Source organism: Klebsiella sp. V115_8, assembly GCF_029967715.1.
Taxonomy (GTDB): Bacteria; Pseudomonadota; Gammaproteobacteria; order Enterobacterales; family Enterobacteriaceae; genus Klebsiella; species Klebsiella quasipneumoniae.
This window is the reverse complement of record NZ_JASCAR010000001.1, coordinates 227965-454590: the sequence shown is the minus strand read 5'-3', so window position 1 is coordinate 454590 and position 226626 is coordinate 227965. Positions and strand designations below refer to the sequence as shown.

At 58.9% G+C, this 226626-nt stretch carries 216 protein-coding genes, 8 tRNA genes and 5 pseudogenes (2 of these 229 cut by a window edge); 123 read left to right on the top strand and 106 right to left on the bottom strand.

All coding sequences use genetic code 11. From position 1 onward, the window contains the following. Nucleotides 1–449 carry the beginning of a nitrogen fixation negative regulator NifL gene (gene nifL, locus QLG03_RS02220; RefSeq protein WP_023290350.1) on the bottom strand. It extends 1036 nt beyond the left edge of the window, so 449 of the gene's 1485 nt are visible here — the first part of the coding sequence; its start codon is at nt 447–449; its stop codon lies off the left edge, out of view. A gap of 319 nt (nt 450–768) precedes the next feature. Between nifL and QLG03_RS02215 the strand changes: the two genes are divergently transcribed. Continuing rightward, the gene (locus tag QLG03_RS02215) at nt 769–1299 is read left to right on the top strand and encodes a flavodoxin (protein WP_023290349.1); all 531 of its coding nucleotides are present in this window, start codon (nt 769–771) and stop codon (nt 1297–1299) included. 22 nt (nt 1300–1321) lie between these two features. Here QLG03_RS02215 and nifM read toward each other — a convergent pair whose 3' ends face one another. The 14 genes from nifM to nifH form a co-directional block, all read right to left on the bottom strand. Continuing rightward, a complete protein-coding gene (gene nifM, locus QLG03_RS02210) occupies nt 1322–2122 on the bottom strand; it encodes a nitrogen fixation protein NifM (RefSeq protein WP_255989166.1) in 801 nt (266 codons plus the stop codon). Then, a complete protein-coding gene (locus QLG03_RS02205; RefSeq protein ID WP_023290347.1) occupies nt 2122–2565 on the bottom strand; it encodes a nitrogen fixation protein NifZ in 444 nt (147 codons plus the stop codon). The genes nifM and QLG03_RS02205 overlap by 1 nt, the downstream gene beginning before the upstream one ends. Continuing rightward, nucleotides 2562–2819: a nitrogenase-stabilizing/protective protein NifW gene (locus QLG03_RS02200; RefSeq protein WP_023290346.1), complete on the bottom strand. Its 258-nt coding sequence runs from the start codon at nt 2817–2819 to the stop codon at nt 2562–2564. Before QLG03_RS02200 ends, QLG03_RS02205 begins: the two co-directional genes overlap by 4 nt. Before the next feature lie 2 nt (nt 2820–2821). Further along, entirely contained in the window at nt 2822–3964 is a 1143-nt protein-coding gene (nifV, locus tag QLG03_RS02195) for a homocitrate synthase (RefSeq protein WP_023290345.1), read from the bottom strand. Between the two features lie 15 nt (nt 3965–3979). Beyond that, complete coding sequence (gene nifS / locus QLG03_RS02190; RefSeq protein WP_044524059.1) at nt 3980–5182, bottom strand: cysteine desulfurase NifS; 1203 nt, start codon at nt 5180–5182, stop codon at nt 3980–3982. A 15-nt stretch (nt 5183–5197) separates the two neighbouring features. Next, a complete protein-coding gene (gene nifU, locus QLG03_RS02185) occupies nt 5198–6037 on the bottom strand; it encodes a Fe-S cluster assembly protein NifU (RefSeq protein ID WP_282473563.1) in 840 nt (279 codons plus the stop codon). A 194-nt stretch (nt 6038–6231) separates the two neighbouring features. Next, complete coding sequence (locus tag QLG03_RS02180) at nt 6232–6702, bottom strand: NifB/NifX family molybdenum-iron cluster-binding protein (RefSeq protein ID WP_023290342.1); 471 nt, start codon at nt 6700–6702, stop codon at nt 6232–6234. Continuing rightward, the gene (gene nifN / locus QLG03_RS02175) at nt 6689–8074 is read right to left on the bottom strand and encodes a nitrogenase iron-molybdenum cofactor biosynthesis protein NifN (protein WP_117145512.1); all 1386 of its coding nucleotides are present in this window, start codon (nt 8072–8074) and stop codon (nt 6689–6691) included. The genes QLG03_RS02180 and nifN overlap by 14 nt, the downstream gene beginning before the upstream one ends. 9 nt (nt 8075–8083) lie before the next feature. Next, complete coding sequence (nifE, locus tag QLG03_RS02170; protein WP_282473562.1) at nt 8084–9457, bottom strand: nitrogenase iron-molybdenum cofactor biosynthesis protein NifE; 1374 nt, start codon at nt 9455–9457, stop codon at nt 8084–8086. Nucleotides 9458–10043: 586 nt separating this feature from the next. Beyond that, nucleotides 10044–10706 (bottom strand): NifB/NifX family molybdenum-iron cluster-binding protein, encoded by a 663-nt coding sequence (locus QLG03_RS02165; protein ID WP_255989174.1) that lies wholly within the window; start codon nt 10704–10706, stop codon nt 10044–10046. A 10-nt stretch (nt 10707–10716) separates the two neighbouring features. Further along, the gene (gene nifT, locus QLG03_RS02160) at nt 10717–10935 is read right to left on the bottom strand and encodes a putative nitrogen fixation protein NifT (protein WP_101861979.1); all 219 of its coding nucleotides are present in this window, start codon (nt 10933–10935) and stop codon (nt 10717–10719) included. Between the two features lie 39 nt (nt 10936–10974). After that, nucleotides 10975–12537 carry a nitrogenase molybdenum-iron protein subunit beta gene (gene nifK, locus QLG03_RS02155; RefSeq protein WP_023290338.1) on the bottom strand — a complete coding sequence of 521 codons (1563 nt, stop codon included), beginning with the start codon at nt 12535–12537 and terminating at the stop codon, nt 10975–10977. Nucleotides 12538–12592: 55 nt separating this feature from the next. After that, a complete protein-coding gene (gene nifD / locus QLG03_RS02150) occupies nt 12593–14041 on the bottom strand; it encodes a nitrogenase molybdenum-iron protein alpha chain (RefSeq protein ID WP_023290337.1) in 1449 nt (482 codons plus the stop codon). 16 nt (nt 14042–14057) lie between these two features. Then, nucleotides 14058–14939, bottom strand: coding sequence for a nitrogenase iron protein (gene nifH, locus QLG03_RS02145; RefSeq protein ID WP_004203553.1), 882 nt, complete (start codon nt 14937–14939; stop codon nt 14058–14060). A 403-nt stretch (nt 14940–15342) separates the two neighbouring features. Between nifH and nifJ the strand changes: the two genes are divergently transcribed. After that, nucleotides 15343–18855 (top strand): pyruvate:ferredoxin (flavodoxin) oxidoreductase, encoded by a 3513-nt coding sequence (gene nifJ, locus QLG03_RS02140; RefSeq protein ID WP_049015446.1) that lies wholly within the window; start codon nt 15343–15345, stop codon nt 18853–18855. A 19-nt stretch (nt 18856–18874) separates the two neighbouring features. Here the strand turns inward: nifJ and QLG03_RS02135 are convergent, their stop codons facing one another. Next, nucleotides 18875–19183, bottom strand: a complete 309-nt coding sequence (locus QLG03_RS02135) for a helix-turn-helix domain-containing protein (RefSeq protein ID WP_023290335.1) — start codon at nt 19181–19183, stop codon at nt 18875–18877. Between the two features lie 240 nt (nt 19184–19423). On the opposite strand from QLG03_RS02135, the gene fusA reads away from it, so the two are divergent. Then, the gene (fusA, locus tag QLG03_RS02130; protein ID WP_032453436.1) at nt 19424–21526 is read left to right on the top strand and encodes an elongation factor G; all 2103 of its coding nucleotides are present in this window, start codon (nt 19424–19426) and stop codon (nt 21524–21526) included. A gap of 221 nt (nt 21527–21747) precedes the next feature. On the opposite strand, the gene sbcB is transcribed toward fusA, so the two are convergent. Then, a complete protein-coding gene (gene sbcB, locus QLG03_RS02125) occupies nt 21748–23172 on the bottom strand; it encodes an exodeoxyribonuclease I (RefSeq protein ID WP_023290333.1) in 1425 nt (474 codons plus the stop codon). A gap of 180 nt (nt 23173–23352) precedes the next feature. Here sbcB and dacD point away from each other — a divergent pair, with 180 nt between their 5' ends. From dacD to cobT, 6 genes are all read left to right on the top strand, one after another. Continuing rightward, nucleotides 23353–24516 (top strand): serine-type D-Ala-D-Ala carboxypeptidase DacD, encoded by a 1164-nt coding sequence (gene dacD, locus QLG03_RS02120; protein ID WP_023290332.1) that lies wholly within the window; start codon nt 23353–23355, stop codon nt 24514–24516. A gap of 185 nt (nt 24517–24701) precedes the next feature. Beyond that, a complete protein-coding gene (gene sbmC / locus QLG03_RS02115; RefSeq protein ID WP_048336055.1) occupies nt 24702–25175 on the top strand; it encodes a DNA gyrase inhibitor SbmC in 474 nt (157 codons plus the stop codon). 98 nt (nt 25176–25273) lie between these two features. Continuing rightward, complete coding sequence (locus QLG03_RS02110; RefSeq protein ID WP_004203544.1) at nt 25274–26332, top strand: FUSC family protein; 1059 nt, start codon at nt 25274–25276, stop codon at nt 26330–26332. A 167-nt stretch (nt 26333–26499) separates the two neighbouring features. Next, complete coding sequence (locus QLG03_RS02105; RefSeq protein ID WP_002911883.1) at nt 26500–26823, top strand: DUF496 family protein; 324 nt, start codon at nt 26500–26502, stop codon at nt 26821–26823. A 311-nt stretch (nt 26824–27134) separates the two neighbouring features. Continuing rightward, complete coding sequence (gene cobS, locus QLG03_RS02100; protein ID WP_044524051.1) at nt 27135–27875, top strand: adenosylcobinamide-GDP ribazoletransferase; 741 nt, start codon at nt 27135–27137, stop codon at nt 27873–27875. A 27-nt stretch (nt 27876–27902) separates the two neighbouring features. Beyond that, the gene (gene cobT / locus QLG03_RS02095) at nt 27903–28970 is read left to right on the top strand and encodes a nicotinate-nucleotide--dimethylbenzimidazole phosphoribosyltransferase (protein ID WP_044524049.1); all 1068 of its coding nucleotides are present in this window, start codon (nt 27903–27905) and stop codon (nt 28968–28970) included. A gap of 44 nt (nt 28971–29014) precedes the next feature. Here the strand turns inward: cobT and QLG03_RS02090 are convergent, their stop codons facing one another. Continuing rightward, nucleotides 29015–30124: an adenosylhomocysteinase gene (locus tag QLG03_RS02090; RefSeq protein ID WP_004203536.1), complete on the bottom strand. Its 1110-nt coding sequence runs from the start codon at nt 30122–30124 to the stop codon at nt 29015–29017. A 199-nt stretch (nt 30125–30323) separates the two neighbouring features. On the opposite strand from QLG03_RS02090, the gene QLG03_RS02085 reads away from it, so the two are divergent. Beyond that, nucleotides 30324–31055 (top strand): HPP family protein, encoded by a 732-nt coding sequence (locus tag QLG03_RS02085; protein WP_023290328.1) that lies wholly within the window; start codon nt 30324–30326, stop codon nt 31053–31055. Nucleotides 31056–31076: 21 nt separating this feature from the next. Here QLG03_RS02085 and QLG03_RS02080 read toward each other — a convergent pair whose 3' ends face one another. After that, nucleotides 31077–31466 (bottom strand): tautomerase family protein, encoded by a 390-nt coding sequence (locus QLG03_RS02080; protein WP_023290327.1) that lies wholly within the window; start codon nt 31464–31466, stop codon nt 31077–31079. 116 nt (nt 31467–31582) lie between these two features. Here QLG03_RS02080 and QLG03_RS02075 point away from each other — a divergent pair, with 116 nt between their 5' ends. Further along, entirely contained in the window at nt 31583–32539 is a 957-nt protein-coding gene (locus QLG03_RS02075) for a LysR family transcriptional regulator (RefSeq protein ID WP_255989184.1), read from the top strand. Here the strand turns inward: QLG03_RS02075 and QLG03_RS02070 are convergent. Then, a complete protein-coding gene (locus tag QLG03_RS02070) occupies nt 32499–33239 on the bottom strand; it encodes a lipoate-protein ligase A (protein ID WP_085550906.1) in 741 nt (246 codons plus the stop codon). The genes QLG03_RS02075 and QLG03_RS02070 overlap by 41 nt on opposite strands. Nucleotides 33240–33285: 46 nt before the next feature. Further along, entirely contained in the window at nt 33286–34605 is a 1320-nt protein-coding gene (gene shiA, locus QLG03_RS02065; protein ID WP_023290324.1) for a shikimate transporter, read from the bottom strand. 341 nt (nt 34606–34946) lie between these two features. On the opposite strand from shiA, the gene QLG03_RS02060 reads away from it, so the two are divergent. Both QLG03_RS02060 and QLG03_RS02055 read left to right on the top strand, forming a co-directional pair. Beyond that, the gene (locus QLG03_RS02060; protein ID WP_023290323.1) at nt 34947–35408 is read left to right on the top strand and encodes a molybdopterin-dependent oxidoreductase; all 462 of its coding nucleotides are present in this window, start codon (nt 34947–34949) and stop codon (nt 35406–35408) included. A 10-nt stretch (nt 35409–35418) separates the two neighbouring features. After that, complete coding sequence (locus QLG03_RS02055; protein WP_032428929.1) at nt 35419–37329, top strand: EAL domain-containing protein; 1911 nt, start codon at nt 35419–35421, stop codon at nt 37327–37329. On the opposite strand, the gene QLG03_RS25295 is transcribed toward QLG03_RS02055, so the two are convergent. Further along, nucleotides 37300–37554: a hypothetical protein gene (locus QLG03_RS25295; RefSeq protein WP_048297843.1), complete on the bottom strand. Its 255-nt coding sequence runs from the start codon at nt 37552–37554 to the stop codon at nt 37300–37302. The genes QLG03_RS02055 and QLG03_RS25295 overlap by 30 nt on opposite strands. On the opposite strand from QLG03_RS25295, the gene QLG03_RS02050 reads away from it, so the two are divergent. After that, nucleotides 37553–37885, top strand: a complete 333-nt coding sequence (locus QLG03_RS02050; RefSeq protein WP_002911866.1) for a DUF1971 domain-containing protein — start codon at nt 37553–37555, stop codon at nt 37883–37885. The genes QLG03_RS25295 and QLG03_RS02050 overlap by 2 nt on opposite strands. Before the next feature lie 4 nt (nt 37886–37889). Next, nucleotides 37890–38225, top strand: coding sequence for a DUF1869 domain-containing protein (locus QLG03_RS02045; RefSeq protein ID WP_023290321.1), 336 nt, complete (start codon nt 37890–37892; stop codon nt 38223–38225). Between the two features lie 5 nt (nt 38226–38230). On the opposite strand, the gene QLG03_RS02040 is transcribed toward QLG03_RS02045, so the two are convergent. Further along, nucleotides 38231–39145: a LysR substrate-binding domain-containing protein gene (locus QLG03_RS02040; protein ID WP_255989187.1), complete on the bottom strand. Its 915-nt coding sequence runs from the start codon at nt 39143–39145 to the stop codon at nt 38231–38233. Nucleotides 39146–39276: 131 nt separating this feature from the next. Between QLG03_RS02040 and QLG03_RS02035 the strand changes: the two genes are divergently transcribed. From QLG03_RS02035 to QLG03_RS02025, 3 genes are all read left to right on the top strand, one after another. Then, nucleotides 39277–39852, top strand: a complete 576-nt coding sequence (locus QLG03_RS02035; protein WP_282473561.1) for a hypothetical protein — start codon at nt 39277–39279, stop codon at nt 39850–39852. A gap of 192 nt (nt 39853–40044) precedes the next feature. Further along, nucleotides 40045–40881: an alpha/beta hydrolase gene (locus QLG03_RS02030; RefSeq protein WP_023290318.1), complete on the top strand. Its 837-nt coding sequence runs from the start codon at nt 40045–40047 to the stop codon at nt 40879–40881. 204 nt (nt 40882–41085) lie between these two features. After that, nucleotides 41086–42057 carry a sensor domain-containing diguanylate cyclase gene (locus QLG03_RS02025; RefSeq protein ID WP_023290317.1) on the top strand — a complete coding sequence of 324 codons (972 nt, stop codon included), beginning with the start codon at nt 41086–41088 and terminating at the stop codon, nt 42055–42057. Here QLG03_RS02025 and QLG03_RS02020 read toward each other — a convergent pair. Next, nucleotides 42054–43157, bottom strand: a complete 1104-nt coding sequence (locus QLG03_RS02020; protein WP_023290316.1) for an AarF/UbiB family protein — start codon at nt 43155–43157, stop codon at nt 42054–42056. The genes QLG03_RS02025 and QLG03_RS02020 overlap by 4 nt on opposite strands. Nucleotides 43158–43410: 253 nt before the next feature. Continuing rightward, nucleotides 43411–43486 (bottom strand) — tRNA-Asn (locus tag QLG03_RS02015). Nucleotides 43487–43679: 193 nt separating this feature from the next. On the opposite strand from QLG03_RS02015, the gene QLG03_RS02010 reads away from it, so the two are divergent. Both QLG03_RS02010 and QLG03_RS02005 read left to right on the top strand, forming a co-directional pair. Beyond that, nucleotides 43680–45116, top strand: coding sequence for an EmmdR/YeeO family multidrug/toxin efflux MATE transporter (locus QLG03_RS02010; protein WP_032456343.1), 1437 nt, complete (start codon nt 43680–43682; stop codon nt 45114–45116). A gap of 126 nt (nt 45117–45242) precedes the next feature. Further along, nucleotides 45243–45318 (top strand) — tRNA-Asn (locus QLG03_RS02005). Between the two features lie 167 nt (nt 45319–45485). Here the strand turns inward: QLG03_RS02005 and QLG03_RS02000 are convergent. Next, nucleotides 45486–46940: an AMP nucleosidase gene (locus QLG03_RS02000; protein ID WP_023290306.1), complete on the bottom strand. Its 1455-nt coding sequence runs from the start codon at nt 46938–46940 to the stop codon at nt 45486–45488. 129 nt (nt 46941–47069) lie between these two features. Then, complete coding sequence (gene pmrD / locus QLG03_RS01995) at nt 47070–47315, bottom strand: signal transduction protein PmrD (protein WP_032453423.1); 246 nt, start codon at nt 47313–47315, stop codon at nt 47070–47072. A 272-nt stretch (nt 47316–47587) separates the two neighbouring features. On the opposite strand from pmrD, the gene QLG03_RS01990 reads away from it, so the two are divergent. Beyond that, nucleotides 47588–49210, top strand: coding sequence for an alpha/beta hydrolase (locus QLG03_RS01990; protein ID WP_255987960.1), 1623 nt, complete (start codon nt 47588–47590; stop codon nt 49208–49210). Here the strand turns inward: QLG03_RS01990 and QLG03_RS01985 are convergent. From QLG03_RS01985 to QLG03_RS01975, 3 genes and pseudogenes are all read right to left on the bottom strand, one after another. Then, nucleotides 49121–50053 (bottom strand): nucleoside recognition domain-containing protein, encoded by a 933-nt coding sequence (locus tag QLG03_RS01985; RefSeq protein WP_048336040.1) that lies wholly within the window; start codon nt 50051–50053, stop codon nt 49121–49123. The genes QLG03_RS01990 and QLG03_RS01985 overlap by 90 nt on opposite strands. A 117-nt stretch (nt 50054–50170) precedes the next feature. Beyond that, nucleotides 50171–51085 (bottom strand): MDR family oxidoreductase, encoded by a 915-nt coding sequence (locus QLG03_RS01980; protein WP_074442563.1) that lies wholly within the window; start codon nt 51083–51085, stop codon nt 50171–50173. Further along, nucleotides 51024–51849: pseudogene (locus QLG03_RS01975) on the bottom strand (TetR/AcrR family transcriptional regulator). Before QLG03_RS01975 ends, QLG03_RS01980 begins: the two are co-directional and overlap by 62 nt. 66 nt (nt 51850–51915) lie before the next feature. Here QLG03_RS01975 and QLG03_RS01970 point away from each other — a divergent pair. Both QLG03_RS01970 and QLG03_RS01965 read left to right on the top strand, forming a co-directional pair. Next, on the top strand, nt 51916–52203 hold the full coding sequence (locus QLG03_RS01970) for a hypothetical protein (protein ID WP_241515415.1): 288 nt from the start codon (nt 51916–51918) through the stop codon (nt 52201–52203). Between the two features lie 139 nt (nt 52204–52342). Next, complete coding sequence (locus QLG03_RS01965; RefSeq protein ID WP_023290300.1) at nt 52343–53977, top strand: Na+/H+ antiporter; 1635 nt, start codon at nt 52343–52345, stop codon at nt 53975–53977. Nucleotides 53978–54072: 95 nt separating this feature from the next. Here QLG03_RS01965 and QLG03_RS01960 read toward each other — a convergent pair. Then, nucleotides 54073–54148, bottom strand: a tRNA-Asn gene (locus tag QLG03_RS01960). 330 nt (nt 54149–54478) lie between these two features. Between QLG03_RS01960 and nac the strand changes: the two genes are divergently transcribed. From nac to ldtA, 3 genes are all read left to right on the top strand, one after another. Further along, nucleotides 54479–55396 carry a nitrogen assimilation transcriptional regulator NAC gene (nac, locus tag QLG03_RS01955; protein WP_004203498.1) on the top strand — a complete coding sequence of 306 codons (918 nt, stop codon included), beginning with the start codon at nt 54479–54481 and terminating at the stop codon, nt 55394–55396. A gap of 106 nt (nt 55397–55502) precedes the next feature. Continuing rightward, nucleotides 55503–56453: an HTH-type transcriptional regulator Cbl gene (gene cbl, locus QLG03_RS01950; protein WP_004180456.1), complete on the top strand. Its 951-nt coding sequence runs from the start codon at nt 55503–55505 to the stop codon at nt 56451–56453. 78 nt (nt 56454–56531) lie between these two features. Further along, nucleotides 56532–57473 carry a L,D-transpeptidase gene (gene ldtA, locus QLG03_RS01945; RefSeq protein ID WP_023290298.1) on the top strand — a complete coding sequence of 314 codons (942 nt, stop codon included), beginning with the start codon at nt 56532–56534 and terminating at the stop codon, nt 57471–57473. A gap of 382 nt (nt 57474–57855) precedes the next feature. Here the strand turns inward: ldtA and QLG03_RS01940 are convergent, their stop codons facing one another. Continuing rightward, nucleotides 57856–58776, bottom strand: a complete 921-nt coding sequence (locus QLG03_RS01940) for a LysR family transcriptional regulator (protein ID WP_032453414.1) — start codon at nt 58774–58776, stop codon at nt 57856–57858. Between the two features lie 140 nt (nt 58777–58916). Here QLG03_RS01940 and QLG03_RS01935 point away from each other — a divergent pair, with 140 nt between their 5' ends. Then, a complete protein-coding gene (locus tag QLG03_RS01935; protein ID WP_072413409.1) occupies nt 58917–59306 on the top strand; it encodes a RidA family protein in 390 nt (129 codons plus the stop codon). Between the two features lie 279 nt (nt 59307–59585). Here the strand turns inward: QLG03_RS01935 and QLG03_RS01930 are convergent. Continuing rightward, nucleotides 59586–59661: transfer RNA gene (locus tag QLG03_RS01930), tRNA-Asn, on the bottom strand. 100 nt (nt 59662–59761) lie between these two features. Further along, nucleotides 59762–60562 carry a DgsA anti-repressor MtfA gene (gene mtfA / locus QLG03_RS01925; protein WP_072096628.1) on the bottom strand — a complete coding sequence of 267 codons (801 nt, stop codon included), beginning with the start codon at nt 60560–60562 and terminating at the stop codon, nt 59762–59764. Nucleotides 60563–60652: 90 nt separating this feature from the next. On the opposite strand from mtfA, the gene QLG03_RS01920 reads away from it, so the two are divergent. Then, nucleotides 60653–60742, top strand: a tRNA-Ser gene (locus QLG03_RS01920). Between the two features lie 275 nt (nt 60743–61017). On the opposite strand, the gene ompC is transcribed toward QLG03_RS01920, so the two are convergent. Further along, nucleotides 61018–62154, bottom strand: coding sequence for a porin OmpC (ompC, locus tag QLG03_RS01915; protein ID WP_255987953.1), 1137 nt, complete (start codon nt 62152–62154; stop codon nt 61018–61020). A gap of 540 nt (nt 62155–62694) precedes the next feature. Here ompC and drpB point away from each other — a divergent pair. The 4 genes from drpB (at nt 62695) to QLG03_RS01895 (ending at nt 65681) form a co-directional block, all read left to right on the top strand. Continuing rightward, nucleotides 62695–62976 carry a cell division protein DrpB gene (drpB, locus tag QLG03_RS01910; RefSeq protein WP_023290293.1) on the top strand — a complete coding sequence of 94 codons (282 nt, stop codon included), beginning with the start codon at nt 62695–62697 and terminating at the stop codon, nt 62974–62976. A gap of 42 nt (nt 62977–63018) precedes the next feature. Next, on the top strand, nt 63019–63729 hold the full coding sequence (locus tag QLG03_RS01905; protein WP_072421499.1) for a phosphohydrolase: 711 nt from the start codon (nt 63019–63021) through the stop codon (nt 63727–63729). A 76-nt stretch (nt 63730–63805) separates the two neighbouring features. Further along, nucleotides 63806–65206, top strand: a complete 1401-nt coding sequence (locus QLG03_RS01900; protein WP_023290291.1) for a DNA cytosine methyltransferase — start codon at nt 63806–63808, stop codon at nt 65204–65206. Next, on the top strand, nt 65187–65681 hold the full coding sequence (locus QLG03_RS01895) for a very short patch repair endonuclease (protein WP_032453413.1): 495 nt from the start codon (nt 65187–65189) through the stop codon (nt 65679–65681). The genes QLG03_RS01900 and QLG03_RS01895 overlap by 20 nt, the downstream gene beginning before the upstream one ends. Here QLG03_RS01895 and yedA read toward each other — a convergent pair. After that, entirely contained in the window at nt 65656–66567 is a 912-nt protein-coding gene (gene yedA / locus QLG03_RS01890; RefSeq protein ID WP_023290289.1) for a drug/metabolite exporter YedA, read from the bottom strand. The two genes, QLG03_RS01895 and yedA, sit on opposite strands and share 26 nt — an antisense overlap. Before the next feature lie 183 nt (nt 66568–66750). On the opposite strand from yedA, the gene QLG03_RS01885 reads away from it, so the two are divergent. Both QLG03_RS01885 and dgcQ read left to right on the top strand, forming a co-directional pair. Next, nucleotides 66751–67662 (top strand): DUF808 domain-containing protein, encoded by a 912-nt coding sequence (locus QLG03_RS01885; protein ID WP_044524012.1) that lies wholly within the window; start codon nt 66751–66753, stop codon nt 67660–67662. Between the two features lie 116 nt (nt 67663–67778). Next, nucleotides 67779–69458 (top strand): cellulose biosynthesis regulator diguanylate cyclase DgcQ, encoded by a 1680-nt coding sequence (gene dgcQ, locus QLG03_RS01880; RefSeq protein ID WP_023290287.1) that lies wholly within the window; start codon nt 67779–67781, stop codon nt 69456–69458. Nucleotides 69459–69757: 299 nt separating this feature from the next. Here the strand turns inward: dgcQ and yodD are convergent, their stop codons facing one another. Beyond that, nucleotides 69758–69979 carry a YodD family peroxide/acid resistance protein gene (gene yodD, locus QLG03_RS01875; protein ID WP_004203478.1) on the bottom strand — a complete coding sequence of 74 codons (222 nt, stop codon included), beginning with the start codon at nt 69977–69979 and terminating at the stop codon, nt 69758–69760. 135 nt (nt 69980–70114) lie between these two features. On the opposite strand from yodD, the gene dsrB reads away from it, so the two are divergent. Continuing rightward, on the top strand, nt 70115–70306 hold the full coding sequence (gene dsrB / locus QLG03_RS01870; protein WP_004203477.1) for a protein DsrB: 192 nt from the start codon (nt 70115–70117) through the stop codon (nt 70304–70306). A gap of 32 nt (nt 70307–70338) precedes the next feature. Here the strand turns inward: dsrB and rcsA are convergent, their stop codons facing one another. Beyond that, nucleotides 70339–70962 carry a transcriptional regulator RcsA gene (gene rcsA, locus QLG03_RS01865; RefSeq protein WP_023290286.1) on the bottom strand — a complete coding sequence of 208 codons (624 nt, stop codon included), beginning with the start codon at nt 70960–70962 and terminating at the stop codon, nt 70339–70341. 374 nt (nt 70963–71336) lie between these two features. Between rcsA and yedD the strand changes: the two genes are divergently transcribed. Further along, nucleotides 71337–71771 carry a lipoprotein YedD gene (gene yedD / locus QLG03_RS01860; RefSeq protein WP_072096626.1) on the top strand — a complete coding sequence of 145 codons (435 nt, stop codon included), beginning with the start codon at nt 71337–71339 and terminating at the stop codon, nt 71769–71771. 41 nt (nt 71772–71812) lie between these two features. On the opposite strand, the gene amyA is transcribed toward yedD, so the two are convergent. Then, on the bottom strand, nt 71813–73300 hold the full coding sequence (amyA, locus tag QLG03_RS01855) for an alpha-amylase (protein WP_044524008.1): 1488 nt from the start codon (nt 73298–73300) through the stop codon (nt 71813–71815). A gap of 200 nt (nt 73301–73500) precedes the next feature. Here amyA and tcyJ point away from each other — a divergent pair, with 200 nt between their 5' ends. The 5 genes from tcyJ (at nt 73501) to sdiA (ending at nt 77852) form a co-directional block, all read left to right on the top strand. Then, complete coding sequence (gene tcyJ / locus QLG03_RS01850; protein ID WP_004203468.1) at nt 73501–74301, top strand: cystine ABC transporter substrate-binding protein; 801 nt, start codon at nt 73501–73503, stop codon at nt 74299–74301. Nucleotides 74302–74396: 95 nt separating this feature from the next. Further along, on the top strand, nt 74397–75383 hold the full coding sequence (gene dcyD, locus QLG03_RS01845; protein WP_044524005.1) for a D-cysteine desulfhydrase: 987 nt from the start codon (nt 74397–74399) through the stop codon (nt 75381–75383). A 15-nt stretch (nt 75384–75398) separates the two neighbouring features. After that, nucleotides 75399–76067 (top strand): cystine ABC transporter permease, encoded by a 669-nt coding sequence (gene tcyL / locus QLG03_RS01840; RefSeq protein ID WP_008804215.1) that lies wholly within the window; start codon nt 75399–75401, stop codon nt 76065–76067. Next, on the top strand, nt 76064–76816 hold the full coding sequence (tcyN, locus tag QLG03_RS01835; RefSeq protein WP_004203465.1) for an L-cystine ABC transporter ATP-binding protein TcyN: 753 nt from the start codon (nt 76064–76066) through the stop codon (nt 76814–76816). Before tcyL ends, tcyN begins: the two co-directional genes overlap by 4 nt. A gap of 313 nt (nt 76817–77129) precedes the next feature. Beyond that, entirely contained in the window at nt 77130–77852 is a 723-nt protein-coding gene (sdiA, locus tag QLG03_RS01830) for a transcriptional regulator SdiA (RefSeq protein ID WP_044524003.1), read from the top strand. 67 nt (nt 77853–77919) lie between these two features. Here sdiA and QLG03_RS01825 read toward each other — a convergent pair whose 3' ends face one another. Further along, the gene (locus QLG03_RS01825) at nt 77920–78144 is read right to left on the bottom strand and encodes a DUF2594 family protein (protein WP_032453405.1); all 225 of its coding nucleotides are present in this window, start codon (nt 78142–78144) and stop codon (nt 77920–77922) included. 461 nt (nt 78145–78605) lie between these two features. Between QLG03_RS01825 and uvrY the strand changes: the two genes are divergently transcribed. From uvrY to QLG03_RS01795, 6 genes are all read left to right on the top strand, one after another. Then, nucleotides 78606–79262 carry a UvrY/SirA/GacA family response regulator transcription factor gene (gene uvrY, locus QLG03_RS01820; RefSeq protein WP_002911539.1) on the top strand — a complete coding sequence of 219 codons (657 nt, stop codon included), beginning with the start codon at nt 78606–78608 and terminating at the stop codon, nt 79260–79262. After that, nucleotides 79259–81091, top strand: a complete 1833-nt coding sequence (uvrC, locus tag QLG03_RS01815; RefSeq protein ID WP_023290278.1) for an excinuclease ABC subunit UvrC — start codon at nt 79259–79261, stop codon at nt 81089–81091. The genes uvrY and uvrC overlap by 4 nt, the downstream gene beginning before the upstream one ends. A 57-nt stretch (nt 81092–81148) precedes the next feature. Continuing rightward, entirely contained in the window at nt 81149–81697 is a 549-nt protein-coding gene (gene pgsA, locus QLG03_RS01810) for a CDP-diacylglycerol--glycerol-3-phosphate 3-phosphatidyltransferase (protein WP_255987948.1), read from the top strand. Nucleotides 81698–81847: 150 nt separating this feature from the next. Beyond that, a tRNA-Gly gene (locus tag QLG03_RS01805) sits at nt 81848–81923 on the top strand. Nucleotides 81924–81963: 40 nt separating this feature from the next. Further along, nucleotides 81964–82037, top strand: a tRNA-Cys gene (locus tag QLG03_RS01800). Between the two features lie 13 nt (nt 82038–82050). Then, nucleotides 82051–82137 (top strand) — tRNA-Leu (locus tag QLG03_RS01795). A 388-nt stretch (nt 82138–82525) separates the two neighbouring features. On the opposite strand, the gene QLG03_RS01790 is transcribed toward QLG03_RS01795, so the two are convergent. Then, the gene (locus tag QLG03_RS01790) at nt 82526–83416 is read right to left on the bottom strand and encodes a DUF1796 family putative cysteine peptidase (RefSeq protein ID WP_135718852.1); all 891 of its coding nucleotides are present in this window, start codon (nt 83414–83416) and stop codon (nt 82526–82528) included. 326 nt (nt 83417–83742) lie between these two features. Here QLG03_RS01790 and QLG03_RS01785 point away from each other — a divergent pair, with 326 nt between their 5' ends. Both QLG03_RS01785 and QLG03_RS01780 read left to right on the top strand, forming a co-directional pair. Then, entirely contained in the window at nt 83743–84624 is an 882-nt protein-coding gene (locus QLG03_RS01785; RefSeq protein WP_110243250.1) for a dihydrodipicolinate synthase family protein, read from the top strand. 98 nt (nt 84625–84722) lie between these two features. Beyond that, the gene (locus QLG03_RS01780) at nt 84723–85391 is read left to right on the top strand and encodes a YecA family protein (protein ID WP_004203454.1); all 669 of its coding nucleotides are present in this window, start codon (nt 84723–84725) and stop codon (nt 85389–85391) included. Nucleotides 85392–85415: 24 nt separating this feature from the next. Here QLG03_RS01780 and tyrP read toward each other — a convergent pair whose 3' ends face one another. Continuing rightward, complete coding sequence (tyrP, locus tag QLG03_RS01775; protein WP_101867068.1) at nt 85416–86627, bottom strand: tyrosine transporter TyrP; 1212 nt, start codon at nt 86625–86627, stop codon at nt 85416–85418. 192 nt (nt 86628–86819) lie between these two features. Between tyrP and QLG03_RS01770 the strand changes: the two genes are divergently transcribed. Then, a complete protein-coding gene (locus QLG03_RS01770; protein WP_023290274.1) occupies nt 86820–87059 on the top strand; it encodes a YecH family metal-binding protein in 240 nt (79 codons plus the stop codon). Between the two features lie 36 nt (nt 87060–87095). Here QLG03_RS01770 and ftnA read toward each other — a convergent pair whose 3' ends face one another. Both ftnA and QLG03_RS01760 read right to left on the bottom strand, forming a co-directional pair. After that, entirely contained in the window at nt 87096–87593 is a 498-nt protein-coding gene (gene ftnA, locus QLG03_RS01765) for a non-heme ferritin (protein WP_004203451.1), read from the bottom strand. A 57-nt stretch (nt 87594–87650) separates the two neighbouring features. Further along, nucleotides 87651–87758: pseudogene (locus QLG03_RS01760) on the bottom strand (hypothetical protein); the annotation flags it as partial. Nucleotides 87759–88003: 245 nt separating this feature from the next. Here QLG03_RS01760 and QLG03_RS01755 point away from each other — a divergent pair. Continuing rightward, nucleotides 88004–88642: an RpiB/LacA/LacB family sugar-phosphate isomerase gene (locus QLG03_RS01755; RefSeq protein WP_023290273.1), complete on the top strand. Its 639-nt coding sequence runs from the start codon at nt 88004–88006 to the stop codon at nt 88640–88642. Between the two features lie 37 nt (nt 88643–88679). Here the strand turns inward: QLG03_RS01755 and QLG03_RS01750 are convergent, their stop codons facing one another. After that, the gene (locus tag QLG03_RS01750) at nt 88680–90101 is read right to left on the bottom strand and encodes an MFS transporter (RefSeq protein WP_255987947.1); all 1422 of its coding nucleotides are present in this window, start codon (nt 90099–90101) and stop codon (nt 88680–88682) included. Nucleotides 90102–90248: 147 nt separating this feature from the next. Between QLG03_RS01750 and QLG03_RS01745 the strand changes: the two genes are divergently transcribed. Then, nucleotides 90249–90500, top strand: coding sequence for a DUF2766 family protein (locus tag QLG03_RS01745; RefSeq protein WP_004203448.1), 252 nt, complete (start codon nt 90249–90251; stop codon nt 90498–90500). Nucleotides 90501–90537: 37 nt separating this feature from the next. Here QLG03_RS01745 and QLG03_RS01740 read toward each other — a convergent pair whose 3' ends face one another. After that, nucleotides 90538–92049 (bottom strand): MFS transporter, encoded by a 1512-nt coding sequence (locus tag QLG03_RS01740; RefSeq protein WP_032453400.1) that lies wholly within the window; start codon nt 92047–92049, stop codon nt 90538–90540. A 65-nt stretch (nt 92050–92114) separates the two neighbouring features. Here QLG03_RS01740 and QLG03_RS01735 point away from each other — a divergent pair, with 65 nt between their 5' ends. Continuing rightward, nucleotides 92115–92249, top strand: coding sequence for a hypothetical protein (locus QLG03_RS01735; protein WP_032428923.1), 135 nt, complete (start codon nt 92115–92117; stop codon nt 92247–92249). A 104-nt stretch (nt 92250–92353) separates the two neighbouring features. Here QLG03_RS01735 and QLG03_RS01730 read toward each other — a convergent pair whose 3' ends face one another. Next, nucleotides 92354–92863 (bottom strand): non-heme ferritin-like protein, encoded by a 510-nt coding sequence (locus tag QLG03_RS01730; protein ID WP_032453399.1) that lies wholly within the window; start codon nt 92861–92863, stop codon nt 92354–92356. A gap of 892 nt (nt 92864–93755) precedes the next feature. On the opposite strand from QLG03_RS01730, the gene QLG03_RS01725 reads away from it, so the two are divergent. From QLG03_RS01725 to otsA, 5 genes are all read left to right on the top strand, one after another. Continuing rightward, entirely contained in the window at nt 93756–94736 is a 981-nt protein-coding gene (locus QLG03_RS01725; RefSeq protein WP_023290268.1) for an arabinose ABC transporter substrate-binding protein, read from the top strand. Nucleotides 94737–94796: 60 nt separating this feature from the next. Then, a complete protein-coding gene (gene araG / locus QLG03_RS01720; protein ID WP_032453398.1) occupies nt 94797–96311 on the top strand; it encodes an L-arabinose ABC transporter ATP-binding protein AraG in 1515 nt (504 codons plus the stop codon). A 14-nt stretch (nt 96312–96325) separates the two neighbouring features. Further along, on the top strand, nt 96326–97306 hold the full coding sequence (gene araH, locus QLG03_RS01715; protein WP_023290266.1) for an L-arabinose ABC transporter permease AraH: 981 nt from the start codon (nt 96326–96328) through the stop codon (nt 97304–97306). A gap of 161 nt (nt 97307–97467) precedes the next feature. Next, nucleotides 97468–98256: a trehalose-phosphatase gene (otsB, locus tag QLG03_RS01710; RefSeq protein WP_023290265.1), complete on the top strand. Its 789-nt coding sequence runs from the start codon at nt 97468–97470 to the stop codon at nt 98254–98256. Next, nucleotides 98231–99655, top strand: coding sequence for an alpha,alpha-trehalose-phosphate synthase (gene otsA, locus QLG03_RS01705; RefSeq protein WP_032453397.1), 1425 nt, complete (start codon nt 98231–98233; stop codon nt 99653–99655). Before otsB ends, otsA begins: the two co-directional genes overlap by 26 nt. 23 nt (nt 99656–99678) lie before the next feature. On the opposite strand, the gene uspC is transcribed toward otsA, so the two are convergent. Continuing rightward, on the bottom strand, nt 99679–100107 hold the full coding sequence (gene uspC, locus QLG03_RS01700; RefSeq protein ID WP_004203433.1) for a universal stress protein UspC: 429 nt from the start codon (nt 100105–100107) through the stop codon (nt 99679–99681). A 356-nt stretch (nt 100108–100463) separates the two neighbouring features. Between uspC and QLG03_RS01695 the strand changes: the two genes are divergently transcribed. Both QLG03_RS01695 and QLG03_RS01690 read left to right on the top strand, forming a co-directional pair. After that, a complete protein-coding gene (locus QLG03_RS01695) occupies nt 100464–102047 on the top strand; it encodes an MFS transporter (RefSeq protein ID WP_048297823.1) in 1584 nt (527 codons plus the stop codon). A gap of 4 nt (nt 102048–102051) precedes the next feature. Further along, nucleotides 102052–103191: a glycoside hydrolase family 105 protein gene (locus QLG03_RS01690; RefSeq protein WP_048336026.1), complete on the top strand. Its 1140-nt coding sequence runs from the start codon at nt 102052–102054 to the stop codon at nt 103189–103191. A 60-nt stretch (nt 103192–103251) separates the two neighbouring features. Here the strand turns inward: QLG03_RS01690 and argS are convergent, their stop codons facing one another. Continuing rightward, a complete protein-coding gene (gene argS / locus QLG03_RS01685) occupies nt 103252–104985 on the bottom strand; it encodes an arginine--tRNA ligase (RefSeq protein ID WP_004203428.1) in 1734 nt (577 codons plus the stop codon). Nucleotides 104986–105221: 236 nt separating this feature from the next. Between argS and QLG03_RS01680 the strand changes: the two genes are divergently transcribed. Together QLG03_RS01680 and cutC are read left to right on the top strand one after the other, a co-directional pair. Further along, nucleotides 105222–105791 carry a VOC family protein gene (locus QLG03_RS01680; protein WP_255988040.1) on the top strand — a complete coding sequence of 190 codons (570 nt, stop codon included), beginning with the start codon at nt 105222–105224 and terminating at the stop codon, nt 105789–105791. A 76-nt stretch (nt 105792–105867) separates the two neighbouring features. Then, nucleotides 105868–106611 (top strand): copper homeostasis protein CutC, encoded by a 744-nt coding sequence (gene cutC / locus QLG03_RS01675; RefSeq protein ID WP_048297821.1) that lies wholly within the window; start codon nt 105868–105870, stop codon nt 106609–106611. An 80-nt stretch (nt 106612–106691) separates the two neighbouring features. On the opposite strand, the gene cmoB is transcribed toward cutC, so the two are convergent. Genes cmoB through QLG03_RS01650 form a run of 5 tightly spaced genes read right to left on the bottom strand, consistent with a single transcriptional unit; the run spans nt 106692 to nt 110305 of the window. Next, nucleotides 106692–107696 carry a tRNA 5-methoxyuridine(34)/uridine 5-oxyacetic acid(34) synthase CmoB gene (gene cmoB, locus QLG03_RS01670; RefSeq protein ID WP_023290258.1) on the bottom strand — a complete coding sequence of 335 codons (1005 nt, stop codon included), beginning with the start codon at nt 107694–107696 and terminating at the stop codon, nt 106692–106694. Further along, a complete protein-coding gene (cmoA, locus tag QLG03_RS01665; RefSeq protein ID WP_004203422.1) occupies nt 107693–108436 on the bottom strand; it encodes a carboxy-S-adenosyl-L-methionine synthase CmoA in 744 nt (247 codons plus the stop codon). The genes cmoB and cmoA overlap by 4 nt, the downstream gene beginning before the upstream one ends. A gap of 39 nt (nt 108437–108475) precedes the next feature. Beyond that, the gene (locus QLG03_RS01660) at nt 108476–108871 is read right to left on the bottom strand and encodes an MAPEG family protein (protein ID WP_008804243.1); all 396 of its coding nucleotides are present in this window, start codon (nt 108869–108871) and stop codon (nt 108476–108478) included. A gap of 52 nt (nt 108872–108923) precedes the next feature. Beyond that, nucleotides 108924–109742, bottom strand: coding sequence for a DUF72 domain-containing protein (locus tag QLG03_RS01655; protein WP_048297820.1), 819 nt, complete (start codon nt 109740–109742; stop codon nt 108924–108926). Continuing rightward, complete coding sequence (locus QLG03_RS01650; RefSeq protein ID WP_032453393.1) at nt 109739–110305, bottom strand: hydrolase; 567 nt, start codon at nt 110303–110305, stop codon at nt 109739–109741. Before QLG03_RS01650 ends, QLG03_RS01655 begins: the two co-directional genes overlap by 4 nt. A 267-nt stretch (nt 110306–110572) precedes the next feature. On the opposite strand from QLG03_RS01650, the gene aspS reads away from it, so the two are divergent. The 6 genes from aspS to ruvB all read left to right on the top strand — a co-directional run bounded on the left by aspS (nt 110573) and on the right by ruvB (nt 115839). Further along, nucleotides 110573–112360, top strand: coding sequence for an aspartate--tRNA ligase (aspS, locus tag QLG03_RS01645; protein ID WP_023290254.1), 1788 nt, complete (start codon nt 110573–110575; stop codon nt 112358–112360). Between the two features lies 1 nt (nt 112361). Next, nucleotides 112362–112805, top strand: coding sequence for a dihydroneopterin triphosphate diphosphatase (gene nudB / locus QLG03_RS01640; protein WP_002911477.1), 444 nt, complete (start codon nt 112362–112364; stop codon nt 112803–112805). A 27-nt stretch (nt 112806–112832) separates the two neighbouring features. Further along, the gene (locus QLG03_RS01635) at nt 112833–113573 is read left to right on the top strand and encodes a YebC/PmpR family DNA-binding transcriptional regulator (RefSeq protein WP_002911459.1); all 741 of its coding nucleotides are present in this window, start codon (nt 112833–112835) and stop codon (nt 113571–113573) included. 34 nt (nt 113574–113607) lie between these two features. Beyond that, nucleotides 113608–114129: a crossover junction endodeoxyribonuclease RuvC gene (ruvC, locus tag QLG03_RS01630; protein ID WP_004203412.1), complete on the top strand. Its 522-nt coding sequence runs from the start codon at nt 113608–113610 to the stop codon at nt 114127–114129. A 79-nt stretch (nt 114130–114208) separates the two neighbouring features. Continuing rightward, nucleotides 114209–114820 carry a Holliday junction branch migration protein RuvA gene (ruvA, locus tag QLG03_RS01625; protein WP_002911454.1) on the top strand — a complete coding sequence of 204 codons (612 nt, stop codon included), beginning with the start codon at nt 114209–114211 and terminating at the stop codon, nt 114818–114820. A gap of 8 nt (nt 114821–114828) precedes the next feature. Beyond that, nucleotides 114829–115839: a Holliday junction branch migration DNA helicase RuvB gene (ruvB, locus tag QLG03_RS01620; RefSeq protein WP_004148860.1), complete on the top strand. Its 1011-nt coding sequence runs from the start codon at nt 114829–114831 to the stop codon at nt 115837–115839. 62 nt (nt 115840–115901) lie between these two features. Here ruvB and znuB read toward each other — a convergent pair whose 3' ends face one another. Continuing rightward, nucleotides 115902–116687 carry a zinc ABC transporter permease subunit ZnuB gene (gene znuB, locus QLG03_RS01615; protein ID WP_180263548.1) on the bottom strand — a complete coding sequence of 262 codons (786 nt, stop codon included), beginning with the start codon at nt 116685–116687 and terminating at the stop codon, nt 115902–115904. Then, complete coding sequence (gene znuC, locus QLG03_RS01610) at nt 116687–117439, bottom strand: zinc ABC transporter ATP-binding protein ZnuC (RefSeq protein WP_282473560.1); 753 nt, start codon at nt 117437–117439, stop codon at nt 116687–116689. Before znuC ends, znuB begins: the two co-directional genes overlap by 1 nt. A gap of 78 nt (nt 117440–117517) precedes the next feature. On the opposite strand from znuC, the gene znuA reads away from it, so the two are divergent. The 3 genes from znuA (at nt 117518) to lpxM (ending at nt 120886) form a co-directional block, all read left to right on the top strand. Next, nucleotides 117518–118462: a zinc ABC transporter substrate-binding protein ZnuA gene (gene znuA / locus QLG03_RS01605; RefSeq protein WP_048336020.1), complete on the top strand. Its 945-nt coding sequence runs from the start codon at nt 117518–117520 to the stop codon at nt 118460–118462. 15 nt (nt 118463–118477) lie between these two features. After that, the gene (gene mepM, locus QLG03_RS01600; RefSeq protein ID WP_023290249.1) at nt 118478–119797 is read left to right on the top strand and encodes a murein DD-endopeptidase MepM; all 1320 of its coding nucleotides are present in this window, start codon (nt 118478–118480) and stop codon (nt 119795–119797) included. 117 nt (nt 119798–119914) lie between these two features. Then, entirely contained in the window at nt 119915–120886 is a 972-nt protein-coding gene (gene lpxM, locus QLG03_RS01595; protein ID WP_255987944.1) for a lauroyl-Kdo(2)-lipid IV(A) myristoyltransferase, read from the top strand. Nucleotides 120887–120916: 30 nt separating this feature from the next. Here the strand turns inward: lpxM and dcuR are convergent, their stop codons facing one another. The 3 genes from dcuR to QLG03_RS01580 form a co-directional block, all read right to left on the bottom strand. Continuing rightward, entirely contained in the window at nt 120917–121633 is a 717-nt protein-coding gene (gene dcuR, locus QLG03_RS01590; RefSeq protein ID WP_255987943.1) for a two-component system response regulator DcuR, read from the bottom strand. A gap of 53 nt (nt 121634–121686) precedes the next feature. Beyond that, complete coding sequence (locus tag QLG03_RS01585; RefSeq protein ID WP_255987942.1) at nt 121687–123372, bottom strand: NAD-dependent malic enzyme; 1686 nt, start codon at nt 123370–123372, stop codon at nt 121687–121689. 62 nt (nt 123373–123434) lie between these two features. Continuing rightward, nucleotides 123435–124382: an AEC family transporter gene (locus QLG03_RS01580; protein ID WP_255987941.1), complete on the bottom strand. Its 948-nt coding sequence runs from the start codon at nt 124380–124382 to the stop codon at nt 123435–123437. Between the two features lie 416 nt (nt 124383–124798). Here QLG03_RS01580 and QLG03_RS01575 point away from each other — a divergent pair, with 416 nt between their 5' ends. After that, entirely contained in the window at nt 124799–126133 is a 1335-nt protein-coding gene (locus tag QLG03_RS01575; RefSeq protein ID WP_049013980.1) for a 2-hydroxycarboxylate transporter family protein, read from the top strand. A 63-nt stretch (nt 126134–126196) separates the two neighbouring features. Here QLG03_RS01575 and pyk read toward each other — a convergent pair whose 3' ends face one another. Together pyk and QLG03_RS01565 are read right to left on the bottom strand one after the other, a co-directional pair. After that, nucleotides 126197–127639 (bottom strand): pyruvate kinase, encoded by a 1443-nt coding sequence (gene pyk / locus QLG03_RS01570; protein ID WP_002911440.1) that lies wholly within the window; start codon nt 127637–127639, stop codon nt 126197–126199. A gap of 125 nt (nt 127640–127764) precedes the next feature. Continuing rightward, nucleotides 127765–128670 carry a MurR/RpiR family transcriptional regulator gene (locus QLG03_RS01565; protein WP_072096624.1) on the bottom strand — a complete coding sequence of 302 codons (906 nt, stop codon included), beginning with the start codon at nt 128668–128670 and terminating at the stop codon, nt 127765–127767. Between the two features lie 159 nt (nt 128671–128829). Between QLG03_RS01565 and QLG03_RS01560 the strand changes: the two genes are divergently transcribed. From QLG03_RS01560 to QLG03_RS01545, 4 genes are all read left to right on the top strand, one after another. Next, nucleotides 128830–128979: a hypothetical protein gene (locus QLG03_RS01560; RefSeq protein WP_032428921.1), complete on the top strand. Its 150-nt coding sequence runs from the start codon at nt 128830–128832 to the stop codon at nt 128977–128979. Nucleotides 128980–128989: 10 nt separating this feature from the next. Next, nucleotides 128990–130465 (top strand): glucose-6-phosphate dehydrogenase, encoded by a 1476-nt coding sequence (gene zwf / locus QLG03_RS01555; protein WP_004203394.1) that lies wholly within the window; start codon nt 128990–128992, stop codon nt 130463–130465. Between the two features lie 222 nt (nt 130466–130687). After that, complete coding sequence (gene edd / locus QLG03_RS01550) at nt 130688–132499, top strand: phosphogluconate dehydratase (protein ID WP_023290242.1); 1812 nt, start codon at nt 130688–130690, stop codon at nt 132497–132499. Between the two features lie 38 nt (nt 132500–132537). Continuing rightward, nucleotides 132538–133179: a bifunctional 4-hydroxy-2-oxoglutarate aldolase/2-dehydro-3-deoxy-phosphogluconate aldolase gene (locus QLG03_RS01545; RefSeq protein WP_232552418.1), complete on the top strand. Its 642-nt coding sequence runs from the start codon at nt 132538–132540 to the stop codon at nt 133177–133179. A gap of 56 nt (nt 133180–133235) precedes the next feature. On the opposite strand, the gene purT is transcribed toward QLG03_RS01545, so the two are convergent. Beyond that, nucleotides 133236–134414, bottom strand: a complete 1179-nt coding sequence (gene purT / locus QLG03_RS01540; protein ID WP_032453377.1) for a formate-dependent phosphoribosylglycinamide formyltransferase — start codon at nt 134412–134414, stop codon at nt 133236–133238. A gap of 135 nt (nt 134415–134549) precedes the next feature. Between purT and QLG03_RS01535 the strand changes: the two genes are divergently transcribed. The 3 genes from QLG03_RS01535 to ptrB all read left to right on the top strand — a co-directional run bounded on the left by QLG03_RS01535 (nt 134550) and on the right by ptrB (nt 137949). After that, nucleotides 134550–134897, top strand: coding sequence for a YebG family protein (locus QLG03_RS01535; protein WP_023290240.1), 348 nt, complete (start codon nt 134550–134552; stop codon nt 134895–134897). Nucleotides 134898–135108: 211 nt separating this feature from the next. After that, on the top strand, nt 135109–135768 hold the full coding sequence (locus QLG03_RS01530) for a tellurite resistance TerB family protein (RefSeq protein ID WP_255987936.1): 660 nt from the start codon (nt 135109–135111) through the stop codon (nt 135766–135768). 120 nt (nt 135769–135888) lie between these two features. Continuing rightward, nucleotides 135889–137949, top strand: coding sequence for an oligopeptidase B (ptrB, locus tag QLG03_RS01525; RefSeq protein WP_048297811.1), 2061 nt, complete (start codon nt 135889–135891; stop codon nt 137947–137949). Between the two features lie 3 nt (nt 137950–137952). Here the strand turns inward: ptrB and exoX are convergent, their stop codons facing one another. Next, nucleotides 137953–138612, bottom strand: coding sequence for an exodeoxyribonuclease X (gene exoX, locus QLG03_RS01520; RefSeq protein ID WP_023290237.1), 660 nt, complete (start codon nt 138610–138612; stop codon nt 137953–137955). Nucleotides 138613–138690: 78 nt separating this feature from the next. Next, nucleotides 138691–138921, bottom strand: coding sequence for a DNA polymerase III subunit theta (locus QLG03_RS01515; protein ID WP_002911406.1), 231 nt, complete (start codon nt 138919–138921; stop codon nt 138691–138693). 112 nt (nt 138922–139033) lie between these two features. On the opposite strand from QLG03_RS01515, the gene yobA reads away from it, so the two are divergent. The 3 genes from yobA to QLG03_RS01500 are packed head-to-tail and all read left to right on the top strand — an operon-like array spanning nt 139034 to nt 140636. Next, the gene (yobA, locus tag QLG03_RS01510) at nt 139034–139408 is read left to right on the top strand and encodes a CopC domain-containing protein YobA (RefSeq protein ID WP_131096029.1); all 375 of its coding nucleotides are present in this window, start codon (nt 139034–139036) and stop codon (nt 139406–139408) included. A gap of 3 nt (nt 139409–139411) precedes the next feature. Then, the gene (copD, locus tag QLG03_RS01505; RefSeq protein ID WP_135718842.1) at nt 139412–140281 is read left to right on the top strand and encodes a copper homeostasis membrane protein CopD; all 870 of its coding nucleotides are present in this window, start codon (nt 139412–139414) and stop codon (nt 140279–140281) included. A 16-nt stretch (nt 140282–140297) separates the two neighbouring features. Then, on the top strand, nt 140298–140636 hold the full coding sequence (locus QLG03_RS01500) for a YebY family protein (protein ID WP_002911404.1): 339 nt from the start codon (nt 140298–140300) through the stop codon (nt 140634–140636). Between the two features lie 639 nt (nt 140637–141275). On the opposite strand, the gene QLG03_RS01495 is transcribed toward QLG03_RS01500, so the two are convergent. Both QLG03_RS01495 and QLG03_RS01490 read right to left on the bottom strand, forming a co-directional pair. Then, nucleotides 141276–141419, bottom strand: coding sequence for an Ecr family regulatory small membrane protein (locus tag QLG03_RS01495; protein ID WP_032425946.1), 144 nt, complete (start codon nt 141417–141419; stop codon nt 141276–141278). Nucleotides 141420–141523: 104 nt separating this feature from the next. Beyond that, nucleotides 141524–142492, bottom strand: a complete 969-nt coding sequence (locus tag QLG03_RS01490; RefSeq protein WP_255987930.1) for a VirK/YbjX family protein — start codon at nt 142490–142492, stop codon at nt 141524–141526. A 156-nt stretch (nt 142493–142648) separates the two neighbouring features. Between QLG03_RS01490 and pphA the strand changes: the two genes are divergently transcribed. Continuing rightward, complete coding sequence (gene pphA, locus QLG03_RS01485) at nt 142649–143302, top strand: protein-serine/threonine phosphatase (RefSeq protein WP_023290232.1); 654 nt, start codon at nt 142649–142651, stop codon at nt 143300–143302. Here pphA and QLG03_RS01480 read toward each other — a convergent pair. The 5 genes from QLG03_RS01480 to yebS form a co-directional block, all read right to left on the bottom strand. Beyond that, the gene (locus QLG03_RS01480; RefSeq protein ID WP_002911395.1) at nt 143299–143490 is read right to left on the bottom strand and encodes a YebW family protein; all 192 of its coding nucleotides are present in this window, start codon (nt 143488–143490) and stop codon (nt 143299–143301) included. The two genes, pphA and QLG03_RS01480, sit on opposite strands and share 4 nt — an antisense overlap. 97 nt (nt 143491–143587) lie before the next feature. Beyond that, nucleotides 143588–143827 carry a YebV family protein gene (locus tag QLG03_RS01475; RefSeq protein WP_002911393.1) on the bottom strand — a complete coding sequence of 80 codons (240 nt, stop codon included), beginning with the start codon at nt 143825–143827 and terminating at the stop codon, nt 143588–143590. A gap of 115 nt (nt 143828–143942) precedes the next feature. After that, complete coding sequence (rsmF, locus tag QLG03_RS01470; RefSeq protein WP_282473559.1) at nt 143943–145373, bottom strand: 16S rRNA (cytosine(1407)-C(5))-methyltransferase RsmF; 1431 nt, start codon at nt 145371–145373, stop codon at nt 143943–143945. Between the two features lie 129 nt (nt 145374–145502). Continuing rightward, a complete protein-coding gene (locus tag QLG03_RS01465) occupies nt 145503–148136 on the bottom strand; it encodes a PqiB family protein (protein ID WP_017900210.1) in 2634 nt (877 codons plus the stop codon). Continuing rightward, on the bottom strand, nt 148105–149388 hold the full coding sequence (yebS, locus tag QLG03_RS01460) for a membrane integrity lipid transport subunit YebS (RefSeq protein ID WP_255987925.1): 1284 nt from the start codon (nt 149386–149388) through the stop codon (nt 148105–148107). Before yebS ends, QLG03_RS01465 begins: the two co-directional genes overlap by 32 nt. A 132-nt stretch (nt 149389–149520) precedes the next feature. Between yebS and QLG03_RS01455 the strand changes: the two are divergent. The 4 genes and pseudogenes from QLG03_RS01455 to htpX all read left to right on the top strand — a co-directional run bounded on the left by QLG03_RS01455 (nt 149521) and on the right by htpX (nt 153980). Then, nucleotides 149521–150034, top strand: a pseudogene (locus QLG03_RS01455) (GAF domain-containing protein). 81 nt (nt 150035–150115) lie between these two features. Beyond that, entirely contained in the window at nt 150116–150793 is a 678-nt protein-coding gene (gene proQ, locus QLG03_RS01450; RefSeq protein ID WP_023290227.1) for an RNA chaperone ProQ, read from the top strand. Nucleotides 150794–150812: 19 nt separating this feature from the next. After that, the gene (gene prc, locus QLG03_RS01445) at nt 150813–152861 is read left to right on the top strand and encodes a carboxy terminal-processing peptidase (protein WP_032453364.1); all 2049 of its coding nucleotides are present in this window, start codon (nt 150813–150815) and stop codon (nt 152859–152861) included. 234 nt (nt 152862–153095) lie between these two features. Then, nucleotides 153096–153980, top strand: coding sequence for a protease HtpX (gene htpX / locus QLG03_RS01440; RefSeq protein ID WP_023290225.1), 885 nt, complete (start codon nt 153096–153098; stop codon nt 153978–153980). Between the two features lie 68 nt (nt 153981–154048). On the opposite strand, the gene QLG03_RS01435 is transcribed toward htpX, so the two are convergent. Further along, nucleotides 154049–155419, bottom strand: a complete 1371-nt coding sequence (locus tag QLG03_RS01435; RefSeq protein ID WP_044523967.1) for an MFS transporter — start codon at nt 155417–155419, stop codon at nt 154049–154051. 177 nt (nt 155420–155596) lie between these two features. Between QLG03_RS01435 and kdgR the strand changes: the two genes are divergently transcribed. After that, nucleotides 155597–156388: a DNA-binding transcriptional regulator KdgR gene (gene kdgR / locus QLG03_RS01430; protein ID WP_004203369.1), complete on the top strand. Its 792-nt coding sequence runs from the start codon at nt 155597–155599 to the stop codon at nt 156386–156388. A gap of 57 nt (nt 156389–156445) precedes the next feature. Here the strand turns inward: kdgR and QLG03_RS01425 are convergent, their stop codons facing one another. Further along, nucleotides 156446–156685 (bottom strand): YobH family protein, encoded by a 240-nt coding sequence (locus tag QLG03_RS01425; protein WP_023290223.1) that lies wholly within the window; start codon nt 156683–156685, stop codon nt 156446–156448. A 159-nt stretch (nt 156686–156844) separates the two neighbouring features. Between QLG03_RS01425 and mgrB the strand changes: the two genes are divergently transcribed. The 6 genes and pseudogenes from mgrB to rlmA all read left to right on the top strand — a co-directional run bounded on the left by mgrB (nt 156845) and on the right by rlmA (nt 161103). Next, a complete protein-coding gene (mgrB, locus tag QLG03_RS01420; RefSeq protein ID WP_002911375.1) occupies nt 156845–156988 on the top strand; it encodes a PhoP/PhoQ regulator MgrB in 144 nt (47 codons plus the stop codon). A gap of 74 nt (nt 156989–157062) precedes the next feature. Further along, nucleotides 157063–157353 (top strand): YebO family protein, encoded by a 291-nt coding sequence (locus QLG03_RS01415; protein ID WP_023290222.1) that lies wholly within the window; start codon nt 157063–157065, stop codon nt 157351–157353. Nucleotides 157354–157944: 591 nt separating this feature from the next. Beyond that, nucleotides 157945–158016: pseudogene (locus QLG03_RS01410) on the top strand (DUF2627 domain-containing protein); the annotation flags it as partial. 85 nt (nt 158017–158101) lie between these two features. Beyond that, on the top strand, nt 158102–158311 hold the full coding sequence (gene cspE, locus QLG03_RS01405; RefSeq protein WP_001062678.1) for a transcription antiterminator/RNA stability regulator CspE: 210 nt from the start codon (nt 158102–158104) through the stop codon (nt 158309–158311). Between the two features lie 187 nt (nt 158312–158498). Continuing rightward, nucleotides 158499–160247 carry a peptidoglycan glycosyltransferase FtsI gene (ftsI, locus tag QLG03_RS01400; RefSeq protein WP_032428912.1) on the top strand — a complete coding sequence of 583 codons (1749 nt, stop codon included), beginning with the start codon at nt 158499–158501 and terminating at the stop codon, nt 160245–160247. Nucleotides 160248–160308: 61 nt separating this feature from the next. Continuing rightward, the gene (gene rlmA / locus QLG03_RS01395) at nt 160309–161103 is read left to right on the top strand and encodes a 23S rRNA (guanine(745)-N(1))-methyltransferase (protein WP_023290220.1); all 795 of its coding nucleotides are present in this window, start codon (nt 160309–160311) and stop codon (nt 161101–161103) included. Between the two features lie 3 nt (nt 161104–161106). Here rlmA and mntP read toward each other — a convergent pair whose 3' ends face one another. From mntP to manX, 5 genes are all read right to left on the bottom strand, one after another. Then, a complete protein-coding gene (gene mntP, locus QLG03_RS01390) occupies nt 161107–161673 on the bottom strand; it encodes a manganese efflux pump MntP (RefSeq protein WP_023290219.1) in 567 nt (188 codons plus the stop codon). 419 nt (nt 161674–162092) lie between these two features. Continuing rightward, nucleotides 162093–162551, bottom strand: coding sequence for a DUF986 family protein (locus QLG03_RS01385; protein ID WP_023290218.1), 459 nt, complete (start codon nt 162549–162551; stop codon nt 162093–162095). Nucleotides 162552–162613: 62 nt separating this feature from the next. Further along, nucleotides 162614–163465 carry a PTS mannose transporter subunit IID gene (locus QLG03_RS01380; protein ID WP_004145526.1) on the bottom strand — a complete coding sequence of 284 codons (852 nt, stop codon included), beginning with the start codon at nt 163463–163465 and terminating at the stop codon, nt 162614–162616. Between the two features lie 12 nt (nt 163466–163477). Next, nucleotides 163478–164278 carry a PTS mannose/fructose/sorbose transporter subunit IIC gene (locus QLG03_RS01375; protein WP_004203359.1) on the bottom strand — a complete coding sequence of 267 codons (801 nt, stop codon included), beginning with the start codon at nt 164276–164278 and terminating at the stop codon, nt 163478–163480. Between the two features lie 56 nt (nt 164279–164334). Continuing rightward, nucleotides 164335–165306 carry a PTS mannose transporter subunit IIAB gene (manX, locus tag QLG03_RS01370; protein ID WP_004203357.1) on the bottom strand — a complete coding sequence of 324 codons (972 nt, stop codon included), beginning with the start codon at nt 165304–165306 and terminating at the stop codon, nt 164335–164337. Nucleotides 165307–165752: 446 nt separating this feature from the next. On the opposite strand from manX, the gene yoaE reads away from it, so the two are divergent. Continuing rightward, on the top strand, nt 165753–167312 hold the full coding sequence (gene yoaE / locus QLG03_RS01365; RefSeq protein ID WP_086075451.1) for a CNNM family cation transport protein YoaE: 1560 nt from the start codon (nt 165753–165755) through the stop codon (nt 167310–167312). 36 nt (nt 167313–167348) lie between these two features. Here the strand turns inward: yoaE and QLG03_RS01360 are convergent, their stop codons facing one another. The 4 genes from QLG03_RS01360 to pabB form a co-directional block, all read right to left on the bottom strand. Continuing rightward, nucleotides 167349–168905 carry an EAL domain-containing protein gene (locus QLG03_RS01360; protein ID WP_121935953.1) on the bottom strand — a complete coding sequence of 519 codons (1557 nt, stop codon included), beginning with the start codon at nt 168903–168905 and terminating at the stop codon, nt 167349–167351. Nucleotides 168906–169094: 189 nt separating this feature from the next. Then, a complete protein-coding gene (gene sdaA / locus QLG03_RS01355; RefSeq protein ID WP_004203344.1) occupies nt 169095–170459 on the bottom strand; it encodes an L-serine ammonia-lyase in 1365 nt (454 codons plus the stop codon). A gap of 162 nt (nt 170460–170621) precedes the next feature. Continuing rightward, on the bottom strand, nt 170622–171200 hold the full coding sequence (locus QLG03_RS01350; RefSeq protein WP_023290215.1) for a CoA pyrophosphatase: 579 nt from the start codon (nt 171198–171200) through the stop codon (nt 170622–170624). Nucleotides 171201–171203: 3 nt separating this feature from the next. Then, nucleotides 171204–172559 carry an aminodeoxychorismate synthase component 1 gene (gene pabB / locus QLG03_RS01345; RefSeq protein WP_255987917.1) on the bottom strand — a complete coding sequence of 452 codons (1356 nt, stop codon included), beginning with the start codon at nt 172557–172559 and terminating at the stop codon, nt 171204–171206. Between the two features lie 88 nt (nt 172560–172647). Between pabB and QLG03_RS01340 the strand changes: the two genes are divergently transcribed. Further along, a complete protein-coding gene (locus QLG03_RS01340) occupies nt 172648–172833 on the top strand; it encodes a YoaH family protein (protein ID WP_004203339.1) in 186 nt (61 codons plus the stop codon). Here QLG03_RS01340 and QLG03_RS01335 read toward each other — a convergent pair whose 3' ends face one another. Continuing rightward, entirely contained in the window at nt 172834–173178 is a 345-nt protein-coding gene (locus tag QLG03_RS01335) for a RidA family protein (protein ID WP_255987915.1), read from the bottom strand. It abuts the gene before it with no gap. Nucleotides 173179–173309: 131 nt separating this feature from the next. Here QLG03_RS01335 and QLG03_RS01330 point away from each other — a divergent pair, with 131 nt between their 5' ends. The 5 genes from QLG03_RS01330 (at nt 173310) to rnd (ending at nt 179769) form a co-directional block, all read left to right on the top strand. Beyond that, nucleotides 173310–175220, top strand: a complete 1911-nt coding sequence (locus QLG03_RS01330; RefSeq protein ID WP_282473558.1) for an ATP-dependent DNA helicase — start codon at nt 173310–173312, stop codon at nt 175218–175220. A 145-nt stretch (nt 175221–175365) separates the two neighbouring features. Further along, nucleotides 175366–176061, top strand: coding sequence for a tRNA (adenosine(37)-N6)-threonylcarbamoyltransferase complex dimerization subunit type 1 TsaB (tsaB, locus tag QLG03_RS01325; RefSeq protein WP_048336002.1), 696 nt, complete (start codon nt 175366–175368; stop codon nt 176059–176061). A gap of 38 nt (nt 176062–176099) precedes the next feature. Next, the gene (locus QLG03_RS01320; protein ID WP_032453356.1) at nt 176100–176681 is read left to right on the top strand and encodes a Slp family lipoprotein; all 582 of its coding nucleotides are present in this window, start codon (nt 176100–176102) and stop codon (nt 176679–176681) included. 205 nt (nt 176682–176886) lie between these two features. Continuing rightward, the gene (fadD, locus tag QLG03_RS01315) at nt 176887–178572 is read left to right on the top strand and encodes a long-chain-fatty-acid--CoA ligase FadD (protein WP_085551111.1); all 1686 of its coding nucleotides are present in this window, start codon (nt 176887–176889) and stop codon (nt 178570–178572) included. Nucleotides 178573–178653: 81 nt separating this feature from the next. Continuing rightward, complete coding sequence (rnd, locus tag QLG03_RS01310; protein ID WP_023290210.1) at nt 178654–179769, top strand: ribonuclease D; 1116 nt, start codon at nt 178654–178656, stop codon at nt 179767–179769. A 77-nt stretch (nt 179770–179846) separates the two neighbouring features. Here the strand turns inward: rnd and minE are convergent, their stop codons facing one another. Genes minE through minC form a run of 3 tightly spaced genes read right to left on the bottom strand, consistent with a single transcriptional unit; the run spans nt 179847 to nt 181654 of the window. Continuing rightward, nucleotides 179847–180116, bottom strand: a complete 270-nt coding sequence (minE, locus tag QLG03_RS01305) for a cell division topological specificity factor MinE (RefSeq protein WP_004103270.1) — start codon at nt 180114–180116, stop codon at nt 179847–179849. A gap of 3 nt (nt 180117–180119) precedes the next feature. Beyond that, nucleotides 180120–180932: a septum site-determining protein MinD gene (gene minD / locus QLG03_RS01300; RefSeq protein ID WP_002910900.1), complete on the bottom strand. Its 813-nt coding sequence runs from the start codon at nt 180930–180932 to the stop codon at nt 180120–180122. A gap of 23 nt (nt 180933–180955) precedes the next feature. Beyond that, complete coding sequence (gene minC, locus QLG03_RS01295; RefSeq protein WP_023290209.1) at nt 180956–181654, bottom strand: septum site-determining protein MinC; 699 nt, start codon at nt 181652–181654, stop codon at nt 180956–180958. 126 nt (nt 181655–181780) lie between these two features. On the opposite strand from minC, the gene QLG03_RS01290 reads away from it, so the two are divergent. From QLG03_RS01290 to QLG03_RS01280, 3 genes are all read left to right on the top strand, one after another. After that, nucleotides 181781–182062 carry a YcgL domain-containing protein gene (locus QLG03_RS01290; RefSeq protein WP_004203320.1) on the top strand — a complete coding sequence of 94 codons (282 nt, stop codon included), beginning with the start codon at nt 181781–181783 and terminating at the stop codon, nt 182060–182062. A 16-nt stretch (nt 182063–182078) separates the two neighbouring features. Further along, nucleotides 182079–182738: a fumarylacetoacetate hydrolase family protein gene (locus QLG03_RS01285; protein ID WP_044523955.1), complete on the top strand. Its 660-nt coding sequence runs from the start codon at nt 182079–182081 to the stop codon at nt 182736–182738. A gap of 94 nt (nt 182739–182832) precedes the next feature. After that, the gene (locus tag QLG03_RS01280; protein WP_017900197.1) at nt 182833–183279 is read left to right on the top strand and encodes a YcgN family cysteine cluster protein; all 447 of its coding nucleotides are present in this window, start codon (nt 182833–182835) and stop codon (nt 183277–183279) included. Between the two features lie 6 nt (nt 183280–183285). On the opposite strand, the gene QLG03_RS01275 is transcribed toward QLG03_RS01280, so the two are convergent. The 3 genes from QLG03_RS01275 to nhaB all read right to left on the bottom strand — a co-directional run bounded on the left by QLG03_RS01275 (nt 183286) and on the right by nhaB (nt 185990). Next, a complete protein-coding gene (locus QLG03_RS01275) occupies nt 183286–183630 on the bottom strand; it encodes a DUF1971 domain-containing protein (RefSeq protein WP_032453353.1) in 345 nt (114 codons plus the stop codon). Nucleotides 183631–183780: 150 nt separating this feature from the next. Continuing rightward, nucleotides 183781–184311, bottom strand: a complete 531-nt coding sequence (gene dsbB / locus QLG03_RS01270; protein WP_004203315.1) for a disulfide bond formation protein DsbB — start codon at nt 184309–184311, stop codon at nt 183781–183783. 128 nt (nt 184312–184439) lie between these two features. After that, nucleotides 184440–185990: a sodium/proton antiporter NhaB gene (nhaB, locus tag QLG03_RS01265; protein ID WP_023290206.1), complete on the bottom strand. Its 1551-nt coding sequence runs from the start codon at nt 185988–185990 to the stop codon at nt 184440–184442. A gap of 248 nt (nt 185991–186238) precedes the next feature. Between nhaB and fadR the strand changes: the two genes are divergently transcribed. Further along, the gene (fadR, locus tag QLG03_RS01260; RefSeq protein WP_004203311.1) at nt 186239–186958 is read left to right on the top strand and encodes a fatty acid metabolism transcriptional regulator FadR; all 720 of its coding nucleotides are present in this window, start codon (nt 186239–186241) and stop codon (nt 186956–186958) included. A gap of 74 nt (nt 186959–187032) precedes the next feature. Here the strand turns inward: fadR and QLG03_RS01255 are convergent, their stop codons facing one another. Then, entirely contained in the window at nt 187033–188565 is a 1533-nt protein-coding gene (locus tag QLG03_RS01255) for a SpoVR family protein (protein ID WP_004203310.1), read from the bottom strand. A 76-nt stretch (nt 188566–188641) separates the two neighbouring features. On the opposite strand from QLG03_RS01255, the gene QLG03_RS01250 reads away from it, so the two are divergent. The 3 genes from QLG03_RS01250 to dadX all read left to right on the top strand — a co-directional run bounded on the left by QLG03_RS01250 (nt 188642) and on the right by dadX (nt 191265). Next, nucleotides 188642–188788, top strand: coding sequence for a hypothetical protein (locus QLG03_RS01250; RefSeq protein WP_180265581.1), 147 nt, complete (start codon nt 188642–188644; stop codon nt 188786–188788). 98 nt (nt 188789–188886) lie between these two features. Beyond that, complete coding sequence (locus QLG03_RS01245) at nt 188887–190185, top strand: D-amino acid dehydrogenase (protein ID WP_282473557.1); 1299 nt, start codon at nt 188887–188889, stop codon at nt 190183–190185. 9 nt (nt 190186–190194) lie between these two features. Beyond that, nucleotides 190195–191265, top strand: coding sequence for a catabolic alanine racemase DadX (gene dadX, locus QLG03_RS01240; protein WP_110237386.1), 1071 nt, complete (start codon nt 190195–190197; stop codon nt 191263–191265). Nucleotides 191266–191281: 16 nt separating this feature from the next. Here the strand turns inward: dadX and QLG03_RS01235 are convergent, their stop codons facing one another. Together QLG03_RS01235 and ldcA are read right to left on the bottom strand one after the other, a co-directional pair. After that, complete coding sequence (locus tag QLG03_RS01235; protein WP_050533798.1) at nt 191282–193015, bottom strand: potassium/proton antiporter; 1734 nt, start codon at nt 193013–193015, stop codon at nt 191282–191284. 92 nt (nt 193016–193107) lie between these two features. Beyond that, complete coding sequence (ldcA, locus tag QLG03_RS01230) at nt 193108–194022, bottom strand: muramoyltetrapeptide carboxypeptidase (RefSeq protein ID WP_044523947.1); 915 nt, start codon at nt 194020–194022, stop codon at nt 193108–193110. Nucleotides 194023–194197: 175 nt separating this feature from the next. On the opposite strand from ldcA, the gene emtA reads away from it, so the two are divergent. Continuing rightward, nucleotides 194198–194809, top strand: a complete 612-nt coding sequence (gene emtA / locus QLG03_RS01225) for a membrane-bound lytic murein transglycosylase EmtA (protein WP_048335997.1) — start codon at nt 194198–194200, stop codon at nt 194807–194809. Nucleotides 194810–194850: 41 nt separating this feature from the next. On the opposite strand, the gene QLG03_RS01220 is transcribed toward emtA, so the two are convergent. Both QLG03_RS01220 and QLG03_RS01215 read right to left on the bottom strand, forming a co-directional pair. Further along, the gene (locus QLG03_RS01220; protein ID WP_023290201.1) at nt 194851–196971 is read right to left on the bottom strand and encodes a TonB-dependent siderophore receptor; all 2121 of its coding nucleotides are present in this window, start codon (nt 196969–196971) and stop codon (nt 194851–194853) included. A gap of 255 nt (nt 196972–197226) precedes the next feature. Further along, nucleotides 197227–198960 (bottom strand): alpha,alpha-trehalase, encoded by a 1734-nt coding sequence (locus QLG03_RS01215; protein WP_255987908.1) that lies wholly within the window; start codon nt 198958–198960, stop codon nt 197227–197229. 486 nt (nt 198961–199446) lie between these two features. On the opposite strand from QLG03_RS01215, the gene QLG03_RS01210 reads away from it, so the two are divergent. The 4 genes from QLG03_RS01210 to QLG03_RS01195 are packed head-to-tail and all read left to right on the top strand — an operon-like array spanning nt 199447 to nt 203384. Then, nucleotides 199447–200886, top strand: a complete 1440-nt coding sequence (locus QLG03_RS01210; protein WP_255987906.1) for a circularly permuted type 2 ATP-grasp protein — start codon at nt 199447–199449, stop codon at nt 200884–200886. Next, complete coding sequence (locus QLG03_RS01205) at nt 200880–201809, top strand: alpha-E domain-containing protein (RefSeq protein WP_002910835.1); 930 nt, start codon at nt 200880–200882, stop codon at nt 201807–201809. Before QLG03_RS01210 ends, QLG03_RS01205 begins: the two co-directional genes overlap by 7 nt. Beyond that, complete coding sequence (locus QLG03_RS01200; protein ID WP_004203291.1) at nt 201806–202621, top strand: transglutaminase family protein; 816 nt, start codon at nt 201806–201808, stop codon at nt 202619–202621. The genes QLG03_RS01205 and QLG03_RS01200 overlap by 4 nt, the downstream gene beginning before the upstream one ends. Before the next feature lie 16 nt (nt 202622–202637). Next, a complete protein-coding gene (locus QLG03_RS01195; RefSeq protein WP_023290198.1) occupies nt 202638–203384 on the top strand; it encodes a proteasome-type protease in 747 nt (248 codons plus the stop codon). Nucleotides 203385–203445: 61 nt separating this feature from the next. Here QLG03_RS01195 and ugpC read toward each other — a convergent pair whose 3' ends face one another. The 5 genes from ugpC to QLG03_RS01170 are packed head-to-tail and all read right to left on the bottom strand — an operon-like array spanning nt 203446 to nt 208474. Further along, nucleotides 203446–204531: a sn-glycerol-3-phosphate ABC transporter ATP-binding protein UgpC gene (ugpC, locus tag QLG03_RS01190; protein ID WP_117129013.1), complete on the bottom strand. Its 1086-nt coding sequence runs from the start codon at nt 204529–204531 to the stop codon at nt 203446–203448. Then, a complete protein-coding gene (locus QLG03_RS01185) occupies nt 204518–205480 on the bottom strand; it encodes a carbohydrate kinase family protein (protein ID WP_048297796.1) in 963 nt (320 codons plus the stop codon). Before QLG03_RS01185 ends, ugpC begins: the two co-directional genes overlap by 14 nt. A gap of 2 nt (nt 205481–205482) precedes the next feature. Then, a complete protein-coding gene (locus tag QLG03_RS01180) occupies nt 205483–206322 on the bottom strand; it encodes a carbohydrate ABC transporter permease (protein ID WP_008804323.1) in 840 nt (279 codons plus the stop codon). Continuing rightward, entirely contained in the window at nt 206312–207220 is a 909-nt protein-coding gene (locus QLG03_RS01175) for a sugar ABC transporter permease (protein ID WP_017899871.1), read from the bottom strand. The genes QLG03_RS01180 and QLG03_RS01175 overlap by 11 nt, the downstream gene beginning before the upstream one ends. Before the next feature lie 9 nt (nt 207221–207229). Next, nucleotides 207230–208474 (bottom strand): extracellular solute-binding protein, encoded by a 1245-nt coding sequence (locus QLG03_RS01170; RefSeq protein ID WP_008804325.1) that lies wholly within the window; start codon nt 208472–208474, stop codon nt 207230–207232. A gap of 214 nt (nt 208475–208688) precedes the next feature. On the opposite strand from QLG03_RS01170, the gene QLG03_RS01165 reads away from it, so the two are divergent. The 3 genes from QLG03_RS01165 (at nt 208689) to QLG03_RS01155 (ending at nt 211751) form a co-directional block, all read left to right on the top strand. Next, entirely contained in the window at nt 208689–209897 is a 1209-nt protein-coding gene (locus tag QLG03_RS01165) for an ROK family transcriptional regulator (RefSeq protein ID WP_048297795.1), read from the top strand. Between the two features lie 74 nt (nt 209898–209971). Further along, entirely contained in the window at nt 209972–210958 is a 987-nt protein-coding gene (locus QLG03_RS01160) for a fatty acid desaturase (RefSeq protein ID WP_162543113.1), read from the top strand. Continuing rightward, nucleotides 210951–211751, top strand: coding sequence for a PhnD/SsuA/transferrin family substrate-binding protein (locus QLG03_RS01155; RefSeq protein WP_048335990.1), 801 nt, complete (start codon nt 210951–210953; stop codon nt 211749–211751). Before QLG03_RS01160 ends, QLG03_RS01155 begins: the two co-directional genes overlap by 8 nt. A 47-nt stretch (nt 211752–211798) precedes the next feature. On the opposite strand, the gene QLG03_RS01150 is transcribed toward QLG03_RS01155, so the two are convergent. The 6 genes and pseudogenes from QLG03_RS01150 to QLG03_RS01125 all read right to left on the bottom strand — a co-directional run bounded on the left by QLG03_RS01150 (nt 211799) and on the right by QLG03_RS01125 (nt 217099). Further along, nucleotides 211799–213142, bottom strand: coding sequence for an LLM class flavin-dependent oxidoreductase (locus tag QLG03_RS01150; RefSeq protein WP_224252834.1), 1344 nt, complete (start codon nt 213140–213142; stop codon nt 211799–211801). A gap of 58 nt (nt 213143–213200) precedes the next feature. Then, nucleotides 213201–214100: an ABC transporter substrate-binding protein gene (locus QLG03_RS01145; protein ID WP_023290194.1), complete on the bottom strand. Its 900-nt coding sequence runs from the start codon at nt 214098–214100 to the stop codon at nt 213201–213203. Between the two features lie 61 nt (nt 214101–214161). Next, nucleotides 214162–214830: an ABC transporter permease gene (locus QLG03_RS01140; protein WP_072421522.1), complete on the bottom strand. Its 669-nt coding sequence runs from the start codon at nt 214828–214830 to the stop codon at nt 214162–214164. Continuing rightward, the gene (locus QLG03_RS01135; RefSeq protein ID WP_023290192.1) at nt 214830–215459 is read right to left on the bottom strand and encodes an ABC transporter permease subunit; all 630 of its coding nucleotides are present in this window, start codon (nt 215457–215459) and stop codon (nt 214830–214832) included. The genes QLG03_RS01140 and QLG03_RS01135 overlap by 1 nt, the downstream gene beginning before the upstream one ends. After that, the gene (locus QLG03_RS01130; RefSeq protein ID WP_044523923.1) at nt 215452–216540 is read right to left on the bottom strand and encodes an ABC transporter ATP-binding protein; all 1089 of its coding nucleotides are present in this window, start codon (nt 216538–216540) and stop codon (nt 215452–215454) included. Before QLG03_RS01130 ends, QLG03_RS01135 begins: the two co-directional genes overlap by 8 nt. A gap of 437 nt (nt 216541–216977) precedes the next feature. Continuing rightward, a pseudogene (locus QLG03_RS01125) lies at nt 216978–217099 on the bottom strand (hypothetical protein). Nucleotides 217100–217296: 197 nt separating this feature from the next. On the opposite strand from QLG03_RS01125, the gene tdcA reads away from it, so the two are divergent. The 5 genes from tdcA to pflB all read left to right on the top strand — a co-directional run bounded on the left by tdcA (nt 217297) and on the right by pflB (nt 224235). Continuing rightward, entirely contained in the window at nt 217297–218235 is a 939-nt protein-coding gene (tdcA, locus tag QLG03_RS01120; protein WP_032453338.1) for a transcriptional regulator TdcA, read from the top strand. 93 nt (nt 218236–218328) lie between these two features. Then, nucleotides 218329–219318, top strand: coding sequence for a bifunctional threonine ammonia-lyase/L-serine ammonia-lyase TdcB (tdcB, locus tag QLG03_RS01115; protein WP_255987900.1), 990 nt, complete (start codon nt 218329–218331; stop codon nt 219316–219318). 25 nt (nt 219319–219343) lie between these two features. Next, nucleotides 219344–220675: a threonine/serine transporter TdcC gene (gene tdcC, locus QLG03_RS01110; RefSeq protein WP_255987899.1), complete on the top strand. Its 1332-nt coding sequence runs from the start codon at nt 219344–219346 to the stop codon at nt 220673–220675. Nucleotides 220676–220702: 27 nt separating this feature from the next. Further along, nucleotides 220703–221911, top strand: coding sequence for a propionate kinase (tdcD, locus tag QLG03_RS01105; protein ID WP_032453336.1), 1209 nt, complete (start codon nt 220703–220705; stop codon nt 221909–221911). Nucleotides 221912–221940: 29 nt separating this feature from the next. Continuing rightward, nucleotides 221941–224235, top strand: coding sequence for a formate C-acetyltransferase (gene pflB / locus QLG03_RS01100; RefSeq protein WP_147733389.1), 2295 nt, complete (start codon nt 221941–221943; stop codon nt 224233–224235). Between the two features lie 51 nt (nt 224236–224286). Here pflB and QLG03_RS01095 read toward each other — a convergent pair whose 3' ends face one another. Then, nucleotides 224287–224433 (bottom strand): hypothetical protein, encoded by a 147-nt coding sequence (locus QLG03_RS01095; RefSeq protein ID WP_004225356.1) that lies wholly within the window; start codon nt 224431–224433, stop codon nt 224287–224289. Nucleotides 224434–224722: 289 nt separating this feature from the next. Between QLG03_RS01095 and QLG03_RS01090 the strand changes: the two genes are divergently transcribed. Beyond that, nucleotides 224723–225781 (top strand): branched-chain amino acid ABC transporter substrate-binding protein, encoded by a 1059-nt coding sequence (locus QLG03_RS01090; protein WP_075206763.1) that lies wholly within the window; start codon nt 224723–224725, stop codon nt 225779–225781. Nucleotides 225782–225890: 109 nt separating this feature from the next. Further along, nucleotides 225891–226626 carry the 5' portion of a branched-chain amino acid ABC transporter permease gene (locus QLG03_RS01085; RefSeq protein WP_023290184.1) on the top strand. The gene runs 179 nt beyond the window's last position, so only the first 736 of its 915 coding nucleotides appear in the window; its start codon is at nt 225891–225893; its stop codon lies off the right edge, out of view.

Sequence of the window (226626 nt, the reverse complement as noted above, 5' to 3'; positions counted from 1 at the left end):
ATATGGTTGCGCAGCCGCTGCTCCAGGGTATAGCTGACGCTGATATCCCGCTGCATCGCCAGATAATGCTCCAATTCCCCTTGCGGACTGAGCACCGGAGTGATGTCAATCTCCACCAGGTACAGGCCGCCGTCCCGCCGCTGGTTAATCAGCTGGCCGCGCCACGGCTGACGCTGGAGCAGGGTATGCCACATCTCCTGATAGATCTCGCGCGGCGTCTGGCTGCTGGCCAGCAGGCGCGGGTTCTGATTTAACAATTGCGCCAGCGAATAGCCGGTCTGGCGGCAAAACGCCGGGTTGGCGTAGATGATCCTGGCGCTGGCGTCGGTGAGGGAAATCGCCACTGAGGCCTGTTCCACCATGGTAAAAAACAGCCCCGGATGTTGTTGAGTCAGCGCGCCGGCGATGGCTTCCGGCGCGGCGTTATCGAGCATCATATTCAGGGTCATCGCAAACTCCTGTGTCGCAGTTATGACAAATTGTCCGACACCCTGCGCGGATCGCGGCGGGCTGAGCCGAACACGGATAACCATGCAAACGGTGCGCCCTTATCGAAACGACCGAACGAAACATTGATCCGACAGGGGGAAAATCCGCTGATTTTTACCTTTCGGTCCGCCGGGGGCGCCTTGCGCGGGCGCTGCGGCGGCGGAAAGCGATCCTGATGGGGCAGGGATGAGCCGTCACGGTGCAGGGCAACCTGGCACAGCCTTCGCAATACCCCTGCGGTAATCCCTATTTTCGACACCATTCCGACAGGAGCGTACTATGGCGAACATTGGCATTTTCTTTGGCACCGATACCGGTAAAACCCGCAAGATCGCGAAACTGATCCACAAGCAGCTGGGGGAGGCCGCCGCCGCCCCGGTCAATATTAACCGCGCCACGCTGGCGGACCTGCTGGCCTACCCGGCCCTGCTGCTGGGCACGCCGACGCTGGGCGACGGCCAGCTGCCGGGCCTTGAGGCCGGGGGCGAGAGCGAGTCGTGGGCCGAGTTTATCCGCAACCTCGGCGACGTCAGCCTGCAGGGAAAAACGGTGGCGCTGTTTGGCCTCGGCGATCAGCGCGGCTATCCCGATAACTTCGCCAGCGGGCTGCGGCCGCTGTACGACGCCCTGCGCGCCCGCGGGGCGACGATGATCGGCAGCTGGCCGAACGAGGGGTATGAGTTCAGCGCCTCATCGGCGCTGGAGGGGGAGCGGTTTGTCGGGCTGGTGCTGGACCAGGATAACCAATTCGACGAGACCGAAACGCGTCTGGCGACCTGGCTTGAGGAGATCAAACCGCACCTGCTGTAGACGCTGGCGGGTGGCCTGCCGGCTACCCGCACAGCCCCGGCTGGCGCGCTAACATCTCAGCCAGCCACTGGCGCTGGTGGCGGCGCTGGCTCTGTTGAATAAGGTAATCGCGGGCGCTTTCCAGCGCCTGTTCAGGCGTCATCGGCGCGGCGGGGCGGATGTCTTCGCACCATACCAGGTGCCAGCCCAGCTCGCTGGCCACCGGCGCGCTCAGCGCATTTTCCGTCAGCGCAAACAGGGCCTCCTCCAGCTGCGGATAGAGCAACCCCCGCCCGATCCACCCCAGTCGCCCGCCGTCCAGCGCGCTCGGGCAGTGGGAGTATCGCTGGGCCAGCGGCGCAAACGCCTCGCGGGAGGCCGCGATTTGCCCATGAAGCGCCTGGATGCGCGAGTAAACCGCCTGCTCATCGCCATCGACGGTGAGCAGCAGATGGCGGGTCAACCGCTGTTCCGGGCGCATAAACTGCGCCTGATGCCGCAGATACCACGCCTGCACCGCGGTGGGATCCGGCAGCGGCGCCTGGCTGGCAATCCCGGCGAAGGCGGTTTCCAGCCGGGCATGGTGCAGGACGATCGCCGCCCGCTCCGGCGGCGTAAATCCGCCCTCATCCAGCCAGAGGCGCAGCGAAGCGGCGAGGCCTTCCCGTAGCGCGGCGGGGATCGCCTCCGCCGCGACCTCGGCGACCAGCGCCTGCTCCACGCGGGCCTGACGCTGCCAGGCCGCCTCGAAGGCCTCCCGGTCCGCCGCGGCGATGGCCGCCGGTTCGCAGTTCCAGCGGCTCTGCGCCAGCCGCCGCCGGCCAAATCGTTGCCATGGCTGCATTATTCTTCCTCCTCTGCCAGGGCCAGCGCGGTCACCGGAACCTGGAACCAGCGGCCGCCGAAGTCGACGATATAGCCGTCCCCGCGCTCGCCCCGATCGGTGGCCTCAATACGCCCCTGCTGACCGACGTTGACCACCACTTCGCCCTGCAACGTCAGCGCCGTCTGGCAGGTGACGTTATCGCCATACTGCAGATTCCCCGCCAGCCAGGGACGATCGCCGGCAATCAGCTCCTGTTCGCGGCAGCCGACGATCCGGTCGCTCTCCGGGAAGTGGACCTGGTAGATGACCTGGTCCTGCAAGAATACCCCCCAGTCGCGGACATAGCCGATGCTGCCCCGGCGCACCAGCAGGGCGCCGGACGGCAGGCCCGCATAGGTGCCATCGTTACGGATGGCGCGCACGACGCGGACCGCTTCGCTAAAGGTAAATGTGGGTCTCATGGCGTGTTCTCCTCGAACTGCTGCTGATAACTCTCCGCCAGCAGCCGGCGCGCCAGCAGCCAGTGCGCGCGCGGGTTCTCCTCCAGCTGGTTGAGCAGGGGCACTTCCGCCCGCAGCTTGCGGTGAAAGGCGGCCAGCACCGGCAGGCTGCAATGGGCCAGACGCTCGGGCTGATAGGGAACGGCGAAAAACTGAAAGAAGGCGTCGGCGGAGCGCAGGTCGTCTACGCCGGGGATCTGATAAAACCACTCCATGCTTACCCCCTGGCCTGCAGCGTTTCGGCGCCGCAGAGCGCGTGATAGATTGCCGCCAGCTCATCATCCCGCGGGCTGCGTTTGCCGGTTTCCGCAAAGTGGCGGAGCGCCGGCAGCAACTGGTCAATTTGCGCTGACGTCAGGTGATAGCCCATCCGGTCGAAGACGCCGTTAACCGCCTGGCGACCGGAGTGTTTGCCCAGCACCAGCCGATAGCCGCGGCCCAGCAGGGCGGGGTCGATCGCCTGATAGCTCTCGCTGTCGCGCAGCAGCGCCGCGACGTGCACGCCGGACTCATGGGTAAAAACCAGCTCGCCCACCAGCGGCTGCTGGGGATCGACAGGGCGGCGGGTGGCGAGGGCCACCTGTTCGCACAGCGCCGGCAGGGCGGTGAAACGCACCCCAGTCTCGACGCCCAGGCAGCGCTCCAGCCCAAGCGCCACCGTTTCCAGCGCCGCGTTGCCCGCCCGTTCGCCCAGGCCCAGCACGGTGGTGTTTACGCTGGTGGCCCCGGCGCGTACCGCCGCGAGGGTGTTGGCGGTGGCCAGCCCGAGATCGTTATGGGCGTGCATCTCGAGTTCGCCGGGCCAGACGTTACGCAGGGCGGCGATCTGCGCCGCGGTGGTAAACGGGTCGAGGATACCGACGGTGTCGGCATAGCGCAGACGGGCAGCCCCCGCCTCGCCGGCCTGCCGGGCAATATCCCGTAGCGTCGCGTCGCTGGCCCGCGAGGCGTCCTCACAGCCAATGCAGACCTTCAGGCCAAGGGTATGGGCGAGGTGGATCAGACCCGTCAGCCGCTCCAGCAGCAGCGGTAAGCTCTCGCGCAGTTTGTACTGCCGCAGCTTGTCGGAGGCGGGGATGGAGATATCCACCCAGTCCATGCCCAGCTCGGCGCTCAGGCGAATTTCGCCGGCCTGCATCCGGCACCAGGTCATCAGCGTGGCGCCCGGAAGCTGACGGCGCACCAGCCGGATACGGGCGCACTCTTCCTCGCCCATCGCCGGGGTGCCGACCTCCAGCGCCTCGATCCCCGCCGCGTACAGCGCCTCGGCGATGGCGATTTTTTCGCTGGCCTGGAAGGCCACGCCGGGACTCTGTTCGCCATCGCGCAGGGTGGTGTCATTGATCAGTACGCGTCCCATTGTCGTCTCTCCGTCTTAACCGAAGACCGGCGCGAAGGCGCCATCCTGCAGGAGCGGCTGGCCGTTTCGCCAGTAGGGCGACAGGGCGCGCAGCCGGTCGATAACAGGAGGCAGGGCGGCGATGACGTAGTCGATCTCTTTTTCCCGGGTGTAGCGCGAGAGGGAGAAGCGAACGGTGCCGTGGGCCGCGGTGTAAGGAATATTCATCGCCCGCATGACGTGCGACGGCTCCAGCGAGCCGGAGGTGCAGGCGCTGCCGCTGGAGGCGGCGATCCCGGCCTGATTCATCAGCAGCAGGATCGCCTCGCCTTCAATGCACTCGAAGGCCAGATTAAGCGTGCCGGGCACCCGCGGCTGGCTGCCGCCCATCACCGTTACCGCCGGAATGGCGCTCAGGAGATGATGTTCAAGGCGATCGCGCAGCTGGCTAATCTGCGCCATGCCCGGGAGGTGGACCTGCGCCAGCTCGCTGGCGGCGCCCATGCCGACAATGCCGCTGATATTTTCCGTCCCGGCCCGCCGGCCATGCGCCTGGTGGCCGCCGCGCAGCAGCGGACGAAAACGCGTTCCCCGCCGCAGCCAGAGGCAGCCCACCCCTTTGGGGCCGTGGAATTTATGCGCCGAGCAGGAGAGCATATCGATCCGCGTCTGGCTGAGCGCCATCGGGATTTTGCCCACCACCTGCACGGCGTCGCAGTGAAACAGCGCGCCCTGCTCATGGGCCAGCTCCGCCAGCTCGGGCACCGGGAACATGACGCCGGTTTCGTTATTGGCCCACATGATGCTGACCAGCGCCACGCGTGGGCTAAGCGCCGCCCGAAACTGCGCCATATCCAGAGCGCCCTGCCGATCCACGGCGATACGGTGGATCAGGTATCCCTGGCGCTCCAGCTGTTCGCACACCGCCAGGGTGGCGGGATGTTCGACCGCGCTGGTGATGATCTCGCGCCGCTCCGGCATCAGGGCCACCGCTGAGGCGATGGCGGTGGTCGTGGCCTCGGTGGCGCAGGAGGTAAAAATGATCTCGCTGGGGTAGTCGGCCCCGAGCAGAGCGGCCACCTGCTGGTGCGCCCGTTCAAGGGCGGCCTGCGCTGGCAGACCAAAATCGTGAATCGACGAGGGATTGCCGTAAAAGTCGGTCAAAAAGGGCATCATCGCGTCGAGAACCATCGGGTCGAGACGGGTGGTGGCGTTGTTATCGAGATAAACAGGTTTCATTGTGTCCCCCTGGGGTTAGTTAACCGCGGCCGGGGCCGCCACCACATCCATGTAACTTCCGGTGCGCTCCATCAGCTTTTGCTGCAGCCAGGCGAGGGTCATGTCGGTCATCATGCAGCCGCTGCAGCTGCCGGAGAGGCTGACGGTGACCTGGCGCGGGGTGACGCTCACCAGCGTCATGTCGCCGCCGTCGGCCTGAATGTGCGGGCGCAGCTCGTTGATGGTATCGACCACGCTTTGCCACTGCGCATCGTGGGCCGTCTCCGCCGGCAGGGGGGCGGGCGGCTGTTGGGCGAGGATCGCCGCCAGCGCCAGCTCAATTTTTTCATGGCAGGCGGTACAGCCCCCGGCGGCCTTGGTGTAGTTGATCACCTCCTCGAGGGTGGTCAGGCCGTTGTTCACCACGGCCCGGCGAATATGTCCTTCGTCGACGCCGAAGCATTTACAGATCAGCTTGCCCTCCTCATGCTCCTCCTCAAGGCTTTCGCCGCGAAAATGGGCGATAGCCGCACGCAGCGCCTCCTGGCCCATCACCGAGCAGTGCATTTTCTCCGGCGGCAGGCCGTCGAGGTAGTCGGCGATCTGCTGGTTGGTGATCTGCCCGGCTTCGGTCAGGGTGTGGCCGATAATCAGCTCCGTCAGCGCTGAAGAGGAGGCGATGGCGCTGCCGCAGCCGAAGGTCTGGAAGCCGGCCTCCTCGATGATCTCGGTGTGCGGATCAACCCGCAGCATCAGGCGCAGCGCATCGCCGCAGCTTAATGAACCCACATCGCCCACCGCGTTGGCGTTGTCGACCACGCGCGCGTTGCGGGGATGAAAAAAATGGTCTTTCACTTTCTCGGAGTAGTTCCACATGCTGTCAGCTCCAGGGATGATGACGAAAACGCCGGGGCGCGGTGCACCGCAGACTGGCGGTGGTACTGTTCCCCAAGCAATTGCGGTACCAACGCATAAAAACCTTATTTGTTAATGACCTGGCGGGTTAACCGCCCCCGACAGAGCCGACACTGTTGTGGCGTTTTGTGGGCTTTGTCACATAAACGACAGGCTCAGGGCTGCGGGTCGGGCTCCTCCCGCCACGTCTGCTCTTCCAGCAGGCGGTTAAAGCGCTGCGGATCGCGTTGCCGCGCGCTGCGGCGCTGCGCTTTTTCATACCAGGAGAGCTGGATCTCCTGCAGTAAGCCGAGGATGGTGGTCTGATCGGGAACCCGTTCGGCGCGGACGCCCACCTGCAGCAGCTGGCGAAAAACCGCCTCGCCAATCGCCACGCAGAACAGGGTGACGCAATCCTCCAGGGCGTGGATGCGCTCGGCAATTTTCTCGGTCTGATGGCCGCTGACGACCGGGAACTCCACCACCCGCAGCAGGGTGACCCGATCCGCCTTGACGCCGTAGACCACCAGCCGCGGCGTGGCGCCAAAATGCTGATCGACATGGCGGTAATCGGAGCTGGCGAAGGCGACTTTCATCGACCACTCGTCGGCGTGGACCATCTCAAACTGACGGTTAATGGGCGGCATAATCGTCTCCTGAAGCTTGCTGGGGGTCGGCGCCCTGGCGAAGCGGCGATCGGTAGAGGGCGGTGTGGTGATGGCGGTCGCGCAGCAGATTGGCCAGCTCAAACAGCGTGTCGCGCATGCCGGCGTACCCCTGGCGAACCCGGCGAAACTCGCCGAGCCGATCGAAAAGAGGAAAGCCGACGCGGATCAGCGGCAGGGCAAACTGCTCCGCCAGATCGCGGGCGTGAGAGTTAGCCACCAGCAGATCGGCGGGTTGGTGGCTCAGCAGCTGCTGGAGATCCTCCAGATCCCCCGGCACCACCTGCTCGACCGGCAGCTGGCGCAGGCTGGGGTGGCTGGTGGGGGCGACCAGCGGGCCGGGCTGTATCCCCTGGCTGCGGGCGAAATCACACCAGGCCGCCAGCAGGTCGCCCTCCGCGGCCATCGCCATGCGCTGGCCCTGCAGCCACATATGGCAGTCGATCATCGCGTCCTGCAGCTGGCCGCGCTGGCGCTCAATCCAGGCCGGTACGCGGCGCCCGGACAGCTTCGCCAGCTGATGAATAAAGGTATCGCAGTGGCCGAGGGTCATCAGGTGCGGCAGGGCGATCACCTCTCCGCGGCTGCGCTGGCTCAGCAGCGATGCCGCCCGCTGCAGCGACACGCCGATGGCGAAGCTGCCCAGACTCTGGCCCATCTGCGCAATCTGGCGCAGCGAGGCGCCGCCCTGGGTCAGGGGCGTAAAATCCCCCTGACCCAGGTGGCCATCCATCGACAGCGAGAGGTCCGGCAGGACCACCGGCTGCAGGCCAAAGGCCTCCACGCAGCGGCTCAGCCATTCGATATCCCCTGGCGAACAGAGGTGGCTGACCAGCAGGTTGACCCGCCGGGGCCGCTGCCCCGGACGCGGCGTCGGCGCCACCCACTGCTCGATGATGCTCTCGATCACCGCGCTGTAGCCGTTTTCCATGGAGCCAAAAAAATCCGGGGTGTTGACGGTGAGGATCGCCACGCCGTTATGGCGGGGATGCGCCTCGCGAAACTGGCGTACCACCCGGGCGATATCGCTGCCCTGCGCCTCCGCCAGTCCGGTGCTGAGCAGCACAATGGCCTGCGGACTGTGGCGCTGGCAGAGGGTGTCGAGCGCGGTGAAGATATTGCCGTCGGCGCCCATGATCGTGGCGGTCGGATCCATGGCCGTCGACTGCAGGGGCACCGGGTCATGAAAATGTTGAATAAAGAAAACTTTGGCGAAGGCGCTGCAGCCCTGGGCGCCGTGGACCAGCGGGATGGCCTGGGCCAGCCCAAGGCTGGCGAGGATCGCCCCGAGCGGTTGCCCGGTTTTAATCGGGCTCACCGCCAGCGGTTTTTCGCTACGGATAAGGTCTGCCATGGTGTTCTCCTAGCGCCACGGGGCGCGGGCATGCGTTTGCGACCAGACGGGGCTGGCGAGGGTCAGACAGAGCTGGCGGGCGAGGGTGATGATGCCCTGGTAGCCAGCGTAGGCGTGCTCCCGCTCCTGATTGATATCGAGGAACGGCAGCCGGGCTTTCCAGGCGGTGTACATATTGCGTCCGCCGGCGATCATCAGATCCGCCTGATAGCGGTACACCACGTCGAGCAGGGTGCGGGCGTTGCCCTCCTCAAGCATCACCGCCTCGTCGCCCATCAGCTCCCGGATCCGCTGTTTGTCCTCCTCGGTGGATTTCCGCGTGCCGGTGGCCACCACGGTCATGCCGAGATCCTGCAGGGCCGAGACCACCGACCAGGATTTCACGCCGCCGGTGTAGAGCAGCACTTTGCGCCCGCGGAGCTGCTCGCGCCACGGCGCTAGCGCCTGCTCCGCTGCTCGCTCCTCGCGGGCGATCAGTGCCTCGGTGCGGCGGCACAGGTCGTCATCCCCCAGCAGCGCCGCCAGCTGGCGCAAGGCGACGGAGGTGGCGCGGATCCCGTAGAAGCTGCCCTCAAACCACGGCGTGCCGTAGCGTAGCTCCAGCCCCCGGGCGACGTTGATCAGCGCTCGCGAGCACACCAGCATATTGGCCTGCGCCCGGTGCAGGGTCTGGATCTCGGCAAAGCGGCCGTCGCCGGAGAGGCTGCCGAGGACGCGGATCCCCAGCTCGTCGAGCAGCGGCTGGACCTGCCAGAACTCGCCGGCGATATTGAATTCGCCAATCAGGCCGATATCGTGGCGCTGGGCCGGGGCAAAGTGCGTGTTGTCCGGCCATGGGGCGGGTTCGCGCTGGCCAATCACCTGCCTGAGCATTACGTCGCCCGCCATCCGGTTGCCAAGATTTTTGCTGCCGTAGAAGCCGGCGGCGTCAATGGCGATGACCGGGACGCCGGTGGCGGTCTGCGCGGCCTGGCACACCGCCTCAATGTCATCGCCTTCCATCGCTGGTACGCAGGTGTTGTAGATAAAGACCGCCGCCGGGCGATAGCGGTCGACGATGTGACGCACGGCATGGAACAGGCGGCGTTCGCCGCGGCCCATAATCACATCCTGTTCGTTGAGATCGGTGGTAAAGCCGAGCCGGTTGAGGGCCGGGCCGGCGCTGACGCTGCCGCGGTTATCCCACGAGCTTCCCGCGCAGCCGATAGGGCCGTGCACCAGGTGCGCGACGTCGGCGATGGGCAGGAGCGTTATCTGCGCGCCGTCGAAGGCGCAGCCGCCGGCGGTGGCGCCGGGCTTAGGGGCGCTGCAGCCGGATTTTTGCTTCTGGTTGTGCTCGCAGGCGGGTTCGTCCAGCAGCGCCAGAATTTCCTTTCCCTTCATAGTGACCTCGTTGACGGTGGGAGACCGGGGAGGTGATGCAATTCGCGCTCCAGGGAGAGGGGGGTTGATTTTTAAGGAAAAAGGGTTGTGGGCTTTGCGACAAAGGCAACAATCAAACAGGGGTAAGGCATGATTTATCGCGCTGATAACTGGATTTACCGCGACAGTATTGCCGCATATTGGCGAATGACGGGAAGCGTCGATAAGGTGGAATATTCCGTTCACCAACCTTCCTCTCTATTTCATCGCGCCCTCTGCGGGTGAACGGCATGGGGGGCGTTTCGCCCGCCCCCCATGACCCCCCGCATGGCGCTGAAAATTGCCGCTGCGCGGTCCGCTCCACTCCGGCTTCATCTGGCGGAACGGGCGGACTCGACATCCCTGTCTCGACCGCCCTCTGGCCGCCGTCCTGGCGGCCAGTCCTGGATGCGCGCCTGCGTTCTCGCCAATTTTCCTGATGCGCCTAACCCCCCGCTGTCACTTTTGTCCCTGTCCTGCGGCGCTTGCCTTGCTGAAAGAAAGGATGTCACCTGCAGGGGCAAAAAAAGGCCCGCGGGGTCGGCGGGCAACAAGTACAACACAACGATTAAAAAACACGTTCCTCCAGAGGGTTATCCCGGTTGAGGCGCTTCGCCAGCCACGGCGGCAAACGGCCGGTCAGCAGCGTATTGATCGCCTCGCACTGGGCCTGGATCGTCGTGCCCGGCGGCGCTTTCATCGGATGGATCTGATGGCGGATCAACCTCGCGGCGGCAGGCCCGCCAATCTCCTGGCAAAACAGCAAATGGCAATCCTCCAGCAGCCTGGCGCGCATCTCGCTGGCGTCAGACGTCGCCGAAGGGGAGGCATAGCGGCGCAGATCCGCCAGCCAGCCGCCCTGGTCATCGAAGGCATAGATAAAAAACAGCCGGTTCTGGCCAAAATGACCATTGATGACCAGGCCATCCTGCGAACAGAAGGCGACCTGCAGCTGGGGCGTCCGCTGGGGTGACCGGGCGATGCGCAAATGGCCGGGCAGCGCCCCCTGCAGGCAGGCGATGACCCGCGCCCAGCGGGCCGGGGACATCACCGCCATCGCCGAAGGAAAGCTGGCGGCCAGCTGAGGCTGCGTCAGGGTGGTTAACCGTGCCGGGGTCAAGGTTTCGCCGCACTCCTGCGCCAGCCAGTCGACGACTTGCACCGGCTGCAGCTCCGGCAGCGTCTGGAACAGCGCCAGCAGACGCCAGAAAAGGGTATCGTTATCGGACATTTCCAGCTCCTTATAGCAGCGTGCTGCGGGTGGCGCGCAGGCTTATCGGAAAGACCGGCCGCCCCGGCTGCGGATTGACGTAGTAGCGACGTCCCCCTTCAAGGGCAATCGCGCCGCCCCAGCGGTCCGTCTCGTCATGTTCGACCTGGAGCACCCGGGCCTCCAGATCCTGTTTGGCGATATAGGCATACAGCACCTCGCCGCGCTCACGGAAAATCACGATGGGCATACTCCCTCCTGGCCCCGCCTGCGGCGGGGCGCCTGATGGTTAACGAACGAGGTCGAAGCTGTAATCGGTTTTGCCCAGCTGGCTGGTGTCGTGGTCCAGTTTTTCCAGCACGGCGTTCACCAGCGTCGTGACGATGTTCATCGCGCCTTCATAGCCCCAGGTGGTCTGGCGGTGCAGATGATGGCGGTCGAACAGCGGAAAGCCGAGACGGATCAGCGGCACTTCGAAGGCTTTGCCCTTCGCCAGGGTATCGCGCTGGATAAACTTGCCGTAGGAGTTACCGATCATAAAGTCCGGCTGACGGGTGAACATCAGCGACCGGAAGTGCCACAGGTCGCAGTTGATGAACACTTCGCTGTCCTGGCCGTAGGGCGAGGCGTCGAGCATTTTCTTCATCGCCTTTTGCCAGCGTTTATTGGCGTTATGGCTGAGGATCACCGTCGGCTCGCAGCCCAGCTCCAGCAGGAAGCGCGTCAGGCCCATCACGAAATCCGGATCGCCGTAGAGGCCGAATTTTTTGCCGTGCAGCCAGGTGTGGGAGTCCAGCATCATGTCCACCAGCCGGCCGCGCTCAAGGGTCAGGGCGTCGGCGATCGGTTTGCCGGTCAGCTGACTGACGGTCATCAGCAGCGCGTCGGTAGCGGCCAGACCCAACGGAACGGCTACCTCCGTGGCGGGCTGATTCCACATCTCCTGAACCACCTTTTTGCTTTTCACCAGCTGCCATGGCTGCAGCAGCAGGGTGTCAATGGCGTCCGGCGCGGTTTTGATCTCCTGCTGGCTGGTGCCGCCGGCGTACATCCGGTAATGGCCGTCGGCGGGGGTGTCGAGCACCTCTGAAGGGTCGGAGAGCAGGCTGCAGGGGACATCCATCTGCGCCATCATCCGCTTCAGCACGCGGAAGTTGCCGAGATAGGTCTCAAATCCGGTCACCAGATTGAGCTTTTGCAGTTTGCCCGGCTGCCCGGCGTAGTCAGCGGTAAAGGTCTTCGCGAACCCTTCGAACATATTGTCCCAGCCGGTGACATGGCTGCCGATAAAGCTGGGGGTATGGGCGTAAGGAATGGCGATACTGTCGTCAACAAATCCCTCTTTTTTGGCGTTGGCGATAAACGCCTGCAGATCGTCGCCGATCACCTCGGCCATGCAGGTGGTGGAGACGGCGATAATCTCGGGTTTATACAGCGCGCTGGCATTCTGCAGGCCCAGATTCATATTGTTGTTGCCGCCGAACACCGCCGCGTCCTCGGTCATCGAGTCGGAGACGCAAGCCACCGGCTCCTTAAAATGGCGGTTAAAGTAGGTGCGGAAATAGGCGACGCAGCCCTGAGAGCCGTGGACGTAGGGCAGGGTGCCGGCGAACCCCAGCGCGCAGAGCACCGCCCCGAGCGGCTGGCAGGCTTTGGCCGGGTCGACGGTCAAAGCCTCGCGCTGGAAGTTCAGCGCTTCATACTCGGCGGTGGTGGTCCAGGCAAATACCTCCTGGACGCGCTGCGCGTCGTGCGCCTCTTCAAGGCTCTTTTTGTTCTGGAACAGGGTCTGGTATTCATCCTGTTCAAACAGCGGATAACAGCTGTGAATTTTATCGATCGTTTGGCTCATGGTGTTCTCCTCCCGCGCCACAAATCGGTGGACTGACGGGACAGTGAAGGGGCAATCACGCAGACTTCAGCCACGGGGCAGTCAGTTCGTTCCAAGCCGGATTGTTCAGGGTCATATCCATATCGCGAGCAAAGATGGCGAAGCCGTCATAGCCGTGATAGGGGCCGGAATAGTCCCAGGAGTGCATCTGGCGGAACGGCACCCCCATTTTCTGGAAGATATATTTCTCTTTGATCCCGGAGCCGATGAGGTCGGGCTTCAGCGCTTTGACGAAGGCCTCCAGCTCATAGCTGCTGGCATCGTCAAACAGCAGAGTGCCCTCTTTCAGGTCCGGCAGGGTGCGGTCGTAATCATCGTTATGGGCAAACTCGTAGCCGGCGGCGATGATCTCCATCCCCAGATCCTCATAGGCGCCGATGACGTGGCGCGGCCGCAGCCCCCCCATGTACAGCAGCACTTTGCGCCCCTCCAACCGCGGGCGATATTTGGCGATGATGGCCGCCATCTGCCCCTCATATTTGGCGATCACCGCTTCCGCATTGGCGCGAATGGCGTCATCAAATTGATCGGCGATCTTGCGCAGCGATTCGGCGATTTTGGTCGGGCCGAAGAAGTTATATTCCATCCACGGGATCTGATGTTTCTCCTCCATATGGCGGGCGATATAGTTCATCGAACGGTAGCAGTGGACGAGGTTTAGCTTAACGAACGGGGTGTTCTCCATCTCCACCAGAGTGCCGTCGCCGGACCACTGCGCCACTACGCGCAGCCCCATCTCTTCCAGCAGAATGCGCGAGGCCCAGGCGTCGCCGCCGATGTTGTAATCGCCAATGATGGCGACATCATACGGGGTGCTGGCAAACGGCTGCCCTTCGCGGTTGTTCAGCACCCAGTCGCGCACCACGTCGTTGGCGATATGGTGGCCCAGCGACTGCGAGACGCCGCGAAAGCCTTCGCAGCGCACCGGGATCACCGGTTTATCCAGCGCCTTGCTGCTGGCGTTGGCCACGGCGCTGATGTCATCGCCGATGAGGCCCACCGGACACTCCGACTGGATAGTGATCCCTTTGGTCAGCGGGAACAGCAGCTCCATCTCTTCAATCAGTTTGCTCAGCTTTTTATCGCCGCCGAAGACAATATCGCGCTCCTGAAAATCAGAGGTGAAGTTCAGGGTGCCGAAGCTGTCGACGCCGCTGACGCCGGTATAGTAGTTGCGCCGTCCGGCGCGCGAGTACTGGCCGCAGCCGATGGGGCCGTGCGAGATATGGGCCATGTCTTTAATCGGCCCAAACACCACCCCTTTCGAGCCGGCGTAGGCGCAGCCGCGCACGGTCATCACCCCGGGCTGCGATTTACGGTTCGAGATAATGCACTTGCCGACGCTCTCCATCTGCGGATCGCTGATCATCATGTGCTTTCTGCGCTCTTTGCGCGCGGTTTCGGGAAACACCTCCAGGACTTCCTGGATGAGCGCAAGGTTACGTTCGCCTGTTGCGTTGGTCATGGTGAGGATCCTGTGCTCAGGCCGCGTTTTCTTCAGCGGCGGTTTTACCAATGATGCTGGTGTCTTCTTCTTCCATGATGCCGAACTCCATCAGCAGCGACTCCAGCTCGTCCATGGTGCAGGGGGTCGGCACCACTTTTTTGGTGTTATTGACGATCTTCTGCGCCAGCTGACGATATTCGTTGGCCTGCTGACAGGTCGGGTCGTACTCGATCACCGTCATTCGGCGGATCTCTGCGCGCTGCACAATGTTGTCGCGGGGAACAAAGTGGATCATCTGGGTGCCGAGCTTCTCCGCCAGGGCGATGATCAGCTCGTCTTCGCGGTCGGTTTTGCGCGAGTTACAGATCAGGCCGCCGAGGCGTACCTTGCCGGATTTGGCGTACTTCACGATCCCTTTGGAGATATTGTTGGCGGCATACATCGCCATCATCTCCCCGGAGCAGACGATGTAGATCTCCTGGGCTTTGTTTTCGCGGATCGGCATGGCGAAGCCGCCGCAGACCACGTCGCCGAGGACGTCATAGAAGACGAAATCTAGATCTTCTTCATAGGCGCCTTCTTCTTCGAGGAAGTTGATGGCGGTGATCACCCCGCGTCCGGCGCAGCCGACGCCTGGCTCCGGGCCGCCGGATTCGGCGCAACGTACATCGCCATAGCCGATTTGCAGCACGTCTTCGAGCTCCAGATCCTCGACCGAGCCCACTTCCGCCGCCATCTCCATAATGGTGTTCTGGGCTTTCGCGTGGAGGATCAGACGGGTGGAGTCCGCCTTCGGATCGCAGCCGACGATCATCACTTTCTTACCCATCTCGGCGAGGGCCGCGACGAGATTCTGGGTGGTGGTGGATTTACCGATACCGCCTTTACCGTAGATAGCGCATTGACGCATGGTCATGGTGACTTCTCCTGTTGTTGAGTGTTTGCCAGCAGAGAAGTGCAGGGAACATACCAGCTGTGATTTTTTATGCAGTCATTTGATAAATAAATATTTTCTGTAAACCGGCCGCGCCGGAGGCCTGCGCAAACGGCACAATAACGCCACCAAATGTGCGAAACAGAACAATTTCCCGCCACCGGCCCGGCGCGGCGCTTTGTCGCCTGTTCAACAGCTTGTCGCGCCCTGTGTCTTATTCCCCGCAATTCCGCCGGACGGACCTGCGCCTTTCTTCCCTTAACCTGTTGAATTAATAAGCGACAGGCGGCAATCCGCGAGCTGGCACAGGCTGTGCTTGAAGAGGAAACAGGGTTTGCCGCGGGCTGTCGCGGTAAAGAGAACGCTCACCTTCGAGGATTGAACGATGTCCGGAAACATGAAAACAATGGATGGCAACGCGGCGGCGGCCTGGATCTCCTACGCCTTTACCGACGTGGCGGCCATCTATCCCATTACCCCCTCCACCCCGATGGCGGAGAATGTCGATGAATGGGCCGCTAAGGGGAAAAAGAACCTCTTTGGTCGGCCGGTGCGCCTGATGGAGATGCAGTCTGAAGCCGGCGCCGCCGGGGCGGTGCACGGCGCGCTGCAGGCGGGGGCGCTCACCACCACCTACACCGCGTCGCAGGGGCTGCTGCTGATGATCCCCAATTTGTACAAAATTGCCGGGGAGCTGCTGCCGGGCGTCTTTCACGTTAGCGCCCGGGCGCTGGCGACCAATTCGCTGAATATTTTTGGCGACCATCAGGATGTGATGGCGGTGCGCCAGACCGGCTGCGCCATGCTGGTGGAGAATAACGTTCAGCAGGTGATGGACCTGTCGGCGGTGGCGCATCTGGCGGCGATCGCCGGGCGGATACCCTTTATCAACTTCTTCGACGGTTTTCGCACTTCGCACGAAATACAGAAGATCGAGGTGCTGGAGTATGAGCAGCTGGCGGCGCTGCTGGACCGCCCGGCGCTGGAGCGCTTTCGTCGTCAGGCGCTGCATCCGGATCACCCGGTGATCCGCGGCACCGCGCAAAACCCGGATATCTACTTCCAGGAGCGGGAGGCCGGTAACCGCTTCTACCTCGCGCTGCCCGATCTGGTGGAAAGCTATATGGCGAAGATCACCGCGCTCACCGGGCGGGAATATCACCTGTTTAATTACCACGGCGCGCCGGACGCCGAGCGGGTGATTATCGCCATGGGCTCAGTGTGCGACACCGTCCAGGAGGTGGTGGATGCGCTGAATGCGGCGGGGGAGAAGGTGGGGCTGCTCAGCGTTCATCTCTATCGTCCGTTCTCGCTGGCGCACTTTTTCGCGCAACTGCCCGCCAGCGTGCAGCGCATTGCCGTCCTTGACCGCACCAAAGAGCCGGGGGCGCAGGCGGAACCGCTGTGCCTCGACGTCAAAAACGCTTTCTATCAACGCGACGATGCGCCACTGATTGTCGGCGGCCGCTACGCCCTCGGCGGTAAGGATGTGCTGCCCAACGATATCGCCGCGGTGTTTGACAATCTTCGGCAGCCGCTGCCGAAGGACGGGTTTACCCTGGGCATTGTCGATGACGTCACCTTTACCTCGCTGCCCGCCCGGCAGGTGCCGCTGGCGGTCTCCCACGCCGGGATCACCGCCTGCAAATTCTGGGGCATGGGCTCGGATGGCACCGTCGGGGCGAACAAAAGCGCCATTAAGATCATCGGCGATAACACGCCGCTCTATGCTCAGGCCTACTTTTCCTACGACTCGAAAAAGTCCGGGGGGATCACCGTCTCGCACCTGCGCTTTGGCGACCGGCCAATCACCTCACCCTACCTGATCCACCGGGCCGATTTTATCGCCTGCTCTCAGCAATCCTATGTCGACCGCTACGACCTGCTGGAGGGGCTGAAGCCGGGAGGCACCTTTTTGCTCAACTGCAGCTGGTCCGAGGCGGAGCTGGAGCAGCACCTGCCGGTCAGCGTCCGGCGCTATCTGGCGCAGGAAAAGATCGACTTTTATACCCTCAACGCGGTGGACATCGCCCGCGAGCTGGGCCTCGGCGGGCGCTTTAACATGCTGATGCAGGCGGCGTTCTTTAAGCTGACGGCGATTATCGATCCGCAAACCGCGGCGGACTATCTCAAGCAGGCGGTGGAGAAAAGCTATGGCAGCAAAGGGGCGAGCGTCATTGAGATGAACCAGCGGGCGATCGAGCTGGGGATGGCGGCGCTGCGTCGGGTGACGGTTCCCGCCCACTGGGCGACCCTCGAGGCGCCGGCGCCGCAGGCGACAACCCTGATGCCGGACTTCATCCGCGATATTCTGCAGCCCATGAACCGCCAGCGCGGCGATCTGCTGCCGGTGAGCGCCTTCGCCGGGATGGAAGACGGCACCTTTCCCTCCGGCACCGCCGCCTGGGAGAAGCGCGGCATTGCCCTGGAGGTGCCGGTCTGGCAGCCCGACGGCTGCACCCAGTGTAACCAGTGCGCCTTCGTCTGCCCGCATGCGGCGATCCGCCCGGCGTTGCTGAACGCTGAAGAACAGGATACGGCGCCCGCCGGGCTGCTGAGCAAACCGGCCCAGGGGGCCAAAGACTACCACTATCATCTGGCTATCTCGCCGCTGGACTGCTCCGGCTGCGGCAACTGCGTGGAGAGCTGCCCGTCGCGCGGCAAGGCGCTGCAGATGGCCTCCCTCGACAGCCAGCGCGCGATGGCCCCGGTCTGGGACTACGCGCTGGGGCTGGCGCCAAAAGATAACCCGTTTCGCAAAACGACGGTCAAAGGCAGCCAGTTCGAAACGCCGCTGCTGGAGTTTTCCGGCGCCTGCGCGGGCTGTGGCGAAACGCCCTATGCCCGGCTGATCACCCAGCTGTTTGGCGACCGGATGCTGATCGCCAACGCCACCGGCTGCTCTTCGATCTGGGGCGCCAGCGCGCCTTCGATGCCCTATACCACCAACCACCGCGGCCACGGGCCGGCCTGGGCAAACTCGCTGTTTGAGGACAACGCCGAGTTCGGGCTGGGCATGATGCTCGGCGGCCAGGCGATCCGCCAACAGATCGCCGGGGAGATGACCCGCGCCCTGGCGCTGCCGGTCAGCGACGCGCTTCACGCCGCGATGCGGCAATGGCTGGCGCAGCAGGACGAGGGGGAGGGGACCCGCGAGCGTGCGGACCGCCTCAGTGCGTTGCTGGCGGCGGAAAAAGAGGGGGTTCCGCTGCTGGAACAGCTCTGGCAGAACCGTGACTATTTCGTCCGGCGTTCGCAGTGGATCTTCGGCGGCGACGGCTGGGCCTACGATATTGGCTTCGGCGGTCTCGATCATGTGCTGGCCAGCGGGGAAGACGTCAATATTCTGGTGTTCGATACCGAGGTCTACTCCAACACCGGCGGCCAGTCGTCCAAATCGACCCCGGTGGCGGCGATCGCCAAGTTTGCCGCCCAGGGGAAACGCACGCGGAAAAAAGATCTCGGCATGATGGCGATGAGCTACGGCAATGTTTACGTTGCGCAGATCGCCATGGGCGCCGATAAAGATCAGACCCTGCGGGCCATCGCCGAGGCTGAAGCCTGGCCGGGACCGTCGCTGGTGATCGCCTACGCCGCCTGTATCAACCACGGCCTGAAAGCCGGGATGCGCTGCAGTCAGCGCGAGGCGAAGCGGGCGGTGGAGGCGGGATACTGGCACCTGTGGCGCTACCATCCACAGCGCGAAGCCGAGGGCAAAACGCCGTTTATACTGGACTCTGAAGAGCCGGAAGAGAGCTTCCGCGACTTTCTGCTTGGCGAGGTGCGCTATGCCGCGCTGCACAAAACCACCCCGGATCTGGCGGACGCGCTGTTCCGGCAAACGGAGGAGGATGCCCGGGCCCGTTTCAGGCAGTACCAGCGGCTGGCGGGGGAGTAGCAGGCAGCAGGTTAGCGATTCACGACTGCTGCATCACGTTCAGCAGCGTATCCAGCAGGCCGGGAAAACGGGCGTCCAGATCTTCCCGGCGCAGTGAAATCATATTCTCCCGTCCCTGAGGCCGCTGCCAGATCACACCGCTGTCGCGCAGGACGCGCCAGTGGTGGGTCATGGTGGACTTGGCCACCTCTTCCTGACGCAGAGCGTTACAGCTCTGCTCGCTGCCGTCGGCCAGCGTGCGGATGATCTCCAGTCGCAGCGGGTTGCCGAGCGCGGAAAGGACATTTTCCAGGCGAATTTGTTCTCGTTCAGGGTGATTGGCGATCATAATAATCCTGTGTCGGCGGTGGCGCGGCGCATGGCGGTCGCAGCCCGTATCGGCGGCTGGCGGCTACTATACCCAAACTCCTGTTCGCATGCCACGCGCGCCGCCGCAACCTGACCAATCATAATAATAGTAAAAATAGTTCGAATATACTCGTACAATTGTACTATCATAAGCGGCAGTAAAATGAACTGCGGATCATTCCGACCGCAGACTGACAGTCAAAACGACTAAGGACGCATCATGCCCCGACCCATCCCCCTCGAACGTTATCGCAACATCGGTATCTCCGCGCATATCGATGCCGGTAAAACCACCACCACCGAGCGCATCCTGTTTTACACCGGGATGAGCCATAAGCTGGGTGAAGTACACGATGGCGCGGCAACCACCGACTGGATGGCCCAGGAGCAAGAGCGCGGGATCACCATTACCTCGGCGGCGGTGAGCTGCTTCTGGCCGGGTATGGACCGCAGCTTCGAGCCGCACCGGATCAATATCATCGACACCCCGGGGCACGTGGATTTCACCATTGAGGTGGAACGTTCCATGCGCGTGCTCGACGGCGCGGTGATGGTGTATGACTCTGTCGGCGGGGTGCAGCCCCAGTCGGAGACCGTCTGGCGCCAGGCGAATAAATACCATGTCCCGCGGCTGGCCTTCGTCAACAAGATGGACCGCCCCGGCGCGGACTTCTTCCGCGTGGTGCAGATGATGATCGACCGCCTGAAGGCCAACCCGGTGCCGATTGTCATCCCCATTGGCGCCGAAGAGCATTTCACCGGCGTCGTCGACCTGGTGAAAATGCGCGCCATCCTGTGGGATGACGCCACCCAGGGCATGACCTTCAGCTACGGACCGGTCCCTGACGATCTGCTGGCGACTGCCCGCGAGTGGCGGGAGAAAATGGTCTCGGCGGCGGCGGAGGCCAGCGACGCGCTGATGGATAAATACCTCGAAACCGGCGAGCTGGACGAGGCGGAGATCGTCGCCGGTCTGCGCCAGCGCACGGTGAAGGGTGAAATCCAGGCGGTGCTCTGCGGTAGCGCCTTTAAAAACAAAGGTGTGCAGCGCATGCTCGACGCGGTGGTGGAGCTGATGCCGTCGCCGCTGGATATTCCGGCGATACAGGGCGTGGATGAGAAAGGCCAGCCGGCGGAACGCCATCCGAGCGACGATGAGCCGCTGTCGGCGCTGGCGTTCAAACTGATGACCGACCCCTACGTCGGCCAGTTGACCTTTATCCGCGTCTACTCCGGGACGCTGAAGAAAGGCGATGCGGTATGGAACCCGGTGAAGGGCAAGAAAGAGCGCATCGGGCGTATCGTCCTGATGCAGGCCAACGATCGCCACGAAGTGGACGAACTGCACGCCGGGGATATCGCGGCCTGCGTTGGGCTGAAGGATGTCACTACCGGCGATACGTTATGCGACCCGGATGCGGTGATTACCCTTGAGCGGATGGAGTTTCCGGAGCCGGTGATTTCGCTGGCGATTGAGCCGAAGACCAAAGCGGACCAGGAAAAAATGGGCATCGCGCTGCAGCGGCTGGCGGCGGAAGATCCGTCGTTCCGTCTGCATACCGATGAAGAGTCCGGCCAGACGATTATCTCCGGCATGGGCGAGCTGCATCTGGAGATCATTGTCGACCGGATGAAGCGCGAGTTTAACGTCGAGGCCAACATTGGTCGTCCGCAGGTCACCTACCGCGAAACCCTGCGCAAGAAAGTGACGGACGTGGAGGGAAAATTTGTGCGCCAGTCCGGCGGTAAAGGACAGTACGGGCACGTCGTGCTGACCCTTGAGCCGCTGGAGCCGGGCAGCGGTTTCGTCTTCGAGGACGCCACCAAAGGCGGGGTAGTGCCGCGCGAGTACATCCCTTCCGTGGAGAAAGGGCTGCGCGAAGCGATGGGCACGGGCGTGCTGGCGGGCTATCCGGTGGTTGACGTGAAAGCGACCCTGACCTTCGGATCGTACCACGATGTGGACTCCTCGGAGATGGCGTTCCGTATGGCGGCGATCTTCGGCTTCCGGGAAGGGGCGCGCAAAGCGGACCCGGTGATCCTTGAGCCGGTGATGCACGTGGAGGTGGAAACGCCGGAAGAGTACGCCGGGAATATCATGGGCGATCTCTCTTCCCGTCGCGGGATGGTGCAGGGGATGGAAGAGCGCTTCGGCAGCCAGATCATCCGCGCCGATGTGCCGCTGGCGGAGATGTTTGGTTATTCCACCACGCTGCGCTCGATGTCTCAGGGACGAGCAACCTATAGCATGGAGTTCCACCACTACGCGGAAGCGCCGCGCAACGTAGCGGATGAAATCATCGCCAGCCGCGCGAAAAGTTAAGCCAGTCATCCCGGGTAGCGGCTTCGCCTTACCCGGGCTACTCTGGTACCAGCGCCCAGGCCCGGTAAGGCGAAGCCGCCCCCGGGCAAAAAGGTAAGCACGAACCGGGGATGCAATGCCCGGCGGCGCTGCGCTTGCGCGGGCCTACGGTCAGGTGTCCTCCCCGGTCATCGTTTGTAGCCCGGGTAAGGCGGTAGCCGCAACCCGGGAATTTTAGCCAATCAGACAATATCCTGTGCGTACTGCCACAGCGCCTTCAGCTGCGCCAGCTTCTCTTTATCATCCGCATACTGCTGATACAGCATCTGCAGTTCATCGGCATAGGCCTGCAAAAACTCAGGCGTAAATACCTGACGACGGTGCTCTAACCAGCGCTGCTGCTCGGCTTCATCGAGCGTGCCGGGAAAGTTGCGCGCCCGGTAGTTAAACAGCAGGCGTTCGATGCGCTTGTCGGCGAAGGTGATATCCAGCGCCGGCAGATTGCGCGGTTCCGTTTCCAGCACGATTTTCATCGCCGCGCGGTCGGCATCGCTAAAGAACCCATTGTAAAGCTGGGCGTCGACGTTTTCGGACGGCACGAACGGCTCGGCTTCGGCATACACCGCCACCACTTTCTCCCGCACCTGCGGATTCGCCCGCAGCAGCTGGGCATTCTCCAGACAGCGCTGAATGGAGATCCCCAGCCGGTCGGCATCCTGCGGGCGCAGGGTATTGGCCTGAGCCAGCACCGGACATTTATTGAGATGCACCAGCTTGATCGGCGCCGCCGGCAGATCGCCAAGCTCGGCGCGCGGGGTGTAAAGCCGCTCGCGCAGGGCGTCCGCATCCAGCTCCAGCAGCGGCGCCATATCCCCCGCCAGATCGACCATAATCACCGCATTGCGGTTTTCCGGATGCCAGGCCAGGGGCGCCACCAGGCTGGTGTTGCCGCGCGCGGCGCCGAACATGCCGGAGACATGCACCAGCGGCTTCATCTGCGGCACGTCGATGAGCGTCGCCAGCTTGCGCTTATTGCGGTGGCTGTAGAGATAGTCAAACAGCCGCGGTTGCCGGGTTTTCACCAGCTTCGCCATGGCGATGGTGGCGTACACGTCGGCCATCGCGTCATGGGCGTTCTGGTGTTCAATACCGTTGGCGACGGTCAGATGTTCAAGGCGGAAGCTCGGCAGACCCTCGTCATTTTCCGGCCAGGCGATCCCTTCCGGACGCAGGGCATAGCAGGCGCGCATCACGTCGAGCAGATCCCAGCGCGAGTTATCGTGCTGCCAGCTCCAGGCATAAGGGTCATAGAAGTTGCGATAGAAGATATTCCGCGTCACTTCGTCATCAAAGCGCACGTTGTTATAGCCGACGATGCAGGTTTGCGGCACCGTGAACAGATCGTGGATGCGGCGGGCAAACGCGGCCTCGTTATCCCCTTTGGCCAGCGCTTCCTGCGGGGTGATCCCGGTGATCATTACCGCCTGCGGCTGCGGCAGGTAATCGTCAGCGGGCTTGCAGTAAAACACCTCGGGCTCGCCCAGCACGTTTAACTCCGCGTCGGTGCGGATGGCGGCGAACTGCGCCGGCCGGTCAAGGGAAGGGCTGGTGCCGAAGGTTTCATAATCGTGGAATAAAAATCCGGGCTGGTTGACGCTGTCTTGCATAGTCTGTTCATTATCCGTGGTGGCGTGCGACCGGTATGGTAAACGATTTGCCCGGTCATCAGAAGGGTAACGGCAAGCAACATCCTCCGCCGTGTCATATTTTCTTGCAATTAAACCCTGATATGAAACGCGAAGTTCCGTAAAAAGGACGGCGGATCTGTAAATCTAGAGGATATGCCGTTGAAAGGCCGTTTGTTTATTGCTGTATCTTTGCTCGCTTCGAGCGTTTCCTGCGCATTTGCCGTCGACTTACCTGCTACGGTCGCGCCGCCTTCCATTCAGGCTGGCTCCTGGGTGCTGATGGATTACACCACCGGTCAGGTACTGACCGCGGGTAACGAACATCAGCAGCGCAATCCTGCCAGCCTGACCAAATTAATGACCGGCTACGTGGTCGATCGCGCCATCGACAGCCATCGTATCACCTTTGACGATATCGTCACCGTGGGGAAAGACGCCTGGGCGAAGGGCAACCCGGTGTTCGACGGGTCATCCCTGATGTTCTTAAAGCCAGGGGATCGCGTCAGCGTCCGCGACCTCAGCCGCGGGCTGATTGTCGACTCCGGCAACGACGCCTGCGTCGCGCTGGCCGACTATGTCGCCGGCGGTCAGCCGCAGTTTGTCGCCCTGATGAATCAGTATGTCGAAAAACTGCATCTGCAGGATACCCATTTCGAAACCGTCCACGGCCTCGATGCCCCGGGCCAGCATAGTTCGGCCTATGACCTGGCGGTGCTGTCGCGGGCGATTATCCATGGCGAGCCTGACGTCTACCACATGTACAGCCAGAAAAGCCTGACGTGGAACGGCATTACCCAGCAAAACCGTAACGGTCTGCTGTGGGATAAAACCCTGAACGTCGATGGCCTGAAAACCGGCCACACGTCGGGCGCCGGGTTTAACCTGATCGCCTCGGCGGTGGATGGCCAGCGCCGACTGATCGCCGTGGTGATGGGGGCCGACAGCCCGAAAGGCCGCGAGCAGCAGGCCGCGAAATTGCTGCACTGGGGGCAGCAGAACTTCGACACCGTGCAGGTGCTGCAGAAGGGGCAGAAGGTCGGCAGCGAGCGCATCTGGTACGGCGATAAAGAGCAGATTAAGCTCGGCACCGATCAGGATTTCTGGTTAGCGCTGCCGAAGGCGGAAGTGTCGCGGATTAAGGCGAAATACGTGCTGGATAAAAAGGATCTGGAGGCGCCGATCGCCGCCAACCAGCGGGTCGGCGAGATTTCGCTGTATGACGGCGACAAGGTCGTGGGCCACTATCCGCTGGTCACCCTCGAAAGCATTAATAAAGGCGGGGTGTTCTCGCGAATGAGCGATTACCTGCACCACGAGCTGTAACCACGCCAACCGCCTCTTTGCAGGCGGTTTTTTTTCGCCTGCCGCCCGGCAGACGCGGTGACAACATCGCCGTTTTTTTCATCAGCCGCAATGGCGACTCTGTGAATTCGCGCACATACTGAGGGGGGATCTCCTGCTAGATTGGCTGTACATTTATACAGTAATTTGTTCACGAAGGAGGCAAGATGAACTACAGCGTCACCCCCCTCGGCAAGAAAACCATTGCCGGTTTCCATCTGGTCGGGCCCTGGGATCAAACCGTCAGGCAGGGGTTTGAGCAACTGATGATGTGGGTTGAGGGCCGGCAGGTGCCCGCCCGCGAGTGGCTTGCCGTCTACTACGATAACCCGGAGGACGTGCCGGCGGAAAAACTGCGCTGTGCCACCGTGGTCGCCGTTGACGAGGATTACGTCATTCCCGCCAACAGCGAAGGGGTGATCATAACGGCGATTGCCGGCGGGGATTACGCCTGTGCCCGCGCGCGGGTGGTGGATCACGACTTCGCCACCCCGTGGAGGCAGTTTTTCGACAGCCTGCTGCAGAGCACGGCGTATCGCATCGCCCCCCAGCCCTGCTTTGAGGTCTATCTTAACGACGGCAACCACGACGGCTACTGGGATATCGACATGTATGTTCCCGTCGCCCGCGTCGCGTCGTAGCGATTTACCCCTGTTCCGGACAAGGATTTTTACATTCCCGGCACGCTCCGGGCGAAAAAGCAGTTACAATTGGCCTTTTCGTTTTGCCGGAGAGGGTTGTGCGCGCTGATAAATCACTCAAGCCATTTGAGATCCGCTTGTATCGCCATTATCGGGTGGTGCATGGTGTGCGGATTGCGCTGGCCTTTGTGCTCACCTTTTTGCTGGTGCGGCTGCTGAACGTGCCTGAGGGGACCTGGCCTCTCATCACCCTGGTGGTGGTGATGGGGCCGATCTCCTTCTGGGGCAACGTCGTGCCGCGGGCGTTTCAGCGCATCGGCGGCACGATCCTCGGCTCGGCGCTGGGGCTGGTGGCGCTGAAGCTTGAGCTTATCTCCCTGCCGCTGATGGTCCTCTGGTGCGCGGCGGCGATGTTCCTCTGCGGCTGGCTGGCGCTGGGCAAGAAACCCTATCAGGCGCTGCTGATCGGCATCACCCTGTCGGTGGTGGTCGGGGCGCCGCCGGGCGATATGCATACCGCCCTGTGGCGAAGCGGCGACGTGATCTTCGGCTCGCTGCTGGCGATGCTGTTTACCGGTATCTGGCCGCAGCGGGCGTTTATCCACTGGCGCATCCAGATGGCCAGCTACGTCACCAACTTCAACCGCCTCTACCAGGCCGGCTTCTCGCCAAATCTGGTGGATCGGCCGCGGCTGGAAAAGCATCTCCAACAGGCGCTCAACGACGTCGTCAAAATGCGCGGGCTGATCACCCCCGCCAGCAAAGAGACGCACATCCAGAAGGCGATCTTCGAGGCTATCCAGACCGTCAGCCGCAACCTCGTGTGCATGCTGGAGCTGCAGATCAACGCCTGGTGGGCAACCCGTCCGGGCCACTTCGTCATGCTCAATGCGCACACCCTGCGGGAGACGCAGCAGATGACCCAGCAGACGCTGTTGGCCATCGCCCACGCGCTGTACGAAGGGAACCCTCAGCCTGTGCGCGCCAATAATGAAAAGCTGAATGAAATCGTCCTCGAACTGCGCCAGCTGATGAAAGAGCAGGGTGACGATAGCCTGGCGGAAACCCCGATCCATGGCTATGTTTGGCTCTCTATTGAACTGGCGCGCCAGCTGGAGCTGCTGTCGCATCTGATCTGCCGCGCGTTGCGCAAATAAGCACCAGATGCACCGGGTAACTGCACGGGTTGTTTCGATTCAGCAGCGTTTAGGGTTATGATAAACGCAAAGGAAAAAACATTGTCATCAGCGACTGCTAGCAGTTATGTTAGCCCTATAACGCAGTCGCTTTACGAATCCGAATCTCAATTATTAGGGGTGTAAAAATGGAAACAACTAAGCCTTCTTTCCAGGACGTACTGGAGTTTGTTCGTCTGTACCGTCGTAAGAACAAACTGCAGCGTGAAATTCAGGACGTTGAGAAAAAGATCCGTGATAACCAGAAGCGCGTTCTGCTGCTGGACAACCTCAGCGACTACATCAAACCGGGCATGAGCGTGGAAGCCATCCAGGGCATCATCGCCAGCATGAAGAGCGATTACGAAGACCGCGTTGATGACTACATCATCAAGAATGCCGAGCTGTCCAAAGAGCGCCGCGACATCTCTAAAAAACTGAAAGTGATGGGTGAAGCCAAAGTCGAAGGCTAATCCCAGCTGTCCGGCGGCGGTCAGCGTCGCCGGGCTGTTCTGCACTACCACCTCCCGTCTCTTTTTCTGCGAAAACTTTGTCCCGGCAACTGCCTCTCTCCACCGACTCTTTGCTATACTGCCCCGCGAAAACGTATTGATATCGGAAAGGTTTCTCTCATCCTGGCCGGGCATCTGACGCAGCGGCGTCAGGGCGATATCTCAACACCTCTCACCTCTCCGACGATCGATTCGCCAGAAGACAAACTCAGGTGCTGACCGGGCGCGACAGAATCTCTTCCGCTGCTTTCGCCGACAGGAGTCAACCCCACGTGATTAAGTCATTCTTTGCCGCACTCTCGTTTATCAGCCGTCTGCCGGTCCCGGCGCGGTTATCTCAGGGCCTGGAGATCGAACAGTACCAGCGCAGTATCGTCACCTTCCCGCTGGTCGGTTTACTGCTCGGCGCCATCGCCGGCGCGGTGGTGTACCTCCTGCAGCCGTGGTGCGGCGTCCCGCTGGCGGCGCTGTTCGGCGCGCTGGCGCTGGCGCTGCTCACCGGCGGATTTCACCTTGACGGGCTGGCCGATACCTGCGACGGCATCTTCTCCGCCCGCACCCGCGATCGAATGCTGGAGATCATGCGCGACAGCCGGCTGGGTACCCACGGCGGGCTGGCGCTGATTTTTGTGCTGGTGGCGAAGGTGCTGGTGGTCGGCGAACTGCTGCTGCGCGATGTCAACCCCATCGCGGCGCTGGCGGCGGCCTGCGCCGTCGGTCGCGGAATGGCGGTGCTGCTGATGTATCGCCATCGCTATGCGCGGGAAAAAGGGCTGGGCAATCTGTTTATTGGCAAAATTAGCCTGCAGCAGACGCTGGTGACGATGGCGCTGGCGATCGCGCTGGCCACCACCCTGCTGGGGCTGCATGGGCTGCGCGCCGCGCTGATCGCCCTGGTGCTGATCTGGGGTCTGGGGTGGGCGCTGAAGCGAACCCTCGGCGGGCAGACCGGGGATACCCTCGGAGCGGCGATCGAGCTGGGTGAATTACTCTTTTTACTGGCGCTACTGTAAGGCCTGGCATCAACGGTGAGGAACAGAATGGAAACACTTTCGGCGTTACTGGCTGCCATTCCGCAGCCCGATGTGACGGGCATGGCGCGCGCGCAGCAGCATATTGATGGCCTGTTAAAGCCGCCCGGCAGCCTTGGCCGTCTGGAGAGCCTGGCGGTACAGCTGGCCGGTCTGCCGGGGCTGCAGGGGCAGCTGGCGCTGACTGAAAAAGCCATCGTGGTCATGTGCGCCGACCACGGCGTCTGGCATGAAGGCGTGACCCCTTCCCCGCAGGCGGTGACGGCCATTCATGCCGGCAATATGGTGCGGGGCAATACCGGCGTCTGCGTGCTGGCGGCGCAGGCCGGCGTGAGAGTGGAGGTGGTGGATGTCGGCATCGACGCCGAGCCGCTGCCGGGCCTGATCAACCTCAAGGTGGCCCGCGGTAGCGGGAATATCGCCCGGACGGCGGCGATGAGCCGTCAGCAGGCGGAGACGGTGCTGCTGGCCAGCATGCGTTTCGCCCGCCAGCTCGCCGCCGACGGGGTGAACGTCTTTGGCGTGGGGGAGCTGGGGATGGCCAATACCACCCCGGCCGCTGCGACGATCAGCGTCCTGACCGGCAGCGACCCCGACGCGGTGGTGGGCTGCGGGGCCAATCTGCCGCTGGCGCAGCGGGGCCATAAGGTGGCGGTGGTGCGCCAGGCGATCGCTCATAACCAACCGAACCCGGCGGACGGGCTGGACGTGCTGGCTAAGGTGGGCGGTTTTGATCTGGTGGGTATGACCGGGGTGATCCTCGGGGCGGCCTCCTGCGGCCTGCCGGTGGTGCTGGATGGCTTCCTCTCCTACGCTTCGGCTCTGGCGGCCTGCCGCATGGCCCCGGCGGCGCACCCGTATCTTATCCCTTCGCACCTGTCGGCGGAGAAAGGGGCGCGGATCGCCCTCGACGCGCTGGGTCTGCGCCCGTATCTCGATATGGACATGCGCCTGGGGGAGGGCAGCGGCGCGGCGCTGGCCATGCACCTGCTGGATGCCGCCAGCGCGATGTACCACCAGATGGGGACCCTGGCGCAGAGCAACATTGTGCTGCCCGACAGCGCGCCAGCGTCCTGATGATAAAGCGCATCGTCTCGAGGAGGGGGGACGGTGCGCCGGGTTTACAGCGCCTGCTGCCAGACCGCCTGCGGCAGCAGGTAAACCTGCGCCGGGGCGCGCATACCGTCGCTGACAATATGGCCGATACCGCTGGCCATCACCGCCAGGGTGACGTCAAAGGCGTTAAGGCTGTCGCCGAAGCCGGCGGTCAGGTTGAGCATCGAGCCATTGGCCATCAGGTAGACGGTTTTGTCAGCCATGCGGTAGGCGTTGATATACGGCATCACCTCTTCCTGAGGGTACTGGCGCAGGTACTCGCCGTCGATCTCTTCCGCCACGTGGCCGACGTTAAGGATAAACACGCCCGCTTTCGCCCGGTCCAGCGCCTGGCGATTAACCACGTTTTTACCGCCTGTCGCGGTGGCTACCACGTCCGCCGAGGCGATAGCCTCCTGCAGATCGACCACGTGCCAGCCGTCATAGGCCGCCTGCAGGCGACGGGCAGGATCGATCTCCGCCACCATCACCTGGCCGCCAAAGGCTTTTGCCGCCGCCGCGACGCCCTGGCCAACCAGGCCGTAGCCGATCACCAGCACTTTTTTCTCATGCAGGGTGAGATGAGTGGTCTGGAAGAAGGTGTGCCAGGCGGTGAGTCCGACCATATGGCGGTTATGCAGCCCCTCTTTGACCGGCAGATCGTCCCAGTTAAAGATCGGATAGCCGGGCTGAATATCCCCCAGCCGATTGACGCCGGAGCCGGTGGCTTCCAGACCCGCCACGATGTTGCCGAACTCGCCGCGCTGGTGAAGGAGGGTGGTGATATCGGCCCCCATTTCGCACAGGTGAGTGGGCTGCCAGGCGATCGCTTTTTCCCATGACTGTTGCCAGTCGGCATCGCTCATATTGCGCCAGGCGCAGGCCTCGGCGCCGCGCTCCACCAGCCAGGCCACCACGTCGTCCTGCACGGTGGTGGGGTTACAGGTGGTTAAAAAGACCTGAGCGCCCTTGTCGAGGATCCCCTGCACCAGCGGGATCATTTTCATGTCGAGGTGCATACAGCAGGCAAGGCGGACGCCGCTGAGGTCGGGCAGGGCGGCGACCTGACGCAGGGTACGCGGCATATTCTGGCTGGCCCATGCCACTTCTTTCGCTAAAGAGATTTTATTATTCACTGGGTTATGACCTTCAGTTCGCAAAAGGGGTATCCCCCTGACAGAAAAGGGATTCTATCAGCCCAGGCGAGAATTCACAGCCCTGCGCCGCCCGGAAATCGCCGCCCGCGCGATCCCCTGCTAAATACAGGGTTGTTAATGTAAGGTTAAAAAAAGAAAATAAAATATAAGTAACTCCTATGATCTGAGCGATAAAGCGATGTTGAGCGTTATTCCCGCAGGCCTGTTTTCACGGCTGCGGATTTTCCTTGGGCGGCTGAAGCCGCACGCGCTGCCGGTGGCTCGTCGGCATATTGTGCTGGGCTCCATCGGCGCCGGTACCGGGCTGGCGGTGACCAGCATGTTCAGCCACTGGCTGCTCGGCGAAGTCAACCTGTGGTTTATTGCCCCCATGGGCGCATCGGCGGTACTCCTGTTTGGCGTGCCGAGCAGTCCGCTGGCGCAGCCGTGGTCGATTGTCGGCGGCAATGTGCTGTCGGCGCTGATCGGCGTCACGGTGGGTATGCTGGTGCCCGACCCGGCGCTGGCCTGCGGGCTGGCGGCGGCGCTGGCCATCGCCGGGATGTATTTTCTGCGCTGCCTGCATCCTCCCGGCGGCGCGGTGGCCCTGACGGCGATCCTCGGCGGCGCCGGGGTGCACAGCGAAGGCTATCACTTTGTGTTGACGCCGGTGCTGCTCAACTCGCTGATGCTGGCGCTGCTGGCCATCGTGTTTAACAATCTGGTTGGCCGCCGCTACCCCCATCCGCTGGCGGCGGAGGAGGTCAAATCCCGTGCGGTGCCGCTGGGCATTTCGGTTACCCGGGAAGATATTCACGCCGCCCTGCTGGAAGGCCAGTTCCTCGACATTGACGAAGACGATGTCCAGGAACTGCTGGAAAATATCGAACAGCAGGCGCGCCAGCGCATCGCGGCGGCTGGCCGCCGCTGACAGCGCCCTCCCGGCCGCGGGTTAGAGATCGCCGGTAAGATACTGCGCGACCCCGCGGCCAAAACTCCAGTCGCCTTTCTGGTTGCTGATAATCGACACCATCACATCATCGCCGCTCAGGCCGCAGTGCTCCGCCAGCTCCTCCTGCAGAATGGCGAAGAAACGCTGCTTCTGCGCGTCGCTGCGCGGGCTGGTATAGACCCGCACCACCACCTGATCCCGCGTGCGGGTCAGTCCGAGGCCGGTGTCTTCAATCACCATATGGTGGGCTTTGTTTTCGTGAACAATCTGGTAGCGGTCGCGTTCCGGTACCTCGAAGGCGCGCAGCACGGCGCGATGAGCGGCATCCAGCAAGGTTCTGATCTCCTGTTCCGTACGGCCTTCAATCAGGTCAAATGTCAGTAATGGCATGCAGGTGGTCCTTATCGTTAGGGAATAATCGCTGTCTGATATGGATGCTAGCCGATGCCGTCGCGGGCAAAAACCGCTATAGTTGAATACATTGTTTTTACTGGTGAACAATCAATATGAGCGAGAGTCGTCCGGAGAGTTACTGGGCCCATCTTTACTGGCTGACGGTGCTGGAAGAGCAGAAAAGCTATACCCGGGCCGCGGAAAAGCTGGGGATCAGCAAGTCGGCCATCAGCCAGAAAATCAGCGAGCTGGAGCGGGTGACCGGTAAAACGCTGGTCCATCGCACCACTCGCAGCGTCAGCCTCAGCGACGACGGGCTGCGGCTGGTGGCGGAGCTCAGTGAGCCGTTTGGCCAGCTGCGGGATATTTTCACCGGCGCCTGCGATGAGGGCGGACCGCTGCGGGGGACGTTGCGCCTGACCGCGCCGGTGGCCTTTTCCCGTCAGCAGCTGGTGCCGGCGATCGCGCCCTTTTTACATCAACATCCCCAGCTGCATCTGCAGCTGGAGGTGACCGACCGGCTGGTCTCTCTCGGCAGCGAAGGGTTCGACCTCGCCATCCGCCACTGTCGGCGCGAGGCGCTCCCGAACACCCACGTCGCCTGGCCGCTGTGCCACACGGCCACGCTGATCGTCGCATCCGCCGACTATATTCGCCGCCATGGCCGCCCGGAGACGCCCGACGATCTGCGTCAACACCAGTGCCTGACCTATCCCCGTGGGCCCCAGCGCCCGCACTGGACGTTCGCCTCCCGCCAGACGCCCGATGAGCGGGTGACCATCAACGTGCAGGGGCCGTTCGCCACCAACAACAGCGAGTCGCTGCGCGATGCGGTGCTGGCGGGGTTGGGGGTGGCGCTGCTGCCGGATTTTAGCGCCCGGGAGGCTATCGGCCGCGGGCTGGTGCAGGAGCTGCTGCCGGCGTGGCAGCCGGTGGAGGTGTTCGCCGATCGGCTGTACGTCATCCGGCCCTATACTCCGCGGGTGTCGCGCGCGGTGGAGACCTTTAGCCGCTACCTGAAAGCGACCTTCAGCGAGCCGCGTCCAGCTCCCGGGCCAGCGCCTCGCTGAAGCGGGGGAGCAGATGGCGCTCGCCGGGAAGCAACTGCGCCAGGGTGACGGTTTTGTCGGCGCGGTAGACCCGCCCGCTGCCGAGCTGCGCTTCGAAGGCGTTCGCCGCCTGATGCGCCGCGCTAAGGTCGGCGTCAATAAGGATCACCGCATGGGCCAGCACCACATGGCCGCCGCTCGCCGTCTGCGGCCGCCAGTACTGGGCGGTACCGACAATCTTGCGCGCCTCCTCTCCCTCTCCGCAGGCGAGGTTATACCGGCCATCGCAAAAGGAACCGCTCACCGCCCGGGCGTGGCTGGCAACGCCGAAGCGCGCGAGGGTGCGCTGCAGCACAACGCACAGCGAGTGATAGATGGGTTCGGCGGCCTCGCCGAGCGGCTGCTGCACCGGCCAGGCGAGGCTGAGGTTGATAATCCCCGGCCCCTGGGGCACCAGACCGCCCCCGGAGCGGCGCAGCCATACCGGCCAGCCCCGCGCGGCAAAACGCGCACTGACCGCCGGCAGGTCCGCAAACTGACGATAGCTCCCCGGCACCACGAATCCCTGCGGCGCCTGCCAGAGCTGGGCGACGGCCTCGCCGGCGCCGGCTTTGGCAAACAGCGGTTGTTCCGCCTGGGTGGGGTCCTCGCAAAACTGCAGCGCCAGTGAGGCGGGGGTAAAGCGGCGTGGCCAGCAGTCGGCCAGGGGCAACAGAGACATGCGTTCTCCTTACCGGAGGGCGCGGGTCGCGCCTTCCGAAGGCTGGTCAGTCGACAGTATGCTTTTTCATCAGTAGCGCGGTGAGCGCTGACAGCAGGCATCCCGCGGTCAGATAGAGGGCCACGCTGTGCCAGGAGCCCCCGGAGAAGGTGACCAGCGCCGCGGCGATAAAGGGCGTAAAGCCGCCGCCGACCACGCTCGCCACCTGGTAGCCGACGCCGGCGCCGCTATAGCGATAGCTGGCGCCGAACAGCTCGGTAAACATCGGCTGCTGGACGCAGACCACCATATCATGGGCGATATTGGCCAGCATCAGGGCGAAGAACAGGATCCAGAAAACGGACTGACTCTCCAGCGCCATAAAGAACGGAAAACCGCTCAGCGTGCCGATCAGCGCCCCGGTAATATAGATCCGCCGACGGCCAAAGCGGTCTGCCAGCCAGGCGAAGCAGGGGATAGTCAGACAGCTGAGGCCGCCCACCAGCAGGCCGATGTTGAGGAACAACTCGCGCGGCAGGCCGAGGTTTTGCGTCGAGTAGTTGAGGGCGAAGGCGGTGACGATGTACATGGTCAGCAGTTCGCACAACCGCAGGGCAATAATCAGTAAAAACGCCCCGGGATGGCGAAGCAGGGCTTCCACCACCGGCAGTCGCTTTTTCACCTGCGGCGCGTTGGCCTGGCTCTGCTGGGCTTCAAACTCCTGCGATTCGGCCATACCGTTACGGATCCACAGCGCAATCAGGACCAGCGCCACGCTGAACAGGAAGGGTAAGCGCCAGCCCCAGCTGAGGAACTGCTCGTCGGTGGTCAGGCTGCTGATCAGCGATACCAGCCCGGTGGAGAGCAGCAGGCCGACGCCGTAGCCCACCTGCACCCCGCTGCTGTAAAAGGCTTTTTTTCCCTTCGGCGCGTTCTCCACCGAGAGCAGCGCTGCGCCGCCCCATTCGCCGCCGACGGCAAAGCCCTGAACCGCCCGCAGGAACACCAGCAGCACCGGCGCCCACCAGCCGATCTGGCTGAATGAGGGGAGCAGGCCGATGCAGGCGGTGGCGATACCCATCATCCAGACGGTCATCATCAGCATCCGCTTGCGCCCGAGACGGTCGCCGAAGTGGCCAAAGATAATCCCGCCCAGCGGGCGAAAAAGAAACCCGACGCCGAAGGTGGCAAACGCGGCAAGGGTGCCCATCGCCGGGCTGATTTGCGGGAAAAATTCGCGGTTGAACACCAGCGCGGCGGTAATGCCATAGAGAAGAAAATCGTACCAGTCTACCACGGCGCCGGCAAAGCTGCCCCATGCCGCCCGCCGGGCCCGATGCAGCGAATCCGGCGCCTCGCCGGGCTGCACGCTTATTGTTGAATCCATACCCTGTCCTGTCAGTCACGTAATTCGTTGTTATTGGAATGAGACGCTTTTCGCGTAGCGTCTGCACTGAGACTACCGCGCAGCGGCCGCGGAGGAAAGTAGTTTGCCTGCTAAGCGGCGAGCTGGTGCAAAAATAAGCGACCGGAAAGGCGGGCGAAATCACACCCTTTACTCAACATTCTGGCAATTTGCCAGCAAGCTTATACTTTTAATTAAATCAACGGATAACAAAGAGGAGCACCTTTTAAGAATTGACGTAAATGGTTTACACTTAACATGTCTCCTTCTCTGGAATGGTGAGTTAAATGCGTCTACTTCTTGCAGTTTTATTTTGTTCTGTCATGTTGCCTTCTGCTTATGCTGAAAAACTGCCTGCGCCGACAGGAAAACCTGTACTGACCATTTCCGGCAAAATCGGAAATACGAACGTCGGTGACAAGGCGGTTTTTGATCTCGCGATGCTGGAAAAGCTGGGCATGAAGACGGTGGAAACCACCACCCCCTGGTACACCGGCAAGGTCCGTTTTGACGGCATTCCCCTTAATAAACTCATGGATTTAGTCGGCGCTAAAGGTCAATCCGTCCGCGTGCTGGCGCTCAACGACTACACCACCATTATCCCGATGGACGATTTTTATAAATTCCCGGTCATTATGGCGTTAAAAATGAACGGCCAATATATGCGCGTTCGGGATAAAGGCCCGTTATTTATCGTCTACCCTTACGACAGCAGCGCTGAATTACAGAACCAGATCTATTATTCCCGATCGGCCTGGCAAGTTTCTAAGATTATAATAGAGTAAGGGTCGGATCTTGAATCGAATACTCACGGCTATTATTTTGTCGTTGTTTATTGTGACTGGATATATTACTTATCTGGTGCATGAGCGACAAAGTGAGTTGCAAAAATTTACCCGCTATACGGACTCGTGGTCAATGTCGCAGATGGTATCGGAATATATGCGACTGGAGTCTCGTCTGGCGGGAATGGCGATTGGGGCCGAAGGGGCGGACCACGATGAGGTGCGCCTGCGCCTCGAGATCATGATGAGCCAGATCGAACTCCTGCAGGAGGGCGATCTGGGTCGCTTTATTAATAAAAGCGAACAGCGGAAGGCGGTGGTCGCCACGCTGATCCGCAATCTCCATTTGCTTGATAAACAAGTTGATACCATGACGCCGGCGCAGGTTAAAGCGATCCTGCCGGTGTTAAGCGAGCTGGATGGCCCCCTGACCTCAATGGCGGCCGCCACGCTGACGCAAGATATTAACATCGTTAATATCACCCATGATAAAATTCAGCATCTCTATTATATCTACTCGGTGATCTCCATTCTGCTGATCGCCATGTGTATTTCCCTCGGGCTGCTGATGCTGCGGCAGAATAATAACCTGCGGCGCGCCCACGTTCGTATGAAAACCCTGGCCAACGATCTGCAGGCCTCGAAAGAGAAGCTGCAGGTGCAGAACCGTCGACTGCAGTACGATGCCTACCATGATTCGCTGACCGGTATGCCAAACCGTCTCTCTTTCTGGCAGCGTCTGCAGGAGATCGTCAATCAGGTGCGCCCCTATAATGGCTGCGCCGTGGTGATGCTTTTCGACCTCGACAGCTTTAAGGATGTAAACGATACCCTCGGCCATGACGCCGGCGATAAGCTGCTGCAGGATCTGGCCAGCCGCCTCTCTTTTTTCCGTAAAACCTCTGAGACGCTGTATCGTCTCGGCGGCGATGAGTTCGCGATGCTCTCTTACGATCTGACCGAAGAGATGGCGCTCGAGCGGGCCAATGTTATCCGGGAGAAGATCAGCCAGCCCTATCAGATCTACGATGCGCAGATTAATATCGACGCCTGCATCGGGATCGTGATCTCTGATGGCGAAAGCCGGACCGATTATCTGTACAAGTGCGCCGACCTCGCCCTGTATGAGGCGAAAAAAGAGGGCAGCGGCCATGTGCAAATCTTCCGGCCGGGAATGCTGCAGCGTCTGCAGGAGAATAAATCGTTTGAAGACGATCTGCTGCAGGCCCTGGCCCATGACGAATTCAAAGTCTACTACCAGCCGATCGCCGATACCGTTACGCGCGAAATCTACGGTTATGAAGCGCTGGTTCGCTGGTTCCATCCGGTGCGCGGCGCCGTGCCGCCGACGGTGTTTATCCCGGTGGCAGAGAAAATCGGCCTTATCAATGCCCTCGGCGAGTGGGTGCTGAAAACCGCCTGTGCCGAAGCGGCCAGTTGGGCGACGCCGCTCAAGGTCTCGGTCAACGTTTCACCGATTCAGCTGATGAACACCTCGCTGACCGACACCATTATCAGCGTATTGCAGCAGACTGGCCTCGACCCGCGACGGCTGGATCTGGAGATCACCGAGTCGGATGTGTTCAATGAGAACACCCGTTCGCTGGAAATTCTCAGCCAGCTGCGCGAGCAGGGCATTCAAATCTCCATCGATGACTTTGGTACCGGCTATTCTTCGTTGTCGCGTTTAAGCTACTTCCCGTTCGATAAAATCAAAATCGACCGCTCGTTTGTTATCAATATTCCGGAGCAAAAAGACGATCTGGATATCGTGCGCCTGATTATCAGCATGGGAAAGAGCCTGCATATGCGCATTGTGGCTGAAGGCGTGGAGACCGAAGAGCAGTTGGCCTCGCTGCAGGCGCTGGGCTGCGACCTGGTGCAGGGCTATTTAATCGGCAAACCGAGTCCGCTGCGCTAAATGGAATATGAAGGCCCTTAAAGATATTATTCCGGGCGATTTCAGCAAGCTGGAATCGCCTTTTTTATTTTCTCTTAGCGCTAATCCCAGAGGGGTATAAAAAGGAGTAGAGATAAAATTCGCCAGGAAAATAATATCCTTCACCTTTGAAAGAGGTATATGATATGCATCATATAGGCTATTTCTGACCGTATCCTTTGCGACGGTAAAGTGAGGCGCAATCATGCAGCGAATTATTATTCCCACCCATTACGTTCATACCCGCAGCACGCCGCTGTGGACTAAGGAGACCGCTCCGGCCTCTATCTGGCGCCGCCATCTGGACGCTGGCACCCGCCAGGGGGTCTATCCCCGGCTGTCGGTGATGCAGGGGGCGATCCGCTATCTCGGCTATGCCGATGAAACCAGCCCCGAACCGGTTGAAACGCTGACCATTGAAGCCGGCCAGTTTGGCGTTTTTCCGCCGGAAAAATGGCACTGCATTGAGGCCCTCTCGGAGGACACGGTATTTAATGTCGACTTCTATGTTGATCCGAAAATTCTCATCGAGGGATAAAATTATGAACAGTGAAAATAAAGGTTATACCTTAGCGGTAGAGAATGGCCGGCTTCAGCGGAAACAAGAAAAAATATTCCTCAAACCGATGGTCTTGTATATTCCGCAGCAGGCGGTAGAGGCCGTTAATGGGCTGCTGAGCGCTCTGCCGGACGACAATTTAGAGGGGGAGTTTGTGCTGACGGTCACCAATAACAATAACGGCGTCTCGGTCGATAAAAGCTTTTCCTCGCTGGCGGCGCTGCGCGACCCGCTTACCGCGGCCGATGCGGTGAAGGAGCTGATCAATATCGTCCGCGGCTACGAGTCCGACGAAGAGACCAACGTTTGCGGCTGGTAAGGCCGCTATCCCGCTGCCGGCTGGCCGCTGTCGACCAGGGCCATCTGACCCACCAGCCACTCCCGCAGCGCGATAATATCCGCCCGCTGCGCTGCCGCTTCGGTGGTGACCAGATAGTAGCTGGCGCCCGGCAATGCGCCGCTGAATGGCGCGGATAACACCCCGCGCTGCAGCAGATCCCGCGCCAGCAGTTCGCTGGCGATCACCGCCCCCTGGCCGGCCACCGCCGCCTGCAGGGCATGGGTTTCATCGCTAAAGGTTAACCCCGCGTCAATATTCAGCGTCGGCGGTCCATAGCGGCGACGCCAGTTCTCCCAGCTCGGCGAATCGGCCGGTACGTGCCGGTTGGCGACGTGAAACAGCGTCACCTGCGCCAGATCGTCAGGCCGGCTGAGGGCCAGCGTCGGGCTGGCGACCACGATAAAGCGATCCTTATGCAGCAGGGTACAGCACAGATCCGGCTCGGGCGTTTCGCGATAGCGAATCGCGGCGTCCACCGTGCCCAGATGCAGATCCACCCGTTCGACGCTGGTGTGCAGACGCAGGTCGATAGCCGGAAAGCGGGCGGTGAAGTCCGTCAGCCGTGGCACCAGCCAGTGGGTGAGAAAATTGGAGGTGGTGGTGACGGTTAAGGATGGCGGCTGGCGGGCCTGGGCTATCTGGACGACGGCCTGCTCCAGGGCGCTGAAGGCGCGCTGGGTAGCGGCGTAGAGGATCTCGCCATCGGCGGTCAGGCTGACGCCCTGCGCGCTGCGTTCACAGACCCGGCACTCCAGGACCGATTCCAGCAGTTTAATCTGATGGCTGACCGCCGTCGCGCTGACGCCGAGCGCTCCGGCGGCCAGTTTAAAACTACGCTGGCGGGCGACGGCGTGAAAGGCGCGCAGGGCGCCCAGCGGCGGCAGGCGGGGGGTTCTCATGGCTGAGTTTTTCTCATCTATGGCTGAAAACTATGCGTTTGTGTGTCCCTGTATAGTGGCGATAGGCTACGGGCATGTAAAGACGATGACATGAGTTATTTTCATGCCGTTTAATGTGTCAGGAGCTGAATATGCACGTTTTACACCACCATGCCGCCGCGGACGCGGCGGGAACCATCGACCCGCGCGGTCGCGCCATCGCCCTCAGCGTAGTCTTCGCCGCCGGGGCCTTGCTGTTCATCATGGCCCCCGTTATCGGGGCGAGCGGCACGCTGGGTCTGCTGGCGCTCCTGATCGCGGCCTTCGGCGCCGGATGGGGATTCGCGCGCGCGCAGCCCTGGCTCTATCGGGCGCCCCTGACGGCGACGCGCTGGGCCTTCCTGGTGTCGGCGGCCGGCTGGCTGCTGGCGCTGGTGGCCTGGTATGGCGGCCAGGCCTGGCCGGCGCTGCTCCCCGGTGTGACGTTCGGCAGCGCGGGGGCGGCTGTCGCCTGGCGCGTTGCCGCGGGACGGGCGGCAGTGTCGGGGCGCCGCGTCAGCGGCGCCACGGCGCTGAGCGTGGCTGTCGCTATCGCGGCGACGCTGCTGACCTGGCACACCGCCGGGGCAGGACGCGGCGGCGTGAACTTTGCCTTCGCCGTGCTGCTGGACTGGGCGCTGCTCGGCGCGCTGATTGTGCGGATCCGCCAGCAGGAGAGTGCGGCGTAGTAGCCGCCGCTTGCCGGGTTCAGGCGAGCCGATCAAGCGAAACGGGATAAGTCGTCCGGCGGGGTGATAAATTTCTTCTACACTGTTACTGGCATCACATTCCTGCGCGGCTGGCATCTCCGCCGGCCGCCGTCGGCATTCAGTCCAGGCACGGGCCTGCAGGCTGGTTATCCTGAAAGAGGAGTCTGTAACATGGCATTTGTCACCACCCAAGACGGCGTCAATATTTACTTCAAAGACTGGGGTCCAAAGGAAGCTCAGCCGATTGTTTTTCATCACGGCTGGCCGTTAAGCGCCGACGACTGGGATAACCAGATGTTGTTTTTCCTTGCCGAAGGCTTTCGGGTCATCGCCATCGACCGCCGGGGCCATGGCCGCTCCGATCAGGTCAGCGAGGGGCATGATATGGACCATTATGCGGCAGACGTCTCGGCGGTAGTGGAGCATCTGGATCTGCACAATGCGGTCCACGTCGGGCACTCCACCGGCGGCGGCCAGGTCGCCCGCTACGTGGCCCGCTACGGCCAGCCGCAGGGGCGGGTGGCGAAGGCGGTGCTCATCAGCGCCGTTCCGCCGCTGATGGTCAAAACCGAACAGAATCCTGGCGGCACGCCGATCGAGGTGTTTGACGGTTTCCGCAAAGCGCTGGCGGCTAACCGCGCCCAGTTCTATCTCGACGTCGCCTCTGGCCCGTTCTATGGCTTTAATCGTGACGGAGCGGAGGTGTCGCAGGGGACGATCCAGAACTGGTGGCGACAGGGGATGATCGGCAGCGCCAAAGCCCATTATGAAGGTATTAAGGCGTTTTCAGAAACGGACCAGACCGAAGATCTTAAGTCGATTACGCTGCCGGTGCTGGTCATGCAGGGCGATGACGATCAGGTGGTTCCCTATAAAAATGCCGCTATCCTGCAGGACCAGCTGCTGCCCAACAGCCAGCTGATCGTTTACCCTGGCTTCCCGCACGGGATGCACACTTCCCACGCCGATACCATCAACGCCGATCTGTTGGCGTTTATCCGCGCCTGATCTTCCCTTTCGCCGGGCGGAATGCCGCAATGGTCTTCCGCCAGCGCCCCGGCCGCCCGTCGCCGGGGCGCGCCGGTTGACGAGCAGGGGAAATCTGCTTAACTCATGGGATACCTGACGACTATTTTTCCCCTGGCAGGATAAAACGCCGGGTTTCCCGCGGGAAGCCCGGTGGAATTCTGCGCAAGAGACAAGAGAGAGACAATGAAATTAGCCGGACTTCATCCCGACGAGCAGCGTCGCCTGCAATCGCTTCGCTCTTCCGGGCTGTTGAATAGCGGAAAAGAAGAACGCTTTGATCGCCTGACCAGGCTTGCCCGTTCGCTGTATAACCTGCCGGTGGCGTCCATCAGCCTGGTAGGGGAAGATCTGCTGCATATCAAATCCTGTGCCGGTCTGGATGTGGACACGGTGCCGAGAGATATTTCATTTTGCGCCCATACCATTTTGCAAACCGACCCGCTTATCGTTAACGACATGCAGCAGGACGAGCGTTTTCACGACAACCCGCTGGTGATCCAGGCGCCGTTTATCCGCTTTTACGCCGGGTACCCGGTGCAGCTGCCGGATGGCGCGACGGTGGGGTCTTTTTGTCTGATGGACCATCAGCCGCGTTCGTTTTCCGCGCATGAAATGCAGATCTTAAGCGATCTGGCGGCGATCGTGGAGGATGAGTTCAAGGTGCTGGATGCGGCAACCTCTGATGAGCTGACGGGACTGTTTAACCGCCGGGGATTCCTCACCCTGGCCGAGTATGCCCTGCTGACGGCCCAGCGCCGTCATGAGCCGGTCAGCCTGGCGTTTGTCGACCTCGATCGCTTTAAGCACATCAACGATACCTGGGGGCATGAAGAGGGCGATCGCGCGCTGATCGCCATCGCCGATTTGATGAAAGCCGCCTTCCGTGAATCCGATATCCTCGCCAGGCAGGGGGGCGATGAGTTTATTATTCTGTTCGCCAATACCAGCCGCCACGATGCCGCGGCGGCGATGGAGACGCTCAGCCACAACGTGGCGCGTTTCAACCAGCAGGCGGCTCACCCCTGGCAGTTGGCGTTCTCCTGGGGCTGCGTGGAGTACGATCCCGCCAGCCACCCCAGTCTCAACGCGCTGGTGGCCACTGCCGACCGCCTGATGTATCAGGCGAAGCAGAAACAGGGGCGCGAGCGCCGTTAATCCTTTGCGGCGGCGGCATTCAGCAGGTACTCCTGCGCCTGCTGCCGCTTCTGCGCATAGTCACCGAGCAGCGCCTGCTGCGATTTCCCCGCGTTGTCATAAAACAGGCCGCCCTGATCGGCGATAAAGTCATAATGCTGTTCCAGCTGGCCTATCACCCAGTCGATACGTTGCAGGGTGAGCAAGGTGCAGGACTGGCCATGCAGGTCGTCTTCAATATCCAGCACGTGTGAGCGGAAGGCCTCCAGGGCAAATAACCGGCTCAGCGCGGCAGGGTCCGCCAGCGCCGTTTCCCAGCGCGCCGTTATCTGCTGAAAATGAGCCTGCACCTGCGGAGATGCCCGCCGGGCGCGAAGCCAGACCAGCTTGCGCCGGTAGCTTTCGACCGCCAGCCGCTTCATCTCGCGATATTGCGCCAGCTGCTGTTCGGCATCGGGCACCCGGGTCATCAGCCAGCTAAAAAAGAAGCGGGTCTCAAAGCGCTCGACAAAGTGAAACAGGGGATCGGCCAGACCGTTGCTGTTGAATTCTCTCAGCGGGTCGAAGGGATACATATAGCCAAAATCGAACAGCCACAGCTGCTCCTCCCGGTCCACCAGCAGGTTCCCGCTACAGAGATCCCACTCCATCAGCCCCTGCTCCTCACAGGCTTCCAGCGTGGTGAACAGCTGAGCGATCAGCGGCGGGGTCAGCTGGTGAATCGGCTCGCCATCGATCCAGGGGGAGAGGAGGATGCCGAGGCGATAATCGGCATACAGCGTCGGGACGATGTGGGTGAAGCGCGGCGCGGTATTTGGGTCATCCTTCAGCCGTTGCAGCGCCTGCCGGCGCTGTACCTCGTTTAAAAACGACAACTGCCCGTTAAGGTTGGCAACGCCGGCGACGGCGCGTCGTTTCTTTAAATTGTACTCCTTGCCGGCGATGCGCAGCCGGTAAACCTCGCCGGTCAGCCCCGAACCGTATACCTGCACCACATAGGGTGAATCCGCAGCCAGCGCGGCGAGGGTCTCCGGCGGCAGTGGACAGTGATTGACGTCGCCGACGATAAGAGGTTCTCCGCTGCGATCGAACGCCTGCTGCTGCTGTTGTCTGAGGTTCATGGCGCCTCCTTAAAAGATATGGGACAGAGTGATTCATTCACGCTATCTCACCCGCAAGCGTCAGCAAAATCATCCTACCGCCGGGCGCTTTTTCAGGCTGAGCGGTGGCGCGTTCATGGAGGATACCTGGGGCGTAGGGCGGCGGCCCTGACGCCGTTGTCAATGAGGTGTTTGCCAGGCTGGGTGCGATTCAGAGTTAACGCCAGAGACGCAAGAAAGCAAAAAGCCTGCTCGTAAGCAGGCTTTTTAAATTTGGCTCCTCTGACTGGACTCGAACCAGTGACATACGGATTAACAGTCCGCCGTTCTACCGACTGAACTACAGAGGAATCGTGTGGAGTCGTATCTTAGCGGCGAAAAATCTTTTGTCAAACATCAATTCGCCCGTTCAGGTGCAACTGCCGCTTCCATCAACAATTTGTTGTCATTTCCGACAATGATTACGGAAAAATACTTTGCAGGATATCCATTTCTCGATCATCATTTGAAATGTTGTTTCAACATCTCTCACTAAGGTCTCTCTTGAACGTCACCTCCGCCGTACGCCAGGCCGTCGAACGGACATCCTGGTTTAAAAAACGTCAGCGTTATCGTGTGCTGTACTGGCGCGAAATCAGCCCTCTCGCTGTGCCCATTCTGCTGGAAAATGCCTGTGTGCTGTTGATGGGGGTGTTGAGCACCTTCCTTGTCAGCTGGCTGGGCAAAGAGGCCATGGCCGGGGTGGGCCTGGCCGATAGCTTTAACATGGTGATCATGTCGTTTTTTGCCGCTATCGATCTGGGTACCACGGTGGTGGTGGCCTTTAGCCTCGGCAAGCGAGATCGGCGGCGGGCGAGAGCGGCCGCGCGCCAGTCGCTGGCCATTATGACCCTGTTTTCCATTGTGCTGGCGGGAGTGATCCACGCTTTTGGTCAGGAGATTATTAATTTTGTCGCCGGCGATGCCACCCCGCAGGTGAAGGACCTGGCGCTGACCTATCTCGAGCTGACGGTGCTGAGCTATCCGGCGGCGGCGATTGCGCTAATCGGCAGCGGGGCACTGCGCGGCGCCGGGACCACCAAAATCCCGCTGTTGATCAACGGCGGGATGAACATCCTCAATATCCTAATCAGCAGCGTGCTCATCTATGGCCTCTTCTCCTGGCCGGGGCTGGGCTTTGTCGGCGCCGGTCTCGGGCTGACCATTGCCCGCTATATTGGCGCCATCGCCACTATCTGGGTGCTGATGGTGGGCCTCAATCCCGCGCTGCGGCTGTCGCTGAAGGGCTACTTCAAACCCTTTAACTTCGCCATTATCTGGGAGGTGATGGGGATCGGCATCCCGGCCAGTATCGAATCGGTTCTGTTCAATGGCGGTAAGCTGCTGACCCAGATGTTTGTCGCCGGGATGGGCACCAACGTTATCGCCGGCAATTTCATTGCTTTTTCGGTGGCCTCGCTGATTAACCTGCCGGGCAACGCCCTCGGCTCCGCCTCGACGATCATTACCGGCAAGCGGCTGGGGAAAGGGCAGATTGGCCAGGCGGAATTCCAGGCCTGGCATGTGTTCTGGCTGTCGACCATTATTCTGACGCTGATTGCCTGGGGCAGCGCCCCGTTCGCGGGCTTTATCGCCTCGTTCTATACCCATGAAGAAGACGTAAAAGAGGTGGTGAAGCAGCTGCTGTGGCTCAACGCCCTGTTTATGCCGATCTGGTCGCTGTCGTGGACTTTACCCTGCGCCTTCAAAGGCGCCCGTGACGTACGTTATACCATGTGGGTGTCGATGCTCGGCATGTGGGGCTGCCGGGTGGTGGCGGGCTATACGCTGGGTATCGTGCTGGGGATGGGCGTGATCGGCGTTTGGTTAGGGATGGTGCTCGACTGGGCAGTGCGCGGCGCGCTGTTTTACTTCCGCATGGTGAGCGGCCGCTGGCTGTGGAAGTACCCGCGGGTGAAGGCCTCAACGCCGGAAACCTGATCCGTTTGCCGGATAAACGCCATTTTTTGCGCAAAGTGAGGAATAATTCGGCAAACGATTCATTTTATTAAAAACAGGCTTTACAGCGTCCGGCGTCATCGTTAATATGCGCCCCGTTCACACGATTCCTCTGTAGTTCAGTCGGTAGAACGGCGGACTGTTAATCCGTATGTCACTGGTTCGAGTCCAGTCAGAGGAGCCAAATTTAAAAAGCCTGCTTTCGAGCAGGCTTTTTGCTTTTCTGTCTGTCCGTTTCCTTGCGGACTCAACATCCGCAGCCACCGCCGGGCCGTTTGTCTCGCTCACCCGGCCACTGACGCTCCCCTGCGGGGAACGCCAGCGTTTTCCTCTCTCTTCCCCCGTCGCCGGTTAGCGGAACGGCGGTTCGTTGAAGGTGCGTAGCTTACGCGAGTGCATGTGATCCCCCTCGGCGCGCAGCAGGTCGATGGCCCGAATGCCGATCTGCAGATGCTCAGAGATGGCCCCCTCATAAAAGCGGTTGGCCTGACCGGGGAGCTTGATCTCACCGTGCAGCGGCTTGTCCGAGACGCAGAGCAGCGTGCCGTAGGGGACGCGGAAGCGATAGCCCTGGGCGGCGATGGTCGCGCTCTCCATATCGATAGCCACCGCGCGGCTGAGATTAAAGCGCAGCGCGGAAGCGGAATAGCGCAGCTCCCAGTTACGGTCGTCGGTGGTGACCACCGTCCCGGTACGCAGCCGCTGCTTCACTTCCTCGCCCGGCATCCCGCTCACCTGCTTGGTGGCGTCGTACAGGGCGCGCTGCACTTCGGCAATGCTGGGGATGGGAATATCCGGCGGTAGCACCGCATCCAGTACATGGTCGTCGCGCAGATAGGCGTGGGCCAGCACATAGTCGCCGATGGCCTGGCTTTCACGCAGGCCGCCGCAGTGGCCGATCATCAGCCAGACATCCGGGCGCAGCACCGCCAGGTGGTCGCAGATGGTTTTGGCGTTGGCCGGGCCGACGCCAATGTTAATCAGGGTGATCCCTTTGCCATCGTGGGTGATCAGATGCCAGGCCGGCATCTGGTGCTTCTTCCACGCCAGATCGGAAATGGCCTGCTCCGGCGCTTCGGTTTCGGCGGTGATCCAGATCCCGCCGGCGCAGGAGAGGGCGATATAGGGGCTGTCAGGATCGAGGATCTGGCTGCAGCCCCAGCTGACAAACTCATCCACGTAGCGGGTATAGTTGGTGAACAGCACGTAGGGCTGGAAGTGTTCCGCCGGGGTGCCGGTATAGTGCCGCAGACGCGCCAGCGAAAAATCGACGCGGCGGGCGTCAAAGTGCGACAGTGGATAGAACTCGGTAGGATGGAACAGGCCGTCCGCGGTCTCATCGCCAATCTGCGACAGCTCGGTGGTGGGGAAATAGCGCGTCAGACCGGCGCTCATCGAACGGTCAAGGGTCAGGGTGGAACCGTCTATCACGTAAGGGTAGGGGATTTCATGCTGCGACAGCTCGACGCTAATATGGGCGCCATAGTCCTGATACAGCAGGGTCAGCTGTTCGAGTAAATAGTGGCGGAACAGTTTCGGGTTGGTGATGGTAGTGGTATAGCACCCGGCATGGGTGAAACGTCCCCAGGCGCGCGTTTTAAGGGCTTTATGATCGGCGCCGTCCCAGGAGACCGACAGCTGCGGATAGACAAAAAGGCCTTCCGCGCGGGCTTCGGTATCAGGGAGCGTATGATGGTCAATATAGTCGCCGATGGCTTTGCGCAACGCCGTGACCGAGGCTTCATAACGCGCTTCCAGCTCGGCAAGCGCTTGTTCCGGGGTCAGACTGGCGGCCTTGTTATTCATGATTCGCTCCTTGTTTCAGGTCTGCTGACATTCCCGATAGTATGTCACAGCGGGAAAAGGGCGAAGGGGAATTTATCTGCCAGTTGCGAAGATACTCAGATCAATACCGGCACAGGGGCCGGACTCGATTTATTTGCCGGCGTTTGCCCAGCGCGCGCTGCTATAATGGCTGGCGTTGCGGATCTTCAATGTTTGCGTCGGATTATTATTCAGACAATAGCGCGCATCGGCCAGCGGTGTGAGTTTATCCCCTTCCCGCAGGCGGAGGCGACAGGCTTCAATCTCAGCGATCATCTCCAGTGCGCCGCTCTGGAGCACGACGCGGCAGGGGCTGGACGGAGAATTATCCTGGACTTTTTTTACCCACCACTCCATCTGTTTTTTTCCTCTCCTGGTGTCACATCCGCCGATAATTCATGTTTCTTAAAAATCTGACAATAAGATTATCCCGCTGGTTTATGCAGTGTTTAAAAATAGGCGACCAAACGTTGATCTCAGCGGTAGGTTTTTTTTTGCCGGCAGGGAATGATCTGCCGGGTTTAATTTGCCGGAAGCGATGACTATGCTGAAAAGCAGACCGTGAGAAGCGCCTGTCAGGAATAGGGCAGAACGCGTTCGGCTACGCGATAAATATCAGAGAGAGCGTTATGAAGCATCTATTACGACACTGGCGAACGTCGGGCGCCGTTATCGGCTCACTGCTGAAAAAAGGGAGCATTGCGGTGCTGGCGCTGCTGGTGATGTTTCTCGCCGGACGGATCTATGAGTCGCAGCGCGGCCCGGCGCTGCATCGCTGGCATACCTGGCGCGGCAATGAGATGGCGGCCAAAGAGATCGACCAGGCGACCTTTGCCCAATATCTGGCGCGGGAGAAGACCATTTTCGCCGATCTCCAGCGCGAGGTGATGGATGCTTTACCGGAGGAAGATAAAACCCCCGTCAACCGCTTTTATCGCCACAGCCGCGTCTGGCCGGGACAGTTTACGCAGGACTGGAACCGTTCTTTTATACTGTTGCCGCAGGGCAAGCCGCGCGGCAGCGTGGTGCTGCTCCATGGCCTGACCGATTCGCCCTACAGCGTGCGCTATCTGGCGCAACTCTGGCGGCAGCGGGGCTATGTGGCGGTGGCGCCGCGTTTGCCGGGCCACGGCACCGCGCCGGGGGCGTTAACCGCCGTTGACTGGGAGACCTGGCTGGCGGCAACGCGTCTGGCGGTGCGGGAAGCGACGCGCCTGGCCGGGGCGGACGTGCCGCTGCATCTGGTCGGCTACTCTAACGGCGGCGCGCTGGCGCTCAAGTATGCCCTTGATAGCCTGGAGGACAGCCACTTGCGCCAGCCGCAGCAGATTATCCTGCTGTCGCCGATGATCGGCGTGACGGCGTTTGCCCGTTTTGCCGGTCTCGCCGGGCTGCCGTCCATCTTCCCGGCGTTTGCCCGCGCGGCCTGGCTGAACGTGGCGCCTGAGTTTAATCCGTTCAAGTACAACTCGTTTCCGGTAAAAGCGGCGAGACAGTCCTGGCTGTTGAGCCAGGCGCTGCAGCAGCAGATTATTCGCGCGTCCCGTCAGGGGGCGCTGAAAGCGCTGCCGCCGGTCCTCACCTTTCAGTCGATAATGGATTCCACCGTCAGCACCCGGGCGGTGGTGGAGTCCCTGTATCGCTACCTGCCGGACAACGGCAGCGAGCTGGTGGTGTTCGACATAAATCAGGCGGCGGATCTCCGGGTCCTGTTCCGTCCCGCGCTCTATGCGGCGGTGAATACGCTGTTGCCGCCGGCGCCGCGGGCCTATACCACGACGGTGGTGACCAACGCGACGGCGCACACCCTGCAGACCATCGCCCGTACCACGCTGGCGCAGGAACGGGAAGAGCATCGTTATCCTTTACACCTTGCCTGGCCGGCGGATATGTACTCCCTGTCGCATGTGGCAGTGCCGTTTCCCCTGAGCGACTCGCTGTATGGTCGCGAGCCGGACGAGAAGAACCGCTACGGCATTAGTCTGGGCACCATTTCACTGCGCGGAGAGACCGGGACGCTGAGCGTGGGGCTGGAGACGTTAATGCGCGTCACCTCCAATCCTTTCTTTCCGTGGATGCTGGCCCGCGTCGATGAGCATATCGCCTGCGGCGAGCAGGCGGCGGTGGTGGCCTGCCTGAAGGCGCAGGCCAGCGCGGAGGCGTTAAAAGAGGATCAGGTGCAGGACGGTGCGCAGCAGAATGCCGACGATCGCCGCGGGAGCCACGAAGCGAAACAGGCGGACAAACCGTGAGCTGATGCCGAGGAAAATACCGATTCCGGGCAGATCGAAGGTCTGGATCAGCAGGCCTGCTGAGGCGTTGACCTGGCTGACGGTGACTTTGCCCTGCTGGATCAGCTCGGAAATGACGCCAAAATAAGCAGTGCCCCCGGCGACGCACTTCACCAGCGCCGGCAGGACAAAGTTCTGCGGAATATGCAGCCAGCCGAGCACCGGTTTCAGCAGCTGCTGCAGCAGGTCGATGACGCCAGCGCCCTGCAGCAGTCCGACGATGGTTAACGACAGGATCAGCATCGGCACCGCGCCGAGCGCCAGGCGGATGGCGTCGGAGCCGGCGCTGTTGATCACCGCCAGAATGCCCTGACTGTTCTGCTCGGCGTTGGGCAGCGCTTCCGCGCGAGGGTTCTCGGCGACCGATAGGCGCCGTCCGGTGACGTGCCAGGCGACCGCCGCCGCGCACAGGCCGCCGACCACTGAGATAACGATCGAGGCCAGCCAGTGCAGGCCGAAAGGGGTGAGGGGATAAAAGACGTTGCCTTGCCCCATGGCGAAGACCATGGCCAGGGTGGCGGCCATTTGCCGGTCAGAAACGCCGCGTTTGTCCATAATCGACAGCGTGGCCAGCGGGGCGGCGAAGCTGACAAAGTTAATCTGGATCAGGGCGAAGGCGCTCATCCCGGTTAAGCCGAAGGGCTTCAGCAATGGCGCAACCCAGCGCACAATCACATCGAGGATGCCGCGGACCTCCAGATATTTCATGATAATCAGCATGATCACCATGATCGGCAACAGCGTATACAGCGCGACGTCAACGGACGATTTGCCCGCCGCCATAATGATGCTTATGACATCCATTTACGTTCTTTACCACTCGCAAAGCCATTCGTTCGCGTCATCATAATCCCGTGGGGAAGGAAATGATATGTCAGGATCGCCCAGGGACCGGCGCCGTGGGGCGCCGGGAGGAGAGGATTACTGGCCGATGTTGACCAGCGTGCGGCCATGAATATTGTTGCTGAGGAAATCTGCGGCATACGCTGGCGCCTGCTCCAGCGTGATTTCGGTGGCTGCCTGTTGGTAGTAGCTTTCCGGCAGCAGCTGGGCCAGACGCTGCCACACCGCGTCGCGTTCTGCGGTGGGCACCATCACCGAGTCCACCCCCTGCAGACGCACATTGCGCAGAATAAACGGCATCACGGTGGTTGGCAGATCGAAGCCCCCGGCCAGACCGCAGGCGGCGACGCAGCCGCGATAGTGCGTTTGCGCCAGCACTTTGGCCAGCATCGTGCCGCCAACGGTATCCACCGCGCCCGCCCACAGCTGTTTCTCCAGCGGGCGGGTCTCTGCAAAGTCGCTGCGCGGCAGGATGGCGTCGGCCCCGAGCTGGCGAAGGTAGTCGTGCGTCGACTCGCGGCCCGATACGGCCGTCACCCGGTAGCCGAGCGCTTTCAGCAGTACCACGGCGGTGCTGCCGACCCCGCCGCTGGCGCCGGTGACCAGGATATCACCGCTTTCCGGGGTGATGCCCGCGCTGACGAGGGCATCGACGCACAGCATCGCGGTGAAGCCGGCGGTGCCGATGATCATCGCCTGGCGCGCGCTGAGCGCCTCCGGCAGGGCTACCAGCCAGTCGCCTTTGACACAGGCCTCGGTGGCCAGACCGCCCCAATGGTTTTCGCCCACGCCCCAGCCGGTGAGGATCACGTCCTGGCCGGGAACAAAGCGCGGATCGCGGCTTTCACTTACCCGGCCGGCAAAATCAATCCCCGGCACCATCGGGAACTGGCGGATGATTTTGCCTTTGCCGGTGATCGCCAGGGCATCTTTATAGTTGAGACTCGACCAGTCGATGGCGACCCGCACGTCGCCTTCGGTAAGGGCGGGCAGGTCAATCGCTTTGACGTCGGCCACGGTGCGGTTGTCAATCTGGTCCAGAACTAATGCTTTCATGACTGAGTATTCCTCGTCTGAAGGGAGTTATCGGCGCTATCGCCGTCCTGTGCAGGTGTTATTGTCATCATAGTGTGCGCAAAGAAATCCCAGTACTGGTTAAGGGGAGCGGCGGACTGGACCAGCCTGGCGCGCATCACCGCGCCTTCCCAGCCGATCCAGAACACCTGGGCCAGCGCCTCCGGTGAGGTGTCGCTGGCGATCGTCCCGGCAGCCCGTGCCTCGTGCAGGCAGCGGGCCACGCGCGCCTCCCATGCCGCCAGGATGGTCTGCAACCGCTGGGGAAATGCCTCGGGCAACAGGGGAGCTTCCTGCAGCAGGTTGCCTACCAGGCAGCCGCGACGAAACTGGTATTTCTCCATTCCCTGACCGGCATCACGCACGAAGGCCGCCATCCGTTCCAGCGGCGGCACGGCGTCGTCCAGCAGGAATTTATCTAATTTATGCGCAAAGTAGTCGCCATAGGCGGCAAGCACGGCGAGGCCAAAGGCCTCCTTGCTTTTGAAACAGTGGTAAAACGACCCCTTCGGCACGGCGATGTTCTTGATCACCGCATCAATACCCGCTGCGAGATAGCCCGTTTCGGTCAGCACCTCCAGGCCCGAGCGGATCAGCGCCTGTCGCGTGTCGACAAACTGGCGATCGGCCTTTGGCGGTCGGCCGCGGCGGGGCTTCTGGTTGGCGGAGGTAGCGGGATTCATCATTTAGACCGTATGGTTTAATTGTTTGTCAGGGTACCCCCAATCCCGGTGGGGGGCAAGCCATGTATGGCAGAGAAGGGCGGGATTTCCAGGCAGTCGGCTTATGAAGGCGACGCGGATTATCATCAATTATTAATGCGTGGTTCTCCGCGCGGCTGCTGCAGAGAATATCAATCCGCTGAGACTATTCCGCTGACCATATATCTCTCTGGCCGCCACGGAATGATAAGGATGAATGGTAGCGATTATATTGCCGGGCTGGCGATGATTGGCAGACCCTGGCGGATTGACAACTCCGGCATGATAAAACACATTGTCCCCCCTGAAGGGGCGCCGGTTGCCACCTCAGTTTAAATAAAAACGCCACAAGACAGGAAAGCCTGTCCTTTATTATCGGCGTCTGGATAAATAACCCGCCGCCGAAACCACACCTGCGAAAAAGGAATAACAGCCTGATGTACAGAATGAATATTGCCGTCAAAGGAGGGGATGAATGTCGCTAATCGCTATTGTGCTGGTCTTTATGATGGCCATCGTGGTGACGGTGTTCATTTCCCATCTTCTGCCCGTTAAAGTGCCGCTGCCGCTGATCCAGATCGCTGCGGGCGCCGCGCTGGCCGCCGGTGGTTTTCAGGTCGATTTCGATCCGCACATCTTTTTGCTGTTGTTTATCCCGCCGCTGCTTTTCCTTGATGGCTGGCGGATCCCGAAAGACGCGTTTTTCCGCGATATGAAGCCGATTCTGTCGCTGGCGATAGGCCTGGTGATGGTCACTATCCTCGGCATTGGCCTGTTTATTCACTGGCTTATTCCGGCGATCACCGTGGCGGCGGGGTTTGCCCTGGCGGCGATTCTGTCACCCACCGATCCGGTGGCGGTATCGGCAATGACCGCCAGCTCGCCGCTGCCTTCCCGGATGGCGCATATCCTCGAAGGGGAATCGCTGTTAAACGATGCTTCGGGCCTCGTCGCTTTTAATTTCGCCATCGCCGCGGTGCTGACCGGCAGCTTCTCCCCGGGAGAGGCGGTGATGAAGTTTTTCCTGATGGCGTTCGGGGGCATCCTCAGTGGGCTCGTGGTGGTGTGGGTCACCGGCAAATGTAATAACTTTCTGGTACGGCGCACCCGCGAGGAGCCGGCCATCCAGATCCTGATCAGCCTGCTTATCCCCTTCGCCGCCTACCTGCTGGCCGAGGCGTTCCATGTCTCCGGCATTCTTGCCGCCGTCGCCGCCGGCATTGCGATGCACTATGAACAGCTGTCGGGGCCCCGGCTACCCGCGACGCGCATGAAAAGCAGCGCGGTGTGGTCCATGCTGCAGACTACCCTCAACGGGATGATCTTCCTGATGCTGGGCGAGCAGTTGCCCCGCATGCTCAGGACGTTGCCGGCGGTAGCCAGCCAGGCCGGCGTCCCTTCGCCCTGGTATCTGCTGCTGTACGCCGTGGCCATCACTCTCGCGCTCGGTCTGATGCGTTTCGCCTGGGTATGGCTGTCGATGACGCTGACCATTTTTCGCCGCAAACGCCGGGGCAAAGCCATCACCGTCCGTCCGCGATTCAGCATCCTCGCCGTCATGGCGCTGGCGGGGGTCAAAGGCTCCGTGACGCTCGCCGGTATTCTGACGCTGCCGGCGGTGCTGGCGGATGGTTCACCATTCCCGGGCCGCGAACTGCTGATCTTTCTCTCAATGGCGGTGATCCTGATGTCGCTGGTGGTGGCGGCTATCGGTCTGCCGTTTATGACCCGCTATCTTGCCGATGATTTACCCCATGACACCGGCAAAGACGATATTGGCGCCGTCATGACCGAAGTGGCTATCAACCGGCTGAATGCGCTACTCGACGAGCCGGTGGAGGATCCGACTGAGCAGGCCCTGCGGGCTGATGCCGGCAATATGCTGCTGGAAACCTACCAGCGGCGGCTGCACTATAACGACAATGACGAAGGGCAGGACGTCGGGCTGGAGCTGGCTAAGCGCGCCAGGCTGGAGAAATATATGCAAAGAGAGGTCATTATCGCCCAGCGTCAGGAGCTGTTCCGGCTGCGTCGCGCCCACAACATTAGCGATATCACCTTTTATGAGGTGCTGCGAGAGATAGACCTGAAGGAAGAGAGCTTGCGCTAGGGGCGCCATCGCCGGAGGGGGGGATCCTTCGCCTTCCGGCAGCGCAGCTGGCGCGGAAAAGCAAAAAGCCTGCTCGAAAGCAGGCTTTTTAAATTTGGCTCCTCTGACTGGACTCGAACCAGTGACATACGGATTAACAGTCCGCCGTTCTACCGACTGAACTACAGAGGAATCGTGTGAACGGGGCGCATATTAACGATGCCACCCGGCCTTGTCAAAGCCTGATTCAAAGAATTGCGTTCGACTGCTGACAATTTCAGCAACCCCCGCGCATGCGCTGTTTTTTTCACCAGATTGCACCGTTGTAGTGCGAATGTACCCCTAATGGGGCATACCACAATCTGCTTACCGGGCAAATAAAAACCGGATTGCTATCACTATCCCTTATAACACCGCCTGTGGCGGGCAACGGCAGCGGAAATGAAAAGCTGGCAAGCAAATTGCAAAACCAGTTTCATCATACTTCCAGCGTTGACGCTGGCGTTCCTTACAGGAGGCAAAATGAACTTAAGACGACTGAAATATTTTGTGAAAATCGTCGATATCGGCAGTCTGACCCAGGCCGCTGAAGTCTTGCACATCGCCCAACCGGCCCTCAGCCAGCAGGTCGCGACCCTGGAAGGTGAAATGGACCAGCAGCTGCTGATACGCACCAAGCGAGGGGTCACGCCAACGGAAGCCGGTAAAATCCTTTATACCCATGCGCGGACCATTCTGCGCCAGTGTGAGCAGGCGCAGCTGGCGGTCAATAACGTCGGCCAGACGCTGCGTGGCCAGGTCTCGATCGGCCTGGCGCCGGGCACAGCGGCCTCCGCCATTACCATGCCGTTGCTGCAGACGGTGCGTAATGAGCTGCCCGAGGTGATGGTCTATCTGCAGGAAAGCAGCGGCACTGCGCTGAATGACAAGCTGCTGGCGGGCCAGCTCGATATGGCGGTGCTGTATGAGCGTTCGCCGGTGGCCGGCATCGTCAGTCAGCCGCTGCTGAAAGAAGACCTCTACCTGGTCGGCACCCGCGACTGCCCGGGGCAGAGCGTGGACCTCACGGCGGTGGCGGAGATGAACCTGTTCCTGCCGCGGGATTACAGCGCGGTACGGGCGCGGGTCACCGAGGCGTTCACCCTGCGTCGTCTGTCGGCGAAAATTATCGGCGAGATCGAATCCATTACCACCCTGACCGCGGCCATCGCCAGCGGCATGGGGGCGACGGTCCTGCCGGAATCCGCTGCCCGCTCCCTGTGCGGCGCGGCGAACGGCTGGATGGCGCGGATTAGCACGCCGTCAATGAGCCTGTCGCTGTCGCTGAACATGTCGGCGCGCGGCGGTTTGTCGCCGCAGGCGCAGGCGGTGAAGGAGATCCTGCTGTCTCTGGTGAGCCGTCCGTCGCTGGAGAACCGCGAACTGCAGCTGGTTAGTTAAGCTATATTCTCTTAAGGAATAAGTTGCTGGTTTTTATTATTTGTTACCCGGGACAACAGACTTTAACAATAGCAGATACGTTAAGTCCATTGGCCCGGAGGAAAGGGTGAACTTCCAGCAACTGAAAATTATCCGTGAGGCGGCCCGTCAGGATTACAACCTGACGGAAGTCGCGAATATGCTCTATACCTCGCAGTCAGGCGTCAGCCGCCATATCCGGGAACTGGAAGAGGAGCTGGGGATCGAGATCTTTATCCGTCGCGGCAAACGCCTGTTAGGCATGACCGAGCCGGGTAAAGCGCTGTTATCCATTGCAGAGCGGATCCTCAATGAAGCCAGCAACGTCCGGCGGCTGGCGGATCTCTTCACTAACGATGCCTCCGGCGTCTTAACCATCGCCACCACCCATACCCAGGCGCGCTACAGCCTGCCCCCGGTGATTAAAGCTTTCCGCGAGCTGTTCTCCGACGTTCGCGTCGAGCTGGTGCAGGGCACCCCGCAGGAAATCGAAGCGCTGCTGCATAACGGCGGAGCGGATATCGGCATCGCCAGCGAGCGTCTGAGCAACGACCCGACGCTGGCGGCTTTCCCCTGGTTCCGCTGGCATCACAGCCTGCTGGTACCCAAAGACCATCCCCTGACCCAGGTGTCTCCTTTGACGCTGGAGGCGATTGCCCGTTGGCCGTTAATCACCTATCGCCAGGGGATCACCGGCCGTTCGCGGATCGATGAGGCCTTCAACCGCAAAGGGCTGATGCCGGATATTGTGCTGAGCGCCCAGGATTCCGATGTGATCAAGACCTACGTCGAGCTGGGGCTGGGCGTCGGGCTGGTTGCCGAGCAGTCCGGGGATGCCCGCGAAGCGGACACCTTTACGCGGCTCGATACCCGCCATCTGTTTGATGCCAATACCGTATGGCTGGGACTGAAGCGGGGTCAGCTGCAGCGTAATTACGTCTGGCGCTTTATCGAATTGTGCAATGCCGGACTGTCGCTGGATGAGATCAAGCGCCAGGCGATGGAGCCGGAAGAGGCCGCTATCGACTATCAGATTTAAGGAAATGCTGGCCAGCGGATCGGGGAGAGGAAATGCCGCTATAATTCACACACGAGAGTCGCGACTGAGGAAGGGAAAATGACGATGCGGCGTGTGACATTACTCTGTTCGGCGCTGATGCTGTTCGCCAGCCACAGCGCGCTGGCCGTCAGCTATCCGCTGCCGCCGGAGGGGAGCCGTCTGGTGGGCAGCGCTTTTACCATTGCCGTGCCGGAGAACAACACTCAACCACTGGAAAGCTTTGCCGCCCAGTACGGCCAGGGGTTGAGCAATATGCTGGAGGCGAACCCCGGCGTCGATGTTTATTTGCCGCACTCCGGTTCGACGCTGACCATTCCGCAGCAGCTGATCCTGCCTGACACCGTGCGTGAGGGGATCGTTATCAACGTCGCCGAGATGCGCCTCTATTATTACCCGCCGCTGGGCAATAGCGTGGAAGTCCTGCCAATCGGCATTGGCCAGGCGGGACGCGAAACGCCGCGTAACTGGGTGACGGCGGTAGAGCGCAAGCAGGAAGGGCCCACCTGGGTACCAACCGCCAATACCCGCCGTGAATATGCGAAAGAGGGCAAAACCCTGCCGGCGATGGTGCCGCCCGGCCCCGATAATCCGATGGGGCTGTATGCGATCTATATCGGCAGGCTGTACGCCATCCACGGCACCAATGCCAACTTTGGCATCGGGCTGCGCGTCAGCCAGGGATGCATCCGCCTGCGCAATGACGACATTAAATTCCTGTTTGATAACGTACCGGTGGGGACGCGCGTCCAGCTGATCGATCAGCCGGTGAAGTACACCGTGGAACCGGATGGCAGCCACTGGCTGGAGGTGCACGAGCCGCTGTCGCGCAACCGGGCGGAATTTGAATCCGACAGAAAAGTCCCCTTGCCGATGACCTCGGCGCTGCGCGAATTTACTCAGGGGCCGGGAGTGAGTCCTTCGCAGGCCGAGCAAACCCTGCAGCGCCGCTCCGGCATGCCGGTGAATATCAGCGCCACAGCGGCGCAGGGGAGTTTGTAGGGGGTCGTTTAGCCTCATTAACGGCTATTGTAAGAAGGCTCTTGTGCTGTCGATGCATTCAACGTTGTTGGGGATAAGGATCGGGAAACCGATCCTTAACTTATCAACAGTGGCGGTGATGGCGTGTTAATGAGGGCGCCAGGAGAGGCTCAGGCGGAGATGATAAAGTCTGCAAATATGTCTATGGACTTGATTGTTACTGAGGATCTTTTTTTTGGCTGCCATTGTCCATGAAAGCGATTATCCCCGTTATGATAGCCAATATCCAGAATATAATACTGATGAGTGCTGCAGAATCCCTATTGTCAAAACACGCCTGACCACAGTCACTACTACTGACCCCCATCGTCGTTGATAAGCGAATCAGGGGGCTGGGATGTCGTTACTTATTGTTGGCAATCGGGACATGCTGCTGCATCACTTCAACGATCCAGTCAATAAAAACGCGCAGCTTGGCGTTGACATGGCGGTTCGGTGGAAACGCCAGGTACAGAGGCATTGGGCTAATCCGCCATTGTGTAAATAATGGAATCAAAGCGCCAACGGCCTGATGCGCTGCCGCCATATAGTTGGGCAGCGCAATCACGCCTAAGCCAGCTAACCCAGCTTCGAGGTAAGCATTGCCATCATCCACGGCAAGGACGTAGTTGCCCGTGATTTCAATACGTTCATTCTCACTGCGCAGTACCAAAGGATCAATCTTACTGGTGCGTGAGGACAAGAATCCCACTATGCAATGGTCAGTATTTTGCAGCTCTCGCGGGTGTGCGGGAGCGCCAAGGCGTTCCACATAACGGGGGGCGACGTAGACGCCGATTGGCAAATCGCCGACATGGCGTGCGATTAGGGACTGGTCGGTGATTTCGCCACCGCGCAGGACGCAATCCACGTTGTCGCCGATCAGATCTACCTTCCTGTCGCTCACGCCCATGTCGAACTGGATATCAGGGTAGCGGGCGTGGAAAGCCGGTAGCGCCGGCACCAGGATGAGGCGGGCTAGCGGACTGGGCACATCCACCCGTAGCCGTCCCCTGGGCGTCATCGCCGCACTGGACAGGCTGTTTTCAGCATCCTCCATGTCCGCCAGCAGGCGGATGACGCGCTCGTAGTAGACCGCGCCATCGGGAGTCACCCCAAGCTTGCGGGTGGTGCGATGGAGCAATTTGACGCGCAGTCGCGCTTCCAGTTGCTGAATGAGTTGCGTCACCGTGGTTTTGCTCATATGCAGCGTTTGGGCAGCCTTCGTGAAGCTCCCTGCCTCCACCACCCGAGCAAAGGCGCGCATCGCATCGAAACGATCCATTTCTTATCCTGTCTTTCATCGATTGTTTGGATATTACAAACAATGAGGGACAAAGTCGCTTGTTTATCCGCCCGATCTGGCCGTTGTACAGTGTCTTTACATTCACCGGGCTGATTTCGCCCCAGTATAAAGGTACAAACATGACAGCACGCGAAGCCGTTTTTCCCCACGGTCGGCAGGCGCTTTATGAGCGCAATCGTTATTCACCGGCCATCAAATCCAATGGTTTCTTGTTTGTTTCGGGGCAGGTAGGTAGCCACGAGGATGGTTCGCCTGAGCACGATCTGAAAGCACAGGTCAGGCTGGCGTTCAAAAATCTTAATGCTGTGCTCGCAGCGGCGGGCTGCACGTTTAGGGACGTGGTTGACGTTACCCTCTTTGTCGTCGATCCTGAGTCAAATCTCGACGCTATCTGGAGTATCCTGCCAGAATATTGGGGAGAAGCGCCTTACCCTACGCTGACCGGGATCGGCGTGACGTGGCTTTATGGATTTAAGTTCGAGATTAAGGTTATTGCCAGGCTACCCTAAGCGTTACGGGTCTTTCCGCCAGTTGGGCAGTCCGCGCTGTCTGCAGCGGTAACTGCCGAATCGGGATCGTCTGCTACCCAGCAGTAGACCCAGTGGTTACCGTCGGATCGAAAGTCTGTAGCCATAAGGTTGGGAGCAGCGGCGCTGCTTTTCACCTGCGGGGATCGCATACGGAACGTTGGACGGTACCAACGGTACGATGCTGCTTATACCCGCTGGCGTGGGGCTCACGGAAAGCAAAAAGCCCGCTCAGGTTTCCCTGAGCGGGCTTTTTAAATTTGGCTCCTCTGACTGGACTCGAACCAGTGACATACGGATTAACAGTCCGCCGTTCTACCGACTGAACTACAGAGGAATCGTGTGAACGAGGCGCATACTACTGGCCCGGCATTTTTGTGTCAACACTAAAATTAACCTGCTGATTCAAATGGCTAAATTTAGCTCAACACGTTGTTTTAGTGAACAATGCGCCGCTCGTCTTCGTCCTGCAGGCCATTTTCACGTCTGCGCGCCAGCGGATCCTGGCGGTAAAAATGGCAAAAACGTTGCCACAGGGCCGGGAAGCGGGGCGCGAACAGTTCAGGCGCGCTGAAAAAATATTCCGAAAGGACGGCGAAGCACTCCGCAGGATCGGTGGCGGCATAGGCGTCAATGCTGGCGGCGCTTTCCCCTACCAGATCTATCTCATCCTGAATGTTGTTCATCGCCGCGTGGAGATCGTGCTCCCAGCCGGCGACTTCGCGCAGTGGGATCAGCGGCACCCCGCTGGCCCGATCGCCATTCCGCGCATCAAGCTTATGCGCCACCTCATGCACCACAAGGTTAAAGCCTGACGCATCAAAGGAGTCCTGAATATCCAGCCAGTTCAGCACTACGGGACCCTGCTGCCAGCTTTGCCCCGACTGCACCACCCGCTGGTTGTGGACCAGACCAATATCATCCTCCCATTCATCATCCACAACAAAGGGGGCAGGGTAGATCAGCACTTCATGAAAACCGTCCAGCCACTCAATCCCCAGCTCAAGTACCGGCAGGCAAAAGAGCATAGCTATCCGCGCCTGGTGCAACGGAGTCAGCTCCAGCCCCTGAAGCGCCACCAGACGTTTTTGCTGTAAGAAACGGGCAGCCATCTGCGTCAGCTTGTGCTGCTCAGCGGGCGAAAGGTGGGCTAAAACCGGAATGGCAAGCGCTTGCTCCCAGGGCATCTCTGCGTTGCCGGACTCATCATCTGCTTTCCAGGGCCATTTAAACATCATATTGCTCGCAAAGTCGTCACTTGAACACGATTACCGAAACGGGAGCTATTAAAATGCCAAAGATCCTGGCATTATAGCAACCACAACAGCGGAGAGATGCCGGAGCGGCTGAACGGACCGGTCTCGAAAACCGGAGTAGGGGCAACTCTACCGGGGGTTCAAATCCCCCTCTCTCCGCCAACTATTCTTTCTCTGACCATTCCCCTTCAATAACACCGTTAGCTTCAGGTATAACGCCTGCGCTGGGGTATCGCCATCATCATCGTCCTGGTTTCAGCGTAAAGACGCGGTAGTGCGCCTTGTCCTTTTGTGGTTTTACCGCCGCAATTTGCCCGAACGAGCTTAAACGCATCATAAAGAGGGAAGGTACGCCTGGAAAGCGGCAATGTTGAAAAGAGTGATCTCAACGGAGCGGGAACAAGAAAAAGCCCGCTGAGCGCGGGCTTTGATGGGGATCAGAACTGGTAAACGAGACCGAGGGCCACGATATCATCGGTCGAGATACCGTTGTTGCGGTAGAAGCGGTCGTCTTCATCCAGCAGGTTGATTTTGTAATCCATATAGGTGGACATATTCTTATTGAAGTAATAGGTCATGCCGATGTCGACATACTTGACCAGATCCTTGTCGCTATAGCGAGAATAGTTGTAAAGATCTTTCCCCTTCGATTGCAGATAGGCCACGGATGGACGCAGCGGTAAATTATACTCATCGAACTGGTACTGGGCGACGACTTCAAAGTTCTGCGTCTTGTTGGCAATAGCGCCGTTGCCGTAGAAGGTCATGTTGCGGGTTTCCGCATACATGGCGGCCAGATAGATGTTGTTGGCGTCATATTTTGCGCCGACGGTCCAGGCCTCGGCTTTATCACCGTTAGCGTAAATATGGCTGCTGCGTGCTGCCGCCAGCTGGTTATGGGTACGGTCGGAAGCCGAGTAGGCGGCCCCGAAGCTGATGCCCATATCGAGATCGTAGTAGCTGGAGATACCAAACCCGTCGCCATTTTCCCGCGCCAGTTTACGAGCGCCGCCGTTGTTAGTGCCTTCGCCAGAACCGGCGTTTTCATTATTCCCCTGATACTGCAGGGCGAAATGCAGGCCGTCGACGAGGCCGAAGAAATCGCTGTTACGGTAGGTGGCCACCCCGTTGGTGCGGCCGGTCATGTAAACGTCGGTCTGGGTGTAGGTATCGCCGCCGAATTCCGGCAGCATATCAGTCCAGGATTCGATGTCGTACACCACGCCGTAGTTACGGCCATAGTCCAGTGAGCCATAGTCAGCAAACTTCAGACCGGCGAAGGCCAGACGAGTCCATGAATTCGCGCCTTCTCCTTCGCTGGTGTTCGCTTTGACATTGTATTCCCACTGACCGTAGCCGGTTAACTCGGAAGCGATCTGCGTTTCGCCTTTGATGCCTAAGCGAGCATAGGTCTGGTCGCCGTCCTCGCTGGTGTCGTCAGAGAAGTAACGCAGGCCGGCGACTTTCCCATAAAGGTCCAGTTTGTTGGCGTTGTTGTTATAAATTTCTGCAGCATTAACGGCATTGACCATGAGTAATGCCGGTACCATGAGTGCCAGTACTTTTCTTTTCATTATATATTCCCTTTTAATAATAATTTCTGTGAATTATGACAATCCCTCCGGAATGCCTGTCAGATACTAACGACTAAGTTCATTTTTATTTAAAATAAAATATGTAAATAAATAATGTAAGATATTACAAAATATTTCTATGTGGTTCATTATATTAAATTTAAATGAATCTGTTTTAATGATTATTTTGTTGTATAGCAATAGGTTATGTTGTTGTGTTGCGATCGTGGTTAACTGAATGAAATTATTTGTATTAATTTACAGTGAGTTGACCATTCAGCCTTTAAATATAATTTATTAGTCAATGCCGCCGGCGGAGGGAGAATTTAAATACGCGTCATGGCTGGGTGTCGTTAATGTTTAATTCCGTGGTAAAGAATAAAAAAACCATCCCTGCATATTTCCATGGGCAGAATAAGTGATAAGTGGGTGCAGAAGACAAGGATGAAACTGCTGCCTGTGGCGCAGCATGGCGGTATAATGTGATGAGCGTCACGTTTTTGAGTGGCGGTAGTATGATTTGTCACGGAGAGGAATGAGATGGAAGAGCAGGCAAAACGCAGCCCGGGCGGCAAACTCGCGCTATGGGCGTTGTATGCCTTTTGCGGATATTGTGTCTGGGTCATTGTGCGTTACTGGTGGGTGGTGGGAAAAATTCACAGTGTCCCCGGCGCCAGCGCGGAGGGCGACTTTGGCACCATGGCAGGGAAATGGCTTGGCGCCCTGTTGGGAATGCTGGTACTCGCCGGCATTGGCGCGATCCTCGGCGCTGTCGTCTGGTATACACGGCCCTCCGGAAGCGGGCGGGATCATCGGTCGTAAAGTTGCTATGCTCGAGGCTGACCTACAGATAAAGGAACGCCTATGAACCTGGTTGACTGGCAGCAGCGATTTGAGCACTGGATACTGACGCACCACGCCCGGGAGGATGCGGCGCACGATCTGTCCCATTTTCGTCGCGTCTGGGCCACCGCCACCCGGCTGGCCGCCGGGGAGGAGGAGGTCGACGGACTGGTGCTTCTCACGGCCTGCTATTTTCATGACATTGTCAGTCTGCCTAAAAATCATCCGGAGCGAAGCCGCTCCTCGATGATGGCGGCCGAGAAAACCCTGGCTATTTTGCAGTCGTCGTTTGCCGATTTTCCCGCAGACCGGTATGCGGCGGTCAGCCACGCTATTGAGGCGCACAGCTTCAGCGCGGCGATCCCGCCGCGCACGCTGGAGGCGAAAATCGTCCAGGACGCCGACCGTCTCGAGTCGCTGGGGGCGATAGGCCTGGCGCGGGTCTTCGCCGTCGCCGGCGCCCTGAACACCATTCTGTTTGATGCCGATGATCCTTTCGCCGACCGGCGAGCGCTGGATGACAGAAAATATGCCCTCGACCATTTCCAGTGCAAGCTCCTGCGCCTGCCGGAAACCATGCAGACCGCCGGAGGAAGGGCTATGGCACAGCATAATGCGCGCTTCCTCGTCGAGTTTATGGCCAAGATCAGCGCGGAGCTGAACGGGGAACCCCTGGCGCTGGATGAGGCGGTTTTACGCCGCTTTGCACCGCAGCCGTCAACCGACCAGTGATTTATGGTACTCTCTGCAAAAATCGTCCGCGCTGGTTGAGGATATGCCACAAAAGTTAAGCAAGGAAAACAGGTCGTTGTCATTGACGGAACAGGCCGGTGAAGAGGCTCAGGCGCTGCTGCGCCAGCTGATGACGATCTACGATGTGAAAACGCTGGTCGCCGAACTGGTGAGCGTCGGGGAGCAGCACTGGAGCGCGGCGATCCTCAAGCGCGTGGCGGCCCTCAGCCGCGCGGCAGCGCGTTTGCGTCCGCAGGAGGTCGCTCATCTGGCGACGCTGCTGCCGTCGCCGCCGGCCCATCATCCGCACTATGGATTCCGCTTTGTCGATCTGTTTGCCGGTATCGGCGGGATCCGCAGCGGTTTTGAAGCTATCGGCGGGCAGTGCGTCTTTACCAGCGAGTGGAACAAGCATGCGGTGCGCACCTATAAGGCCAACTGGTATTGTGATCCGCAGCAACACCGTTTCAATGAAGATATTCGCGATATCACCCTCAGCCATCGCCCCGACGTTAGCGATGACGAGGCGGCGCAGCATATCCGCGAGACTATCCCGCAGCATGATGTGCTGCTGGCCGGCTTTCCCTGCCAGCCTTTCTCACTTGCCGGCGTGTCGAAAAAAAATGCCATGGGCCGCGCCCACGGCTTTGCCTGCGAAACCCAGGGGACGCTGTTTTTTGATGTAGTGAGAATTATCGCCGCCCGTCAGCCGGCGATCTTTGTGCTGGAGAATGTTAAAAATCTCAAAAGCCACGATCAGGGGCGGACCTTCCGCATCATCATGCAGACGCTGGATGAGCTGGGGTATGAGGTCGCTGACGCCGGGCATAGCGGGCCGGACGATCCGAAGGTGATCGACGGGCGCCATTTCTTACCGCAGCACCGGGAGCGCATCGTGCTGGTGGGCTTCCGCCGCGATCTGCAGCTGCACGAGGGGTTTACGCTGCGCGATATCGCGGCGCTGTATCCGGCGGTTCGGCCAACATTTGGCGAGCTGCTGGAGCCGACGGTGGATGCCAAATTTATCCTCACGCCGGTACTGTGGAAATATCTTTATCGATATGCCCGCAAACATCAGGCGCGGGGCAATGGCTTTGGTTATGGCCTGGTGGACCCCGCCAATCCCCACAGCGTGGCCCGGACGCTCTCCGCCCGCTACTATAAAGATGGCGCCGAAATTCTCGTCGATCGCGGCTGGGACCGGCCGCTGGGCGAGACGCATTTTGACGATCCGCAGAATCAACAGCGGCGTCCTCGTCGGTTGACGCCGCGGGAGTGCGCCCGGTTGATGGGTTTCGAATCGCCTCAGGGGGCGCGTTTCCGCATCCCGGTGTCGGATACCCAGGCCTATCGTCAGTTCGGCAACTCGGTGGTGGTTCCGGTCTTCGCCGCGGTGGCGAAGCTCCTGGCCCCGCGCATCGCTCAGGCGGTGGCGCGTCGCGAAGCGGGTGATAACGATGGCGGATGTTCACGATAAAGCCACGCGCAGTAAAAATATGCGGGCTATCGCCACGCGCGATACGGCGATCGAGAAGCGGATAGCGGCGCTGTTGACTCAGGCGGGATTCACCTTTGTTGCCCAGGATCGCGAGCTGCCGGGACGCCCTGATTTCGCTTTACCCGATTACCGTTGCGTCATCTTTACCCACGGCTGTTTCTGGCATCACCATGACTGTTACCTGTTTAAGGTGCCGGCCACCCGGACGGCGTTCTGGCTGGACAAGATCGCCGGCAACGTGGCGCGCGATGCCCGTGACCGGCAAAAGCTGGCCGAGCAGGGCTGGCGGGTGCTTATCGTCTGGGAATGCGCCCTGCGCGGTCGGCTGAAGCTGAATGACGAGGCGCTCACCGAGCGTCTGGAAGAGTGGATCTGCAGCGCCGGACACGACGCGCAGATCGACACCCAGGGTATCCGCGAACTGGCGCTTATTTCGACGCCTTACAAGGGGTAGCTTCGCTGCGAACCGGGAAGAGATATTTCCCCAGCGTCACCAGCACGACGGCGAAAATAATCACCGCCAGCGCCAGCCACTCGATCAGGGACAGGCTTTCGCCACCGAATCCGGTACCAAGCAGAACCGCCACCACCGGGTTGACATAGGCGTAGCTGGTGGCCACCGCCGGGGTGACATTGCGGATCAAAAACATATAGGCGTTGATGGCAATCAGCGAGCCAAAAATAGCCAGGTAGGCCACAGCGGCGATCCCGGACCACGACGGTACACGGGTTAAGGTTTCGCCGCTTAGCCATGACGCGGCCAGCAGGACGATCCCGGCGGCGAGCATCTCGATTGCCCCCGCCATCATGCCGGTCGGCAGCTCGATCCGCGAGCCGTAAACCGAGCCGAAGGCCCAGCTCAGGGAGCCAATCAGGATCAGCAGCGCGCCCCAGGGGTTGCCGTTCAGGTTGCCTCCGCTGTTAAGCATCACAATACCCGCGAGTCCAATGGCAATCCCCAGCCATTCCAGTTTACGAGTGGCGATGCCGAAAAAGCGGCTGAAGCACAGGGTGAACAGCGGAACGGTGGCGACCATGACCGCGGCGATCCCGGAGGGAACGTGCTGATGTTCGGCCAGGGTGACAAAGCCGTTGCCGACGGCCAGCAGCAAAACCCCGATCAGCGCGGCGTTAAGCAACGGTCCGCGGGCCGGCAGTTTATGGCCGGTGGCCAACAGCCATCCCAGTAGCAGCACGCCGGCAGAGAGAAAGCGAATTCCGGCCATCATCAGCGGCGGCCAGCTGGCGACGCCGACGGCGATGGCGAAATAGGTAGAGCCCCAAATGATATACAGCGCAAACAGCGCCCCGATAAGCGGTAACAGCTGACGGGTAGACATACTTCCTCACGACGGTGCAGAGATAGAAAGGGGACATATAGTAAACGTGAAAACTATCCTGCTGGCGAGCGCTTAATTTGCGTCAGGTTGTTAAATTTATATTGACTAATTGTACCTTGGGCAGCGGCCGTTTTTTAACGCATACTCGAGGGAGACATTGATGAAAAGAGAAGGAAAATCATTTTGGCAGGAAGTAGTCTTTTAACATTACTCGATGATATCGCCACGCTGCTGGACGATATTTCCATGATGGGCAAGCTGGCGGCGAAAAAAACGGCGGGGGTGCTGGGCGACGATCTCTCCCTCAACGCCCAACAGGTGACCGGCGTGCGGGCAAATCGTGAGCTGCCTGTGGTCTGGGGCGTGGCGAAAGGGTCGTTCGTCAATAAAATCATCCTCGTGCCGCTGGCCCTGCTAATCAGCGCCTTCATTCCCTGGGCGATTACGCCGCTGCTGATGTTGGGCGGCGCGTTTCTCTGTTTTGAAGGGGTGGAAAAGGTGCTCCACAGTCTGGAAGCGCGTAAGCACAAAGAGGACCCAGCGCAACGGCAGCAGCGTCTTCAGGCGCTGGCGGATCGTGATCCGCTGGCCTTTGAGCGTGACAAAGTCAAAGGGGCGATCCGCACCGACTTTATTTTGTCCGCGGAAATTGTCGCCATCACCCTCGGCATTGTCGCGGAAGCGCCGCTGCTGAATCAGATCCTCATTCTGTCGGGGATCGCGATTTTGGTCACCGTCGGGGTCTATGGCCTGGTGGGGGTGATCGTCAAACTGGATGACATGGGCTACTGGCTGGCGGAGAAACGCAGTACCCTGGCGCAGTGGCTGGGCAAAGGGTTATTGACCGTGGCGCCCTGGCTGATGAAAGTGCTCTCTATCGTCGGAACGCTGGCCATGTTCCTCGTGGGCGGCGGGATTGTGGTTCACGGTATTGCGCCGCTGCACCATGCCATTGAGCACTGGAGCGCGGGGCTGGGCGGCATGTTGGCCGCCTTGCTGCCGATGGTGGCTAATCTGGTGCTGGGTTTTATCATCGGCGCGGTGGTGCTGGCGGGCGTCAAGGCGGTCAGTCGCCTGCGTGGCGCGGTGAAGTAGTCAGGTGCGGCGCCGCATGACGGCGCCGCGTGGTCTACGCTAAAAGCGCCTCCGGTATCGACAGAGACCGGGCGTGCTGACGACGTCAGATTTGCGCAACGTACTGCGAGAGAAAGATGGAAAAGCCACTACGGTTGAAGTTGAAAAAACTCTACCACCTGACTCGCCCGGCGCATGTGGTTAACATTTGTTTTATCGTGGTGCTGTTTTTCTCCACGCTGCTGATCTGGCGCGAAATCAATGTCCTGGAAGAGGCCTACGTGGCGAACCAGCGCAATAATCTGGCTAACGTCGCGCATGAAATGGATGGCCTGCTGCAGTTCAACATCGACAGGATGATGTTTTTTCGCCACGGTATGCAGTCCGCGCTTGAACGCCCGCTCGACGTCGATGTGTTGCACGAAGCCAGCCAGCGCTATCTGAGCCAACGCCACCAGGAGACCTGGCGGGTGGCGCTCCCCAACCGCCGGACGCTGCCGGTGTTTGGCGTCTCGGAGGGTGTCGTCAGGGATCACCCGCTGCTCTTGCCGGACGATCCGCTGGTGGTCAATGAACTGATGGCGACGCTGGAGCTGGGTTATCTGTTAAACCTGACGCAGCATGACCGCGATTTTGCCGAGCGGATGCAATATATCTCCCGCAGCGGTTTTTTCACCTCGACCCTGCCGCTGCGCGATGAATCGCAGGTGAAGACCTACTATTCGCGCGCCATCAGCGCCCTCTGGTTTACGCGGCAGACCCAGCGGAACAATCCGCACCGCGGCGTTATCTGGCAAACCTTTCCTGACGATGACCCGCAGCTGGAAGAGCAGGTGGTCACCGCCTCGATACCGCTGGATTTTGCCGGTTACTGGCGCGGCGTGCTGGCGATGGATTTCTCAGTCAGCGAAATAAAAGCATTTTTAATCAGCGCGATGCAGGGCGGGCAGGAGGGGGAATACCAGCTTTACGACAGCCATCTTAGCCTGCTGGCCTCTTCTGCGCCGGGGAATGTCCTGACGCTGCTGTCGCCGCGCGAACAGGAACTGCTCAGCCGCGCGTTTGCCCATGATAATCAGGGCGGTCTGCGTCTGCTGACGCGCTATATCAGCTGGGCCAAACTGCGCAATTTTGATGGCGTGCTGCTGCGGATCCATACTCTGCGGGAAGGCGTACGCGGCAACTTTGGCACCATCACCATCGCCCTGACCCTGATGTGGATCCTCTTCACCTTAATGCTGCTGCTCTCCTGGCTGGTGATCCGCCGTATGGTCCGCAACATGAGCGTTCTCCAGACCTCCCTGGAGTGGCAGGCCTGGCACGATGCCTTAACCCGCCTGCTCAATCGCGGGGCGCTGTTTGAGAAGGCGATGGCGGTAGCCAGCGACTGCCAGCGCAGCGGACGACCGCTGGCGGTCATCCAGCTCGATTTGGATCACTTTAAGGGCATTAACGATCGCTATGGCCATCAGGCGGGTGACAGAGTGCTGTCGATGGTGGCCAGTACGCTTGCCGGCACCGTCCGGGACGGTGATTTGCTGGGCCGCGTGGGCGGAGAGGAGTTTTGTGTCGTGCTGCCGAATACCACGCTGCAGGAAGCGGCGGCGGTAGCGGAGCGGCTACGCCTGCGTATTCATGGCCGGGAGGTCTTTTTGCATAACAACGTGACGCTGCGGGTCAGCGCGTCGTTAGGGGTGAGCGGCAGCGAAGAGCGGGGGGAGTATCACTTTGAAGCCCTGCAGTCGGTCGCCGATGGTCGACTGTATCTGGCCAAGCAAAATGGCCGCAACCAGGTCTGGTATCGCAGCGAAGCGTGAGCAAAACGTTTCGCCCGAATCAGGCAAAATGAGATTTTTCTTAAAGTGTTCGACGGGGATCGCGCTATCGAATGAAACCGGTTTGCGGCTAAGCCTTATCGCATCAGCCCTGCAGCCCTTTCTGCTGCGAAGCGCCAACTTTCTCAATATTTTGCGCCATGAATATCGCTTGTCATGCAAAATAATTGAGGATAATGTTTCAACGCATCGGATTTCCCGGTGTAACGAATTTTCAAGTGCTTCTTGCATTAGCAAGTTTGATCCCGACTCCTGCGAGTCGGGATTTTTTTCGCCCATCGCTAGCGGTTGGCTTCACTGGCGCTGAAATCATGAATATCGAGTTCAAATGCCTCCGCCAGTTCACGCCAGGTATGCGCCCCGCGGCCATCGATACTGGCGCGCTGTGGGTCATCGAGGATGCGATGGACTTCGCTTTCGCTGATCTCATTAATCGCCGCCAGCAGAGCATCAACGTTGACATCAACGTCGTTCCCGGTCTGGTCTGTCAATCGGTTCTTCATCATTACCCCCCTCGCTGAGCGTCGCTCAAGCCTCTTTAAGTATAGTCGGTCTAAAAAAACGCCAGTCACTGCCCGCGACGCTGCGAGCGGCGTGGTTTTGTTCTACACTGGCTGGAAATAGAGAGGAGATGGATTATGCAGGTGAACGATCGTGTCACGGTGAAGACCGACGGTGGCCCACGTCGATCGGGCGTAGTGCTGGCAATTGAGTCGTTTAGTGAAGGGACGATGTATCTGGTTTCGCTGGAAGACTATCCCCTGGGGATCTGGTTTTTCAATGAAATAGGGCACCCGGATGGGATCTTCGTGGAAAAAGAAATCTCGTAAAACCGAACTGGCGGGACCACCGCCAGTTTGTTTCAGCGTAGATTCACCTGAATACCGCTGGTAATGTTTTCGGTCAGCCGAACGATGTGGTAAATCACCTGCTTATTATGCGTCTGTATTTTCTTTTTAATATTGCCTTTATGCGATGATACCGTTTTCGCTTTGATGTTCATTTGCGTTGAAATTTGCGAAGTACCATGCCCGGCCATCCACATTTGCAGCATATTTGATTCTGTTTTGCTCAGCGACAACGTCGGTAAATTTAACTGCCCCAGACTCGTGTTCTTGTATTTAAGATAATTAACCAGAATGACATCAAGGTCTTTTGGAGTGATCGATTTTGAGCTGATTAGCAGGTTCTTACGCACCCGTAGATAGCGGTCAAAATGGATGTTCGCCAGCGACATAAAAATCACAAACAACGTCGCCGGGTTTTGCGTGATGATCTGGCGAATAATGCCATTACTTTCATCATCATGCACAAAGCAATCTTCATTCAGAAACACCACCGCCGGGCAACATGACGCACAATGCCTGTGCAGATCCTCAGCGCAGTTGACCTCAACGATTTCCTGTTTTTTAATTCCCCGACTGGTCAGATATCCCGTTAGTCCCAACCGGGTATAACTGCACAAATCCATAATCATCGTTGACATGACCCATCCTCAATCAACACGTAACGATATACACTTCACACTGGCTGTGCGAAGCAGTCCTTGCAGGCGGTGATAATAGTAGGTTTAAGAAAGAACCCATTAGTTCCATTAAACTATTCCGCATCTCTGTATATAATTTGCCAGGAAAACTCTTAAAGTAAAGTCAAGAACCGGTAGTGTGAGCGAATTAAAAACAAAAAGTGCCCGCGGATGCTATGGTTAGGCCCCAAAGATTCTTTTACTTTCAGAATTTCCTTATTTCAAATGAAGGCTGCGATGCTTGGCCGTGTTTTGCCCGACTTCTCCGCCTGCGGCGGGGGTGGAAGGGTTAACGCTTTAATGCCACAATACTTTTTTATCAGCTTGTGGGATGAATGATGAAACAGTTAGTTTTTGCTGGCATGGTGCTGGCGCTGGCCGGATGCGTGCAGGTTGATCGTTACGAAGACGTTGTTAAAGCGCCAGCGCCGGCAGGCCTGGAAGGCTACTGGCAGACGAAAGGGCCGCAGAGTGAGATGATGAGTCCGGATGCCATCGCCAGCCTGATCGTCACCAAAGAAGGGGACACCTTCGACTGCCGCCAGTGGCAGCGTGTGATCGCCCAGCCGGGGAAACTGATGAACCGCGATAGCGATATCTACAACGTGACCGCTTCCCTGGATATCTACCCGATCGAGCGCGAGGGCAACACCCTTTCCTACGATCGTATGACGTTGACCCGCGTTGAACGTCTCACCCCGGAGTGCGAGAAGGCGTGGGCTAAAGCGCGTGCCGCCGCTCCGGTCAGCGCGCCGACCACCGCGCGCTAAGGTTCCGGCGGGCCACTGCTGGCCCGTCCGGCGTCAGATGACTACAGCACCGCCTCCAGCACCCACACGCTGACGCTTCCCCCGTTACAGGTAAAGGTTGCGCAGCCTTCGTCGTCGGTTTCGACAATCTCTTCCCGGTTGCCCAGGAAATCCCGCCAGCGTTTGTTGCCATAGTTCTCGCCCAGCGTCAGGGTCTTTTCTCCCTCATCACCATTGGACATCACCACCACGCAGCCGGGATCCTCGTCGGTGCCGCTGCGGCTGAAGGCAATGCAGTTGGGGTGATCGAACCAGAGAGTCTGCACGCCGTGGGCAAAGCGCTGACGGGCGTCGATCAGTTCGTGTAGCTGCTCGATGACGGGCATTTCTATGGCGTAGGTTTGTCCGTCGCCGCCGGTATCTTCATAGGAAGCGCCGAAGAGATCGGCATAGAAGACCGAGGGTACGCCATTTTCACGCAACAGGATCAGCGCATAGGCCAGCGGTTTAAACCATGGCTCAACCGGCGCCTCGAGCGCCTGCAGCGGCTGGGTATCATGGTTGGTGACCAGGGTGACGGCATGGAAGGGGTCGGCTTCCACTAGCGTCCCGCTGAAAATCTGGCTCATGTCGTAATCGCGCCCCTGGCGGGACGCTTCATGAAATTTCATCTGCAGCGGGGCATCGAACAGCATCGTCTTGCCCTCGACGAGGTCGATATACTGCTGGAGCTTTTCCACTTCATGGGACCAGTATTCCGCGACAATAAACAGCGGCTGCGGGGCCACCTCCTGAACATGTTCGATCCATGCTTTGTAAAACCAGGCGGGGATATGCTTCACGGCGTCAAGGCGAAAACCGTCGCAGCCGGTCTGCTCCATCACCCAGCGCGCCCAGTATTTGATCTCTTCGGTGACGGCGTGATTACGAAAATCGATATTGGCGCCCATCAGGTAGTCGAAGTTGCCAAGCTCATCATCGACCTGCTCATTCCAGCCTTCGCCGGTGTAGTCGTTGACGATTTTAAATACACCGTCTTCCGTCGGATTCTCGATGTGGTCAATGCCGCTAAAACACTTGTAGTCCCAGACAAACTGCGAATACTGCCCGGCGCGCACCGGGAAGGTATAGCGAGTCCATGCCTCGCACTCTATGATCGTCTCGTCAATTTGCGTGCGATCCTGCTCATCGACGCGCTGCACGCGCAAGGCCTCTTTTTCATCGGCGCCCATTTTATGGTTCACCACCACGTCCAGCAGCACGGCGATGTCGTGCTCCTTCAGGGCGTTGACCGCCGCCAGCAGTTGGGTTTTATCGCCATATTTGGTGGCGACAGAGCCCTTTTGATCGAACTCGCCGAGGTCGAAGAGATCGTAGGTGTCATAGCCGACGGAATAACCGCCCGAGGCGCCTTTGTAGGCGGGTGGCAACCAGACCATATTGATGCCGATTTCGTTAAGACTGGGGGCCAGCGCTTCGACTTCACGCCACAGTTCGCCGCCGGCGGGGTAGTACCAGTGAAAACATTGCAACAAGGTGGGGTTTTTCATCTTCCATGCTCCAGACGTCAACAGGCTGACCTTTGCAGTATGGGAGATATCCCGCAAAACGGGTGAGGAAAGCCCTGAATTTCGCTATACCCTAAAGCGGATCATATATAATAAATTTGCATAAGATGTAGCGTAACGATGTTGGTGTCGGGCTGTTAAGCGCCTTACACTACAGGAAAATCCTAATCTTCGGGGTATCTATGAAATTAGCACTTCTGGGTCGTCAGGCGCTGATGGGCGCAATGGCCGTTGTTTTGATGGCTGGCGTTAGCGTGAAAACTTTTGCGGCGGAAAACCTGCTCAATCAGATTAAAGAGCGCGGCACGCTGCGCGTGGGCCTCGAAGGCACCTATCCTCCCTTTAGCTTCCAGGGCGATGACGGCAAGCTGACCGGCTTTGAAGTGGAGTTCGCCAACGAGCTGGCGAAACATCTGGGCGTGAAGGCCGACCTCAAACCGACCAAATGGGACGGTATGCTGGCCTCGCTGGACTCCAAACGCATTGACGTGGTGATTAACCAGGTCACGATCTCCGATGAGCGTAAGAAGAAATACGATTTCTCTACCCCGTACACGATCTCCGGTGTGCAGGCGCTGGTGAAGAAAGGCAACGAAGGCGCGATTAAAACCGCGGCGGATCTGAAAGGCAAGAAAGTGGGCGTCGGGCTGGGCACTAACTATGAAGAGTGGCTGCGTCAGAACGTCCAGGGCGTGGATGTCCGCACCTATGACGACGACCCGACCAAATACCAGGATCTGCGCGTAGGCCGTATTGACGCCATTCTGGTTGACCGTCTGGCGGCGCTGGATCTGGTGAAGAAAACCAACAATACGCTGGCGGTCACCGGCGAAGCGTTCTCCCGTCAGGAAGCTGGCGTTGCGCTGCGTAAAGGCAACGATGACCTGCTGAAAGCGGTAGATGGCGCGATTGCGGATATGCAAAAAGATGGCAGCCTGAAGGCGCTGTCCGAGAAATGGTTTGGCGCTGACGTGACAAAATAACGGCCAGCGGTGAAAAAAGGCGCTCCTGGAAGCGCCTTTTTTTATTTAGCGCGTAACTGTGTGCATAATGAAGCATAACTGAGTCAGGAGGGGCCATGTCACTGCAAAATTTAACCCGCTTTCCGCGTCTGGAACTGATCGGCGCGCCGACGCCGCTGGAGTATCTTCCGCGTCTGTCCGATCACCTCGGGCGCGAAATTTTTATCAAACGTGATGATACGACGCCGCTGGCGATGGGGGGCAACAAACTGCGTAAGCTGGAGTTTCTCGCCGCCGATGCGCTGCGCGAAGGGGCGGATACCTTAATCACCGCCGGCGCGATCCAGTCTAACCATGTGCGCCAGACGGCGGCGGTCGCCGCCAAACTGGGCCTGCACTGCGTAGCGCTGCTGGAAAATCCCATCGGCACCCGGGCGGAGAACTATCTGAGCAATGGCAACCGCCTGCTGCTGGATCTGTTTAATACCCAGATTGAGATGTGCGATGCCCTGACCGATCCCGCGGCCCAGCTCGACGAGCTGGCGACCCGTATCGAAGCGCAGGGGTACCGCCCGTATGTCATTCCGGTCGGCGGCTCTAACGCCCTTGGGGCGCTAGGCTATGTGGAAAGCGCGCTGGAAATCGCCCAGCAGTGCGAAGACGCAGTGGAGATTTCGTCGGTGGTGGTCGCCTCAGGGAGCGCCGGCACCCATGCCGGACTGGCAGTCGGCCTTGAACAGCTGATGCCGCAGGCGGAACTGATCGGGGTGACGGTGTCGCGCGCTGTTGCCGACCAGCTGCCGAAAGTGGTGGCGCTGCAGCAGGCCGTGGCCAACAGCCTTGAGCTGCAGGCGAAAGCCGACATCATCCTGTGGGATGATTACTTTGCACCGGGCTACGGGACGCCAAACGAGGAAGGGATGGCCGCCGTGAAGCTGCTGGCGCAACTGGAAGGTATTTTGCTTGACCCGGTCTATACCGGCAAAGCGATGGCCGGACTTATCGATGGCATTACGCAGAAGCGCTTTAAGGATGAAGGGCCGATTTTGTTCGTCCATACTGGCGGAGCGCCAGCGCTGTTTGCCTATCATCCTCACGTCTAATATAGAAACCACAGCATGCAAGAAAGTATCCAACTGGTCATCGATTCCGCGCCTTTTCTGCTGAAAGGCGCCGTCTTTACGCTGCAGCTGAGCATTGGCGGGATGTTTTTCGGCCTGGTGCTGGGCTTTATCCTGGCGCTGATGCGCATGTCGCCCCTCTGGCCGGTAAAATGGCTGGCGCGCATGTATATCTCCATTTTTCGCGGGACACCGCTTATCGCCCAGCTGTTCATGATCTACTACGGTTTGCCGCAGTTTGGCATTGAACTTGACCCGATCCCGGCGGCGATGATCGGCCTGTCGCTGAACACGGCGGCCTACGCGGCGGAAACCCTGCGCGCGGCCATCGCCTCGATTGACAAAGGGCAATGGGAAGCGGCGGCCAGTATCGGTATGACCCCGTGGCAGACAATGCGTCGGGCTATTTTACCCCAGGCGGCGCGGGTCGCTTTGCCGCCGCTCTCTAACAGTTTTATCAGCCTGGTAAAAGATACCTCGCTGGCGGCGACGATCCAGGTGCCGGAGCTGTTCCGTCAGGCGCAGCTTATCACCTCGCGTACGCTGGAGGTCTTCACCATGTATCTGGCAGCCTCTCTGATCTACTGGGTGATGGCGACGGTACTCTCCTCGCTGCAGAACTATTTTGAAAACCAGCTGAACCGCCAGGAGCGTGATCCGAAATGAGTGCGATTGAAGTAAAAAGCCTGGTGAAAAAATTCCATGGCCAGACGGTTCTCCACGGTATCGACCTGGAGGTGCAGGAAGGCGAAGTGGTGGCGATCATCGGTCCCAGCGGCTCGGGGAAGACTACCCTGCTGCGCAGCATTAATCTGCTGGAGCAACCGGAGAGTGGCACTATCCGCGTCGGCGATGTGACGATCGACGCCGGTCGCAGCCTCGGGCCGCAAAAAGGGCTTATTCGGCGGCTGCGCCAGCACGTGGGTTTTGTCTTCCAGAACTTTAACCTGTTTCCCCACCGGACGGTGCTGGAGAACATTATTGAAGGGCCGGTCATCGTAAAAGGCGAAGACAAGCAGGAGTCGATGGCGCGGGCGCGCGATCTGCTGGCGAAGGTAGGCCTCAGCGGCAAAGAGAACAGCTATCCGCGCCGCCTCTCCGGCGGTCAGCAGCAGCGGGTCGCCATTGCTCGCGCGCTGGCCATGCGTCCGGACGTGATCCTGTTTGATGAACCGACCTCGGCCCTTGATCCTGAGCTGGTAGGGGAGGTGCTCAATACCATCCGCCAGCTGGCGCAGGAGAAACGCACCATGGTTATCGTGACCCATGAAATGAGCTTCGCTCGCGACGTTGCCGATCGGGCGATTTTTATGGATCAGGGACGCATCGTTGAACAAGGCGAGGCCAAAGCGCTGTTCGCCTCGCCTCAGCAACCGCGTACCCGCCAGTTCCTCGAAAAATTCCTGATGCAGTAGAGCAGGCGCTGGCGCGGCGGCGCTCCATCGCGAGGGCCGCCGCGTTCAGCCCGCTTCCACGCCGGGGGAACGCCCCATCATCACATTTTCGTGCTATTGACTCCCCTGGCCGTATACACCGCTTCCCATCCCCCCGTGTAGGGTGTAGAAAATGAAGGGAGGGCCTTAGTTTCAGCGCAGCGAGCGGAAAAAAGGCAAGCCTTCAGGCTAATAAATGCGACAGCTACGATATTTTATACATATAAATAAGATTTATGTGTTAGTTTTCTGTATTTATAATAATGATTATCAATCAGGAGTTATTTGCACAGCTATGAGGGACAATGATTTTTTCAGCTGGCGGCGGGATATGCTGCATCAATTTCAGTCCATGGCCGCCGGTGAGGAGGTTTATAATCTCCTGCAACGAGAAACAGAAACGCTGGAATATGATTACTACACGCTTTGTGTGCGTCACCCGGTGCCTTTCACTCGCCCCCGCGTCACGTTTCAGTCGACCTATCCCCGCGCATGGATGTCTCATTACCAGGCAGAGAATTATTTCACGATAGATCCCGTGTTACGCCCGGAGAATTTTATGCGTGGCCATCTGCCATGGGAAGATGGGCTGTTTCGCGATGCGCAGGCATTATGGGACGGGGCGCGCGACCATGGTTTGCAAAAAGGGGTGACACAGTGTCTGACGTTGCCGAATCATGCTCAGGGTTTTCTCTCCGTCTCCGCGAACAACCGTTTGCCGAACGCTTATCCTGATGATGAACTGGAGCTGCGCCTGCGAACGCTGACGGAGTTGAGCCTGTTGACGCTCTTGCGTCTGGAAGATGAGATGGTGATGCCGCCGGAGATGAAGTTCAGCCGGCGCGAACTGGAGATCCTCAAATGGACCGCGGAAGGAAAGACCTCGGCGGAGGTGGCGATGATTCTCTCGATTTCGGAAAATACGGTTAATTTCCATCAGAAGAATATGCAACGGAAATTTAACGCGCCGAATAAAACGCAAATTGCCTGTTACGCCGTGGCGACAGGGCTAATCTGAATGCGCCTGCCGTTCTGCGTGCCAGACGTGATACCGGCTGTCAGTCATACTTTCAGCCGGTACAAGATTACTGCCGGTATGCTTGTTTAATTTGCTTAACGGTGCTGGAGAATACGGCGGCCTGAGCCTCATCTTCCATCTGCGCGATCTGCTTTTCCATTTTAATAATCACGCGACCCGCGTCTGCCTGACCCATCGCCTGCAGCATTAGCGTCATCAGCGCTTTCAGGCAGGTGACTTCCTGCGCTAGTTCTTGATTATTTTCTGCAGTGGAAAAATCTGGTGTGCTCATCGATATCCTCGTTTGCTCGCTGCGCTATTGCGCCTGTCTGAATGTGAAGGCCGCGCAGTATACCACAAGCGACAGAAAAAAAAGGAGTGCTTAATTTCTGTTCTCTCATCTGAGTTGTGAATGATTTTATGCATCAGATAAGACGTAATAGCTGTCAGCAGCGCAATAATTTCCCCCAATTATTTAGCACGTTAATAATTGTTACATATTTTGCCTCGTATTTATGCGCTACGTAATCTGTTGTGTTTTTTGTGCCTTCTGTATGAGGATTGTTAAAAAATAAGCCTCGGGCAACTGATTGTTCGCAATGACTTTCCACTCAGTGTGCACAGACATTGCCATAAATGAGAGCCAAATCGAGGGGACGGCATTTTTTTGCCTTTTAAATTAGCAATAAAACCCGGTAATATGTGGGAGATAAAGTATCAGTAGCGTTATCCCTCATTCTGGAGATTATTCCTTTGATCAACGTTCTTCTTGTTGATGACCACGAACTGGTGCGCGCAGGGATACGACGCATTCTGGAAGATATAAAAGGGATTAAAGTCGCTGGCGAAGCCTGCTGCGGCGAAGACGCCGTCAAGTGGTGCCGGGCTAATTCCGCTGATGTCGTCCTGATGGACATGAACATGCCCGGGATCGGTGGTCTGGAAGCGACGCGCAAAATCGCGCGCTCGGTAGCGGGCACGAAAGTGATCATGTTGACCGTGCATACCGAGAATCCTTTACCTGCCAAGGTCATGCAGGCAGGGGCGGCAGGGTATCTCAGTAAGGGCGCTGCGCCACAGGAAGTGGTGAATGCGATTCGCTGCGTCGCGTCCGGGCAACGTTACATTGCCTCCGATATTGCGCAGCAAATGGCGTTAAGTCAGATTGAACCGGAAAAAACAGAATCGCCGTTTGCCAGTTTGTCTGAACGCGAATTGCAGATTATGCTGATGATCACCAAAGGTCAGAAGGTGAATGAGATCTCAGAGCAGCTGAATCTGAGTCCTAAAACGGTTAACAGCTATCGCTATCGGATGTTCAGCAAATTGAACATTCATGGCGATGTCGAGCTGACCCACCTGGCAATTCGCCATGGCCTGTGTAATGCGGAGTCGTTAGCAAGCCAGTGAGTGATGTTTTTGACGCAAAAGCTTTCCTGAAAACGGTAACCAGCCAGCCCGGTGTGTATCGGATGTATGATGCTGGCGGAACCGTCATCTATGTTGGCAAAGCCAAAGATTTGAAAAAGCGGCTCAGCAGCTACTTCCGCAGCAACCTCGCGTCGCGTAAAACGGAAGCGCTGGTGGCGCTGATCGCGCAAATCGACGTGACCGTCACCCATACCGAGACGGAAGCGCTGCTGCTTGAACACAACTATATCAAGCTGTACCAGCCGCGGTACAACGTGCTGTTGCGCGACGATAAGTCGTATCCTTTTATCTTCCTCAGCGGCGATACCCATCCGCGTCTGGCGATGCATCGTGGCGCCAAACATGCGAAGGGCGAGTATTTTGGTCCTTTTCCCAACGGCTATGCCGTGCGCGAGACCCTGGCGCTGCTGCAGAAAATCTTTCCCATCCGTCAGTGTGAAAACAGCGTCTACCGCAATCGCTCCCGTCCCTGTCTACAGTATCAGATTGGCCGCTGCCTGGGGCCGTGCGTGGCGGGGCTGGTCAGTGAAGACGAGTATGCTCAGCAGGTGGAGTATGTGCGGCTGTTTCTCGCCGGCAAAGATGATCAGGTGCTGACTCAGCTCATCGCGAGGATGGAGAAGGCGAGTCAGAACCTCGAGTTCGAAGAGGCGGCGCGCATTCGCGACCAGATTCAGGCCGTCCGCCGCGTGACGGAGAAACAGTTTGTCTCTAACACCGGCGACGATCTTGACGTGATCGGGGTTGCCTTCGATGCCGGAATGGCCTGCGTCCATGTGCTGTTTATCCGCCAGGGGAAAGTGCTGGGCAGCCGCAGCTACTTCCCGAAAGTGCCGGGCGGCACCGAGCTGGGCGAGGTCGTGGAGACCTTTGTCGGCCAGTTCTACCTGCAGGGCAGCCAGATGCGCACGCTGCCGGGAGAGATTTTGCTCGACTTCAACCTCGGGGATAAGACGCTGCTGGCCGAGTCGTTGTCGGAGCTGGCGGGGCGCCGAATTCATGTGCAGACTAAACCGCGCGGCGACCGGGCGCGTTACCTTAAGCTGGCGCGCACCAATGCCGCCACGGCGTTAACCACGAAATTGTCTCAGCAATCGACCATTCATCAGCGTCTGCAGGCGCTGGCCACCGTGCTGGAGCTGCCGGCCGTGAAGCGGATGGAGTGCTTTGATATCAGCCACACCATGGGCGAACAGACCGTCGCCTCCTGCGTGGTATTTGACAGTAATGGCCCCCTGCGCGCGGAGTACCGGCGCTACAATATCGCCGGCATCACCCCGGGCGATGACTATGCGGCGATGAATCAGGTCCTGCGCCGTCGCTATGGTAAAGCGATTGATGACAACAAGATTCCGGATGTGATCCTGATAGACGGCGGCAAGGGGCAGCTGGCGCAGGCGAAAGCGGTGTTTGCCGAGCTGGACGTCCCCTGGGATAAACATCATCCGCTGCTGCTGGGCGTGGCGAAAGGTAGCGATCGTAAAGCCGGCCTGGAAACGTTATTCTTTGAACCGGAAGGCGAGGGATTTAGCCTGCCGCCGGATTCGCCGGCCCTGCACGTGATCCAGCATATCCGCGATGAATCGCACGATCATGCAATCTCCGGACATCGCAAAAAACGGGCGAAAGTGAAGAGCACCAGCTCGCTTGAGACTATCGAGGGGGTGGGGCCGAAGCGTCGCCAGATGCTGCTGAAGTACATGGGGGGGCTGCAGGGGCTGCAGCAGGCCAGCGTCGAAGAAATTGCCAAAGTACCGGGCATCTCTCACGCTCTGGCAGAAAAGATCTTCTACTCGTTGAAACATTAGGGGCTCTGTAGCAACATAGGGCTAATTTTTACTTACAACAGATAGTTACCCGTCACTATGCAATTTAATATCCCTACGTTGCTTACTCTGTTCCGCGTCATCCTGATCCCGTTCTTTGTGCTGGCGTTTTATCTGCCCTTTAGCTGGGCGCCGTTTGCCTGCGCGCTGATTTTCTTTGTTGCCGCCGTGACTGACTGGTTTGATGGTTTCCTCGCCCGTCGCTGGAACCAGAGTACCCGGTTCGGCGCCTTCCTCGATCCGGTGGCCGATAAAGTCATGGTGGCTATCGCCATGGTGCTGGTCGCTGAGCACTATCACACCTGGTGGGTCACGCTGCCGGCGGCGACGATGATTGCCCGTGAAATTATTATCTCCGCGCTGCGCGAGTGGATGGCGGAGCTGGGAAAACGCAGCAGCGTGGCGGTCTCGTGGGTTGGCAAAGTGAAAACCACCGCACAGATGACTGCCCTGGTGTGGATGCTGTGGCGTCCTTATCCGTGGGTGGAATGGGCCGGGATCGCGCTTTTCCTCGTGGCGGCGGTGCTGACGCTGTGGTCGATGCTGCAATATTTGAACGCGGCGCGCGGCGATTTGCTTGATCAGTGATCGTTTCGCCGTTATTTTCAGCAAACGATGCAAAGTTGCGAAAAATACCGTTGACTCACCGCGAGAGATAAGTAGAATGCAACGCATCGAACGGCGGCACAGTCTTCCAGACGATAACAAAATCAAGTGATTAGCAAATAACTTGATGATGCGGGAATAGCTCAGTTGGTAGAGCACGACCTTGCCAAGGTCGGGGTCGCGAGTTCGAGTCTCGTTTCCCGCTCCAGATTAACAGCATCGGCAGTAGCGGGTGCTTCAGAATTAAAGGCGCGTTAGCAAAGCGGTTATGTAGCGGATTGCAAATCCGTCTAGTCCGGTTCGACTCCGGAACGCGCCTCCACTTTATATCCCGAGCCCGGATGGTGGAATCGGTAGACACAAGGGATTTAAAATCCCTCGGCGTTCGCGCTGTGTGGGTTCAAGTCCCACTCCGGGTACCATTGGGATAAAAGCAGAATAATCAAAGCAATAAGCAGTGTCGTGAAACCACCTACGGGTGGTTTTTTTGTTTTTAAACCCCGCTTTATCACGACATGTCATCCTGTTTTTCTTCTCCATCTTGTCCTGCACCCGAAACATTGTTACTGGCTAAGCCTGCGCCTGATGATACGGGATGCCGTTCTGACTCCGGGCAAGGAGAGGCCTGAAGTCATGGTCTGTGATCGGCACAGAGCTCTGGCGTAGAGGCTTACCGTAGTGAAGCCGGTCCGGGTCGCGGCGGATAATAGGCTTAACGGGTGGGGGATTATATGATCGGAACGATCTCGCTCCCCCAGGCCAGCAGGGGGAGGCAAGCGGGTACACAGCGAACCGGCGTTGAAACCGTCTCTACAGTTCGAGGTTGAAAGAAAGTACTTTCGATATAAATACCATCTCATCCGTAAGCGAGGGGAATTTGCCGGTAAATCTTTCTTCAGACTCAGGGGTAAAACGATATAGCGAATAATTCTCCCCGGACGCGATGCGCTCCAGCTGAAGGTGAGAGGGTTTCCGCAGTGAAAAAGCTAACAGATAAAAGTTCGTCGTGTGCTGAGCAAGTTCAGCGACTAATGCCGGGAGCGCCTTGGCAAGGTCGATCTCTTCTCTGCAGCAAATGACAAAAAGCTTGCCATCCGCGCTTTTTAATATGTTCCTGAATCTCTTTACTGCGCGGAGGTAATACGCATAATCGGCTGAGGTGGTGGGATCGCGATGGGTGAAGATATCATTCAGGTTATATTTTTCTTTATATTTATTGTGGTGGGCGCCGGGTTCTTTGGACTGGCGATTTAATGAGCTATATTCGTTTTTGTCTAAAAAAGTCTGAAAATCGTCCCTCAGGCAATCGATGACCATCGCCGGGCAGGAAAAAATCCAGTCAAAAGGCAGAGAGATTTTTTTCAGATTAAATTTTTTCAGTGTCCACGACGTTAAACAATGGCTTCCTAATGACACAATGTGCTTCACAGCCCATTGTCCTTGAGTTTCAATCCCTGATACAGGATGTGGCGGGATACATACATTCTCGAATGCCATTCTGGATGGTGTTAATCGCTTGAACTCGTCACTGTTCATCAGCGATGCGTTAAGAAGTTGTGCTGATTCTGCAAGCGACTTGTCAGAAATTGCATGGTAATAATTTTTAAGACCGTCAGGATCTGCGGGGCGACCCAGTAATGTTTTATACATAGACTTTATTAACAATATTTTGAGATATTTTTTCTGGATGTCATCTGCCATTTTTTATCCGCTTGAAGCCATAGTGTTGCTTTATTTAATTGCTGCTTAAATATATAGCCATATAAATTGCGCGGGATTATGACAAGTTGATTTAAGATTGGCAATCCAGCAAAAAATAGCGACTGCAGGGCACGGCGTCGTTGAATATCCTCGGCAGGATCTGGTGGCTATCGATGCCTGGGCTGACGGCGGCAATCTCGCGAACGGGATCACCACGTAGTGGGAAACAATCCATTGTCACCGGCAATCGCTCATTTGTCCCAGGACAAAACGAACTCTCCCTGCTACTATCGTCCGGACACTTCATCCAGCCTGCCGGAGGCATCATGTTCACAGGGCTTTGCGCATTTCCGCTGACGCCGCTGCATCAGCAAACTATCGATGAAAAAGCGTTTATTCGTCTTCTTGCTCGTCTTACCGATGCCGGAGTCGACTCCCTGGGCATCTTAGGCTCAACCGGCAGCTACGCCTATCTCAGTCGTGAACAGCGCAAGCGGGTGGTGCAGGTGGCGAAGGCGCATGCCGGGTCGACCCCGATAATGATCGGCGTCGGCGCCATCGCCACCAGCGAGGTGCTCCGGCTGGTGGAGGATGCCCAGCAGGCCGGGGCGGATGCATTGCTCCTGCCGATGATGTCCTATCAGCCGCTCTTTGCGGAGGAGATCTACGCTTTTTACGAGGAGGTCTGTCGGCATGCCTCGGTGCCGGTTTGCCTGTATGACAACCCCCGTACCACCCACGTGACGTTATCGGATGAGCTGCAGGGGCAGATTGCTGCCTTACCGGCCATCGCCTCGATAAAAATTCCCGGTCTGCCCGCGCCGCAGGCGAGCGAACGGGTGGCGGCTCTGCGTCGTCATCTGCCTGGCGGCGTGACGCTTGGCGTTAGCGGTGACGTTCGCGCGACAGCGGGCTTGCAGGCCGGCTGCGAGGTCTGGTACTCGGTCTGCGGCGGCCTCTTTCCACGTATCTCTCTGGCGCTGGTGAAAGCCATCCGTCACGGCGATGCGGCACAGGTGGCGGCGCTGAATAAGCAACTTGCGCCCCTCTGGCGGTGCTTTGACCGCTACGGCGGCAGCCTGCGGGTGGTCGCCGCCGCTGCGGCCATTCTGGGATTGTGTGATCCTGACTCGCTTCCCCGCCCCTTGCTGCCGTTAGGGGAGGATGCCTGTCGCGACGTGGCGGCGGCGCTGCACGGGCTGGCCTGATTGTGTCGGGTCGACGCAGGCGCAATGGGCGCTGCCGGGTGGCTTTCTGCCGGCATTTCGGCTACTGTAGGCCCGATTTTTACCATGCGAGCCTGTGAATGAATACCGGACCTTTAAACGAAAATGAACTGGAATGGCTGGACGAGACGCTGGCGAAATACGCCACCGAAGGCGCTATTCTGGATGTCTCTGAACTGGATGGCCTGCTGACGGCGATCCTCTCGGCGCCCACCGCTATCGAACCCGCCCAGTGGCTGCTGGCTATCTGGGGTGGTGCCGATAATGTGCCACGCTGGGCCAACGACCGCGAGCGCGATCGCTTTGTCAATCTGACGCTGCAGCATATGAGCGATATCGCCGAACGGCTGGAGTCTTATCCCGATCAGTTCGAACCGCTGTTCGGCACCCGTGAAGCGGAAGGTCAGGAGCTGACCATCGTTGAAGAGTGGTGTTTTGGCTATCTGCGCGGCGTGGCGCTGAGCGACTGGTCGACGCTGCCTGCTGAACTTCAGCCTGAGCTGGAGGCGATTGCGCTCCACGGTAGCGAAGAACAGTTTTCCGCGCTGGATAATCTGACGGCGGATGAATTTATCGCCAGCATCGAGCGCATCACCCCGGCGGCGCTGGCGCTTTACCAGTACTGGATGGCGAATCCACAGCCGGAGGTGGTCCCGCAGCCGGTAAGAAATGAGACGAAAGTCGGACGTAACGATCCCTGTCCGTGCGGCAGCGGTAAAAAGTATAAGCAGTGTTGCTTAGCGAAATGAAAAAGGGGCCAGCTGGCCCCTTTTTTATCCCACCGCCGGTAACAGCCCGGCGACGATGCAGAACTGGATCGCTACGATGCCGATCCCGCACAGCAGGACCAGCCACAGCGCCGGGGCGCCGCCGGCCACCCGCCAGGCCGCCTGCGGATGCAGTCGGCGGCTCTTCATGACCAGCATGGCCGGTAACATCAGGGCCAGCACGGCCAACGCCACCCCGGCGTAGCCCAGGGCCATGACGAAGCCGCGGGGATAAAACAGGGCGAACGCCAGCGGCGGCAGAAAGGTGATCATCCCGCTCTGCAGACGCCCGCTGACGCTGTTTTTGCGCTGAAACATATCGGCCAGATAATCAAACAGCCCGAGCGAGACGCCGAGGAAGGAGGTCGCCAGCGCAAGGTCGGCAAACAGGTGTACGGCCAGCTCCACGTGCGGTGACGCTACCACTTCGCGGATCGCCTCCAGCAGACCGTTCAGACCGGCATGTTGCGCCAGCAGGGCGGTAAAGGCCGGAGCGTCGATACTGCCCAGCGTCGCCAGCTGCCAGAAAATATAGGCCACCAGCGGAATAAAACTGCCGATAATAAACACCCGGCGCAGCTTACGGATATCGCCCCCCAGATAGCTGACGACGCTCGGCACGCTGCCGTGAAAGCCAAAAGAGGTAAAGATCACCGGAATGGCCGACAGCGCCAGGCCTTGCTCAACCGGCAGCGTGAGCAGGTTCACCTGATGAATGTGCGGCATCAGCAGAGCCAGCATAATCACCAGGAAGACGATTTTGGCGCTAAACAGGAAGCGATTAAACAGGTCGACCAGCGCGGTGCCAATGCACACCACCGCCCCGCCGAACAGGGTGAAGATCAGTACGCCGGCAGCCGGCGGCAGCTGCCAGTCCAGCCACTGGTTGAGGCTGGAAGCGAGTAATTCGCCGGCGCCACTGATGTAGGCCGCCGTGAGGGCATACAGCAGAAACAGCATGCAGAACCCGGTGATCCATTGTCCATAACGGCCCAGATAGCGCGCCGCCAGGGAACCGAGCCCCATATCGGCAGGGACATGCTGGTAGACTTCCAGCAGCAAAAGGGCGGTATAGCACATCAATGCCCACAGGGTGAAAAGTAAACCCAGCGTGACGGTAAAGCCGACGCCTGCGGCGGCCAATGGCATCGCCAACATACCTGCACCGATTGTGGTGCCGGCTACGATTAAAATACTGCCCAGAGTGCGGTTCTTCACGCTTTTCGCTATCCCTACAGCAAATCACAATAATTTATGCCGCGCAGAGTAGGGGATATTGCGTCTTTCGTCAAATCAGGGTTACAAGCTCTGTAATTAAAACTTTACAAGGTAGAAAGGATGAAAGCCTGCGCTGGCGCAAGGCGCGGGCCGTCGGTCTGGCCTAAGCTGGCGTTTTTTTCCGGAGGGGTTATGTCTTCTATTCATGGTCATGAAGTGCTGCAGATGATGCTGGCGTCGAAGGAGTGCTGGACGGTGGCTTCGCTGGAGGCGGCCATTCACCGTCGCTTTGGCGCAGAGGCGCGCTTTCACACCTGTTCGGCGGAAAATCTGAGCGCTGCGGAGCTGGTGGCGTTTTTAGAGCAGAAAGGCAAATTTATTGCCAGAGAGGCAGGATTTACCACCGCAGAAAACAAGATTTGTCAGCATTGAAAATGCCGCGACGGAGAAGCGTCGCGGCGCGGGCAATTAATTCTGCGTATCGAGGGTGGCCAGCTCTTTGTCGATAAAGTACAGACCTTCACCGCTTTTCCCGGCGAGGGTCAGTTTATCAATTACCGATTTAAATAATTTCTCTTCTTCATGCTGTTCGGCGACATACCACTGCAGGAAATTAAAGGTCGGGTAATCCTGACTGGTCATAGCCGCGTGCGCCAGTTCATTAATTTTTTGCGTGATCAGCTGCTCGTGCTCATAGGTCTGGCGGAACAGTTCATCCAGTGACGCATACTCGGCAAACGGGGAGGCGATAGCGTTGATGCGCGGCAGGCTGCCGGTGTCGGTCAGGTAGTCGAACAGGCGCTGCATATGGGTCATCTCTTCCTGGGCATGGCGACGCAGGAAGGCCGCAGCCCCTTCAAAACTATGATAACTGCACCAGGCGCTCATCTGCTGATAAAGAAGAGAAGAATAGAGTTCAAGATTCATCTGTTCATTCAGTTTGTCGATCATTTCCGTTTTCAGCATCGTCGCGCTCCTGGAATTAAAATATAGATGTTATCGGCTGCCACTATAATTTGTTATTTAATTATTTGCAAAAAGTAAATTTAAAAAGATTTTATTTAAAATGCTAATGGGAATAACACGCATTGGCAGTTTAATAATAAATGAGAATGGTTTTAATTTATTATTAGTTTTTTGCGGAGGCGAAATGACTGCCTCTGCGGATTGCGAGGCGGGGAGCACCAGGCGGAGTCGTCCTGATGAGGAGGCGACACGCTAACCTGAGCGGCAGAGGCGGCGAAAGTGTGAAGCGATGCGTAATTTTTAAAACAACTTTTCATAAAATTTGAAAGTTTGTTTTCCAGGTAGTAGAGTGCAGTCAACGCCAATGACATTCTGCGGGCAGGCCCGCACAGCATTCAGGAGAGTAAACCATGAAGATTGCACTGATGATGGAGAACAGCCAGGCGAACAAAAACGCCATCATCCTCAAGGAGCTTAACGCGGTTGCCGACGAAAAAGGATTTCCGGTCTATAACGTCGGTATGAGCGATGAGAACGATCATCATCTGACCTATATTCACCTCGGGATCATGGCCAGCATCCTGCTGAATTCGAAGGCGGTCGACTTCGTGGTCACCGGATGCGGTACCGGCCAGGGAGCGCTGATGTCGCTGAACATCCATCCTGGCGTGGTCTGCGGCTACTGTATCGACCCGGCGGATGCGTTCCTGTTTGCCCAGATCAACAACGGTAACGCGCTGTCGCTGCCGTTTGCCAAAGGTTTCGGCTGGGGCGCCGAGCTGAACGTGCGGTTTATCTTTGAAAAAGCCTTTACCGGTCGTAACGGCGAAGGCTATCCGCCGGAGCGCAAAGAACCGCAGGTGCGTAATGCCGGGATCCTCAACCAGGTCAAAGCGGCAGTAGTCAAAGAAAATTATCTCGATACCCTGCGCGCCATCGATCCGGAACTGGTGAAAACCGCGGTCTCTGGCCCTCGCTTCCAGCAGTGCTTCTTCGAAAACTGCCAGGATAAAGCGATCGAAGCGTTTGTCCGCCAGATCGTCGGGTAATCGTTATCAGGGCCAGCGCCGCTGGCCCTTCCAACCTCTACGATTTCTTCGCCGACACGCTGCTGCCTGCCGTTTTGGCCAGATGCAGGCTGTCGATCATCCCCACCAGACAAATCACCGCGATAAACACAAACGCCAGGCGAAAGCTGATCCCCGGTACGGCGGAAAGGTGCAGCCAGTCGCCGACCTGTTCACCCAGGCGAATGCCGATTGCCCCAAGGGTGATCCCCAGCCCCACCGCCAGCTGCGACGCGGTACTGAACAGAGTATTGGCATCGCTCATCTGCGCGGCGGGGACATCGGCAAAGGCCAACGTGCTCACGCCCGTGAACTGGACTGAGCGAAACACCCCGCCGAGATAAAGGATCAGCATGATCGCCCAGACCGGAGTTTGCGGCGTGAGCAGCGCGCAGGCCAGCAGCGAACAGACGTTCAGCGCGCCGTTGATCAACAGCAGGCGACGAAAGCCCAGCCAGCGGATCAGCGGCGTGGTGGCGGGTTTAATCGTTAAATTGCCGACAAATACCGCCAGCACCAGCAGACCGGAGTGAAAGGGATCCATGCCGAACCCCACCTGAAACAGCAGCGGCAGGAGAAAGGGGACCGCGCTGATGGAGGCCCGGAACAGCGAGCCGCCGTACATCGTCACGCGGAACGTCGGCACCTGCAACGCCGTCAGACGAACCATAGGCGCTGTCGCCCGGCGGAAGTGGCGGATAGCATACGCCAGACAGCCGAAGCCAAGCGCGGCGAGGGCCAGCGTCGGCCAGATCTGCGGCTGACGATCGCCGAGCCGTTCCATCGCCGTGACCAGGCTGACCATCGCCACCGCGGTCGTGATAAACCCTGTCATATCAAAGGCGCGCCGCTTTGCTTCGCGGATATCAGGAATGATGCGCAGCGACAGGATAATCGCCGCGACGCCCAGCGGGACATTGATAAAGAAGATCCAGTGCCAGCTGGCGTAGCGGGTAATAAAGCCTCCCAAAGGCGGACCGATAATAGGGGCCACCAGCGCCGGCCAGGTGAGGGTGGCGATGGCCTTTATCAGCAGGTGTTTCGGCGTGGTGCGCAGTACCGCCAGACGACCGACGGGGACCATCAGCGCGCCGCCGATCCCCTGCAGGATACGCATGGCGACAAAGATATGCATCTCGCTGGAGAGGCCGCAAAAGATCGAGGCAAGGGTAAAAATGGCCAGGGCGAGGGTGAAGATAGCCCGGGCGCCGAAGCGATCGGCGATCCAGCCGCTGGCGGGGATCAGCACCGCGAGGGTAATCAGATAGGCGCTGATGCCGATATTCAGCTCGACGGCGGTAACGCCAAAATCTCTCGCCATGTCGGGCAGGGCGGTAGCGATCACCGTCCCGTCGAGAAACTCCATAAAAAAGGCGCCAGCCACCAGCAGCGCCGGGGCTGAAAAAGCACGTTCGTTCCCGGAAGAGATCGCGGTATTCATGTTGTCGCTGCCATCAAGGGGATCCTCGGCAAAGCGGCAGCAAAGGTGCCGCCAGCCACTCGGGTGGCGAAAAAAACCTGCCACGGCAGGTTTTATTATCGTTAACGATTTAGGGTACTATTACGCTCCTGAAAAAAGGAGTAATTAATGTCTCAACATCTTACCGAACACGACGAGCTGGTTTCCGATGTGGTTGCCTGCCAGCTGGTTATCAAGCAGATCCTCGACGTGATTGACGTCATCGCGCCGGTGGAAGTACGTGAAAAAATGACCAGCCAGCTGAAAGCCATTGACTTCGCCAGCCACCCGGCCTCTGCCGATCCGGTGACGCTTCGCGCGGTGCAAAAAGCGATTGCCCTGATTGAGCTGAAGTTTACCCCGCAGGAAGAAACGCATTAATAACCGGCCCCGCGGGTGACCGACGGGGCCTTTTCCTTTAATGGGAAACCACGGTCTGCGTTGGCGCAGCCTCAGCGGTTTTAAACAATTTGCTGTTGCCCCAGCACTCTTCGTAGCGATGGCCAACCAGATCCTCAACGATTGCCCGCACCTCCGGCGCAATATCACTGATTTTACCGCCCGCTTTAATCCGCGCGACTTCCTGCAGGACCACCAGATGGGCTTTACGGTCCAGTTTCATCTGCTTACTGAAGACGATGGCGGCCAGGGCTAAGGCGACGACACCGACGCAGAATACCACCGCGATGGCGGTCACGGCGCTTTCCGGTTGGCTGTGCGCTTTTGACTGGAAACCGTAAAAGCTCAGGATGGCCCCCATCGAAAACACCACAATCGAGCGCAGAATTTTCCCTGAAAAGGTCATGGCGCCGGCATAGATCCCTTCCCGGCGGCGTCCGGTGTAGATCTCGTCGACATCGGCGAGGAAGGTGTAAACGGTCCAGGGAATATAGTAAACCCCGCCGGTCCCCAGGCCGAACAGCACGGTAATACCGAACATCAGCACGGTCGCCAGGCCTGACGGCAGATGGAAGAACCACAGCGAGGTATACAGCAGGACTGCGAAAATCACGATCCCCAGCGCGAGGATATAGGGTTTGCTGAAGCCCTTTTTCACACACAGGCCGATAAACAGCGCGGTGGAGATCAGCTGCAGAATCGAGTTCAGGCTGTTCAGCCCGGCCACCATTGCCGGATCGTGCTGCAGAACGAATATCACGAAATAGGTGAAGATGGAGGCAAACAGCCATTCCGCGCCAAACCCGCACAGGTACATACCGAGATGTTTGCGGAACACGCGCAGATAAAAGGTGGAACGCATGTCTTTCGCCAGCGACAGCAGGGTGCTCAGCAGCCCCTTTTTCGCGCTGGTATCCACGGCTTCCGCACGCTCGCGCTCCCAGCTGCACAGCCACAGGCAGGTAATCGCGACGATCAGGATCGCGCCGTAGGTCAGCCCGGTGAGGAAGAAAGGGGTGGCGGAATCTTTGCCGTACAGCAGAATGAACTGTCCGGGAATAAACGCGGCGAGGAAGTTGGCCAGCTTGCCGAAGATGGCTTTATAGCCGGTGAGCTTTGAGCGTAGCGAGAAATCATCGGTCATCTCTGTCGCCAGCGTTTCATAGGGCACCATGATGGAGGTGTAGATGATCTCAAACACCACGTAGGTGCACAGGTAGTACCAGAAACTCAGGCCCTCTACCCACAGCAGCGGGTAGAACAGCATCAGCGGAATGCCGATCAGCAAAAAGAAGCGCCGACGGCCAAAGCGCTTGCCTAACCGCGTTTTGCCAAAATTATCCGTCAGATAGCCCATCAGCGGGTTGCTGATGGCGTCGATGATGCTGGCGACGGAGAAGATAAATGAGGCCTCGATCAGCGTCAGGCCGCAAAAGGTCGTATAAAAATAGAGTAGCCATGCCCCGCTTATCGCCAGTGCGCCACTCCCTAACAGATTACCGCCGCCGTAGGCTAACTGATGGCGTAACAAGATCGGTCTTCCCTGCAGCCCTTCAGAGGCTGAAGCCGTGTATCGAGCCATAAAAAATAAACCTCGTGTTTTATATTTTTGAAACACTGTTTTTATATTTCTTTGTGGCTCAACAAAAAGTGACCGCGCTCACTAATCCCCCCAAAGGGGTAACGGTGACGAGGGAATGGGATCGAGTTAAAACTTTTTTATTCTTTTGAGGAATAAATGGCAGGGGAGTATAGCGATAACGGATTAATAAACAGGGCGGGGCAGCGCGAACGCGCTCCCCCCTGATCGGCCGAGAAAGGCCCGACACCTCTGATTAATGGGGTTTCTGTGACGCTCCGACGAGGGCCATCAGACGGCGATCGGTCTGTTCCATACCGATCCCGGCTTTGTCGGCATTGCGAATTTCCTCGAGCACGCTTTGCAGCAGCAGCCCATCCTGCTGCTGCTCTTCCGCCAGCCGGGTCAGAAAACGCCAGGTGTTGTCATCGCTCTGCGCTTTGGCTTCCTCGGCGAGACCGCTCAGCATACTGCTACGCTGGCGGTAATCGACCAGGGTTTGGGTAAAGAGATCTTCCAGCGAGGTACATTCGGGATTACAGGCGCGGTCGGGATTCACTATCGGCCAGCTGCCGGCTTTTTTCAGATAGTCAAATACGCGCATGGTGAGGGTGATGCTGCATTGCGCGCGGTTGCGCAAAAATGTCGCGGCGCCGTCGAAGCGATGCCGGGCGCACCACTCGCTTAAGTTCAGGTAAACGTTAGAGGCGTGGAACTCAAGGTTCATCTGGGTGTTTAGCTTTTGTGCCATTCCTGGAACTGCCATAAAAATATCCTTATTAACCGGGAAGGGGTTACTGGTGCGCGTCAGCGGTTCCTGCGGTAAACAACAGGATAAAAGAGTGGCGCGCTGCACTGTTGCAGAATAATAAAACTCTACACATTCCGTATGAGTCGGGTAATTTTTCCTCTTGCCGACAATTTTAGAATACTCGCTGAATGGAATTAAGAAAACTCTCAAGATGGATAATTTACGTTTTGTTACACGATTATTCCTGAATGACGACTGGCTGGAGATTGGCGGCGTAGACCGGGGCGCTAGCGCGGTGTGCCAGGTATAAGTTATAGGTATTTGACTACGAGATTCGTCGTATAACGCAAAGCTATAAGTTATTTCAGAGAGCAATGTTTCATGGTGATGATAATTATTTTTATTTTTTGTTGCAGGCTTTTTTATGTATCCGGAATATCTTTTTTCAATTCGGAATAAATTACGCAAAAGATCCGTTTTATCGCGATATAAAACGGCCGATGCCGGACTGGCGACGCGCGTCTGCTGATCTTCAGCGCCGGCAGGCAGTTGACCGCCGCTGCGACCCCGTTAGCCGCTGGATATAACAGTGCCGTAACCCTCTGTTAAACACCCTCTGACATCACAGGGATAACCCTGCTGGTGGTATAGATGATCCTGCTATTCGCCGGTTAAATTGTATGACAATTATGTCTTTTTTTATGTCTTTTTTTGCTAAATCTATGTACGCAATTACTGTAATTCCGCGATGTGATAATGCTCTCGTATGGAGAAATAATTTCCGGGTATTACTACTCTAACAACGGCAGTAGGGAATGTGATTTTTCTAATGCCTTGTTTTGATGCTGATAAAAAAGTTAATTCCGATTTTTCCCTACATGAAAGCGAATTAAAGCTGGAGTTTACCATGCACAAATTTACTAAAGCGCTGGCGGCCATTGGTCTTGCAGCGGTTATGTCACAATCAGCTATGGCGGAAAACCTGAAATTGGGTTTTCTGGTGAAACAGCCGGAAGAGCCATGGTTTCAGACCGAGTGGAAATTTGCTGATAAAGCAGGAAAAGATTTAGGCTTTGACGTCATTAAAATTGCGGTGCCGGATGGTGAGAAAACCCTGAACGCCATCGATAGCCTGGCGGCCAGCGGCGCGAAGGGCTTTGTCATCTGTACCCCCGATCCTAAGCTCGGCTCGGCGATTGTCGCTAAAGCGCGCGGCTATGACATGAAGGTGATTACCGTCGATGACCAGTTCGTCAACGCCAAAGGTAAACCGATGGAGAACGTGCCGCTGGTGATGATGGCGGCCAGCGAAATCGGCGCCCGCCAGGGGCAGGAGCTGTATAAAGAGATGCAGAAACGCGGCTGGGATGTCAAAGACACCGCGGTGATGGCCATCACCGCCGATGAGCTGGACACCGCCCGCCGTCGTACCACTGGCTCCATCGATGCCCTGAAGGCGGCCGGTTTCCCGGAAGCGCAAATCTACCGCGTTCCGACAAAATCTAACGATATCCCGGGGGCGTTTGACGCCGGTAACTCAATGCTGGTCCAGCACCCGCAGGTTAAACACTGGCTGATCGTTGGGATGAACGACAACACCGTGCTTGGTGGCGTGCGTGCCACTGAAGGCCAGGGCTTTAAAGCGCCGGATGTGATTGGCATTGGCATCAACGGCGTGGATGCCGTCAACGAACTGTCGAAGGCGCAGCCGACCGGTTTCTATGGCTCCCTGCTGCCAAGCCCGGATATTCATGGCTATAAAACCAGCGAAATGCTCTACAACTGGGTCACCAAGGGCGTTGAGCCGCCGAAGTTCACTGCGGTGACCGATGTGGTGCTGATTACCCGCGATAACTTCAAAGAAGAGCTGGCGAAAAAAGGGCTGTAACAGCCCGGTTGAACTGGCCCCCGCCGCGGCGGGGGCTGAGTGCAGAAGAGCGGAGTCGTTATGCAACAGTCTACCCCTTATCTCTCATTTCGCGGCATCACCATGACGTTCCCTGGCGTAAAGGCCTTGTCCGATATCAGTTTTGACTGCTACCCAGGACAGATCCACGCGCTGATGGGCGAAAATGGCGCAGGCAAATCGACGCTGCTGAAAATCCTCAGTGGTAACTACATCCCCACCGCGGGCCACCTGCAGATCGGCGGTCAGCAGATGGCGTTCACCAATACGATGGCGGCGCTCAACGCCGGCGTGGCGATTATCTATCAGGAGCTGCATCTGATCCCGGAGATGACCGTCGCCGAAAATATCTATCTTGGCCAGCTGCCGCACAGAGGCGGCATCGTCAACCGCTCGCTGCTCAACTACGAGGCCCGCCTGCAGCTTGAGCATCTGGGGCTGGATATCGACCCGGAGACGCCGCTGAAGTATCTCTCCATTGGCCAGTGGCAGATGGTGGAGATTGCCAAAGCGCTGGCGCGTAACGCCAAAATTATCGCCTTCGATGAACCGACCAGTTCGCTCTCCGCCCGGGAGATCGACAACCTGTTTCGCGTTATCCGCGAGCTACGGGAGGAGGGGCGCGTCATCATCTATGTTTCACACCGGATGGAAGAAATTTTTGCCCTCAGCGATGCCATCACCGTCTTTAAAGATGGCCGCTACGTCTGCACCTTTGATGATATGCCGAGCGTCAGCCACGACGCGCTGGTTCAGGCGATGGTGGGGCGCAATCTGGGGGATATTTACGGCTGGAAACCTCGCCCCTACGGCGAAGAGCGGCTGCGTCTGGAGGAGGTCAAGGCCCCGGGCGTGCGCACGCCGGTCAGCCTCTCGGTGCGCAGTGGCGAAATCGTCGGCCTGTTTGGGCTGGTGGGCGCCGGGCGCAGCGAACTGATGAAAGGTCTGTTCGGCGGGACGCGGATCACCGGCGGTCAGGTGTATATCGATGGCCAGCCCGTCGACATACGCAAACCGGCCCAGGCCATCCAGGCCGGGATGATGCTGTGCCCGGAAGATCGTAAAGCGGAGGGGATTATTCCGGTTCACTCCGTGCGCGACAACATCAATATCAGCGCCCGGCGCAAGCATATCCACGCCGGGTGCCTGATCAACAACGCCTGGGAGGCGGACAACGCCGATCAGCATATCCAGTCGCTGAACATTAAAACGCCGGGCCCGGAACAGCTGATCATGAACCTGTCTGGCGGCAACCAGCAGAAAGCGATCCTGGGTCGCTGGCTGTCGGAAGAGATGAAGGTGATCCTGCTCGATGAGCCCACCCGCGGTATCGATGTCGGCGCCAAACATGAAATTTACAACGTGATATATGGCCTCGCCGCCTCCGGTGTCGCCGTGGTATTTGCCTCCAGCGACCTGCCGGAAGTGCTGGGCGTCGCCGACCGCATCGTGGTGATGCGTGAAGGGCAAGTCGCCGGCGAACTGCTGCATGAAGAAGCCAATGAACAGCAGGCGTTAAGCCTTGCGATGCCAAAAGTGAGTCAGGCTGTCGCCTGAGTAAGGAGTAAATGATGTCATCAGTGACTACGTCCGGCGCTACCCGCTCTGCCTTTAGCTTTGCCCGTATCTGGGATCAGTTTGGCATGCTGGTGGTGTTTGCGGTGCTGTTTATCGGCTGCGTAATTTTTGTGCCTAACTTTGCCTCATTCGTCAATATGAAGGGGCTGGGGCTGGCGATCTCGATGTCCGGGATGGTGGCCTGCGGTATGCTCTTCTGCCTGGCCTCCGGCGATTTCGACCTGTCGGTGGCGTCGGTTATCGCCTGTGCCGGGGTCACTACCGCGGTGGTGATTAACCTGAGCGAAAGCCTGTGGCTGGGGATTGCCGCCGGTCTGCTGCTGGGGGCGATCAGTGGCCTGGTCAACGGCTTTGTCATTGCCCGCCTGAAGATCAACGCCCTGATCACCACGCTGGCCACTATGCAGATTGTCCGCGGTCTGGCCTACATTATCTCCGACGGTAAAGCGGTGGGGATCGAAGATGAACGCTTCTTCACCCTCGGTTACGCCAACTGGTTTGGTCTGCCGGCGCCGATCTGGCTGACGGTCGCCTGCCTGGTGGTTTTCGGATTATTACTAAACAAAACCACCTTTGGCCGTAATACGCTGGCTATAGGCGGCAATGAAGAGGCGGCGCGTCTGGCCGGTGTTCCGGTGGTGCGCACCAAGATTATTATCTTTGTGCTCTCCGGTCTGGTATCGGCTGCGGCGGGAATTATCCTGGCGTCGCGGATGACCAGCGGCCAGCCGATGACCTCGATTGGCTATGAGCTGATTGTTATTTCGGCCTGTGTGCTGGGCGGGGTATCGCTGAAGGGCGGGATCGGCAAGATCTCCTACGTGGTGGCCGGGATCCTGATCCTCGGGACCGTGGAGAACGCGATGAACCTGCTGAACATCTCGCCGTTCTCACAATACGTCGTGCGCGGGGTCATCCTGCTGGCGGCGGTAATTTTTGACCGCTACAAACAAAAAGCCAAACGTGCGGCCTGATTTCAGGCATAACTTTTAAGTCTACAGAGTAATTACCGCCAGCGCCCGTTTCGCTGGCGGTAACTATCAAAAATGGCGAGGTTGGTCACACTGTCTATACTTACATGGCTAACATATAATTAACAACCAGCTTCGGCTGGCCATGATAAGGAGGAAACAGGGTGGATAACCAGATATCTGTACCGCCTGCGCTAACCGGAAACTACGCTTTTTTCTTTGACCTCGACGGTACTCTTGCCGATATCCAGCCGCACCCCGATCAGGTGGTGATACCCGACAACACGCTGCAGGCGCTCAACGCGCTGGCCCGGCAGCAGGGCGGGGCGGTGGCATTGATTTCAGGGCGCTCAATGTCTGAACTTGACGCGCTAACCCATCCCTGGCGGCTACCGCTGGCCGGTGTTCACGGGGCTGAACGCCGTGATATCAATGGTAAAACCTATATTGTCTCTCTGCCGTCGGCTCTGCGCGATGAAATCGCGGCTGAGCTGACCTCGGCGTTGCAGGCGCTCCCCGGGTGCGAGCTGGAGAGTAAAGAGATGGCCTTCGCGCTCCACTACCGCCAGGCGCCGCAGCAGCAGAGCGCGGTGCTGGAGCTGGCGCAGCGCATCGTTCAGCGCTACCCGCTGCTGGCGCTACAGCTTGGCAAGTGCGTAGTGGAGATTAAACCCCGCGGTGTCAACAAAGGGGAGGCGATCACCGCCTTCATGCAGGAAGCGCCGTTTGCCGGTCGCGAACCGGTTTTTGTCGGCGATGATTTGACCGACGAAGCGGGATTCAGCGTGGTTAATCAACTGCAGGGAATGTCGATAAAAGTGGGCGCCGGGGAAACCCAGGCGCACTGGCGGTTGGCGGATGCCGCCGCCGTAAGGACGTGGTTGCAACATCTGGCGTATGACGCGCAAACCGAAAGGAGGGATGACCATGAGTCGTTTAGTCGTAGTCTCTAACCGTATCGCCTTACCGGACGATAAAAAATCGAGCGCTGGCGGTCTGGCCGTCGGCATCCTGGGGGCACTGAAAGCGGCAGGGGGTCTGTGGTTTGGCTGGAGCGGCGAAATTGGCGATGACCAGCAACCGCTGAAGCAGGTCTCCCGCGGAAATATTTCATGGGCGTCGTTCAACCTTAATGAACGTGACCATGATGAATACTACAACCAGTTCTCTAATGCCGTGCTGTGGCCGGCCTTCCATTATCGTCTTGATCTGGTCAGCTTCCAGCGCGAAGCCTGGGAGGGATATCAGCGAGTCAATGCCATGCTGGCGGACAAGCTTCTGCCGCTGATCGAGCCAGACGATACGCTGTGGATCCATGATTACCATCTGCTGCCCTTCGCCAGCGAACTGCGCAAGCGTGGGGTCAACAACCGGATCGGCTTCTTTTTGCATATTCCGTTCCCGACGCCGGAGATTTTTAACGCGCTACCGCCGCACGCTGAGCTGCTGGAGCAACTGTGCGATTACGACCTGTTGGGCTTCCAGACTGAAAGCGACAGAACCGCGTTTCTTGACAGCATTGCCATGCAGACCCGACTCTCCGACCTCGGAGACAAACGCTATCAGGCGTGGGGTAAGGCGTTCAGCACTGAGGTTTATCCGATAGGGATCGATCCGGACGAGATTACGCGCAACGCCAAAGGTCCGCTGCCGCCGAAACTGGTCCAGCTGAAAAACGAGCTCAAAAACGTGAAGAATATCTTCTCGGTGGAGCGGCTTGACTACTCGAAAGGGTTGCCGGAGCGGTTCCTCGCCTATGAGACGCTGCTCGAAAAGTATCCTCAGCATCACGGCAAGATACGTTATACCCAGATCGCACCGACCTCCCGCGGCGATGTGCAGGCCTATCAGGATATCCGCCACCAGCTGGAAACCGCATCCGGGCGCATCAATGGCCAGTTTGGCCAGCTTGGCTGGACCCCGCTCTACTACCTGAACCAGCATTTTGATCGTAAGCTGCTGATGAAGGTCTTCCGCTACTCTGACGTCGGCCTGGTGACGCCCCTGCGCGATGGTATGAACCTGGTGGCGAAGGAATACGTGGCGGCGCAGGATCCGGATAACCCTGGCGTACTGGTCCTGTCGCAGTTTGCCGGCGCGGCGCAGGAGCTGACCAGCGCCCTGATCGTCAACCCCTACGATCGCGACGAGGTTGCCGCCGCGCTGGATCGCGCCCTTAGCATGCCGCTGGCGGAACGTATTGCCCGTCATTCTGCGATGCTGGACGTGATCAGAGAAAATGATATTCATAACTGGCAGGCGCGCTTTGTCGACGATCTGCAGCATATTTCACCGCGCAGTGAGGAGAGCCGCCTGCGGGGGAAGATAGCCACGTTCCCTAAACTGGCCTAGTTCAGGAAAAGGGCTAACCGGCGTTAGCCCTTTTCAAGGGAAACCAGCAGGACATCGACGCCGCAGCTGCCGACGATATTTTTCGCCGAGCAGGTGGCGCGCGAAAAAAGGGAATGGTTATGATTGCCGCAGATCACCAGATCGACCTGGTGCGACCGGCAGAAGTCCTTAATATGATGGCCCAGTTCGCCGCAGGCGATGGTCATTTTCTCTATCGGGTAGTCCGCGTGACGCGCCAGCTCGTTGAGAAAATCACGTGTCTCTTCCTGCATCACCTCGCGCAGATTTTCCATCATCGGCGCAGCGAACTGGTTATACAGCTCCGGATCCGTGGCGAGGGTGATAAAGCTCACTTTCGCGTTCACGGGCCGGGCAATCGACACCGCTTTTTTAATTAATACCTGACTCTCCGGCGTTGGCGCGACGGCAACCAGCAGATGTGAATAAGGCATCTGGCCTCCTTGAGATACGCGGAATAACCCTTTCTTTCCTTCTTTCTTTACTCCTGTTTACCCGGCTGCGCAAGGGCCGATCCCGGGATTTGCGAGCCTCTTCGCCAGTCGGTGTTTTTCCGGCCAGATCACAATGGTGAACCTGTCTTTTGATTTAAAAGAAATGCCGTTTTATAAATGAGTGAAGTGAAGACGTCATCTCTTTGTCATTTTGCCACCAGCGGCGGTTGCGTGGCAAAAGCACAAAGGTAACGTCGTTTCGCTGCTTTTAGTGTAGCCAGGTACCCACTCCCTTCCGGTGGCAAATCCGGAAAGATTGTCGGCGTTCTCTTAAAAAAAGACACAGGATCACGGCGATGAAAACACGAAAGATTGGACTGGCTAACTACCTGGCCTACGGCGCGGGCGATTTCCTCGGCGCCGGCACCACGGCGCTAACCGCCGCATGGCTGCTCTACTTTTACACCACCTTCTGCGGACTCTCTCCGATAGAAGCCACGCTGATATTCGCTTCCGCCCGCGTACTGGATGCGGTGGTGAGCCCGCTGATGGGCTTTCTCACCGATAACTTCGGCACCACCTGGCTCGGCAAGCGCTTCGGCCGCAGAAAATTCTTTATTCTGCTCGGCATCCCGTGCGTATTCAGCTACTCGGCGATGTGGGTTGGCGAGATGGGCTTCTGGTACTACCTGCTCACCTATCTGCTGTTTGATATGGTCTACACCATGATTCTGGTGCCCTACGAGACGCTGGTGCCGGAGATGACCGATGACTTTAAACAGAAAACCAAATTCTCCGGCGCGCGCATCTCAATGGCGCAAATGTCGGCGATTTTAGCCTCCTTTCTGCCGGGGATCCTCCTTACCTGGCTCGGCAAAGACAATGCCAGCTCGTTCTTTTATGCCAGTCTGGTGTTCTCGGTCCTGTGCGCGGTGATGCTGACCTTCGTCTGGTGTTTCACCTGGGAGCGGCCGCGTGAGGCCTGGTCAGAGGCGGCGCTGCGGGCGGAAGCGGAAAAACAGAACTTAACCCTCGCCCAGAGCCTCAATCGCCTGGTGATTGAGCTGAGCTCCACGCTGCGGATAAAAATTTTCCGCCAGCACCTCGGCATGTATCTGGGGGGCTATATCGCCCAGGACGTCTTCAATGCCGTGTTCACCTATTACGTGGTCTTTGTTCTGATGCAGGAGGCCTCTGTCGCCTCGAATCTGCTGGGAACGATGGCGATTTTCCAGTTTATCGCCGTGATCGCCATGATCCCGCTGTGCATTCGCTTTGGCCCCGCGCCGTCGTACCGCATGGTGGTGGTCCTCTTTGGCCTGAGCTCGCTCTCCTATGCGCTGCTCTATTACGCCGGACTGAGCGACGTCTATTCGTTATTGCTGCTCATCTCTGCTGTCGCCGGACTGGGACGCGGCGGGATTAACTACGTACCGTGGAATACCTACACCTATATTGCCGACGTCGACGAAGCGATCACCGGCCAGCGCCGGGAGGGGATTTTTGCCGGCATCATGACGCTGACCCGCAAAGCCTCGCAGGCGGGGGCGGTGATGCTGGTGGGCATCATCATGCAGCTGTCGGGGTTTGTCTCCGGGCAAAAAATACAGCCTGAAGGGGTCAGCCATACCATTTTGCTGATCCTCAGCGTCGGCACGCTGGTGGTCTTAGCCTGCGGCTTCCTCGTTTCGCTGCGCTTCAAACTCAATCTGCATACCCACAGCGTCCTGCGCAGCGAAACCCTAAGAATGCGCGAAAGCGGTCACGCCCAGCCGGAACTGACCAGTGCAGAACACCGCGCGGTCGTCGAGATGCTGGCGGGGATGCCCTACGACTGCCTGTGGGGAAATAACAATATTGGCTACCTGAATCGTCATAAACCTGCTGCCCCGGCGCTCACCCAGGGCGGCGCTTTGAATTCGACATATACCCGAGGTTAACAACATGAAAGTTTGGCCGGTAAAACATAGCCCATTACTCTGTCAGCCTGAGCGTTTTATCGCCCGTAGCGAACTGCAGGCGCTCATCCGCAACGTGACGCAAAACCTGGTGAATATTAAGGATGAGAGCGGGCAATTTTTACTGCGCCTGGATGACGGGCGCGTTATTGATACCAAAGGCTGGGCCGGCTGGGAGTGGACCCACGGCGTCGGGCTGTATGGCATCTATCAGTATTATCAGCAAACCGGCGATCTCGAGATGCGCGATATCATTGACCGCTGGTTTGCCGACCGTTTCGCCGAGGGGGCAACGACCAAAAACGTCAACACTATGGCGCCGTTCCTGACCCTGGCCTATCGCTTTGAAGAGACCGGATGTAAGGCGTATCTGCCGTGGCTGGAGAGCTGGGCGGAGTGGGCAATGTATGAGATGCCGCGTACCGAGCAGGGCGGCATGCAGCACATCACCCTGGCGGAAGAAAACCACCAGCAAATGTGGGATGACACCCTGATGATGACCGTGTTGCCGTTAGCCAAAATTGGCAAGCTGCTTCACCGTCCGCAGTATGTGGAGGAGGCGACCTATCAGTTCCTGCTCCACGTGCAGAACCTGATGGACCGGGAAACCGGGCTGTGGTTTCACGGCTGGAGCTATGACGGTCGGCATAATTTTGCCCGGGCGCGCTGGGCGCGGGGCAACAGCTGGCTCACTATGGTGATCCCGGATTTTCTTGAGTTAGTGGATCTCCCGGAAGGGAATGCGGTACGGCGCTATCTGACCGAGGTGCTGAACGCGCAAATTGCCGCCTTAGCGAAATGTCAGGACGACAGCGGCCTGTGGCATACCCTGCTGGACGACCCGCACTCTTATCCAGAGGCCTCGGCGACCGCCGGCTTTGCCTACGGCATACTCAAAGCGGTGCGCAAGCGATATGTCGGGCAGCACTATGCCGGGGTGGCTGAAAAAGCGATTCGCGGAATTGTGCAGAATATTTCGCCGCAGGGGGAGCTGCTGCAGACTTCCTTTGGCACCGGAATGGGGTCAGACCTTGATTTCTATCGCCAGATCCCGCTCACCTCGATGCCCTACGGCCAGGCTATGGCGATCCTCTGTCTGACCGAGTATCTGCGCAAGTATTTCTGAGCAGGAGACCCCGCAGGCGCGGCGCCTGAAAAAACTAACCCGGCTTTCGCCGGGTTGGTTTTACATACGTTCGACGGTTTCGATACCGAGGGTATCGAGACCCAGCTTGAGGGTTTTCGCCGTCAGCAGCGCCAGCTTCAGGCGGCTGTTGCGGGTCGCTTCGCTTTCCGCGCTGAGGATCGGGCAGTGCTCGTAGAAACCGGAGAACAGGCCCGCCAGATCGTAGAGGTAGGCGCACATCACGTGCGGCGTCCCTTCGCGAGCGACCACGGAGAGGGTCTCTTCAAACTGCAACAGGCGCGCGGCCAGCTGGGCTTCGCGATCTTCCGCAATCACCACCGGCGCGTCGGTGAGGGCGTTTTCGTCAATCCCGGCTTTGCGGAACACGGAGAGCACGCGGGTATAGGCATACTGCATATACGGCGCAGTGTTGCCTTCGAACGCCAGCATATTATCCCAGTCGAAAACGTAGTCGGTGGTGCGGTTTTTCGACAGGTCGGCGTATTTCACCGCGCCGATACCCACCACTTTCGCCAGATTTTCCAGCTCATCAGCGGACATCTCCGGGTTCTTCTCGGCCACCAGGCGACGCGCGCGCTCCAGCGCTTCGTCCAGCAGATCCGCCAGCTTCACGGTGCCGCCGGCGCGGGTTTTAAACGGCTTGCCGTCTTTACCCAGCATCATGCCGAACATATGGTGTTCCAGCGGAACGGAGTCCGGCACATAGCCTGCTTTACGCACGATGGTCCACGCCTGCATCAGGTGCTGGTGCTGACGGGAGTCGATGTAGTAGAGCACGCGGTCGGCGTGCAGTGTTTCATAGCGATACTTCGCACAGGCGATATCGGTAGTGGTATAGAGGTAGCCGCCATCCTTTTTCTGGATGATGACGCCCATCGGTTCGCCTTCTTTGTTTTTATACTCATCAAGGAACACCACGGTGGCGCCTTCGCTCTCCACGGCCAGCCCTTTGGCTTTCAGATCGGCGACGATCCCCGGCAGCATCGGGTTGTACAGGCTTTCGCCCATCACGTCATCGCGGGTCAGCGTCACATTCAGGCGATCGTAGGTGATCTGGTTCTGCGACATGGTGATGTCCACCAGCTTACGCCACATCTGCAGGAAGTACTCATCGCCGCCCTGCAGCTTAACCACGTAGCTGCGCGCGCGCTCGGCGAAGGCTTCGTCTTCGTCGTAGTGTTTTTTCGCTTCGCGATAAAAACCTTCGAGGTCGGCCAGGGCCATCTCGCCGGCGTTTTCCTGCTGCTGTTTTTCCAGATACGCGATCAGCATGCCGAACTGGGTGCCCCAGTCGCCGACGTGGTTGGCGCGGATCACCTTATGGCCCAGGAACTCCAGGGTACGGACCGAGGCATCGCCAATGATGGTCGAACGCAGATGGCCGACGTGCATCTCTTTCGCCACGTTTGGCGCCGAGTAGTCGACGACGATGGTCTGTACCTGCGGCGTGGCGACGCCCAGGCGTTCTGACTGCAGCGCGCGGTTGACGTTGTCCGCCAGGAACGCGGGGTCGAGGAAAATATTGATAAAGCCCGGCCCGGCGATTTCAACCTTGCTGGCAATGCCGTTGAGGTCAAGATGAGACAGTACCTGCTCTGCAAGTTGTCGCGGCGCCATGCCCAGCTTTTTGGCGACAGCCATCACGCCGTTGGCCTGATAGTCACCGAACTGAACTTTTGCTGACTGGCGGACCTGAGGTTCGCAATCGGCAGGCGCGCCTGCCGCGATCAGGGCCTGGCTGACTTTTTCTGAGAGAAGAGCCTGAATATTCACCGGAATACCTTACGTGTAATGCGCCAGCCCCCGAGGGAGGCGGCGCCGGAATGTGGACAAATTAGGGCGGGAGTATACTGCATTTGTCCCCGTCCGTCAGCATCGCGCGCGGCGCGGCGGCATGGGCAATCCATCGTCGGTCGGTCACGCAGCGGCAGGGTGGCGGTTGGTCCGCGGCCTAAAACACGGTAGATTAGCCTTTTTATAATTGATGAACATAAGTGACGAGCAAACCCATGGCGAACTGGCAGCAGATTGAACAACTGGCCGATATTACGGCGGATCTCCCGCGATTTTCCGATGCGCTACAGCGCTTCGCTGCGCGACTGGGACTGGAGATCGGCGGGCTCGACGCCGACCATATCTCCCTGCGCTGTCATCAGAACGCCACCGCGGAGCGCTGGCGCAGTGGGCTGGCGCAGTGCGGAACCCTGCTGTCGGAGAATATGATCAACGGTCGGCCTATCTGCTTGTTTAAACTGGCGGAGCCGGTCTGCGTGGCGCACTGGCGCTTTCATATCGTTGAGCTGCCGTGGCCGGGTGAAAAGCGTTATCCCCATGAAGGCTGGGAGCATATTGAAATTGTCCTGCCCGGCGATCCGGCTACCTTAAATGCCCGCGCTCTGGCGCTGCTGGCCGATGACGGACTCAGCCTGCCGGGGATCGTCGTCAAAACCAGCTCGCCGAAAGGGGAACATGAGCGTCTGCCGAATCCCACCCTGGCGGTCACCGACGGCAGCGTGACGGTCAAATTTCACCCATGGTCTATTGAACAAATCGTCGCCAGCGAGCAAGCCGATACATAACAGTGTGAAGCCGCGCGGCGTCTGCCGCGTGAAATCATGACATGCTGAGAAGGTTGTCTGGATCAGGGAGTGAACAATGGCGGTACTGGAAGTATGTTGTTACAGCGTGGCGTGCGCCCGGGAGGCTGAGCGCTCCGGCGCCGATCGTATTGAACTCTGCGCCGCGCCGCAGGAAGGGGGACTAACACCCTCTTACGGGGTGCTGGTCTCGGTCCGCGAGGCGATTACCCTCCCGGTGCATCCGATTATCCGCCCGCGCGGCGGCGATTTCTGCTACACCGAAGAGGAGTTCGCCGCGATGCTTGGCGATATCCGCATGGTGCGGGAGCTCGGCTTTCCCGGGCTGGTGACCGGCGTGCTGAATGCCGATGGTCAGGTCGATATCCCGCGGATGAAAAAAATAATGGCCGCGGCCGGGCCGCTGGCGGTGACCTTTCATCGCGCGTTCGATCTGTGCGCCGACCCGCGTCAGGCCTGGGAGACGCTGGGTGAGCTGGGGGTTAAACGTATCCTGACTTCCGGTCAGCAATCCTCGGCGGAGAAAGGTATTTCATTAATTACGGAACTTATTGCCGCAGGGGATACTCCAATCATTATGGCCGGTGCGGGAGTGCGCGCCGCGAACCTGCCGCTGTTTCTGCAGGCGGGGGTGAAAGAGGTTCATAGCTCTGCAGGCCAGTGGTTGCCATCGGAAATGCGCTTTCGTCATCCAGGCGTTTCGATGTCAGCCGATCCCGATGCGGACGAATACAGACGCTACGCCGTCAATGGCGCAGCGGTGGCGGAGATGAAAAAGATAATTTCCGCTGACAGAAGTTAAACGGTTTTTGCTGCACATCATGTCGCCCAATATGATGATTGCCCGTACCAGGCCCCTGCCCATTAAACAGGGGCCTTTTTTTATCTCGCTTTCTTCGCCAGCGACTGCTGCGTTTCCGGTTTGGTGGCGATAATCACCGCGCGCAGCGGCGCCGGATAGCCTTCCACGGTTTTGCGCTGATCCTGTGGGTCGAGGAAATCGGCCAGCGATTCGCTGGTCATCCATTCGGTGCGCCGCTGCTCTTCCGTCGAGGTGACGCAGGCGTCGACGATGCGCACATCGATAAACCCGCACTTCTCCAGCCACATTTTCAGGGCCGCCGCGGAGGGAATAAAATAGACGTTGCGCATCTGCGCATAGCGATCGCCCGGAACCAGCACCGTATTTTCATCGCCTTCGACCACCAGCGTCTCCAGTACCAGCTCGCCACCCGGCGCCAGCTGATCTTTCAGCTGCCACAGGTGGTCCAGCGGCGAGCGGCGATGGTAGAGCACGCCCATCGAGAACACGGTGTCAAAGGCCTCCAGCGCCGGGAGCTGCTCGATGCCCAGCGGCAGGAGATGCGCCCGCTGGTCGTTGCCAAGCAGCTTACGCACCGCTTCAAACTGGCACAGGAACAGCTGGGTGGGATCGATGCCGACCGCCAGATGCGCGCCCGCGCCGATCATCCGCCACATGTGATAGCCGCTGCCGCAGCCCACGTCGAGGATGGTCCGTCCGCTAAGATCGGACAGATGCGGCAGGACGCGCTCCCATTTCCAGTCGGAGCGCCATTCGGTATCGATGTTGATGCCATACAGCGAATAAGGGCCTTTGCGCCATGGCATCAGGTTTTTAAGCAGGTTTTCTACCCGCAGCCGATGGCCTTCGCTGAGCGGCGTTTCGCTTTCGGCGGTGACGCTGTGCAGGAGGTCCAGACGCCAGGGCGTTAATTCCGGAAGAAACTCAACGGCGCGCTCCCATTCGCGAAACTTGCCGTGCAGGGCCTCGCGCTGCCAGGCGGCTACCTGGGCAGGCAGCGTCTCCAGCCAGTGAGACAGCGGGCTTTTGGCGATCAGCTGATAAAAGTTACTGAAGTCGATCATGCCTGCTCCCCGGATTTTACTGCCACCAGCGAGCCAAAGTTAAAGCACTGGAACCACAGTTCAGCATGTTCGAACCCCGCCTGACGCAGGCGTTTTTTATGGGTTTCCACAGAGTCGGTCAGCATCACGTTTTCCAGCATGCTGCGTTTCTGGCTAATCTCCAGCTCGCTGTAGCCGTTCGCGCGCTTAAAGTCATGATGCATATTGAACAGCAGCTCACCGACGTGGGCGTCTTCGAAGCTGAATTTCTCCGAGAGCACCAGCGCGCCGCCGGGATTCAGCCCCTGATAGACTTTATTCAGGATCGCCTGACGATCGCCCGGCTCAAGGAACTGAATGGTAAAGTTCAGGATCACCAGCGAGGCGTTTTCAATGGCCACATCGCGGATATCCCCTTCAATCACCTCGACCGGCGTCGGCGCTTTATAGGCGTCAATATGGCGACGGCAGCGCTCCACCATCGCCGGGGAGTTGTCGATGGCGATAATGCGACATCCCGGATGGCTAATATTGCGGCGCACGGAGAGGGTGGCGGCGCCCAGCGAACAGCCAAGATCGTAAACCTGGGTGTGGGGCTGAACGAAGCGCTCGGCCAGCATGCCGATCATCGAGATGATATTGGAGTAGCCAGGCACAGAACGCTGGATCATATCGGGGAAGACTTCAGCAACCCGTTCATCAAAGGTCCAGTCGCCGAGGCTGGCAATCGGCGCGGAAAAAAGCGTATCGCGGTGAGACATAACGTTAAACCCGAAAAAACGAAAACGGCGTATTGTGCGCTAACGGAGGGAGAAAACCAACTCCCAGGGCATATACCAGAGATTGGCCAGCACCATCAGCAACAACGCGCACCAGGTGGCGCTCATGCCGGAACGGCGCCAGTGGTAGACGCGGTGATGAAAACCCCAAGAGTGCATCAGTCGTCCGACGATCAATAAAATGCCGCAAACGTGCACCATCCAGGTCTGGGCGCCGTTCATCTCCATAAATAACAGTAAAATGAGGCCAATCGGCACATATTCGACGGCATTGCCGTGAACGCGGATGGCGACCTGCAGCTCGCTGAAGCCGCCGTCGCCGTAGCCTACATGGTATTGGGTGCGCAAACGCACCACGTCAAATGAGAACTTCACTAACAATAACGCACCTAAAACGGCATACAGCGCGCTGACCATACGAAAACTCCCTTTAACTCTGGCAGATGGCTCCGGATATGATAGCAGGATATCAGAAAAGAGAAGATTGCTGCGGAATCGACGGCGCATTTCCTGCCGCCGGCAGGGCGGCGCGCAGATCGCCCCACAGGGTATCGACCAGCGTCGGCGCGTAGGCAATATCGGGGGTATGCAGGAACAGCCACGGCGTCCCTGACTGATGCCATTTCGGCAGCGTCTGCAGCCAGACGCGAAACAGTTCCCGGTTATGGACCATATCGTCGCCGCCGATAAAGCGCACCATTGGCTGCCGGGCGGTCATCACCGCATGCACCGGCACCTTCGGTTTCTTTTGTTGCGCGTCGATCATCGCCGGACTGGTGGCCGCGGCGCTATGGACCGGGCGGCTGTCGAGGATCACGCGGTTGACGCTGCGCTGGTGCAGCCCGCGGTTGAGCTGCTGTTCTGCTTCCCCTTTGGCGAAGAACTCGGGGTGACGAACTTCGACGCCGTAGGTGAAATCCTTCGGCAGTGCGTCGAGAAAATGCCATAGCGCCGGGAGATCGCGAGGGCCGAAGGTCGCCGGCAGCTGCAGCCAGTACTGGCCGATGCGCGAGGCCAGCGGCGCCAGGCGGGTGAAGAATTCACGGCTTAAATCGTCGCAGTGGCGCAGGGCGGCCTGGTGCGAGATAGTCGCCGGGAATTTAAAGCAGAAGCGGAAGTCATCGTGGGTCTGCTCGTACCAGCGGGCGACAATCTCCGGCTTCGGTAGCGCATAAAGGGTGGTGTTGCCCTCGACGCAATTGAAGTGGCGGGCGTACTCTTCAAGGCTGGTGATGCCAAGGCGCACCCATTTCGGGTGCGACCACTGGGGAAGCCCAATATAAATCATAACGCGGCGAGGATCTCCTCGGTGCTGCGCACGCGGCCGATGCGCGGGAAAATATGCGTCATGCTGCCCTGATGCTGCTCGGCGGAGGCGGCGCTGCAGGCATCTTCGGCAATGACCAGGTTAAAACCCAGCTCCCAGGCGTTGCGGGCGGTGGATTCGACGCCGATGTTGGTGGCGATGCCGCAGAGAATAATGGTGTCGATACCGCGGCGACGCAGCTGAAGCTCAAGGTCGGTGCCATAGAACGCGCCCCACTGGCGTTTGGTCACTTCGATATCGCTCTCCTGCTTACCCAGCGTGGCCGGATAGGTCCACCAGTTCTCAGGCAGCGTATGCGCCCCGGCCTGCGCGTCGACAGGCTGTTTCAGCGCTTCGGCGAAATCTGCCGACCAGCCGACGCGGACCATGATGACCGGCGAACCCTGTTGTCGGCACTTGTCTGCCAGGCGGGCGGCGCGAGCCACCACCTCGTCAGCCCGATGTGGGCCGCCGGCAAAAGGCAGAATGCCTTCCTGCAGATCGATCACCACCAGCGCCGTGTTTTTCGCATTGAGTTCTAACATGGTATCCCCGTATCTTCATCTGTTGTCAGGCGGCTACAATACCTTTGCGGCTTCAGCAAAAGGGTAACAAATTTTGTTAATTTATGTGAGTGTGGACGTTAAGCGCGCAGCAAAGCAGCGTACATCGTGCGTCGGACTTATCGAACGACAGAATTTCCAGTATAATAGCCGCCTTTTTTCATTCAGTTGTGACATCAGCTAAAGCTGCGACCTCGTCGCCTGCAGGGCAGACGACAATCCGCCGACGGCTAAGTTAAGGGATATCTCATGCGTACAGAATATTGCGGACAGCTTCGACAGTCCCACGTTGGGCAGCAGGTGACTCTGTGTGGTTGGGTCAACCGCCGTCGCGATCTCGGTAGCCTCATTTTTATCGATATGCGCGACCGCGAAGGCATCGTTCAGGTGTTTTTCGATCCGGATCGTGCGGATGCGTTGAAGTTAGCCTCTGAACTGCGTAATGAGTTCTGCATTCAGGTCACTGGCACCGTTCGCGCGCGTGAAGAGAAAAACATCAACGCGGACATGGCCACCGGCGCTATCGAAGTGCTGGCTTCCGATCTGACGATCATTAACCGCTCAGAATCGCTGCCGCTGGACTCCAATCACGTCAACACCGAAGAAGCGCGTCTGAAATACCGCTACCTCGACCTGCGTCGTCCGGAAATGGCGCAGCGTCTGAAAACCCGCGCGAAAATCACCAGCTTTGTGCGCCGCTTTATGGATGACCATGGCTTCCTCGACATCGAAACCCCGATGCTGACCAAAGCCACCCCGGAAGGCGCCCGCGATTACCTCGTGCCTTCCCGCGTGCATAAAGGCAAATTCTACGCGCTGCCGCAGTCGCCGCAGCTGTTCAAACAGCTGCTGATGATGTCCGGCTTCGACCGCTACTATCAGATCGTCAAATGCTTCCGCGATGAAGACCTGCGTGCCGACCGTCAGCCTGAATTTACCCAGATCGACGTGGAAACCTCCTTTATGACCGCGCCGCAGGTGCGTGAGATCATGGAAGCGATGGTGCGTCAGCTGTGGCTGGAGATTAAAGGCGTCGATCTGGGCGACTTCCCGATCATGACCTTCGCCGAAGCCGAACGTCGCTACGGCTCCGATAAACCGGACCTGCGTAACCCGATGGAGCTGGTGGACGTCGCCGACCTGCTGAAATCAGTGGAGTTCGCGGTCTTTGCCGGCCCGGCCAACGATCCGAAAGGGCGCGTGGCGGCGCTGCGCGTGCCGGGCGGGGCTTCTCTGACCCGCAAGCTGATCGACGAATACGGCAACTTTGTCAAGATCTACGGCGCGAAAGGGCTGGCCTATATTAAAGTGACCGAACGTGCCAAAGGCATGGACGGGATCAACAGCCCGGTGGCCAAGTTCCTGACCGCTGAAATCGTGGAAGCGATCCTCGACCGCACCGGCGCGCAGGACGGAGACATGATCTTCTTCGGCGCCGACAACAAGAAAGTGGTGGCCGACGCGCTGGGCGCGCTGCGTCTGAAGCTGGGCAAAGATCTGAGCCTGACTGACGAGAGCAAATGGGCGCCGCTGTGGGTGATCGATTTCCCGATGTTCGAAGATGACGGTGAAGGCGGCCTGACGGCGATGCACCATCCGTTCACCTCGCCGAAAGATATGACGGCGGACGAGCTGAAAGCTGCGCCGGAAGAGGCCGTGGCCAACGCCTACGATATGGTCATTAACGGTTATGAAGTCGGCGGCGGTTCGGTGCGTATCCACCGCGGCGACATGCAGCAGACGGTATTTGGTATTCTGGGCATTAACGAACAGGAACAGCGTGAGAAATTCGGCTTCCTGCTCGATGCGCTGAAATACGGTACCCCGCCGCATGCGGGCCTGGCGTTCGGTCTTGACCGTCTGACCATGCTGCTGACCGGCACCGATAACATCCGCGACGTTATCGCTTTCCCGAAAACCACCGCGGCCGCCTGCCTGATGACCGAAGCGCCAAGCTTCGCCAATCCGGCGGCGCTCAGTGAACTGGGTATTCAGGTTGTGGAGAAAGAGGCAAAAGCGTCTCTGGAGAACAAGTAATATGTCATTTAAGCTGCCCGTTTCGGTGCTGGTGGTGATTTACGCCGAAGATACCAAACGGGTGCTGATGTTGCAGCGGCGCGACGATCCCGCGTTCTGGCAGTCGGTCACCGGCAGCCTGGAAGCAGGAGAGACCGCGCTGCAGGCCGCCGCGCGTGAAGTAAAGGAAGAGGTCGCCATTGACGTTGCCTGCGAGCAACTGACCTTAATCGACTGTCAGCGCACGGTGGAGTTCGAGATATTTTCTCATTTGCGTCATCGCTATGCGCCGGGAGTGGAGCGTAATACGGAATTTTGGTTCTGTCTTGCGCTGCCTCATGAGCGGGAAATTACCTTTACCGAACATCTGGCCTACCGCTGGGTCAGCGCGACGGAAGCCGCTGCGCTGACCAAGTCGTGGAGCAACCGGCAGGCGATTGAAGAATTTGTAATTAACGCCGCCTGAAAGGGCGCGCTTTTTGGAGAGTTTTTTATGGCAGGTCATAGTAAATGGGCCAACACCAAACACCGCAAAGCGGCACAGGATGCCAAGCGCGGTAAAATCTTTACGAAAATCATTCGCGAACTGGTTACCGCAGCGCGTCTGGGCGGCGGCGATCCGGCGTCCAACCCGCGTCTGCGTGCGGCGGTGGATAAAGCGCTGTCTAACAACATGACCCGCGACACCCTGAACCGCGCCATCGCGCGCGGCGTCGGCGGCGATGAAGACGCGAACATGGAAACCATCATTTATGAAGGCTATGGCCCTGGCGGTACCGCGGTGATGGTGGAATGTCTGTCCGACAACCGTAACCGTACCGTTGCGGAAGTGCGTCACGCCTTCACTAAAACCGGTGGTAACCTCGGCACCGACGGTTCCGTCTCCTACCTGTTCAGCAAAAAAGGCGTCATCTCCTTCGAGAAAGGCGATGAAGACACCATCATGGAAGCGGCGCTGGAAGCTGGCGCTGAAGACGTGGTGACCTATGACGACGGCGCGATCGACGTCTACACCGCCTGGGAAGAGATGGGCGCCGTGCGCGACGCGCTGGAAGCCGCTGGCCTGAAAGCCGACGCTGCCGAAGTCTCGATGATCCCGTCCACCAAAGCGGATATGGATGCCGAGACGGCGCCGAAGCTGCTGCGTCTGATCGATATGCTCGAAGACTGCGACGACGTGCAGGAAGTGTACCATAACGGCGAGATCTCCGACGAGGTCGCAGCCACCCTGTGATGCAGTCGCATCCACGGTTAACCGGAGGCGCGTGATGGCTATTATTCTCGGCATTGACCCGGGGTCGCGCGTTACCGGTTATGGCGTGATCCGTCAGGTTGGCCGGCAGCTGAGCTACCTTGGCAGCGGCTGTATCCGCACCAAAGTGGACGATTTGCCGTCGCGGCTGAAGCTGATCTACGCCGGAGTGACGGAGATCATCACCCAGTTCCAGCCTGACTTTTTCGCCATTGAGCAGGTCTTTATGGCCAAGAATGCCGACTCGGCGTTAAAGCTCGGGCAGGCGCGCGGGGTGGCGATCGTGGCGGCGACCAATCAGTCGTTACCGGTGTTTGAATATGCCGCCCGCCAGGTTAAGCAGACGGTTGTCGGCATCGGCAGCGCTGAAAAGAGTCAGGTCCAGCACATGGTGCGCACCCTGCTCAAGCTGCCTGCCAATCCGCAAGCGGATGCGGCGGATGCGCTGGCGATCGCCATCACCCATTGCCATGTCAGCCAGAATGCCGCGCAGATCAGCGAGACCCGGCTCAATCTGGCGCGAGGGCGCTTACGATAATCGCAAATCAGGCTGGATATCTATCCAGCCTTTTTTTATGATACCGCCAGATACTTAGACCATAACGCAGGAGCCCCACGTGATAGGCAGACTCAGAGGCATCATTCTCGAAAAACAACCCCCGCTGGTGTTGCTGGAAACGGCGGGCGTCGGCTATGAAGTGCACATGCCAATGACCTGCTTCTATGAGCTGCCGGAGGCCGGGCAGGAGGCGATTGTCTTCACCCACTTTGTGGTGCGTGAAGATGCCCAGCTGCTGTATGGGTTTAACAACAAACAGGAGCGTACCCTGTTTAAAGAACTGATCAAAACCAACGGCGTAGGGCCAAAGCTGGCGCTGGCGATCCTCTCCGGCATGTCGGCGCAGCAGTTCGTCAACGCCGTTGAGCGGGAAGAGGTCGCCTCGCTGGTGAAGCTGCCGGGGATTGGCAAAAAAACCGCTGAACGCCTGATCGTTGAGATGAAAGACCGCTTCAAAGGGCTGCACGGCGATCTGTTCACCCCGGCCGCCGATCTGGTACTGACCTCACCGGCAGGCCCGACGGCGGACGATGCCGAGCAGGAAGCGGTTGCCGCGCTGGTCGCGCTGGGCTATAAACCGCAGGAGGCCAGCCGGATGGTCAGCAAGATCGCGCGCCCGGACGCCAACAGTGAAACGCTAATCCGCGAAGCGCTGCGCGCCGCGTTGTGAGGTAAGGGATGATTGAAGCAGACCGGCTGGTATCGGCAGACAGCAGCGGCTTCGAAGAGGCCGCTGACCGCGCCATCCGCCCAAAATTGCTGGCAGAGTATGTCGGCCAGCCGCAGGTGCGTTCGCAGATGGAGATCTTTATCCAGGCGGCGAAGCTGCGCGGCGACGCCCTCGATCACCTGCTGATTTTTGGCCCGCCAGGGTTGGGGAAAACCACCCTGGCCAATATCGTCGCCAATGAAATGGGGGTGAATCTGCGTACCACCTCCGGCCCGGTGCTGGAGAAAGCGGGCGATCTCGCCGCGATGCTCACCAACCTTGAACCGCACGATGTGCTGTTTATCGATGAGATCCATCGCCTCTCGCCGGTGGTGGAAGAGGTGCTCTATCCGGCAATGGAAGATTACCAGCTGGATATCATGATTGGCGAAGGTCCGGCGGCGCGCTCGATTAAAATCGACCTGCCGCCGTTTACCCTGATCGGCGCCACCACCCGGGCCGGTTCATTGACTTCGCCGCTGCGCGACCGCTTTGGCATCGTGCAGCGTCTGGAGTTCTATCAGATCCCCGATCTGCAGCATATTGTCAGCCGCAGCGCCCGCCATATGGGGCTGGAGATGAGCGACGAGGGTGCGCTGGAAGTGGCCCGCCGTTCACGCGGCACGCCGCGTATTGCCAACCGTCTGCTGCGTAGGGTGCGTGACTTCGCGGAAGTGCGCCACGACGGCACCATCTCCGCCGACATTGCCGCCCAGGCGCTGGATATGCTCAACGTCGATGCGGAAGGGTTCGACTATATGGACCGCAAGCTGCTGCTGGCGGTGATAGATAAGTTCTTCGGCGGACCGGTGGGGCTGGATAACCTCGCCGCCGCGATTGGCGAAGAGCGGGAAACCATTGAAGATGTGCTGGAGCCCTACTTAATTCAGCAGGGTTTTCTGCAGCGTACGCCGCGGGGAAGAATGGCGACGGTGCGCGCCTGGAATCATTTCGGGATTACGCCGCCGGAGATGCCGTAGTTCGCTACGGATGTGTCGTTCATCGGGAGACCCGGTCAGCAGCGCGACCGGGTTTTTCATTTTTAGCTGGCGGCTTTTTTCGTCATGCTGAGAATAAACAGCGCCGCGGCGCACAGCACCACCGATGGACCGGCCGGCGTGTCGTAGAAAGCCGAGAAGGTTAACCCGCCGGTGACGGCCAGCATGCCCACGCTCACCGCCACGGCGGCCATCTGCTCCGGCGTGCGGGCAAAACGGCGGGCGGTGGCGGCCGGGATAATCAGCAGGGAAGTGATGATCAGCGCCCCGACGAACTTCATCGCCACGCCGATAGTCAGGGCGGTGACCAGCATCAACAGCAGCTTGACCCGCTGCAGCTTCACACCATCGACAAACGCCAGGTCCGGACTGATGGTCATCGCCAGCAGATTCCGCCACTGCCAGAGCAGAATGCCAATCACAATCACCACGCCCATGGCAATGGCGATCAGGTCCTGCGGGGTGACCGCCAGCAGATCGCCGAACAGGTACGCCATCAGATCGACGCGGACGTTAGACATCAGGCTGACCACCACCAGCCCCAGGGAGAGCGCGCTGTGCGCCATGATGCCCAGCAGGGTATCGATCGCCAGATGCGGCCGTTTTTCCAGCCATACCAGCCCGCCGGCCAGCAGCAGGGTGACGGCGATCACCGCATAAAACGGATTGACGTTCAGCAGTAAACCGAAAGCGACGCCGAGCAGCGAGGCATGCGCCAGCGTGTCGCCGAAATAGGACATACGGCGCCAGACCACAAAGGAGCCCAGCGGGCCAGCGGCGCAGGCCAGCATCATCCCGGCCAGCCAGCCAGGTAACAAAAGTTCAATCATTAGCGGCTGTTTCCCCGACGCAGTACAATTCGCCCCTGAAGATCGTGGCGGTGATTATGGTGATGGCGGTAGATCCCCAGCTGTTCCGCGCCGCGTGGGCCGAACATGGAGATAAACTCCGGATGCATTGAGACGACCTCTGGTGCGCCGGAGCAGCAGATATGCTGGTTCAGGCACAATACCTCGTCGGTTTTGGCCATGACCAGATGCAGGTCGTGGGAGACCATCAGCACCGCGCAGTCCAGCTCATGGCGCAGCTGGTCGATAAGATCGTAGAGCGCAACCTGGCCATTGACGTCGACGCCCTGGGTCGGTTCATCCAGCACCAGTAGCTGCGGGCGATTGAGCAGGGCGCGAGCCAGCAGCACGCGCTGGGTTTCTCCGCCGGAAAGTTTTTGCATCGGGGCGTCGATCAGATGCCCGGCCTGCACGCGCTTCAGCGCCGGCAGGATGTCGTCTTTGCGGGTGCCTGGACGCAAACGCAGGAAGCGGCTGACGGTCAGCGGCAGCGTGGCGTCGAGATGCAGTTTCTGCGGCACATAGCCTATCCGCAGGCGTTCTTTGCGCTTGATAACACCCTCTGTCGGTGCTACCAGCCCCAGAACCACCCGCACAAGCGTCGATTTGCCGGCGCCGTTGGGGCCCAGCAGGGTCAATATTTTGCCTGGCGTGAGAGCCAGCGAGATGTCAGACAGCACGCGGCGTTGGCCAAAGGCCACCGAGACATTTTCCAGCGTTACAAGGTTTGTCATAATCATTTAGGGGTTGCACAAGCTAGTGAATGTTATAATATCACATCACACTCACTCGTTTCGATGACTAGACGCATTATGTTACATAAAAATACGCTTCTTTGCGCTGGACTTGGCGCTGTTTTTTTGTTCGCACAGGTACCGCAGGCCAGTGCCGCCGTGGTGACTTCCATGAAACCGCTGGGCTTTATCGCGGCGGCTATCGCCGATGGGGTTACCGACACCCAGGTGCTGCTGCCCGATGGCGCCTCCGAGCATGATTATTCTCTCCGTCCTTCCGATGTAAAACGCTTACAGAACGCAGACTTAGTGGTGTGGATCGGTCCGGAAATGGAAGCCTTTATGGATAGGTCGACGCAAAGCATTGCGGCGAATAAAAAGGTGACTATCGCAGAGCTGGATGGGGTCAAACCGCTGCTGATGACCGGCGCTGACGACGATGACGATCATCATGGTCATGACCATGGCGCAGCGGAAAAAAGTGACGGCGATCACCATCACGGTATCTACAATATGCATCTGTGGTTATCCCCAGAGATAGCGCGGCTTTCGGCGGTTGCAATCCACGATAAATTATTGGAACTTATGCCGCAGAGTCGAGCCAAACTCGACAGCAACCTGCAGCAGTTCGAGGCCGCGCTGGCGGCGACCGACAAGCAGGTTAGCAATGAGCTGGCACCGCTGAAAGGAAAGGGCTATTTCGTTTTTCATGACGCCTACGGTTACTTTGAAAAACACTACGGTTTGACCTCGCTGGGGCATTTTACCGTCAACCCTGAAATACAGCCCGGTGCGCAGCGTTTACACGAAATCAGAACACAACTGGTTGAGCAGAAAGCCACTTGCGTTTTTGCTGAGCCACAGTTCAGGCCAGCGGTTATCGAAGCTGTTGCCCGGGGCACGTCTGTGCGCATGGGGACCCTGGATCCACTGGGTAGCGGAATTAAGCTGGGTAAAGCGAGTTACCCGCAATTCCTCACCCAGCTGGCGAATCAGTATTCGAGCTGCCTGAAAGGAGATTAACGAGGAAGTGAATACGTGCAACAGATAGCCCGCGCTGTCACTCAGGCATTTAACAATCTGCCACGACCTCATCGCGTCATGCTGGGGTCGCTTAGCGTTCTTACCTTAGCGGTCGCCGTCTGGCGACCCTACATTTACCACCCGGAATCCGCCCCCATCGTCAGAACCATTGAACTGGAAAAAAGCGAGATCCGCTCCCTGCTGCCGGAAGCCTCCGAGCCGATCGACCAGGCCCCGCAGGAAGAAGAAGCCATTCCTCAGGATGAACTCGACGAAAAAGCCGATAGCGATGCCGGCGGGCACGAATACGTGGTGTCGACCGGCGATACCCTCAGCAGCATCCTGAACCAGTACGGTATCGATATGGGTGATATCGCCCAGCTCTCCTCCGCCGATAAAGAGTTGCGTAATCTGAAGATTGGCCAGCAGCTCTCCTGGACCCTGACCGCCGACGGCGATCTGCAGAGTCTGACCTGGGAGATGTCCCGCCGCGAAACCCGCACCTACACCCGCGTGGCTAACGGCTTTAAAATGAGCAGCGAGCTGCAGAAAGGCGACTGGGTCAACAGCGTGCTGAAAGGCACCGTCGGCGCCAGCTTTGTCTCCAGCGCGCGCGATGCCGGGCTGACCAGCACGGAAATCAGCGCGGTGATCAAGGCCATGCAGTGGCAGATGGATTTCCGTAAGCTGAAGAAAGGCGATGAGTTCTCGGTATTGATGTCGCGCGAAATGCTTGACGGCAAACGCGAGCAAAGCCAGCTGCTTGGCGTGCGTCTGCGTTCTGACGGGAAGGACTACTTTGCCATCCGTGCCGAAGACGGAAAATTCTACGACCGCAACGGGACGGGGCTGGCGAAAGGCTTTATGCGCTTCCCGACGGCGCGTCAGTTCCGCGTCTCCTCTAACTTTAACCCGCGTCGTCTGAACCCGGTCACCGGGCGCGTCGCGCCGCACCGTGGCGTCGATTTCGCGATGCCGCAGGGAACGCCGGTGCTGGCGGTGGGTGATGGCGAAGTGGTGGTGGCCAAGCGTAGCGGCGCCGCAGGGTATTACGTGGCCATCCGCCACGGCCGTACCTATACCACTCGCTACATGCACCTGCGTAAGCTGCTGGTGAAGCCGGGGCAGAAAGTGAAGCGCGGGGATCGTATTGCGCTGTCGGGGAATACCGGACGCTCAACCGGGCCGCACCTGCACTACGAAGTGTGGATCAACCAGCAGGCGGTCAACCCGCTGACGGCGAAACTGCCGCGTACTGAAGGGCTGAGCGGTTCCGACCGTACCGATTATCTGGCGCAGGTCAAAGAGGTCGTTCCGCAGCTGCGGTTTGACTAACCACCGGTCAGTGGAAAGCCGGTGCCCCAGGGCGCCGGCTTTTTATTTTGTAGGATACCCAACGTCTCGCTACACTATCCCATTATCTTGATTAAGCAGTCGATCTGCGGATTGGGCATGGAAACGAAAAAAAATAATATTGAGTTTATCCCTAAGTTTGAAAAATCTTTTTTACTGCCGCGCTACTGGGGCGCCTGGCTGGGGGTCTTTGCCTTCGCCGGTATTGCGCTGACGCCGCCTTCCTTTCGCGATCCGCTTCTCGGCAAACTCGGTCGTCTGGTCGGGCGTCTGGCGAAAAGCTCGCGCCGCCGGGCGCAGATTAATTTGCTGTATTGCTTCCCGGAAAAAAGCGAGCATGAGCGGGAAACGATCATCGACGCCATGTACGCCTCGGCGCCGCAGGCGATGGTGATGATGGCCGAGCTGGGCCTGCGCGATCCGCAGAAAATTCTCGCCCGCGTCGACTGGCAGGGTAAAGCGATCATCGACGAGCTGCAGCGCAATAATGAAAAGGTGATTTTCCTCGTCCCGCACGCATGGGGCGTGGATATCCCGGCGATGCTGATGGCCTCCGGCGGGCAGAAGATGGCGGCGATGTTCCACAACCAGGGTAACCCGGTCTTCGATTACGTGTGGAATACCGTACGTCGTCGTTTTGGCGGAAGGATGCACGCGCGCAACGACGGGATCAAACCGTTTATTCAGTCGGTGCGCCAGGGTTACTGGGGCTACTATCTCCCCGATCAGGATCACGGCGCCGAGCACAGCGAGTTTGTGGATTTCTTCGCGACCTATAAGGCCACGCTGCCGGCGATTGGCCGTTTAATGAAGGTATGCCGCGCTCGCGTCGTTCCGCTGTTCCCGGTCTACGATGGCAAAACGCATCGCCTGACGGTGCTGGTGCGCCCGCCGATGGACGATCTGCTGGACGCTGACGATACAACGATCGCCCGGCGGATGAACGAAGAGGTGGAGGTGTTTGTTACGCCGCACACCGAGCAGTACACCTGGATCCTGAAGCTGCTGAAGACGCGCAAGCCGGGTGAAATCGAGCCCTACAAACGTAAAGAGCTGTACCCTAAGAAGTAGTCTGCAGGCGCGCCAGTGGGCATTCCCGGCTCACTGGCTATATTGCGTCAGCAACATCATGTTCTCAGCCGCAAGCCGGTAACGATACTCCGGTCGGCCGGTGATACCGTAGTGATTGCTGGTGTAGAGCACGTTGATCTGCTCCAGCCATATCAGGTATTTGCGGCATGAAACTCTGGAGATCTGCAGTGCCGCCGCCAGCTCATTGGTTGAAAAATCTCGCGCCTGATGAGCGATTATCCACCGGCACACCAGTCGAAGCGTTTGCGGCGTCAGCCCTTTCGGCAAGCGGCGGGGGCCGTCCTGTTGTTGAACCCCGCGGCGTAGCAGGGTGTCGATATCCGCCTGGGCGTAGCAGGATTTCGCTTGCTTCGCATCGCGTTTATTGCGCCAGGTTCGCAGGGCTTCCTCAAAGCGCGGAAACTGAAACGGTTTAATCAGGTAATCAACCACGCCATTGCGCAGCGCCGTCTGCACGGTGAGCGCATCGGCGGCGGACGTCATCATGATGACATCAATATTCCGCCCATCTGCGCGAAGCGCCGGCAGCAGGTCCAGGCCGCTCTCCTGTTGCATATAGACATCCAGCAGCAGCAGATCGATCGGCGCCAGATGGCTCAGCATCGCGTTGGCATCGGCGATCGTCGCCGCGACTCCGCAGCAGTGAAAATCAGCTACCTGGCTGATAAACAACCGGTTCAGTTCGGCCACCATAGGATCATCATCGACAATCAGCACATTGAACATGGGTGGTTCCCCCGAGTGGCGGGAAGCCAGCCGGCTTCCCGCGAGATGAGCGATCACAATGACGAACGTTTATACGCGGTGTAGCGCGCTCGCCAGAAGGTTTTATCGATATTCGCCGCCAGCTGCGCCTCGTCAATCTGCGGCGCTACGCCGTCCAGTTGAGCCGCGCGGGCGACCTCTGCGGCAATAGCCCGTGAGATCATCTCGATCTCTTCTACCGGCGGCAGTAAACCGCCGGTTTCGCGGGTCGCCAGAGGCGAGTGGGCGGCCAGCGTTTTACTGCAGGTGATAAGCATTGCTTCGGTGACGCGCTCGGCTTTACTGGCAAGGATCCCCAGCCCCAGACCGGGGAAAATATAGGCGTTGTTGCACTGGGCAATGTCGTAGGTTTTGCCGTCATAGAAGACAGGGTCGAACGGGCTGCCGGTGGCGATGAGCGCGCTACCCCGGGTCCACTCCAGCAGATCCTTCGGCTGGGCCTCGGCTCGGGAGGTGGGGTTAGAGAGCGGCATAATAATCGGACGCGGGCAGTGCCGATGCATCTCTTTCACTATCTCTTCGCTAAACAGCCCCGGCTGGCCTGACACGCCGATCAGCACGGTAGGGTGGACGTTGCGTACGACATCCATCAGCGACAGCTGGGCCGCCTCGGTATCCCAGTGGGCGATACTGGCTCGGGGGGTGACCAGCTCGCGCTGAAAATTGAGCAGATTAGGCATCTCATCAGTCAGCAGACCAAAGCGGTCAACCATAAAGATGCGGCGACGTGCTTCCGTTTCTGAGAGCCCATCATCCACCATCAGCGCAATGATTTTTTCCGCAATGCCGCATCCGGCCGAACCGCCGCCAAGGAAAACCACCCGCTGGTAGCGGAGCGACGTCCCGGCGGCGGCAGCGGCGGCGATCAGGGTTCCCGAGGTCACGGCGGCGGTTCCCTGAATATCATCGTTAAAACAGCACAGCTGGTGTCGATAGCGGTTGAGCAGTCGCGTGGCATTCTTTTGGGCAAAATCTTCAAACTGGAGCAAGACAGTCGGCCAGCGCTGCTGAATGGCATGGACAAACATGTCCATAAACTCCAGGTACTGCTCATCGCTGATGCGCGGATGTCGCCAGCCCATATACAGCGGATCCTCCAGATGCTGCGGATTGTTGGTACCGACATCTAACATAATGGGCAGCGTTGATGCCGGGTGAATGCCCCCGCAGGCGGTATATAACGAGAGTTTGCCAATGGGGATCCCCATACCGCCGATTCCCTGGTCGCCCAGCCCCAGAATACGCTCGCCATCGGTTACCACGATGACTTTGATATCGTTGCGGGAAAACCCCTGCAGCATCTCGTCAATATGGTGACGGTTGGGCCAGGAGATGAACAGGCCGCGTCCCCGGCGATATATTTCTGAAAAGTGTTCGCACGCTTCACCCACCGTCGGGGTATAAATAATGGGCAGCGTCTCTTTCATATGGCTGCGCAGCAGGTTATAGAATAACGTCTCGTTTGTGTCCTGAATATTTCTGAGATAAATATGGCGCGAAATGCTTTTTTTGAACTGACAAAACTGGCCCCATGCGCGCTCGGTTTGTTCCTCAATGGTTTCCACATTGTGCGGTAACAGTCCCTGAAGATTAAACGCTGCGCGTTCGCTTTCCGTAAACGCGAGGCCTTTATTTAATAACGGGTTTTCCAGCAGGACAGCACCGTTATAGGGGGTGTATAAGGTTTCTGTGGCTAACATTACGTGACTCCTGAATATCAAATTAAAATATTGCCTGATGTCTTGGTGTTTTATTTCTGTGATTACGAAATGAGATAAATCATGACGCCTTCGGTAACCACGCCGATGGCGGTGCCCAGCAAAATAGAAGATGAGGCGGGTTCAATATAGGTATCGCTGCGCAGGGCAAACATCCCCGCCGCGATAGCGGAAGGCGTCGCGCCAATGATAATAACCTGTTGCATCAGGGAATGACTGAGCCCAAAGGCCAGCCCGGCCAGCGCCATCATGCCCGGCTGGATCAGGTTTTTAATACTAATGTTGGTGCAGGTTTGAATATTGACCGTCGGACGTTCACCGTAAAACAGCAGCCCAAGGGCGAACAGTGACAGACCGCCGGCGATTTTACCCACCATTTCGACGGGTACGCTGAGCAGAGGCGGCAACTGGATCCCGGCCAGGCTGAGCAGCACCCCGGAAATGGGGATCCAGACAATGGGATTTCGCACGGCGTTATGCAGGTTTTGCAGGATCAACTGCCCGGCGTGGAGCTGGGGAGCCTCAGCGTCTCCGGGCTGGTCTCCCATGCGGATCAGGATGATGGTCAGAGGGATCATCAACACGCTGGTCACCAGGTTTCCGATAAGCACCCCGAGAAAGCCCTCCGGACCTATCAGCACCGCCAGCACGGGGGCGCCAAAGTAGGCCATATCGGGGAAGGCGCAAACCAGCGACTGAATCGCGCTGGTTTTAATATCATGACGAAAAACGTAGCGCGAGATCAGTAGCGTAAGAAAATACGACCCCATCAGACCAATAACCAGCACCGCCATAAAGGTGAAGTTTTTTATTTTATCCGGGCTGGTATGTAATGCGCCGATAAAAAGATGAAAAGGAAGGGCAAAGCGGATAACCACCGTGGCAAGAACGGAGGCGTCCTCACGGCGGGTATAGCCGAGTTTGCCGCTAAGCCATCCGAGCAGCATGATAAATACCAACGGGAAAAGAGATTGCAAGAGCAGTGAAGGCATAAAATATCCTGACATATATTATCGGATTGTTGTGCTGCCAATCTAACGATCCCCTAATATTTAAAAGGTGATAGCCATCACAGTCATCTGGCTTTAAATAATTTCGCCTTGGCTACTTTACTTACAAATAGAGAAAAGATTATTAAATCATTGCGTTGTATTAACAGAGTTCATTATTTTAGCTGGCGATAACTTTAGCTTCGCGATAATAAATTAAATTACTTAAAATAAACTTTATGGCTCAGTCACAAAGCCGGCAGCGTTAATACGGTTGTCGTTTTTAGTTTTAAAGTCCTGTGCTACCGTTTCAGTGTATTTAGTTGATACGGCGTTTAGTGCTTTTTAGTTCATAGTGCTGCGCGATTTTAATATTGCATCCTGACCCTACGTGACCTCCTTATTATTCAGGTAAAAATATGAAAAATAATTCACTCAACCACCCGATAGATAAAACGTTGCCGAACGGGCAAGCGACTCGACTTTTCGCCAATATCGAAGTTGGCGCCGTGCCGTTAACGCTGTTTATAGGTATCGCCGCGATAGTGGCGCTCTCCGCTGGCGCGGGGTTGTTGCCAAAAAACATGATTGGCGGACTGGCGGTCATCATGACCCTCGGGTTCGCACTGGCGAAAATTGGCCGCATGGTGCCGGTGTTAAAAGATATTGGCGGTCCGGCGATTTTGTGTCTGATGACGCCCTCAGTGCTGGTCTACTTTGGCGTATTTGAAGCGCATACGCTCGATACCGTGCATTTACTGATGAAGGAGGCCAATCTCCTCTATTTCGTCATCGCCTGCCTGGTGGTCGGCAGTATCCTGGGCATGAACCGCACGATTCTGATCCAGGGGATGGTGCGCATGTTTGTCCCGTTGGTGGTCGGAACCGGCGCGGCAATCGTAACCGGCCTGCTGGTGGGCAGCTTATTCGGCTACAGTATGTATCACACCTTCTTCTTTATCATTGTGCCGATTATCGGCGGCGGCATCGGCGAAGGGATCCTGCCGTTGTCGCTGGCTTATTCGGCGATCCTCGGACAGGCGCCAGATGTCTACGTGGCCCAACTGGCGCCGGCGGCGGTGGTGGGTAACATCTTCGCCATTATCTGCGCCGGCTTTCTGGCCCGCATGGGCGCTCGTCGCCCGGCGCTGTCCGGCAACGGGATGCTGATCCGCAGCCATGAAGATAATAGCGTCTTTGCGCAGAATCAGAGTACGCAGCCCACCGATTTTCAGCTCATGGGCGCCGGGTTGCTGATGATTTGCGCCTTTTTCATCATCGGCGGTCTGCTGGAGAAGGTGGTGCATATTCCGGGGCCGGTTCTGATGATTCTGGCGGCGGTATTCTGCAAATATACAAAAGTTATCCCGGCGGCGATGGAGCTGGGGGCGCACAGTTGCTACAAGTTCGTCTCCGCCGCGCTGGTGTGGCCGCTGATGATCGGCCTGGGCATGCTGTATGTACCGCTGGAGAGCGTGGTCTCGGTCTTCTCCGTTGGCTACGTCGTGGTGTGCGGCTCCATTGTCATTGCCATGGCGTTGAGCGGGTTCTTTATCGCTTCACGCCTTAATATGTATCCTGTGGAAGCCGCCATCGTTACCAGCTGCCACAGTGGGCTGGGCGGAACGGGGGATGTCGCCATTCTCTCGGCCTCAAACCGCATGGGATTGATGCCGTTTGCACAGATTGCGACGCGTATCGGTGGGGCGTCGACGGTGATCGCTGCGACGCTATTGCTGAGCTGGATGGTGTAGCCTGCCGGGCGTTGGGCAAAAAAATACCTGCCAGCCGTAGCGCTGGCAGGTAGAGACCGAGGCTTACTCGACGGTGAGGATACGCGTGGTGTTGGTGCTGCCGATGGTGCTCATCACGTCACCCTGGGTAACGACCACCAGATCGCCGGAGACCAGGTAGCCTTTGTCCCGCAGCAGATTGACGGCATCGTGCGCAGCGGCCACCCCGTCATTCTGGCTGTCGAAGAACACCGGCGTCACCCCGCGGTAGAGGGCGGTCAGGTTCAGGGTGCGCTCGTGGCGGGACAGGGCGAAAATCGGCAGACCGGAGCTGATGCGAGAGGTCATCAGCGCGGTACGGCCCGATTCGGTCATGGTGATGATGGCCGTGATGCCTTTCAGGTGGTTGGCGGCATACATCGCCGACATGGCAATCGCTTCTTCCACGTTGTCGAACTGGACGTCCAGACGGTGTTTGGAGACATTAAGGCTCGGGATTTTTTCGGCGCCCAGACAGACGCGCGCCATCGCGGCCACGGTTTCCGACGGGTACTGACCGGCAGCGGTTTCCGCGGAGAGCATCACCGCATCGGTACCATCCAGCACGGCGTTGGCCACGTCCATGACTTCCGCACGGGTCGGCATCGGGTTGGTGATCATCGACTCCATCATCTGGGTGGCGGTGATGACGGAACGGTTCAGCTGACGCGCACGACGAATCAGCGCTTTCTGGATGCCCACCAGCTCCGGATCGCCGATTTCGACCCCGAGGTCACCGCGGGCAACCATCACCACATCGGAGGCGAGGATCACGTCGTCCATGGCGTCCTGGTCGCAGACGGCTTCCGCACGCTCGACTTTGGCGACGATTTTCGCATCGCAACCGGCATCGCGCGCCAGGCGACGGGCGTAGTTCAGGTCTTCGCCGCAGCGCGGGAAGGAGACGGCGAGATAGTCGACGCCAATTTTAGCGGCGGTGACGATATCGGCCTTGTCTTTGTCAGTCAGCGCTTCGGCAGACAGGCCGCCGCCCAGCTTGTTAATCCCTTTGTTGTTGGACAACGGGCCGCCGACGGTCACTTCGGTGAACACTTTCATCCCCTGAACTTCGAGGACTTTCAGCTGCACGCGACCATCGTCGAGCAGCAGGATATCGCCAGGCACGACGTCCGCCGGCAGGCCTTTATAGTCGATTCCGACTTTCTCTTTGTCGCCTTCGCCCTTGCCGAGGTTGGCGTCGAGCAGGAATTTGTCGCCGACGTTGAGGAAAATTTTGCCTTCTTTAAAGGTCGATACGCGAATTTTTGGTCCCTGGAGGTCGCCGAGGATGGCTACGTGACGGCCCAGTTTTGCCGCAATCTCACGCACTTTATCGGCACGGAGCTGATGATCTTCCGGGGTGCCGTGAGAGAAGTTCATACGCACTACGTTTGCGCCCGCGGCGATAACTTTTTCCAGGTTGTTATCGCGGTCAGTTGCCGGGCCTAAGGTAGTAACGATTTTGGTTCTGCGAAGCCTTCTGGACATGTAATACTCCGTTGACTGATACAACTTTGGTGTTGCGTGAACATGGATTCGGTAGCGCCAGCCTGCAACGTCGCACAGCCGGATCGTTATCGAAGGTGTAATGGGGTACTGCTTGTTATCAACTTTTATTGATTATCACTGGGTACGAACGGTTCTTTATCAAAACGCGATTCCTTCAGCGCTTCCTTGACCCTCTTCAAGTTATCTCTGAATTTTGCTCCCCGGCGCAGGGTAAAGCCAGTTGCCAGCACGTCAATGACGGTCAACTGGGCCAGACGCGAGACCATTGGCATATAGATGTCGGTATCTTCCGGCACATCCAGGGTAATGGCCAGCGTAGCTTCCCGGGCCAGCGGCGAGCCGGGGGAGGTGAGGGCGATCACCATGGCATCGTTTTCACGGGCCAGCTGCGCCAGCTCCACCAGGCTCTTGGTCCTGCCGGTATGCGAGATAATCACCACCACATCATCGTCATCGCAATTCATACAGCTCATGCGTTGCAGGACAATGTCGTCGGAATAGATGACCGGCACGTTAAAGCGGAAAAATTTGTTCATCGCGTCATGAGCGACCGCCGCCGAAGAGCCCAGGCCGAAAAAGGCGATTTTTTTGGCCTGAGTCAGGAGATCCACCGCGCGATTCACTGCCGACATGTCGAGAGAATGATGGACCTGATCTAAACTCGCCATGGCCGATTCAAATATTTTTCCCGTGTATGACTCAACGCTGTCGTCTTCATCAACATTGCGGTTAACATAGAGTGTGCCGTGCGCAAGGCTCTGGGCGAGATGCAGTTTGAAATCAGGAAAGCCACGGGTTTCGAGACTGCGGCAAAAGCGATTGACGGTCGGTTCGCTCACCCCGGCCTCAAGGGCGAGGGCGGCGATGCTCGAATGAATAGCCTGCGCGGGGGTGGCAAGGATCACTTCCGCCACTTTGCGTTCAGATTTGCTAAGGTGTTCCAGTCGGGACTGGATTTTTTCCAGCATGTTCATTAGTAACAGGGCGCTCATCAATGGAAACGATTTCATTAATGGGTGAAATCATCGGGCGTTTTAGCAAGAATATACCCCTCCGCAAGCGCAAGCGGTGAGGAATGACGGGAAAAAATGTTGTTTTTTTTCATTACATGATCAGAGTCGTATTTTACTGACCTGAAACAGGTACAAACAACGAACAATATCAGCCAGATGCCCAAATCATCGCCGAATGTTTTCACCCTGTGCGGTTTTCCCGCCGCAAACGGAGGGGAAGGCTTTCGGGAAATACGTAAACACAGTACAGTGCAGTGTAAGAAAATTACAAATATAGCCTGGCATAAGCACCAGACTATCAACTGAGGAGAATGACATGGCGGTAACGCAAACGGCCCAGGCATGCGACCTGGTCATTTTCGGCGCGAAGGGCGACCTGGCGCGGCGTAAATTGTTGCCTTCCCTGTATCAGCTTGAAAAGGCGGGCCAGATCCACGCCGACACCCGGATCATTGGCGTCGGCCGTGCCGACTGGGATAAAGCGGCTTACACCAAAGTGGTGCGCGAAGCGCTGGAAACCTTCATGAAGGAAAAAATTGATGAAGGTTTGTGGGATTCCCTGAGCGGACGCCTGGAGTTCTGTAATCTTGACGTCAATGACACCAGCGGCTTCACCCGCCTGGGCGACATGCTGGACCAAAAGAATCGCGTCACCATCAACTATTTCGCCATGCCGCCGAGCACCTTTGGCGCCATCTGTAAAGGTCTGGGCGAAGCGAAGCTCAATGCCAAGCCTGCGCGCGTGGTCATGGAAAAACCGCTGGGCACCTCGCTGGAAACCTCGCGGGAAATCAACGATCAGGTCGGCGAGTTTTTTGAAGAGTGCCAGGTCTACCGTATCGACCACTACCTCGGAAAAGAGACGGTCCTCAACCTGCTGGCGCTGCGCTTTGCCAACTCCCTGTTCGTCAATAACTGGGACTGCCGTACCATCGATCATGTGGAAATCACCGTCGCGGAAGAGGTAGGCATTGAAGGGCGCTGGGGGTACTTCGACCAGGCCGGACAGATGCGCGACATGATCCAAAACCACCTGCTGCAGATCCTGTGCATGATTGCCATGTCGCCGCCGTCCGATCTCAGCGCCGACAGCATCCGTGATGAAAAGGTCAAGGTGCTGAAATCCCTGCGCCGTATTGACCGCTCCAATGTGCGCGAGAAAACCGTTCGCGGCCAGTATACCGCCGGCTTTGCCCAGGGCAAAAAAGTGCCAGGCTACCTCGAAGAAGAGGGGGCGAACAAAACCAGCAACACCGAAACCTTCGTGGCGATCCGCGTTGATATCGATAACTGGCGCTGGGCTGGCGTACCGTTCTATCTGCGCACCGGCAAACGTCTGCCGACCAAATGTTCCGAAGTGGTGGTTTATTTCAAAACGCCGGAGCTGAACCTGTTTAAAGAGACCTGGCAGGAGCTGCCGCAGAACAAGCTGACCATTCGTCTGCAGCCGGACGAAGGGGTGGATATCCAGGTCCTGAACAAAGTGCCGGGCCTCGACCACAAGCATAACCTGCAGATCACCAAGCTGGATCTGAGCTACTCCGAAACCTTCAACCAGACGCATCTGGCCGATGCCTATGAACGTCTGCTGCTGGAGACCATGCGCGGTATCCAGGCGCTGTTCGTCCGCCGTGATGAAGTGGAAGAGGCGTGGAAGTGGGTGGACTCCATCACCGAAGCCTGGGCAGCCGACCGCGATGCGCCGAAACCGTATCAGGCCGGGACCTGGGGACCCGTGGCCTCGGTAGCCATGATCACCCGCGATGGTCGCTCGTGGAACGAGTTCGAGTAAGCTCGCGGTCTTATCCGTCAGGGTTATTTTACCGGTAACATGATCTGACGCAGAAAGTCGCACGCTTTTTAATCTTTTAAGCCCCGTGAGGATTCACCCACGGGGCTTTTTTTATTACACTGCCTACAGACATTTTGCCCCTGAGCGCTGGTGTTGGTGGCTTCGGGCACCAAAACACGTCATCTCGCAGCGGCCGGACAGATAAAATTTTGAGGAGCCTTTATGAATTCGACAATGTTACGGGTAACAAATCGCATTATCGAACGGTCGCGTGATACCCGCGCGGCTTACCTCGCAAGGATTAACCAGGCCAAAACCGACACCGTGCATCGTGCGCAACTGGCCTGCGGCAATCTGGCTCACGGTTTCGCGGCCTGTCAGGCCGACGACAAAGCCTCCCTGAAAAGCATGTTGCGCAACAACATCGCCATCATCACCTCCTACAACGATATGTTGTCCGCGCATCAGCCCTACGAACACTACCCGGATATCATTCGCAAAGCGCTGCACAGCGCCAATGCGGTCGGCCAGGTGGCCGGCGGCGTGCCGGCGATGTGCGACGGCGTGACCCAGGGACAGGACGGCATGGAGCTCTCTCTCCTGAGTCGCGAAGTGATCGCCATGTCCGCGGCCATCGGCCTGTCGCATAATATGTTCGATGGCGCGCTGTATCTCGGCGTGTGCGATAAAATTGTGCCCGGACTGACCATGGCGGCGCTCTCATTCGGCCACCTGCCGTCGGTCTTTATTCCCTCCGGTCCGATGGCCAGCGGCCTGCCTAATAAAGAGAAGGTTCGCATTCGCCAGCTATACGCTGAGGGCAAAGTTGACCGCATGGCGCTGCTGGAGTCCGAAGCCGCTTCTTACCACGCTCCGGGGACCTGTACGTTCTACGGTACGGCGAACACCAACCAGATGGTGGTGGAGTTTATGGGCATGCAGCTGCCGGGATCGTCCTTCGTCCATCCGGATGCCCCGCTGCGGGAAGCGCTGACCGCTGCCGCCGCGCGCCAGGTCACCCGCATGACCGGCAATGGCAACGAGTGGATGCCGTTGGGCAAAATGTTTGACGAAAAAGTGGTGGTTAACGGCATTGTGGCGCTGCTGGCGACCGGCGGTTCTACCAACCACACCATGCACCTGGTGGCGATGGCCCGCGCGGCGGGCATCATCATTAACTGGGATGATTTCTCCGACCTGTCAGACGTGGTGCCGCTGCTGGCGCGCCTCTACCCCAACGGCCCGGCGGATATCAACCATTTCCAGGCGGCGGGCGGCGTTCCGGTTCTGGTGCGCGAGCTGCTGAAAGGCGGCCTGCTGCATGAGGACGTTCACACCGTCGCCGGCTTCGGCCTGTCGCGCTACACCCTCGAGCCGTGGCTCAACAACGGCGAGCTGGACTGGCGGGAAGGCGCGACGGCGCCGCTTGACGATCAGGTCATCGCGACTTTCGAGAAACCGTTCTCCCGTCACGGCGGCACCAAGGTGCTGAGCGGTAACCTCGGCCGTGCGGTCATGAAAACCTCGGCAGTCCCGGTAGAGAACCAGGTGATCGAAGCGCCGGCGGTGGTGTTCGAGAGCCAGCACGACGTGTTGCCGGCCTTTGAAGCGGGTCTGCTGGACAAAGACTGCGTGGTGGTGGTCCGCCATCAGGGGCCAAAAGCGAACGGGATGCCAGAATTACATAAACTTATGCCGCCACTTGGTGTATTATTGGACCGCCGTTTCAAAATAGCGCTGGTGACCGATGGCCGACTCTCTGGCGCCTCCGGTAAAGTCCCGTCAGCCATCCATGTCACGCCTGAAGCCTATGATGGTGGGTTGCTGGCGAAAGTGCGCGATGGCGATCTTATTCGCGTGAACGGGCAGACGGGGGAACTGACGCTGCTGGTGGACGATGCCGAACTGGCGGCGCGTCAGCCGCATATCCCTGACCTCAGCGCGTCGCGCGTAGGAACCGGTCGGGAGATGTTTGGGGCGCTGCGTGAGAAGCTCTCTGGCGCGGAGCAGGGCGCAACCTGCATCACTTTTTAAGACGATTTAATTTCTAGATCTGGCGAGAGAAAATCCTGATGAAAAACTGGAAAACAACAGCAGAAGCAATCCTCACCTCCGGTCCGGTTGTCCCGGTTATCGTAGTGAAAAAGCTGGAACAGGCGGTACCGATGGCGAAAGCGCTGGTCGCGGGCGGCGTGCGCGTCCTGGAAGTGACTCTGCGCACCGAGTGCGCCCTGGAGGCGATCCGCGCGATTGCTAAAGAAGTGCCGGACGCGATTGTCGGCGCGGGCACCGTCACCAACGTCGAGCAGCTGAAAGCGGTAACAGAAGCCGGCGCGCAGTTCGCTATCAGCCCGGGGCTGACCGAATCTCTGCTGAAAGCGGCGACCGAAGACGGCACTATTCCGCTGATCCCGGGGATCAGCACCGTCTCCGAGCTGATGCTGGGCATGCAGTACGGTCTGAAAGAGTTTAAATTTTTCCCGGCGGAAGCCAACGGCGGCGTGAAAGCGCTGCAGGCGATTGCTGGTCCGTTCGGTCACATTCGTTTCTGCCCGACCGGCGGTATCTCCCCGGCCAACTACCGTGATTACCTGGCGCTGAACAGCGTGCTGTGCATCGGTGGTTCCTGGCTGGTGCCGGCCGACGCCCTGGAAGCTGGCGACTACGATCGCATCACCACCCTGGCGCGTGAAGCGGTGGAAGGCGCGAAGTAAACCGCGCCTCAAGGTCAACAACCCGGTCAGCGGCAACGCGACCGGGTTTTTTGTTTTTACCCTTCGACGATAACCGCCGCGGCGGCGGTTTTAGCCCGCGCTACGGCCTCTTCCACTGAATCGGCGACGGCGAGGGTCACCCCCAGACGACGGGTGCCGTCAATCTCCGGCTTGCCGAACAGACGCAGCTGCAGGCCAGCTCCGACGGCCGACTGCAGCTGGCCGAAGCTGACGTTCTGGCTGGTCAGCTGCGGAAGGATCACCGCGGAAGCGGCTGGGCCATACTGGCGGATGGCGCCGACGGGCAGCCCAAGAAAGGCGCGAACGTGCAGAGCGAATTCCGAGAGATCCTGCGAAATAAGCGTCACCATTCCGGTGTCGTGCGGGCGCGGGGAGACTTCGCTGAAGATCACCTCGTCGCCGCAAACGAACAGCTCCACGCCGAACAGGCCATGCCCCCCCAGCGCCAGCACTACCTTACGGGCGATATCCTGAGCGCGTTCAAGGGCCAGGTCGCTCATCTGCTGCGGCTGCCAGGATTCACGATAATCGCCATCTTCCTGACGATGGCCGACCGGGGCGCAGAAATGCACGCCATCGACGGCGCTGACGGTGAGCAGGGTGATTTCAAAGTCGAAATTCACCACCCCTTCGACGATCACCCGCCCGGCGCCGGCGCGGCCGCCCTGCTGGGCGTAGCGCCAGGCTTCGCTGAGCTGGTCAGCCGAGCGGATAAAGCTCTGGCCTTTACCGGAGGAGCTCATCACCGGTTTGACGATGCACGGCAAGCCGATCTCCGCGACCGCCGCGCGGAAGGCGTCTTCACTGTCGGCGAAACGGTAGCTGGAGGTGGGGAGCTGCAGCTCTTCTGCCGCCAGACGGCGAATGCCTTCGCGGTTCATGGTGAGCTTCGCTGCCCGCGCCGTGGGGACCACTTTCTGCCCGGCCTGCTCCAGTTCGACCAGGGTATCGGTGGCGATAGCTTCGATCTCCGGCACGATGTAATCAGGTTTTTCCTGTTCGATCAGCGCGCGCAGGCTCTCGCCGTGCAGCATATTGATGACGTGGGCGCGGTGGGCGACCTGCATCGCCGGGGCATCGGGGTAGCGGTCGACGGCGATAGTTTCAATGCCCAGGCGCTGACATTCAATGGCGACTTCTTTACCCAGCTCGCCGGAGCCTAACAGCATAACTTTGGTGGCTGCCGGGCGCAGCGCGGTGCCTAATACAGTCATAACTCTCTTCCGCAGTAAAAAAAGATGCGGTCGATTATAAACGAAAACGTTTGCGTCTGTCTTTACGCGCGTGAGTTGAGTCCGGAAGGGAAATTTGTTATACTGTATAAAAATACAGTATCGAGAGGCTGCAGCATGGCGGTTGAAATTAAATATGTGGTGATCCGCGAAGGTGAGGAAAAAATGTCTTTTGCCAGCAAAAAAGAGGCCGACGCTTACGACAAAATGCTCGATCTGGCAGAGGTGCTGAATGACTGGCTGGTAGCATCGCCGCTGGAAATGGACGATGCCCAGCGCGATACCATGGCGATGTGGCTGGCGGAGCGTAAAGAGGCGCTGCAGCATATCCTGCGCGCCGGCAAACTGCCGGAGCAGGATGCGACTGCGCACGATGCGCCCGCGCCGTCAACGGACGCAGAGGCTACCCCGGCGGAAGATGCCGCCGCGCCGGCTGCCAAAACGCGGAAAGCCAAAGCGGCCTGATGGCTGGCGGTCAGCCACTGGCGGGCTGGCGGGCTGGCGGGCTGGCGGGCTGGCGGGCTGGCGGGCTGGCGGGTTGGTCGGTTGGTCGGTTGGTCGGCTGAACCCGGTACCGCCGCCGCGCGCACCTTTGCGCATCTTTAGCCATATCTAACATTTCCTGACATCGCGTCGTTTAGGCTGATAACAGTGTTTGTCACCTGAGAGGAAAACCATGGCTAACTGGCTAAATCAACTGCAGTCGCTGCTCGGACAGCAGGGCGCGTCGCCGTCCGGCGAATCGTCAAAAGGGAGCGCCCTGCTGCCCGGCGCCATCGGCGGGCTGGCAGGGCTGTTGGTGGCCAGCAAATCGTCACGCAAGCTGCTGGCGAAATATGGCACCAGCGCGCTGCTGGCTGGCGGTGGGGCAGTGGCGGGTACCGTGTTGTGGAACAAGTATCAGCAGAAAATGCGCGCTCAGAACACGCCCGCCCCGACACCAGAGACGGCTGCGGCGCCGGCGGATGTCGATCCGCGCAGCGTGCGGCTGATCACCGCCCTGGTGTTTGCCGCCAAAAGCGATGGGCATATCGACGATAACGAGCGGGCGAAGATTGAAGCCCAGCTTCGGGAGGCCAATATTGACGTTCAGGCCAGGGTGTTGATTGACCAGGCGCTGGCTCAGCCGCTGGATCCGCAGCGTCTCGCCGAGGGCATCGTTGACCCGCAGGAGGCGCTGGAGATCTACTACGTCAGCTGCGCGGTGATCGATATCGACCACTTTATGGAGCGCAGCTATCTCAACGCCCTGGGTGAGGCCCTGGCGTTGCCAAAAGATGTCCGGGCCGACATCGAACAGGATATCCAGTCACAAAAACAGGCGCTAAGCGTTTAAATTATCACGTTTCGCTTGCATCGCCCGCGTCTTTTGCCACCCTTATAGACACGTCATCATTCAGGCGCCACCCTGCGGCCTGAATGCTCTTGTGTCACGAAAAAGCAGCAGAAGAATAACATGCCACCTAAAGCCAAACGGATCCCTCACGCCATGACCTTGCATGGCGATACACGCATCGATAACTATTACTGGCTGCGCGACGATGAACGCGCGCGGCCTGATGTGCTGGAATATCTGCACGCGGAAAACGCCTACGGCAAGCAAGTGATGGATTCGCAGCTCAGCCTGCAGGAGCGTCTGCTGAAAGAGATTATCGACCGCATTCCGCAGCGGGAAGTCTCGGCTCCCTACAGCAAAAACGGCTTTCGCTATCGTCAGGTGTACGAGCCGGGCTGCGAATACGCTATCTACCAGCGCCAGTCGGTGCTGAAAGAGGAGTGGGACGAGTGGGAGATCCTGCTTGATGCCAACCAGCGGGCGGCGAAAAGCGAGTTTTACACCCTGGGGGGGCTGGGCATTGCGCCCAACAACCAGCTGATGGCGGTGGCGGAAGATTATCTCTCCCGCCGCCAGTACGGGCTGCGCTTTTGCGACCTCAGCAACGGCGAGTGGTATCCGGAGACCCTGGAAAATGTCACCTCCGGCTTTGCCTGGAGTAACGATTCACGCTTTGTGTGGTATGTGCGTAAACATCCCACCACGCTGCTTCCTTATCAGGTCTGGCGCCACACCGTCGGGACGCCGGCGCAGAGCGACGCGCTGGTCTATGAGGAAAAAGATGAGACCTTCTACGTCAGCGTGCATAAAACCACATCCCAGCAGTTCGTGGTGATCTATCTCTCCAGCGCCACCACCAGCGAAGTGCTGCTGCTCAACGCCGAATTGCCAGACGCCGAGCCGGTCTGCTTCCTGCCGCGGCGTAAAGATCATGAATATAGCCTCGATCACTATCAGCACGCTTTTTATCTGCGATCCAACCGGGAGGGGAAGAATTTTGGCCTCTACCGTACCGTGCTGCGCGATGAAGAGCAGTGGACCACGCTGATCCCGCCGCGTCACGACGTGATGCTCGAAGGATTTACCCTGTTTACCGACTGGCTGGTCGTCGAGGAGCGTCAGCGCGGCCTGACCAGTTTGCGGCAGATTAACCGCAGGACCCGGGAGGTGGTAGGGATCGCCTTCGACGATCCGGCCTATGTCACCTGGCTTGCCTATAACCCGGAGCCTGAAACGTCGCGCCTGCGCTACGGCTACTCCTCGATGACCACGCCCGACACCCTGTTTGAGCTGGATATGGATACCGGCGAACGACGGGTGATCAAGCAGCAGGAGGTGAAGGGGCTGGACACCCGCTGCTATCAGAGCGAGCACCTGTGGGTAACCGCCCGCGATGGCGTCGAAGTCCCGGTCTCTCTGGTCTACCATCGCGACCATTTTCGTAAAGGGAGCAATCCGCTGCTGGTCTATGGCTATGGCTCGTATGGCGACAGTATCGATGCCGATTTCAGCGCCAGCCGGTTGAGCCTGCTCAACCGGGGCTTTGTCTACGCTATCGCCCACGTTCGCGGCGGCGGCGAGCTGGGCCAGCAGTGGTATGAGGATGGAAAATTCTTGTGTAAGAAAAATACCTTCAACGACTATCTGGACGTCTGCGACGCGCTGCTGGCCCAGGGGTACGGCGACCCGCGGCTCTGCTATGGCATGGGCGGCAGCGCCGGCGGAATGCTGATGGGAGTGGCCGTTAACGAGCGCCCAGAGCTGTTCCACGGCGTAATAGCTCAGGTGCCGTTCGTCGACGTGGTGACCACCATGCTGGATGAGACCATTCCGCTGACGACCGGCGAATTTGAAGAGTGGGGGAACCCGCAGGATGAAACCTATTACCACTACATGAAAAGCTACAGCCCCTACGACGGCGTGAAGGCGCAGGCGTATCCACATATGCTGGTGACCACCGGGCTGCACGATTCCCAGGTGCAATACTGGGAGCCGGCGAAGTGGGTGGCGAAACTGCGTGAACTGAAAACCGACGATAACCTGCTGCTGCTCTGCACCGATATGGACTCCGGCCATGGCGGAAAATCCGGGCGCTTTAAAAGCTATGAGGGGGTGGCGCTGGAGTACGCCTTTTTCATCGCCCTGGCGCAGGGGACACTGCCGGGGAAAGCGGCAGTGTAGGGGCTATTCCCCGAGATAATGCTTGAGCGTGAGGCGCAGCTCGGGGCTCATGCGGTCGAGATTGTTGAATAACCAGCGCAGATAGCCTGGATCGTTTTCAGCAATCTCGGCGACGGCTTTACCGCGGTATTTGCCGAAGGTGAAGGTGGTGAGCAGCGCCGGCCGACCGGTGATATCGGCCATTTCGTCAGGCGTCCAGCCGGAAACGTTGATGATATCCAGCAGCAGCGCAGCGGTGATATAGCAGTCATACAGCGCCCGGTGGTGATGCAGCCCCGGCGGCGTGGCCACGTTCAGCTTACGTGATTTATAGAGCCCCATATTGCTGTATTTGATCCCCGGCCACAGCCGGCGGGCCAGCTTCATGGTACAGATCCACTCGCCATGCATCTCCGGTAACACCCGACGATCGAAGCTGGCGTTATGCGCGACATACCACGGGCTGCCATGATAGTGCGGAATAATCTCCTCAATCCACGGCTTATCGGCGACCATCTCTTCGGTAATCCGGTGGATAGCCATCGCCTGCGGGCTGATGGGGCGGTCAGGACGCACCAGATGACTCATGGGATTGGTGATCTGCCCGTCGACAATGTCGACCGAGGCGACTTCAACGATGCCCCCCTGCAGCCCACAGGTTTCGGTATCAATGACGCGCAGCATGGCTCGCTCCAGAGCAAAACAATAAGCGTAAAGCAATTGGCCAGGCTTGCCAACCGACGGCGAGGGGGGAAGTAGGCATTATTTCTGTTTTGGCTCCCAGGGCAGGCGGGACAGCGAGACGGAGGCCAGCCGATGGGCGATCAGTCGTTCGCGGAACCAGTCGCGCAGATGGGCGGGCTGTTCACGCTCGACCAAATCAGCGACCACCGGCATATTATACCGCTCTTTAAAGGCGACGCCGGCGGCGGCGAGATCGACGTTGACTTTATCCATCTCATCTTGCGAAATTTTGGCCAGATTTCTTTCCATCATACACTCCACTCTGCTTGTAAACCCGGTCAGGGCCTGACGCCCGGCTCGACTCTGCCATTATACAGGGTTATTCTCTGTGCTACAGACATAACAAAAGGGAATGACGAATATGCGACTTCTTGCTGGACGCGCGATGCGCCTCTCCGTTTCGTTTGCCGGGCTATTAACCGCGACGGGCGCGCTCGCCCACGCTCACCTGCAGCAGCAGATCCCCGCCGCCGGTGCGCAGCTGGCGGCTTCTCCGCAGACGCTGACGCTCAGTTTCTCCGAAGGCATTGAACCCGCGTTCAGCGGGGTGTCCGTCACCGGTCCGCAGCAGCATGCGGTGGCCACCGGCAAACTGACCCGCAGCGCCGACAACCCCACCCAGGTCACCGTGCCTGTGGCGGAAACCCTGCGGCCGGGAGAATACACTGTGGCATGGCATGTAGTTTCAGTGGATGGCCATAAAACCAAAGGGCAATACACCTTTAGCGTGAAGTAAGCGATGCTGACCGGGCTCTATATTACCCTGCGTTTTGGGCATTTTATCGCCCTGATGCTGGCTTTTGGCTGCGTGCTGTATGGCGCCTGGTGGGCGCCGGTGCCGCTGCGACGCGTACTGATGCTGCGCTTCTATCCGCTGTTGCGCCCGCTGCTGCTGATCGGCGCGCTCTCTACCCTGGCGCTGTATCTGCTGCAGGGGGGGATGATGGGCGAGGGCTGGGCGGATGTCTGGCAACCCGCCGTCTGGCAGGCGGTGGCGGGTACCCGCTTCGGCGGGGTGTGGATCTGGCAGATCCTGCTGGCGTGGATCGCCCTCGCCGTGGTGTGGATCCGTCCCCGCCACGGCGCTCGCCAGCTGGTGGCCCTGCTGGCGGCCCAGCTGCTGCTTTCCGCTGGGGTAGGGCATGCCGCCATGCATGATGGTTTACTCGGCGCCCTGCAGCGGACTAATCATGCTGTCCACCTCTTCTGCGTCGCCAGCTGGTTCGGCGGCCTGTTGCCCTTTATCTATTGCCTGCGCCTGGCGCAGGGGCGCTGGCGGCAGGCCGCGGTCTATACCATGGCGCGCTTTTCACGCTACGGGCATCTGGCCGTCGCCGGCACCCTTGCCAGCGGGGCGATCAATGCGCTGTTGATCCAGGGAGGATTGATTGGCGCATCGCCCTGGGGACGTATGCTGTTGATCAAATGTGCGCTGGTGGCCGGGATGGTGGTAATTGCGTTAGTGAACAGGTATGTTCTGGTACCGCGCATGTCGGCAAGCGGTTCGCGGGCGGAAAGCCTGATCCTGCGAACCACGCAGGCCGAGATAGGGCTGGGCGCGCTGGCGCTGCTGGCCGTCAGCCTGTTTGCCACCTGGGAACCTTATTGAATTAACTGGCAAAATCATGAAAAAAATTGTTCTGACCATGTTGTTACTGGCAAGCTCCGGCGCTGCTCTGGCGGCGCCGCAAATTATCACCGTGAGCCGCTTTGAGGTAGGAAAGGAGAGCTGGGCGTTCAACCGTGAAGAGGTGATGTTGACCTGTCGTCCGGGCAATGCCCTCTACGCTATCAACCCGAGCACCCTGGTCCAGTATCCGCTCAATGAGGTGGCTGAGCAGCAGGTCAAAGCCGGCAAAACCACCGCCCAGCCGATCTCGGTGATCCAGATCGACGATCCGCAGCACCCGGGGCAAAAAATGAGCCTCGCGCCGTTTATCGAGCGCGCGCAGAAGCTCTGCTAGATTTTCGCGCTATCTCGCTGTAATGACATAAAAAAAACCGCCCTTGCCGGACAACTGCAGTGGCGGTTTTTTCGCTAACAGCGCCCTCTTTTCCAGGAATTATTCGGCCACATTGGCCGCAGACTGGAAAAGCTGACGCGTTAAACTATTCTTATAGTGCAAGGCGACTTAGCCTGCATTAATGCCAACTTTTAGCGCACGGCTCTCTCCCAAGAGCCATTTCCCTGGACCGAATACAGGAATCGTATTCGGTCTCTTTTTATCTTAATCTGTCTGCTTTCGCGATGACCAGCGACATCCTGTCAGTCAATCACCAGGCTGGCCTCTGGATGTCCCGTTATAGCACACCGTTTTTAGCATACACAATTCATTTACACACAAATTGCATCCAGCGGAAGAACGATATGAGGAAGGCGGAACCGTAAGCGAGGGGAGAGGAAAAGAAAAAACCTGCACCTAAACAGGCCCGGCGTGCAGGTTAACTGGCGGGCCAACATCGGAAGTCTGCTAGTATACCTATTTGTATGATAAATAGAATAAACAAAACCTTATTGATTTGGCAATTCATGCGATTAGTCGTCCGCGCCCCACGAAATGGCGGCAAATAATATTCAGGGGCGTAGTTTTGGGCAAAAAATATTATTCCGGAACGCTAAAGGTGGGAAATATCTGACTCTCCAGATAGCAGAGTAAAAGCCAAATTTCATCGCTGAAAATAAACCATATACTGCCCAGCAGCACGACCGCCAGAATAATCAGCAGAAAAATTTCGGTTTTACTCATCATGCTAACGACTATCCTATGGCCTGCGGGGACCATGATAGTAGCGAAATAAGAACATAATAAGCAAACGCCGCGTGACGGGGCGGGTTCGCTGCTCGCGAAATTTACTTGCCCGGCAGCGGCTGCGTCAATATTGCCACCTGCTCCGCCAGCTGATCCAGCAGCTGGAATCGACGCCGGTATTCGGCCCGTTTTTTACTGGCGATGCTCTCCAGCGGTTTTCTTTCCAGACGCAGCGGTAGCTGCCAGCGCCAGAGGCTTTCCGGCTTACCGTCGATGGATTGCCAGAACTCGTCATAGCTGGCGTGGAAATGGCGCCCCTTGCTCAGGCGATAGCGCAGGGCGCGGAACACATGGCCGTTATCGCTGACGCCGTAAATCGCCGCGATATGGCTGCGAGCGGCCAGCAGCCAGATAAACTCCAGCAGCAGGCGCTTCGGGAACAGACCGTAGCAGGCGCGGGTCGCCTGCTTGATCACCTCATGAGAAACGTGGCGTCGCGGTCCCTGTAAACCGCCGATGACCAGCTGCCAGGCGTCGCCCTCCCGGGTCACGCTGAAGGTCGCGCTGGCCAGCAGGGTATGGTCGCTGTCGCGCAGCCATAGGGTGGTTTCACCCTCACGCTCGGCCTTCCCGGCCGAAGAGGCCGAGAGGGTAAACTGGCGTTCATCCTTTCCATTGAGCGTCAGCAACGGGACCTCACACACCGCAGTCATGGCATGCGCCAGCCGCGACCCGCGCAGGGTATCGACATAGCGATAATGGCTTATGACCGCCATCGCCCGCTGCCAGGCGTTGAGATCGCGCGTCAGATATTGACGGTGCACTTTCCCCGGCAGCGTCGCCTGCGCCGTCAGCAGCTGGTTAAAATCGTCACGAGCGCTCAGCGCCTCCAGCATCGCTTTGGTAGGGCTATAAAATAACGCCGTGCGCAGCAGAAACTTAAAGCGGTAATTTTTCTGCCGCCAGATAGGTGCGGGTGTTAATCTGCCCATCACCAGATTGGCAATGAGATGCGAGCGCGGCGTAAGCACGCTGGATGAATGCAGGCTATTGTCTGTCACGATAAACACCTCGTTGTTATTTCCTGCTATTTTAAAGCGAGGCACTGATAAGCTTAATGGTCTGGCCGACTATATTTGCCGTTTGTTTAAAATCGATTGAGGTGTAAATAAAAAACAGCGGCTGTAAGCTGGAATTACCTATAATTACGGCAGAGAGGTAATTATATGTATCAGCGTATTAATGGCAGCGACTGGCGTAATATCTGGCTGATGGGCGATCTGCATGGCTGCTTTGCGCTGCTGATGGAGCGCCTGCGCCGGCTGCGCTTTGATCCCTGGGCCGATCTGCTGATCTCGGTTGGCGATCTGATCGATCGCGGGCCGCAAAGCGCTGACTGTCTCGGCCTGTTGCGCAGCCGCTGGTTCAGGGCCGTGCGCGGGAATCATGAGCAGATGGCGCTGGAGGCGCTGGAGAGCGGAGATATGACGCTCTGGCAGATGAACGGCGGCGACTGGTACGCCCGGAGCAACGTGCGGCAGCGGGCTGACGTCGATCGGCTGCTGGCGCGCTGTCAGCGGCTGCCGTTGATTATTGAAGTGGAGTGCGCAAAGGCGCGGCATGTGATCGCCCATGCCGATTACCCGGCGCCGGTCTATCGCTGGCAGCAGCCGGTGGATCCCCAGCGGGTCCTGTGGAGCCGCCATCGTCTGAGTGAACATCTGGCGGGGCGTCATGGCGCTATCGCCGGGGCTGACCATTTCTGGTTTGGCCATACGCCGCTTCGCGCGCGTTGTGACTACGACAATCAACACTATATTGACACCGGCGCCGTGTTCGGCGGCACGCTGACCCTGGTGGCGCTGCAGTCGGCAGGCTAAAAGTCACTGTATTCGCTGGCGGGTTGCCAGAAGCCGTCAATAAAATCTTCTATCGGGTAGCAGCCGCCGTGGCGGATCCGCTGATCTTCCATCGCCACCAGGCACTGCGTTTCCTCGCGGTAGACGTCAACCACAATGTCCTCGCAGCCGCCATCCAGATAGCAAATAAACAACACTAAGGCAAACATCCTGGCCTCATGTCCGGGGGCACATACTCTTTAGTGTAGGGGATGACGGCGGGACGGGGAAATAAATAACCCGTCTCAGGCGACGGGTTCATTGGTGTCAGGCAAGGCGCATGACCCAGGCATCGGACTGGCGGTCGTAATGTTTACGGTAGAGGACGGAATGTTCACCATTGAGAATCGCGGGAACGCTGGTATCGGCATCCCAGGCGTCAAGCTGCATACATAAATCTGGATCGGATTTGCAGGGAATGCTTAACGTTCGCTCACCCTGATGTTCACCATGCAGTTCGGCATCGTCTATCTCAAACGCGCCGATGCGGACATTGGTTTTACTCATCGCTTCACCCCATTTTTCAGCTGAGTTGTGGTACGACCAGTTGCGGCCGTCATTTTTCAGCGTAGTCAATGGGGGGAAAACCGCCAGTCAAAAAGTGCGTATTTTTTGCGCGGTGTCACACCTTGCCGGCAAAAAGTTTCCCATCGCGTACCAGCTCGCGCGGATAACTGTTCTTCAGACGGGAGCCGACGCGCTTGGCCAGGCCCAGCGGCACGCCCTGGAAGGTCACAATGGCTTCGTCCTGCGCTGGCGGGGTTTGCGGATAGACATCGCGTCCGCGATACCACGCTTCCGCCTCCTCCAGCGTCAGCTCGAAGGCGCGCTGCGGCGCGGCAAAGGCAATAACCGCCTCATGCTGCCAGCGATAACCCTTATTGTGCAGCTCCGCCAGGCGCACGCCAATGCGCGAAAACCGCACCTGACCAAACAGAGGCTCCATAGACTGCGGAAACAGCCACAGCTCTTTATCTCGTTGCCACAGCGTGTGGCTCGCGTCCCATTCCAGGCCGACAGCGCGGGCGGCGGCGGTCGCCGCGGCGGCTTCCCGGCCCTTCAGCGGCACAAACGGGAACTTGCCGACCTTATAGCCCGGCGCCGGGAGCGGATCGATCGCCGCAGTCTTGCGCAGGCGAGCGACAAAGAAGCCTTCACAATCGTAGATCTGCGGGAAGACATGCAGAAATCCCTCCGCGGTTAGGGCATCGGCCGCGCCGGGAAACAGCGCTTCCAGCGGCTGGATCTCTACCGCCTGCGGGTAACGGGACAGCAGCCAGTGAATGACTGACTGATTTTCTTCGCGGTTCAGGGTGCAGGTCGAATAGACCAGCGTCCCGCCAGGGCGCAGGGCATGGAAAGCGCTGTCGATAAGCTTGCGCTGGGTGGCGGCGATGTCAAGGTTGCTCTCCGGCGACCAGTTTTTCAGCGCGTCGGCATCTTTGCGTACCACCCCTTCGCCGGAGCAGGGGGCATCAAGCAGAATGGCGTCGAAGGCTTCGGGCAATGCCGCGCCGAACACCCGCCCGTCGAAATGGGTCAGGCCGACGTTGCTGATGCCGCAGCGGCTGATGTTGGCATGCAGCACTTTCACCCGGCTGGCGGAGAACTCATTCGCCAGGATGCCGCCCGCATTGCCCATCCGGGCGGCGATCTGGGTGGTTTTCGACCCCGGGGCGGCGGCAACGTCCATGACCCGTTCAGGCTGCGGGTTGTCGGCGAACAGGGCGGCGACCGGCAGCATTGAGCTTGCTTCCTGAATATAGAACAGCCCGCTGAGGTGTTCGGCGGTGCTGCCCAGCGGCAGCGCATCGTCGTCCCGCTCGATCCAGAATCCCTCCTCACACCAGGGGACCGGCGTCAGCTGCCAGCCATAGGGCGCGACCAGAGAGAGGAAATCATCGACGCTAATTTTCAGCGTATTGACGCGAATACTACGGCGTAGCGGGCGCTGACAGGCGGCGATAAAGTCGTCGAAAGAGAGGTGCGCCGGCATTGCCGCGCGCATTTGAGCGAGAAACGCTTCAGGGAAATAGACAGTATTTTCGGCCACGGGCAGCGCACCACAGAAAAAAAGGGTGCGCAGTTTAGCACAAACGCCCCGGTGCAGGACACCGGGGCGTGCGGTTTGTCGTCTGCCCGCCGCCGGCATTTGCCGGGGCGGGAGAAGGGGAGATGAGGATTACTGCGGCAGGGCGGTGCCCCACTCCCGCCACTCTTTCGGCTCGCTCTCCAGCAGCAGGAAGTGCTTGCCGTCCTGGGCCTTCGGCGCCAGCGGCGTACCCGGCGGCGTGGCAAAGGCGATCCCGCCGCGGATAAACTGATTGAAGGTCCCGGTTTTCACCACGCCGCCAACCAGGCCGAAGTCGAGGCTGTAACCTGAGGCCAGCCAGAACACCGAGTTATTGCGCACCAGGTACTGGTAGCGCTTGCTGATGCGCATCTTAACCATGACCCGGTCAGACATCGATCCCAGCGACAGACCGGTCACCGTCCCGACTTCCAGACCGCGGAACAGCACCGGCGTACCGATGCCAAGCGATCCGGCCTCCGGCGCTTCCACCACGATATTCAGACCGTCGATATAGCGCGAGTCGCTGATCGTCGTATCCTGGATCTCAAAGTCGCGACGCGCCGGGCCGCGTCCGGGCTCAACGTTAATATAGGACTGGAACAGGGTGTCGAGATGCTCCACGCCTGCCGCGGAGATCTGCGGGGTGATCACCGAGAAGCGAGTCCCGGCGCGGGCAAACGTGCCGACGTATTCCGGGTAAAGCACGGCTTTCGCCTGCACCTCGTTTTTGGCGGTGATCAGCTCCAGGGACTGGATCTGACCGATATCAATGCCGAGATAGCGAATCGGCATCCCGGCCGCCATCTTCCCGGCGTCAAACGCGTGCAGGGTGATCTGGCCGCCCACGGCGCGCGCCGCCGTTTCAGAAGCGTAAAGGATGCGTTTATTATTCAGCCGCGCGTTGGCGCTGCTGCCGTTGAGGTTATCGAAACTGATCGCTCCTTTAATGGCGCGGGCCAGCGGCGAGGCCTGAACGGTGAGCCCGTTGCCGTCAAGTTTGACCTTCGCACCCCCTTCCGCCCAGAAGACGCTGTTGTTGGTCAGCAGGTAGCGGTACTCCGGCTTGATATGCAGATCAATATCGAAAGCGTCTTTGCGCGGTTTGACGGCGATGATCTCGCCGACGGCGAATTTACGATACAGCACCACCGAGCCAGCCTGAACGTCAGGCAGCGTCTCAGCGGAGAGGCTCAGGGTGGTGGTCGGCACTTCGCTCAGGCTGTTTTCCTGCGCCTTTTCGAGGTTGGCATACAGCGGATAGCTGCTCTGCATTTCGCCTTTTTCACCCGGGATCACCCGGATCCCGCCGTTCACCCATTCGCTGGCGCTGGCGCCCAGCACCTGCACGCCATCGAGCCCCACTTTGACGTCCAGACGACTGTTCACCACAAACTTGCTGTCGCCGCGAATCAGATCGCGGTATTCCGGGGCAATCGCCACCTGGAAGGTCACCCCTTTGGCCGTCAGCTTGCGCTCCAGCACCTGGCCAACTTTCACCCCGTGCAGCACCAGCGGCTGGCCGCCGTCGATCCCGTAGCTCTCCGGCGCCGAAAGGGTGACGGTGGCGACATTGGGCTCCTCCAGCAGCGCTTTATCCGCTGGCATGACGGAGAAGTGATTACGCGGTTCGCCTTCGCCGGGCACCAGCTCAAAGGTATTGCCGGTGAGCAGGGCGCTGACGCTGGGGTTATCAAGGGAGATCTTCGGCTTCTTCATCTGAATCAGCGTTTTCTCCCGCAGCAGGGTCACCACGCTCGGGTCGACGGTCATCTCGCCCGTGACTTTGCCGCCAGGGTTAAGATTCAGTTTGCTTAACTGGCCCACTTCCAGCCCCTGATACATCAGCGGCGTCGAGCCCGCTTTCAGGCCGTCGCCGTCCGGCAGGTCGAGGGTCACCACCACCCCGCGCTGACTGTGCGCCAGGTCTTCGTACAGATGATAGTCATCGTTTTGCGACGCGACCTGCGAATCGGCAGGGGAGTCAAAGGCGATGGCGCCGTTCACCAGCGCGGAAAGGTTCTCCAGCTGCACTTTGGCCCCGCTCAGGCCGACGTCGGCTTTGATCCCGGAGACGTTCCAGAAACGGCTGCCTTTTTTCACCAGGTTGGTAAACCGGCGCTCGATCAGCACATCAATGGTGACCCCCTGGTTATTGTCATTCAGCGTGAAGTCATACACCCGCCCGACCGGGATCTTACGGAAGTAGACCAGCGAGCCGCTGCTCAGAGAGCCAAGGTCGGGCGCCTGCAGGTGGATCATCAGCTCGCCGTTGTTGATGCGGTATTTGGGCTGGGTGTCGAGGGCAACGAAGTGATCTTCGGGTTCGCCCTTGCCCGGCATCATGCCGATGTAGTTCCCGCCCACCAGGGCATCCAGTCCTGACACGCCGGCCAGAGAGGCTTTCGGCGTCACCAGCCAGAACTGCGTATCTTTGCGCAGCGCCTCTTTCATATCGCGTTTGATGCTGGCGGAAACTTCAATTTTACTCAGGTCTTTACTGAGACTAATGTCCTGGACGGTACCGACTTCCACCCCCTGATAGCGGATAGGCGTCCGCCCCGGCACGATGCCGTTAGCAGACTGGAAATCGATAGTGATCGTCGATCCACGGTCGTCAAAGCTGGTCCAGATGAGCCAGGCGGCAATCAGCAGCGCGATGACCGGCAGCAGCCAGAATGGCGAGATACGACGTTTGGTTTTTATTCTGGCTTCAGTCTGCGAAGCGGGCGTTTCCTGACTCATGTGCGTCCCAAAGTAAGCGGCTGTCCAGCCATTCAACTGCAAGAATAGTTAAAATTACCGCGCCACCGAAGTAAACCGCGGCCGGCCCCATCGTAAAGGCGAGGAGCTGATCGCGATTGATTAGCGACATGGTGAGTGAGATAACAAACAGATCCAGCATCGACCAGCGGCCAATCCAGGTTATCAGCCGCAGCAGCAGGATGCGGGTGCGCAGCCCCTGCTCGCATTTGAATTGTATGCTGAGCAGCAGGGTAAATAACACTATAACTTTGGTGAATGGCACCAAAATACTGGCGATAAACACCACGCCGGCGATGGCGATATTGCTGCTGGCGAGGGTGATGATCCCGGAGAGGATGGTGTCTTCCTGGCGCGCGCCGTTAACGTAAATGATGGAGATCGGCAGCAGGTTGGCCGGTAAGAGCAAAATCAGCGAGGCAATCAGCGCCGCCCAGCTGCGCTGCAGGCTCTGCGGTCGGCGATGGTGCAGCGGCGTGTGGCAGCGCCGGCAGCGGCCGCGGGCGTCGCGGTAGCCGGTGTAGTGGCAGCCGGTGCAAACCTGCAGATTGTTATCGGCGCGGGTCGCCGGCCGTTCGGGATAGAATCGCTCCCACAGCTCTTCGACGTTCATATGGATAAGCGTCAGGATGCTCAGCAGCGTCAGGGAGATAAATGCCACGAGGCCGATGCCGGGCTGCAGAAAGGCGTAATCCTGCACCTTGATGGAGGCGACGCCGATGCCCACCAGATAGATATCCAGCATGACCCACTCCTTGAGCTTACCGAGCATTAGCAGCACCGGACGCAGGTTCATCCCCAGCACGTTGCCCAGCCACAGATAGCTAATCGAAACCACCAGCAGCACCGGGGCGACCACCGCGCAAAACAGCACCATCGCGGCGGTAAGCGGATCGCCCTGCGCAGTCATCTGCCAAATTCCATGCAGGACGTTGGCGTCAATGCGAACCCCCAGCAGGTGAAGGCGCAGCAGGGGTTCGGACCAGGCAAAGGGCATTAACAGCAGCATCGCCAGGGCCATGCTGCCCAGACGGGTCAACGACCAGTCGCGGCCATCGCGCACCTTCGCGTTACAGCGCGGACACCAGGCGCTTTGGTTGCGTTTAAGCACCGGTAAGCGAAAGAGCATGTCACACTGCGTACAGCGCTGATAATGCGCATAGGGAAGCGGTGTGCTCACGGCATGCACGACCATCTTATTCGCAGGCTTAAGGGTGGATGTTTTTATCGGCATTTAATACGTACAGGAATGAATGTATCCCACTATCTTAACCTATGAATGAATTCATCTTGAGCCCAAGCGCATTTAATGCTTATTTTAGTAGGCTGTACGTATCAGGCAGTAAGACAACCAAGTGAAGATATAATGAGCAAAACAGAATTTTACGCGGATTTGAACCGCGATTTCCAGGCATTAATGGCAGGTGAAACCAGTTTCCTGGCGATGATCGCCAATACCAGCGCGCTGCTGTTTGAACGACTGGGCGAGGTCAACTGGGCCGGTTTCTATCTTCTGGAAGGCGATACCCTGGTGCTGGGGCCGTTCCAGGGCAAACTTGCCTGCGTGCGGATCCCGGTCGGGCGCGGCGTATGCGGCGCGGCGGTGGCGCAAGCCCAGGTGCAGCGCGTCGAGGACGTCCACGCGTTTGACGGCCACATCGCCTGCGATGCCGCCAGTAATTCGGAAATTGTCTTCCCCCTGCGCGTGAACGACCAGATTATCGGCGTGCTGGATATCGACAGTCCGGCTTACGGCCGCTTCACTGCTGAAGATGAGCAGGGGTTGCGCACGCTGGTCGAGCATCTGGAAAAACTCATCGCGGCCACTGATTATCAAAAAATCTTTACCCGTGTCGTGGGATAATCAACGGATAACGTAGCATTTAGCGAGGACGTCATTATAATGTCGCCTGTTCATGCCTGCGGCTTGTTGGCTACGTCCGTTGTAATCAGGAAATTTCATGGAAAATCAACCTAAGTTGAATAGCAGTAAAGAAGTTATCGCCTTTCTGGCCGAACGTTTCCCTCAGTGCTTCAGCGCTGAAGGCGAAGCGCGCCCCCTGAAAATCGGAATTTTTCAGGATCTCGTTGAGCGAGTGGGTGGTGAGATGAATCTCAGCAAAACCCAGCTTCGCGCTGCATTACGTCTCTATACCTCGAGCTGGCGCTATCTCTACGGCGTAAAAGCCGGCGCTATCCGCGTTGACCTGGACGGCAACCCGTGCGGCGAACTGGAAGAGCAGCACATTGCCCATGCGCGTCAGCAGCTGGAAGAAGCGAAAGCTCGCGTTCAGGCGCAGCGCGCTGCCCAGCAGGCGAAAAAACGCGAAGCCGCTGCCGCTGCAGGCCAGCCGGATGAAGGCGTTCGCCGCGAGCGTAAACCGCGTCCTCAGCAGCCGCGTCGTAAAGAGGGTGCTGAACAGCGTAAACCGCGTCCTGTTGCAGCCAAAGCTCCGCGTGAAGAGCGTCTTACTCCGGTATCGGATGTTTCCGTTCTGACCGTCGGCCAGGCGCTGAAGGTAAAAGCAGGCAATAACGCAATGGACGCCACCGTTGTGGAAATCACCAAAGATGGCGTTCGTGTACAGCTGACTTCTGGTATGTCAATGATTGTACGCGCAGAACACCTGGTGTTCTGAAACGGAGGCCGGGCCAGGCATGAACACATTTTTTAAAATCACCGCGCTTGCGGGCCTGCTGGCAATAGCAGGCCATGCGTTCGCTGTTGATGAAATAACCCGTGCAGATCAAATCCCCGTGCTGAAAGAAGAGCCGCAGCACGCGACGGTGAGCGAGCGCGTGACATCGCGCTTTACCCGCTCTCACTACCGTCAGTTCGATCTCGACAACGCCTTCTCGGCAAAGATTTTTGACCGTTATCTGAACCTGCTGGATTACAGCCATAATGTGCTGCTGGCCAGCGATGTGGCGAAGTTCGCGGCGAAAAAAGACCAAATCGGCGACGAACTGCGCACCGGGAAACTGGACGTCTTCTATGACCTCTACAACCTGGCGCAGCAGCGCCGCTTCGAGCGCTATCAGTATGCGCTGAAGGTGCTGGAACGTCCGATGGACTTTACCGGCAACGATAATTTCAACCTTGACCGCTCTAAAGCGCCGTGGCCGAAAGACGAGGCCGAGCTGAACAAGCTGTGGGACGCCAAGGTGAAATTTGACCAGTTAAGCCTGAAGCTGGCGGGGAAAGACGATAAAGAGATCCGCGACACCTTAACCCGTCGCTATAAGTTCGCTATCCGTCGTCTGGCGCAAACCAACAGCGAAGATGTCTTCTCGCTGGCGATGACCGCCTTCGCCCGCGAAATCGACCCGCACACCAACTATCTGTCGCCGCGCAATACCGAGCAGTTCAACACCGAGATGAGTCTCTCACTCGAAGGGATCGGCGCTGTGCTGCAGATGGATGATGACTACACGGTCATTAATTCGCTGGTGGCGGGTGGTCCGGCTGCGAAGAGCAAAGCGATCAGCGTCGGCGACCGCATTGTCGGCGTCGGCCAGACCGGGAAGTCGATGGTCGATGTGATTGGCTGGCGTCTGGATGACGTCGTGGCGCTGATTAAAGGGCCGAAGGGCAGCAAGGTTCGCCTTGAGATCCTGCCGGCCGGCAAAGGGGCCAAGACGCGTATCGTCACCCTGACCCGCGAACGCATCCGTCTGGAAGACCGCGCGGTGAAGATGTCGGTGAAAACCGTCGGTAAAGAAAAAGTCGGCGTGCTGGATATCCCGGGCTTTTACGTCGGCCTGACCGATGACGTGAAAGTGCAGCTGCAGAAGCTGGAAAAACAGAACGTCAGCAGCGTGGTTATCGATCTGCGCAGCAACGGCGGCGGGGCGCTGACCGAAGCGGTATCGCTCTCGGGGCTGTTTATTCCGTCCGGCCCGGTGGTTCAGGTGCGGGATAACAATGGCAAGGTGCGCGAAGACAGCGATAACGATGGCGTAGTCTATTACAAAGGGCCGCTGGTGGTGCTGGTTGACCGCTTTAGCGCCTCAGCGTCTGAGATCTTTGCCGCCGCAATGCAGGATTATGGCCGCGCGCTGATCGTTGGCGAGCCGACCTTCGGTAAAGGTACCGTACAGCAGTATCGCTCGTTGAATCGTATCTACGATCAGATGCTGCGTCCGGACTGGCCGGCGTTAGGTTCCGTTCAGTACACCATCCAGAAGTTCTACCGCATTAACGGCGGCAGTACTCAGCGCAAAGGCGTAACGCCGGATATCATGATGCCAACCGGAAATGAAGATCGCGAAACCGGCGAGCAGTATGAAGACAACGCGCTGCCGTGGGATAGCATCAACGCGGCCACCTACGTGAAGTCCGGGGACCTCGCCCCGTTTGGACCGGAACTGCTCAAGCGCCACGACGAGCGTATTGCCCAGGATCCTGAGTTCCAGTACATCATGAAGGATATTGCCCGTTATAACGCGATGAAGGACAAGCGTAACATCGTCTCTCTGAACTACGCGCAGCGTGAAAAAGAGAACGAAGAGGATGATGCGATTCGTCTGGCGCGGATTAACGATCGCCTGAAACGCGAAGGCAAACCGCCGCTGAAAAAACTGGACGATCTGCCGAAGGATTACCAGGAGCCGGATCCATATCTTGATGAAACGGTCCATATCGCGGTAGACCTGGCGCATCTCGAAAAAGCGCGCCCGGCGGTGGAACCGCCGGCCAGCCAATAAGTCGCCAACGGGCACCCTGAGAGGTGCCCGTTTTTTTAGGCGCCTGGTCATCGCCATTCAGCTCATCTAACAAAATGTCAACCTGCTCTGCCGCTGTCAGCAAGATGCTACAAAATGTAAAGTTGTGTTTTTATCGTGACTTAGCGGGGGCTGATGGTTGAAAATTGCAGCCTGACCCATACGATGTGGGTAATCGCATAGTGCGTTTTGTTAAATTGAGGTAAAAAGAAAATTATGATGCGAATCGCGCTTTTCCTGCTGACGAACCTGGCAGTGATGGTCGTGTTCGGGCTGGTGTTAAGCCTCACGGGGATCCAATCCAGCAGCATGACCGGTCTGTTGATTATGGCCCTGCTGTTCGGCTTCGGTGGTTCTATCGTTTCGCTGATGATGTCGAAATGGATGGCGCTGAAGTCTGTGGGTGGGGAAGTGATCGAGCAGCCGCGCAACGAAACGGAACGCTGGCTGATGAACACCGTTGCACAGCAGGCGCAGCAGGCGGGCATTGCCATGCCGCAGGTGGCTATCTATCACGCCCCTGACATTAACGCCTTCGCTACCGGCGCGCGTCGCGACGCCTCGCTGGTCGCCGTCAGTACCGGGCTGTTGCAAAACATGAGCCGTGATGAAGCGGAAGCGGTCATCGCCCATGAAATCAGCCATATCGCCAATGGCGATATGGTCACCATGACGCTGATCCAGGGGGTGGTAAACACCTTCGTTATCTTTATCTCCCGCGTTATCGCGCAGATTGCGGCCGGCTTCCTCGGCGGTAACCGGGAAGATGAAGGCGAGAGCAGCAATGGCAACCCGCTGATCTACTTCGCCGTCGCCACGGTGCTGGAGCTGGTGTTCGGTATTCTGGCCAGCATTATCACCATGTGGTTCTCTCGTCATCGCGAGTTCCATGCTGATGCCGGCTCGGCGCGCCTGGTGGGCCGCGAGAAGATGATTGCCGCCCTGCAGCGTCTGAAAACCAGCTATGAGCCGCAGGAAGCCAGCAGCATGATGGCGTTCTGCATTAATGGTAAAGCGAAATCCATGAGCGAGCTGTTTATGACCCACCCGCCGCTGGACAAGCGTATTGAAGCCCTGCGTAGCGGTGAATATCTGAAATAGTCCGTCATCTGACGCTGAAAATAAAAATCCGCAGCCCGAAGGCTGCGGATTTTTTTTGTCCTTCATCGTCAGGCTGCGCGCGGCTGGGTGACGCGCAGACCGCTAATCAGCGCAGCGACGGTCGCCAGGATGCCGGCCAGCAGCAGGGCGGTGTGGGTGCCGCTGTTGCCGAGCAGGTTGAACAGCAGGGCCACCAGCGCGGCGCCGGTGCTCTGGCCGAGCAGGCGAGCGGTGCCCAGCATGCCGCTGGCGCCGCCGCTGCGATGGCTCGGGGCCGAGGCGACAATGGTGTGGTTGTTGGGCGACTGGAACAGCCCGAAGCCGGCGCCGCACAGCGCCATACGCCAGATAATATCCAGATCGGTGGGCGACGCCGGAAGCAGCGCCAGACCGAACAGGCCGCAGGCCATAACCAGCAGCCCAATGGCCCCCAGCAGCCCCGCATGGCATTTCTCGATTAAATAGCCGGCCAGCGGCGCCATCACCATCGTCGCCAGCGGCCACGGCGTCAGCAGCAGGCCGGTTTCCACTTCGCTGCGCCCCATCATCGTCTGCAGGAAGAAAGGCAGAGAGACCATCGCCAGCATCTGTGCGCAGAAGGAGCAGATGGAGGTGCAGATTGAGAGGGAGAAGAGCGGGATGCGCAGCAGATCGACCGGCAGCAGCGGGACGGGCATCGTGAGCTGACGGCGAACGAAGAAAAAGCCTACCACCAGCATAGCGGCGACCTCCGCCAGCACCAGCTGCGTGGACTGGCCCTGGGCGAAACCGCTCAGGGCGGTGATCAACAGCCCGAAGGTCAGCGCGTTCATGATGGCGCTCGGCAAATCGAAGCGGACGATTTTGCTGCGCGCGCTGTTAGGCGGCAGAAAGCGCATGGCCAGGACAAAGGCGACGATGCCGAGAGGCACGTTAATTAAAAACAGCCATTGCCATGAGGCGAGGGAGAGGATGGCGGCGGCGATCGTCGGGCCTGCCGCCGAAGAGACGGCGACGACAAAGGAGTTGATACCCATGCCGCGACCGAGAAAGCGCTGAGGATAAATCAGGCGGATCAACGCCGTGTTTACGCTCATCAGCGCGGCGCCGCCCAGTCCCTGGGCGACGCGGGCGAAGGTCAGCATTTCGAGGCTGCGCGACAGGGCGCAGGCCAGCGAGGTAAAGATAAACACCACCAGGCCTATCTTATAGATACGGCGATAACCGACCATGTCGCCGAGGAAAGAGAGCGGCAGCAGGGCGATAACAATGGCGATTTGGTAGGCGTTAACGATCCAGATTGAAGCCGCCGGCGAGGCGTTAAGATCGCTGGCGATGGTTGGCAGCGCGACGTTAGCGATAGCCCCGTCGAGCACGGCCATGGTCAGCCCAAGCACAATGGTCAGAATGGCGCCATAGCGTTGCGGCAGCGGCACGCCATCGGATGAATTTTTATCCATGGTGAATATAAGTCTTAAATGAAACGGTTTTTTGAATGATGAGTTTAGCATTGATTATTCCGCAGTATGTCGCAGATTTGTAACGAAGTGGCAGAAGAATGATTGCGGCGCAGAGGCGGCGAATTTATAATAAAAACCGGTTCTAAATTTTATAAAACAGTTACGACGAGGTGATAAATGGCAGGTGCAGATTTGGATAAACAGCCAGATTCTGTCTCTTCGGTATTGAAGGTTTTCGGCATCCTGCAGGCGCTGGGTGAAGAGCGTGAAATTGGCATTACCGAACTGTCCCAGCGCGTCATGATGTCGAAAAGCACCGTTTATCGCTTTTTACAGACCATGAAATCACTGGGCTATGTGGCGCAGGAGGGAGAGTCTGAGAAATACTCCCTCACGCTCAAACTGTTCGAGCTGGGCGCGCGCGCGCTGCAGAACGTCGATCTGGTGCGCAGCGCCGATATTCAGATGCGGGAACTCTCCCGCCTGACGAAAGAGACTATCCATCTCGGCGCGCTGGATGAAGACAGTATTGTTTACATTCACAAGATTGATTCAATGTATAACCTGCGGATGTACTCGCGTATCGGCCGTCGCAACCCGCTGTACAGCACCGCGATTGGCAAGGTTCTGCTGGCGTGGCGCGATCGCAGCGAAGTGGAGCAGATCCTTGACGGCGTGGAGTATAAACGCAGCACCGAGCGGACCATCACCAGTACCGCTGAGTTGCTGAAGGTGCTGGATGGCGTTCGCGAGCAGGGGTATGGCGAAGATAACGAAGAGCAGGAAGAGGGGCTGCGCTGCATCGGGGTACCGGTATTCGACCGTTTCGGCGTGGTCATCGCCGGGCTGAGTATCTCTTTCCCGACCTTACGTTTCTCTGAAGAACGTTTGCATGAATATGTGGCGATGCTGCACCAGGCGGCGCGCAAGATTTCTGAGCAGATGGGATATAACGACTACCCCTTCTGACACGGCGCTGAAGCATTCGGCGACCGCGGCGCTATCGTCGCGGTCGCCGGTTCGATCTTAGCCGTTATCGACGACGGTTGCGCTTTTACGCAGCAGCGGGCAACTGCTGACGCCGATCACGCCGCTATTGGAATGCACATAAAGTGCGGTACTGACCCCACGGGCGGTGAGGTATTGACACTTCAGGCCCAGACCGCCGACGTTTTCTTCACTGTGGAATAATACCCCGTAGCCGCTTAATAATACGCCAATCCATAAGATAGCCACTACGACAATAGTACGAATGATTAATCGCATTGATGCCTCATTATTTGTAAGATCCTTGCCGTGATTTTGACACGAACACGTTTTGAAACAAGTCGATGATTCCTAAACTTGCCTTTCGTATTACAGTTAGCCGCGGTTTAAGAAGGCCGTGTTATCCTGGCGACATAAAGTACTGATGCGGAGAGTGGAGTGAAAAAATTACGGTGGGTTTTACTGATAGTCATCATAGCAGGCTGCCTGTTGCTGTGGACTCAGATGCTTAACGTAATGTGCGACCAGGATGTTCAGTTTTTCAGCGGCATTTGCACTATCAACAAATTTATCCCGTGGTAAGACATTTTTCTGACGACCGATTTCCTTCTGCGCCGCGGGTGGTAGAATGAACGCCTTCTCTTTGAGGTGGTGAAATGAGTGAGTTACTAAATCCTGGGATCTTAAATCTGGCATCGCTGGCCGTGTCTGTGGCGCTGCTGCTTGTCGGTCTGTTGTTATGGTTCTTCGTCAACCGCGCCAGCTCGCGGGCGAATGAGCAGATAGAACTGCTGCAGGCGCTGTTGGATCAGCAAAAGCGGCAGAATGCGCTGCTACGTCGCCTGTGCGAAGCCAGTGCGCCGGAAAAAGAGGACGTGGCTGAGCCGACCGTCGCCGGTAAGGCGAAAGGGGAGGACGAGTTTATCCGCCTGGTGGCAGAGCGCTAAGTACCTCGACAGGTGTGCATCATAAGATGCGCACCTGCATGATAGCGGGCGGTAATATCTTATTCTTATTCCATTATTCCTTTCTCAATGTACTATCCCCTTTTTTACACGCTGTAAATAAAGTGATCCCCGCCGCGTTTATTGTTGGATAACGTGACGCTGTCATCTTTTTTTCATTATTAAGGTGCAGAATTAGCACTATTTTTAGCGTGACGACTAACAGGTTTTATTATCACTACACTGGCGTGGCTTTAGCGATTTTTCGTCTGGGGTTATAACGAATTTCGCGCATCAATATTCATCACGGCCCGCCAGTCGCCTGTATACTGGCAGTTCGTATACGGACATACCTGGACGAAGCGAAGTTGTTGAGCTATGGTAAAAAAGTTGCCATTACCGGGCTGCGCTCTTGCGTTATTGATAAACGCCATAGCGCCTTGCCAGGGGCGACAAACACGCATAAATGTGCAGGCGATCAAAGGATTACCTTATAATTTGTGCGAACGATCGAGACACGTTTAAAAATGGCTTGCCATTATTTACGTAGTGTGTGATAACACCTTTCGGGTTAAACGAGGTACAGTTCTGTTTATGTGTGGCATTTTCAGTAAAGAAGTCCTGAGTAAACACGTTGTCGTTGAATACCGCTTCTCTGCCGAACCTTAAATTAGTGCCTCATGCAGTTATGTGTCAGTTTTATCTATGTAAACGCCAGCAGGCGAAGAAAACAGTCTAAGGAATTTTGCAAATGGCAAAGATTAAAGGTCAAGTTAAGTGGTTCAACGAGTCTAAAGGTTTTGGTTTCATTACTCCGGCTGATGGCAGCAAAGACGTGTTCGTACACTTCTCCGCTATCCAGGGTAACGGCTTCAAAACTCTGGCTGAAGGCCAGAACGTTGAGTTCGAAATTCAGGACGGCCAGAAAGGTCCGGCTGCAGTTAACGTAACTGCTATCTGATACAAGACCATTCTTCTTGTATAAAAGCCTCGCCTGCGCGGGGCTTTTGCGTTTTTATTGCAAAGCATGTCATTTTTCCCCCTCTCGTCGCGTCTTGTTGCAAATACTCAACTTTATTAGCATTGTGTAGCAGTCTGTTTTGCTAATTTTCTGTTAAATCAGTTGGTTGCAAAACAATGCCGGAGCTATGGTGCTAAATAAAAAAATGAAGTCCGCCGCCAGCTTTACCCCGATTCGCTTCGGGTTACTCTGCGTGGCCATACTCGGTTGTCTGGGACTGCTATTGGCCCGCGTGGGCTGGCTGCAGATTATTTCCCCCGATAATCTGGTAAAACAAGAGGATATGCGTTCTCTGCGCGAAGAGCCCGTTGCGGTTGAGCGGGGGATGATCACCGACCGGGAAGGACGACCGCTGGCGGTGAGCGTTCCGGTCAGCGCAATCTGGATCGACCCGCAGACCACCATGGAGAAGGGCGGCGTCGGCTACGGACCCCGCTGGCAGGCGATGGCCGAAGCGCTGCATCTCAACCTCGGGGAACTGGCCCAGCGGGTACAGAGCCATCCCCACGCCCGCTTTCTCTATCTGGCGCGGCAGATCAATCCCGAGCAGGCGGCGTGGATTGATAAACTGCATCTGCCAGGCGTCTACCTGCGCGATGAATCGCGGCGTTTCTATCCGGCAGGCCATGTGGCTGCCAATCTGCTGGGCTTTACCAATGTCGATAATCAGGGCATCGAAGGGGTGGAGAAAAGCTTCAACGCCCAGCTGACCGGTAAACCCGGGCGACGTCTGGTGCGGAAAGATAAACATGGCAATGTGATTGAGAACATTACCGAAGTACCGCCTGTGCCGGCGCATAATCTGCAGCTGAGTATCGATGAGCGCCTGCAGACGGTGACGGAAGATGCCCTCGACAACGCTGTTCGCTGGAATAAAGCCGAGTCCGGGGCGGCGGTGCTGATTAAAATCGATACCGGCGAGATCCTGGCGATGGCCAGCTATCCGGACTTCAATCCCAACAATCGCGATGCCGCAACGCTGGATGATTTTCGCAACCGGGCCATCAGCGATACCTTCGAGCCGGGGTCGACCGTCAAACCGCTGGTGATCATGACCGCGCTGCAGCAGGGGATTGTCCAGCCGGACAGCGTCGTGGACACTCATCCGTTTGTCCTCGACGGCCACCGTATCCGCGATGTCGGCTATTATCCGGAGCTGAGCCTGACCGGCATCCTGCAGAAATCCAGCGATACCGGCGTATCGCATCTCTCGCTTGCCATGCCGGTGCAGCATCTGATTGACACCTATACGGCTTTCGGCTTCGGCGAGCCGACGGGGTTGGGGTTGACCGGCGAAAGCGCCGGGCTGATGCCGCATCGTCGTTACTGGGGGCAACTGGATCGCGCCACCTTCGCTTTCGGCTATGGTTTGATGGTTACCCCGCTCCAGCTGGCGCACGTTTACGCCACCATCGGCGGCTTCGGCATACAACGACCGTTGTCGATCACCCGCATCGACCCGCCGGTGATTGGCACGCGCGTAATGCCGGAGAATATTGTTCACAGCGTGGAGCATATGATGGAGAGCGTGGCGCTCCCGGGCGGGGGCGGTACCAAAGCGGCGGTGCGCGACTACCGGGTGGCGGTAAAAACGGGGACAGCGAAGAAAATCGGTCCGGACGGCAAATATATCGACAAATATGTCGCCTATACCGCCGGCGTGGCGCCCGCCAGCCGTCCGCAGTTCGCGCTGGTTGTAGTGATGAACGACCCGAGCAATGGCTCCTATTACGGCGGGGCCGTTTCCGCCCCGGTATTCAGCCAGATTATGGGCGATGTCCTGCGGCTGGAGAACGTCATGCCGGACGGCATGCCACAAGGGGCGGAGAATCTGATCGTTATGCACGACAGCCACCCGCTGGCGCCGGCGCTGTAACAGTGGTCTGCAGGGGCGAATAGCGCTACACTTTCGCCCTTTCAGCGACACCGGAGCCGTCATGTCATACAGTTGCCCCCTTTGCCACGCGCCGCTCAGCCGTAGCGACAATCACTATTCCTGCCCGCAGCGGCACCAGTTCGATCTGGCGAAAGAGGGGTACGTCAATCTGCTACCGGTGCAGTTCAAACGGTCGCGCGATCCCGGCGACAGCGCTGAGATGATGCAGGCCCGTCGGGCGTTCCTCGACGCCGGGCATTATCAGCCGCTGCGGGACGCTATCGCTGAGCGACTGCGGCACGCTGCCCCTCAGGCATTACTGGATATCGGCTGCGGCGAAGGCTATTACACCCACGCATTTGCCGCCATCGCCAGCCGCAGCTGGGGGCTGGACGTGTCGAAGCCGGCAATCCGCGCGGCGGCGAAACGCTATCCGCAGGTGAATTTTTGCGTCGCCTCCAGCCAGCGGCTGCCATTCTCCGATAATAGCTTCGATGCGGTGGTGCGCATTTACGCCCCCTGCAACGCCGGTGAGCTGGCGCGGGTGGTGCGGCCTGGCGGATGGGTGATCACTGCCACGCCGGGACCCCGCCATCTGCTGGAGCTGAAAGGGCTGATTTACGATGAGATCCGCCTGCATGAGCTGAAGACGGAAGCGATGCCGGGGTTCCGCCTGGATGCTCAGCAGCAGCTGGCTTATCCGATGACCCTGACGGGAAGTGAAGCGCAGGCCCTGCTGCAGATGACGCCGTTCGCGTGGCGGGCCAAAGCCGAAGTGCATGACGCGCTGCGTCAGCAGGCGACCTTTGGCTGCCAGACCGATTTTATGATCCATTGCTGGCAGCGTGAGGAGTAAAGCTTAACCGGCGAAATGGCTCCAGAGAATTTCGCTGCCGATGCCAATCAGTACGATACCGCCGAGAATTTCGGCCCGTTTGCCCAGCAGCGGGCCGATAAAGCGACCCACCATGATCCCCAGCGTCGACATGATAAAGGTGGCGCAGCCGATCGCCAGCGCGGTGGTCACAATGCTGACCTGCAGGAAGGCCAGACCGACGCCGACGGCCATCGCGTCAAGGCTGGTGGCGAAGGCGGTGGTGACCAGCAGCCAGAAGCCATGCCGGCGAGGCGCCTCGCACGCCTCGTCGCTATCGCCGCGAAGCCCTTCGACAATCATCCGCCCGCCGAGAAACACCAGCAGAATAAAAGCAATCCAGTGATTCCACTCGAGCACAAACTGGCTGGCCAGCATGCCCAGTCCCCAGCCGACTAGCGGCGTCAGGGTTTCAATGGCGCCAAAAATCAGCCCGGTGCGTACAGCTTCTGAGAATTTGGGTTTATGCAGGGTGGCGCCTTTGCCGATAGAGGCCGCGAAGGCGTCCATAGACATGCCGAAAGCGAGAAGAAGGGTTGCGGATAAATTCATGTGCCTGTCCTGACCGGGGATAATCCATATGACACATCGCTGCCCCCAGTAAATATACGCGGAGCCGCTCAATGGCTGAGCAATACGTACAGCAGTGATGTATCTATGGTCTCGCCTGATTGAATCACTTCAACCCGTACGTGCCACGTTTTGCAACGAGTATGTTGACACGTACATTTCCTGACGGGCAGGAAATCGGCTACTCCCCAACGACGGGCGCAACCTTAACATATTTTTAGAATATAAAACAATAACAGAAGAGGGCTATTTTAATAACCAAATGATAACGATTTTCATTTGAATTTATAAGTAAATAAATAGTTAATGAAAAACAGAAGGGCAGAGGGGGAAATATAGCCATGGCTATATAATTCCCCAGACGAAATCTGAAAAAACATAGCGTTGGCTATATTTTTAAATCATTGAGTTGAAACAAGAAGTTTGTATATTTTTTCCAGATCGTCGATATTTCGTACGCGAATCAGCAGCCGCCGTTGCTCTAATTGCATCACCAGTACGCCGTCTTCGGATAAATTCATCTCTTTAATTCGCTGATATTCTATCCACACGTTGGCGAAGAAAAAGCCGCGCGGTTTAAAAATGATTTTCGGCGTACGGATCCAGAATAAATAGAGTCCCATCAGCGCCAGCGCAGATAATAGCCAGGTGGTGATCGCGGTGCCGTGCTGGGTGATGTTGTTATAGATCAGAATGGCGATGAGGCCGACAAAGATCATGCCGTCAACGCGGCTGCGGCGAAGCAGGGGGATGGCCAGCAGCACCGGGCCGTTGCGCCTCGGCATAATAAACTGGTCATACACCGCGTAGGCCAGTAGCGCAAGGATAAACAGGATGATCACCAGGTCCGTGAATGTCATTGCTTTGCGTTCCTCCTGATAAAAAAAAGCCGGGGGCAAGCCCCCGGCGTACAACCTGGAAATTACAGACCCAGCAGACCGACAGCGTAGCCCGCGATACCGATGACAAAGAAGCCAACGATGATCCACAGCGGGTTAACTTTCTTACGCAGCAGCCACATACAGGCGAAGGTCAACAGCAGCGGTACCAGGCCCGGCATCAGCTGGTCGAGGATCGTCTGCACCGTGGTGACGTGAACCTGTCCGTCAGAGCCGGTGATTTTTGACACCACCATCGGAATGTTCACGTGCGTCCACTTGTTAACCAGCGCCCCCATGACAAACAGGCCGAGGATTGACGCCCCCTCAGTCAGTTTCTGCAGGAAGCCGCCGCCCATATCTTTCACGATGTCCACGCCTTTGCGGTAACCGTAGGCGACGCCATAGTAGCGGGTCAGTAGTCGCACCGCGTTGAACAGGATAAAGAACAGCAGTGGTCCGAGCAGGCTTCCGCTCATCGCGATCCCGGCGCCTAAGGCCGCGAACACCGGACGCACCGTACCCCAGAAGATCGGGTCGCCGACGCCGGCCAGCGGCCCCATCAGACCGACTTTGATGCCGTTGATGGCGCCATCGTCAATCTCTGCGCCATTGGCGCGCTGTTCTTCCATCGCCAGCGTTACGCCCAGTACCGGCGCGGCAACGTAAGGATGGGTATTGAAGAACTCAAGGTGACGCTTAATCGCCTGCTTACGCGCATCGTTGTTCTCCGGGTAGAGACGACGAATCGCCGGAACCATAGAGAAGCAGAAGCCCAGCGCCTGCATACGTTCGAAGTTCCATGAACCCTGGAACAGGTTAGAACGAATGAACACGCCACGAATATCACTCTGAGTGAGTTTTTTCTCGGTGGTATTTTTAGTCATATCAACCATTTCGCTCACCTGTTAGTCCAGTTCGTTATCGAGATCGTTGTTACCAGCCGCCTGAGCCGGGGCACCGGCGACGCGGTTATATTTCGGGCTCAGCTGGATGTAGAGGATTGCCATGACCGCGCCAATCACGCCCAGGGCCACCAGGTTGAAGTTGGTGAAGGCGGCGGTGACGAAGCCGAGGTAGAAGAACGGCATCAGGTAGCCCGCGCGCATCATATTGATGACCATCGCGTAACCTACAACCACGATCATGCCGCCGGCGATGTTCAGGCCGCTGGTAACCACTTCAGGGATCGCATTCAGCAGGCCCTGGACTTCGCTGGTACCGACGGAAATGGCCACGATGACGGCCGGGATAGCGATACGCATCGCCTGCAGGAACAGGGATGAGACGTGCAGCCACGACAGGGCGGTCAGGTTGCCATTCTCCGCCGCTTTATCCGCTGCGTGCTGGAAGGCTACGGTGATGGTACGCACGATGATGGTCAGCACCTGGCCTGCAGCCGCCAGCGGGATAGCCAGCGCGATGCCGGCGCCGATGCTCTGATGGCCGGCAATAACCAGAACGGTGGAAATAATGGACGCCAGCGCGGCATCAGGGGCAACCGCCGCACCGATGTTCATCCAGCCCAGGGCGATCATTTCCAGCGTACCGCCGATGATAATACCGGTTTTCATATCGCCGAGAACGGCGCCGATCAGCGTACAGGCGACCAGTGGACGGTGGAACTGAAATTCATCAAGCACCGACTCCATACCCGCAATACACGCGACGATGAACACCAGCACAATCTGAAGAAGGGTAATCTCCATTGTACTTCTCCTGTTGATTAAGTCTTAAAGTGAAAACTGGGGCGCGATCGTCCGGGTTATTTATCAACCTTGGCGATCAGATCCATCATTTTCAGTTTCGGGTCGGTGGACACTTTACGTGCCTCCAGCTCGATACCGCGTGCGTTCAGCTTGTTAAACGCCTCAATATCTTTGGCATCGACCGAAATCGCGTTGTTAACCTGGGTTTTGCCCTGGCGGAACGCCATACCGCCGATGTTGACGCTGGTGATTTTCACGCCGCCCTCGACGACGCGCTCAACGTCGGTCGGGTTAGTAAACAGCAGCATCACGCGCTGTCCGGCGTACATCGGGTTGTTGTAGACGCGGATCATTTTGGCGACGTCCACCACGTGGGCGGTGACGCCCGGCGGCGCAACCTGGGTCAACAGGGTTTTGCGCACGGTATCCGCGGCGACTTCGTCGCTGACGACGATGATGCGGGTGACGTTGGTCTCTTTGGTCCAGCGGGTGGCGACCTGACCATGGATCAGGCGGTCGTCGATACGCGCAAGGCCAATGACCATGTAGTCATTCGGGCCCATCGGTTTGGCCGGGGCGGCGGCTTTTGGCGCCGCGGCAGGAGCGGGCGCAGGGGCCGCTTTTTCCACCGGTTTGGCCTTCAGCGCTTTCACGCCTTCGCTGCCGGTCTCTACCGCTAAGGCGACCAGCTCATCAAAGGAAGGATCGTCATCGCGGGCCATGAAGGTTTCCACCAGCATCGGGATGTTGACGCCGGCGATGACTTCGTAATGCTCTTTATCGACGACAATGCGGCTCGCAGCGTTGAACGGGCTGCCTCCCCATGTATCGACGAGAAACAGCACGCCTTTACTGGTATCCAGTTTTGCCAACTGGGCATTGTATTTCTCGATCAGCGTTTCGGCGTTTTCACCCGGAACGAAATCGATCCAGCCAACGTTTTCCTGCTCGCCCAACAGCATCTCTGCTGTTTTCAGCAGCTGTTCTGCAGCCCAACCATGTGTGCCTATTACAATAGCAATCGTCACTTGCTACCTCCTTTATTATCGTGAATGCATCATCTGCTTTGATACATCCTGAATCACTCTTGAGGACAAAATCGATTCAGTTAGGGTGTAAGATAGAAAATAGTTACTACCGCGAATTATTTTAGACAGTGAAAAAATAATTAATGTGATGAAGATCCGTTAATCAGGCATCGCCTGGTAATAATTTTGCAGCGCAAAAAATAGCCTTAGTTATTGCAAATTCAGGTAAATCTTTTCCAATTTCGATCTATATTTTGCTATGTTTAACTTCCGTTTAATTACTCAGGAGTATAGGGCATAGCCCGCAGTATGGACCGTCATCGACGTCTTTTCACTTTCTGGCACCTGGTTGCCACCTCCACGCATCACGCTTATCTCTCAGCATCTATTGTCGCGTCCGTGCATGACATGGCGATGACTGACGTTGCCGCTAACCGGAGTCGCACATGGAATTGTTAATGGATCCCTCAATCTGGGCCGGCCTGTTGACGCTTATCGTTCTGGAAATTGTGCTCGGTATCGATAACCTGGTGTTTATTGCCATCCTGGCGGACAAGCTGCCGCCGAAGCAGCGTGATAAAGCGCGACTGATCGGCCTGTCGCTGGCGCTGGTGATGCGCCTGGGGCTGTTGTCGGTGATCTCCTGGATGGTGACGCTGACTAAACCGCTGATTACTATCGCCGATTTCTCCTTTTCCGGGCGTGACCTCATCATGCTGCTCGGCGGGATCTTCTTGCTGTTCAAGGCGACAACCGAGCTGCATGAACGGCTGGAAAACCGCCAGCATGACGCCGGTCACGGGAAAGGCTATGCCAGTTTCTGGGTGGTGGTACTGCAGATCGTGGTGCTGGATGCTGTCTTCTCTCTGGATGCGGTGATCACCGCGGTCGGGATGGTGAACCATCTGCCGGTGATGATGGCGGCGGTCGTGATCGCGATGATTATGATGCTGCTGGCGTCGAAGCCGTTGACGCGCTTTGTCAACCAGCACCCGACGGTGGTGGTGCTCTGTCTGAGCTTCCTGTTGATGATCGGCTTGAGCCTGGTGGCGGAAGGGTTTGGCTTCCATATTCCGAAAGGGTACCTGTACGCGGCGATCGGTTTCTCGATCATCATTGAGTTCTTTAACCAGGTGGCGCGCCGCAACTTTGTTCGTCACCAGTCGACGCTGCCGCTGCGCGCCCGTACCGCGGATGCGATCCTGCGCCTGATGGGCGGCCGTAAACAGGCCTCCGTCAACCATGACGCCGACAGCCCGGCGTCGGTGCCGGTACCGGATGGCGCCTTTGCGGAAGAAGAGCGCTACATGATTAACGGCGTGCTGACGCTGGCGCAGCGCTCTCTGCGCAGCATCATGACCCCGCGCGGGGAAATCAGCTGGGTGGACGCTGAGCAGAGTGAAGATGAAATTCGCCGTCAGCTGCTTTCGTCGCCGCACAGCCTGTTCCCGGTCTGCCGCGGAGAACTGGACGAAATCATTGGCATCGTGCGGGCGAAAGAGATGCTGGTGGCCCTGGAGTCGGGCGAAAACGTCGCGGCGCTGGCCTCCGCCTCTCCGGCGATTGTGGTGCCTGAAACGCTGGACCCGATCAATCTGCTCGGCGTCCTGCGTCGCGCGCGCGGCAGTTTCGTCATCGTGACCAATGAATTTGGCGTGGTGCAGGGGCTGGTGACGCCGCTGGACGTCCTGGAAGCGATCGCCGGTGAATTCCCGGACGCCGATGAGACGCCGGAGATCGTTATCGATGGCGACGGCTGGCTTATTAAGGGGTCGACCGACCTGCATGCGCTGCAGCAGGCGCTGGGGCTGGATCCGCTGATCAATGACGATGAGGATATTGCCACCGTTGCCGGTCTGGTGATCTCCGCCAATGGCCATATCCCGCGCATTGGCGACGTGGTGTCGCTGCCGCCGCTGCATTTCACCGTGGTGGAAGCGAATGACTACCGGGTCGATCTGGTTCGCGCGGTGGTCACCCGTCCGCCGAGCGACGAAGAAGAATAATCGTCCTGCGCGCCGGTCCCCGTGGGGGCCGGCGAGTTATTCTGTTGCCTCTTGACTGGCCAGCCACGCCGGGAACGCCTCCACCGGCATCGGCCGCGCATAATAAAACCCCTGCAGCACATCGACGCCGTGGTTTCTGAGGTAGCTTTCCTGCTCCAGCGTCTCCACCCCTTCGGCAACGGTAATAATATTCAGCCGGTTGGCGAGGGAGATAATGATATCGGTCACCGTGGCATTGACGCTGTCTATCCCCACCGAGCTGGTAAACGAGCGGTCAATCTTCAGCACGTCCGGGCGCAGTTTTTCCAGCCATGAGAGCGAACTGTTGCCGGTGCCAAAGTCATCGATCGCCAGCTGTACGCCTTTCAGGTGCAGATCTTCGGCCATATGCTGGTCGCCATCCTGCAGGACATCGCGTTCGGTCAGCTCGACCACCAGCTGTTGTACCGGGTTCATGCTGAACCAGTAATTATGCAGGTCATGCAGCAGTAAGCCGTTGGCGAAGTGGCGGGCAGCGACGTTAATGGCGATATGAAATTGGCGGTCGCTGGGAAAAGCATCCAGACGGCGGGCGGTTTCGGCAATGACGTAGCGGGTGAGGGGGATGATCAGATTGTCCCCTTCGGCGATGGGAATAAACACCTCCGGCGAAATCGCTCCGCGGCGAGGGTTGTTCCAGCGCAGCAGGATCTCCACCCCGCAGCAGCGGCCGCTGCGCGCATCCTGCAGCGGCTGGCACCAGAGGGCAAACTCCCGGGCGGAAATACCGAGGCTTATCTCCCGCGAGAAGCTCATTCTTCCGGCGGTGGCCAGCCAGGCGATGCCGGTCATTAGCAGGCTGAAGATCAGCGCCAGCGGCAGCTCGCCGGGCAGTTCTTCGAGGGCGATTGTCGATGCGCCAGGGCCGTTGATGTTGATGGTAAACGGAAACTCGCTAGAGCGTTGGCGATAAATCACCGTTCCCTGCGGGGTATGCGTTTTATCGAGAAGCCCATCGCGGCTGCTAAAATAACGATCGCCAACCTGCAGGCTGACGTCGCTTATCAGGGATGATTTTTCGTTGAGAATTAAGGTCCCCAGCAGCTCGATATTGACAATCAACATCACGCCGTCCTGGCCGCTTTCCGGGGTGGGGTACCACTGGATCAATACCGGCGTCCCTTTAAGCAGCGATTTCTCGGTTGAGAAGAGCAATAAAGGATGGGGGGCTGGCAGCGAGGGCTGCAGCTGGTGTAAATCCGCCTGCCGTTGCCCGAAAATACTCGAACAGTAAACGATACCGTCCTTCACGAGGACGACGGAACGAACGGTCTGCAACGAGGCTGCCATTTTGCGCAGGGTCAGATGGATATCCGGGCAGCGTTTGCCCACCAGAGGAAGCAGGGTGGTGCGCTCCGCGCTCAGCGGGCGCAGGATATTATTTAGCGCCGCCACCCGCTGGCTGGCGGCCGTGCGGATATAGTCTTCATTTTCGCTACGCTGCGAAATAAATCGAATGGCTAAGGTGGCGCCCAGGGTCACCAGGGCGACCAGCAGGCAGACTATAATGCGTTTGCGGCGATAGGCCGTAATGACTTTTTGTGCAGTCTGCATGTGCGACACCCTGTCGACAGGACGAGAGGTTAAGCGTGGCTTATTTAATAGAGCAATTGTAGTGGCAGAATATCGCCAGGTATAGAAAAAAGAAAATGCGCCACGGAGGGCGCATCAGGAAGGCAGGGGCTTTTAGTTACCCTCGCTCCGCGCCTGCGCCCCGGGAGGCGGCAGGCGAAAGCCAACATGTTAGTCACACTGAACTTTAATCGCCAGGCCGCCTCGCGAGGTTTCGCGGTACTTGGCGTTCATGTCTTTGCCGGTTTCGTACATGGTCTCGATCACTTTATCGAGCGAGACGCGCGGTTCGCTGGTGCGGCGCATCGCCATCCGCGCGGCGTTGATCGCTTTCACGGAGGCGATGGCGTTACGTTCTATGCACGGCACCTGTACCTGGCCGGCGACCGGGTCGCAGGTCAGGCCGAGGTTGTGTTCCATGCCGATCTCCGCCGCCACGCAGACCTGCTCCGGGCTGGCGCCGAGCAGTTCAGCCAGACCCGCCGCCGCCATCGAGCAGGCGACGCCCACTTCGCCCTGACAGCCGACTTCGGCGCCGGAAATGGAGGCATTCATCTTGTACAGCGCGCCGATCGCACCGCAGGCCATAAAGTAGCGGATATAGATCTCCGGGCTGACGGATTCGATAAAGTGATCGTAATAGGCGAGTACCGCCGGAACGATGCCGCAGGCGCCGTTGGTCGGCGCGGTCACCACGCGACCGCCGGCGGCGTTCTCTTCATTGACCGCCAGCGCGAACATGTTGACCCAGTCAACGACGTTCATCGGATCGCTGGAGAGCTTATCGCTGGCCACCAGCAGACGACGCAGCGCCGAGGCGCGACGCGGCACGCGCAGCGGGCCAGGCAGCACGCCTTCGGTGTTCATGCCGCGGTCGATACAGGCGCGCATGGTCTGCCAGACATTAGCGAAATAGTCCTCGATCTCTTTTTTGCTGTGCAGCGCCAGCTCGTTCTGCATTACCATCCCGGAGAGCGACAGGCCGGTCTCTTTGCAGTAGGCCAGCATTTCCTGCGCCGATTTAAACGGGTAGGGCACCTGTAGTTCGTTGGCGTTTTCTTTGCCGAAGTGCTCTTCGTCGACGATAAAGCCGCCGCCAATCGAGTAATAGGTCTTGCAGTAGATCTCTTTCTCGCCGGCCCAGGCATGAATGGTCATGCCGTTTTCGTGCAGCGGCAGATTGTCGCTGCGAAAACGCATGCCGTCATCCGCCGGGAAGTCGACTTCGTGCTGACCGTTGGCCAGCAGCAGACGGCCGCGTGTCTCGACGTCACGGATAAATGCCGGTATCGCGTCTATATCGACCGTATCGGGCTGATTGCCCGCCAGTCCCATGATAATGGCGATGTCCGTATGGTGGCCTTTGCCGGTTAATGACAGCGAACCGTAGACGTCAACCGCCACGCGGGTCACTGCATTAAGCAATCCTTTTTCGACCAGGTCATCGACGAACTGTTTACCGGCCTTCATCGGGCCAACAGTGTGGGAAGATGAGGGACCAATCCCCACCTTGAACATGTCGAATAGACTAATCACGATAATACTCCTGACAGGGTTACCGCGGGTGCGGTAACGATGTAATAACTGCGCATAGTGTAAGAGGGAAGCGCCCTGTCAGTTCAACTATTCACATGAATTAAACTAATGGATAACCGCGATTTTACTAATAGTGAGAGCGCCCTCTCATAATCAGTATAGCTAAGGGCGCGCGCCTATCTGCAGCGCCAGCTCGCGAATGATCCCGGCGGTCATCCCCCAGACAAAATAATGCTGGTACCAGGAGAGCCAGACGCGGTGGTCGTTGCCCCGGCGGTGGATATCGAGCGGATGATAGCGCCCGAGGCGCAGGGCCTCGGCGAGCGGCATTTCAAATACCGCGGAGACTTCGTCCTGGCTGGCGTGATAGTGCAGATCCGGCGGAATAATACCCACCACCGGCGTCACCTGGAAGCCGGTGACGCTGTCCACCGGCGGCAGAACGCCAATCACCTCAACCGTCTCCGGCGGGATCGCCACCTCTTCCTGGGCTTCGCGCAGAGCGGCGGCGATAAGGGTCGCATCGGTATTATCTACCGCCCCGCCGGGAAAGGCGACCTGGCCGGCGTGCTTGCGCAGCAGCGGCGAGCGCTGGGTCAGCAGCAGGCCAGGCTGCGGCCGGCGCACGATCGGCACCAGTACCGCCGCCTGCCGCTGATTGAGCGCATGGCGCGAAGGCTGAGGGCGCAGCAGCTGGAAGCGGGACAGAAAATCATCCAGATTGAGGGCGTGGTCCGCCATGGTCTAGTTCTCCAGTTGGTGCAGGATACGATTAACTTTATCAAAAGTTTCCTGATATTCCGCATCTTCCTCGCTGTCCGCGACGATACCGCCCCCGGCGGAGCAATACAGTTGCCCCTGCCAGGCCGTCAGGGTGCGAATGGTGATGCTGGTATCCATATTGCCGCAATAGCTCAGATAGCCGACGCTCCCGCACCAGGCGTTGCGTCGCTGGGGTTCCAGTTCATCAATAATCTCCATCGCCCGTACCTTCGGCGCGCCGGTGATCGACCCTCCGGGGAAGGCGGCGCGCAGCAGATCGCTGGCATGAAGCGTCGCCGGCAGGCGGGCGGTGATGGTGCTGACCAGATGATGGACCGCCGGGAACGGCTCCACCACGAACAGCTCGGGGACCCGCACGCTGCCCGGGACGGCGACGCGGCCGATGTCGTTGCGCATCAGGTCGACAATCATTAAATTCTCAGCGCGGTCTTTCGGCGAGTTCGCCAGCTTCTCCGCCTGCTGCGCATCCGCCAGCGGCGAATCGAGCCGCGGCAGGGTGCCCTTAATCGGGCGCGTCTGGATCTCACCCTGGCGGAGCTGAATAAATCGCTCCGGCGACAGGCTTAAAATCGCCCCTTCCGCAAGGCGGATGAAGGCGCTAAAGGGGGCGCGGTTGGCGGCGTTCAGCTGGCGGAAGGCCTGCCATTCATCCCCGACGTAGCGGGCCTGAAAACGCTGGGCGAGGTTGACCTGATAGCAGTCACCGCTGCGCAGATAGGCCTGCACCTGACGAAATTTCTCGCCATACTGCTGGCGGTTCATATTTGACTGCCAGGCCGAGGTCAGGGCGAAGGTTTCACCCGGCGCCGGCGTTTGCGCCTTCAGCCACTGCAGACGCTGCTGCGGGTCGTCATAGCTGAGCAGCGACACCTGCTGGCGCTGATGGTCGACGATCAGCGCCCAGTCATAAATCCCCACCGCCATATCCGGCAGCGCGATATCGGCCTGCGCGGCAGCGGGAAGTCGCTCAAAACGGCGGCCCAGATCGTAACCGAAGAGCCCCAGCGCGCCGCCAAGAAACGGTAGATCCTCATGGGGCCGCGGCGTGAACGGCTGACGATCCAGCTGCTGCTGAAGCAGTTGCAGCGGATCGTCAGCCGAGACACAAACGGTCTCGCCGTCATCGATCCAGGTCTGTTCACCGCGCGTCAGCAACGTGGCGCGCGGGGCCGCCACCAGGATATCAAAACGGTTATGCGGATGGTCGGCAAAGCCGGAATGCAGCAGCATCGCCCAGGGCGTGGCGCTTAACGGCGTAAAATAGTATTCGGCGGCATCCGGGCGCCAGGGCAGGGTAATAATCGCGGGGGACAACATCTTTCTCGATCCTGAACGTTACCGTCCCTCTGGCGTAGGCGGGGACGGCGTGAAATAATTACGCCCCACAATGTAGCAGGAGTACAAGATGTTTGCAGGTTTACCTTCGCTGAGCCACGAGCAACAGCAAAAAGCGGTCGAACGTATCCAGGAACTGATGGCCCAGGGGATGAGCAGCGGCCAGGCGATTGCCCTGGTGGCGGAAGAGCTACGCGCGACGCATACCGGCGAACGGATCGTCGCGCGCTTTGAAGATGAAGACGAAGACGAGTAATTACACCGCGGCGATGATTTTGATCTCAACTTTATATTGCGGGTTCATCAGCGTCGCTTCCACCGTGCAGCGCACCGGGGCGTGACCGGCTACCACCCAGGCGTCCCAGGCTTTATTCATCGCCGCAAAGTCGCTTTTGTCGGCAAGGAAAATAGTGGCGTCAAGAATACGCGACTTGTCGCTGCCCTGTTTTTCCAGCACCGCGTCAATCTGCGCCAGGGTGTTGGCGGTCTGCTCGAAGGCATCGGCATCAAGATTCGCCGGTACGCCGGTGTAGTAAAGGGTCTGATTGTGGATCACTACATCTGACCAGCGGTCTTCGGCATCAATACGCGTAATTGTCATTTCTCATTCCTCTTTGAGCATTCCATTCGGCAGCGGCAAGACTGCCATAATGTTCCGCTCGCGTCACTACCCGGACTGGCGAAACGCCGTCCTCCCTGACATAATCACTGTCCAAATAACCAGGGGGCAATGTGATCGACGATTTTGCAGCAGACGGCCAGCTAGCCAAAGCCATACCGGGATTTAAACCGCGCGAGCCGCAGCGCCAGATGGCGGTGGCGGTCAGCGAAGCGATTGAGGCCTCCCGGCCGCTGGTGGTGGAAGCGGGGACCGGAACCGGTAAAACCTACGCTTACCTGGCGCCGGCGCTGCGGGCGAAAAAAAAGGTGATTATCTCCACCGGGTCGAAAGCGCTGCAGGATCAGCTCTACAGCCGCGATCTGCCCACCGTCGCCAAAGCGCTGAAATTCACCGGCAAACTGGCGCTGCTAAAAGGGCGCTCCAACTACCTGTGCCTCGAACGCCTGGAACAGCAGGCGCTGGCTGGCGGCGATCTGCCGGTGCAAACCCTCAGCGACGTGATCCTCCTGCGCTCCTGGTCGAACCAAACCCAGGATGGCGATATCAGCACCTGCGCCAGCGTGGCGGAAGATTCCCAGGCCTGGCCGCTGGTCACCAGCACCAACGATAACTGCCTCGGCAGCGACTGCCCGCTGTATAAAGATTGCTTCGTGGTGAAGGCGCGTAAAAAAGCGATGGATGCCGACGTGGTGGTGGTCAACCATCATCTGTTTCTTGCCGATATGGTGGTCAAAGAGAGCGGCTTTGCCGAACTGATCCCCGAGGCGGAGGTGATGATCTTCGACGAAGCCCATCAGCTGCCGGATATCGCCAGCCAGTACTTTGGCCAGTCGCTCTCCAGCCGCCAGCTGCTGGATCTGGCGAAAGACATCACCATTGCCTACCGCACCGAACTGAAAGACACCCAGCAGCTGCAAAAATGCGCCGACCGCCTCGCGCAAAGCGCCCAGGATTTTCGCCTGCAGCTGGGGGACCCGGGCTACCGCGGCAACCTGCGCGAGCTGCTGGCGGACAGCCACATTCAGCGGGCGCTGCTGCTGCTCGATGATGTTCTTGAACTGTGTTACGACGTCGCCAAACTTTCGCTGGGGCGCTCGGCGCTGCTCGACGCCGCCTTTGAGCGCGCCACGCTTTATCGCGGGCGTCTGAAGCGGCTGAAAGAGATCAATCAGCCGGGCTACAGCTACTGGTATGAGTGCACCTCGCGCCACTTTACCCTTGCGCTGACGCCGTTGACCGTGGCCGAGAAGTTTAAAGAGGTGATGGCGCAGAAGTCGGGAAGCTGGATCTTTACCTCGGCGACGCTGTCGGTAAATGACGATCTACACCACTTCACCGCCCGGCTGGGGATCGACGAGGCGCAGACTCTGCTGCTGCCTAGCCCCTTTGACTATCAGCATCAGGCGCTGCTCTGCGTACCGCGTAATCTACCGCTGCCGAACCAGCCCGGCGCGGCTCGCCATCTGGCGGCCATGCTTAAACCGCTGATCGAGGCTAACGACGGTCGCTGCTTTATGCTGTGTACTTCGCACGCCATGATGCGCGATCTGGCGGAGCAGTTCCGCGCCACCATGACCCTGCCGGTGCTGCTGCAGGGCGAGACCAGTAAAGGCCAGCTGCTGCAGCAGTTCGTCAACGCCGGCAACGCCCTGCTGGTGGCCACCAGCAGCTTCTGGGAAGGGGTCGATGTGCGCGGAGACGCGCTGTCGCTGGTGATCATCGATAAGCTGCCGTTTACCTCGCCGGACGACCCGCTGCTGAAAGCGCGGATGGAAGATTGCCGGCTACGCGGCGGCGATCCGTTCGATGAAGTGCAGCTCCCGGACGCGGTGATCACCCTCAAGCAGGGGGTGGGCCGGCTGATCCGCGATATCGACGACCGTGGGGTGCTGGTTATCTGTGACAACCGGCTGGTGATGCGCCCTTACGGCGCGGTGTTCCTGGCCAGCCTGCCGCCCGCGCCGCGGACCCGCGATATCCGCCGGGCGGTGCGCTTCCTCGCCGTGCCGCCGGCAAGGTAATCCGCCCTAAAATGTGTTAAGCTGCGCGCCATTTTGTTAATTAGCGGTTCCCACTAGACTTCGGGCGGTGTGGCGACGGATTGACCGTCTGCCGGTAAACAGGCTGCCTGAAGGCCTGAACTATGTAACGAGAGCGTGACCACCCATGCGAATTTTGGCTATCGATACCGCCACAGAGGCCTGCTCCGCGGCGCTGTGGAATGATGGCACCCTTAGTGCTCATTTCGAAATTTGTCCCCGCGAACACACCCAACGTATCCTGCCGCTGGTGCAGGAGGTTCTCACCGAGAGCGGCACCACCCTGACCGAGCTGGACGCGCTGGCCTTTGGCCGCGGCCCGGGCAGCTTTACCGGCGTGCGTATCGGCATCGGTATCGCCCAGGGGCTGGCGCTCGGCGCGGAGCTGCCGATGATCGGCGTTTCCACGCTGGCCACCATGGCACAGGGCGCCTGGCGCAAAACCGGCGCCACCCGCGTGCTGGCGGCGATTGACGCCAGGATGGGTGAAGTCTATTGGGCTGAGTACCAGCGCGACGAGCAGGGCGTCTGGCACGGCGAAGAGACGGAAGCGGTGCTCAAACCGGACGCGGTGGCCGAACGGCTGGCGCAGCTTTCCGGCGAATGGGCCACCGTCGGCACCGGCTGGCAGGCGTGGCCGGATCTGGCGAAAGAGAGCGGACTGACCTTAAGCAGCGGCGAAATTGATCTGCCGGCGGCAGAGGATATGCTGCCGTTAGCCTGTTATCTGCTGGCGGCAGGGAAAACCGTGGCCGTGGAGAAAGCGGAGCCGGTTTATTTGCGTAACGAGGTGGCGTGGAAGAAACTTCCGGGCCGCGAGTGAATCTCAGTAACAAGAAGACTGAGAAAAGGAGTCGCATCATGGCGGGTCAAAAACAGGGCGTTCGCTGGCTGCTGGCCGCGGCGGTTGCCGTTGCGCTGAGCGGCTGCGTATCGGTGCCGGATGCCATCAAAGGCACCAGCCCCACGCCGCAGCAGGATTTGGTGCGGGTGATGAACGCCCCGCAGCTGTACGTTGGTCAGGAAGCGCGCTTTGGCGGCAAGGTGGTCAACGTGCAGAACCAGCAGGGTAAAACCCGCTTAGAAATCGCTACCGTGCCGCTGGACAGCGGTGCGCGACCGGAACTGGGCGAACCCTCGCGCGGGCGAATCTTTGCCGATGTTAACGGCTTCCTCGATCCGGTGGACTTCCGGGGTCAGCTGGTGACCGTGGTCGGGCCGATTGCCGGGGTGGTCGACGGCAAAGTGGGTAGCACGCCCTACAAATTTATGCTGATGAACGCCACCGGCTACAAACGCTGGAACGTGGTGCAGCAGGTGGTGATGCCCCCGCAGCCCATCGACCCGTGGATGCTGGGTCCCCGCCCCTGGGGGTACGGCTATGGCGGATGGGGATGGTACAACCCCGGCCCTGCTGAGGTAAGAAACGTTGTAACTGAATGATTTTGTTGTTTTTGTTAGTTCAAAGAAACAGCGGCCAGTCCGCTGTTTCTTTGTTTTCAGTCGAATAAGAAAAAAAATAGTGACGCGCTTCGCAACCTGCTCATTGCCTAATTAATAAACTGGTACGCTGAGTTAATATAATGTTAACAAAATGTATTTCCCAGGGGCTGTGATGACGACGAATAACTATTTCAGAGGTGATGCAGTGAAAAAGGTTTGGCTAAACCGTTATCCCGCAGATGTTCCGGCGGAGATAAATCCTGACCGCTATCAATCCCTGGTTGAACTGTTTGAACATGCCACCACCCGCTACGCCGACCAACCGGCGTTTATCAATATGGGTGAAGTGATGACCTACCGTAAGCTGGAAGAGCGCAGTCGCGCCTTCGCCGCTTACCTTCAGGAGGGCTTAGGGTTACAGAAGGGCGATCGGGTGGCCCTGATGATGCCTAACCTGCTGCAGTATCCGGTGGCCCTGTTTGGCATCCTGCGCGCCGGGATGATCGTGGTCAACGTCAACCCCTTATATACCCCGCGGGAACTGGAGCATCAGCTCAACGACAGCGGCGCGGCGGCGATCGTCATCGTCTCCAACTTTGCCCATACCCTGGAAAAAGTGGTGGCGAAGACCCAGGTGAAACACGTGATCCTGACGCGCATGGGCGATCAGCTCTCCACCGCCAAAGGCACGCTGGTGAACTTTGTGGTCAAGTACATCAAGCGCCTGGTGCCGAAGTACCATCTGCCGGATGCCATCTCGTTTCGCAGCGCGCTGCAGCACGGCTATCGCATGCAGTACGTGAAGCCGGAGATCGTAGCGGAAGATCTGGCGTTTCTGCAGTACACCGGGGGCACTACCGGGGTGGCTAAAGGGGCGATGCTGACCCATCGCAACATGCTGGCCAACCTCGAGCAGGTCAATGCCACCTACGGCCCGCTGCTGCATCGCGGCAAAGAGTTCGTGGTGACCGCGCTGCCGCTGTATCACATTTTCGCCCTCACCATGAACTGCCTGCTGTTTATCGAGCTGGGCGGGCAGAATCTGCTGATCACCAACCCGCGCGACATACCCGGACTGGTGAAGGAGCTGGCGAAATATCCCTTTACCGCCATGACCGGGGTCAATACCCTGTTCAACGCCTTGCTGAACAACAAAGAGTTCCAGCAGCTTGATTTCTCCTCGCTGCACCTCTCCGCCGGCGGCGGCATGCCGGTGCAGCAGGCGGTGGCTGAGCGCTGGGTGAAACTGACCGGGCAATATCTGCTTGAGGGCTACGGACTGACCGAGTGTTCGCCTCTGGTCAGCGTCAACCCCCACGATATCGACTACCACAGCGGCAGCATTGGTCTGCCGGTGCCTTCCACCGAAGCCAAACTGGTGGATGATGACGATAACGAAGTGGCGCCGGGCCAGCCTGGCGAACTCTGTATCAAGGGGCCGCAGGTGATGCTGGGCTACTGGCAGCGACCTGACGCGACGGATGAGATCATCAAGAACGGCTGGCTGCACACCGGGGATATCGCGGTGATGGATGAAGAGGGGTTCCTGCGCATCGTCGATCGGAAAAAAGATATGATCCTGGTGTCGGGTTTTAACGTCTATCCGAATGAAATCGAAGATGTGGTCATGCAGCACAGCGGCGTGCTGGAGGTGGCGGCCATCGGCGTGCCGTCCGGCAGCAGCGGCGAAGCGGTGAAGATCTTCGTGGTGAAGAAAGATGCCGCGTTAACCGAAGAAGCGCTGATTACGTTCTGCCGACGCCATTTGACCGGCTATAAGGTGCCGAAACTGGTGGAATTCCGTGACGAACTGCCGAAATCCAACGTCGGGAAAATTTTGCGGCGAGAACTGCGTGACGAAGCGCGCGCTAAAGTGGACAATAAAGGCTGAGTAACGAATGAGTCGCCAGACGCCGGCTACGCCGGCGTTTTTTATGGGCGCAAGTTAAGAGAGTATGCTTTGAACTATCAGATGATCACCACCGACGATGGCCTGCGCGCTGTCTGCGAAGCGGCAAGCGCGGCCTCCGCCGTCGCTCTGGATACGGAATTTGTCCGTACCCGCACCTATTACCCGCAGCTGGGCCTGCTGCAGCTGTTCGACGGCCACCAGGTCTCTCTGATCGATCCCTTGACGATTAACGACTGGGCGCCGATGCGCGACCTGCTGCTCAATCCGGATGTGACCAAATATCTGCATGCCGGCAGCGAAGATTTAGAAGTCTTCCTCAACGCGTTCAACCTGATGCCGCAGCCGCTGATCGACACCCAGATCCTGGCGGCTTTCTGCGGTCGGCCGATGTCCTGGGGCTTTGCCTCGATGGTGGAAGAGTATTCCGGGGTCGCGCTGGACAAAAGCGAATCCCGCACCGACTGGCTGGCGCGACCGCTGACCGAGCGTCAGTGTGAATACGCTGCGGCCGACGTCTGGTACCTGCTGCCGATCGCCAGCCAATTAATGGCGGAGACCGATCGCGCGGGCTGGCTATCGGCGGCACTGGACGAATGTCGCCTGATGCAGCAGCGCCGTCAGGAGGTGGTCGACCCGGCCGAGGCCTGGCGCGATATCGGCAACGCCTGGCAGCTGCGTACCCGCCAGCTGGGCTGCCTGCAGCTGCTGGCGGAGTGGCGTCTGCGCAAAGCGCGTGAGCGTGACCTGGCGGTGAACTTTGTGGTGCGGGAAGAGCATCTGTGGAGCGTGGCGCGCTATATGCCCACCAGCCTCGGCGAGCTCGACAGCCTCGGGTTGTCCGGTAGCGAAATTCGCTTCCATGGCAAAACGCTGATCGGCCTGGTCGAGAAAGCCCAGGCGCTGCCGGAGTCGTCGCTGCCGGCGCCGCTGCAGAATCTGATCGACATGCCGGGCTACCGCAAAGCCTTTAAAGAGATTAAAGCGCTGGTGCAGGAAGTGAGCGCGGAGAAGGGCGTAAGCGCGGAGCTGCTGGCGTCGCGTCGACAGATCAACCAGCTGCTGAACTGGCACTGGCAGCTGAAAACGCAGGCCGCTGAGCCTGAGCTGATTTCCGGTTGGCGTGGTGAGCTGATGGGCGAACGGCTGAAGAGGCTGTTAAACGACTATCCGCGCTAGCGGGCGGTCTGGTTCAGGGTATAAAAAAACCGGCGGCGCGTGGCGTAGCCGGTTTTTTTTCAGGATGGAACAGCAGGTCAGGGTTTCGACTCTTCCGTTTCGGGTAGGGTCACGTTCAGCTCAAGAATGGAAATATCACCGTCCCGTTGCTCAAGCTGCACGCTGACCATCTCCGGGTCGATCTGCACGTATTTACAGATCACTTCCAGGATATCTTTGCGCAACTGCGGCAGGTAATGCGGCTCCGCGTCCCCGCGGCGGCGCTCGGCGACGATGATTTGCAGGCGTTCTTTCGCAATATTAGCCGTGTTCTTTTTTCGCGAGAGAAAAAAGTCGAGTAAAGCCATAATTTATCCTCCGAACAGGCGTTTGAGGAATCCTTTCTTCTCTTCTTCAATGAAGCGGAAAGGGCGTTCTTCTCCGAGCAGACGTTCAACGGTATCGGCATAGGCTTTGCCTGCGTCCGACGCGGCATCGAGGATCACGGGCTCACCCTGGTTGGATGCGCGCAGGACTGACTGGTCTTCCGGGATCACGCCCACCAGGTTGATGCGCAGAATCTCCAGCACGTCTTCCATGCTCAGCATATCGCCTTTATTGACGCGGCCTGGATTGTAGCGGGTCAGCAGCAGGTGCTCTTTGATCGGCTCTTCGCCATTTTCCGCGCGGCGGGATTTGGAGGCGAGAATGCCAAGGATACGGTCGGAGTCGCGAACGGAGGAGACTTCCGGGTTGGTGGTGATAATGGCTTCATCAGCGAAATAGAGCGCCATCAGCGCACCGGTTTCAATGCCTGCCGGGGAATCACAGACGATGAAATCGAACTCCATCTTCTTCAGTTCTTCGAGAACTTTGTCGACGCCTTCGCGGGTCAGGGCGTCTTTATCCCGGGTCTGGGAAGCCGGGAGAATGTAGAGGTTTTCCGTGCGCTTATCTTTGATCAGCGCCTGGTTCAATGTGGCATCGCCCTGGATGACGTTGACGAAATCATAAACGACGCGACGTTCGCAGCCCATAATCAGGTCGAGGTTACGAAGGCCGATGTCGAAGTCGATAACGACGGTTTTCTTTCCCTTCTGGGCCAAACCTGTAGCGATGGCCGCGCTGGAGGTGGTCTTGCCAACGCCCCCTTTACCCGAAGTCACAACAATAATGCGTGCCATAGAAATTCCTTGTTAAAAAGGGATTAATTTAACGGTTGAATTGTCAAAGCGCTTTCGCCTAAACGCAGGCGTGCCGCTTTGCCATAAAATTCGGCCGGGATGTTATCGCTCAGCCAATATTCCCCGGCGATGGAGACCAGCTCCGCCGCAAGGTGGGTACAAAATATCTGGGCGTCTCTGTCGCCACCGGCGCCTGCCAATGCGCGTCCTCGCATCATGCCATATACATGGATATTGCCGTCAGCGATAAGTTCCGCGCCGGCACTCACATGATTTGTAACAATAAGATCACAGTGTGGCGCATAAATGCGCTGACCGGAACGTACCGGCTGGTCAATCAAACGCGTTTTTGTGATCTGGTTAGCAACTGGCGGCGGCGGGGCAGGTTCGGACGGTGCCGGACGAGGGGCTTTTTCTTTCCCTTCGGTTAATAACGGGATACCGGCGCGGTCGATTTCGGTTTTCAGGCGCGGGATTTTGCATCCGCTGACGCCCATAATACGTAAACCGGTCGCGGCGATAGCCTCGTTGACGGCGCGCCATTCGACGCTCTCCTCGACGCTGGCGATATTCACCACCACCGGAGCATGGCGTAAAAAGGCGGGAGCCTGGGCGATTTTGTCTTCTAACGCCTGACGAATAACCTCGGGATTTGCATCGTGCAAATGAACGACAGATAACGTGAAGCTACTGCCTTTAAGTTCGATTGGCGTATTTGACATCCTGGCCTTACTCAATTTGCTGTTTATCGACCGCCGAAGTGCGGTGATATTCCGAAGACTAAAAGGCATGTTATAGTCACTCATATATTGAGGCAAGTGACCACGGGTCTAATTCCGAGTAAAACTATGTTTTGTGTGATCTATCGAAGTACTAAACGTGAACAAACCTATTTATACGTCGAAAAAAAGGACGATTTCTCACGCGTTCCTGACGAGCTGATGCGCGGCTTCGGCACGCCGCAAATGGCGATGCTGCTGCCGCTGGATGGGCGCAAAAAACTGGTTAACGCCGACCTGGAAAAAGTGAAACAGGCGTTAAGCGAACAGGGCTATTACCTGCAACTTCCTCCGCCGTCTGAAAATCTACTAAAGAAACACCTGGCGGAACAGGGGAAACAATCCGATTAACCCACGAGGGAAAATAATGTACCAACATCATAACTGGCAGGGAGCGCTCCTGGATTATCCGGTGAGCAAAGTGGTTTGCGTCGGCAGTAATTATGCAAAGCACATCAAGGAAATGGGCAGTGCGACGCCGGAAGAGCCGGTGCTGTTTATTAAACCTGAGAGCGCGCTGTGCGATCTCCGTCAGCCGTTGGTGCTTCCTGAGGGGCTGGGCTCGGTGCATCACGAAGTCGAGCTGGCGGTGCTGATCGGCGGTACGCTGCGTCAGGCGACGGAAGAGCATGTGCAGAAAGGGATTGCCGGCTATGGCGTCGCATTGGATCTCACCCTGCGCGACCTGCAGGCGAAGATGAAAAAGGCCGGACAGCCGTGGGAAAAGGCCAAAGGCTTCGATAATGCCTGTCCGATCTCCGGCTTTATTCCGGCCGCCGAGTTCCACGGCGACCCGCAGAATACGCCGTTAAGCCTGAAGATTAACGGCGAGGTGCGCCAGCAGGGCACCACCGCCGACATGATCCATCAGATCGTGCCGCTGATCGCCTATATGTCGCGCTTCTTTACTCTCAAAGCCGGGGACGTGATCCTCACCGGCACCCCGGAAGGGGTAGGGCCGCTGCACAGCGGCGACGAGCTGGTGGTCGGCTTCAACGGCCTGTCGCTCACCACCCGGGTACTGTAAGCGCGGTTTGCCGCCTTTTGGGGCGGCAAAACTTGCATCGTCGTGCCAGACTGGTTATAAGGTGCACCCTTAACTGGCAACGACGGACACTTCGATGAGCGAACAACCTTTCTGGCAACAAAAAACCCTGGATGACATGACCGACGCGGAGTGGGAATCGCTGTGTGACGGTTGCGGCCAGTGCTGCCTGCATAAGCTGATGGATGAAGATACCGATGAGATCTACTTCACCAACGTCGCCTGCCGTCAGCTCAATATCAAAACCTGCCAGTGCCGTAACTACGAGCGTCGTTTCGAATATGAGCCGGACTGCATCAAGCTCACGCGCGAAAATCTACCGACTTTCGAATGGCTGCCGCCGACCTGCGCCTATCGTCTGCTGGCGGAAGGCAAGCCTCTGCCGGCCTGGCACCCGCTGCTGACCGGCTCAAAAGCGGCGATGCACGGCGAACGCATCTCCGTCCGTCATATTGCGGTGCCCGAGTCCACCGTTGTCGACTGGCAGGACCACATCCTTAATCTGCCTGACAGGGCGCGGTAAGCGCCGTCACGCTTTTTTCGCGTGGAACAGCCCGTTTTCACCGTCGGTTTCATCCGCCACCCAGAAGTGAATATTGAAGCGGGCATCGTCGCTGAGTTCGACGCGGTGCCAGTACTGCGGCGGACTGGTGGCAAACTGCCCGGCATGAATGACGACTTTTTTCTCCGGCTCCGTCGCCTGTTCATTGGCAAAACCGTAATAGGTCACCGTACCTTCCATGACGCACAGCTGACCGAAGACGCCGGCTGCGGTGTTGTGGTGGCTCAGCAGGGCGGCGGGGACGTTCTCTTTGGTAAAGAACGGGGTGGAGCGTTTAACTTTCCAGTCTGCGGGGATCAGTAAAGATGACATGTGAGCTCCTGTGGGGCTATATAAGATGTATTTAATATGCATCTTTTGATGGCCGTGGTCAACCACAGAAAGGAAACGATTCAGCGATGAACAGCAGGCACAAAAAAACGCCCCGGAGGGCGTTTCATGATGCGCGGTACTCACAGCGGCTTAGCGGCCAAACAGATCGCGCTTTTTCGCTTTAAAAGGCTGAGCAACGATCACCAGGATAGCCACCACCAGATAGGCCGCGAAAATGCCCACCAGCCATTGCGGCATCTCCAGCGACAGGAACTGCCACTGGCGTACCGAACAGTCGCCGGACGCGACAAACACCTGCGGCAACCATTTATCCAGCGGCAGCCAGCTCGGGAAGCGGGCGGCGAAATCACAGGTCTGGAACGGCGATGGGTGCAACTGGATCATCGTATGTTCCCACGCCAGCTGCAGCCCACGTACCGCGCTGTACAGCCAAATCAGCATGGCGACATAGCGCAGCGGCGTTTTGGGGGCAATGGCGCCCACCAGCCCCGCGCCCATGATGCCAAACAGGGCGCAGCGTTCATAAATGCACATCACACACGGCTGCAGCAGCATCACGTGCTGGAACCACAGCGCGACGAGTTCGAGAATGAACGCGGTCAATGCCATCAGGAGCCAGGCGCCGCGTCCCCGCGAGCACTGGTTTAAATATTGCAACATAATCATTTCCCTGGAAGATGCTAAATCATGGCAGTGTAAACGAAAACCGAACCGACGCCAGCGGCCCGGCGGAAAATATTACGTAACTGGTTATTGAATCGCCCGGGCGAACCCGGGCGACGGGTGGATCAGGGCAGGGTGGGGGTAACCAGCCAGCCGTGAGCCAGCAACCATTCGGTGACCGGCATCAGGGTGAACTCGACGCACAGCAGGCCGACCAGCGTCAGCACGAGGGTGTAGGGCAGAGCCATCCACACCATGCGGCCATAGGAGAGCCGGATAAGCGGCGCCAGCGCGGAAGTCAGCAGGAAGAGGAATGCCGCCTGGCCGTTCGGGGTGGCCACTGACGGCAGGTTGGTGCCGGTATTGATCGCCACCGCCAGCATCTCAAACTGCTTCAGGCTGATGGCGCCATGCTCGAGGGCGGTTTTCGCTTCGTTGATGTAGACCGTACCGACAAAAACGTTATCCGAGATGGACGACAGCAGGCCGTTAAACAGATAAAACAGCGACAGCTGCGCGTGCGGCGAGGCCTGCAGAACAAACTCGATGACCGGCGTGAACAGCTGCTGGTCGATGATCACCGCCACGACGGCAAAGAATACCGTCAGCAGCGCGGTGAAGGGCAACGCCTCGGTGAACGCCTTGCCAATCGCATGTTCATCGGTCACGCCGGTAAAGGTGGTAGCGAGAATGATCACCGACAGGCCAATGAGGCCGACTTCGGCAAGGTGCAATGCGAGGGCTGCGATCAGCCAGACGCCAATCAGCGCCTGGGCAATCAGCCGCAGCCGTTCCTGACGACTGCGCTGCGCGCGGCTGCGATCGTCAAAGTCCTGCAGCACCTTTCGGACCGCCGGCGGCAGCGGTTCGCCGTAGCCAAACAGGCGATACTTTTCCACCAGCAGACAGGTCAGCAGCCCGCAGACCAGCACCGGCAGCGTGATGGGCGACATGCGAATGAAGAATTCGCCAAAGTGCCAGCCCGCCGCTTTGGCGATAATCAAGTTTTGCGGCTCGCCGACCATGGTCATGACGCCGCCGAGCGCGGTACCGACGCCGGCGTGCATCATCAGGCTGCGCAGAAAACCGCGGAACTGCTCCAGCACCTCGCGGTAGTGCTGATCGATATGGCTGTCGTCCTGCACATCGCTATCGTCGGGGCGCGCCGAGGCGACGCGGTGATAGATGCCGTAAAACCCGACGGCGACGCTAATCACCACCGCCACCACGGTGAGCGCATCGAGAAAGGCGGAGAGGAAGGCGGCGGCCAGGCAGAAGGCCAGCGACAGCAGCATTTTGCTGCGGATGCCGAGCAGCAGGCGCGTAAAGACGAAGAGCAGCAGCTGCTTCATAAAGTAGATGCCCGCCACCATGAACATCAGCAGGAGCAGCACTTCCAGGTTGCTGGCGATCTCTTCCCGCACATGACCCGGGCTGGTCATGCCGATCAGCACCGCTTCAAATGCCAGCAGCCCCCCCGGCAGCAGTGGATAGCACTTCAGCGCCATGGCGAGGGTAAAGATAAACTCAACCACCAGCAGCCAGCCGGCGACAAACGGCGCTAAGGCGAACACCAGCGGATTAATGATTAAGAAAATAATTAATGCCAGCTTGTACCAGTCAGGCGACTGGCCAAGAAAATTGCGCCACAGCGCGCGGCCATAAGAAATTTCCACGACAGAATCCTTCCCCGTCAATTAGTACATGATTTTGTGCGTAACGATTGGCAAGAGTATCAGCTGAGCAAAATGAGAAGCAACTTTCTTCGCAGCGCGGCGGCGGTTACGGGCGAGAAGGAAAAGCGTAAAGTAAAAACGGAAAATGAAACGGCGATCCCTTTTTAATTCACTTGCGATGCTATCTGCGCTATAGCGGCTCTGGTATGATGAGTGCAATTGCAACAATGTGTAATGGAAATATTATTATGGTCATTAAGGCGCAGAGCCCTGCGGGTTTCGCGGAAGAGTATATCATTGAGAGCATCTGGAATAACCGCTTCCCACCTGGATCGATTCTCCCCGCTGAACGCGAGCTTTCTGAGCTGATCGGTGTCACCCGCACCACTCTGCGCGAAGTGTTGCAGCGTCTGGCGCGTGACGGCTGGTTGACCATTCAGCACGGCAAACCCACCAAAGTGAACAACTTCTGGGAGACCTCCGGGCTGAATATCCTTGAAACGCTGGCGCGTCTCGATCACGACAGCGTCCCGCAGCTGATTGATAACCTGCTCTCCGTGCGCACCAATATTTCCACGATTTTTATTCGCACCGCGTTCCGTCAGCATCCGGATAAAGCGCTGGCGGTGCTGGACAGCGCCCGGGAAGTGGAAGATCACGCCGACGCCTTCGCCGACCTCGATTACAACATTTTCCGCGGTCTGGCGTTCGCCTCCGGCAATCCGATCTATGGTCTGATCCTCAACGGCATGAAGGGGCTGTATACCCGCATTGGCCGCCACTATTTCTCCAGCCCGGAAGCGCGCAGCCTGGCGCTGGGCTTTTATCATCAGCTGGCGAAGGTGTGCGAAGGGGGCCTGCACGATCAGGTGTATGAGCTGGTTCGTCGCTACGGCCATGACAGCGGCGAGATCTGGCACCGGATGCAGAAATCGCTGCCCGGCGATTTAGCCATGAATGTGCGTTAAGCTGGCTATTCGCCATCGATAAACACAATAAGGGGGCCGATGGCCCCCTTCGTCGTTTTATACGTCCCGTAAAGCTATAGCGCGTTCGGCCGCGCCGGGCAGCGGTCCAGTAGCTCAATGCTGCCGTCGGCGTTCTGCTGCTCCAGCAGCACATCGAACCCCCACAGACGATGCACATGTTTCAGCACTTCGCGCCGCCCTTTGTCCAGCGGGACGCGGTTGTGCGGCACATAGCGCAACGTCAGCGAGCGGTCGCCGCGCAGGTCAACGTTCCACACCTGGATATTCGGCTCAAGATTGCTGAGGTTATATTGCGCTGAGAGCTTGTTGCGGATCTCGCGATAGCCCTCTTCGTTGTGGATAGCCGAGATCTCGAGATAATTGTTGTGGTCGTCGTCGAGCACCGTGAAGAAGCGGAAATCGCGCATGATCTTCGGCGACAGGAACTGGCTGATAAAGCTCTCATCCTTGAAGTCGCGCATGGCGAAATGCAGCGTTTCCAGCCAGTCGGAACCGGCGATATCCGGGAACCAGTACTTGTCCTCTTCGGTGGGCGACTGGCAGATGCGCTTGATGTCCTGGAACATGGCGAAGCCCAGCGCGTAGGGGTTAATCCCACTGTACCACGGACTGTTGTATGGCGGCTGGAACACCACGTTCGTGTGGCTGTGGAGAAACTCCAGCATAAAGCGCTCGGTCACTTTCCCTTCGTCATAGAGATGATTGAGGATGGTGTAGTGCCAGAAGGTGGCCCACCCCTCGTTCATCACCTGGGTCTGTTTCTGCGGGTAGAAATACTGGCTGACTTTGCGCACGATGCGCAGGATCTCGCGCTGCCACGATTCCAGCAGCGGGGCGTTCTTCTCCATAAAGTACAGCAGGTTCTCCTGCGGTTCGGAAGGGTAGCGGCGGGCGGACTCAATCGCCTTCTCCTCTTCGCGCTTCGGCAGGGTGCGCCACAGCATATTCACCTGGCTCTGCAGATACTCTTCCCGGCTTTTCTGCCGCGCCTTCTCCTCCTGCAGAGAGATTTTTTGCGGACGTTTATAGCGGTCGACGCCGTAGTTCATCAGCGCATGGCAGGAGTCGAGCAGTTTCTCCACTTCGTCGACGCCATAGCGTTCTTCGCACTCGGTAATGTATTTGCGGGCGAAGATCAGGTAATCGATGATTGAGCTGGCGTCGGTCCAGCTGCGAAACAGGTAATTGTTTTTAAAGAACGAGTTATGCCCGTAGCAGGCGTGCGCCATCACCAGCGCCTGCATGGTGATGGTGTTTTCTTCCATCAGGTAGGCGATACAGGGGTTGGAGTTGATGACAATCTCATACGCCAGGCCCTGCTGGCCGTGCTTATAGGCCTGCTCGGTCTCAATGAATTTTTTGCCGAACGACCAGTGCGGATAGTTGATGGGCATGCCGACGCTGGAGTAGGCGTCCATCATCTGCTCGGAAGTAATGACTTCGATCTGGTGCGGGTAGGTGTCAAGACGATAGAGCTTAGCGACCCGGTCCACTTCGGCCAGGTAGGTCTCCAGTAACTCAAACGTCCAGTCGGGTCCATCGCTTAAACGGGTGGTGTCCCTGTTCATGGAGTCAATCGTAGCCATTAGCGCGCCCTCGTTGTTGTTGGTTTTCTCTGAACGGAAAACCTCTAAACAAGCATAGAACACCGCACAGCAAACTGTGTTGTCAGCCAATCGCTTTTCTTCGCGATTTCCCCATCTCAAAGCCGTTTTTTGTGCTTATTTACAGAATATAATGCTGGGTAAAAATAAAGCACAGCATGAGATCGTAAATCTCGCATCGCAGGGCTGGTGCGGTTTGCTGTGAGTTAAGTCACCATAAATAAAGCGTATGTTGAATAATATTTTCATCTGAGTTATCAATTTGTAATTAGATGATTGTTCTTTAACTGTTACGGAGTCGCTATGCGTGTCGTCATACTGGGAAGTGGGGTGGTTGGGGTAGCCAGCGCGTGGTATTTGAGTCAGGCGGGTCATGAGGTGACGGTTATCGACCGTCAGCCCGGTCCGGCAGAGGAGACCAGCGCGGCCAACGCCGGGCAGATTTCTCCCGGCTATGCGGCGCCCTGGGCGGCGCCGGGGGTGCCGCTGAAGGCGATAAAATGGATGTTCCAGCGCCATGCGCCGCTGGCGATCGGCCTTGACGGTACGTCGTTCCAGCTGAAGTGGATGTGGCAGATGCTGCGCAACTGCGACACCCACCACTATATGGAGAACAAAGGCCGGATGGTGCGCCTGGCGGAGTACAGCCGTGACTGCCTGAAGGCGCTGCGCGACACCACCGGCATTCAGTATGAAGGGCGTCAGGGCGGGACGCTGCAGCTGTTCCGTACCGCCAAACAGTATGAAAACGCCACCCGCGACATCGCGGTGCTGGAGGACGCCGGCGTGCCGTATCAGCTGCTGGAGGCGAAGCGGCTGGCGGAAGTGGAGCCCGCGCTGGCGGAGGTCAGCCACAAACTGACCGGCGGCCTGCGCCTGCCAAACGATGAAACCGGCGACTGCCAGCTGTTTACCACCCGTCTGGCGGCGATGGCGGAACAGGCCGGGGTCACCTTCCGCTTCAATACCCCGGTGGACGCCCTGCTGCAGGAGGGCGATCGCATTGCCGGGGTGAAATGCGGCGATGAGATTATCAAAGGCGACGCCTATGTGATGGCCTTCGGCTCCTACTCGACGGCGATGCTCAAGGGGCTGGTGGATATTCCGGTCTACCCGCTGAAAGGCTATTCGTTAACCATCCCGATTGCCCAGGAAGACGGCGCGCCGGTTTCCACTATCCTTGATGAGACGTATAAAATCGCCATCACCCGTTTCGATCAGCGCATTCGCGTCGGCGGTATGGCCGAGATCGTCGGTTTTAACAAAGCGCTGCTGCAGCCGCGTCGGGAAACTCTGGAAATGGTGGTGCGCGACCTGTTCCCGCGCGGCGGCCACGTTGAGCAGGCCACCTTCTGGACCGGCCTGCGGCCGATGACGCCGGACGGCACGCCGGTGGTCGGGCGCACGGCGTTTAAAAACCTGTGGCTCAACACTGGTCACGGTACCCTCGGCTGGACCATGGCCTGCGGCTCAGGGCAGCTTATCAGCGATTTGATCTCCGGCCGCACGCCGGCGATCCCTTACGACGATCTGGCGGTCGCCCGCTACAGCCCCGGGTTCACCCCGGCGCGTCCGCATCATCTGCATGGCGCACACAACTAAGGAGCTTGCATGACCCGTCCGGTAGTGGCCAGCATCGACCTGCTGGCCTTGCGGCAGAATTTACAGATAGTGCGTCGCGCGGCCCCCGGGTCGCGCCTGTGGGCGGTGGTCAAAGCTAATGCTTATGGCCATGGCGTGGCGCGGGTATGGAGTGCGTTGAGCGCGGCGGATGGTTTCGCCTTGCTCAACCTGGAAGAGGCGATCCTGCTGCGCGAGCAGGGCTGGAAAGGTCCGATCCTGCTGCTGGAGGGCTTCTTCCATGCCGATGAGCTGGCGGTGCTGGATCAATATCGCTTAACCACCAGCGTTCACAGCAACTGGCAGATTAAGGCGCTGCAGCAGGCGAAGCTGCGCGCGCCGCTGGATATCTATCTCAAGGTGAACAGCGGCATGAACCGGCTGGGCTTTATGCCGGAGCGGGTGCATACCGTCTGGCAGCAGCTGCGGGCGATAAGCAATGTCGGCGAGATGACGCTGATGTCGCACTTCGCGGAGGCGGAGAACCCGCAGGGGATTGTCGAGCCGATGCGCCGTATTGAACAAGCGGCGGAGGGACTGGATTGCCCGCGCTCGCTGGCTAACTCGGCGGCGACCCTCTGGCATCCGGAAGCGCATTTTGACTGGGTTCGACCGGGCATCGTGCTGTATGGCGCGTCGCCCTCAGGGCAGTGGCAGGACATCGCGAACACCGGCCTGAAGCCGGTGATGGCCCTGCGCAGCGAAATCATCGCCGTGCAGAACCTGCGCCCCGACGAGGCGATCGGCTATGGCGGCCTGTATCGCACCACCCAGGAGCAGCGGATCGGCATCGTCGCCTGCGGCTATGCCGACGGCTATCCGCGGGTGGCGCCGAGCGGCACGCCGGTGCTGGTGGACGGCGTGCGGACCACCACCGTCGGGCGCGTGTCGATGGATATGCTGGCGGTCGATTTAACCCCCTGTCCGCAGGCCGGGATTGGCGCGCCGGTCGAACTGTGGGGCAAAGAGATTAAAATCGACGACGTGGCGGCCAGCTGCGGCACCGTCGGCTATGAGCTGATGTGCGCCCTGGCGCCGCGGGTGCCGGTTGTGACCCTGTAACGTATTCCGGGGCGGATCACTCCGCCTCGTCTTCCGCGACCCGGACCCCTACCTTCAGTACGTGATCGTTCTCTTTTTCCGCTACTGTCCACACCATCCCGGCGAACTCCACCTGGTCGCCCACCACCGGCGCGGCGCCCAGCAGCTGTTGAACCACTTCCCCCAGCGACTGCTGATGTTCGCGGAACTCCTCTCCGCCGTCGATGCCGTAGATTTGCGCCACATCGGCGAAGCGGGCCTCGGCATCAAGGATAAAGTCGCCGAAAAAGCGCTGATCGAGCGCCACCGGCGGCGACTGGCTGAACATTTTGCCCAGCGCAGGCAGGTCGTGTTCCCGGCCAATGACGCACAGGATATCGCCTTCCCGCAGGCGGGTGCTGCCGGTGGGGTGCAGCAGGGCATTGTTGCGAAACAGCGCGGCAATCCGCGTCTCCGGCGGCATATGCAGGTCGCGTAGCGCCGCGCCGATGCACCATTTATCGGCCCCCAGCTGGTAGACGAACTGCTCCCACGGGTTTTCCGGGTGAATATCCAGCCCGACGCGGGAGATGGGCCAGCTGACGGGCGGCACCACCACTTTGGCTTTTTTCGCCGCCCACGATAGCGAGGTGCCCTGCAGCAGTAGCGACACCAGCACCACGAAGAAGGCGACATTGAAGAACAGGCGGGCGTTGTCCAGGCCGGCCATCATCGGGAACACCGCGAGAATAATCGGCACCGCGCCGCGCAGGCCAACCCAGCTGATAAACACCCGTTCACGGAGGTTAAATCCGCGGAACGGCAGCAGACCGGCAAACACCGACAGCGGACGGGCAATGAAAATCATCCACATCGACAGCAGCAGCGCCGGGATAGCGATCGGCAGCAGGTCGGAGGGCGTCACCAGCAGGCCCAGCACCAGGAACATGGCGATTTGCGCCAGCCACGCCAGACCGTCGAAGTTCTGCAGGATACCGTGCCGGTTGCGGATCGGCCGGTTGCCCAGCAAAAAGCCGCAGAGATAGACGGCGAGGATACCGCTGCCGTCGAGGGTGGTGGTGACGGCGAAAATCATGATCCCGCCGCTCAGCGCCAGCAGCGGATAGAGCCCGGCGGGCAGCACGATGCGGTTGATCATCTGCAGCAGCAGGTAGCCGCCGCCGAGGCCGATGACGATCCCGAGGCCAAACTGTTGAATGATATGCACGGCGAACATCCAGCTGAGGCCGGTCTGGTGCTGCTGGATCATTTCGATCAGGGTGATGGTCAGGAAAACCGCCATCGGGTCGTTACTGCCTGACTCAATTTCCAGCGTCGAGCCGACGCGCTCGTTGAGCCCCTTGCCGCCGAGCAGCGAGAAGACCGCCGCGGCGTCGGTGGAGCCGACAATGGCGCCGATCAGCAGGCCTTCGATCATATCCAGTTTGAACAGCCAGGCCGCCATCATCCCGGTGAGCGCCGAAGTGATCAGCACCCCGACCGTCGCCAGCGACAGCGCCGGCCATAGCGCCACGCGAAAGGAGCTGGCCTGGGTGCGCATCCCGCCGTCCAGCAGGATCACCGCCAGCGCCAGGTTACTCACCATGTAGGCGAAGGGGTAGTTGTCGAAGGGGATGCCGCCGATGCCGTCAATGCCTGCCAGCATCCCGATAGCCAGAAAGATGACCAGAATCGGGATGCCAAGGCGAGAAGAAAAGGAGCTCAATAAGATACTGCAGGTTACTAAAACAGAACCCAGAATAAACAGACTAATGACCGCAGCGGCGTCCAATGTTCACGTACTCCCTGACTGGCGTGAAAAAATGGCTAAAAGTGACACTATTTTAACAATTCGCAGGGGATCCGCCTATGCGTCTGACAAATTTATTCTGCCAGCACCGGGTGGCCGCTGATTGTCAGGGTGGTGGCCGCCGCCTGATTCACCAGCCGCGCGCGCGCGCCCAGCGGCAGGGTCACCGTGCGCTGTTCGTGACCAAACTCCAGTCCGCTAATCATCGGTACAGAGAGCTGCTGGCGCAGGTAATCAAAGACCTGCGGCAGGTCGTATCCCGCGTCATAGTCGTTCGGCGTGCCGCCGGTGAAGCTGCCGAAGATCACCGCCTTCTGCGCCGCCAGTACGCCGCTGTGCAACAGCTGAAGCAGCATGCGTTCGACGCGGAACGGGTGCTCATTGATATCCTCCACCACCAGGATGCCGTCGCGGATCGCCGGCAGCCACGGGGTGCCGATAAGCGAGGTCAGCATCGCCAGATTCCCGCCCCACAAGGTGCCTTCCACCCGGCAGTTCGGCCCTTCGCCCGGCCATTCGAGGGTGAATTCCGGCTGGCGCAGCGCCTGCCAGAAATGGTGTTCGGTAAACGGATCGAGGGTCTCCGCGCCGAAGTTGCCCGCGAGCATCGGCCCGCTGAAGGTGACGACATTGCCCAGGGCCAGCAGGCCCGACTGGATGGCGGTGAAATCGCTGTGGCCGCAAATCAGCAGCGGGTCGCGCTGCTGGCGGGCAATCAGCCCCTGCCAGTCGATATGCGGCAGCAGACGACTGGCGCCGTAGCCGCCGCGCACCGCGAGGACGATCCGGTTGCGCCCGGGCAGCTGGGCAAGCTGGTTAATATCGGCCAGCCGTTCATGTTCAGTCCCGGCGAAACGCTGCAGCCGGCGGGGAATGACCTGCTGGTGGGCCACCTCGTGTCCGGCCTGCTGCAGACGCTCGACGCCGCGGGCCGCCGCCTGCTGGTTGATGCAATAACCGGATGGCGCGACCAGATAAAACTGAGACATGATAATTCCTTGCTATGAATGAAAGGGTTATGATGCCGCCTGGAATGGCGATTGTCATCTCCAGGTGGCTAACTTCAATCCGCACCCGTCATCCATCAGGCTGTCGGCGGGCGGGGGACGTACCGCTGCCGTCGTTCTGCAGCATGATGGCGTTTGGGTAGATAAGGATAGATGTGTGAAATTGAGATGGTTGCTTATTTTAGTCGTTTTTCTGGCCGGTTGTAGTTCGAAACATGATTACACCAATCCGCCGTGGAACCCCGAGGTCCCGGTGAAGCGGGCGATGCAGTGGATGCCGATCAGTGAAAAAGCTGGCGCCGCCTGGGGCGTGGATCCGCAGCTGATCACGGCGATTATCGCCATCGAGTCGGGCGGTAACCCTGCGGTAGTGAGTAAATCCGGCGCCGTCGGGCTGATGCAGCTTAAGCCGTCGACCTCCGGACGCGATGTCTATCGGCGGATGGGCTGGCGCGGCGAGCCGTCGGTCAGTGAGCTGAAAAACCCGGAACGGAATATCTCGATGGGGGCCGCCTATCTGAGCATTCTGGAAAACGGCCCGCTGGCGGGGATCAAAGACCCGCAGGTGATGCGCTATGCGGTGGTAGTCTCCTACGCCAACGGCGCGGGCGCGCTGTTGCGCACCTTCTCGTCAAACCGGCAGGACGCCATTGACGAGATTAACGATCTCGACGCCGATGAGTTCTTCGAGCATGTGGTGAAAAAACACCCGGCTCCGCAGGCGCCGCGCTATATCTGGAAGCTGCAGAAAGCGCTGGATGCCATGTAATCCCTCGTTTGGCCTCCGGGAGTCTCCCGGAGGCCACGTCCTCAGAAATCGTAGCCGACGGTAGCCATCACGCTGCGCTCTGCTCCCCAGTAGCAGTTGCCGGTGCCGTAGCAGCCGGAAACGTATTCACGATTGCCGATATTATTGGCGTTAACCTGCACATAAGCGCCTTTCAGCCCCGGCGACCAGACGCCGAGGTCGGCCCGCATCATGGCGTCCATCAACGTCACCGACGGCAGCCGCGCGGTGTTGGCATCATCCGCCCACTGTTTGCCGATGTAGCGGACGCCGGCGCCCACCGAGATCCCCGCCGGGAACTGATAGCGCGCCCAGAAGGAGGCCATCTGATCCGGGGTCAGCTGCGGCGTGTTATTGTCGGTACCGTCCTTAGTGTCCTGGAAGCGAAGACGATTCCAGGTATACGAGGCGATAGTGCTCAGCTGCGGCGTGATCTGATGGTGCGCTTCCAGTTCGACGCCCTGGGAATGCACTTTCCCCGCAGGAATATAGGTGGCGGTGGCGATGTTCGGGTCGCGGGTGGCGACATCCTTTTGCGTCAGGTCGTAAATCGCGATGCTGTAGAGGTCGCTGCTGCCCGGCGGCTGGAACTTCAGGCCGGCTTCAAACTGTTCGGCGGTGGTCGGTTTCAATGGTTTGCCATCCGCGCCGGGCAGCATCGCCGGGGTAATCGCCTGACTGTAGCTCAGATAGGGTGAAAGCCCGTTGTCCAGAGCGTACAACAGCGAGGCGCGGCCGCTGATATGATCGTCTGAACGGCGGTTCGAGGTGCCCTGGGTGTCGCTGACCTGCTGGGAAACGATGCGGTCATAGCGGGCGGAAACATCCATATGCCAGCGGTCCCAGACCATCTCATCCTGCAGATACAGCCCGGTCTGGTAATAGCGGCGATTATTGTCATCGCTGTAGGTCACGGTATGCCCGGTCTGGGCGGTATAGCCGGTAAACGGGTTAAGCGGCGCCGCGCCGCCGGCGCCGGTCCACAGATCGTTGCGGAAGCGATGATATTCGGCGCCGAGGATCAGGGTATGCGCCAGATCGCCAGTGTTGAAATCGGCGCGCAGGCGGTTATCGGTTGACCAGCCGTCCAGCGAACCGCGCGAGCCGCTGTAGCCGCGGGCCAGACTATCGCTGTCATCTATCCAGCCGACCTGGTAGACCTGATCGAGGGAGACGTTGGTGTGGGTGTAGCTCCCGGCGGAATAGACCGACCAGACGTCGGTGAACTGGTGGTCAAACTCATAGCTGTAGATCTGCTGACGGCGCTGATAGCCATCTCCCGGATCGCCCTCGTTGGTGCTGGTGGAGAGCTTACGGCCATTGTGCGCGAAGCGGGTGCCGTCCAGCGGCAAAGAGCCATGATAGCCGCCGGAAGGATCTTTTTGCAGATAGGCGCGCAGCAGCAGCGAGGTGTCGCTGTCCGGCTGCCACAGCAGGGAAGGCGAAATGGCGTAGCGCTCTTCGCGGGTATGGTCATACTGCGTGTCGCTGCTGCGGGTCATACCGATCAGCCGCCATGCCCACTGCTCATTGATGGCGTCGGTGTAATCGAAGGCCGCACCTTTGGTATTTTGCGTTCCGCCAGTCAGGCGGACGTGGCCCTGCTGACTGAACTGCGGGCGCTTGGAGGTCAGGTTGACCACGCCGCCCGGCACGCTTTGCCCGTAGAGCGCGGAGGAAGGGCCGCGGATCACATCGACGCGTTCGATAAACCATGGGTCGATCTGCACAACGTTATGGCTGCCGCCGTCGCTCATCAGGCGCATGCCGTCGAGGAACAGGTTATCGACGTCGCCGCCGTGGTAGCCGCGCAGGGAGATGGCGTCAAACCGGGTGGCGCCGCCGCCGAAGCTGGAGTAGACCCCTGGGGTATATTCCAGCGCCTGGCTGATGGTATTCGCCCCCTGATCCGCCATCTGCTGGCGGGTGACAACCGACACCGACTGGGCGGTGGTGATTAACGGCTGGTCGGTTTTCGTCGCCCCGAGCGAGGTGCTGGCGCTATAGCCTTCAGTCGGCGCGCTGGCAGACGCCGGCGGGCTGGCCGTCACCACCACCGTCTCTTCGGCCTGCGCGGTGAAGGGAAGTGCGACCGCGAGGGCGTACAGCAGCCTCGGGCGTTTTCGAGAAATAGCCACGTTCATAAGATCATCCTGAACCAGCGCGGTCTGGTACTCCTGTACGCCGCCGCGGGAAAAACGAATCTGTCATTATTCGTTAAAAAGTAATGCGAATTATTATTGTTTGTATTTGTGCAATCAAGCGAAAAGGTGATCTGTTCAGCGCGAGGGGGTGGAGAGGTGTTTCCCGCGAGCCGCAGAATGGCCCTGCGCGGGACGGTCGTGACCAGGGAGACCACTTCACCCCTACCGATTTTGGTAGGGGGAAGCGGAACAGCGTCAGGAGCCGGTCTTTTGCGGTGCCGCAGGGGCGGGGTCGTTAGCGGCGGGTTTGTCCTGTGGTGAAGGCGTTGTCGCCGGACGGGTGGCGGGCAGCGCATCGCAGGGTTTCTCCTGCGGGCAGATCAGGTCCAGCATCTTAAGGGTGACGCCGTTGGTCCAGCCAAAACCGTCCTGCAGTGGATATTCCCCACCGCCGCCGCCGGTGCCGGTCGAACTCACATCATACTTCTCCACCAGCTTTTGTTTGCTGTCATAGGTATGCTGCACGTTGGTCAGGAAACGCCAGCTGACCTCCATGGCGATCTTCTGCTGGCCATAGTTTTGCAGCCCCTCGACGGCCACCCACTGCAGCGGCGCCCAGCCGTTGGGGGCGTCCCACTGCTGGCCGCTGTTGACGGTGGTGGTGGTCAGCCCGCCGGGTTTGAGCAGCCGCGACTCGGCGGCTGCCGCCACTTTCGTCGCCCGCTCGCGTGACGCGGCATTGACGTACAGCGGGAACAGCGCCGCGGCGGTCAGCTGATTGCGCACCTTGTGGCTTTTCAGATCGTAATCGGCGTACCACCCCTCTTTTTCATTCCACAGGTATTTCTCGATAGCCTGCTGGCGGGTGTTGGCCAGCGCATCGTACCGCGTAGCGCCGGCGCTGTCCCCCGCAGCTTTACTGGCGCGGGAGAGGGTTTTCTCCAGATGGAACATCAGGGCATTGAGATCGACCGGAACAATCGAGGTGGTGCGAATGGTGGCAAGCTGCTGCGGATTGTCCATCCAGCGGGAGCTGAAATCCCAGCCGGAAGCGGCGGCGGAGCGCAGGTCGCGATAGATCTCGGTGGCCGGACGATTCGGGTTGCTTTTGGCGGTTTTGACGTCGTCAAGCCAGGACTCGGGGCGCGGGGTGTCGTTATCGTCCCAGTAGCGGTTGAGCAGCGCGCCATCGGCCATCCGCACCGCCCGTTTGTCGGCGCTGCCGGGAGCCAGCGCGTCCGCCCCTGCCATCCAGTAGCGATACTCTTTCTCCAGCTGCGGCTGGTAGGTTTTCAGCACCTGGTCGCCATCGTGCGTCGCCAGCAGGCTTACCATAAAGGAGAAGAAGGGGGGCTGCGAACGGCTGAGGTAATAGGTGCGGTTACCGTTGGGGATATGGCCCCAGGTGTCAATTTCCGCGGCGAAGTTGGCGACCATATCTTCGACTTTATCCCAGTGACCGCTTTCGGCAAGACCCAGCATGGTGAAATAGCTGTCCCAGTAATAGACTTCGCGAAAGCGTCCTCCGGGGACCACGTAGGGCTTAGGCAGCGGCAGCAGCGAGTCCCACTTTTCCACCTCGACGGTGCTGCGGGTCAGGACCGGCCACAGGCCGTCGATATGCTGACGCAGGGTTTGCCCTTTGGGCGGCACATAGGTGTCGTTCTCTTTCGGCAGCGTGAAGTTCAGCTCGACGAAGTGGCGCAGGTCGAAGCTGGCCTGGTTTTTTTGCATCCGGTAATCGGCAAGGATCATCAGCGGATCGCTGTTAGGGATCGCGTCGGCGAAGGTTTTTTGATCGGCAAAGAGCTTCGCGCTCTGGACATCATTGAACAACGGGCCCAGCAGAATATCCGGCGAGGGTGGCGGCGCAGTTTTGCCGTCTTCCGCCTGGACATTCAGGCTCATCAGGGCGAGCAGGGCGCCGCCGATCGCCAGGCGCAGGGAACAGGGCAAAGCAGCGGGACGATGTGCATCAGTACTCGTCATGGGGAGTTCTCCTTATCATTATCGACTGCGGGCCACGACGTTTGGCCATCCAAAAACCTTAGACGAATATCTGCCGCTGCGCGTGTCAGGGGTAACATTTTGCGCGAAAACAGAGGATTTACCTGCCTGGTTTTCTGCTACAACCGCCGGCAACGCGATTAGGCTTACCGGCAAGCCAACGCGCCCGGGCCACTGGCCACGGCGCGCTGGAGGCGAATACCAGCGGATCGAGAAGGGCTGTGAGGCCCGGCCTGCGGCACACTGGCTGACGGCGCTGGCGTCCACCATGGCGCAAAAATCGTCGCCCTGCCTCACGACGGTGCAACCGCAGCCGGGCGCAGGCGGCCATTGTGGCGATTTTTTGCACAATCAGACGGCGGGTCAGAACCGATTTGCACAACGCCGCGGCGGCGGATGACCTGGCATAATTAATGCTTATCTCTTAACGGGATTACCACAAAGTGAGTACAACCGGAGGAGACGGCCATGATAAAAATAACGCTTCCTGACGGGCATTATTATGACGAGATGCTGACCGCCCAGGGTGAACAGCGGCCGCACTATAATGCCTGGTGGCAATGGTTTCGCAACACCGATCAATTCTCTATCCGGCAGAAAAAAGCGCAAGCGGAACTGCTCTTTCACCGTATCGGCATCACTTTTAACGTTTACGGCGAGGATGAAGGGACCGAGCGGCTGATCCCGTTTGACAGCGTGCCGCGGATCATCCCCGCCGGGGAGTGGCAGCGCATTGACCGCGGTATACGCCAGCGGGTGAAAGCGCTGAACGCTTTCCTCTATGACATCTATCATGAGCAGAATATCCTGCGTGCGGGGCTGATCCCGGCCGAACAGGTGCTGGCCAACGAGCAGTATCAGCCGTGCATGCAGGGCATCAACCTGCCAAACAACACCTATGCCCATATCACCGGCGTCGATATGGTGCGCAATAACGACGGACAGTACTACGTGCTGGAGGATAATCTGCGCACGCCGTCCGGCGTCTCCTACATGCTCGAAAACCGTAAGATGATGATGCGCCTCTATCCGGAGATGTTCGAGCAGCATCACATTGCGCCGGTGGAGCGCTACCCGAGCTACCTCCTGCAGACCCTGCGCGAAAGTTCGCTGGCGGATGATCCCTGCGTCGTGGTGATGACGCCGGGTCGCTTCAACAGCGCCTACTTCGAGCACAGCTTCCTGGCGCAGCAGATGGGGGTTGAGCTGGTGGAAAGCGCCGACCTGTTTATTAAAAACGGCGCGGTGTATATGCGCACCACCGAGGGGCCGCGGCGGGTGGATGTGATTTATCGCCGCATCGATGACGCCTGGCTCGACCCGCTGGCCTTCCGCGCCGATTCGATGCTCGGCGTACCGGGGCTGCTGTCCGTTTATCGCGCCGGCGGCGTGGTGCTGGCCAACGCCATCGGCACCGGGGTGGCCGACGACAAATCGATCTACCCGTACGTCCCGGAGATGATCCGCTTTTACCTCGGCGAACAGCCGATCCTCAGCAATATCCCCACCTGGCAGTGCCGGAAAGCGGAGGACCTGCGCTACGTGCTGAGCAATCTGGAGCTGATGGTGGTCAAGGAGGTTCATGGCGCCGGGGGCTACGGCATGCTGGTCGGCCCGCGTTCCACCAAAGAGGAGCGGGAGGCCTTCCGCCAGCGCCTGCTGGCCAATCCGGCCAACTATATCGCCCAGGACACCCTCGCGCTGTCGACCTGCCCGACCTTCGTTGATGAAGGGCTGTCGCCGCGGCATATCGATTTACGCCCCTACGTGCTGTCCGGGCAGGAGATGCGGCTGGTGCCTGGCGGCCTGACCCGCGTGGCGCTGACCGAAGGGTCGCTGGTGGTCAACTCGTCGCAGGGCGGCGGAACCAAGGATACCTGGGTGATGGAGGATGACGCATCATGCTAAGTCGTACGGCGAGTGAACTGTTCTGGATGGCCCGCTATCTTGAGCGGGCGGAGAGCTACGCCCGGGTGCTGGACGTAACCTGGAAATTATCAATGATCCCCCGCCACAGTCAGCAATCGCGGGATCTGGCGCTGCCGCTGAATTTGTCGATGACCCACGAGCTGTTTCAGGCGCGCCACGCCCGCTTTACCATGAGCAATCTGCTCAACTTTTTTGCCCTCGATGGCAACAACCCCTGCAGTATTTACAGCTGCGTGGAGATGGCGTGGAACAACGCGCACGCGGTGCGCGGCAGTCTGTCGGCCGAAGTGTGGGAGAGCATCAATGCCACCCGCATCGAGCTGCGAACCCTCCGCCAGCAGGGGCTGGGCGAGCTGGGGAGCGACGGCTTTTTCGAGTGGGTGAAAGAGCGGGTGCATCTGTTTCGCGGGGCGGTGATTGGCACGCTGCTGCGCAACGACGCCCTGAGCTTTATCGGTATCGGCACGCTGATCGAGCGTGCGTTCGCCACCACCCAGCTGCTGCTGATTAAGGATCAACAGCTGACCAACGATCCGGACCCGGTGCGCGAATACTACCGGCTGGATACCCTGCTCAATGCGGTCAGCGCCCGCGAAGCATACAACAGCCTCTACCGCCAGCCGGTCAGTCGCGAAACGGTGATGGAGCTGCTGATCCTGCGTAACGATATTCCACGTTCGCTGCGCGCCAGCATTGCCGACCTGGTGGGCGAACTGGAGAAGATCGCCAACGATCGCTCCTATCAGCCGTTGCGCCTCGCCCATCAGCTCAACGTTGACCTGCGCTTCAGCACCCGTGACGACCTGGCGCAGGCGGACCTGCAGACCACGCTTAACGGACTGCTGGCGAGAATTAACGCCCTGTCCGACAGCATCAGACAAACCTATCTGGAGGCCTTATGAAACTGGTCATCGATCATCTCACCCGCTACGGCTACGATGAAGAAGTGAAGTTTTCCACCCAGTATCTGCGCCTGACGCCGCGCAGCACCGGACGGCAGACCATCACCGCCTGGACGCTGACCCTGCCGGACGGCGCGGCGGTGACCACCACCGACGGCTGGGGCAATGTGCTGCATGTGCTGACGCTGGATAACCCGCACAAAGAGATCACCATCCGCGCCAGCGGGATTGTCGATATCGCCGACGAGGGGGAAGAGACGCGTGATGAAGAGGCCGAGCTGCTGTCGCCGCTGGTTTTTCTGCGCTCTACGCCGCTGACCCGCGCCGATACGGCGATCCGCGAGTTTGCCCAGCGCCTCTATCGTCCCGATGCGGCGGAAGAGAGTTTGAATCAACTGATGGCGGATCTGCTGTTAAGAATGCCATACTCCCCCGGCGCGACCCAGGTGCAGGACTCCGCTGCCGACGCCTTCGCCCGGGCGAAGGGAGTGTGCCAGGATCATACCCATGTTTTTCTCGCCTGCTGCCGGGCGCTGGAGATCCCGGCGCGCTACGTCAGCGGCTATGTCTACAGCGATAACGCCCAGCATGTGGCGATGCATGCCTGGGCGGAAGTGTGGCTCGACGGCCGCTGGCTGTCGTTTGATATCACCAATAATACCCGTCGTCTGAATCAGCATCTGCGGCTGGCGACCGGGCTGGATTATCTCGACGCCTGCCCGGTACGGGGCACCCGGTTGGGCGGCGGCGGGGAGATTATGTTAACCAACGCTGAAGTGCGCGAACACAGCCAGCAGGCGCAGCAGCAATAATACGGGAATAACCGCAATGACCTACTGTGTGGCCATGTGCCTGGCGGATGGACTGGTGTTTGCTTCCGACTCCCGCACCAACGCGGGCGTCGACCATATTGCCACTTTTAAAAAGCTGCACGTTTTCCATCAGGAAGGGGAACGGGTGCTGGTGCTGCAATCCGCCGGCAACCTGGCCACCACCCAGAGCGTGATAAGCCTGCTCAGCGCGCGGATCCGTACCCAGCAGGAGCCGAACCTGATGCAGGTAACTTCCCTCTACGACGCCGCCATGCTGATCGGGAAAACGCTGCTGGAGGTGATCCAGCGCGACAGCAGCAACCAGCAAAACTGCAGTAACACCAACTTCAACTGCAACCTGCTGCTTGGCGGCCAGATCGCCGGCGAAACCCATCGTCTGTTCCATATTTATCCGGAGGGTAACTTTATTGAAGCCACCCGCGACACGCCTTATTTTCAGATTGGCGAAAGCAAGTACGGCAAGCCGATCATCGATCGGGTGCTGACCATCGATACGCCGCTGGAGCAGGCGATGTGCTGCGCGTTGATCTCCATTGACTCGACGCTGCGCAGTAATCTGTCCGTCGGTCTGCCGCTGGATACGCTGCTCTACCGCAGCGGCAGCCTGAGCAGCGCCGGGCAGCATCGCATCACCGACAGCGATCCCTACTTCAACCGCATCCGCAAGGCGTGGTCGGAAGGGCTGTTGCACACCTTCCGGACTCTGCCGGCCTGGACGCCAGCGGAGCGGGAAGAGGAGTAGCCCTGGAACACGACCTCGCCCGGAGCCCGGCCACACGGATGATGACCGGCTCCCTTCGCCCTTAGCGCGTCTCCGCCAGCCGCTCGCCGCTGGCGGCATCAAACAGATGCAGGTTTTCGCGGCGGAGAGTCAGCCCCAACGTCTGCTGCGCCGCGACCGCCACCCTGCCGGCAACCTGCACATGCACCGGAAAACCCTGCCAGTCGAGATGCAGCAGGGTGGATTCCCCCGTCACCTCCATGATGTTTACCGTTGCCGGCGCGCCATGCGCATCCGGCAGAATATCCTGCGAGCGCAGACCGACAATCAGCGGGGCATCGCCCTGCTGCGCCACGGCCTGATGCCAGCGTTCGGCCAGCGGAAACCACAGCGCACCGCAGGCGACGCCGGGCTGGCCGTCGCGCACGGCGCGCTGACCGGGCAGGAGATTCATCGGCGGGGAGCCGATAAAGCGGGCGACGAAGGTATTGCAGGGCCGGTCGTAAATGGCCAGCGGCGCCCCCTGCTGGACGATCTGCCCGTCGCGCATCACCACAATCTGATCGGCAAGGGTCATCGCCTCCACCTGGTCATGGGTGACATAGATCATGGTGGTATTGATACGCTGGTGAAGGGATTTGATCTCCGCGCGCAGCTCCATCCGCAGCTGGGCGTCAAGGTTCGACAGCGGCTCATCGAACAGGAAAACCTGGGGGTTTCTGACCATGGCCCGGCCCATCGCCACCCGCTGGCGCTGGCCGCCGGAGAGCGCACGCGGATAGCGAGCCAGCAGTTTATCAATCCCCAGCAGGCTGGCGACCTGCTGCACTTTGCTTTTCTGTAACTGCTTATCCACCTTTTTGACCTGCATATGAAAGGCGAGATTTTCCGCCACCGTCAGGTGGGGGTAGAGCGCGTAGCTCTGAAAGACCATCGCCACATCGCGGTCGGCCGGATCCAGATCGTTGACCGGCCGCTTGTTCATCAGAATGGTGCCGCCGGAAAGCGTTTCGAGACCGGCCAGCAGGCGCAGCAGGGTCGACTTGCCGCAGCCGGAAGGGCCCACCAGTACGGTAAAGCTGCCGTCGGGGATGGTGAGGTCCAGAGGCTGGAGCACCGTCTGTTTGCCGTAGCGCTTGGCGACATCGATCAGTTCAACACTGGCCATCGGTGGCCTCCTCAAGGTGATGTTGCAGGGTATGCCAGTCGGGATAGCGGCGCGGGGAGGTGCCGATCGCCTGCGCGGCGACGGTATTTCCCCAGCGCAGCGCGGCCGCCGCAGGTTTGCCGCTCAGCAGTGCGGCAAGAAATCCTGCGTTAAAGCTGTCACCAGCGCCGATGGTATCGATCACGGTGACTGGCCGGGTCGGCGCATGGTGATGGCCGTCGGTCGTCCAGCAGTCCGCGCCGTCGGCGCCGCGCTTTACCACGCACCCGCCGCGGCCGCTGAGCCGTGCCGCCAGGACTGCGGCGGCTGCGGCGAGGGTCGGGTGGCCGGCCAGCTGCAGGGTTTCAACGTCGTTGAGCAACAGCCAGTCGCAGTCGCCCAGCCAGCGGTCGACCTCATGACGCAGCGGGTCGCTCCAGCCCTGAGGCGGCCAGCCGGTATCGACGGCAAGGGTAAACCCGCGCTGGCGGAGCGAGGCGAGCAGCTGCGGATAGTCGGACAGCAGCCCGGTACAGAGAAAGGTACCGCAGAGCAACACGATATCGCCCTCGCCAGCGGCGGCCGGCAGCTGGCTCAGCACATCCCCGGCGGTCAGGCGGGTAATATGTCCATGGTTGCTGAGGAAGGAGCGCTCTTTGTTGGGATGGGTGATCGCCACCGTCAGTGAGGTTTCACAGGGATACTGCGGCCAGCGATCGCTGCCGCCGGGAAACTGTGCCGCCAGCCACGGAGTAAACGCGTCGTCGCCCTGGCAGCCGACCGCGCAGTGCGGAAGCTGCATGGCGGCGGCGGCCAGCGCGCAGTTGCCGGCAGAGCCGCCGGGCCGCAGCGCGCTGTGCTCGAGCATCATCTCAGTCCCCTGGGCAGGCCAGTGGATCAGGGTTCCCATCACTAAATCAATATTGTAATTGCCCACGATATAGAGCACAGGTGTCCTGGTGTTATCCATAGTTATCCTTTACTTCCCCCGTTGGTGAGGCCGCTGACCAGCGATTTTTGCAACCAGATAGCAATCAACAGCGGAGGGACTGAGGCCAGTATGCCGACCGCCGCCACCAGCCCGTCATCGGTGGCGCGGCCAGCGGTGAAGCCGGCGATGGTCACCGGCAGCGTTTGGGCGGCGAGGTTGCTGGTGAACAGTAGCGCATAGAAAAACTCGTCCCACGCCAGCAGCCAGCCGAACAGCGCGGCGGCGCCAAGCATCGGTTTCGCCAGCGGTAGAGTAATGCGCAGCAGGACCTGCCAGATGCGCAGACCGTCAAGCCGGGCCGCCTGTTCGATATCCTGCGGCAGGGTATCGAACTGGTTTTTGACCATCCACGTCAGAAACGGCACGATCAGCGAGCAGTAGACCAGCACCAGCCCGCTGCGGGTGTTGAGCAGGCCAAAGTGTTCAAGAATAAAATAGAGCGGCAGCACAAAGGCCACGGGCGGCACCATATAGATGCCGAGGCCGGCGTACAGCCAGCCGTCGCGGCCGGGATAACGCGAAAAGCTGAAGGCGGCAGGGATCGCCAGCAACAACGACACCAGCGTCGCCCCGGCGGCCACCAGCAGGCTGTTGCCCAGCGCGGGAAGAAACAGCGCCCCGGGTTCGCCAGGGGCCAGCGACAGCAGATGGCCATAGCGGCTGAAGTCCCACTGCCGCGGGAGCCACTCCAGCGGGACGCGGGTGAGATCCGCGGTGGTGCTGACGCTCATCAAAAACAGCCACAGCATCGGGGCGAGGATCGAGATCGCCACCGCCAGCGCCGCCAGGTAACGCAGTACGATGTACCCTTTACGCTTCATCATCAATACTCCGGCGCCGCTGACGCAGCAGCAAAAACAGATACAGGGCTATCAGCACGGCGCACATCAGGCTCATCAGCATGGCGTAGGCCGCGCCGCTGCCGGCGCGCAGGTAGCTGAAGGACTCCTGATAGACAAAAAAGCTCAGCGTTTTGGTGCTGTCGAGTGGGCCGCCGCGGGTCATAACATAGATAATGTCGAACACTTTGAAGGCATCGATGGTGCGTAGCACCAGCGCGACGCCAAGGGGACCCACAATGGCCGGAAAGGTAATGGCGCGAAAACGCCGCCAGGCCGAGGCGCCGTCGAGCCGCGCCGCCTCGTACAGATCGTCGGGAACAGACTGCAGGGCGGCCAGCACCAGCAGGGTGACCAGCGGGTAGTTTTTCCAGATATCCGCCAGCATCACCGCGTGCAGCGCAGAATCCGGCGAGCCCAGCCAGCTGCGATAGCTGTCAATCAGCCCCAGCTGGCTGAGCAGAGCATTAACGCTGCCGTAGTCGGGATTAAAGTTAAGCCGCCACATCATGGCGTTGACGATAGTCGGCAACGCCCACGGCAGGATCACCAGCACCCGCAGGACATTTCGCCCGACAAAACGCTGATTCAACAACAGCGCCACCAGTACGCCGATCGCACCCTCAATCGCCACCGAGACCACGGTGAAATAGAGCGTTCGCGCGAAGGCCGCGCGAAAGTCCGGGTCGGTCAGGGCATAAAGATAATTATCCAGCCAGACGTAGTGGGTCGCCTCGCCGCTTCCGGCCAGCGCGGTATCGGTAAAACTCAGCCACAGCGTGCGCGCCAGCGGCCATGCGGTGAGGATAAACATCGCGATAAGCATGGGCGCTAACAGCACCCATGCCTGACGATGCTCGCGTCGTTGCAGACTCAGCATCATGCCTCCTTAACGCAGACGGGCCGCGCTGGTGTCGACCGCCTTGAGGGCGACGTCGGGCGTGGCTTTACCCTGCAGTACCGACTGAAGCTGCTGTTGCAGGGTGTTTGACAGGCGCGAGTAATCTGCCGTTTCGGGACGAGAGAGCATCACGTTCAACGACTTGTCGGCGGCGGCGATCAGGCTCTCCTGGCCTTTGGCAACGGCAGGATCCTGGTACGAGGCTTTCCACACCGGCAAGCTCAGTTTGGCATACTTGTCCTGTACCGGCTGGGAGGTCAGATAGTGAATATACTGCCAGGCCTCTTCCGGATGCTGACTGGCTTTGGCGATGCCCAGGCCCATTGAACCGTTGACGGCGCCGGGTTTATCCGGGGTATCGCCTGGGGCGGGGACAATGCCAACATCACCTGCGACTTTACTCTGTTTCGGATCGTTGGCCATGTTGTACATATAGGTCCAGTTGAGCGCAAAGGCGGCGTCGCCATTGGAGAAAGCCTTACGCACATCCTCCTCAAGGTATTCACGTGATGCCGGGTTGCTCAGCCCCTGATCGAGCGAGGTTTTCATCAGCGTGACCGCTTTCAGCGAGGCGGGCGTCGAAAAATCGAGCTTGCCGTTCTGGTAAAAGCTCCCGCCGAAGCCGGAGACGAGGGTGGTGTAATCGCAGACCAGCGCTTCCGCTTGCGACCAGCTCCAGACCAGAGGATATTTGACGATCCCTTTGTCCTTAAGCACTTTGGCGTCGTCCATCACCTGCTGCCAGCTGGCAGGCGGCGTTTTGATCCCCGCTTTGTCCAGCATGGCTTTGTTGTAGTACAGATATTTGGTGTCGAGGATCCACGGCATGCCGAGGGTTTTGCCTTGATACACCACGGTATTCATCGCCCCGGGGAAAATCTTCTCGCGCTCGTCGGCGGCAATCCGTGAGGAGACATCCTGCAGCAGATCGAAGCGGCTAAACTCCGCCGGCCAGATCGCGTCGAACAGCACCACGTCGTAGCCGTTACCCCCTGCGCCGCGGGCGGCGACGATCTTGTCGTGCAGCGCTTCATAGGGGACGAATTCGAGATTGACCTTCACGTCAGGGTGTTGCTTTTCGAAGTCACTGGTCATCGCGCGAATGTCGTTTTCGCTATAGGCCGCCTGGGTCATGAACAGGGCATTAATCTGGGTCGCTGCGCTGACGCTCCCGCTGATAACGAGCATCGCCAGCAGACAGGCGTTGACCCGTAGTGCGCTGTGGTATTTCATCTTTGCTCTCCGCTGTGCTGTACTGAAAGGGGTTATGATTTATTAAATCAATTTGATTGATTTAATCAGGGCGACAATATCGGCAACATCTCCCGAGTGGTCCCAGCACTAAGCGTAGCAAAGGGTATGCCATCGCGAAGACCCGCCTGCGCGGGTCGTTGTCAGATCTGTGATGCCGGCTAAAATTTCACCAGTCCAGCCTGGAAGGGAAACGATGAAAACATCAGGTACAAACCTTGAACATGCCCGGGTGCATAACCGCCGGGTGATCATTGAGGCGGTGCGTTTACATGGCGAGCTGACCCGCGCCGAGCTGGCGCGGCTGACCGCGCTGACCCCGCAAACCGTGTCGAATATTGTGGCGGAGCTGGAGCAGATGGATCTCCTGACCAGCCACCAACCGCGGCGCGCCAGCGGCCGTGGACAGCCAGCGGTGCCGGTGAGCCTCAATCCCGCCAGCGCCTGGTCAATTGGCATCCATCTCGATCATCAGACGTTGATTGTGGTGCTGGTGGACCTGGCCGGCGAGGTCCATTTTCGCCGACTCATTCTGGTGCAAAAGCCCCAGCCTGGTGCGACCTTTGCCCGCCTCGCTGAGGTGCTGGATGAGATCCGTGCGCTGCCGACGCTGGACTGGTCGCGGGTGCTGGGGATGGGGGTCGTGATGCCGGGGCCCTTTGGCGTGGAAGGGATCTCGTCGACGGGGCCCACGACGCTCAACGGCTGGGAAGGAATCGACGTAGCGGCGGAGCTCGGGCGACTCAGCGGCCTGCCGGTGACTCTCGAAAACGACGCCACGGTGGCCGCCATTGGCGAACGCTTTCACGGCGTGGCGCGGCAGCTCAACTCTTTTGTCTATCTCTATATTGGCACCGGTCTGGGCGCCGGTATTTTTACCGATGGTCATGTGTATACCGGCCATGCCCATAACGCCGGTGAGGTCGGGCATATCGTGGTCGCGCCGAACGGTCGCCCTTGCTATTGCGGGAATGAGGGATGCCTTGAGCGCTATGTTTCGCTGCAGGCGGCCTATGAGTTTTGCGGCCTCGACCCTTATCGCGCGCTGCCGGAAGATCTGCTGTCGGTGGACGCTGCGCTTTTCGACCAGTGGATCACCAGCATCCTGGCGCCGTTGCGTCAGGCGATCAATTTGCTGGAGTGCGTCTTCGATGCCGAGACGGTGGTGGTGGGCGGTATGATGCCCGCCCCCTTGCTGGAGAAAGTGCTGGCGCGGCTGCCGCCGCTGTATCAGTCTGTGCGCGGGCGTTACCTGCCGGCGCAGCGTGTCAAAATGGGGATGACCGGCACCGATACCGCCGCGCTGGGCGCCGCTGCGCTGCCAATCTTTGATGAATTTAATCCGCAGTTTCAGGTGTTGATGAAAGCGGTGAATACAAACGCGCTTTTTGGCAAAGCTAAGTAAATTAAATACTTTGTTATTTAACGTGTTATCTCACATCTTCGAAGGGAATGAGGCAACACGGCAAGGTATGGGAAGTGACGGAAAAGAAGACGGCTGTCTATGTGGATGACCAACAGCGCATCCTGATCCGCCAGCTGGCGCGCAGCTGGCTGTGGCGCAGCGAGCTGCCGACCTGGCTGCTGATTGTGACGGTATACGGCGGCTGGTTTGCCTGCGTGACGAGCTGGCGGACGCTGGGACTGTTTCCGGCCACGCTGCTGCTAATCTGGTTTACCGCCTGGTATATGTCCTTACAGCATGAGCTGATCCATGGGCATCCCACCCGGCTGGTATGGTTCAACCAGCTGCTGGGGACGCTGCCGCTGGCGGTCTGGTATCCCTACGGCGTCTACCGCGACAGCCATCTGGCGCACCATCGCAACCATCTGCTGACGCACCCCGAGGACGACCCCGAATCGTACTATGTGACGGCGGAAAGCTGGCAGCGCTTCTCTGCCTGGCAGCGCCGTCTTATCCACCTGCGCAATACCTTCTGGGGGCGTCTGCTGCTGGCGCCGCTGATGGATATCGTTCACACCCTGCGTAGCGCGCTGCGGGCTTTCCGCGCGGGCGACCGCCGCGCCATCGCCATGTGGAGCCTGCATCTGTTTCTGTTGACGGGTCTGCTGGCCTGGATGGCGGCGCAGGGTTTTTCCCCGCTGTGGTTTGTGCTGGCGGTGAGCTACCCGGCGCTGGCCCTGACCAAAGTGCGCTCTTTTCTCGAACACCGGGCCGCGGATGACCCGCTGGCCCGCTCGGTGATCAACGAGGCCGGGCTCCCCTGGCGGGTGCTGTTCCTCAATCTCAACTACCATGCGGTACACCATGACCTGCCAGGGGTCCCCTGGTACGCTTTACGTCGGCTGTATCTGCATCGCCAGGCGGCTTATCTGCAGCGTAATCAGGGGTTCCTGGTGCGCGGGTACGGTGAGTGGCGACGCCATTTTAGCCGCCGGGCGGTGGCGGTGAACGCCCATCCAGGCTTTGGCGAACAGGCGCAGGCGGGAGGAGAACATGGCTGAACGTATGACCTTTCCTATGTATGCCATCCACCGACAACAGACCCAGGCCCTGTGGCTGGCGGTGCAGTCGCTGCTGGCTGAACGCGGCGTGAGGGTGGCGGAGGACCCTCCGGCGGCCGATCCCGAGGATCTGCTGGCCCACTGGCGCCAGCCGGGGCTGTTGCTGAGCCAGACCTGTGGCTATCCGCTGGTGACCCAGCTGCCGGAGGTGCAGACGGTGGGCTGCTTCCACTACGCCGCGCCCGGTTGCGAGGGGCGCCGCTACCGCAGCCTGCTGGTGGTTCGCGAAGCGGATAGTCACCGGATGCTGGCGGACTTTTTTGGCCGCCGCGCGGTGTGCAATGCCGAGCACTCGCAGTCTGGCTACAACGTGCTGCGCAAAATGGTCGCGCCGCTCTCCCGGCAGGGGCGATTTTTTTCGGCGGTGGTGTTCAGCGGCAGCCATCGGCAGTCGCTGCGCGAGCTGCAGCAGGAAAACGCCGATATCGCCGCCATCGACTGCGTGACCTACGCTCTGCTGCAGCGCCATCAGCCGCAGGCCCTGGCAGGCCTGGCGGCGATCGGCTGGAGCCCGGCCGCGCCAGGCCTGCCGCTGATCACCGCCGGCGCCACCCCGGCGGCGACGCTGAACAGCCTGCGCGAGGCGCTCCAGCAGCTGGTGAGCGATGCGCGCTATCGTCGCCTGTGCGACGCCTTGCTGATCTGCGGCTATAGCGATATGTCGCGGGAGGCCTATGCTCCGCTGCTGGCGTGGCGGGATGAGGCCGCGGCGCTGGGGGTCAGTCAGCTGTAGGTAAAATGCCCCGGCCAGCGATCTGCGCCGGGGCGGGCCATGGCAAGCTACGGCGTCGGCGGTAACGCGGGGCGGGACGGGGCGGTGAAGCGGTTTTCCACCGCCGGCAGACCGAGCTTTTCACGCAGGGTGCCGGGCGGATAGCGGTCGCGCATGACGCCGTTACGCTGCAGAAGCGGCACCACCTGGTCAATAAAGCGGTCAAAGTCTCCCGGCAGCAGCGGGAACATCAGGTTGAACCCATCGGCGGCGCCCGCCTGCCAGGTCTCCGTTAAGGTGGCGGCAATCTCCTCGGCGCTGCCCAGCAGCAGCCAGCTATCAGAACTCTGTAATAACAACTTCCCCAACTCCAGCAGGGTGAGCTGCGGATCGTACTGGCGGATAAGCTTCAGCGCGGTACGGATGCCGTCAAAGCTCTCCTCATCGGGGAGCGGCGGCAGAGGTTGGTCCCGCGGCAGGGCGCTGAGATCCATTCGAAGATAAGAGGAGAGCAGATCGATAGCCATCTGGTCGCTCATGAGCTGCTCGTTAAGCTGCTGGCGGGCCGCCTTCTCCTCGCCGGAGTTCACCACCACCGGCAGGACCCCGGCGATGATTTTGAAATGGGCCGGATCGCGCCCGTGCTGGCGCAGCCGCTGGTTCATCTCTTCGCGATAGGCCAGCCCCTCGGCGACCGAATGAATAAACACGAAGTGCATATCAGACCAGGCGGCGGCCAGCGCTTTTCCCGCCTCCGAAGAGCCGGCCTGCACCAGCAGCGGATGGCCCTGCGGCGGGCGAGGTACGTTGAGCGGGCCGCGGACGCGGAAGTACTCGCCCTGATAGTCGAGGTGATGCACCTTGTCGGCATCGGCGAAGACTCCGCGCGCTTTATCAAAGATTGCCGCGCCATCTTCCCAGGAATCCCACAGGCGAGTGACCACGTCGATGAATTCATTGGCCCGCTGGTAGCGGGTGCCGTGGCGGGGAAGCTGCTCCAGACCGAAGTTTGCCGCTTCTTCTTCCAGCCATGACGTCACCACATTCCAGCTTGCCCGGCCATTGCTGAGGAAATCCAGCGAGGCAAAGTACCGGGCGAGATTATAGGGTTCGTTATAGGAGGTCGACGCGGTGGCCATCAGGCCGATATGCTCCGTTACCGCGGCGAGGGCGGAGAGCAGCGTCAGTGGTTCAAGCCGGGCGTTGGCATAGTGGCTCAGGCCGCTGGGCACCGTATCCCACACCGCGATATGGTCGGCGACAAAGATAGCGTCCAGGGTCGCCGCTTCGGCCTTACGCGCCAGGCTGGCGTAATAGTCGAGGGTAAATATGTCCGCTTCAGGCGCGTCAGGGTGGCGCCAGGAGAAACGGTAATCCCCCTGTGGGTTATAAAAGAAGAGGTTCAGGATCATGTGTCGGTTAGACATAGCGTAGACTCGCGGCTGAACGCCATCCGTGGCGGGGTGACGGTCAGTGTTGGGATAGGTTGGCATTAACCCACTGTTCGGCGACGGCCGCCGGATCTTTATGCTGGAGATCCACCTGCTGGTTGAGGGCAATCAGCGTGGCATTGTCCAGTTTGCCGGAGACCTCATTGAGCACGGCGCCTATCTCCGGCGTCAGACTGGCTTTGCGCACCAGCGGCACGACGTTCTGACTCGGTTGTTCATGTTTATCATCCTCGAGGACCACCCATTTCTCCTTCGCCAGATTGCCCTGGGTGGAGACGACCGTCGCGACGTCGATTTTGCCCGAATTGAGCGCCAGCCGGGTGAGCGGCCCACCCATGTCCAGCGATTTCACCGCTTTGAACTCAAGACCATAGACGCGCTTCAGCCCCGGCAGGCCGAGGGCACGTACCGCCAGCTCTGGCGGTCCGCCGATCACCAGCTGCGGGGCGACGGGCTTCAGGTCGGAGAGGGTGCGCAGATGGTATTTCTCCGCGGTCTCGGCACGTACCGCCCAGGCGGTGATCGAGGTGGCCGGGGCCGGGTTCAGCAGGGTGAAATCGGCGGGCAGGGCCTGGGCCAGCTCTGCGCTGACGTCCTGCTGGCTGGTGGCCTCGGTTTTGCCGTTATAGAAATTGAGCAGGGCGCCAAGATATTCCGGAACGATATCGATCTCACCGCTCTGCAGCGCCGGAATAATAATTTCCCGGTTGCCGAGGTTGAGACGGGTGTTGGCCTCAATATGATTTTTCTTTAGCGCGCTGGCGTAGATGTTGGCGAGAATAGAGCTTTCGGTAAAGTTGGCCCCGCCCACGGTGACGCCGGCGGCAAAGGTGTTAACGCTCAGACTGAAGAGCCCGGCGGCCAGCAGCGAGAGACGAAATCGACGGGCGGTGACGGCCTTGCCAAATAATTGCTTCATAATACCTCTTGTATTTTCAGGTTAATCAGCGCCAGGCGCTGAGGGTAATGTCAGGTACACGCTAATAAGGCGCGGCAATTCGGCGGTGGGTCAGGCATCCGGCGCAGCGGGCGAAAAGCAGTTCGCCGCCTATCGCCAGCAGGGAAACCACCAGCGAGCCGCCGATCACCTGCGGGATATCCCGCTGCCCGAGGCCATCGATCAGAAAACGTCCCAGCCCGCCCAGGCCGGCATAGGCTGCGACTACCGCCGTGGCGATAAGCTGGACCAGCGCGGTGCGCATCCCGGCGAGGATCAGCGGCGCCGCCAGCGGGATCCGCAGCTGCCACAGGCTTTGCCAGGGGGTCATACCCAGCGCGATGGCCGCATCGCACAGCGGGCGGTCGGCGTGATAAATCCCCACCCAGGTGTTAGTGAGAATGGGCGGAATAGAAAGCGCGATCAGCGCCGCCAGCACCGGGATATCGTTAAAGCCAAAAACGATGATGCATAACAAGATCAGCCCTAACGAAGGGATGGCGCGGCCAAGATTAAACAGGTTGATCACCACGAAGGCGCCTTTGCGCCAGTAACCAAGGGCGATGCCGAGCGGCAGGGCAATGGCGCAGGCAACGGCCATGCTGACCAGCACGTAATAAAGGTGTTGGCCCAGGCGCAGCAGGATGCCATCGTCGCCCAGCCAGTGCTCCGGCTGGGTTAACCAGTGAAAGGTGGCGAGAAGCAGCGTCATCATTTCGTCCACGGCGTTAGCCAGTCGCCGAGACGGGCAATCAGCCCGTCAAAGACCAGCGAAAGTACAAGACTGAGGACCAGGCTGACGACAATCGGTGTCAGAAAGTCCTGATTAAAGCCCGCCATCAGCAACTGCCCGAGCCCGCCCTGACCGATCAGCGCGGTGACAGTGACCAGGCCGACCAGCGTCACCGAGGCAATGCGCAGCCCGGCAAACAGAGAGGGCAGCAGCAGCCACAGCTCGATATCGAAGAAGCGGAAACCGCGGGTGTAGCCGAGCGCCCGCGCCGACTCCAGCGCCGCCTGCGGCAGCTTCTCCATGCCGGCCAGCACGTTGCGCAGCAGGATCAACAGCGAGTACAGCGTCAGGCCAATCAGCGAGGTGGTCAGCGACAGCCCGGTAAACGGCAGCAATAAAATAAACAGCGCCAGCGAGGGAATGGTAAACAGCACGCCGCAGAGGGTGATGAGCGGCTGCGCCGTCGCGGGCCAGCGCAGGGTAATGGCTAACAGGCCGCCGGTGAGCAGGGAGCCGAAAAACAGCGCCAGCAGGACCATCCGCGCATGCTGCCAGAGAAGATCGCCGATCATCGCGCGGTTATCGATAACCCAGCCCCAGTCAATCATGAGGTCTCACCCCCACCGCGCCGTCGAGCACCTGCTGCAGCAGGGCGTGGGACACCGCCCCCTGGTATTGTCCTTCGCTATCCACATGCACCAGCACGCCGGTCGCCACGTCGAGCAGCGCGCTGTAGGCGAAACGCAGGCTGTGGCTGCTGGCGAGCGGGCGCTCCACCGGCAGGGTGAGACCGTGTTGCGGATCGAACCAGTGCAGCGGACGTCGCTGGCGGTCAAGCACCAGGCGCAGCGGGCTGGCCAGCGGTGGATGGGCGCTGGCGATCGGCGTCAGCGCTTCGTCGAGCAGGGGGACATCGTGACGCGGCAGCTGGCCGACCTGAATCATACCCAGCCGTTTCAGATTGGGCTCCGGGCCGATAAAGCGGCGCACGAACTCGCTCGCCGGGTGGGCCAGAATACGGTCGGGGGTATCAAACTGCGCCAGCACGCCGCCTTCCTGGAAAATGGCGATTTTATCGCCGAGGCGGATCGCTTCATTGATGTCGTGGGTCACTAATACAATGGTTTTCTGCAGCCGCTGCTGCAACAGCAACAGCTCGTCCTGGAGGCGTTCACGGACCACCGGGTCGATGGCGGCGAAGGGCTCATCCATCAGTAAAATCGGCGGATCGGCGGCGATGGCGCGGGCGATGGCCACGCGTCCCTGCTGGCCGCCGGAGAGCTGATGCGGATAGCGGTGCAGCAGATGGCTGTCGAGCGACATCAGCGCTACCAGTTCGTCAATGCGCGCGCTGATGCGCGCTTTGCTCCAGCCCGCCAGCCGCGGCACGGTGGCGATATTTTGCGCCACGGTACGATGGGGAAAGAGCGCGGCGCTTTGCATCACGAAGCCGATCTGGCGGCGGACCTGGATAATATCAGCGTCAGCGAGGCGGACGCCCTGAATATAGACGTCGCCGCTGTCGGGAATATCCAGCTGGTTGATCATCCGCAGGATGGTGGTTTTTCCGCAGCCGCTCGGGCCGACGAAAGTGCAGAATTCGCCATGATCAATATCCAGACTGAGGTCGCGAATGGCCGGCTGGGCGCTGCCTGAATAGGTTTTGAAAAGATGCGCTAATTTTATCATGGCGGAATTCAACACTCTGAATAATAAAGTCCTGACCCGGAAAAAGTGGCGCCGGGATCCTGGCTCAAACTACAGAGCGCCTGCGGGGAGGGCAAATACGTTATTTGCATTTGCATAGTGAAAAGCTGGTTAATCAGTTGCGGTGGAAGAGAGGCCGGGAGGTTGTTTTATGGATTTGTGATCGGCAACACAAATGACTGCCTGCCAGGCGCCGCAAAAGATAAATTGCCAGGGTTGATTTTAATCAAAGTATGACCGCCTGCGATATGGCGGAAAAAGCCGCCCCCTCCGCCGCACAAGAAAAACAAGATTGTGAATTTAATGTTTCTTTGATGTAAATAATGCCTGCGCCTTTTTCCCGCCCGCCGCCGATAAAATGTGATGCCAAACCGACTTGTCGTTAAATAATGGCGTTGATTATGTCCGCTTTTTATTCTTTACAGCATTAATTTAATTTTCGCCTTTTTTATCGCCCTGACGGCGCGGGTCAAATAGCGTACAAAAAGCGTATTTTTATCGCCATTTTGCCGTCGATGTTATCGCCATCAATTATTTTTATCCCCGCATTCGGTTACGGCAATAAACGCGCAAACGACGTTCACTATGATTTTAATGCATTGATTTTAAATGGATTATTCTGGGTGGGGAATCCTGCTAATCGGCCACGGCGGAGCCTTTGTGAGAGCTCTCACATAACCCGCTAATCGCGATTTGTTACACTTTCCGCCGTCAACAAAGGAATGAAAGTGAGACGTGATGAATACTTTTTCTCTGCCTAAAACTCAGCATCTGGTGGTTTTCCAGGAAGTGATCCGCAGCGGGTCTATCGGGGCCGGAGCAAAAGCGTTAGGACTCACACAGCCGGCGGTCAGTAAAATCATTGGCGACATGGAAAGCTATTTTGGCAGCGAATTAATCGTCCGGCGAAATACCGGCGTCTCGCTCACCGAGGCCGGGCAGGTATTTCTGAACTGGTCAGAGGCGATCACCCGGGAAATGAAAAATATGGTCAATGAAATGAATGCGTTGACCAACAGCACGGTGGTGGATGTCTCCTTTGGTTTTCCCTCGCTGGTGGGGTTTACCTTTATGTCGGAGATGGTGCATCAGTTCAAAATGACCTTCCCCAAGGCGCGGGTATCGATGTATGAGGCGCAGCTCTCTGCCTTCTTGCCGGCGATCCGCGACGGGCGCCTCGACTTCGCCATCGGGACGCTGAGCGATGAGATGAAGCTGCAGGACCTGCACGTCGAGCCGCTGTTTGAGTCTGAGTTTGTGCTGGTGGCGAACCGGGCGCGGATCGGCAACGGCACCGTCCGCCTGGCCTCGCTCCAGCACGAGCAGTGGGTGCTGCCGGAGACCAATATGGGCTACTACAGCGAACTGCTGACCACCCTGCAGCGCAGCGGCATCCGCCGTGAAAATATCGTCAATACCGATTCGGTGGTGACGATCTATAACCTGGTGCTCAATGCCGATTTTTTGACGGTCATTCCCTGCGACATGACCACGCCGTTCGGCTCGAGCCAGTTTGTCACCATCCCCATTAAAGAGGCCTTGCCGGTGGCGCGCTATGCGGCGGTGTGGTCGAAAAATTATCGGCTGAAAACCGCGGCGGCGTCGCTGGTGGAGATGGCGAAACAGTATTCATCGGGGCAGGGCAACCGCCACTGGCAGCCAATAGAAATTGCCTGACTGATATTAATTAAATAATCCAACAACCATCCTCGCTGTTGTCAGCAGGATGACGCCCGGTCATTGACTTTATATTAAGATACAGAGGCCATAATGCATATTACCTACGATCTTCCGGTATCCATTGACGATATTCTCGAAGCGAAGCAACGCCTGGCAGGAAAAATATATAAAACGGGTATGCCGCGGTCGAATTATTTTAGCGAACGCTGTAAGGGTGAAATATTTCTTAAATTCGAAAATATGCAGCGCACGGGTTCATTTAAAATTCGCGGCGCCTTTAATAAGCTCAGCGGGTTAACCGCGGCGGAAAAACGCAAAGGGGTGGTGGCCTGCTCAGCGGGCAACCACGCCCAGGGCGTCTCGCTCTCCTGCGCCATGCTCGGCATTGACGGGAAAGTGGTGATGCCGAAAGGGGCGCCGAAATCGAAAGTCGCCGCCACCTGCGATTATTCAGCGGAGGTGGTGCTGCATGGCGATAATTTTAACGATACCCTCGCCAAAGCCAGCGATATTGTTGAACTTGAGCGCCGTATCTTTATTCCCCCCTATGACGACCCGCAGGTTATTGCCGGGCAGGGCACCATCGGTCTCGAAATATTAGAAGATCTGTATGACGTGGATAATGTCATCGTGCCGATTGGCGGCGGTGGCTTAATTGCCGGCATCGCGATTGCGATTAAATCCATTAACCCGACGATCCGTATTATCGGCGTGCAGTCGGAGAATGTTCACGGTATGGCCGCCTCCTGGTACGCCGGAGAGATCACCAGCCATCGCCACGCCGGCACTTTAGCCGATGGCTGCGATGTCGCCCGCCCGGGGAAACTGACCTATGAAATCGCCCGCCAGCTGGTGGATGACATCGTCCTCGTCAGTGAGGACGACATTCGCCAGAGCATGGTCGCCTTAATTCAGCGCAATAAAGTGATCACCGAAGGGGCCGGAGCGTTGGCCTGCGCCGCGTTATTAAGCGGCAAATTAGACAGCTATATCCAGAACCGCAAAACGGTCAGCCTGATTTCCGGCGGCAATATCGATCTCTCGCGGGTATCGCAAATTACCGGTTTTGTTGACGCTTAATTCAATACATAAGTGAGGACAGGATATGAGTACGACTGAGAGTATTGCATCCAGCCAGACAAGCCTTTCGTCCTGGCGTAAATCCGACACCACCTGGACCCTGGGCCTGTTTGGTACCGCCATCGGCGCCGGGGTGCTGTTTTTCCCTATCCGCGCCGGCTTCGGCGGGCTGATCCCGATCCTGGTGATGCTGGTGCTGGCCTATCCCATCGCCTTCTATTGCCACCGGGCGCTGGCGCGGCTGTGCCTGTCGGGGGCTAACCCCTCCGGCAATATCACCGAAACGGTGGAAGAGCATTTTGGCAAAACCGGCGGGGTGGTGATCACCTTTCTGTACTTCTTCGCCATCTGCCCGCTGCTGTGGATTTATGGCGTGACGATCACCAATACCTTCATGACCTTCTGGGAGAACCAGCTGCAGATGCCGGCCCTCAACCGCGGAGTGGTGGCGCTGCTCCTGCTGCTGCTGATGGCGTTTGTCATCTGGTTTGGCAAAGACCTGATGGTCAAGGTGATGAGCTATCTGGTGTGGCCGTTTATCGCCAGCCTGGTGGTAATCTCCCTGTCTCTGATCCCTTACTGGAATAGCGCGGTGATTGATCAGGTGAACCTCAGCGATATCGCCTTAACCGGTCACGACGGCATTCTGGTGACAGTGTGGCTGGGCATCTCCATTATGGTGTTCTCCTTTAACTTCTCGCCGATCGTCTCCTCGTTTGTGGTCTCCAAACGCGAAGAGTATGAAGCGCAGTTTGGCCGGGAGTATACCGAACACAAATGCTCGCAGATCATCTCCCGGGCCAGCATGCTGATGGTGGCGGTGGTGATGTTCTTCGCCTTCAGCTGCCTGTTTACCCTCTCGCCGCAGAACATGGCGGACGCCAAGGCGCAGAATATCCCGGTGCTCTCCTATCTGGCGAACCACTTTGCCTTGATGTCGGGCGCCAAATCCACCTTTGCCACCCTGCTGGAGTATGGCGCGTCGATCATCGCCCTGGTGGCCATCTTCAAATCGTTCTTCGGCCACTATCTTGGCACCCTGGAGGGGCTGAACGGTTTGATCCTGCGCTTCGGCTATAAAGGGGATAAAACCCGGGTCTCCAGCGGCAAGCTCAATACCCTGAGCATGGTGTTCATCATGGGCTCGACCTGGGTGGTGGCCTATGCCAACCCCAATATCCTCGACCTGATTGAGGCCATGGGCGCGCCGATTATCGCCTCGCTGCTGTGCCTGCTGCCGATGTACGCCATTCGTAAAGCGCCTTCGCTGGCCAAATACCGTGGCCGTCTCGATAACCTCTTTGTGACCGCCATTGGTCTGCTGACCATCCTCAATATCGTTTACAAACTGTTCTAATCCGGCTCAGGCCACGCGGAGTACAACATGACTGAATTTCCGGTAGTGCTGGTGATCAACTGCGGCTCGTCGTCGATCAAATTTTCCGTACTGGACGCCGCCAGCTGCGACTGCCTGCTCAACGGCGTAGCCGAGGGCATCAACGCGGACCAGGCGTCTCTCTCGCTCAACGGCGGCGAGCCGGTGGCGCTGGCGCCGCGCGGCTACGAAGGCGCCCTGCAGGCGATTGCCGGGGCATTAGCCCAACGCGATCTTATCGACAGCGTGGCCCTGATTGGCCACCGCGTCGCCCACGGCGGCGACCTCTTCACCGAGTCGGTCATTATCAGCGAGGAGGTTATCGACAATATTCGCCAGGTATCGTCCCTGGCCCCGCTGCATAACTACGCCAGCCTTAGCGGCATCGCCTCGGCGCAGCGGCTGTTCCCGGGGGTCATGCAGGTGGCGGTCTTTGATACCAGCTTTCACCAGACCCTGGCCCCGGAAGCCTTTCTCTATGGCCTGCCGTGGGAGTATTACCAGAACCTCGGGGTGCGCCGCTATGGCTTCCACGGCACCTCCCACCGCTATGTCTCCCGGCGCGCCCTGGCGCTGCTCGGGTTGCCGGAGCAGGAGAGCGGCCTGGTGATCGCCCACCTGGGCAATGGCGCCTCGATCTGCGCGGTGCGCAACGGCCGCAGCGTGGACACCTCGATGGGGATGACGCCCCTGGAGGGGCTGATGATGGGCACCCGCAGCGGCGATGTCGACTTCGGCGCCATGGCGTGGATTGCCGCGGAAACCCGGCAGACCCTCAGCGACCTGGAGCGGGTGGCCAACACCGCTTCCGGCCTGCTGGGGATCTCCGGCCTTTCCTCCGACCTGCGGGTACTGGAGCAGGCCTGGCATGAGGGCCATGCCCGCGCCCGCCTGGCGATCAAAACCTTCGTCCATCGCATCGCCCGCCATATCGCCGGCCACGCCGCCGCGCTGCAGCGTCTCGACGGCATTATTTTCACCGGCGGGATTGGCGAAAACTCGGTGCTGATCCGTCGGCTGGTGAGCGAGCGGCTGGCGGTCTTTGGCCTTGAGATGGACGCTGCCCGCAACCAGCAGCCTAATTCGGCCGGCGAGCGCCTGATCTCCGCCGACGGCAGCCGGGTGCGCTGCGCGGTTATCCCCACCAATGAAGAGCGCATGATTGCCCTCGATGCGATCCGCTTAGGCCGGATCCACACCGCGGCGGCGCTGGCCTGATTTTTTTATTCTGTAGAGAGACGATGTTCATGAAAGTAGATATCGACACCCACGACGCACGATACGCCGACGCCTGGCAGGGCTTTCGCGGGACGGCGTGGCAAACGCAGATTAACGTTCGCGACTTTATTCAGCATAACTACACCCCTTACGAGGGCGATGAGTCCTTCCTCGCCGACGCGACGCCGGCCACCACCGCCCTCTGGGAGCAGGTGATGGCCGGGATCCGCGTCGAGAACGCCACCCATGCGCCGGTGGATTTCGACACCAATGTCGCCACCAGCATCACCGCCCACGCGGCGGGCTATATCAACCAGCCGCTGGAAAAGATCGTCGGCCTGCAAACGGACCGGCCGCTGAAGCGCGCCCTGCATCCCTTTGGCGGCATCAATATGATCAAAAGCGCCTTCGAGGCCTATGGCCGCGAAATGGACCCCGATTTTGAGTATCAGTTTACGGCGCTGCGCAAGACCCACAATCAGGGCGTATTTGACGTCTATTCCCCGGATATGCTGCGCTGCCGTAAGTCCGGGGTGCTGACCGGGCTACCGGACGGCTACGGTCGCGGACGGATCATCGGCGATTACCGCCGCGTGGCGCTGTACGGCATTCGCTATCTGGTCCGCGAACGTGAGCTGCAGTTTGCCGACCTACAGCCGGCCCTTGAACGCGGCGAGGCGCTGGAGTCCACCCTGCGCCTGCGCGAAGAGCTGGCCGAACAGCGGCGCGCGCTGCAGCAGATGCAGGAGATGGCGGCCCGTTACGGCTGCGATATCTCCCACCCGGCGCGCACCGCCCGGGAGGCGGTGCAGTGGCTCTACTTCGCCTACCTGGCGGCGGTGAAGTCGCAGAACGGCGGCGCCATGTCGCTGGGACGCACGGCCACCTTCCTCGATATCTATATTGAACGCGATCTGCGCGCCGGTTTACTCAATGAGGAGCAGGCCCAGGAGCTGATTGACCACTTCATCATGAAGATCCGCATGGTGCGTTTCCTGCGTACCCCGGAATTTGACTCGCTGTTCTCCGGGGATCCCATCTGGGCGACGGAAGTCCTGGGCGGTATGGGGCTGGATGGCCGCACCCTGGTCAGTAAAACCACCTTCCGTTACCTGCATACCCTGCACACCATGGGTCCGGCGCCGGAGCCGAACCTGACCGTGCTCTGGTCGCAGGCGCTGCCGGTGGCGTTTAAAAAATACGCCGCCCGGGTCTCTATCGCCACCTCGTCGCTGCAGTATGAGAACGACGATCTGATGCGCAGCGATTTTCACAGCGACGACTACGCCATCGCCTGCTGCGTCAGCCCGATGGTGATCGGCAAGCAGATGCAGTTCTTCGGCGCCCGCGCCAATCTCGCCAAAACGCTGCTCTACGCGATTAACGGCGGGGTGGATGAGAAACTGAAGATCCAGGTGGGGCCGAAAACCGCGCCGCTGCGCGATGAGGTGCTGGACTACGACAGCGTGATGGCCAGCCTCGACCACTTTATGGACTGGCTGGCGGTGCAGTACATCAGCGCGCTGAACATCATCCACTGCATGCATGATAAGTACAGTTACGAAGCGGCGCTGATGGCCCTGCACGACCGTGACGTCTACCGCACGATGGCCTGCGGCATCGCCGGTCTGTCGGTGGCGGCGGATTCGCTGTCGGCGATAAAGTACGCCCGGGTGAAGCCGGTGCGCGACCATCACGGGCTGGCGGTGGACTTTGTCATTGAGGGGGATTATCCGCAATATGGCAACAACGACGATCGCGTCGATGCCATCGCCTGCGACCTGGTGGAGCGCTTTATGCGCAAAATTCAGGCGCTGCCCACCTGGCGCCAGGCGGTGCCGACCCAGTCGATCCTGACCATTACCTCCAACGTGGTGTACGGGCAGAAAACCGGCAACACGCCGGACGGACGTCGGGCGGGGACGCCGTTCGCCCCGGGGGCCAATCCGATGCATGGCCGCGACCGCAAAGGGGCGGTGGCGTCGCTGACCTCGGTGGCGAAACTGCCGTTTACCTACGCCAAAGATGGCATCTCGTACACCTTCTCCATCGTGCCGGCGGCCCTCGGCAAAGCGCCGTCGGCGCAGGAAAACAACCTGGTGGGGCTGCTGGACGGCTACTTCCATCACGAGGAGATGGTGGAGGGGGGACAGCACCTCAACGTCAATGTACTGAACCGGGAAAAGCTGCTCGATGCGATAGAACATCCGGAGCAGTATCCGAATCTGACGATCCGCGTCTCCGGCTATGCGGTCCGCTTTAACGCGCTAACCCGCGAGCAGCAGCAGGATGTGATCTCGCGAACGTTCACCAGCCAGCTCTGAGCGGCCGCCGGGCCACAGGGGAGCCCTTAACGGGCTCTCCTGTTATCATCTTCACATTACCGCAACAAAATAATCACCACTGTTGATCATATTCGCATTTTTGCACCACGCTGGCGCGCAGCGACCGCTAACTGCATCTATGTTTAGCTCACGGGCCGGTACGGATACCGCGTTGTCCGGCTCGCCACGTGATGGCAACCGATCTCCTGACCTGAAAGGGAATGCGCCCTTGCCGGATGCGGCACGGGTTGTCGTCGCGTGCGCACCGACCGGGGCGTCCGCTCTCCGGCGCGATCTCTCTACCTGGCGGGATTTTTGCTTCTTCCACCCTGGCCGTCCTGGCGCTGCGCCTGCGTCGGTACCACACGGTAAGTGATATTTTCTGCGTCATTCCATGACGCCAGGCTCTAAATCGCTGAGGAATATCCGAATGTCTTTGAAACTGAAAACAATGACGCTTCATGTTGTGATAGCAGGTTGTATGAGCATGGCCTTTTACGCCCAGGCTGACGTGAAGATCGGCGTCGCCGGGCCCTTCACCGGCCCCAACGCTACCTACGGCGCCCAGTACTGGAAGGGGGCCTCGCAGGCGGTGGCTGATATCAATGCCGCCGGCGGCATCAAAGGCGAAAAGATTGTGCTGGTGCAGGGGGATGACGCGTGCGAACCGAAACAGGCGGTAGCGGTGGCCAACCGGCTGGTGGACGAAGCGAAAGTCTCCGCCGTGGTGGGGCACTTTTGCTCTTCCTCAACGATGCCGGCCTCCGAGGTGTATGACGAAGCCGGGATTCTGACCATTACCCCCGGCTCCACCAACCCGCAAATCACCGAGCGCGGCATGAAGGATCTCTTCCGCATGTGCGGCCGCGACGATCAGCAGGGGGCGATTGCCGCCAACTATATGCTGGACGTGCTGAAGGCGAAGAAAATTGCCGTCATCCACGATAAAGACACCTATGGCCAGGGGCTGGCCGATGCCACCCGCGCGGCGCTGGCGAAGCGGGGCACCAAAGAAGTGTTGTACGAAGGCCTCTCCCGCGGTGAAAAAGACTTTAACGCCCTTGTGACCAAGATCGGCGCCCTCAAGCCGGACGTGGTCTATTTTGGCGGCTGCCACCCTGAGGCGGGCCCGCTGGTGCGCCAGATGCGCGAGCAGGGAGTGCAGGCGAAATTCTTCTCCGGCGACTGTATTGTCACCGAGGAGCTGGTGACGGCCGCCGGCGGGCCGCAGTTCACCAACGGCGTGCTGATGACCTTTGGTCAGGACCCGCGCACTCTCCCGGAAGGCAAAGCGGTGATCGAGAAGTTCCGCGCCAGCGGCTTTGAGCCGGAAGGCTATACCCTCTACGCCTACGCCTCCATTCAGGCTATCGCCGCCGCCTGGAACGCCGTCGGCACCGATAACGCCAAAGCCAGCGACTGGCTGAAGAGCCACGACGTCGAGACGGTGATGGGCAAAAAAGGCTGGGATGGCAAAGGCGACCTCAAGGTGTCGGACTATGTGGTCTATCAGTGGGACGACAAGGGCAAATATCACCAGCTCTGATCGGCTACCACCCAGTAACTATCCGTTGTTTTGATTGGCTAATCGTCTCACGACGGCGGTCGACCGGGTACCGATCCCGGCGGCCGTCGGCCTGGCGGCTGGAGGGGCTATGACGGCGTTTTTTCTGCAACAATTGATCAATGGGCTGACGCTGGGCGCGGTGTACGGCTTAATCGCCATCGGCTACACCATGGTGTATGGGATCATCGGCATGATCAACTTCGCCCACGGCGAGGTGTATATGGTCTCCGCCTACCTGTGCGCCATCGGCCTGGCGCTGCTCTCCTTCTTCGGGATCCATTCGTTTCCGCTGCTGATTTTCGCCACCCTGGTATTCACCATTGTGGTCACCGGCGTGTACGGTTGGGCGATCGAGCGCATCGCCTACCGGCCGCTGCGCAACTCGACGCGCCTGGCGCCGCTGATCTCGGCTATTGGAATGTCGCTGATCCTGCAGAACTATGTTCAGCTGAGCCAGGGGCCAAACCAGCAGGGGATCCCGACGCTGCTCAGCGGCGCGCTGCGTATGACGGTGGGCGATGGGGTAGTGCAGATCACCTGGACCAAGGTGTTTATTCTCGTCGCCGCGCTGGTGGGGATGCTGATCCTGACCTGGATTATCCAGTACACCCGGCTGGGGCGCATCTGCCGCGCCACCCAGCAGGACCGGCGCATGGCGGCGATCCTCGGCATCAATACCGACCGGGTGATCTCCCTGGTGTTTGTCATCGGCGCGGCGATGGCCGGCCTGGCCGGAGTGTTGGTGACCATGAACTACGGCACCTTCGACTTCTACATCGGATTTATTATCGGCATCAAAGCCTTCACCGCCGCGGTATTGGGCG

Bases quoted from the DNA above. Each gene is read 5' to 3' on its own strand.
- QLG03_RS02215 (WP_023290349.1), top strand. From the start codon at position 769: ATGGCGAACATTGGCATTTTCTTTGGCACCGATACCGGTAAAACCCGC.
- nifM (WP_255989166.1), bottom strand. From the start codon at position 2,122: ATGCAGCCATGGCAACGATTTGGCCGGCGGCGGCTGGCGCAGAGCCGC.
- QLG03_RS02205 (WP_023290347.1), bottom strand. From the start codon at position 2,565: ATGAGACCCACATTTACCTTTAGCGAAGCGGTCCGCGTCGTGCGCGCC.
- QLG03_RS02200 (WP_023290346.1), bottom strand. From the start codon at position 2,819: ATGGAGTGGTTTTATCAGATCCCCGGCGTAGACGACCTGCGCTCCGCC.
- nifV (WP_023290345.1), bottom strand. From the start codon at position 3,964: ATGGGACGCGTACTGATCAATGACACCACCCTGCGCGATGGCGAACAG.
- nifS (WP_044524059.1), bottom strand. From the start codon at position 5,182: ATGAAACCTGTTTATCTCGATAACAACGCCACCACCCGTCTCGACCCG.
- nifU (WP_282473563.1), bottom strand. From the start codon at position 6,037: ATGTGGAACTACTCCGAGAAAGTGAAAGACCATTTTTTTCATCCCCGC.
- QLG03_RS02180 (WP_023290342.1), bottom strand. From the start codon at position 6,702: ATGCCGCCCATTAACCGTCAGTTTGAGATGGTCCACGCCGACGAGTGG.
- nifN (WP_117145512.1), bottom strand. From the start codon at position 8,074: ATGGCAGACCTTATCCGTAGCGAAAAACCGCTGGCGGTGAGCCCGATT.
- nifE (WP_282473562.1), bottom strand. From the start codon at position 9,457: ATGAAGGGAAAGGAAATTCTGGCGCTGCTGGACGAACCCGCCTGCGAG.
- QLG03_RS02165 (WP_255989174.1), bottom strand. From the start codon at position 10,706: ATGTCCGATAACGATACCCTTTTCTGGCGTCTGCTGGCGCTGTTCCAG.
- nifT (WP_101861979.1), bottom strand. From the start codon at position 10,935: ATGCCCATCGTGATTTTCCGTGAGCGCGGCGAGGTGCTGTATGCCTAT.
- nifK (WP_023290338.1), bottom strand. From the start codon at position 12,537: ATGAGCCAAACGATCGATAAAATTCACAGCTGTTATCCGCTGTTTGAA.
- nifD (WP_023290337.1), bottom strand. From the start codon at position 14,041: ATGACCAACGCAACAGGCGAACGTAACCTTGCGCTCATCCAGGAAGTC.
- nifH (WP_004203553.1), bottom strand. From the start codon at position 14,939: ATGACCATGCGTCAATGCGCTATCTACGGTAAAGGCGGTATCGGTAAA.
- nifJ (WP_049015446.1), top strand. From the start codon at position 15,343: ATGTCCGGAAACATGAAAACAATGGATGGCAACGCGGCGGCGGCCTGG.
- QLG03_RS02135 (WP_023290335.1), bottom strand. From the start codon at position 19,183: ATGATCGCCAATCACCCTGAACGAGAACAAATTCGCCTGGAAAATGTC.
- fusA (WP_032453436.1), top strand. From the start codon at position 19,424: ATGCCCCGACCCATCCCCCTCGAACGTTATCGCAACATCGGTATCTCC.
- sbcB (WP_023290333.1), bottom strand. From the start codon at position 23,172: ATGCAAGACAGCGTCAACCAGCCCGGATTTTTATTCCACGATTATGAA.
- sbmC (WP_048336055.1), top strand. From the start codon at position 24,702: ATGAACTACAGCGTCACCCCCCTCGGCAAGAAAACCATTGCCGGTTTC.
- QLG03_RS02105 (WP_002911883.1), top strand. From the start codon at position 26,500: ATGGAAACAACTAAGCCTTCTTTCCAGGACGTACTGGAGTTTGTTCGT.
- cobT (WP_044524049.1), top strand. From the start codon at position 27,903: ATGGAAACACTTTCGGCGTTACTGGCTGCCATTCCGCAGCCCGATGTG.
- QLG03_RS02085 (WP_023290328.1), top strand. From the start codon at position 30,324: ATGTTGAGCGTTATTCCCGCAGGCCTGTTTTCACGGCTGCGGATTTTC.
- QLG03_RS02080 (WP_023290327.1), bottom strand. From the start codon at position 31,466: ATGCCATTACTGACATTTGACCTGATTGAAGGCCGTACGGAACAGGAG.
- QLG03_RS02075 (WP_255989184.1), top strand. From the start codon at position 31,583: ATGAGCGAGAGTCGTCCGGAGAGTTACTGGGCCCATCTTTACTGGCTG.
- QLG03_RS02070 (WP_085550906.1), bottom strand. From the start codon at position 33,239: ATGTCTCTGTTGCCCCTGGCCGACTGCTGGCCACGCCGCTTTACCCCC.
- shiA (WP_023290324.1), bottom strand. From the start codon at position 34,605: ATGGATTCAACAATAAGCGTGCAGCCCGGCGAGGCGCCGGATTCGCTG.
- QLG03_RS02060 (WP_023290323.1), top strand. From the start codon at position 34,947: ATGTTGCCTTCTGCTTATGCTGAAAAACTGCCTGCGCCGACAGGAAAA.
- QLG03_RS02050 (WP_002911866.1), top strand. From the start codon at position 37,553: ATGCAGCGAATTATTATTCCCACCCATTACGTTCATACCCGCAGCACG.
- QLG03_RS25295 (WP_048297843.1), bottom strand. From the start codon at position 37,554: ATGATTGCGCCTCACTTTACCGTCGCAAAGGATACGGTCAGAAATAGC.
- QLG03_RS02045 (WP_023290321.1), top strand. From the start codon at position 37,890: ATGAACAGTGAAAATAAAGGTTATACCTTAGCGGTAGAGAATGGCCGG.
- QLG03_RS02040 (WP_255989187.1), bottom strand. From the start codon at position 39,145: ATGAGAACCCCCCGCCTGCCGCCGCTGGGCGCCCTGCGCGCCTTTCAC.
- QLG03_RS02035 (WP_282473561.1), top strand. From the start codon at position 39,277: ATGCACGTTTTACACCACCATGCCGCCGCGGACGCGGCGGGAACCATC.
- QLG03_RS02030 (WP_023290318.1), top strand. From the start codon at position 40,045: ATGGCATTTGTCACCACCCAAGACGGCGTCAATATTTACTTCAAAGAC.
- QLG03_RS02025 (WP_023290317.1), top strand. From the start codon at position 41,086: ATGAAATTAGCCGGACTTCATCCCGACGAGCAGCGTCGCCTGCAATCG.
- QLG03_RS02020 (WP_023290316.1), bottom strand. From the start codon at position 43,157: ATGAACCTCAGACAACAGCAGCAGCAGGCGTTCGATCGCAGCGGAGAA.
- QLG03_RS02000 (WP_023290306.1), bottom strand. From the start codon at position 46,940: ATGAATAACAAGGCCGCCAGTCTGACCCCGGAACAAGCGCTTGCCGAG.
- pmrD (WP_032453423.1), bottom strand. From the start codon at position 47,315: ATGGAGTGGTGGGTAAAAAAAGTCCAGGATAATTCTCCGTCCAGCCCC.
- QLG03_RS01990 (WP_255987960.1), top strand. From the start codon at position 47,588: ATGAAGCATCTATTACGACACTGGCGAACGTCGGGCGCCGTTATCGGC.
- QLG03_RS01985 (WP_048336040.1), bottom strand. From the start codon at position 50,053: ATGGATGTCATAAGCATCATTATGGCGGCGGGCAAATCGTCCGTTGAC.
- QLG03_RS01970 (WP_241515415.1), top strand. From the start codon at position 51,916: ATGGCAGAGAAGGGCGGGATTTCCAGGCAGTCGGCTTATGAAGGCGAC.
- QLG03_RS01965 (WP_023290300.1), top strand. From the start codon at position 52,343: ATGTCGCTAATCGCTATTGTGCTGGTCTTTATGATGGCCATCGTGGTG.
- nac (WP_004203498.1), top strand. From the start codon at position 54,479: ATGAACTTAAGACGACTGAAATATTTTGTGAAAATCGTCGATATCGGC.
- ldtA (WP_023290298.1), top strand. From the start codon at position 56,532: ATGACGATGCGGCGTGTGACATTACTCTGTTCGGCGCTGATGCTGTTC.
- QLG03_RS01940 (WP_032453414.1), bottom strand. From the start codon at position 58,776: ATGGATCGTTTCGATGCGATGCGCGCCTTTGCTCGGGTGGTGGAGGCA.
- QLG03_RS01935 (WP_072413409.1), top strand. From the start codon at position 58,917: ATGACAGCACGCGAAGCCGTTTTTCCCCACGGTCGGCAGGCGCTTTAT.
- mtfA (WP_072096628.1), bottom strand. From the start codon at position 60,562: ATGATGTTTAAATGGCCCTGGAAAGCAGATGATGAGTCCGGCAACGCA.
- ompC (WP_255987953.1), bottom strand. From the start codon at position 62,154: ATGAAAAGAAAAGTACTGGCACTCATGGTACCGGCATTACTCATGGTC.
- drpB (WP_023290293.1), top strand. From the start codon at position 62,695: ATGGAAGAGCAGGCAAAACGCAGCCCGGGCGGCAAACTCGCGCTATGG.
- QLG03_RS01905 (WP_072421499.1), top strand. From the start codon at position 63,019: ATGAACCTGGTTGACTGGCAGCAGCGATTTGAGCACTGGATACTGACG.
- QLG03_RS01895 (WP_032453413.1), top strand. From the start codon at position 65,187: ATGGCGGATGTTCACGATAAAGCCACGCGCAGTAAAAATATGCGGGCT.
- yedA (WP_023290289.1), bottom strand. From the start codon at position 66,567: ATGTCTACCCGTCAGCTGTTACCGCTTATCGGGGCGCTGTTTGCGCTG.
- dgcQ (WP_023290287.1), top strand. From the start codon at position 67,779: ATGGAAAAGCCACTACGGTTGAAGTTGAAAAAACTCTACCACCTGACT.
- yodD (WP_004203478.1), bottom strand. From the start codon at position 69,979: ATGAAGAACCGATTGACAGACCAGACCGGGAACGACGTTGATGTCAAC.
- dsrB (WP_004203477.1), top strand. From the start codon at position 70,115: ATGCAGGTGAACGATCGTGTCACGGTGAAGACCGACGGTGGCCCACGT.
- rcsA (WP_023290286.1), bottom strand. From the start codon at position 70,962: ATGTCAACGATGATTATGGATTTGTGCAGTTATACCCGGTTGGGACTA.
- yedD (WP_072096626.1), top strand. From the start codon at position 71,337: ATGATGAAACAGTTAGTTTTTGCTGGCATGGTGCTGGCGCTGGCCGGA.
- amyA (WP_044524008.1), bottom strand. From the start codon at position 73,300: ATGAAAAACCCCACCTTGTTGCAATGTTTTCACTGGTACTACCCCGCC.
- tcyJ (WP_004203468.1), top strand. From the start codon at position 73,501: ATGAAATTAGCACTTCTGGGTCGTCAGGCGCTGATGGGCGCAATGGCC.
- dcyD (WP_044524005.1), top strand. From the start codon at position 74,397: ATGTCACTGCAAAATTTAACCCGCTTTCCGCGTCTGGAACTGATCGGC.
- tcyL (WP_008804215.1), top strand. From the start codon at position 75,399: ATGCAAGAAAGTATCCAACTGGTCATCGATTCCGCGCCTTTTCTGCTG.
- tcyN (WP_004203465.1), top strand. From the start codon at position 76,064: ATGAGTGCGATTGAAGTAAAAAGCCTGGTGAAAAAATTCCATGGCCAG.
- sdiA (WP_044524003.1), top strand. From the start codon at position 77,130: ATGAGGGACAATGATTTTTTCAGCTGGCGGCGGGATATGCTGCATCAA.
- QLG03_RS01825 (WP_032453405.1), bottom strand. From the start codon at position 78,144: ATGAGCACACCAGATTTTTCCACTGCAGAAAATAATCAAGAACTAGCG.
- pgsA (WP_255987948.1), top strand. From the start codon at position 81,149: ATGCAATTTAATATCCCTACGTTGCTTACTCTGTTCCGCGTCATCCTG.
- QLG03_RS01790 (WP_135718852.1), bottom strand. From the start codon at position 83,416: ATGGCAGATGACATCCAGAAAAAATATCTCAAAATATTGTTAATAAAG.
- QLG03_RS01785 (WP_110243250.1), top strand. From the start codon at position 83,743: ATGTTCACAGGGCTTTGCGCATTTCCGCTGACGCCGCTGCATCAGCAA.
- QLG03_RS01780 (WP_004203454.1), top strand. From the start codon at position 84,723: ATGAATACCGGACCTTTAAACGAAAATGAACTGGAATGGCTGGACGAG.
- QLG03_RS01770 (WP_023290274.1), top strand. From the start codon at position 86,820: ATGTCTTCTATTCATGGTCATGAAGTGCTGCAGATGATGCTGGCGTCG.
- ftnA (WP_004203451.1), bottom strand. From the start codon at position 87,593: ATGCTGAAAACGGAAATGATCGACAAACTGAATGAACAGATGAATCTT.
- QLG03_RS01755 (WP_023290273.1), top strand. From the start codon at position 88,004: ATGAAGATTGCACTGATGATGGAGAACAGCCAGGCGAACAAAAACGCC.
- QLG03_RS01750 (WP_255987947.1), bottom strand. From the start codon at position 90,101: ATGAATACCGCGATCTCTTCCGGGAACGAACGTGCTTTTTCAGCCCCG.
- QLG03_RS01745 (WP_004203448.1), top strand. From the start codon at position 90,249: ATGTCTCAACATCTTACCGAACACGACGAGCTGGTTTCCGATGTGGTT.
- QLG03_RS01730 (WP_032453399.1), bottom strand. From the start codon at position 92,863: ATGGCAGTTCCAGGAATGGCACAAAAGCTAAACACCCAGATGAACCTT.
- QLG03_RS01725 (WP_023290268.1), top strand. From the start codon at position 93,756: ATGCACAAATTTACTAAAGCGCTGGCGGCCATTGGTCTTGCAGCGGTT.
- araG (WP_032453398.1), top strand. From the start codon at position 94,797: ATGCAACAGTCTACCCCTTATCTCTCATTTCGCGGCATCACCATGACG.
- araH (WP_023290266.1), top strand. From the start codon at position 96,326: ATGTCATCAGTGACTACGTCCGGCGCTACCCGCTCTGCCTTTAGCTTT.
- otsA (WP_032453397.1), top strand. From the start codon at position 98,231: ATGAGTCGTTTAGTCGTAGTCTCTAACCGTATCGCCTTACCGGACGAT.
- uspC (WP_004203433.1), bottom strand. From the start codon at position 100,107: ATGCCTTATTCACATCTGCTGGTTGCCGTCGCGCCAACGCCGGAGAGT.
- QLG03_RS01695 (WP_048297823.1), top strand. From the start codon at position 100,464: ATGAAAACACGAAAGATTGGACTGGCTAACTACCTGGCCTACGGCGCG.
- QLG03_RS01690 (WP_048336026.1), top strand. From the start codon at position 102,052: ATGAAAGTTTGGCCGGTAAAACATAGCCCATTACTCTGTCAGCCTGAG.
- QLG03_RS01680 (WP_255988040.1), top strand. From the start codon at position 105,222: ATGGCGAACTGGCAGCAGATTGAACAACTGGCCGATATTACGGCGGAT.
- cutC (WP_048297821.1), top strand. From the start codon at position 105,868: ATGGCGGTACTGGAAGTATGTTGTTACAGCGTGGCGTGCGCCCGGGAG.
- cmoB (WP_023290258.1), bottom strand. From the start codon at position 107,696: ATGATCGACTTCAGTAACTTTTATCAGCTGATCGCCAAAAGCCCGCTG.
- cmoA (WP_004203422.1), bottom strand. From the start codon at position 108,436: ATGTCTCACCGCGATACGCTTTTTTCCGCGCCGATTGCCAGCCTCGGC.
- QLG03_RS01660 (WP_008804243.1), bottom strand. From the start codon at position 108,871: ATGGTCAGCGCGCTGTATGCCGTTTTAGGTGCGTTATTGTTAGTGAAG.
- QLG03_RS01655 (WP_048297820.1), bottom strand. From the start codon at position 109,742: ATGATTTATATTGGGCTTCCCCAGTGGTCGCACCCGAAATGGGTGCGC.
- QLG03_RS01650 (WP_032453393.1), bottom strand. From the start codon at position 110,305: ATGTTAGAACTCAATGCGAAAAACACGGCGCTGGTGGTGATCGATCTG.
- aspS (WP_023290254.1), top strand. From the start codon at position 110,573: ATGCGTACAGAATATTGCGGACAGCTTCGACAGTCCCACGTTGGGCAG.
- nudB (WP_002911477.1), top strand. From the start codon at position 112,362: ATGTCATTTAAGCTGCCCGTTTCGGTGCTGGTGGTGATTTACGCCGAA.
- QLG03_RS01635 (WP_002911459.1), top strand. From the start codon at position 112,833: ATGGCAGGTCATAGTAAATGGGCCAACACCAAACACCGCAAAGCGGCA.
- ruvC (WP_004203412.1), top strand. From the start codon at position 113,608: ATGGCTATTATTCTCGGCATTGACCCGGGGTCGCGCGTTACCGGTTAT.
- ruvB (WP_004148860.1), top strand. From the start codon at position 114,829: ATGATTGAAGCAGACCGGCTGGTATCGGCAGACAGCAGCGGCTTCGAA.
- znuB (WP_180263548.1), bottom strand. From the start codon at position 116,687: ATGATTGAACTTTTGTTACCTGGCTGGCTGGCCGGGATGATGCTGGCC.
- znuC (WP_282473560.1), bottom strand. From the start codon at position 117,439: ATGACAAACCTTGTAACGCTGGAAAATGTCTCGGTGGCCTTTGGCCAA.
- znuA (WP_048336020.1), top strand. From the start codon at position 117,518: ATGTTACATAAAAATACGCTTCTTTGCGCTGGACTTGGCGCTGTTTTT.
- lpxM (WP_255987944.1), top strand. From the start codon at position 119,915: ATGGAAACGAAAAAAAATAATATTGAGTTTATCCCTAAGTTTGAAAAA.
- dcuR (WP_255987943.1), bottom strand. From the start codon at position 121,633: ATGTTCAATGTGCTGATTGTCGATGATGATCCTATGGTGGCCGAACTG.
- QLG03_RS01585 (WP_255987942.1), bottom strand. From the start codon at position 123,372: ATGTTAGCCACAGAAACCTTATACACCCCCTATAACGGTGCTGTCCTG.
- QLG03_RS01580 (WP_255987941.1), bottom strand. From the start codon at position 124,382: ATGCCTTCACTGCTCTTGCAATCTCTTTTCCCGTTGGTATTTATCATG.
- QLG03_RS01575 (WP_049013980.1), top strand. From the start codon at position 124,799: ATGAAAAATAATTCACTCAACCACCCGATAGATAAAACGTTGCCGAAC.
- pyk (WP_002911440.1), bottom strand. From the start codon at position 127,639: ATGTCCAGAAGGCTTCGCAGAACCAAAATCGTTACTACCTTAGGCCCG.
- QLG03_RS01565 (WP_072096624.1), bottom strand. From the start codon at position 128,670: ATGAAATCGTTTCCATTGATGAGCGCCCTGTTACTAATGAACATGCTG.
- QLG03_RS01560 (WP_032428921.1), top strand. From the start codon at position 128,830: ATGCCCAAATCATCGCCGAATGTTTTCACCCTGTGCGGTTTTCCCGCC.
- zwf (WP_004203394.1), top strand. From the start codon at position 128,990: ATGGCGGTAACGCAAACGGCCCAGGCATGCGACCTGGTCATTTTCGGC.
- edd (WP_023290242.1), top strand. From the start codon at position 130,688: ATGAATTCGACAATGTTACGGGTAACAAATCGCATTATCGAACGGTCG.
- QLG03_RS01545 (WP_232552418.1), top strand. From the start codon at position 132,538: ATGAAAAACTGGAAAACAACAGCAGAAGCAATCCTCACCTCCGGTCCG.
- purT (WP_032453377.1), bottom strand. From the start codon at position 134,414: ATGACTGTATTAGGCACCGCGCTGCGCCCGGCAGCCACCAAAGTTATG.
- QLG03_RS01535 (WP_023290240.1), top strand. From the start codon at position 134,550: ATGGCGGTTGAAATTAAATATGTGGTGATCCGCGAAGGTGAGGAAAAA.
- QLG03_RS01530 (WP_255987936.1), top strand. From the start codon at position 135,109: ATGGCTAACTGGCTAAATCAACTGCAGTCGCTGCTCGGACAGCAGGGC.
- ptrB (WP_048297811.1), top strand. From the start codon at position 135,889: ATGCCACCTAAAGCCAAACGGATCCCTCACGCCATGACCTTGCATGGC.
- exoX (WP_023290237.1), bottom strand. From the start codon at position 138,612: ATGCTGCGCGTCATTGATACCGAAACCTGTGGGCTGCAGGGGGGCATC.
- QLG03_RS01515 (WP_002911406.1), bottom strand. From the start codon at position 138,921: ATGGAAAGAAATCTGGCCAAAATTTCGCAAGATGAGATGGATAAAGTC.
- yobA (WP_131096029.1), top strand. From the start codon at position 139,034: ATGCGACTTCTTGCTGGACGCGCGATGCGCCTCTCCGTTTCGTTTGCC.
- copD (WP_135718842.1), top strand. From the start codon at position 139,412: ATGCTGACCGGGCTCTATATTACCCTGCGTTTTGGGCATTTTATCGCC.
- QLG03_RS01500 (WP_002911404.1), top strand. From the start codon at position 140,298: ATGAAAAAAATTGTTCTGACCATGTTGTTACTGGCAAGCTCCGGCGCT.
- QLG03_RS01495 (WP_032425946.1), bottom strand. From the start codon at position 141,419: ATGAGTAAAACCGAAATTTTTCTGCTGATTATTCTGGCGGTCGTGCTG.
- pphA (WP_023290232.1), top strand. From the start codon at position 142,649: ATGTATCAGCGTATTAATGGCAGCGACTGGCGTAATATCTGGCTGATG.
- QLG03_RS01480 (WP_002911395.1), bottom strand. From the start codon at position 143,490: ATGTTTGCCTTAGTGTTGTTTATTTGCTATCTGGATGGCGGCTGCGAG.
- QLG03_RS01475 (WP_002911393.1), bottom strand. From the start codon at position 143,827: ATGAGTAAAACCAATGTCCGCATCGGCGCGTTTGAGATAGACGATGCC.
- QLG03_RS01465 (WP_017900210.1), bottom strand. From the start codon at position 148,136: ATGAGTCAGGAAACGCCCGCTTCGCAGACTGAAGCCAGAATAAAAACC.
- yebS (WP_255987925.1), bottom strand. From the start codon at position 149,388: ATGCCGATAAAAACATCCACCCTTAAGCCTGCGAATAAGATGGTCGTG.
- proQ (WP_023290227.1), top strand. From the start codon at position 150,116: ATGGAAAATCAACCTAAGTTGAATAGCAGTAAAGAAGTTATCGCCTTT.
- prc (WP_032453364.1), top strand. From the start codon at position 150,813: ATGAACACATTTTTTAAAATCACCGCGCTTGCGGGCCTGCTGGCAATA.
- htpX (WP_023290225.1), top strand. From the start codon at position 153,096: ATGATGCGAATCGCGCTTTTCCTGCTGACGAACCTGGCAGTGATGGTC.
- QLG03_RS01435 (WP_044523967.1), bottom strand. From the start codon at position 155,419: ATGGATAAAAATTCATCCGATGGCGTGCCGCTGCCGCAACGCTATGGC.
- kdgR (WP_004203369.1), top strand. From the start codon at position 155,597: ATGGCAGGTGCAGATTTGGATAAACAGCCAGATTCTGTCTCTTCGGTA.
- QLG03_RS01425 (WP_023290223.1), bottom strand. From the start codon at position 156,685: ATGCGATTAATCATTCGTACTATTGTCGTAGTGGCTATCTTATGGATT.
- QLG03_RS01415 (WP_023290222.1), top strand. From the start codon at position 157,063: ATGAGTGAGTTACTAAATCCTGGGATCTTAAATCTGGCATCGCTGGCC.
- cspE (WP_001062678.1), top strand. From the start codon at position 158,102: ATGGCAAAGATTAAAGGTCAAGTTAAGTGGTTCAACGAGTCTAAAGGT.
- ftsI (WP_032428912.1), top strand. From the start codon at position 158,499: ATGGTGCTAAATAAAAAAATGAAGTCCGCCGCCAGCTTTACCCCGATT.
- rlmA (WP_023290220.1), top strand. From the start codon at position 160,309: ATGTCATACAGTTGCCCCCTTTGCCACGCGCCGCTCAGCCGTAGCGAC.
- mntP (WP_023290219.1), bottom strand. From the start codon at position 161,673: ATGAATTTATCCGCAACCCTTCTTCTCGCTTTCGGCATGTCTATGGAC.
- QLG03_RS01385 (WP_023290218.1), bottom strand. From the start codon at position 162,551: ATGACATTCACGGACCTGGTGATCATCCTGTTTATCCTTGCGCTACTG.
- QLG03_RS01380 (WP_004145526.1), bottom strand. From the start codon at position 163,465: ATGGTTGATATGACTAAAAATACCACCGAGAAAAAACTCACTCAGAGT.
- QLG03_RS01375 (WP_004203359.1), bottom strand. From the start codon at position 164,278: ATGGAGATTACCCTTCTTCAGATTGTGCTGGTGTTCATCGTCGCGTGT.
- yoaE (WP_086075451.1), top strand. From the start codon at position 165,753: ATGGAATTGTTAATGGATCCCTCAATCTGGGCCGGCCTGTTGACGCTT.
- QLG03_RS01360 (WP_121935953.1), bottom strand. From the start codon at position 168,905: ATGCAGACTGCACAAAAAGTCATTACGGCCTATCGCCGCAAACGCATT.
- QLG03_RS01350 (WP_023290215.1), bottom strand. From the start codon at position 171,200: ATGGCGGACCACGCCCTCAATCTGGATGATTTTCTGTCCCGCTTCCAG.
- pabB (WP_255987917.1), bottom strand. From the start codon at position 172,559: ATGTTGTCCCCCGCGATTATTACCCTGCCCTGGCGCCCGGATGCCGCC.
- QLG03_RS01340 (WP_004203339.1), top strand. From the start codon at position 172,648: ATGTTTGCAGGTTTACCTTCGCTGAGCCACGAGCAACAGCAAAAAGCG.
- QLG03_RS01335 (WP_255987915.1), bottom strand. From the start codon at position 173,178: ATGACAATTACGCGTATTGATGCCGAAGACCGCTGGTCAGATGTAGTG.
- tsaB (WP_048336002.1), top strand. From the start codon at position 175,366: ATGCGAATTTTGGCTATCGATACCGCCACAGAGGCCTGCTCCGCGGCG.
- QLG03_RS01320 (WP_032453356.1), top strand. From the start codon at position 176,100: ATGGCGGGTCAAAAACAGGGCGTTCGCTGGCTGCTGGCCGCGGCGGTT.
- rnd (WP_023290210.1), top strand. From the start codon at position 178,654: ATGATCACCACCGACGATGGCCTGCGCGCTGTCTGCGAAGCGGCAAGC.
- minE (WP_004103270.1), bottom strand. From the start codon at position 180,116: ATGGCTTTACTCGACTTTTTTCTCTCGCGAAAAAAGAACACGGCTAAT.
- minD (WP_002910900.1), bottom strand. From the start codon at position 180,932: ATGGCACGCATTATTGTTGTGACTTCGGGTAAAGGGGGCGTTGGCAAG.
- minC (WP_023290209.1), bottom strand. From the start codon at position 181,654: ATGTCAAATACGCCAATCGAACTTAAAGGCAGTAGCTTCACGTTATCT.
- QLG03_RS01290 (WP_004203320.1), top strand. From the start codon at position 181,781: ATGTTTTGTGTGATCTATCGAAGTACTAAACGTGAACAAACCTATTTA.
- QLG03_RS01285 (WP_044523955.1), top strand. From the start codon at position 182,079: ATGTACCAACATCATAACTGGCAGGGAGCGCTCCTGGATTATCCGGTG.
- QLG03_RS01280 (WP_017900197.1), top strand. From the start codon at position 182,833: ATGAGCGAACAACCTTTCTGGCAACAAAAAACCCTGGATGACATGACC.
- QLG03_RS01275 (WP_032453353.1), bottom strand. From the start codon at position 183,630: ATGTCATCTTTACTGATCCCCGCAGACTGGAAAGTTAAACGCTCCACC.
- dsbB (WP_004203315.1), bottom strand. From the start codon at position 184,311: ATGTTGCAATATTTAAACCAGTGCTCGCGGGGACGCGGCGCCTGGCTC.
- fadR (WP_004203311.1), top strand. From the start codon at position 186,239: ATGGTCATTAAGGCGCAGAGCCCTGCGGGTTTCGCGGAAGAGTATATC.
- QLG03_RS01255 (WP_004203310.1), bottom strand. From the start codon at position 188,565: ATGGCTACGATTGACTCCATGAACAGGGACACCACCCGTTTAAGCGAT.
- QLG03_RS01245 (WP_282473557.1), top strand. From the start codon at position 188,887: ATGCGTGTCGTCATACTGGGAAGTGGGGTGGTTGGGGTAGCCAGCGCG.
- dadX (WP_110237386.1), top strand. From the start codon at position 190,195: ATGACCCGTCCGGTAGTGGCCAGCATCGACCTGCTGGCCTTGCGGCAG.
- ldcA (WP_044523947.1), bottom strand. From the start codon at position 194,022: ATGTCTCAGTTTTATCTGGTCGCGCCATCCGGTTATTGCATCAACCAG.
- QLG03_RS01220 (WP_023290201.1), bottom strand. From the start codon at position 196,971: ATGAACGTGGCTATTTCTCGAAAACGCCCGAGGCTGCTGTACGCCCTC.
- QLG03_RS01215 (WP_255987908.1), bottom strand. From the start codon at position 198,960: ATGACGAGTACTGATGCACATCGTCCCGCTGCTTTGCCCTGTTCCCTG.
- QLG03_RS01210 (WP_255987906.1), top strand. From the start codon at position 199,447: ATGATAAAAATAACGCTTCCTGACGGGCATTATTATGACGAGATGCTG.
- QLG03_RS01205 (WP_002910835.1), top strand. From the start codon at position 200,880: ATGCTAAGTCGTACGGCGAGTGAACTGTTCTGGATGGCCCGCTATCTT.
- QLG03_RS01200 (WP_004203291.1), top strand. From the start codon at position 201,806: ATGAAACTGGTCATCGATCATCTCACCCGCTACGGCTACGATGAAGAA.
- QLG03_RS01195 (WP_023290198.1), top strand. From the start codon at position 202,638: ATGACCTACTGTGTGGCCATGTGCCTGGCGGATGGACTGGTGTTTGCT.
- ugpC (WP_117129013.1), bottom strand. From the start codon at position 204,531: ATGGCCAGTGTTGAACTGATCGATGTCGCCAAGCGCTACGGCAAACAG.
- QLG03_RS01185 (WP_048297796.1), bottom strand. From the start codon at position 205,480: ATGGATAACACCAGGACACCTGTGCTCTATATCGTGGGCAATTACAAT.
- QLG03_RS01180 (WP_008804323.1), bottom strand. From the start codon at position 206,322: ATGAAGCGTAAAGGGTACATCGTACTGCGTTACCTGGCGGCGCTGGCG.
- QLG03_RS01175 (WP_017899871.1), bottom strand. From the start codon at position 207,220: ATGCTGAGTCTGCAACGACGCGAGCATCGTCAGGCATGGGTGCTGTTA.
- QLG03_RS01170 (WP_008804325.1), bottom strand. From the start codon at position 208,474: ATGAAATACCACAGCGCACTACGGGTCAACGCCTGTCTGCTGGCGATG.
- QLG03_RS01165 (WP_048297795.1), top strand. From the start codon at position 208,689: ATGAAAACATCAGGTACAAACCTTGAACATGCCCGGGTGCATAACCGC.
- QLG03_RS01155 (WP_048335990.1), top strand. From the start codon at position 210,951: ATGGCTGAACGTATGACCTTTCCTATGTATGCCATCCACCGACAACAG.
- QLG03_RS01150 (WP_224252834.1), bottom strand. From the start codon at position 213,142: ATGATCCTGAACCTCTTCTTTTATAACCCACAGGGGGATTACCGTTTC.
- QLG03_RS01145 (WP_023290194.1), bottom strand. From the start codon at position 214,100: ATGAAGCAATTATTTGGCAAGGCCGTCACCGCCCGTCGATTTCGTCTC.
- QLG03_RS01140 (WP_072421522.1), bottom strand. From the start codon at position 214,830: ATGACGCTGCTTCTCGCCACCTTTCACTGGTTAACCCAGCCGGAGCAC.
- QLG03_RS01135 (WP_023290192.1), bottom strand. From the start codon at position 215,459: ATGATTGACTGGGGCTGGGTTATCGATAACCGCGCGATGATCGGCGAT.
- QLG03_RS01130 (WP_044523923.1), bottom strand. From the start codon at position 216,540: ATGATAAAATTAGCGCATCTTTTCAAAACCTATTCAGGCAGCGCCCAG.
- tdcA (WP_032453338.1), top strand. From the start codon at position 217,297: ATGAATACTTTTTCTCTGCCTAAAACTCAGCATCTGGTGGTTTTCCAG.
- tdcB (WP_255987900.1), top strand. From the start codon at position 218,329: ATGCATATTACCTACGATCTTCCGGTATCCATTGACGATATTCTCGAA.
- tdcC (WP_255987899.1), top strand. From the start codon at position 219,344: ATGAGTACGACTGAGAGTATTGCATCCAGCCAGACAAGCCTTTCGTCC.
- tdcD (WP_032453336.1), top strand. From the start codon at position 220,703: ATGACTGAATTTCCGGTAGTGCTGGTGATCAACTGCGGCTCGTCGTCG.
- pflB (WP_147733389.1), top strand. From the start codon at position 221,941: ATGAAAGTAGATATCGACACCCACGACGCACGATACGCCGACGCCTGG.
- QLG03_RS01090 (WP_075206763.1), top strand. From the start codon at position 224,723: ATGGCCTTTTACGCCCAGGCTGACGTGAAGATCGGCGTCGCCGGGCCC.